The organism is Hydrogenophaga pseudoflava (assembly GCF_004353865.1).
Classification (GTDB): domain Bacteria; phylum Pseudomonadota; class Gammaproteobacteria; order Burkholderiales; family Burkholderiaceae_C; genus Hydrogenophaga; species Hydrogenophaga pseudoflava.
In genome coordinates, this window is record NZ_CP037867.1 from 56,440 (window position 1) to 277,803 (window position 221,364).

226 protein-coding genes, 1 pseudogene and 2 riboswitches (2 of these 229 cut by a window edge) are annotated in these 221,364 nt (G+C 68.5%); of the genes and pseudogenes, 118 read left to right on the plus strand and 109 right to left on the minus strand.

The window, feature by feature from the left end:
• A protein-coding gene (locus HPF_RS00240; RefSeq protein WP_133155383.1) for a helix-turn-helix transcriptional regulator crosses the window boundary here: on the plus strand, positions 1-28 show its end. Its footprint begins 941 nt before the window's first position; only the last 28 of its 969 coding nucleotides appear in the window; its start codon lies beyond the left edge, outside the window; its stop codon occupies positions 26-28.
• A 264-nt stretch (positions 29-292) separates the two neighbouring features.
• Here HPF_RS00240 and HPF_RS00245 read toward each other — a convergent pair whose 3' ends face one another.
• The 4 genes from HPF_RS00245 to HPF_RS00260 all read right to left on the minus strand — a co-directional run bounded on the left by HPF_RS00245 (position 293) and on the right by HPF_RS00260 (position 2,986).
• Positions 293-1,285 (minus strand): oxidoreductase, encoded by a 993-nt coding sequence (locus HPF_RS00245; protein ID WP_133155384.1) that lies wholly within the window; start codon positions 1,283-1,285, stop codon positions 293-295.
• Positions 1,263-1,619: a hypothetical protein gene (locus HPF_RS00250; protein WP_133155385.1), complete on the minus strand. Its 357-nt coding sequence runs from the start codon at positions 1,617-1,619 to the stop codon at positions 1,263-1,265. Before HPF_RS00250 ends, HPF_RS00245 begins: the two co-directional genes overlap by 23 nt.
• The gene (locus tag HPF_RS00255) at positions 1,609-2,391 is read right to left on the minus strand and encodes a dCTP deaminase domain-containing protein (RefSeq protein ID WP_133155386.1); all 783 of its coding nucleotides are present in this window, start codon (positions 2,389-2,391) and stop codon (positions 1,609-1,611) included. Before HPF_RS00255 ends, HPF_RS00250 begins: the two co-directional genes overlap by 11 nt.
• Before the next feature lie 361 nt (positions 2,392-2,752).
• Positions 2,753-2,986 carry an allophanate hydrolase-related protein gene (locus HPF_RS00260; protein WP_207959263.1) on the minus strand — a complete coding sequence of 78 codons (234 nt, stop codon included), beginning with the start codon at positions 2,984-2,986 and terminating at the stop codon, positions 2,753-2,755.
• A 110-nt stretch (positions 2,987-3,096) separates the two neighbouring features.
• Here HPF_RS00260 and HPF_RS00265 point away from each other — a divergent pair, with 110 nt between their 5' ends.
• Positions 3,097-3,327: a hypothetical protein gene (locus HPF_RS00265; protein ID WP_133155387.1), complete on the plus strand. Its 231-nt coding sequence runs from the start codon at positions 3,097-3,099 to the stop codon at positions 3,325-3,327.
• 75 nt (positions 3,328-3,402) lie between these two features.
• On the opposite strand, the gene HPF_RS00270 is transcribed toward HPF_RS00265, so the two are convergent.
• Complete coding sequence (locus HPF_RS00270) at positions 3,403-3,885, minus strand: hypothetical protein (RefSeq protein ID WP_207959265.1); 483 nt, start codon at positions 3,883-3,885, stop codon at positions 3,403-3,405.
• 68 nt (positions 3,886-3,953) lie between these two features.
• On the opposite strand from HPF_RS00270, the gene HPF_RS00275 reads away from it, so the two are divergent.
• Both HPF_RS00275 and HPF_RS00280 read left to right on the plus strand, forming a co-directional pair.
• Positions 3,954-4,469, plus strand: coding sequence for a hypothetical protein (locus HPF_RS00275; RefSeq protein ID WP_133155388.1), 516 nt, complete (start codon positions 3,954-3,956; stop codon positions 4,467-4,469).
• 72 nt (positions 4,470-4,541) lie between these two features.
• Positions 4,542-5,528, plus strand: a complete 987-nt coding sequence (locus HPF_RS00280) for a hypothetical protein (protein ID WP_133155389.1) — start codon at positions 4,542-4,544, stop codon at positions 5,526-5,528.
• Between the two features lie 8 nt (positions 5,529-5,536).
• Here the strand turns inward: HPF_RS00280 and atzF are convergent, their stop codons facing one another.
• The 8 genes from atzF to HPF_RS00320 all read right to left on the minus strand — a co-directional run bounded on the left by atzF (position 5,537) and on the right by HPF_RS00320 (position 16,889).
• Positions 5,537-7,372: an allophanate hydrolase gene (atzF, locus tag HPF_RS00285; protein WP_207959267.1), complete on the minus strand. Its 1,836-nt coding sequence runs from the start codon at positions 7,370-7,372 to the stop codon at positions 5,537-5,539.
• A 26-nt stretch (positions 7,373-7,398) separates the two neighbouring features.
• A complete protein-coding gene (gene uca, locus HPF_RS00290) occupies positions 7,399-11,025 on the minus strand; it encodes an urea carboxylase (RefSeq protein ID WP_133155391.1) in 3,627 nt (1,208 codons plus the stop codon).
• 79 nt (positions 11,026-11,104) lie between these two features.
• Positions 11,105-11,773, minus strand: coding sequence for an urea amidolyase associated protein UAAP2 (locus tag HPF_RS00295; RefSeq protein ID WP_133155392.1), 669 nt, complete (start codon positions 11,771-11,773; stop codon positions 11,105-11,107).
• Between the two features lie 17 nt (positions 11,774-11,790).
• Positions 11,791-12,489 (minus strand): urea amidolyase associated protein UAAP1, encoded by a 699-nt coding sequence (locus HPF_RS00300; RefSeq protein ID WP_207959372.1) that lies wholly within the window; start codon positions 12,487-12,489, stop codon positions 11,791-11,793.
• 152 nt (positions 12,490-12,641) lie between these two features.
• Positions 12,642-13,502, minus strand: a complete 861-nt coding sequence (locus tag HPF_RS00305) for an ABC transporter ATP-binding protein (RefSeq protein ID WP_133155393.1) — start codon at positions 13,500-13,502, stop codon at positions 12,642-12,644.
• A 5-nt stretch (positions 13,503-13,507) separates the two neighbouring features.
• Positions 13,508-14,389, minus strand: coding sequence for an ABC transporter permease (locus HPF_RS00310; RefSeq protein ID WP_133155394.1), 882 nt, complete (start codon positions 14,387-14,389; stop codon positions 13,508-13,510).
• A gap of 68 nt (positions 14,390-14,457) precedes the next feature.
• Positions 14,458-14,559, minus strand: a riboswitch (guanidine-I (ykkC/yxkD leader).
• 738 nt (positions 14,560-15,297) lie between these two features.
• Entirely contained in the window at positions 15,298-16,419 is a 1,122-nt protein-coding gene (locus HPF_RS00315; protein WP_133155395.1) for a hypothetical protein, read from the minus strand.
• Complete coding sequence (locus HPF_RS00320; RefSeq protein ID WP_133155396.1) at positions 16,416-16,889, minus strand: hypothetical protein; 474 nt, start codon at positions 16,887-16,889, stop codon at positions 16,416-16,418. The genes HPF_RS00315 and HPF_RS00320 overlap by 4 nt, the downstream gene beginning before the upstream one ends.
• Positions 16,890-17,210: 321 nt before the next feature.
• Here HPF_RS00320 and HPF_RS00325 point away from each other — a divergent pair, with 321 nt between their 5' ends.
• On the plus strand, positions 17,211-17,612 hold the full coding sequence (locus tag HPF_RS00325) for an ankyrin repeat domain-containing protein (protein WP_165961634.1): 402 nt from the start codon (positions 17,211-17,213) through the stop codon (positions 17,610-17,612).
• Position 17,613: 1 nt separating this feature from the next.
• Here HPF_RS00325 and HPF_RS00330 read toward each other — a convergent pair whose 3' ends face one another.
• Positions 17,614-18,327, minus strand: a complete 714-nt coding sequence (locus HPF_RS00330; protein ID WP_133155398.1) for an enoyl-CoA hydratase/isomerase family protein — start codon at positions 18,325-18,327, stop codon at positions 17,614-17,616.
• A 118-nt stretch (positions 18,328-18,445) separates the two neighbouring features.
• On the opposite strand from HPF_RS00330, the gene HPF_RS00335 reads away from it, so the two are divergent.
• Positions 18,446-18,658 (plus strand): hypothetical protein, encoded by a 213-nt coding sequence (locus HPF_RS00335; protein WP_127806566.1) that lies wholly within the window; start codon positions 18,446-18,448, stop codon positions 18,656-18,658.
• Positions 18,659-18,757: 99 nt separating this feature from the next.
• A complete protein-coding gene (locus HPF_RS00340; RefSeq protein WP_133155399.1) occupies positions 18,758-19,312 on the plus strand; it encodes a glycine zipper 2TM domain-containing protein in 555 nt (184 codons plus the stop codon).
• 25 nt (positions 19,313-19,337) lie between these two features.
• Here HPF_RS00340 and HPF_RS00345 read toward each other — a convergent pair whose 3' ends face one another.
• The 13 genes from HPF_RS00345 to HPF_RS00405 all read right to left on the minus strand — a co-directional run bounded on the left by HPF_RS00345 (position 19,338) and on the right by HPF_RS00405 (position 32,072).
• Positions 19,338-20,108: a trypsin-like peptidase domain-containing protein gene (locus HPF_RS00345; RefSeq protein ID WP_133155400.1), complete on the minus strand. Its 771-nt coding sequence runs from the start codon at positions 20,106-20,108 to the stop codon at positions 19,338-19,340.
• 46 nt (positions 20,109-20,154) lie between these two features.
• A complete protein-coding gene (locus HPF_RS00350; RefSeq protein ID WP_133155401.1) occupies positions 20,155-20,922 on the minus strand; it encodes an MBL fold metallo-hydrolase in 768 nt (255 codons plus the stop codon).
• Positions 20,923-20,949: 27 nt separating this feature from the next.
• Positions 20,950-21,579, minus strand: a complete 630-nt coding sequence (locus HPF_RS00355; RefSeq protein WP_133155402.1) for a hypothetical protein — start codon at positions 21,577-21,579, stop codon at positions 20,950-20,952.
• Entirely contained in the window at positions 21,576-22,253 is a 678-nt protein-coding gene (locus tag HPF_RS00360) for a cysteine hydrolase family protein (RefSeq protein WP_133155403.1), read from the minus strand. The genes HPF_RS00355 and HPF_RS00360 overlap by 4 nt, the downstream gene beginning before the upstream one ends.
• Entirely contained in the window at positions 22,250-22,927 is a 678-nt protein-coding gene (locus HPF_RS00365) for a creatininase family protein (RefSeq protein ID WP_133155404.1), read from the minus strand. Before HPF_RS00365 ends, HPF_RS00360 begins: the two co-directional genes overlap by 4 nt.
• Positions 22,924-23,871, minus strand: coding sequence for a DMT family transporter (locus tag HPF_RS00370; protein WP_133155405.1), 948 nt, complete (start codon positions 23,869-23,871; stop codon positions 22,924-22,926). Before HPF_RS00370 ends, HPF_RS00365 begins: the two co-directional genes overlap by 4 nt.
• Before the next feature lie 10 nt (positions 23,872-23,881).
• Entirely contained in the window at positions 23,882-24,412 is a 531-nt protein-coding gene (locus HPF_RS00375) for an SDR family oxidoreductase (RefSeq protein ID WP_133155406.1), read from the minus strand.
• A gap of 20 nt (positions 24,413-24,432) precedes the next feature.
• On the minus strand, positions 24,433-25,092 hold the full coding sequence (locus HPF_RS00380) for an SDR family NAD(P)-dependent oxidoreductase (protein WP_133155407.1): 660 nt from the start codon (positions 25,090-25,092) through the stop codon (positions 24,433-24,435).
• Positions 25,089-26,099: a fatty acid desaturase family protein gene (locus HPF_RS00385; RefSeq protein ID WP_207959269.1), complete on the minus strand. Its 1,011-nt coding sequence runs from the start codon at positions 26,097-26,099 to the stop codon at positions 25,089-25,091. The genes HPF_RS00380 and HPF_RS00385 overlap by 4 nt, the downstream gene beginning before the upstream one ends.
• A gap of 14 nt (positions 26,100-26,113) precedes the next feature.
• Positions 26,114-27,154 carry an ABC transporter substrate-binding protein gene (locus HPF_RS00390; protein ID WP_207959271.1) on the minus strand — a complete coding sequence of 347 codons (1,041 nt, stop codon included), beginning with the start codon at positions 27,152-27,154 and terminating at the stop codon, positions 26,114-26,116.
• Positions 27,155-27,205: 51 nt separating this feature from the next.
• Positions 27,206-27,306: riboswitch (guanidine-I (ykkC/yxkD leader) on the minus strand.
• Between the two features lie 185 nt (positions 27,307-27,491).
• Entirely contained in the window at positions 27,492-29,192 is a 1,701-nt protein-coding gene (locus HPF_RS00395; RefSeq protein WP_133155409.1) for an ABC1 kinase family protein, read from the minus strand.
• Between the two features lie 35 nt (positions 29,193-29,227).
• Positions 29,228-30,769, minus strand: a complete 1,542-nt coding sequence (locus HPF_RS00400; protein WP_243721657.1) for a hypothetical protein — start codon at positions 30,767-30,769, stop codon at positions 29,228-29,230.
• 1 nt (position 30,770) lies between these two features.
• Positions 30,771-32,072: an SPFH domain-containing protein gene (locus tag HPF_RS00405; RefSeq protein ID WP_133155410.1), complete on the minus strand. Its 1,302-nt coding sequence runs from the start codon at positions 32,070-32,072 to the stop codon at positions 30,771-30,773.
• A 167-nt stretch (positions 32,073-32,239) separates the two neighbouring features.
• Between HPF_RS00405 and HPF_RS00410 the strand changes: the two genes are divergently transcribed.
• The 3 genes from HPF_RS00410 to HPF_RS00420 are packed head-to-tail and all read left to right on the plus strand — an operon-like array spanning position 32,240 to position 35,699.
• Positions 32,240-32,935, plus strand: a complete 696-nt coding sequence (locus HPF_RS00410; protein WP_133155411.1) for a response regulator transcription factor — start codon at positions 32,240-32,242, stop codon at positions 32,933-32,935.
• Positions 32,932-35,082 (plus strand): sensor histidine kinase, encoded by a 2,151-nt coding sequence (locus HPF_RS00415; RefSeq protein WP_243721658.1) that lies wholly within the window; start codon positions 32,932-32,934, stop codon positions 35,080-35,082. The genes HPF_RS00410 and HPF_RS00415 overlap by 4 nt, the downstream gene beginning before the upstream one ends.
• Positions 35,079-35,699 (plus strand): 3'-5' exonuclease, encoded by a 621-nt coding sequence (locus HPF_RS00420; protein WP_133155412.1) that lies wholly within the window; start codon positions 35,079-35,081, stop codon positions 35,697-35,699. Before HPF_RS00415 ends, HPF_RS00420 begins: the two co-directional genes overlap by 4 nt.
• A gap of 456 nt (positions 35,700-36,155) precedes the next feature.
• Here the strand turns inward: HPF_RS00420 and HPF_RS00425 are convergent, their stop codons facing one another.
• Genes HPF_RS00425 through HPF_RS00435 form a run of 3 tightly spaced genes read right to left on the minus strand, consistent with a single transcriptional unit; the run spans position 36,156 to position 39,099 of the window.
• Positions 36,156-37,064, minus strand: coding sequence for a substrate-binding periplasmic protein (locus HPF_RS00425; RefSeq protein ID WP_133155413.1), 909 nt, complete (start codon positions 37,062-37,064; stop codon positions 36,156-36,158).
• Positions 37,061-37,429 (minus strand): c-type cytochrome, encoded by a 369-nt coding sequence (locus tag HPF_RS00430; protein WP_066152028.1) that lies wholly within the window; start codon positions 37,427-37,429, stop codon positions 37,061-37,063. Before HPF_RS00430 ends, HPF_RS00425 begins: the two co-directional genes overlap by 4 nt.
• A gap of 2 nt (positions 37,430-37,431) precedes the next feature.
• The gene (locus HPF_RS00435; protein ID WP_133155414.1) at positions 37,432-39,099 is read right to left on the minus strand and encodes a PQQ-dependent dehydrogenase, methanol/ethanol family; all 1,668 of its coding nucleotides are present in this window, start codon (positions 39,097-39,099) and stop codon (positions 37,432-37,434) included.
• 170 nt (positions 39,100-39,269) lie between these two features.
• Between HPF_RS00435 and HPF_RS00440 the strand changes: the two genes are divergently transcribed.
• From HPF_RS00440 to HPF_RS00480, 9 genes are all read left to right on the plus strand, one after another.
• Positions 39,270-40,472 (plus strand): helix-turn-helix domain-containing protein, encoded by a 1,203-nt coding sequence (locus HPF_RS00440; protein ID WP_133155415.1) that lies wholly within the window; start codon positions 39,270-39,272, stop codon positions 40,470-40,472.
• A 123-nt stretch (positions 40,473-40,595) separates the two neighbouring features.
• Positions 40,596-42,320: a cation:proton antiporter domain-containing protein gene (locus HPF_RS00445; protein WP_133155416.1), complete on the plus strand. Its 1,725-nt coding sequence runs from the start codon at positions 40,596-40,598 to the stop codon at positions 42,318-42,320.
• Positions 42,317-45,001, plus strand: a complete 2,685-nt coding sequence (locus tag HPF_RS00450; RefSeq protein ID WP_133155417.1) for a cation-translocating P-type ATPase — start codon at positions 42,317-42,319, stop codon at positions 44,999-45,001. The genes HPF_RS00445 and HPF_RS00450 overlap by 4 nt, the downstream gene beginning before the upstream one ends.
• Positions 45,002-45,022: 21 nt before the next feature.
• Positions 45,023-45,934, plus strand: a complete 912-nt coding sequence (locus tag HPF_RS00455) for a universal stress protein (RefSeq protein WP_133155418.1) — start codon at positions 45,023-45,025, stop codon at positions 45,932-45,934.
• Between the two features lie 13 nt (positions 45,935-45,947).
• On the plus strand, positions 45,948-46,943 hold the full coding sequence (locus HPF_RS00460) for a calcium/sodium antiporter (protein WP_207959273.1): 996 nt from the start codon (positions 45,948-45,950) through the stop codon (positions 46,941-46,943).
• A 48-nt stretch (positions 46,944-46,991) separates the two neighbouring features.
• Positions 46,992-47,468 (plus strand): C40 family peptidase, encoded by a 477-nt coding sequence (locus HPF_RS00465; protein WP_133155419.1) that lies wholly within the window; start codon positions 46,992-46,994, stop codon positions 47,466-47,468.
• A gap of 37 nt (positions 47,469-47,505) precedes the next feature.
• On the plus strand, positions 47,506-48,600 hold the full coding sequence (locus HPF_RS00470; protein WP_133155420.1) for a 3-deoxy-7-phosphoheptulonate synthase: 1,095 nt from the start codon (positions 47,506-47,508) through the stop codon (positions 48,598-48,600).
• 8 nt (positions 48,601-48,608) lie between these two features.
• A complete protein-coding gene (locus HPF_RS00475) occupies positions 48,609-49,640 on the plus strand; it encodes a patatin-like phospholipase family protein (protein WP_133155421.1) in 1,032 nt (343 codons plus the stop codon).
• Positions 49,641-49,713: 73 nt separating this feature from the next.
• Positions 49,714-50,514, plus strand: coding sequence for an SDR family NAD(P)-dependent oxidoreductase (locus tag HPF_RS00480; protein ID WP_133155422.1), 801 nt, complete (start codon positions 49,714-49,716; stop codon positions 50,512-50,514).
• Positions 50,515-50,539: 25 nt separating this feature from the next.
• On the opposite strand, the gene infA is transcribed toward HPF_RS00480, so the two are convergent.
• The 8 genes from infA to minC form a co-directional block, all read right to left on the minus strand.
• Positions 50,540-50,794 (minus strand): translation initiation factor IF-1, encoded by a 255-nt coding sequence (gene infA, locus HPF_RS00485; RefSeq protein ID WP_066152059.1) that lies wholly within the window; start codon positions 50,792-50,794, stop codon positions 50,540-50,542.
• 32 nt (positions 50,795-50,826) lie between these two features.
• The gene (locus HPF_RS23810; RefSeq protein ID WP_241559585.1) at positions 50,827-51,111 is read right to left on the minus strand and encodes a hypothetical protein; all 285 of its coding nucleotides are present in this window, start codon (positions 51,109-51,111) and stop codon (positions 50,827-50,829) included.
• A gap of 366 nt (positions 51,112-51,477) precedes the next feature.
• Positions 51,478-52,338 carry a hypothetical protein gene (locus HPF_RS00495; RefSeq protein WP_133155423.1) on the minus strand — a complete coding sequence of 287 codons (861 nt, stop codon included), beginning with the start codon at positions 52,336-52,338 and terminating at the stop codon, positions 51,478-51,480.
• An 18-nt stretch (positions 52,339-52,356) separates the two neighbouring features.
• The gene (locus HPF_RS00500; protein WP_133155424.1) at positions 52,357-53,847 is read right to left on the minus strand and encodes a M48 family metalloprotease; all 1,491 of its coding nucleotides are present in this window, start codon (positions 53,845-53,847) and stop codon (positions 52,357-52,359) included.
• A gap of 46 nt (positions 53,848-53,893) precedes the next feature.
• Positions 53,894-54,334, minus strand: coding sequence for an acyl-CoA thioesterase (locus HPF_RS00505; RefSeq protein ID WP_133155425.1), 441 nt, complete (start codon positions 54,332-54,334; stop codon positions 53,894-53,896).
• An 18-nt stretch (positions 54,335-54,352) separates the two neighbouring features.
• Complete coding sequence (minE, locus tag HPF_RS00510; protein ID WP_066152072.1) at positions 54,353-54,613, minus strand: cell division topological specificity factor MinE; 261 nt, start codon at positions 54,611-54,613, stop codon at positions 54,353-54,355.
• Between the two features lie 2 nt (positions 54,614-54,615).
• The gene (gene minD, locus HPF_RS00515) at positions 54,616-55,431 is read right to left on the minus strand and encodes a septum site-determining protein MinD (protein ID WP_066152075.1); all 816 of its coding nucleotides are present in this window, start codon (positions 55,429-55,431) and stop codon (positions 54,616-54,618) included.
• Between the two features lie 18 nt (positions 55,432-55,449).
• Complete coding sequence (gene minC, locus HPF_RS00520) at positions 55,450-56,238, minus strand: septum site-determining protein MinC (RefSeq protein ID WP_133155426.1); 789 nt, start codon at positions 56,236-56,238, stop codon at positions 55,450-55,452.
• 120 nt (positions 56,239-56,358) lie between these two features.
• On the opposite strand from minC, the gene HPF_RS00525 reads away from it, so the two are divergent.
• A complete protein-coding gene (locus HPF_RS00525) occupies positions 56,359-57,306 on the plus strand; it encodes a prenyltransferase (protein WP_207959274.1) in 948 nt (315 codons plus the stop codon).
• Positions 57,307-57,611: 305 nt separating this feature from the next.
• Here the strand turns inward: HPF_RS00525 and HPF_RS00530 are convergent, their stop codons facing one another.
• The 6 genes from HPF_RS00530 to HPF_RS00555 form a co-directional block, all read right to left on the minus strand.
• On the minus strand, positions 57,612-60,290 hold the full coding sequence (locus tag HPF_RS00530; RefSeq protein WP_079366359.1) for a bifunctional acetate--CoA ligase family protein/GNAT family N-acetyltransferase: 2,679 nt from the start codon (positions 60,288-60,290) through the stop codon (positions 57,612-57,614).
• A 7-nt stretch (positions 60,291-60,297) separates the two neighbouring features.
• Complete coding sequence (locus HPF_RS00535; protein WP_066152086.1) at positions 60,298-61,224, minus strand: histone deacetylase family protein; 927 nt, start codon at positions 61,222-61,224, stop codon at positions 60,298-60,300.
• 221 nt (positions 61,225-61,445) lie between these two features.
• Entirely contained in the window at positions 61,446-62,654 is a 1,209-nt protein-coding gene (gene ubiM / locus HPF_RS00540; protein ID WP_133155427.1) for a 5-demethoxyubiquinol-8 5-hydroxylase UbiM, read from the minus strand.
• Between the two features lie 123 nt (positions 62,655-62,777).
• A complete protein-coding gene (locus HPF_RS00545; protein ID WP_165961635.1) occupies positions 62,778-63,407 on the minus strand; it encodes a Spy/CpxP family protein refolding chaperone in 630 nt (209 codons plus the stop codon).
• A gap of 165 nt (positions 63,408-63,572) precedes the next feature.
• A complete protein-coding gene (locus tag HPF_RS00550; RefSeq protein WP_066152094.1) occupies positions 63,573-64,034 on the minus strand; it encodes a MerR family DNA-binding protein in 462 nt (153 codons plus the stop codon).
• Entirely contained in the window at positions 64,031-64,231 is a 201-nt protein-coding gene (locus HPF_RS00555) for a heavy-metal-associated domain-containing protein (RefSeq protein WP_079366363.1), read from the minus strand. Before HPF_RS00555 ends, HPF_RS00550 begins: the two co-directional genes overlap by 4 nt.
• A gap of 126 nt (positions 64,232-64,357) precedes the next feature.
• On the opposite strand from HPF_RS00555, the gene HPF_RS00560 reads away from it, so the two are divergent.
• A complete protein-coding gene (locus tag HPF_RS00560; RefSeq protein WP_133155429.1) occupies positions 64,358-66,640 on the plus strand; it encodes a heavy metal translocating P-type ATPase in 2,283 nt (760 codons plus the stop codon).
• Positions 66,641-66,658: 18 nt separating this feature from the next.
• On the opposite strand, the gene HPF_RS00565 is transcribed toward HPF_RS00560, so the two are convergent.
• Both HPF_RS00565 and HPF_RS00570 read right to left on the minus strand, forming a co-directional pair.
• Positions 66,659-68,083, minus strand: a complete 1,425-nt coding sequence (locus HPF_RS00565) for a peptidoglycan-binding domain-containing protein (protein ID WP_133155430.1) — start codon at positions 68,081-68,083, stop codon at positions 66,659-66,661.
• A 44-nt stretch (positions 68,084-68,127) separates the two neighbouring features.
• Positions 68,128-68,556: a lysozyme inhibitor LprI family protein gene (locus tag HPF_RS00570; RefSeq protein WP_165961636.1), complete on the minus strand. Its 429-nt coding sequence runs from the start codon at positions 68,554-68,556 to the stop codon at positions 68,128-68,130.
• A 220-nt stretch (positions 68,557-68,776) separates the two neighbouring features.
• Between HPF_RS00570 and HPF_RS00575 the strand changes: the two genes are divergently transcribed.
• Both HPF_RS00575 and HPF_RS00580 read left to right on the plus strand, forming a co-directional pair.
• Positions 68,777-69,370, plus strand: a complete 594-nt coding sequence (locus HPF_RS00575) for a hemerythrin domain-containing protein (protein WP_066152108.1) — start codon at positions 68,777-68,779, stop codon at positions 69,368-69,370.
• Between the two features lie 150 nt (positions 69,371-69,520).
• A complete protein-coding gene (locus tag HPF_RS00580) occupies positions 69,521-70,738 on the plus strand; it encodes a YbfB/YjiJ family MFS transporter (RefSeq protein ID WP_079366367.1) in 1,218 nt (405 codons plus the stop codon).
• A 3-nt stretch (positions 70,739-70,741) separates the two neighbouring features.
• On the opposite strand, the gene gstA is transcribed toward HPF_RS00580, so the two are convergent.
• Positions 70,742-71,353 carry a glutathione transferase GstA gene (gene gstA / locus HPF_RS00585; protein WP_066152115.1) on the minus strand — a complete coding sequence of 204 codons (612 nt, stop codon included), beginning with the start codon at positions 71,351-71,353 and terminating at the stop codon, positions 70,742-70,744.
• Positions 71,354-71,530: 177 nt separating this feature from the next.
• On the opposite strand from gstA, the gene speB reads away from it, so the two are divergent.
• Together speB and HPF_RS00595 are read left to right on the plus strand one after the other, a co-directional pair.
• Positions 71,531-72,448 carry an agmatinase gene (speB, locus tag HPF_RS00590; RefSeq protein ID WP_133155432.1) on the plus strand — a complete coding sequence of 306 codons (918 nt, stop codon included), beginning with the start codon at positions 71,531-71,533 and terminating at the stop codon, positions 72,446-72,448.
• A gap of 2 nt (positions 72,449-72,450) precedes the next feature.
• Positions 72,451-73,764 carry an NAD(P)/FAD-dependent oxidoreductase gene (locus HPF_RS00595; protein ID WP_133155433.1) on the plus strand — a complete coding sequence of 438 codons (1,314 nt, stop codon included), beginning with the start codon at positions 72,451-72,453 and terminating at the stop codon, positions 73,762-73,764.
• Between the two features lie 12 nt (positions 73,765-73,776).
• Here HPF_RS00595 and pdxR read toward each other — a convergent pair whose 3' ends face one another.
• The gene (gene pdxR / locus HPF_RS00600) at positions 73,777-75,267 is read right to left on the minus strand and encodes a MocR-like pyridoxine biosynthesis transcription factor PdxR (RefSeq protein WP_133155434.1); all 1,491 of its coding nucleotides are present in this window, start codon (positions 75,265-75,267) and stop codon (positions 73,777-73,779) included.
• Between the two features lie 111 nt (positions 75,268-75,378).
• On the opposite strand from pdxR, the gene HPF_RS00605 reads away from it, so the two are divergent.
• The 10 genes from HPF_RS00605 to HPF_RS00650 all read left to right on the plus strand — a co-directional run bounded on the left by HPF_RS00605 (position 75,379) and on the right by HPF_RS00650 (position 87,758).
• On the plus strand, positions 75,379-76,179 hold the full coding sequence (locus tag HPF_RS00605; RefSeq protein WP_079366558.1) for a gamma-glutamyl-gamma-aminobutyrate hydrolase family protein: 801 nt from the start codon (positions 75,379-75,381) through the stop codon (positions 76,177-76,179).
• A 52-nt stretch (positions 76,180-76,231) separates the two neighbouring features.
• Positions 76,232-77,605 (plus strand): glutamine synthetase family protein, encoded by a 1,374-nt coding sequence (locus HPF_RS00610; RefSeq protein WP_066152126.1) that lies wholly within the window; start codon positions 76,232-76,234, stop codon positions 77,603-77,605.
• A gap of 106 nt (positions 77,606-77,711) precedes the next feature.
• A complete protein-coding gene (locus HPF_RS00615; protein ID WP_133155435.1) occupies positions 77,712-79,151 on the plus strand; it encodes an aspartate aminotransferase family protein in 1,440 nt (479 codons plus the stop codon).
• A 154-nt stretch (positions 79,152-79,305) separates the two neighbouring features.
• Positions 79,306-80,487, plus strand: a complete 1,182-nt coding sequence (locus tag HPF_RS00620; protein WP_079366373.1) for an extracellular solute-binding protein — start codon at positions 79,306-79,308, stop codon at positions 80,485-80,487.
• Positions 80,488-80,584: 97 nt separating this feature from the next.
• Positions 80,585-81,688: an ABC transporter ATP-binding protein gene (locus tag HPF_RS00625; RefSeq protein ID WP_066152134.1), complete on the plus strand. Its 1,104-nt coding sequence runs from the start codon at positions 80,585-80,587 to the stop codon at positions 81,686-81,688.
• A gap of 22 nt (positions 81,689-81,710) precedes the next feature.
• Positions 81,711-82,616: an ABC transporter permease gene (locus HPF_RS00630; RefSeq protein ID WP_127806527.1), complete on the plus strand. Its 906-nt coding sequence runs from the start codon at positions 81,711-81,713 to the stop codon at positions 82,614-82,616.
• Positions 82,616-83,476 (plus strand): ABC transporter permease, encoded by an 861-nt coding sequence (locus tag HPF_RS00635; RefSeq protein WP_127806526.1) that lies wholly within the window; start codon positions 82,616-82,618, stop codon positions 83,474-83,476. The genes HPF_RS00630 and HPF_RS00635 overlap by 1 nt, the downstream gene beginning before the upstream one ends.
• Before the next feature lie 5 nt (positions 83,477-83,481).
• Entirely contained in the window at positions 83,482-84,831 is a 1,350-nt protein-coding gene (locus HPF_RS00640) for a hypothetical protein (protein WP_133155436.1), read from the plus strand.
• 120 nt (positions 84,832-84,951) lie between these two features.
• The gene (locus HPF_RS00645) at positions 84,952-86,430 is read left to right on the plus strand and encodes an aldehyde dehydrogenase (protein ID WP_207959276.1); all 1,479 of its coding nucleotides are present in this window, start codon (positions 84,952-84,954) and stop codon (positions 86,428-86,430) included.
• Positions 86,431-86,432: 2 nt separating this feature from the next.
• On the plus strand, positions 86,433-87,758 hold the full coding sequence (locus HPF_RS00650) for a glutamine synthetase family protein (protein WP_133155438.1): 1,326 nt from the start codon (positions 86,433-86,435) through the stop codon (positions 87,756-87,758).
• Positions 87,759-87,797: 39 nt separating this feature from the next.
• On the opposite strand, the gene HPF_RS00655 is transcribed toward HPF_RS00650, so the two are convergent.
• The 3 genes from HPF_RS00655 to HPF_RS00665 all read right to left on the minus strand — a co-directional run bounded on the left by HPF_RS00655 (position 87,798) and on the right by HPF_RS00665 (position 89,628).
• Positions 87,798-88,571: a class II aldolase/adducin family protein gene (locus HPF_RS00655; RefSeq protein WP_133155439.1), complete on the minus strand. Its 774-nt coding sequence runs from the start codon at positions 88,569-88,571 to the stop codon at positions 87,798-87,800.
• A 97-nt stretch (positions 88,572-88,668) separates the two neighbouring features.
• Positions 88,669-88,860, minus strand: coding sequence for a YgaP family membrane protein (locus tag HPF_RS00660; protein WP_079366378.1), 192 nt, complete (start codon positions 88,858-88,860; stop codon positions 88,669-88,671).
• A 114-nt stretch (positions 88,861-88,974) separates the two neighbouring features.
• Entirely contained in the window at positions 88,975-89,628 is a 654-nt protein-coding gene (locus HPF_RS00665) for a Crp/Fnr family transcriptional regulator (RefSeq protein ID WP_133155440.1), read from the minus strand.
• A gap of 136 nt (positions 89,629-89,764) precedes the next feature.
• Here HPF_RS00665 and HPF_RS00670 point away from each other — a divergent pair, with 136 nt between their 5' ends.
• The 4 genes from HPF_RS00670 (at position 89,765) to HPF_RS00685 (ending at position 92,519) form a co-directional block, all read left to right on the plus strand.
• Positions 89,765-90,319: a cytochrome b gene (locus HPF_RS00670; RefSeq protein WP_133155441.1), complete on the plus strand. Its 555-nt coding sequence runs from the start codon at positions 89,765-89,767 to the stop codon at positions 90,317-90,319.
• Positions 90,320-90,338: 19 nt separating this feature from the next.
• Complete coding sequence (locus tag HPF_RS00675) at positions 90,339-90,902, plus strand: YceI family protein (RefSeq protein ID WP_133155442.1); 564 nt, start codon at positions 90,339-90,341, stop codon at positions 90,900-90,902.
• A 50-nt stretch (positions 90,903-90,952) separates the two neighbouring features.
• A complete protein-coding gene (locus HPF_RS00680) occupies positions 90,953-91,525 on the plus strand; it encodes a YceI family protein (RefSeq protein ID WP_079366381.1) in 573 nt (190 codons plus the stop codon).
• A gap of 76 nt (positions 91,526-91,601) precedes the next feature.
• Positions 91,602-92,519: an alpha/beta fold hydrolase gene (locus tag HPF_RS00685; RefSeq protein ID WP_133155443.1), complete on the plus strand. Its 918-nt coding sequence runs from the start codon at positions 91,602-91,604 to the stop codon at positions 92,517-92,519.
• Here the strand turns inward: HPF_RS00685 and HPF_RS00690 are convergent.
• Complete coding sequence (locus HPF_RS00690; protein WP_079366383.1) at positions 92,494-92,778, minus strand: YkgJ family cysteine cluster protein; 285 nt, start codon at positions 92,776-92,778, stop codon at positions 92,494-92,496. The two genes, HPF_RS00685 and HPF_RS00690, sit on opposite strands and share 26 nt — an antisense overlap.
• Before the next feature lie 51 nt (positions 92,779-92,829).
• Between HPF_RS00690 and mprF the strand changes: the two genes are divergently transcribed.
• Together mprF and HPF_RS00700 are read left to right on the plus strand one after the other, a co-directional pair.
• Positions 92,830-95,421 carry a bifunctional lysylphosphatidylglycerol flippase/synthetase MprF gene (gene mprF / locus HPF_RS00695; protein WP_133155444.1) on the plus strand — a complete coding sequence of 864 codons (2,592 nt, stop codon included), beginning with the start codon at positions 92,830-92,832 and terminating at the stop codon, positions 95,419-95,421.
• Entirely contained in the window at positions 95,418-96,803 is a 1,386-nt protein-coding gene (locus HPF_RS00700) for a virulence factor family protein (RefSeq protein ID WP_133155445.1), read from the plus strand. The genes mprF and HPF_RS00700 overlap by 4 nt, the downstream gene beginning before the upstream one ends.
• Positions 96,804-96,828: 25 nt before the next feature.
• Here the strand turns inward: HPF_RS00700 and HPF_RS00705 are convergent, their stop codons facing one another.
• Genes HPF_RS00705 through HPF_RS00730 form a run of 6 tightly spaced genes read right to left on the minus strand, consistent with a single transcriptional unit; the run spans position 96,829 to position 100,469 of the window.
• Positions 96,829-97,419: an NADPH-dependent FMN reductase gene (locus HPF_RS00705; protein WP_133155446.1), complete on the minus strand. Its 591-nt coding sequence runs from the start codon at positions 97,417-97,419 to the stop codon at positions 96,829-96,831.
• A gap of 46 nt (positions 97,420-97,465) precedes the next feature.
• Positions 97,466-98,113, minus strand: coding sequence for a LysE family translocator (locus tag HPF_RS00710; RefSeq protein WP_066152173.1), 648 nt, complete (start codon positions 98,111-98,113; stop codon positions 97,466-97,468).
• On the minus strand, positions 98,110-98,655 hold the full coding sequence (locus HPF_RS00715; protein WP_066152175.1) for an anthrone oxygenase family protein: 546 nt from the start codon (positions 98,653-98,655) through the stop codon (positions 98,110-98,112). Before HPF_RS00715 ends, HPF_RS00710 begins: the two co-directional genes overlap by 4 nt.
• Positions 98,656-98,668: 13 nt before the next feature.
• Complete coding sequence (locus HPF_RS00720) at positions 98,669-99,571, minus strand: DUF6920 family protein (RefSeq protein ID WP_133155447.1); 903 nt, start codon at positions 99,569-99,571, stop codon at positions 98,669-98,671.
• A gap of 53 nt (positions 99,572-99,624) precedes the next feature.
• Positions 99,625-100,203, minus strand: coding sequence for a Crp/Fnr family transcriptional regulator (locus tag HPF_RS00725; RefSeq protein ID WP_133155448.1), 579 nt, complete (start codon positions 100,201-100,203; stop codon positions 99,625-99,627).
• Complete coding sequence (locus HPF_RS00730) at positions 100,200-100,469, minus strand: TfoX/Sxy family protein (protein WP_133155449.1); 270 nt, start codon at positions 100,467-100,469, stop codon at positions 100,200-100,202. Before HPF_RS00730 ends, HPF_RS00725 begins: the two co-directional genes overlap by 4 nt.
• Positions 100,470-100,606: 137 nt before the next feature.
• Between HPF_RS00730 and mnmG the strand changes: the two genes are divergently transcribed.
• The 7 genes from mnmG (at position 100,607) to sugE (ending at position 107,194) form a co-directional block, all read left to right on the plus strand.
• Positions 100,607-102,604 carry a tRNA uridine-5-carboxymethylaminomethyl(34) synthesis enzyme MnmG gene (gene mnmG, locus HPF_RS00735; protein ID WP_133155450.1) on the plus strand — a complete coding sequence of 666 codons (1,998 nt, stop codon included), beginning with the start codon at positions 100,607-100,609 and terminating at the stop codon, positions 102,602-102,604.
• Positions 102,601-103,266, plus strand: a complete 666-nt coding sequence (gene rsmG, locus HPF_RS00740; protein ID WP_133155451.1) for a 16S rRNA (guanine(527)-N(7))-methyltransferase RsmG — start codon at positions 102,601-102,603, stop codon at positions 103,264-103,266. The genes mnmG and rsmG overlap by 4 nt, the downstream gene beginning before the upstream one ends.
• A 479-nt stretch (positions 103,267-103,745) precedes the next feature.
• Positions 103,746-104,360, plus strand: coding sequence for a LysE family transporter (locus HPF_RS00745; protein WP_133155452.1), 615 nt, complete (start codon positions 103,746-103,748; stop codon positions 104,358-104,360).
• 18 nt (positions 104,361-104,378) lie between these two features.
• Entirely contained in the window at positions 104,379-105,149 is a 771-nt protein-coding gene (locus HPF_RS00750; RefSeq protein WP_133155453.1) for a ParA family protein, read from the plus strand.
• Positions 105,150-105,178: 29 nt separating this feature from the next.
• Positions 105,179-105,727: an RBBP9/YdeN family alpha/beta hydrolase gene (locus HPF_RS00755; RefSeq protein ID WP_133155454.1), complete on the plus strand. Its 549-nt coding sequence runs from the start codon at positions 105,179-105,181 to the stop codon at positions 105,725-105,727.
• A 1-nt stretch (position 105,728) separates the two neighbouring features.
• On the plus strand, positions 105,729-106,649 hold the full coding sequence (locus tag HPF_RS00760; protein WP_133155455.1) for a ParB/RepB/Spo0J family partition protein: 921 nt from the start codon (positions 105,729-105,731) through the stop codon (positions 106,647-106,649).
• Positions 106,650-106,879: 230 nt separating this feature from the next.
• Positions 106,880-107,194: a quaternary ammonium compound efflux SMR transporter SugE gene (sugE, locus tag HPF_RS00765; RefSeq protein ID WP_066152204.1), complete on the plus strand. Its 315-nt coding sequence runs from the start codon at positions 106,880-106,882 to the stop codon at positions 107,192-107,194.
• Positions 107,195-107,333: 139 nt separating this feature from the next.
• On the opposite strand, the gene HPF_RS23595 is transcribed toward sugE, so the two are convergent.
• The 4 genes from HPF_RS23595 to HPF_RS00780 form a co-directional block, all read right to left on the minus strand.
• Positions 107,334-108,176, minus strand: a complete 843-nt coding sequence (locus tag HPF_RS23595; protein WP_066152209.1) for a hypothetical protein — start codon at positions 108,174-108,176, stop codon at positions 107,334-107,336.
• A gap of 68 nt (positions 108,177-108,244) precedes the next feature.
• Positions 108,245-108,823 carry a tetratricopeptide repeat protein gene (locus tag HPF_RS00770; RefSeq protein ID WP_066152566.1) on the minus strand — a complete coding sequence of 193 codons (579 nt, stop codon included), beginning with the start codon at positions 108,821-108,823 and terminating at the stop codon, positions 108,245-108,247.
• A 120-nt stretch (positions 108,824-108,943) separates the two neighbouring features.
• The gene (locus HPF_RS00775; RefSeq protein ID WP_066152212.1) at positions 108,944-110,368 is read right to left on the minus strand and encodes an FAD-binding oxidoreductase; all 1,425 of its coding nucleotides are present in this window, start codon (positions 110,366-110,368) and stop codon (positions 108,944-108,946) included.
• A gap of 107 nt (positions 110,369-110,475) precedes the next feature.
• Positions 110,476-110,778, minus strand: a complete 303-nt coding sequence (locus HPF_RS00780) for an EF-hand domain-containing protein (protein ID WP_066152215.1) — start codon at positions 110,776-110,778, stop codon at positions 110,476-110,478.
• A 213-nt stretch (positions 110,779-110,991) separates the two neighbouring features.
• Here HPF_RS00780 and HPF_RS00785 point away from each other — a divergent pair, with 213 nt between their 5' ends.
• Positions 110,992-111,558, plus strand: coding sequence for a cob(I)yrinic acid a,c-diamide adenosyltransferase (locus HPF_RS00785; RefSeq protein WP_133155456.1), 567 nt, complete (start codon positions 110,992-110,994; stop codon positions 111,556-111,558).
• On the plus strand, positions 111,555-111,887 hold the full coding sequence (locus HPF_RS00790; protein ID WP_066152221.1) for a hypothetical protein: 333 nt from the start codon (positions 111,555-111,557) through the stop codon (positions 111,885-111,887). The genes HPF_RS00785 and HPF_RS00790 overlap by 4 nt, the downstream gene beginning before the upstream one ends.
• A gap of 18 nt (positions 111,888-111,905) precedes the next feature.
• Here the strand turns inward: HPF_RS00790 and HPF_RS00795 are convergent, their stop codons facing one another.
• A complete protein-coding gene (locus HPF_RS00795) occupies positions 111,906-113,030 on the minus strand; it encodes a PilT/PilU family type 4a pilus ATPase (RefSeq protein ID WP_133155457.1) in 1,125 nt (374 codons plus the stop codon).
• Between the two features lie 118 nt (positions 113,031-113,148).
• Between HPF_RS00795 and HPF_RS00800 the strand changes: the two genes are divergently transcribed.
• Positions 113,149-113,364: a DUF3079 domain-containing protein gene (locus HPF_RS00800; protein ID WP_079366563.1), complete on the plus strand. Its 216-nt coding sequence runs from the start codon at positions 113,149-113,151 to the stop codon at positions 113,362-113,364.
• Here the strand turns inward: HPF_RS00800 and HPF_RS00805 are convergent.
• The 8 genes from HPF_RS00805 to HPF_RS00840 form a co-directional block, all read right to left on the minus strand.
• The gene (locus tag HPF_RS00805) at positions 113,336-113,761 is read right to left on the minus strand and encodes a hotdog fold thioesterase (RefSeq protein WP_066152227.1); all 426 of its coding nucleotides are present in this window, start codon (positions 113,759-113,761) and stop codon (positions 113,336-113,338) included. The genes HPF_RS00800 and HPF_RS00805 overlap by 29 nt on opposite strands.
• Positions 113,762-113,764: 3 nt before the next feature.
• Positions 113,765-115,054 (minus strand): solute carrier family 23 protein, encoded by a 1,290-nt coding sequence (locus HPF_RS00810; protein ID WP_133155458.1) that lies wholly within the window; start codon positions 115,052-115,054, stop codon positions 113,765-113,767.
• A 62-nt stretch (positions 115,055-115,116) separates the two neighbouring features.
• Positions 115,117-116,442: a fumarylacetoacetase gene (gene fahA, locus HPF_RS00815; protein WP_133155459.1), complete on the minus strand. Its 1,326-nt coding sequence runs from the start codon at positions 116,440-116,442 to the stop codon at positions 115,117-115,119.
• A gap of 12 nt (positions 116,443-116,454) precedes the next feature.
• Positions 116,455-117,261 carry a cyclase family protein gene (locus HPF_RS00820; RefSeq protein WP_127805894.1) on the minus strand — a complete coding sequence of 269 codons (807 nt, stop codon included), beginning with the start codon at positions 117,259-117,261 and terminating at the stop codon, positions 116,455-116,457.
• A 42-nt stretch (positions 117,262-117,303) separates the two neighbouring features.
• Positions 117,304-118,620, minus strand: coding sequence for a TRAP transporter large permease (locus tag HPF_RS00825; protein ID WP_133155460.1), 1,317 nt, complete (start codon positions 118,618-118,620; stop codon positions 117,304-117,306).
• Entirely contained in the window at positions 118,617-119,174 is a 558-nt protein-coding gene (locus HPF_RS00830) for a TRAP transporter small permease subunit (protein WP_066152245.1), read from the minus strand. Before HPF_RS00830 ends, HPF_RS00825 begins: the two co-directional genes overlap by 4 nt.
• A gap of 19 nt (positions 119,175-119,193) precedes the next feature.
• Positions 119,194-120,267 carry a C4-dicarboxylate TRAP transporter substrate-binding protein gene (locus HPF_RS00835; protein WP_133155461.1) on the minus strand — a complete coding sequence of 358 codons (1,074 nt, stop codon included), beginning with the start codon at positions 120,265-120,267 and terminating at the stop codon, positions 119,194-119,196.
• Entirely contained in the window at positions 120,264-120,989 is a 726-nt protein-coding gene (locus HPF_RS00840; RefSeq protein ID WP_133155462.1) for a TetR/AcrR family transcriptional regulator, read from the minus strand. The genes HPF_RS00835 and HPF_RS00840 overlap by 4 nt, the downstream gene beginning before the upstream one ends.
• A 128-nt stretch (positions 120,990-121,117) precedes the next feature.
• On the opposite strand from HPF_RS00840, the gene HPF_RS00845 reads away from it, so the two are divergent.
• The 8 genes from HPF_RS00845 (at position 121,118) to map (ending at position 126,646) form a co-directional block, all read left to right on the plus strand.
• Positions 121,118-123,220 (plus strand): acetoacetate--CoA ligase, encoded by a 2,103-nt coding sequence (locus tag HPF_RS00845; protein WP_133155463.1) that lies wholly within the window; start codon positions 121,118-121,120, stop codon positions 123,218-123,220.
• A 130-nt stretch (positions 123,221-123,350) separates the two neighbouring features.
• Positions 123,351-123,542, plus strand: coding sequence for a hypothetical protein (locus HPF_RS00850; RefSeq protein ID WP_079366401.1), 192 nt, complete (start codon positions 123,351-123,353; stop codon positions 123,540-123,542).
• A 68-nt stretch (positions 123,543-123,610) separates the two neighbouring features.
• Positions 123,611-124,132 (plus strand): DUF1993 domain-containing protein, encoded by a 522-nt coding sequence (locus HPF_RS00855; RefSeq protein WP_133155464.1) that lies wholly within the window; start codon positions 123,611-123,613, stop codon positions 124,130-124,132.
• Between the two features lie 41 nt (positions 124,133-124,173).
• Positions 124,174-124,761 (plus strand): uracil-DNA glycosylase family protein, encoded by a 588-nt coding sequence (locus HPF_RS00860; RefSeq protein ID WP_133155465.1) that lies wholly within the window; start codon positions 124,174-124,176, stop codon positions 124,759-124,761.
• 93 nt (positions 124,762-124,854) lie between these two features.
• On the plus strand, positions 124,855-125,085 hold the full coding sequence (locus HPF_RS00865) for a hypothetical protein (RefSeq protein WP_133155466.1): 231 nt from the start codon (positions 124,855-124,857) through the stop codon (positions 125,083-125,085).
• Positions 125,086-125,128: 43 nt separating this feature from the next.
• Positions 125,129-125,560, plus strand: a complete 432-nt coding sequence (locus HPF_RS00870; protein WP_133155467.1) for a VOC family protein — start codon at positions 125,129-125,131, stop codon at positions 125,558-125,560.
• Between the two features lie 40 nt (positions 125,561-125,600).
• Entirely contained in the window at positions 125,601-125,870 is a 270-nt protein-coding gene (locus HPF_RS00875; RefSeq protein ID WP_207959278.1) for a ParD-like family protein, read from the plus strand.
• Positions 125,870-126,646 carry a type I methionyl aminopeptidase gene (gene map, locus HPF_RS00880; protein ID WP_133155468.1) on the plus strand — a complete coding sequence of 259 codons (777 nt, stop codon included), beginning with the start codon at positions 125,870-125,872 and terminating at the stop codon, positions 126,644-126,646. Before HPF_RS00875 ends, map begins: the two co-directional genes overlap by 1 nt.
• A gap of 282 nt (positions 126,647-126,928) precedes the next feature.
• Here map and HPF_RS00885 read toward each other — a convergent pair whose 3' ends face one another.
• Entirely contained in the window at positions 126,929-127,372 is a 444-nt protein-coding gene (locus HPF_RS00885; protein ID WP_207959280.1) for a GIY-YIG nuclease family protein, read from the minus strand.
• 104 nt (positions 127,373-127,476) lie between these two features.
• On the minus strand, positions 127,477-128,598 hold the full coding sequence (locus HPF_RS00890) for a tetratricopeptide repeat protein (RefSeq protein WP_133155470.1): 1,122 nt from the start codon (positions 128,596-128,598) through the stop codon (positions 127,477-127,479).
• A gap of 105 nt (positions 128,599-128,703) precedes the next feature.
• On the opposite strand from HPF_RS00890, the gene HPF_RS00895 reads away from it, so the two are divergent.
• Both HPF_RS00895 and HPF_RS00900 read left to right on the plus strand, forming a co-directional pair.
• Positions 128,704-130,608 (plus strand): sigma-54-dependent Fis family transcriptional regulator, encoded by a 1,905-nt coding sequence (locus HPF_RS00895; RefSeq protein WP_133155471.1) that lies wholly within the window; start codon positions 128,704-128,706, stop codon positions 130,606-130,608.
• Between the two features lie 179 nt (positions 130,609-130,787).
• A complete protein-coding gene (locus tag HPF_RS00900; RefSeq protein WP_133155472.1) occupies positions 130,788-132,584 on the plus strand; it encodes an NAD(P)/FAD-dependent oxidoreductase in 1,797 nt (598 codons plus the stop codon).
• A 21-nt stretch (positions 132,585-132,605) separates the two neighbouring features.
• Here the strand turns inward: HPF_RS00900 and HPF_RS00905 are convergent, their stop codons facing one another.
• Positions 132,606-133,505 (minus strand): DMT family transporter, encoded by a 900-nt coding sequence (locus HPF_RS00905; protein WP_133155473.1) that lies wholly within the window; start codon positions 133,503-133,505, stop codon positions 132,606-132,608.
• Between the two features lie 538 nt (positions 133,506-134,043).
• A pseudogene (locus HPF_RS23815) lies at positions 134,044-134,562 on the minus strand (flavin reductase family protein); the annotation flags it as partial.
• An 87-nt stretch (positions 134,563-134,649) separates the two neighbouring features.
• On the opposite strand from HPF_RS23815, the gene HPF_RS00915 reads away from it, so the two are divergent.
• The 5 genes from HPF_RS00915 to HPF_RS00935 are packed head-to-tail and all read left to right on the plus strand — an operon-like array spanning position 134,650 to position 139,781.
• A complete protein-coding gene (locus tag HPF_RS00915) occupies positions 134,650-135,702 on the plus strand; it encodes a 2,5-dihydroxypyridine 5,6-dioxygenase NicX family protein (RefSeq protein ID WP_133155475.1) in 1,053 nt (350 codons plus the stop codon).
• Positions 135,699-136,517 carry an alpha/beta fold hydrolase gene (locus HPF_RS00920; RefSeq protein ID WP_133155476.1) on the plus strand — a complete coding sequence of 273 codons (819 nt, stop codon included), beginning with the start codon at positions 135,699-135,701 and terminating at the stop codon, positions 136,515-136,517. The genes HPF_RS00915 and HPF_RS00920 overlap by 4 nt, the downstream gene beginning before the upstream one ends.
• 32 nt (positions 136,518-136,549) lie before the next feature.
• Positions 136,550-137,821, plus strand: a complete 1,272-nt coding sequence (locus tag HPF_RS00925) for an acyl-CoA dehydrogenase family protein (RefSeq protein WP_133155477.1) — start codon at positions 136,550-136,552, stop codon at positions 137,819-137,821.
• 27 nt (positions 137,822-137,848) lie between these two features.
• A complete protein-coding gene (locus HPF_RS00930) occupies positions 137,849-138,781 on the plus strand; it encodes a M14 family zinc carboxypeptidase (protein WP_133155478.1) in 933 nt (310 codons plus the stop codon).
• A 22-nt stretch (positions 138,782-138,803) separates the two neighbouring features.
• Entirely contained in the window at positions 138,804-139,781 is a 978-nt protein-coding gene (locus HPF_RS00935; protein ID WP_133155479.1) for a LysR family transcriptional regulator ArgP, read from the plus strand.
• On the opposite strand, the gene HPF_RS00940 is transcribed toward HPF_RS00935, so the two are convergent.
• Positions 139,768-140,223 carry a fasciclin domain-containing protein gene (locus HPF_RS00940; protein WP_066152297.1) on the minus strand — a complete coding sequence of 152 codons (456 nt, stop codon included), beginning with the start codon at positions 140,221-140,223 and terminating at the stop codon, positions 139,768-139,770. The two genes, HPF_RS00935 and HPF_RS00940, sit on opposite strands and share 14 nt — an antisense overlap.
• A 55-nt stretch (positions 140,224-140,278) precedes the next feature.
• A complete protein-coding gene (locus tag HPF_RS00945) occupies positions 140,279-140,788 on the minus strand; it encodes a fasciclin domain-containing protein (RefSeq protein WP_133155480.1) in 510 nt (169 codons plus the stop codon).
• 207 nt (positions 140,789-140,995) lie between these two features.
• Between HPF_RS00945 and HPF_RS00950 the strand changes: the two genes are divergently transcribed.
• Complete coding sequence (locus HPF_RS00950; RefSeq protein ID WP_066152300.1) at positions 140,996-141,634, plus strand: TetR/AcrR family transcriptional regulator; 639 nt, start codon at positions 140,996-140,998, stop codon at positions 141,632-141,634.
• 15 nt (positions 141,635-141,649) lie between these two features.
• Here HPF_RS00950 and HPF_RS00955 read toward each other — a convergent pair whose 3' ends face one another.
• From HPF_RS00955 to HPF_RS00965, 3 genes are all read right to left on the minus strand, one after another.
• Entirely contained in the window at positions 141,650-142,072 is a 423-nt protein-coding gene (locus HPF_RS00955; RefSeq protein WP_133155481.1) for a universal stress protein, read from the minus strand.
• Positions 142,073-142,144: 72 nt separating this feature from the next.
• Entirely contained in the window at positions 142,145-142,975 is an 831-nt protein-coding gene (locus HPF_RS00960; RefSeq protein WP_133155482.1) for a metallophosphoesterase, read from the minus strand.
• Positions 142,972-143,961: a LysR family transcriptional regulator gene (locus tag HPF_RS00965; protein ID WP_066152582.1), complete on the minus strand. Its 990-nt coding sequence runs from the start codon at positions 143,959-143,961 to the stop codon at positions 142,972-142,974. The genes HPF_RS00960 and HPF_RS00965 overlap by 4 nt, the downstream gene beginning before the upstream one ends.
• 103 nt (positions 143,962-144,064) lie before the next feature.
• Between HPF_RS00965 and HPF_RS00970 the strand changes: the two genes are divergently transcribed.
• Positions 144,065-144,622 (plus strand): hypothetical protein, encoded by a 558-nt coding sequence (locus HPF_RS00970; RefSeq protein WP_066152309.1) that lies wholly within the window; start codon positions 144,065-144,067, stop codon positions 144,620-144,622.
• An 81-nt stretch (positions 144,623-144,703) separates the two neighbouring features.
• Here HPF_RS00970 and HPF_RS00975 read toward each other — a convergent pair whose 3' ends face one another.
• Positions 144,704-146,578: a phosphoenolpyruvate carboxykinase (GTP) gene (locus tag HPF_RS00975; protein ID WP_127805875.1), complete on the minus strand. Its 1,875-nt coding sequence runs from the start codon at positions 146,576-146,578 to the stop codon at positions 144,704-144,706.
• Between the two features lie 318 nt (positions 146,579-146,896).
• Here HPF_RS00975 and HPF_RS00980 point away from each other — a divergent pair, with 318 nt between their 5' ends.
• Positions 146,897-147,286 (plus strand): nuclear transport factor 2 family protein, encoded by a 390-nt coding sequence (locus tag HPF_RS00980; RefSeq protein ID WP_066152316.1) that lies wholly within the window; start codon positions 146,897-146,899, stop codon positions 147,284-147,286.
• A 60-nt stretch (positions 147,287-147,346) separates the two neighbouring features.
• On the opposite strand, the gene HPF_RS23600 is transcribed toward HPF_RS00980, so the two are convergent.
• The 3 genes from HPF_RS23600 to HPF_RS00990 form a co-directional block, all read right to left on the minus strand.
• A complete protein-coding gene (locus HPF_RS23600; protein ID WP_164868389.1) occupies positions 147,347-147,490 on the minus strand; it encodes a hypothetical protein in 144 nt (47 codons plus the stop codon).
• A gap of 75 nt (positions 147,491-147,565) precedes the next feature.
• Entirely contained in the window at positions 147,566-147,991 is a 426-nt protein-coding gene (locus HPF_RS00985; protein WP_066152319.1) for a PaaI family thioesterase, read from the minus strand.
• 7 nt (positions 147,992-147,998) lie between these two features.
• Positions 147,999-149,198: a threonine ammonia-lyase gene (locus HPF_RS00990; RefSeq protein ID WP_133155483.1), complete on the minus strand. Its 1,200-nt coding sequence runs from the start codon at positions 149,196-149,198 to the stop codon at positions 147,999-148,001.
• A 314-nt stretch (positions 149,199-149,512) separates the two neighbouring features.
• Here HPF_RS00990 and HPF_RS00995 point away from each other — a divergent pair, with 314 nt between their 5' ends.
• Positions 149,513-151,780, plus strand: a complete 2,268-nt coding sequence (locus HPF_RS00995; protein ID WP_424955193.1) for an ATP-binding protein — start codon at positions 149,513-149,515, stop codon at positions 151,778-151,780.
• A 1-nt stretch (position 151,781) separates the two neighbouring features.
• On the opposite strand, the gene HPF_RS01000 is transcribed toward HPF_RS00995, so the two are convergent.
• The 5 genes from HPF_RS01000 to HPF_RS01020 all read right to left on the minus strand — a co-directional run bounded on the left by HPF_RS01000 (position 151,782) and on the right by HPF_RS01020 (position 156,019).
• Complete coding sequence (locus HPF_RS01000; protein ID WP_133155485.1) at positions 151,782-152,504, minus strand: glutamine amidotransferase; 723 nt, start codon at positions 152,502-152,504, stop codon at positions 151,782-151,784.
• Between the two features lie 51 nt (positions 152,505-152,555).
• Positions 152,556-152,897: a hypothetical protein gene (locus HPF_RS01005; RefSeq protein WP_066152330.1), complete on the minus strand. Its 342-nt coding sequence runs from the start codon at positions 152,895-152,897 to the stop codon at positions 152,556-152,558.
• Between the two features lie 171 nt (positions 152,898-153,068).
• Entirely contained in the window at positions 153,069-154,964 is a 1,896-nt protein-coding gene (gene recQ, locus HPF_RS01010) for a DNA helicase RecQ (RefSeq protein ID WP_133155486.1), read from the minus strand.
• Positions 154,961-155,380, minus strand: coding sequence for a rhodanese-like domain-containing protein (locus tag HPF_RS01015; RefSeq protein WP_133155487.1), 420 nt, complete (start codon positions 155,378-155,380; stop codon positions 154,961-154,963). The genes recQ and HPF_RS01015 overlap by 4 nt, the downstream gene beginning before the upstream one ends.
• A gap of 54 nt (positions 155,381-155,434) precedes the next feature.
• The gene (locus HPF_RS01020; protein ID WP_133155488.1) at positions 155,435-156,019 is read right to left on the minus strand and encodes a hypothetical protein; all 585 of its coding nucleotides are present in this window, start codon (positions 156,017-156,019) and stop codon (positions 155,435-155,437) included.
• 98 nt (positions 156,020-156,117) lie between these two features.
• Between HPF_RS01020 and HPF_RS01025 the strand changes: the two genes are divergently transcribed.
• Entirely contained in the window at positions 156,118-157,164 is a 1,047-nt protein-coding gene (locus tag HPF_RS01025; RefSeq protein ID WP_133155489.1) for a homocysteine S-methyltransferase family protein, read from the plus strand.
• A 296-nt stretch (positions 157,165-157,460) separates the two neighbouring features.
• Positions 157,461-158,411, plus strand: a complete 951-nt coding sequence (locus HPF_RS01030; RefSeq protein WP_133155490.1) for a TerC family protein — start codon at positions 157,461-157,463, stop codon at positions 158,409-158,411.
• A gap of 34 nt (positions 158,412-158,445) precedes the next feature.
• Here HPF_RS01030 and HPF_RS01035 read toward each other — a convergent pair whose 3' ends face one another.
• Genes HPF_RS01035 through HPF_RS01045 form a run of 3 tightly spaced genes read right to left on the minus strand, consistent with a single transcriptional unit; the run spans position 158,446 to position 160,864 of the window.
• Entirely contained in the window at positions 158,446-159,066 is a 621-nt protein-coding gene (locus tag HPF_RS01035) for a cyclic nucleotide-binding domain-containing protein (RefSeq protein WP_133155491.1), read from the minus strand.
• A 57-nt stretch (positions 159,067-159,123) separates the two neighbouring features.
• Positions 159,124-159,990, minus strand: coding sequence for a pirin family protein (locus tag HPF_RS01040; protein WP_133155492.1), 867 nt, complete (start codon positions 159,988-159,990; stop codon positions 159,124-159,126).
• A 1-nt stretch (position 159,991) separates the two neighbouring features.
• Positions 159,992-160,864, minus strand: a complete 873-nt coding sequence (locus tag HPF_RS01045) for a pirin family protein (protein WP_133155493.1) — start codon at positions 160,862-160,864, stop codon at positions 159,992-159,994.
• A gap of 75 nt (positions 160,865-160,939) precedes the next feature.
• Here HPF_RS01045 and HPF_RS01050 point away from each other — a divergent pair, with 75 nt between their 5' ends.
• Complete coding sequence (locus HPF_RS01050) at positions 160,940-161,983, plus strand: RNA methyltransferase (RefSeq protein WP_133155494.1); 1,044 nt, start codon at positions 160,940-160,942, stop codon at positions 161,981-161,983.
• 40 nt (positions 161,984-162,023) lie between these two features.
• On the opposite strand, the gene HPF_RS01055 is transcribed toward HPF_RS01050, so the two are convergent.
• On the minus strand, positions 162,024-162,410 hold the full coding sequence (locus tag HPF_RS01055) for a hypothetical protein (RefSeq protein WP_133155495.1): 387 nt from the start codon (positions 162,408-162,410) through the stop codon (positions 162,024-162,026).
• Positions 162,411-162,487: 77 nt separating this feature from the next.
• Complete coding sequence (locus HPF_RS01060; protein WP_133155496.1) at positions 162,488-162,979, minus strand: hypothetical protein; 492 nt, start codon at positions 162,977-162,979, stop codon at positions 162,488-162,490.
• 91 nt (positions 162,980-163,070) lie between these two features.
• Between HPF_RS01060 and HPF_RS01065 the strand changes: the two genes are divergently transcribed.
• Positions 163,071-163,472 carry a transcriptional regulator gene (locus HPF_RS01065; RefSeq protein WP_066152363.1) on the plus strand — a complete coding sequence of 134 codons (402 nt, stop codon included), beginning with the start codon at positions 163,071-163,073 and terminating at the stop codon, positions 163,470-163,472.
• 104 nt (positions 163,473-163,576) lie between these two features.
• Positions 163,577-164,659 (plus strand): Fic family protein, encoded by a 1,083-nt coding sequence (locus HPF_RS01070; protein ID WP_133155497.1) that lies wholly within the window; start codon positions 163,577-163,579, stop codon positions 164,657-164,659.
• Between the two features lie 6 nt (positions 164,660-164,665).
• Here HPF_RS01070 and HPF_RS01075 read toward each other — a convergent pair whose 3' ends face one another.
• Positions 164,666-165,601 carry an MBL fold metallo-hydrolase gene (locus HPF_RS01075; RefSeq protein WP_133155498.1) on the minus strand — a complete coding sequence of 312 codons (936 nt, stop codon included), beginning with the start codon at positions 165,599-165,601 and terminating at the stop codon, positions 164,666-164,668.
• Here HPF_RS01075 and HPF_RS01080 point away from each other — a divergent pair.
• From HPF_RS01080 to HPF_RS01090, 3 genes are all read left to right on the plus strand, one after another.
• Positions 165,600-165,824: a hypothetical protein gene (locus HPF_RS01080; protein ID WP_133155499.1), complete on the plus strand. Its 225-nt coding sequence runs from the start codon at positions 165,600-165,602 to the stop codon at positions 165,822-165,824. The genes HPF_RS01075 and HPF_RS01080 overlap by 2 nt on opposite strands.
• A gap of 5 nt (positions 165,825-165,829) precedes the next feature.
• Positions 165,830-168,580 (plus strand): methionine synthase, encoded by a 2,751-nt coding sequence (metH, locus tag HPF_RS01085; RefSeq protein ID WP_133155500.1) that lies wholly within the window; start codon positions 165,830-165,832, stop codon positions 168,578-168,580.
• A gap of 67 nt (positions 168,581-168,647) precedes the next feature.
• A complete protein-coding gene (locus HPF_RS01090; RefSeq protein WP_133155501.1) occupies positions 168,648-169,556 on the plus strand; it encodes a zinc ribbon domain-containing protein in 909 nt (302 codons plus the stop codon).
• 4 nt (positions 169,557-169,560) lie between these two features.
• Here HPF_RS01090 and HPF_RS01095 read toward each other — a convergent pair whose 3' ends face one another.
• Positions 169,561-171,114: a YifB family Mg chelatase-like AAA ATPase gene (locus HPF_RS01095; protein WP_133155502.1), complete on the minus strand. Its 1,554-nt coding sequence runs from the start codon at positions 171,112-171,114 to the stop codon at positions 169,561-169,563.
• Between the two features lie 277 nt (positions 171,115-171,391).
• Here HPF_RS01095 and HPF_RS01100 point away from each other — a divergent pair, with 277 nt between their 5' ends.
• The 12 genes from HPF_RS01100 to HPF_RS01155 all read left to right on the plus strand — a co-directional run bounded on the left by HPF_RS01100 (position 171,392) and on the right by HPF_RS01155 (position 180,068).
• Positions 171,392-171,730 (plus strand): P-II family nitrogen regulator, encoded by a 339-nt coding sequence (locus HPF_RS01100; RefSeq protein WP_066152377.1) that lies wholly within the window; start codon positions 171,392-171,394, stop codon positions 171,728-171,730.
• A 31-nt stretch (positions 171,731-171,761) separates the two neighbouring features.
• Positions 171,762-173,222 (plus strand): ammonium transporter, encoded by a 1,461-nt coding sequence (locus HPF_RS01105; protein WP_133155503.1) that lies wholly within the window; start codon positions 171,762-171,764, stop codon positions 173,220-173,222.
• 141 nt (positions 173,223-173,363) lie between these two features.
• Positions 173,364-173,591, plus strand: a complete 228-nt coding sequence (locus HPF_RS01110; protein WP_079366439.1) for a hypothetical protein — start codon at positions 173,364-173,366, stop codon at positions 173,589-173,591.
• A 70-nt stretch (positions 173,592-173,661) separates the two neighbouring features.
• Positions 173,662-174,798, plus strand: coding sequence for a glycolate oxidase subunit GlcE (gene glcE, locus HPF_RS01115; protein WP_424955185.1), 1,137 nt, complete (start codon positions 173,662-173,664; stop codon positions 174,796-174,798).
• A 7-nt stretch (positions 174,799-174,805) separates the two neighbouring features.
• Positions 174,806-176,038 carry a glycolate oxidase subunit GlcF gene (gene glcF, locus HPF_RS01120; RefSeq protein ID WP_133155505.1) on the plus strand — a complete coding sequence of 411 codons (1,233 nt, stop codon included), beginning with the start codon at positions 174,806-174,808 and terminating at the stop codon, positions 176,036-176,038.
• Positions 176,035-176,400 (plus strand): CidA/LrgA family protein, encoded by a 366-nt coding sequence (locus HPF_RS01125; protein ID WP_079366442.1) that lies wholly within the window; start codon positions 176,035-176,037, stop codon positions 176,398-176,400. The genes glcF and HPF_RS01125 overlap by 4 nt, the downstream gene beginning before the upstream one ends.
• Positions 176,390-177,163: an LrgB family protein gene (locus HPF_RS01130; protein WP_207959282.1), complete on the plus strand. Its 774-nt coding sequence runs from the start codon at positions 176,390-176,392 to the stop codon at positions 177,161-177,163. The genes HPF_RS01125 and HPF_RS01130 overlap by 11 nt, the downstream gene beginning before the upstream one ends.
• A 190-nt stretch (positions 177,164-177,353) precedes the next feature.
• Positions 177,354-177,773 carry a DUF3597 domain-containing protein gene (locus HPF_RS01135; protein WP_133155506.1) on the plus strand — a complete coding sequence of 140 codons (420 nt, stop codon included), beginning with the start codon at positions 177,354-177,356 and terminating at the stop codon, positions 177,771-177,773.
• A gap of 96 nt (positions 177,774-177,869) precedes the next feature.
• Complete coding sequence (locus HPF_RS01140; protein WP_133155507.1) at positions 177,870-178,247, plus strand: VOC family protein; 378 nt, start codon at positions 177,870-177,872, stop codon at positions 178,245-178,247.
• Positions 178,244-178,735: an EVE domain-containing protein gene (locus HPF_RS01145; RefSeq protein WP_079366446.1), complete on the plus strand. Its 492-nt coding sequence runs from the start codon at positions 178,244-178,246 to the stop codon at positions 178,733-178,735. Before HPF_RS01140 ends, HPF_RS01145 begins: the two co-directional genes overlap by 4 nt.
• A gap of 25 nt (positions 178,736-178,760) precedes the next feature.
• Positions 178,761-179,366 carry a DUF6151 family protein gene (locus tag HPF_RS01150; protein WP_079366447.1) on the plus strand — a complete coding sequence of 202 codons (606 nt, stop codon included), beginning with the start codon at positions 178,761-178,763 and terminating at the stop codon, positions 179,364-179,366.
• A gap of 9 nt (positions 179,367-179,375) precedes the next feature.
• Positions 179,376-180,068: a helix-turn-helix transcriptional regulator gene (locus HPF_RS01155; protein WP_133155508.1), complete on the plus strand. Its 693-nt coding sequence runs from the start codon at positions 179,376-179,378 to the stop codon at positions 180,066-180,068.
• On the opposite strand, the gene HPF_RS01160 is transcribed toward HPF_RS01155, so the two are convergent.
• The 4 genes from HPF_RS01160 to HPF_RS01175 form a co-directional block, all read right to left on the minus strand.
• Positions 180,069-181,607, minus strand: a complete 1,539-nt coding sequence (locus tag HPF_RS01160; protein WP_133155509.1) for a SpoVR family protein — start codon at positions 181,605-181,607, stop codon at positions 180,069-180,071.
• Positions 181,604-182,884: a YeaH/YhbH family protein gene (locus HPF_RS01165; RefSeq protein WP_207959284.1), complete on the minus strand. Its 1,281-nt coding sequence runs from the start codon at positions 182,882-182,884 to the stop codon at positions 181,604-181,606. The genes HPF_RS01160 and HPF_RS01165 overlap by 4 nt, the downstream gene beginning before the upstream one ends.
• A 31-nt stretch (positions 182,885-182,915) precedes the next feature.
• The gene (locus HPF_RS01170; protein ID WP_066152405.1) at positions 182,916-184,838 is read right to left on the minus strand and encodes a PrkA family serine protein kinase; all 1,923 of its coding nucleotides are present in this window, start codon (positions 184,836-184,838) and stop codon (positions 182,916-182,918) included.
• A 135-nt stretch (positions 184,839-184,973) separates the two neighbouring features.
• Positions 184,974-185,456, minus strand: coding sequence for a glutathione peroxidase (locus tag HPF_RS01175; protein ID WP_127805850.1), 483 nt, complete (start codon positions 185,454-185,456; stop codon positions 184,974-184,976).
• Between the two features lie 175 nt (positions 185,457-185,631).
• Here HPF_RS01175 and HPF_RS01180 point away from each other — a divergent pair, with 175 nt between their 5' ends.
• Positions 185,632-186,666 carry a response regulator transcription factor gene (locus HPF_RS01180; protein ID WP_133155510.1) on the plus strand — a complete coding sequence of 345 codons (1,035 nt, stop codon included), beginning with the start codon at positions 185,632-185,634 and terminating at the stop codon, positions 186,664-186,666.
• Here HPF_RS01180 and lplT read toward each other — a convergent pair.
• Positions 186,663-187,946, minus strand: a complete 1,284-nt coding sequence (gene lplT, locus HPF_RS01185; RefSeq protein WP_133155511.1) for a lysophospholipid transporter LplT — start codon at positions 187,944-187,946, stop codon at positions 186,663-186,665. The genes HPF_RS01180 and lplT overlap by 4 nt on opposite strands.
• A 245-nt stretch (positions 187,947-188,191) precedes the next feature.
• Between lplT and HPF_RS01190 the strand changes: the two genes are divergently transcribed.
• The 11 genes from HPF_RS01190 to HPF_RS01240 all read left to right on the plus strand — a co-directional run bounded on the left by HPF_RS01190 (position 188,192) and on the right by HPF_RS01240 (position 199,734).
• Positions 188,192-188,920, plus strand: coding sequence for a hypothetical protein (locus tag HPF_RS01190; RefSeq protein ID WP_207959285.1), 729 nt, complete (start codon positions 188,192-188,194; stop codon positions 188,918-188,920).
• Between the two features lie 6 nt (positions 188,921-188,926).
• Positions 188,927-189,946, plus strand: coding sequence for a DUF6976 family protein (locus tag HPF_RS01195; protein WP_133155512.1), 1,020 nt, complete (start codon positions 188,927-188,929; stop codon positions 189,944-189,946).
• 115 nt (positions 189,947-190,061) lie between these two features.
• Positions 190,062-191,195, plus strand: coding sequence for an alanine racemase (gene alr, locus HPF_RS01200; protein WP_133155513.1), 1,134 nt, complete (start codon positions 190,062-190,064; stop codon positions 191,193-191,195).
• 96 nt (positions 191,196-191,291) lie between these two features.
• Positions 191,292-192,530: an MFS transporter gene (locus tag HPF_RS01205; RefSeq protein WP_165961637.1), complete on the plus strand. Its 1,239-nt coding sequence runs from the start codon at positions 191,292-191,294 to the stop codon at positions 192,528-192,530.
• An 86-nt stretch (positions 192,531-192,616) separates the two neighbouring features.
• Positions 192,617-193,744, plus strand: a complete 1,128-nt coding sequence (locus HPF_RS01210) for an efflux RND transporter periplasmic adaptor subunit (RefSeq protein ID WP_243721659.1) — start codon at positions 192,617-192,619, stop codon at positions 193,742-193,744.
• A 9-nt stretch (positions 193,745-193,753) separates the two neighbouring features.
• Positions 193,754-197,008: an efflux RND transporter permease subunit gene (locus HPF_RS01215; protein WP_133155515.1), complete on the plus strand. Its 3,255-nt coding sequence runs from the start codon at positions 193,754-193,756 to the stop codon at positions 197,006-197,008.
• A gap of 35 nt (positions 197,009-197,043) precedes the next feature.
• A complete protein-coding gene (locus tag HPF_RS01220; protein ID WP_066152427.1) occupies positions 197,044-197,271 on the plus strand; it encodes a YgaP family membrane protein in 228 nt (75 codons plus the stop codon).
• Between the two features lie 9 nt (positions 197,272-197,280).
• Positions 197,281-198,324, plus strand: a complete 1,044-nt coding sequence (locus tag HPF_RS01225) for an SLAC1 anion channel family protein (RefSeq protein ID WP_133155516.1) — start codon at positions 197,281-197,283, stop codon at positions 198,322-198,324.
• 18 nt (positions 198,325-198,342) lie between these two features.
• Positions 198,343-198,636 carry a metal-sensing transcriptional repressor gene (locus tag HPF_RS01230; RefSeq protein ID WP_066152432.1) on the plus strand — a complete coding sequence of 98 codons (294 nt, stop codon included), beginning with the start codon at positions 198,343-198,345 and terminating at the stop codon, positions 198,634-198,636.
• Between the two features lie 95 nt (positions 198,637-198,731).
• Complete coding sequence (locus HPF_RS01235) at positions 198,732-198,965, plus strand: hypothetical protein (RefSeq protein WP_133155517.1); 234 nt, start codon at positions 198,732-198,734, stop codon at positions 198,963-198,965.
• Positions 198,966-198,981: 16 nt separating this feature from the next.
• A complete protein-coding gene (locus HPF_RS01240) occupies positions 198,982-199,734 on the plus strand; it encodes a sulfite exporter TauE/SafE family protein (RefSeq protein ID WP_133157993.1) in 753 nt (250 codons plus the stop codon).
• A 7-nt stretch (positions 199,735-199,741) separates the two neighbouring features.
• On the opposite strand, the gene HPF_RS01245 is transcribed toward HPF_RS01240, so the two are convergent.
• The 4 genes from HPF_RS01245 to HPF_RS01260 are packed head-to-tail and all read right to left on the minus strand — an operon-like array spanning position 199,742 to position 201,890.
• Positions 199,742-200,347, minus strand: a complete 606-nt coding sequence (locus HPF_RS01245; protein WP_165961638.1) for an exopolysaccharide biosynthesis protein — start codon at positions 200,345-200,347, stop codon at positions 199,742-199,744.
• A gap of 22 nt (positions 200,348-200,369) precedes the next feature.
• On the minus strand, positions 200,370-200,780 hold the full coding sequence (locus tag HPF_RS01250; RefSeq protein WP_127805841.1) for a hypothetical protein: 411 nt from the start codon (positions 200,778-200,780) through the stop codon (positions 200,370-200,372).
• Between the two features lie 4 nt (positions 200,781-200,784).
• A complete protein-coding gene (locus tag HPF_RS01255) occupies positions 200,785-201,174 on the minus strand; it encodes a TerB family tellurite resistance protein (RefSeq protein WP_133155519.1) in 390 nt (129 codons plus the stop codon).
• 35 nt (positions 201,175-201,209) lie between these two features.
• A complete protein-coding gene (locus tag HPF_RS01260) occupies positions 201,210-201,890 on the minus strand; it encodes a Bax inhibitor-1/YccA family protein (protein ID WP_079366458.1) in 681 nt (226 codons plus the stop codon).
• Positions 201,891-201,993: 103 nt separating this feature from the next.
• On the opposite strand from HPF_RS01260, the gene HPF_RS01265 reads away from it, so the two are divergent.
• Positions 201,994-202,881, plus strand: a complete 888-nt coding sequence (locus tag HPF_RS01265; RefSeq protein ID WP_066152452.1) for a LysR family transcriptional regulator — start codon at positions 201,994-201,996, stop codon at positions 202,879-202,881.
• Between the two features lie 10 nt (positions 202,882-202,891).
• Positions 202,892-203,758, plus strand: a complete 867-nt coding sequence (locus HPF_RS01270) for a heme-dependent oxidative N-demethylase subunit alpha family protein (RefSeq protein ID WP_066152455.1) — start codon at positions 202,892-202,894, stop codon at positions 203,756-203,758.
• On the opposite strand, the gene HPF_RS01275 is transcribed toward HPF_RS01270, so the two are convergent.
• The 3 genes from HPF_RS01275 to HPF_RS01285 form a co-directional block, all read right to left on the minus strand.
• Positions 203,745-204,074 carry a YegP family protein gene (locus tag HPF_RS01275; protein WP_133155520.1) on the minus strand — a complete coding sequence of 110 codons (330 nt, stop codon included), beginning with the start codon at positions 204,072-204,074 and terminating at the stop codon, positions 203,745-203,747. The genes HPF_RS01270 and HPF_RS01275 overlap by 14 nt on opposite strands.
• A gap of 172 nt (positions 204,075-204,246) precedes the next feature.
• Positions 204,247-204,582 carry a flagellar basal body protein gene (locus tag HPF_RS01280; protein ID WP_133155521.1) on the minus strand — a complete coding sequence of 112 codons (336 nt, stop codon included), beginning with the start codon at positions 204,580-204,582 and terminating at the stop codon, positions 204,247-204,249.
• A gap of 72 nt (positions 204,583-204,654) precedes the next feature.
• Positions 204,655-205,635 carry a helix-turn-helix transcriptional regulator gene (locus HPF_RS01285; RefSeq protein ID WP_133155522.1) on the minus strand — a complete coding sequence of 327 codons (981 nt, stop codon included), beginning with the start codon at positions 205,633-205,635 and terminating at the stop codon, positions 204,655-204,657.
• Positions 205,636-205,703: 68 nt separating this feature from the next.
• Here HPF_RS01285 and HPF_RS01290 point away from each other — a divergent pair, with 68 nt between their 5' ends.
• Together HPF_RS01290 and HPF_RS01295 are read left to right on the plus strand one after the other, a co-directional pair.
• Positions 205,704-206,360 (plus strand): LysE family translocator, encoded by a 657-nt coding sequence (locus tag HPF_RS01290; protein WP_243721660.1) that lies wholly within the window; start codon positions 205,704-205,706, stop codon positions 206,358-206,360.
• A gap of 80 nt (positions 206,361-206,440) precedes the next feature.
• Positions 206,441-206,941, plus strand: a complete 501-nt coding sequence (locus tag HPF_RS01295) for an acyl-CoA thioesterase (RefSeq protein ID WP_066152467.1) — start codon at positions 206,441-206,443, stop codon at positions 206,939-206,941.
• On the opposite strand, the gene HPF_RS01300 is transcribed toward HPF_RS01295, so the two are convergent.
• Positions 206,934-207,869 (minus strand): LysR family transcriptional regulator, encoded by a 936-nt coding sequence (locus HPF_RS01300; protein WP_133155523.1) that lies wholly within the window; start codon positions 207,867-207,869, stop codon positions 206,934-206,936. The genes HPF_RS01295 and HPF_RS01300 overlap by 8 nt on opposite strands.
• 214 nt (positions 207,870-208,083) lie before the next feature.
• Between HPF_RS01300 and HPF_RS01305 the strand changes: the two genes are divergently transcribed.
• The 12 genes in view from HPF_RS01305 to HPF_RS01360 are tightly spaced (at most 26 nt apart) and all read left to right on the plus strand, a layout consistent with a single transcriptional unit that may run on beyond the window.
• Entirely contained in the window at positions 208,084-209,748 is a 1,665-nt protein-coding gene (locus HPF_RS01305; RefSeq protein ID WP_133155524.1) for a DUF1302 domain-containing protein, read from the plus strand.
• Between the two features lie 14 nt (positions 209,749-209,762).
• On the plus strand, positions 209,763-211,109 hold the full coding sequence (locus HPF_RS01310) for a DUF1329 domain-containing protein (protein ID WP_133155525.1): 1,347 nt from the start codon (positions 209,763-209,765) through the stop codon (positions 211,107-211,109).
• Between the two features lie 12 nt (positions 211,110-211,121).
• Positions 211,122-212,159, plus strand: coding sequence for a WD40/YVTN/BNR-like repeat-containing protein (locus HPF_RS01315; protein ID WP_133155526.1), 1,038 nt, complete (start codon positions 211,122-211,124; stop codon positions 212,157-212,159).
• On the plus strand, positions 212,156-214,543 hold the full coding sequence (locus HPF_RS01320; RefSeq protein WP_133155527.1) for an efflux RND transporter permease subunit: 2,388 nt from the start codon (positions 212,156-212,158) through the stop codon (positions 214,541-214,543). Before HPF_RS01315 ends, HPF_RS01320 begins: the two co-directional genes overlap by 4 nt.
• Before the next feature lie 4 nt (positions 214,544-214,547).
• Positions 214,548-215,714, plus strand: coding sequence for an alpha/beta hydrolase family protein (locus tag HPF_RS01325; protein WP_066152482.1), 1,167 nt, complete (start codon positions 214,548-214,550; stop codon positions 215,712-215,714).
• A 26-nt stretch (positions 215,715-215,740) separates the two neighbouring features.
• Positions 215,741-216,670 (plus strand): VOC family protein, encoded by a 930-nt coding sequence (locus HPF_RS01330; protein WP_133155528.1) that lies wholly within the window; start codon positions 215,741-215,743, stop codon positions 216,668-216,670.
• Between the two features lie 12 nt (positions 216,671-216,682).
• Positions 216,683-217,033, plus strand: coding sequence for a Rieske (2Fe-2S) protein (locus tag HPF_RS01335; protein ID WP_133155529.1), 351 nt, complete (start codon positions 216,683-216,685; stop codon positions 217,031-217,033).
• Complete coding sequence (locus HPF_RS01340) at positions 217,030-218,160, plus strand: FAD-dependent oxidoreductase (RefSeq protein ID WP_133155530.1); 1,131 nt, start codon at positions 217,030-217,032, stop codon at positions 218,158-218,160. Before HPF_RS01335 ends, HPF_RS01340 begins: the two co-directional genes overlap by 4 nt.
• A 13-nt stretch (positions 218,161-218,173) precedes the next feature.
• The gene (locus HPF_RS01345; protein WP_133155531.1) at positions 218,174-219,331 is read left to right on the plus strand and encodes an MFS transporter; all 1,158 of its coding nucleotides are present in this window, start codon (positions 218,174-218,176) and stop codon (positions 219,329-219,331) included.
• Complete coding sequence (locus HPF_RS01350; protein WP_133155532.1) at positions 219,328-220,119, plus strand: cyclase family protein; 792 nt, start codon at positions 219,328-219,330, stop codon at positions 220,117-220,119. The genes HPF_RS01345 and HPF_RS01350 overlap by 4 nt, the downstream gene beginning before the upstream one ends.
• A gap of 13 nt (positions 220,120-220,132) precedes the next feature.
• Positions 220,133-220,705: a cupin domain-containing protein gene (locus HPF_RS01355; protein ID WP_066152499.1), complete on the plus strand. Its 573-nt coding sequence runs from the start codon at positions 220,133-220,135 to the stop codon at positions 220,703-220,705.
• A 19-nt stretch (positions 220,706-220,724) separates the two neighbouring features.
• Positions 220,725-221,364, plus strand: partial view of a fumarylacetoacetate hydrolase family protein gene (locus HPF_RS01360; protein WP_133155533.1) — the 5' portion only. Its footprint extends 329 nt past the window's final position; only the first 640 of its 969 coding nucleotides appear in the window; its start codon is at positions 220,725-220,727; its stop codon lies beyond the right edge, outside the window.

A 221,364-nucleotide genomic window follows, 5' to 3' on the forward strand; every position in this document is an offset into this window, starting at 1 on the left:
AAGGAGCTTGGCGCGGGGTGGGGGATGAGCGTCGAGGGCCGCGGCGATCGGTCCAATGTTTACTTGTAGACTGGTGTTGGCTGAACTGAGTCGTTCTCGATTGATCGCTTGAACAGCAGCGCTTGAGGCTACCGGTTATTCGCCGGTAGGTGCTATTACGGCGCATGCCTCTATCGAAGCATGCGCCGACCCAAGTTAAAAGGCAGATGCCAATACGATCGGCATGACTGCCCCGCATAACTTGATTAAGTGTTCAGATTCTCAGCGAACAGTCGCCGCGAGTCTACGGAGGTCAGTTGCCTTTTGGTTCCCATTGACCGCATGTCAGATGAGAAACCCCTCGCGAGAAGTAGTGACATTTCATGCATGAGGTGCAGCCCCTAGCACGATCCAGCAAGAAGTTGGGGTTTGCAATTAGGTCACGACAGATACCTATGTGCACATTTGGCGGGAGTCTCGCGTCCCAAGCGAGCGCTGATTTACCCGAAAGAATGACTTGTGTCTCCGGATGACAACTGGCAAATGCCAGCGTTGCTTTAACTCTGTCGGATATTTGCGACGACGAGGATGGGTAGATCAGACGTTTGTTGATGTTGTAGAAGCCGGCAGAGACGTCCACGTAGCTAACCGGTAGGGCTGCGACACTGCTGAAGAACTGGTCCCTGCATTGATCGTCGAACACTGGATGCCCTGCCCAGATCGAAATTCTCATGGACGATTCGATCCCCATTGCTGCCAAGTCTCTTGCCCACCGACGAATTTCTTCTAAGGAAAATTCCGAGTGCCGCGACAAGCGAGGGTCAACTAGCAGATTGAAAAGATACCCGTGGCCCGCATGAATCTGAACATGACGAAAGCCCGCCTTTACGGCGAATTCTGTTCCGCGATACAACCCGTCAAACGCGGCCCGCGCGTCTTTGCCTGACAAGCTGGTCGCAATACTACGGTACTCCTCTAAAGGATCTGCGCCAGCATTCGGGACGAACCGCTTCATCCCCTGATAGCCCTGCCAAGCGGATGCGAGCTGAATTCCAGGTAGAGCACCACACTCACTGATAGATTCAGTCAGTTGACGCCATGCAGGCGCGCCCGAGATTTCAGCGCAAACGTCGTTACTGCCTGTCCCACCGGGCGTAACTACGTTGCCTACGATTGAGCAATGAAGACCATGCCGACTACGTTCGCGATAGAAGTCTCTACACCGAGCATCGGGTAGCCCACTCTGCGCAAAGCCAGTGTTGACAGCGAGGAAGAAGTACTTTCTATTCTCGACGAAGTTGCGCATAGCGCGATTTATTTAACTGCATCTTCTTGAGCATTTCGTCTTCTAAGTCCACTCCCAGAATTGCTCCGATGCGGATGATATATATAAGGCTATCCACAAGCTCTTCTCGTAGCAGCTTCTCCGAGTCAGTGATATTTAACTCATACTCCAGCGGCCTATCAAGCTTGATATTGACCTTCTTGACTATGTTGGAAAATTCGCCGATCTCTCCGAATAGACCTACCAAGTCTTTCGTGAGCTGGGCGTATTTCTCGTGCTGATCGAGGAATGATACTGGAAAGCCATGCAGTTGATCCAACTTAATCTGCATTTCGGATATCTGCTTAAGATCCATTAACCTGCTCCTTACGCCTTGAGACCCACATGATGGCTCCAACAATAGCCGTGGACAGGAGGTTAGTTCCCAGCGAAACCATTGAATCTAGGAACTTTGTGGAGACCGCGGCAAGAACAAGTCCATTAATGCACACTGCAGCAAGAATGGCCGAATCAATAATTCGCTGTTTACGCTGTATCACCTTAAGTGCACTAGCGGTAGCACGAGGCAAAATCTTGTATGACTCTGCCTCCTCGCTCTCCACCCTTGGATCTCCCTTGAGGTCATCGTACGTTCGCTGCAATTGATGCCGAATAGGCCATATCTGCGTCTGATAACCGTGCTGCCCTCGGTATGGATTGCTGGCTGCGCTAGATAGCAGGGAGAAGTCGATCTTTGCGATGGGTTCGCCTATGGGTAGTTCGATGAACTTGTCACTCAAGTTTTGAGTCACTATCCCAAGATTCCCGGAGAACCCCGGGTCAGCGTATGTACTTACTGGGCTCAGTCCGATGCTGAATAACGACCCCTTGCTCGCGACTCGAGCAATCACGTTGTGAGGAATTACGAGTTCCTCAAGGGTGATAAGGACCACGCGATGACCTGGCTTGATGAGCACAGTGCCTTTGGACGAGGCATCTATCCGCTTGTCTCCTTCAGTCAAATCGTAGTAAACGCTGCCCATACGAAGCTCGTAACAGGCCGGACCGAGTTGAGCCTCAGAGCCGTTGCGAACCAACTCACCTACTGCCATTCGGGCCTGGATATCTGCGTCAGACAGAGTCGTCATATCGTAGTTCTCGTGTTGTTCAGCCGTGTTCCCATACGACTTGGCACTACGTGTCTTCAAGCCAACTGCTCTTCTCACATAGGACCACCGAGAGTCAAGTATCGCAGGCGAACTTGAGGGATGCGCCGCTCAACGGCTGGTCCCACTCCCGTTGTGGTGCTGCCCCTGGCTGACGAGCAAGGTCTTGTGCGAGCTTGGCCGGTTGCTTCGGGCCGAAGAACTGAATGCAAAGAATGTCTCAGTTGCAAGTCAGCGTGGCTCGATGACCGATACGCGACTGAAACAGAGCATCGACTCCGCGAGGGCGAAAGATCGCGTTCGCTGCATCGAAGTCACTCGGGCCCAGAGTGGGCGCTGATCGTCAGCCCTGCCGCGCCAGCCAAGCCCGCCAACTACCCAGCGCGGTGACGTCGGTCCCACCCTCCACCCCGATCGCCTCACACACAAACCCGCTCACCCACGTCCCTTCCGCCAGCTTGACTTTGCCGATGCCCAGCGGGGCGGGGATCCCGTCGACGAAGCTGCCGAAGTGTTCGGCGGGCAGTTCCCAGACCTCCATGTCGATGGCAGCGCCGCCTTCGTTGACGCGCACCATGCCAAGCCGCTGGATCGGGCGCCGCCGGAGACGGCGTAGAACTTGTACTCGGGCGCGGACTGGACCGCGCCGAGTAGGCGCGCGTAGTGCTGCACCGGCCGCGCGAGGTGATGGCCAAAACCATCCCACCATCCGCCGGCACGCTGGCAGCGATGGACGACAAGCACTGCCTCATGCTCTGCGGCACCGGCCAGTTGGACTCGCAGGTCTACTGGCTCATGGCGCTGGACGTGGAATTTGATGTGCTGGAACCGCCCACGCTGAAGGAGCGGCTGCGCCGGGCGAGTGAGCGGGTGGGGCGGAGCTTGGCGCGGGGTGGTGAGAGTCAGGTGGCGCCTTAACGAAAATTCATCGCCCTTAGCACCGATAGGTGGGTGTGAGCCGAACCGCGATCCCGCTTTCGGGCCACTTGGAGATCAGTAGTACTGGGTGTAGTCGGTCTCGATCCCAGCCAGTGAAGCAAGTTGACCAAGGACTGCTTTGCCTGAGTCAAGAAGCTCCTTTGTTCTCGCAGGATTGTCCCAATCCGTGCCACCGTGCTTGCCGCCGTGGAATAGGTTGTTTCGGACGGTCTTGAGAAGACGGACAACTTTCTCGAGATCTGACTTGCAATCGTCAAGACACACTGGCGCCCATCCGAGTTGATCGCCAAGGCCTACTACTTGCCTTGCTGGCGGAGATGCAATCAAGGCCTCGGCTTCTTTGGACAAGCGATAGTGCGGACGCCACTTGACAGAAAACTCTCCCCAACCCGGCTCGGCCTGAGCCCCCTCAGCGTGTGACTTGAGATAACCGTTTTCTTTGAGTGCGAACTCAAAACGCGAAAACCAATAGAAGAAGTCGAACGCCAAGTTCGACAGTTCTGCAGTAACTTCTTCTTTGCGCATGACGGCGAGCATGTGTGTTTAAAAAAAAGCTGGAAAGTAGCCTCCATAAAATGTACCAATAGCAAGGTAGGGCAACTCAAATGCAGATCTTTCGTTTCTTGACAATTTTTCTTTGTTCGGTTTCGGCAGCAGTAGCCCAATCCATTGATCTCGACGAACTGCGACTAGGTTCAGAGGCTCAGATCTGGAATCAGCGCTCACAGGTGGAGAAGCATGCGTATCTAGAAGGACTGTGTCAGGGTCTCTCGGCTACGAGGGACTTGAACTATCTGAGCCAGCAAACTTGTTCTGACCCCTCGAGCACCCCAATCGGAAAAGTAAGGCTTCGGATATGCGGTGTCTTCTATGGAACGCCGGAAAAAGCAACCCGGTATGTCGATGATTTCTACAAAGACAAACACCACTCGGACATTCCCAACTGGGCAGCGCTTGGTGCGTACAACGACCGCATCTGCGAAGAGTCGAACGTCCAGCCTCGATTGGCAAAGCTGCAGGAGAAGATGAAATGCCTTCGCGTCCTCTTGAACATGGGTTCAGTCACGCCTGAGGCACGAGCGAAACAACAGGCGGTATGTGATGCGCTACCGAATGGTTGAGTAGAGCGAACGGACCTGACTCTGAGCTTCGAATTCAGAGGCTCCATCTGTCCTCAAACCAAACTAAGTCCTATGAGCCCAGACCAAGCCAAAAAGGAGCTACGCGCACGGATCGCGGTCACGTCCCAGCGTGTCACTATTGCCAAGGCTCTTCTTCTCGAAAGTACCGGCACTGAAGCCACCAACGTCGACACACTGCTCGAAGGCGTATTGAAAAACAACGGTGCGCGGTGGCCTTTGCCGAGCTTGGTAATTCACGAATCCGTAGACACGATGAGCATCGTGAAGGAGATCGCCGAGGCTGTTAGCTGGAGGCTTGCCGCCATCGAGGCCACGTGGAGCTTGATCCACTCGGGACTGCTTTTCTCCATGTCGGGAACGCGCGACCAAGAAGTGACGATCAACTGGACGACCGTAGCTCCTGGTTCTGGTGGTGGGGTGTCTTCAGGCTTCCGTATGCCAGAGACTTCATTGCCTGTTCCCGAACGCGTACGACGTGCACCTTCCTTCGATCAGCATAGAACTCAGCTTCTTGCAGAGCCAGATCTCTACCTGCACACGTTCGGGGTGTCGAATATGCATGCGCAGGTTGCAGAATCCTTTGCGGAGGCTGTGCTCTGCTTTCGAGCTGAGCTGTATACGGCAGCAACTGCCATGCTGGGCCGGGCCTCAGAAGGGGCATGGCTTGAACTGGGGGATTCCCTGCTTCGCCTAATACCAGCTACAGAGGCAAAGAAGTTCGCCAAGCAACGAGAGGTACTTGAGGACCCCATGCTCGGCCCCATGAAGAAAGTAGCGGCGGTCATCCAGCTCTACGAGCACCAGGAGATCTTTGAACCCGTGCTGAGAGCGAGCGAGGTCAAGCTCCCCGAGCTACGCGCAATTGCTAATTGGACGGATGCAGTGCGTGACTCGCGCAACACCATTCATTTTGGAGTGGAGGCTGCCGTTCCGAATACCTACGAGAAGCTCGGCGTGCTACTCCTAGGCGCCGTGCCAAACGTGCGTACTCTGTACCGAATCAAGGCTGCAGCAGATGCAGCATCTCGAGGGCCCTAGCGCATTCATCACTGCTGCGCCAACCAAGCCCGCCAGCTGCCCAACTGCGTGATCTCGGTCCCTCCCTCCACCCCAACCGCCTCGCACACAAACCCGCTGACCCACGACCCATCGGCCAGCTTCACCTTGCCGATGCCCAGCGGGGCGGGGATGCCGTCGACGAAGCTGCCGAAGTGTTCGGCGGGCAGTTCCCAGACTTCCATGTCGATCGCGGCGCCGCCTTCGTTGACGCGCACCATGCCGGGCCGTTGGACCGGGCCGCCGGCGAGGGCGTAGAACTTGTATTCGGGCGCGGACTGCACCGCGCCAAGCAGGCGCGCGCCGCGCTGGGTGAGTTGCCAGTTGAGCGGCAGGCCGCTGAGGTGAGCGCCGCAGACCGCGACCTTGACGGTGCCGGCGGTGTTGGAGCCTTTGGGCAGGTCGGTGCTGTGGATGGCCGGGGTGTCGGCCAGCTTCGCTGATGTGGCGCCGATTGACAGCGCGGCCTGCGCGCGGTGGAAGCGATCCGCCAGGCGCAGCAGCGGCACGTCCTTGAACGCGGGCGCGGCCAGGGTCACGCCCCAGGGCAGGCCTTGCGCGTCGCCGCTGGCCTGGAAGCCTGCGGGCACCGCGACGGCGGCGTAGTCCAGCAGGTTCATGAAGTTGGTGTAGTAGCCGAGGTTGCTGTTCAGGCGGATCGGGTCGGCCTGCATGTCGGCGATGCGGTAGATGGTTCCGGCGGTGGGCGTGAGCAGGCAGTCGATGTCTTGCCACACGGCGTCGCACACGCGCTTGAGGGCCTTGAGCTTGTAGCTGGCGGCGAAGGCGTCGGCCGCGGTCTTGGCCTTGCCGCCTTCGATGATGGTGCGCACGGGCGGGAACACGGCATCGGGCTGCGCGTCGATGAAGTCCTGGATGGCGACGTAGCGCTCGGCCACCCACGGGCCTTCGTAGAGCAGGCGCGCGGCTTCGAGGAAGGGGGTGAGGTCGATCTCGACCGCAGTGCCGCCGAGGGCGTGCAGGCGTTCGATGCTCTGCGCGAACAGCGCTATCGCGGCGTCGTTGCCGAAGAAGTTGAGGTCCTGCGGGCGCGGCACGCCAAAGCGGAACGGACCGGCGGAGAAGTCCACGCCGAAGGGCTTGGCGGCGCGGCTGAAGGCGTCGGCTTCGTCGTAGACGGCGGCGACTGCGAGCACGGCCTGTGCGTCGGCGGCGGTGAGCGCGAAGATGGACACGGTGTCCACCGACCGGCAGGCCGGCACGACGCCGGTGGCCGAGAGCAGGCCGATGCTGGGCTTGAGGCCGATGAGGTTGTTGAAGCTGGCGGGCACGCGGCCCGAGCCGGCCGTGTCGGTGCCCAGCGAAAACGACACCCAGCCCTTGGCCACGCTCACGGCCGAGCCGCTGCTGGAGCCGCCCGAGACGAACGCGGGGTTGAAGGCGTTGCGGCACGCGCCGTAGGGCGAGCGGGTGCCGTTGAGGCCGGTGGCGAACTGGTCGAGGTTGGCCTTGCCCAGCGGCACGGTGCCGGCCGCGATGAGCTGCTGCACGAGGAAGGCGCTCTCGCCCGGCGTGTAGGCGTATTCGGGGCAGCCCGCGGTGGTGGGGATGTGTGCGAGGTCGATGTTGTCCTTGATCGCGAAGGGCACGCCGTAGAGCGGCAAGCTGGCCGGGTCCACGCCATCGAGGTGGGCGACGTAGGGCTCGATCTCCGCATCGGTCAGGCGGTGGATGAAGGCATGGTTTTCGTCGCTGGCGCAACGGCGCATGGCCTCGGCGATGACGGCGCGCACGGGGGTGCCGGCAGCGTAGGCGGCGCGCAGGCTGGCGAGGTCGAAGGACAGGTCTTGCAGGTGGGTGGTCATGGAGGGCTCCGCTGATTCGGTTCTGTTCATTCTTCGGTGACGAGCACCAGCACGTCCTGGCCAGCGGCCACGGGCGCGCCTTCGCGGCACATGAGGCGGTGCACGGTGGCGTCCTGCGGGGCGAGAACGCTGAATTCCATCTTCATGGACTCGACGACGAGCAGCACGTCGCCCGCGGCCACGCGCTGGCCTTCGCTGACCAGCACCTTCCACACGCTGCCGGGCACGCTGCTGGCCAGCGGGCGGCCGCCGGGCGGCAGGTCCAGCTCCACGCTGGCGTCGGCCGCGGCCACGTCGGCATCGCCCGCATATGTCAGCTGGCCGCTGGCGGCCCAGCGCTCGCGCTCGGCGTCGAAGGACGCCTGTTGCTGCGCCTTGAAGGCGCCGATGCTGGCGGCGTTGTCGGCCAGGAAGCGGCGGTAGTCGCGTAGGCTGAAGCTGGTCTCTTCGACTTGCAGCGCGTAGCCGCCGTGCGGAAAGGCGGCGCGGATGCGCAGCAGCTCGTCCTGGTTCACCGGCACGAAGCGGATCTGGTCGAAGAAGCGCAGCAGCCAGGGCTGCTCGAACACTGAGCCCGCCTCACCGTGGCGCCAGCGGTTCCACATCTGCAGCGTGCGGCCGACGAACTGGTAACCGCCGGGGCCTTCCATGCCGTAGACGCAGAGGTAGGCGCCGCCGATGCCGACGGCGTTCTCGGGCGTCCAGGTGCGCGCGGGGTTGTACTTGGTGGTCACCAGGCGGTGGCGCGGGTCCACCGGCGTGGCCACCGGCGCGCCCAGGTACACGTCGCCCAGGCCCAGCACCAGGTAGCTGGCGTCGAAGACCACCTTGAACACGTCGTCGATGCTGTCCAGCCCGTTGATGCGGCGGATGAACTCGATGTTGCTCGGGCACCAGGGCGCGTCGGGCCGCACCGACTGCATGTACTTCTCGATGGCCAGTTTCGTCTGCGGGTCGTCCCAGCTCAGCGGCAGGTGCACGATGCGGCTGGGCACCTCCATGTCGTCGACGGCGGGCAGCGCGGCCTCGGCCTCGACCAGCACCTTCAGCAACTCGGCGCGCGAGACTTTGGCGGGATCGAAGTGCAGCTGCAGCGAACGGATGCCGGGCGTCATGTCGACGATGCCGGGCAGCGTGCCCGCTGCCATGCGCGCCTGCAGCGCCTGCATGAGCACGTGCACGCGCAGGCGCAGTTCGATGTCGAGCACCAGCGGGCCGAACTCGACCAGCAGGTAACGGTCGCCGGCCTGGCGCACCACCATGGCGGGCACGGCCTCGTCTTCGCGCGCGGGGTCTTCGTGGACCACGGGCGTGGGGTGGGCTGACGCGTCGTCGGCCGGCGTGGCGGGCAGGGGCTGCGTGAGTGACGACAACGCGGCCTCGACCATCGCGCTGCGCTCCAGCGCCTGATCGAGCGAGAGCCGGTGGAAGCGCACCGTGTCGCCGGGGCGCAGCTGGCCAAGCTTCCAGAGTTCGGCGTCCACCACCACGGCCGGGCAGACGAAACCACCGAGGCTGGGGCCGTCGGGGCCGAGGATGACCGGCATGTCGCCGGTGAAGTCGATGGCGCCGATGGCGTAGGCGTTGTCGTGGATGTTCGAGGGGTGCAGTCCTGCCTCGCCACCGTCCGCACGCGCCCACTGCGGCTTGGGGCCGATCAGGCGCACGCCGGTGCGGCTGGAGTTGTAGTGCACCTCCCAGTCGGTGGCGAAGAAGGTGGCCACGTCATCGGGCGTGAAGAAGTCGGGTGCGCCGTGTGGGCCGTAGAGCACGCCCACGTCCCAGTGGTGGGTGAAGGCGGGCACGGTGGCGGGGGATGCGCTCACACCCGCGGTGCCGGCGCCGGGCGCGGCCAGGTGCAGCACGTCGCCGGTGCGCAGGTGGCGGCCGGCGTGGCCGCCGAACTGGCCGAGCGTGAAGGTGCTGCGGCTGCCCAGGTAGAGCGGCACGTCGAAGCCGCCGCCCACGGCCAGGCACAGGCGCGCGCCGGCCTCGGCCCGGCCGATGGCGAGCACGCTGCCCGCGGCCACGCGGTGGCTCTGCCACAAGGGCAGCGATTGGCCGTCGAGCATGACCTTGACCGGTGCGCCGGTCACGGCGATCACCGCGTCGGCGTTGAAGCGCAGCGTGGGGCCCGAGAGCGTGATCTCCAGCGCAGCCGCGTCGTCGGCGTTGCCCACCAGACGGTTGGCCATGCGGTGGGCGTAGGCGTCCATGGGGCCGCTGGGCGGCACGCCCACGTCCCAGTGGCCCAGGCGGCCGGGCCAGTCCTGCACGCTGGTCTGCACGCCGGGCTCGACCACCTCCACCGTCGCGGGGCGGAAGTGGAAGCTGTTGAGAAAACGCGTGACCTGCCGGCCTTCGCGGAACACCGGATCGCGCACCACCTGGCGCAGGTAGCCCAGGTTGGTCTCGATGCCGGCCAGGCGCGTGGCGGCCAGCGCGGCGTCGAGCTTGTGCAACGCCTGCTCGCGGTCGGGCGCGGTGACGATGAGCTTGGCCAGCATGGGGTCGTACCAGGCGGGCACCTCGGTGCCGCGCTCGACCCAGCCGTCCACGCGGGCGTCTGGCGGAAACACCACCTCGGTCAGCAGACCGGCGCTGGGCTGGAAATTCTTGGCCGGGTCTTCGGCGTACAGCCGCACCTGGATGGACGCGCCCTGCGGCGTGGGCGCCAGCGTGGCCAACGGCGGCAGATCGCCGGCGGCGAGCTGCACCATCCACGCAACCAGATCAACCCCGGTGACCTGCTCGGTCACGCCGTGTTCCACCTGCAGACGGGTGTTGACTTCGAGGAAATAGAACTGGCCGGTGGCGGCGTCGTACACAAACTCCACCGTGCCGGCCGAGCGGTAGTTCACCGCCTGCGCCAGCCGCACCGCGGTGGCGTGCAGCTCGGCACGCTGCGCATCCGTCAGGCCCGGCGCAGGCGTCTCTTCGATCACCTTCTGGTTGCGGCGCTGCACCGAACAGTCGCGCTCGCCCAGCGCGAGCACCGTGCCCGAGCCGTCGCCGAACACCTGCACCTCGATGTGGCGCGCCTGCTCGACGTACTTTTCCAGGAAGAGGCCGGCGTCCTTGAAATTGGCGCTGGCCAGGCGCTGCACCGAGGCAAACGCGTCGCTGAGTTCGTCTTCGCTCCACACCAGGCGCATGCCGATGCCGCCGCCGCCGGCCGTGCTCTTGAGCATGACCGGGTAGCCAATGCGTTGCGCCTCGGCGCGGGCCTGCGCCGCGTCCGCCAGCAGGCCGGTGCCGGGCAGCAGCGGCACGCCGCGCTGTTCGGCCAGGTCGCGCGCCGTGTGCTTGAGGCCGAAGGCGCGCATCTGCGCCAGCGTGGGGCCGATGAAGGCGATGCCCGCGTCTTCGCAGGCCTGGGCGAAGCCCGGGTTCTCCGACAGGAAGCCGTAGCCGGGGTGGATGGCCTCGGCACCGCAGTCGCGTGCGATCTGCAGGATGCGCTCGGCCTTGAGGTAGCTCTCGGCCGCGGGTGCGGGGCCGAGCAGGTAGGCCTCGTCGGCTTCACGCACGTGGCGGGCCTGCGCGTCGGCTTCGGAATACACGGCCACGCTCTGTACGCCCAGGGCTTTGAGCGTGCGGATGATGCGGCAGGCGATGGCGCCGCGGTTGGCGATCAGGACCTTGCGGAACATGGGCTCTCCGGTGGCAGGCCGTCCTGCCGAGGGGTGTCGCGCAGCAGGCCGTCCTGCTGGCCGTTGGCAAGGAAGGGGGTCAGGCCGGGTCCCACACGATCAGCTGGATCGGTGTGGGGTTGTAGGCGTTGCAGGGGTTGTTGAGCTGCGGGCAGTTGCTGATGAGCACCCAGAGGTCCATCTCGGCGCGCATCTCCACGTATTTGCCCGGGCCGGACACGCCGTCGTCGAACTTGAGGTCGCCGCCTTCGGTGACGGGCACGTTCATGAAGAAGTTGATGTTGGGCACCAGGTCGCGTTTGGTCAGGCCGATGTCGGCGCGTTGCAGCGCGATGAGGTAGTTGTCGCGGCAGCTGTGCATGAACTTCTTCTGCAGCGCGTAGCGCACGGTATTGCTCTCGGCCGCGCAAGCGCCGCCGAGCGTGTCGTGCCGGCCGCAGGTGTCGGCCACGATGGTGAGCATGGGCCGCGCGTCGTTGCTGCGGATCACCGAGCCGGTGGTGAGGTAGATGCCGCCCTGGTGCAGCATGGTGTCGGTCGCGCTGTAGTGCTCGGCCAGGTCGTCGCGGTTGTAGAAGATCACGTCGGCGGCCTGGTTGCCTTCCAGGTCGACGATGCGCAGGGTCTGGCCCTGGTTGACGGCGAACAGGATGGGCTCGCCCGCGGGGTGGCGCTGGTTCATCACGGCGGCTGCCGGGTCGAGCGCGCTTTCCTGGATGCGGATGTCGGTGGCGGTGATGGCATTCATCGTTGAATCTCCCTGGCTCACAGGTACAGAACATCCGAGTTGTGGAGAGCACGCGCGTTCTCGGGGCGGAAGGCGCGGCAGGCGTCGTTGGCCGGCGCGGCGCCGCAGCGCCAGGCCAGCAGACCGACCTTCTTCGGTGACCACTCGGTGGACGGGTCCAGCGGGTGCGGCGCGCTGGAGACCGCGACGATCACGTCCATGTCGAAGCGCAGTTCGACGAAGTCGCCCGCGCGGCTGTGGTCCTTTGCGAAATGGAAGCGGCCCTGTTCGTCCACGCTGACCTTTGAAAAGAGATTGACCGGCGCCACCAGGTCGCGCTTGGTCAGGCCGTACTTGCCAATCTCGATCAGCAGCCCGTCCTTGCCCGAGCGGTGCATGGCGTTGCGCGCCTTTTCGTAGGGCAGCGCGCCGTACTTCGCGGTCATCAGCTCGTTGTCGAGCAGCGCGCCCAGCGGGTCGTGCCAGCCCAGGCTGTCGGCCGTGACGCTGGCCATGCTGCGACCCATGTCGCTCATCAGCACATGGCCCTTGCCGTAGTGCGCGGTGTGCTGCGCCTTGAGGCTGTCGGGCATGTTGTAGCGCTCCAGCTTTTCCAGCGCGGAGTACATGACCACGCTCACGTTGGCGCCGGCTTCCAGCGCCACGAAGCGGATCGCACTGCCGCGCGGCATGCGCCAGCTCCAGTGGCTGCCGCCGGGCATGACCTCGCTCCACATCGCGTGGCCGGTGTGCACGCCCGCCAGCGCGGCTTGCGGAAAGCGCTGCCACAGTGCGGGTGCGTCCACCGGCATGGCGGCCGGCGGGTTGGAGGGGATCACGCTCAGCGGGTCGGTGAGCGTCTCGGGCAGGGGGTAGGTGGGGGTGGGTGTCATACGGTCTCCGCGGTCAGGCCACTGAGGCGCTGCAGTTGTTCGAGGTCGGTCTTCATGCCCGAGGTCTCGCGGATGCGCTCGAGGATCTCGCGCTTGAGCCGCAGGAACTCGGGCGCGTGCTTGAGGTCCTGGTCGCGCTGGTCGCCGAAGGGCACGTCGTACACGGTGTCGATGCGGCCCGGGCGCGGCGCCATCAGCACCACGCGGCCGCCCAGGTAGATCGCCTCTTCCACGTCGTGCGTGACGAAGACGATGGTGGCGCGCTCCAGCCGGTGCACGTGGCGGATCAGGTCGTGCATCACCTCGCGCGTCTGCGCGTCCAGCGCACCGAAGGGTTCGTCCATCAGCAGGATGCCGGGGCGGCCCATCAGCGCGCGCGCAATCGCCACGCGCTGCTGCATGCCGCCCGAAAGCTGGTTGGGCCAGGCGTTGGCCGAGGCCTGCAGGCCCATCAGGCGCAGCAGCGCGTCGGCGCGGCCCGAGGCGGCTTCGACCTGAGCGGACGTGAGGTCCTTGCGGTGCGCGGACAGCTGGCGGCAGAACTTGATGTTCTCCATCACCGACATCCAGGGGTAGAGGCTGTAGTGCTGGAACACCATCGCGCGGTCGATGTCGGGGCCGGTGACGGGCCGGCCGTCCACCAGCAGCTCGCCGCTGGTGTGCGTCTCCAGCCCGCCGATGGTGCGCAGCAGCGTGCTCTTGCCGCAGCCCGAGGCGCCGACAAAGGTGACGAACTCGTTGTGCGCGATGTCGAGGTTGATGTGCTCCAGCGCGTTCAGCGGCGCGCCGTCGAAGCGCTTGTGCAGGTCGCGGATCTGGATCTTGGGGACCAAGGGATTGAAGGCGGGAAAGCGCATGGCGGTCAGCCTTTCAGGTAGAGCCAGGGAAAGGCCTTGCGGTGCGCGAGGCGGAACAGCTGGTCCGTGGCCAGGCCGATGAGGCCGATGACGATGATTCCCGCGAAGATGGTGTCGGTCTGCAGGAAGCGCTGGGCGCGCAGGATGGCGTAGCCCAGACCCGAGTTGGCCGCCACCAGCTCGGCCACCACCAGGTAGGTCCAGGCCCAGCCCATGGTGATGCGCAGCGTGTCCAGCAGCGCGGGCTTGGCGCTGGGCAGGATGACTTTTTCGATCAGCTCGGCGCGGTTGGCGCCCATGGTCTGCGCGGCCTCGACCTGTGCGGCCGGCACGCGCCGCACGTCCTCGGCCACCATCAGCACCATCTGGAAAAAGGTGCCGATGAAGATGATGGCGATCTTGGAGCCCTCGTCGATGCCCACCCACAGCATCACCAGCGGAATGAAGGCCACCGCCGGCATGTAGCGGATGAAGTCGGTCAGCGGCTCCAGCAGCGCCTGCACCGAGCGGAACGAACCGATGAACAGGCCCAGCGGCAGCGCGAACACGGCCGAGAGCACGAAGCCGGCGACCACGCGGTAGGTGCTGATCGCCATGTCGGTGAGCAGGTCGTTCTCGGTCAGCCAGGTCCAGAACTTCCCCATCACCGCCCCGGGCGAGGGCATGAAGGTCGGGTCCAGCCCGCCCCAGGCGGCCAGCGCGGCCCAGGCCAGCAGCGGCAGCACGAGGCCGGAGAGCGCGAGCACCCAGTAGGCGCGGCGGTTGATGGGCGCGCGCACCGTCCAGAGCGAGGACAGCGGGCGGCGCGCGAGCGGCGGCGCGGGCACCGCAGACGCCGTGGCCGATGGCGGCACCAGCAACGGCAGCGAAGGGGGAGACGTGGACATGCGCGGGCTCCTGTTCGGGGGGACGACGGCCAGAGAGGCTCGCGCAACCGCATCAGCGGCATGCCAGCTTCTCCCGGGCTTTTGTCCCTCCGTGGAGCCACACGATCGTGGCCGACCGCTCTCGGACCAGTCAGTGCCTGTCGGCACCCGGAACCCTAGCGGTCATTCAAGGCTGCGAGTCACTGTTTTGGTGCACTCGCCTCTCTGTGCTTTTCCTTTAGCAGGTTTGGTGCCAGGACGGAGGCCACACCGAGCCCGATGGCGGTCCCGGACAGGATGAACAGCCGGGCGTTTGGCCAGGCGCGAACTACGTTTGTACTAAGCGGGCCTACACCGGCATGGCACCTGAGCAGTTCTCTTCTTTTTTGTGCAACGCACTTCAACGATGGTGTTCACCTCTCCTGGGAGCCACTCGGTCTCGCACCCACCGAAACGCCCCGAGCAGCAACTAAAAAAAGCCGCACTCGACCTTTAGGCTCCCTGCGCCATGGCCCACGGTTGGCGCGCGTCTGCATCTGCCACTCCACTCTGCGAGAGCACGCGCCATTTGATGGGTCGGTCAACCCAAACAAAAGCAAAACCGCCAAAGCTTCGCCATGCAGGCCCGATTCCTTCCCACATCTAACTTTGTGACGTGCTTGATTGACCATCCTGGCCGACCAGGCTCCACTCGCACCGCGCTATGCCGATCACTACTCCGCCCTTGAAGCGCCGCTTGCGGCGTGTGGGAATGCGGGGATGCAGGCTCCATTTCGACAAGAGATATTCACCACCCTATTACAGATGCCGGATATCCAACTACTGGTGCTTTACCCACCAAGCCCAAATCGGTCAATCAATTGCCATTGAGGAGAAGCCCATACGTATTGAATTAAATCACCCGATTGAAGCAACAGCAATAGCTTAGCCTAGAATTTCCATTCGCAGATTGCCGGAAATTTATCAATTTTACGGACTGCATCCATATCCCCATTCAGCGCACTCTTCACCAAACTCCCGCATTCAGAATTTGGCCTCATGACACCATACATTGCAGCATTCCCAGCACAGGCTTGACAAGCCCCCAAATTAGCCAGATCCTGTCTTGTTTTCTCAATTAGCCTTGACTGCGCAGAAGGCTCCTCAAATTCAATTTGAATCCCAAAGTATCGAGCAACAAATTGAGCAGATTTAATAGGTATTTGTGCATTGCTCACATACTGCATAGCATCTTCTGCTGCACCCGTGCAGAGTTCACTAACAAAAGCCAAGAAGTATCTGTCTACCCCATTTTCGTAGCCTGCATCAATCGCAAGTTTTTCCATGGACTGTCCATGCGCCTGACTATTGGGGGCATACTTTTCACCACATTCATTCTTTGGGATTTGGATTACTGGCTTGGCAAATACTTTTGCCACCTCCTCATTTGACTTCTCTAATGCCCGTTTAGATTGAAATACGTAACGATAATTTGTTGCAAATACATCCTTCAAGTAGTAGATATCGATGCTACCCTCTGTTTTTCCGGTGTACTGACTGTATTTAAAAAACTCATTCTTGTCTGAGAGACAGATGAAGTCGCCACCACCCGAAGGTAGCAGGTTGAATTCATCGAGGGCCCTGAGGAAATATCCGCTCGTCTCTGTGTCGAATTTCTGAGACGCATCTATCTCATGCCTATCAAGACATCTCCCTTTGAGGTTCCATTTTTCCTCTATTTCACCCTTTGTGATAGCCCTACCTTTTATGGCAATGTATATTTCTTCAATGCTCTTGTAGGGCGCATGCAATTTGACTTCAATAAAATGAGCATTGGCCCCAAAAAAATCATATCTAACATTTGCATCGCCGACATAGCATTTTGCCTTGTCGGTCGTCTCCGCCGTACACCCTATCAGTTCGACAGGGCTTTTTAGGGATTCTTTTGAAACACCTAACTGTATTCCTCCAACACTGAACGAGAGATTATCGCTAAATAATTTCAGCCTACTATCGCACGCCGAAACAAAAAAGGCCATCATGACCATCAAAAAGGTTTTCACCAATTTCATTCTTTCTCCCCCGCGTTTTTTTCATCCAAGCTCAGGAACTTGTCCCAATGATTAATGATGCTCAAGGCAAGGCTGATTACATCAACATATCGACCGTCAGCTGTAATTAGCACCCATTCCAGACCTCCATCAAACTTCATTGAGCCAAGCGGGGTATTTCCACTCAGTACATTATCGTAGACGATAGCCTGCGGATCTGGACGCCCCTTTTTTGTCAGCTTCAAATGTTTTCCTTTGTCACAAAGGTCCCGACAATCTTTCAAATCCTGTTGCGCCAGAAATCTTTCTAATTCCGCAATTCTTGAAGGATCTGCTTTCCGCACGTAATCCTGAATGTGATATGCCGTAACATAAAAGTTATAGACATTATCGATGTGCATCTCCCCCTCTATTCTCACCAGCTCCCTTTTTGCTTTTTCCAGCATATCTCTTGGGGTGGCTAAGTCAAAAAAACTTGGAGCGGCAGGCATATTTTCAGCTTATGTTGTTAATAAGAGCCAACTTTGATTTAAACCCAAAAGCACCGAATATCGTATCTGCTGTCTTAAAAAAAACCACACGACGGCATTTAAAAATACTCTGAAATCAATCCTGCCCACTCCGTTTGGATGCATAACAGGCTCAACAGAAACGGCAAACCAGGAAAAACCGCAGTCTAGCGACGAGTCGCAGGTCTGAGCAGCCAACACGGCAGGCTTTCACGCCCGATACCGAATCCCCCTCGCATCGCATACCCTCGCAGCCTCCCATCCCACCTACGTCCACCCATGACCCCCTGGCAACTCCAGCAAATGATCAAAGCCTCCGGCTGGCCCCTGGCCGCGGAGCATCTCGCGCCCGGCGCCGACTTCAACGCGCGGCTGGAGGGCGGGCTGGTGCCGCTGCACTGGGCCTGTGCGGGCGGCAAGGCGGGGGTGGTCAAGTTCATGATCGAGCACGGCGCCGACGTGCTCGACGCGGCGGCCGACGGGCAGACGCCGCTGACGATGGCGGTGGACTCGGGCAGCTTTCAGGTGCTGATGCTGGTGATCGACCGGCTCAAGGCGCTGGGCGCGCCACCGCCGGACGAGGCGCTGCGCCGGCAGATGGCCGAGACCTTCGGCCAGAGCCACACCGACGCCAAGAACCGGCTGCTGCAGACGCTGCGCGACTGGGACCGCATCGCGAAGAAGCAGCGCCCGCCGGCGGGCTGAATCAGGCTCCGGCGTCGCCCTGGCCCAGCCGGCGCTGGACGGCCGTTTCCTCGACCACCGCGCGCTCGAAGCGCTCCAGCCCGATCTGGTTGAGCACACGCTTGAACTCGCGGGCCACCTCGGGGGTCAGGTCCGCAATCCGCCGCGCTGCGGCCAGCGACACCGCATCAAGTTCGTCCGCCGGCACGCAGCGGTAGACCAGGCCCCAGGCCAGCGCCTGCGCGGCGTCGAACGGTTCGCCCAGCAGGGTCAGCGCCTTGGCGCGCATGGGGCCGATGGCGGCGGGCAGGGTGGCCACCAGGCCACCGGTGACGAAGACGCCGAGCGAGGCTTCGGGCAGCTTGAACTTCGCGCTGTCGGCGGCGAAGACGATGTCGGCGTTCATCGTCCATTCGAAGCCCGCGCCGACCGTCCAGCCGTGCACGGCGGCAATCACCGGGCAGCGGTGCGCGACGATGGCGCGCGAGACGGCCTGCACGAGTTCCAGGTCTTTGTCGGTGGGCGCAGCGCTGACGTCGCGGCCGGCACAGAAGGCGCGGCCGTTGCCGCGCAGGCGGATGGCGCGCACCGCGGGGTCGTTGGCCGCCGTGTTGAGCGCGTCGAGCAGGGACTCGGCCATTTCGTTGTGAATGGCGTTGAGCTTGTCGGGGCGGTTGAGCGTGAGCGTGAGGACGCCGGCTTCGCGCTCAAGGAGGAGTGTGGATGTGGAGGGCATGGCACAGGCTAGCAGGGTTGCGGCGTGTAGGACCCGTCCTACCGCCAGACTGCGCCTTCACCGATGCCGGGGTGGCGGCTGGGTCAACAGAATGAACCACAACCGAAAGGAGTGCCTCATGACACAACAGACTGGATACATCGTGGGCAAGGTGGAGTTCCGACCGGGCGACGGCGCGCTGATGCGCATCCCGAAGGGTCCGGTGGAGATCGAAACCACCAGGCTCGAAGCCACCCTGAGCTGGGTGGAAGGCGAAACCCACGGGGCTGCGGCCATGCCGCTGACCGACTTCAAGCGCTACGTGACCAAGGGCGCGATTGCGCTGCCCTGAACGCGGTGCGGGTGTGAACAGTGGTGTGCGATTGACACCGTTTGTCACGCCCTGGCGGGCGGGCGGCGCCAGACTGCGCGCCCTGAAAGGAACAGAACAATGGACAAGTCGTTGATGAAGGGCATGGCCTTGGGTGGCATCGCCACTGTGGTGCTGGGGGCCGGTGCGGTCACCGGGTACCAGAAGCTGGCGCAACCCGAGGTGGCCGAGGTGGTGGCCGTGAAGCAGGTGCTGCAGACCGTGTCGACGCCGCAGGTGCGCTGCGAGAACGTGGCGGTGCGCCGGCAGGCGCCGGTGAAGGACGAGCACCGCATCGCCGGCACGGTGATCGGCGGTGTGGCGGGCGGCCTGCTGGGCAACCAGATCGGTGGTGGCAACGGCAAGAAGGTGGCCACGGTGGCGGGCGCGGTGGCCGGGGGCTACGCCGGTAACCGGGTGCAAAAAAATCTGCAGGAAAACGACGTGGTCACGACCACGGAGCAGCGCTGCAAGACGGTGCAGCAGAAGTCGCAGCGGCTGGTGGGTTACGACGTGACCTACCGCCTCAACGGCCAGGAGGGCAAGACGCGCACATCCTTTGAACCCGGCGCCACGCTGCCGGTGAAGGACGGGCAGGTGGTGGTCACGCCGCCGCCGACGGAAGCGCGGTCCTGAAGCCGGCGCGCCGCTGGCGCCGCGCTCACGCCGTCAGCGTGAGCAGGATGTCGGCGTACCAGGCGCAGTTCAGTCCCAGGGATTCGTCCTGCACACGGTCGCGGTTGCCCATGTCCATGCGCGCCGAGTGCACGCCCAGCAGCTGCCAGGGCAGTGGTGCGCCGTCGCGTGTCATGCCGTGGTGGCGCGTCACCACCGGCGCCCCGCTGGTGCCGCGGTGGGTGCGCGCGTCGGTGAGAAAGAAGCCCCGGCCCTGGAAGCGCACACCAAACGGTGAGGCGATCGCGGCGTGGCGCAGCACCGGCAGCTGGTACACGGTGTCGCGGAAGCCCAGCGGGAAGCCGGCGATGCACAGGGCCGCATCGATGGGCACGCTGTCGAAGTCGCCGGGCAGGTGCTCCGGCGTGAAGGCGAAGACGATGGCCCCTTCGGGCAAGGCCTCCCGGTCAATCTCCAGCACGCCCACGTCGATCTCGCCACCGCCGTCGGTGCCCTGGCGCCAGACGGCCGTCCCGTTTGCGTACAGCAGCATGGAAAACTCGGTGCAGCGCGAGAGGTTCTGGGCGTCCAGGTGCAGCGTGATCGCCAGCCGGCTGGGGTGGTGGTTGCTGGGTTCGTCGATCAGCACATGGCGGCTGGTCACAAGGAACAGACGGTCGTCGCGCTGGAAGAAGAAGCCGGAGGCGTTGGTCAGGGCGATGTCGCCGTCGTAGGTGGTGATGCCTGGCGTGGCGAGGAACAGCGGGTCCACGGCGGGTGTGGGTGCGGTCGACCGGTCGGCAGGAGCTGCGTTCATGCCCGCAGTGTCGGCGCTTTCGGGTGTCTGTGCCATGTGGGTGCTGCTATGACCCGGGCGGGCGGTCCAGGTAGGCCCGCACCAGTTCCTTGAGCCGATCGCGCCCGAAGCTCGGGTCGTGGCCGGCGTGCACCACGTTCACCGGCAGGCCGAGCAGGCGTTCCATGGTGCGCGCGTAGGCCGCGCGGTCGGAGTGCGGCAGGGCGTCGAGCAGCGGGCCGTCGTAGACCGCATCGCCGGAAAACAGCGTGCCGGTGGCCGCCTCCCACAGGCCGATGCTGCCGGGCGAGTGGCCGGGCAGGTGCAGCACCTCGAAGTGGCGGTTGCCCAGGTCGATGACGTCGCCGTCTTCCAGCTCGCGCGTGACGGTGGCCTGCCGGATCTCCCAGGCCGAGAGGTCGTAGTCGGGCGCGGGCAGCGCGGTGAGGGCGGCGCCGCCGGTCTCGTAACCGGGCGCCGCAAAGTCCAGGTGGGCGAGGTCGATGTCGCCCAGCGTGTAGGCCGGGTCGGCACCGCGCAGGCCGGGCGCTTCGAGCCGGTGGCACCAGCACTCGGCGAACTCGTGGTGGCCGCCGACATGGTCCAGGTGCACGTGCGTGGCCAGCGCCGCCACGCGCTGGCCGAACAGGTGGCGCGAGGCCTGGTAGAGGCTGCTCACGCCCAGGCCAGTGTCGACCACCAGGTCAAGGTCTCGCCCACGGATGTGCCAGATGTTGCAGCGGAGCAGCGGCACGACGTGGGGCTCGGTGATCAGCGTGAGGCCGTCGCCGAAGGAACGGAATTCAAACCAGTCGCCGTCGAGGGTGGGGAGCATGGTGGGCCTGTGGTGGTGGCGGCCAGTCTAGGCCGGCGTCTCGCTGAACACCAGCTCGAAGTCGAGCAAGGCACCGGCCTCGGCCGGGTGGCGCTGCACCAGTTCGGCCAGGGTTTCGTCGGGCCGCAGGTCGGCCGGCCAGGTGGCGCGGCGCGGGCGCACGGTGAGGGCGTAACGCCCGGCCACGAAGCGCATCGCGCCGGTGGGCTGGCCCTGGGCGTCCAGCTCGGCCAACGCGGCGTAGGGGCCGGTGGAGCCGGGCAGCCGTTCCCACACCTCCAGGTAGCGGCCGTGCACGCCGGTCTCGATCACGCGCTCGCTGGTCTCGAACACCATGTAGCCGGCATCGGGCGTGCTGCGTGGGGGCTGCACGTCCCAGTGGCGGTGCCAGGTGCAGATGTCGGGCTGGCCATTCACACCATGCGTGATGCGCGTGAGGCCGCAGAAGCCCTGCAGCAACGCGCGGCCGGCGGACGTCGCTGGGTCGATGCCCGCGGGCACGCGCAGGTCGGCGTGCCAGCCCTCGGTCTGCAGCCAGTGCACCTGCGTGGTCGTGTCGCGGCCCTCCGGCGTTTCCAGCAGGGTGCGTTGCCAGACGCCGCGGTAGGCGGCGGGCACGGGTTCGTCGGGCGCGGGCAGGTTCACCCAGAAGCTCATGCCGCCTCCCGGTTCGCGCGCGGCAGCGCGTTGAGCGCGGCCACGGCCTCGGCCGTGCTGCACACGCCGCCGAAGATGCCGCCCTCGACACCGATCATGGCCAGGGCCGGTGCCTGCAGCTCGGGCTGGCTGGCGGCGGTGGCGTCGCCCACGGTGGTGCAGACGAAGCCGCGGTCGATGGCTTCGCGCAGCGTGGAGTGCACGCACACCTCGGTGGTGACGCCGCACAGCAGCAGGCGGCGGATGCCGAAGGCGCCCAGCAGCGCGCCCAGCGTGGTCTTGTGGAAGGCGCCGTAGCCGGGCTTGTCGATCACGTGTTCGCAGGCCAGCGGGCGCAGCTCGGGCACGAAGTCGTGGCCCTGTTCGCCGCGCACCAGCAACCGGCCCAGCGGCCCGGGGCCGCCGATGCGCGCCCCGGCCACCACGCTGCGCGCGAGCTTGGCCGGCGGGCAGTCCGAGAGGTCGGGCAGGTGGCCTTCGCGCGTGTGGAAGACGTGCAGGCCGGCGCCGCGCGCGGCCATCAGCAGCGCCTTCACCTGGCCCACCACGGCCTGCATGCGCGCGATGTCCAGCCCGGCCTGGTCGGCATAGCCGCCGGGGCTGCAGAAGTCGCGCTGCATGTCGATGACGATCAGCGCGGTGGTGGCGGGGTCGAGGTCGGCAAGGCTGTTCATGGGCGGGTGAATCCGGTGGTGATGGCCTCGGCCATGCGGCGTGCCACTTCATCGGCGAGCAGCTTTCCCTTGGTGGCATCGGAGCCCTTCGCGGACGACAGCACGCCCGAGGGCGGCACCCAGTCGGTGCGGCTGGGATACATGTCGTAGGGCGGGAAGTCGGCCGGGCCGTCGTCGGGCAGCAGGTCCATGCGCACCAGGCTGGGGTGGTGGTGCAGCATCATGGACGTCTCCAGCACGGCCGCGTGTTCCAGCGCAAAGCCGGGGAAGCCCTCGGGGAACACGTGGCCCAGGGTCTCGGGCGTCATGAAGTCCCAGTACTCCAGCCGCATCACCTGCAGCGCACAGGCCGGGTCGGCCGCTTTGGCGTCGCGCAGGCCGAGGTCGATGCCCTCGATCAGGAACCACTGGTTCTCGTAGTGGCCGTTGACGATGACGAGCTTGTCGACGCCGTGGCGCGCGAACTCGCGCACCGCGTCGCGCACCTGGCCGATGAGGGTGGCGGCGTCGGCGGCGACCGCGCCGGCCAGCAGGGCGTCGGTGCCCAGGGGCAGGTGCGGGCCGTGCTGTTCGAGGGCGCCCACCGGCAGCAGCACGGGCGGGTGCCCGGTGCGGATGCGCCGCTGGTAGTCGACCCAGGAGAGCTGGTTCATCCAGAGGGTGGTGGTGTTCATGGTGTGCGGGGGCCGGTGGCGGCGACGGGGGTGGAGGTGCTTGTCTCGTTCATGGTCTGGTCGGCAGGTGGCAACAGGGCTTCGGCCAGCGCCGCACAGGTGATCAGTGCGCCGCCGGCCCAGCCCATGGGGCTGAGGCTCTCGCCACCGAATGCAATGGCCGTGCCGACCGAGACCAGCAGTTCCGCCAGCAGGATGACGCCGGCGCGGCTGCTTTCCAGGTGGCTCACGCCGTACTGCCAGGTCACGGTGGCCAGCAGCATCCAGCCGAAGCCGTAGGCCAGCAGCGCGAGCCACAGCCACGCACCGACGGCGGGCAGCTCGCGCCCGGTGAGGCCGGTGGCGATGGCGGACAGCAGGCCGCAGCCGACGAAGACGGCGAAGGTCTTGGTGCGCAGCGGCACGCGGTGCGCGGCGCGCGCGATCACGTTGTTGGCGGCGAAGGCAAAGCCGGCCGACAGCGAGAGCGCGTCGACCCAGGTGAAGGCCAGCGCCTCACCGCCCAGGCCTGGCCCGCCCAGCACCAGCCACAGCCCGACGATGGCGCCCGCCACGGCGGCCCAGCGCGCGGGCGGGATGCGCTCCTTGAGGAACAGCCGGCCACCGAGCACGGACCACACGGGCGAGAGGTAGAACAGGAACATCACCCGCGCCACGTCGCCCAGCATCACCGCGTTCACGAACGAGGTGTTGGCCCAGCCGCCGACCAGCGTGAGCGCGAGCACCAGGCCCCACTGGGCGCGCCAGGCGGCGCGGTCGCGCCAGAGCACGACCAGCGCCAGCAGCCCCACCGAGCCGTAGGTGAGCAGCGAGACCAGCGGGCCGGGCAGGCCCTGCGCGATGAAGCCTTTGAGCGGCATCCAGGTCAGGCCCCAGAGCGTGGCCGAGAACAGCAGCACGGCGGTGGCAACGCGGTCGGTGGGGTGGGCGGGCAGCAGGGTCATGGGGGAGGGTTCAGGGCGTCGCCGAGCCGCCGTTGGGGCCCAGCACCTGCCCGGTGTAGAAGCGCGAGAGGTCGCTGGCGAGGAAGAGCACGCTGTCGGCGATCTCCTCCGGTGCACCGAGCCGGTGCTGCGGGATGCCAGCTCTTTCTCCACCCACTCGGCGCTCATGTGTTCGAGCGAGACCATGGCGATGGCCACCGGGCCGGGCGCGGCCGAGGATGCCGAGGTCGGACGCGATGTTGACGATGGCGCCACCGCCGCGCGCGAGCATGCCGGGGATGACCGCGCGGCAGACCAGGAACACGGCCTTGAGGTCCACCGCCAGCATCCGGTCCCAGTCGGCCTCGGTGGTCTCCAGAAAGGGCTTCTCCTGAATGATGCCGGCGTTGTTCACCAGCACGTCCACGGCGTCGGCCGCGTCCGCCTGCCCGAGGTGGTTGACCCACACGAACGCACCCGCCTGCGCCAGGCGCAGTGCGCAGGCGCGGCCGATGCCGGTGACCGCACCGGTGACCAGGGCCGTGCGGCCTTGCAACGACATCGTGGGGAGCGTCGAGACCGTCACAGCATCACCTCGCCGTGGCTGGGGCACAGGCACTGCCCCGTGAGCACGGCCGCACCGTCGCTGGCCAGGAAGAGGAAGGTGTCGGCCAGGTCCTCGGGCGTGAGCATGACCGGAACGGCCTGGCGCGACAGGATCTCGCGCTCGACCTCGGCCTCGCTCTTGCCCTGCTCCTGCGCCATGGCGGCGAGCGAACGCATCGCCGCGGCGGTGCGCACCCAGCCGGGGCTGACCGCGTTGACGCGGATGCCGCGCGGCCCGAGCTCCAGCGCCAGCGAGCGCGTGAGGCGCCACATGCCGCTGACGTTGTTGTCCAGCAGCGCGGCCCAGCGCGCGGTGGCACCCTCGGACGCGTCGTCGACGGGTGTCGGGTATTCGGTGCCGGCGTTGTGGACCAGCACGTCCAGCCGGCCGAACCGGTCGCCCACCTGGGCGGCGACGTCGGCCACCGCGGCGTCGCTGCCGAGTTCGCACACGGCGCTGTGCACCCGGTGGCTGTGCAGGGACTCGACCAGTGCATCCAGCGCCGCCGCCTCACGGTCCACCAGCAACAGCCGCGCGCCCTGCGCCGCGAACGCGCGCGCCAGCGCCCGACCGATGCCCCCGGCCGCGCCGGTGAGCAACACGGTGCGGTCCTCCAGGCCGTAGCGGACGGTCATACCGCGGTGAGGAAGGACACGCCCACGGCACCGATGAAGCCGTCGGCGCGGTGCGGGGTGCCGGGTGGCAGCACCTGGCCGTAGTCCTTGGCCAGCACGCGCGTGACGCGGTGGCGGTGGTAGGCGCGCAGCAGCTCGCCCACGGTCACCACCTGCGGGCTCTTGTCGGCATACAGCTGGCGGTGCAGCGCGGGCAGCTGGTACCAGGGCGCGACGGGACGTTCGTGGTGCGCGTTGTGGAAGCCGAAGTTCAGCCACACCAGGTTGAGCCACTTCGCGTCCAGCCCCACCACGTCGCTGTAGGTGTTGGCCTGCTCGTAGGCGCGGTCGCGCACCTTGTCCTGCGGGATCGGCTTGTCGTCCAGGATGGGGTAGGCGTCGTAGGTGTGCTGGAAGCAGTCGGCAAACCGCAGCAGGTGCACGAACAGCAGATAGGCCAGTGCGTACAGCGCCAGCGCCTTGAGCGACCACCATCCGAGCAGCGCCCAGGCCGAGAGCCGCACGACGGCCACGCCGAGGATGCGACCGCGCGCCGCCTTCTTGCGCTCGTCCATGAAGGGCAGGGCGATGACGAAGCCGCGCATCACGAACTCCACCGCCGGGATGTGCAGCCACTCCAGCGCCAGCACCCCGCGCTGCACCAAGGGGTGTGCGCGCAGGAAGGCCTGGTGGTCGAAGGTGATGACGTCGGCGCGCTCGACGTGGTGGCGCATGTGCTTGCGGCGCAGGTCGTCGAAGCTGGCGTAGGCGCTGCCGTTGATCCAGCTCATGGCCACACCCCAGCGCTGGTTGGCCTGCGGCGTGCGGAAGATGGCCTGGTGGGCGAACTCGTGGATGAAGTAGGCCGACCAGGTGAGGGTGAGCACAACCAGCAGCACACCGGCGGCGTTCAGCCACCAGGCGCTCTGGCCGAGCATCCAGATGCCGGCCGGCCAGCCCAGCACGGTCACCGCAAGGGCGAGCGTGTTGGGCAGCGCGCCGTCGGCGTGCCGGAACAGGGCGGGCATGGCGCGCACCCCGCTTACTTGACCAGCGCCTTGACCAGCGAAGCGTCGAAGGTGGCCTCGGTGGCCGGGATGGCGCTGATCTGGCCCTTGGCCTTGAGCAGCTGGCCGATGACTTCACCGCTGGCGTAGTAGGAGGTGGTTTCCTTGGCCGGCAGGAAGGCCTTGGGCATCTCGGCCAGCGGGATGTTGTAGACGCCGCTCATCTGTTCCTTGGCTTCCTTGGCAGAGACGCCCATGAACTTGCCGATGATCTTGGCGGCCTCGTCGGGCTTGGCCTTCATGTAGGCCATGCCGTCGAGGTAGGCCTTGATGAGGCCGGTGATCTCGGCCGGCTTGGCCTTGATGACCTTCTCGTCGAACACCAGCACGTCGGCGATCAGGCCAGGCGCATCCTTGGACGAGAACACCACCTTGAACTTCTTGCCGCCGCCCTGGCCCAGCACCTGCGACAGGCTGGGCTCGTAGGTCACGCCGATCGGCAGCTGGCCCGAGGCCATCGCGGCGGGCACGGCTTCGGGCGTCACGCTGACCGGGCTGATGTCCTTCTCGCCCAGGCCGTTGATCTTGAGCGCGTAGGACAGCAGGAAGTCGCTCGGCGAGAGCGGGTTGTAGCCCACCTTCTTGCCCTTGAAGTCCTTGACCGACTGGATGGACGCGTCGGCCACGATGGCGTCGCCGCCGTTGGAGTAATCAATGGGCATGACCACCTTCATGGCCTTGCCGGCCGCCACCTGGCCGACCACCTGGTCGTAGGTCAGCATGCCGCCGTCCACCGCGCCCGAGGCGATGGCGGGCGGGATCAGCGCCGGGTCGGTGAAGACCTGCAGCGAGACCTTGAGGTTGTACTTCTTGAACAGGTCCAGCGACTCGGCCAAGTAGAACGGGCCGTAGCCGATCCACACCACGGTGGCGATCTTCATGTTGGTGGGCGCGGCCATCGCGGCGGCCGTGGCCAGCGACAGCGCCACGCCCAGCGCGGGCTTGAACAGCCGGCCGAGCAGGGACGACGAAGGGGTGGACGCTGCGGGAGAGGAGAAGAGACCAGCCAGTTTCATGTGAAGCTCCATGGGGTGAGGGACGGGCGCAGGAGAGACGATCTGATGTCGTTCTCCCGGGCTTTTGTCCCTCCGTGGAGCCTGCGATGAGGCCGGCCCACTCTCGGACCAGACCCTGCGTTGCCGCAGACGGAACCCTAGTGGACCTACGCACGAGCCGCTGCAACCACCGGTCACAGACCGCTCATCCATGCTGATACCCCCCAATGCATGGAGCGTGCCAGGGTTGGCGGGGCCTTTGAACGCGCCCGGCGCACCAAAGCGCGTCAGAAACAGGGCGCTTCGGCCCGGCGGTGAACAGACTTGGTGCGCCGGACCCTGGCGCACCGGGTGGCGCTCAGTCGTCGCCCAGGTCCTTGCCGTGGCTGCTGCGCCAGATGGCGCGCACCAGCCACAGGCCGCCGGCAAACGCGCTGGCAAAGCCGATGAAGCCGAACGCCGGCAAGCCGAACAGGGTCGGGCCACCCTGCACCGTCATCACGATCGAGGAGCCGACGATGAGCGCGGCAATGATCAGCGCCATCGCCAGCCGGTTGGCGGCGCGGTCGATCTGGTCGCCCACCCGCTTGAGGTGGGCGATGTCGATGCCCACATGCACCTTGCCGCGGCGCGCATTGCGCAGCAGCCGCGTGACGTCGTCGGGCAGCTGCTCGGCCACCGAGAGCACCCGGCGCAGCGTCTTCCAGGCCCGCGTGGCCATGGCCTTGGGCTGGTAGCGCGCGCGCACCACCTGCTTGAGCAGGGGCAGCGCCTCGCTGGTCATGTGGAAGTCCGGGTCCAGCCCGCGGCCCATGCCTTCGAGCGTGATGAAGGCCTTGATCAGCAGCGCCAGGTCGGACGGCAGGCCCAGCTGGTGGCCGCGCAGGATGCCCGTCACGTCGCCCAGCATCTGGCCGAGGTTGAGCTCGGCCAGCGGCGCGCCGTGGTACTGGTCGACGAAGGTCTCGATCTCGGTTTCCAGCGAGGACAGGTTGGCGGTGTGCGCGTCACCCGCCCAGTCCAGCAGCACGTCGGCCACCGTGCGCGGGTCGCGCTCGACCAGGCCCATCAGCAGCTGCAGCAGCTCCTCGCGGCGGCGCGCCGAGAGGCGGCCGACCATGCCGAAGTCGATGAAGGCGATGCGGTTGTCGGGCAGGTAGAACACGTTGCCCGGGTGCGGGTCGGCGTGGAACAGGCCGTCCTGCACGATCTGCTTGAGCACCGCCTGGGCGCCGCGGCGCGCCAGCAGGGTGCGGTCCAGCCCGGTCTCGTCGAGCTGGGCCAGCTCGTGGCCCGCGATGCCCTGGACGAAGTCCTGCACGTTCACGCGCGAGCGGGTGAAGTCCCAGTGCACCCTGGGCACCACGATCCAGGGCAGGCCAGCCATGTTGGTGGCAATGCGCTCGGCGTTGCGGCACTCGCTGGCCAGGTCCAGTTCGCGGCGCAGCGACTGCGCCAGCTCGCGCACCAGCTGCTGCGGGCGGTAGGGCTTGAGAGCGGGCAGCTCGGCCTCGGCCAGCGCGGCCAGGCGGCCCATCAGCCGCAGGTCGGCCTCGATGGTGCGGTCGATGCCCGGGCGGCGGATCTTGACCACCACCTCGGTGCCGTCGTGCAGCTGCGCGCGGTGCACCTGCGCGATGGAGGCCGCCGCCAGCGGCTCGGTGTCGAAGCGCGCGAACACCGCCTCGGGCTCGCCGCCCAGGTCTTCGCGCAGCTGCGGCCGCAGATCGTCCAGCGGCAGGCCGGGCACGTTGCTGTGCAGCTTCTCGAACTCGGCGATGTACTCGGGGCCGAACAGATCGGCGCGCCCGGCGAGGATCTGGCCGAGCTTGACGAAGGTGGGCCCCAGCTCTTCGAGCACCAGGCGCAGCTGCACCGGCGGCTCCAGTTTTGCGAGGTCGGCCGCGTGCTCCCAGCGCAGCGCATGGCCGGCGCGCTCCAGCCGGTCGGCCAGGCCGAGCCGGCGCACGCTGTCGCCAAAGCCGTGGCGGATGAGCACGCCCAGGATCTGGTTGAGGCGGCCCATGTCGCGGGCCGAGCCCAAAGTTTCGATCAGCATGCGGCGATCATAGGGCGGAGGTGGCCCACTGTCGCTCACCGCAACGCCAGCGACGCCCGCTTCCACGCCGCATCGGGCCAGCGGCTGAACGGGCCCAGGGCTTCGGCGTCGAAGGCGGTGCGTTCGGGCGTCAGCGTGGCCACCTTCACCACCTCGAAGCGGCGGATGGTCTTGCCCTCGGCCAGGGCCTCGCGCGCCACCAGCATCCGCCGGCCGCCGGGCTCCCAGCCGGCGAACTCGGCGTAACCGATGCCGGGTTGCAGCGCGGAGGGTGGCAGCACCTGCACGCCCCAGCCGCCCGCGTCCTTTCTGAACACCCACAGCTCGCGCCAGCCGTCGACCGGCTGCACCGCCAGCGCGAGCGCCGTGCCTTCGCGGTTGGGCGCGGCCGAGGCGGCCCAGACCTGGCCCCAGCTGCAGCGCTCGGCCAGCGCGGGCGCGTCGGCCTTGGCTTTGGCGTCGCGCAGGCTCACGCAGGTCTGGCCATCATCTGCGCGGCGGGTGGCGATGGCGAGGCGGCCCGGTGCGGGCACGGCCGGTGCGGCGGCCCAGCGCACGGCGTTCACGCGCACGGCGGCGGCGTGGAAGCGCGCGAGGTCGTCGTCGACCAGCTCGGCCTTCTCGATGCGGCCGATGGCGTCGATGGCTCGTTGTGCCGCCTGGCGCGCGGTGTCGGCCTGGTCGCGCTGGGCGCGGGCGTAGGCGATGCGGCTCCAGACCTCGGCCTGGCGCGTGGCGATGCGGGCGCGCCAGTGGGGCGCGAGTGCCGGTGCGTCGGCGTGGGCCAGCAGGTCGACCAGACCTTCGTCGAGTGCCTCGCGGTCGGCGATGCGGGTCGGTTGCTCCAGGCACTCGGCGCGGGTCAGGGCCAGCGCGGCGCGGGCCTTCTGTTCGGCGCTGGCGGCGGGCAGGGCGAGCAGACGGCGCCAGGCGTCGCCGTCGTAGCAGACGGTCATGCGGCTGTCCTGTTCACGCGTGACCAGCTGCACGCCATGGCGGCGCGCGACATCGAGGTGCGCGGTCAGCAGCGGGTCGTCGGCGCGGCCGGTGCCCACCGTGGCGCGTTCGGCCAGGCGCTCGGCCTGGCGGCCGATGGCGTCCATCACCGTCGCACCGGGCGGCCCCTGCAGCGCGGCCGCGGGCAGGGCCTGGATGGTGGCGGCGGCCAGCGCCAGGCCCAGCGGCTCGGCGCCCGGCTGCTCGCTCACGAAGCCCAGCAGGGCCAGCAGCTGCGGCGCTTCGGCGGCGTCGCCGGCCACGCGCATCAGCTGGGTGGCGCGCACATAGCCGCCGCGCTCGCGGTGGTGGTCCCAGACCTGCAGGAAGTCGCCCCGGGCACCACGGATCTCCAGCGCCTCGCCGCGCCAGAGCAGGGTCTGGCTGGCGGCGCGGTCGCTGGGTGCGGCGCGCAGGACGACCTTGTCGCGCGTCACCAGGCCGACGGCGTCTGGTGGCTGCGATGCGGATGCAGTGGTGGTGGCACGCGCGGCGGCGGTGTAGAGCGTGGCGGCCAGCGCGATGGCCAGGGTGCCGGCCCAGAGGTAGCGCGCCCAGCGGGTTTTGGGTCCGAGGTCCATCTCATTGCTCCCCGTGGTCGTCGAACCGTTCGGTGTCGCGCGGCGCGGCGGCGACATTGCCCAGCAGGTGGTTGCCGATGAAGCCGCCGCTGCTGGGCGGCGCGATGATGACCTGCACCTTGTCGCTCAGGCGGTCGGCCATGGTCTTCTGGATCAGCAGCGGGTGCCTGGTGATCAGCGCACCTTCCATCGCCATCTGTTCGGCGTTGACCTTGCCGATGTTCCTGAGGCGGTAGGCCTCGGCGTCGGCCAGTTTCTGGCGCGCTTCGGCCTCGCCCTCGGCCTCGATGCGGCGCGCCTGGGCCGCGCCCTCGGCCTGCTTCACGCGCGAGACGCGCGCGGCCTCGGCTTCCAGCTGTCGCTGTTCGATCTGGCGCTGCTTGAGCGGCAGCACGTGTTTCATCGCCTCTTCCTGCGCCTTGGCCGCGATCACCTGCTCGCGCGCCGCGGCCTCGGCCGCGACCTCGCGCCGCGCCTTCTCGGCGGCGGCGGTGAGTTCACTTTCCTTCACCTGCTTCTCGCGCAGCTCCAGCGTGTAGCGCATCTTCTCGGCCGACAGGCCTTCGGTCAGCAGCACCTCCATGCCGCGGCGGTAGTCCTCGGGCAAGTCGATCTGGCCGATGTGCACCGAACGCAGCAGCAGGCCGTCGGTTTTCAGGCGCTCGCGGATCTGGGTTTCGATGTCCTGTTCGATCTGCGCGCGCTGCGAGGAGAAGATCTCGCGCACCGTGTGGCGCGCGACGATCTTGTAGACCGTGGCCTGCACCGCGGGCTCGATGATCTGGCCGTCGATGTCCTTCGGGTAGCTCAGCGCCTGGGGGCCACCGATGCGCGAGGGGTCGATGGCGTAGCGCACCCGCAGGTCCATGCCGATGGACAGGCCTTCCACCGTCTGGGCCGGCGCGACGCCGTCGGCCGTGGCCATGGCCGCCGCGGTCCAGCTGCGGTCCTGCAGCGAGAGGGTGGCGAGCTGGTGCAGGCCGGGCCAGACCCAGACCGGGCCTTCGCGCCAGACGCTGTTCTCGCCCGTCAGGTTGTTGGTGCGCACCGCCAGGTGGCCGGGCTCCAGCGGCTGCACCGGCGGGTGCTTCACCAGCACCCAGCCGGCGCCCGCGGCGACGGCGGCCGTGCCCAGGGTGAGCAGCACGGGGCGCAGACCGACGCTGGGCATGGGGCGCATGGGGCGCAGCGGGGGTGCGGAGGCCTCGTCGCCCGTTTCGGTGGCGTCGGCGCGGTCCCCGCGCAGCCATTGGGCCAGCGCCAGGCGGGTGGAACGGGTCAGGGTCTTGAGTCGGTGCAGCATGGGGTCCTCCGGTTGTTGTGGCAGGCGTTCCCAACCGCGGGTTCGCCATGCCCTGCATCGTTCCCAAGGCGCGCGGAAGTCTCAATGCGGTCGGCGGGCGGGTTTGCCACCGGCCCCGGAAGAAACACTCACAGGAGCCCATCCCGGGCCGCTTCGATAATCGGCCCATGCCCACCGTTGCCGTGATCGAAGACGACCGCCCCACCAGCGACCAGCTGGCCGGCTGGATCAAAGCCGCACGCCCCGAACTGACCGTGCACCAGTGGGTCGACCGCGACAGCGCCGAGGCCGCGCTGGCGCGCGAGCGCTACGACCTGGTGGTGCTGGATATCGAACTGGGCCGTGAGCGGCACGCGGGCGTGGCCATCATCAACACCATCAACAAGCTGCACCAGGGCACGCCGGTGCTGGTGGTCTCGGCCATGCCGGCCGCCATCTACCGCAGCATCATGAAGGCGCTGGACGCCTGGGACTACCTGCAGAAGACCACCTTCGACGAGGCCGAATTCGTCGAGACTTTTCTGGACATCCTGCGCAGCGCGCGCTCGCAGAGGGGCGCCGAACCGGTGGCCGCGGTGGACGACGAACTGAGCCTGGACCCGCTGTGGCAGCGCTCGCCCACATGGCGCGGCCAGCGCATCAACCTGCCGCTGACGGCCCAGCGCATCCTGGCCGTGCTGGTGCAGCACAAGGGCCAGACGGTGAGCTACGAGGACCTGTTCGAGGTGGTCAAAAGCGGACGCAACCGCGACAACGTGCGCAAGCACGTGAGCGCGATCCGCGACGCGTTCCGCGACCTCGACCCGGGCTTCGACGCCATTGAAAACGTGCCGATGCGCGGCTTCCGCTGGTCACGGCCGTGAAGTTCGGCCCGCTGGACCTGCCCTCGCTGCCGGCGCTCACGCTGCCGCGGCTGCCGCTGGCGGCGTTCCGACGGCGCATCGTGTTCCACGGCGTGTTCCTGCTGCTGGCGCTGGCGGTGGTGGGGCTGGCGCTGACGCTGCTGGCCGAGGAGAAGCAGCGCGCTCGGGCGCGCTACGAGGCGGGCTTCCGGCAGACGCTGTCGACCATGGCGGCGCAGCTGCGCCACCCCACCGGGCAGCTGGCGCTGATCAACGCCGACGCGGTGGCGCCTTCGGACGCGGGGCTCTCGCCGGTGGTGCTGCCGTTCTCCGCGCTCGACTACTCCGACCCGTTCAAGGCGCGGCAGGCGGTGGAGATGAGCGGCTGCGCGGTGCACTGGCCGAATGACGGCGGGCAGCTGTGCGTGGGCGTGGGCAACAGCGCGTACGCGGGCGGCGTGGTCTACCTCGTGGCCGACCTGGTGCTGCCACCGGCGGTGGCGCGCGAGAAGGGCACGCTGGAGCTGGACCCGGTGAGCCACGCGGTGATCCGCGCCGAGACCGCCGCCGGCACCGAGCGCTGGGTCGCCCCCTTCGAGGCACCGGGCGACGCGCCGGCCGACCTGGGCGACGGCGGCCTGCGCGGCCGCATCACCGGCTTCGCGGGCGAGGGCACGCTGCTGGTCAAGGGCTCGCGGCCGGTGCGCGACTTCCGCGGCTGGCTCTGGCAGGAGGCCGGCTGCGCGGTGCCGGGCCAGGCCCTGCCGGACTGCGCGCGCCGCAGCCTGCTCTCGCTGCGCGTGCCGGTCGAGGCCTGGCGCAAGGCGCTGTTTGCCAAAGGACCACGCACCTGGCCGCCGACCAATCTGGCGCAGACGCGGCTGCACCTGCAATGGGTGGGGCCGGGCGGGCGGGTGCTGTTCGACAGCGCGCGGCCGGGCGCGGAACGGGCGTTTTCGCTGCAGCAGCTGGCGGGCACGCTGTCCGAGGGCGAGGTGCTGCGCATCGAGCGCCTGGGCGCCGACCAGCCGCAGCTGGTGACGCAGCTGCGCGGCCAGGCGCAGGGCGAGGGCGTGGCCGCGCCCTGGCTCACGCGCCTGATCCTGCGGCTGCCCTCCAGCGACACCCGCACGCAGGTGTCGGCCAGCGAAACCGTCAGCACCTCCAGCGGCCGCTACCAGCTGAGCCTCAGCGGCGAGCTGGCCAGCGTGGACCGCAGCCTGAGCGCCACCGCCACGCGCGTGAGCGGCTTCGTCGGCGCGATGCTGGCGGCGATCTTCCTGGCCTGGCTGGTGATCGAACTGGGCCTGATCCGGCCGGTGGCGCTGCTGACCCAGCGCGCGGCGGCGCTGAACTACAACATGCAGGACCCGCAGGTCGAGCGGCGGCTGGGCGATCTGGACGTGAGCGAGTTCCGCGGACGCGACGAGATGGGCATCCTGGCCGGCTCGCTGGCGGCGCTGCTGCAGCGGGTGAAGGAGGGCGTGCGGCGCGAGCACCTGCGCAACGAGCAGGAGCGCGACATGTGGCACGCGGTGGGCCACGAGATCATGTCGCCGCTGCAGTCGCTGATGGTGCTGCACGGCGACGCGGCCGACCCCAGCCACCGCTATGTGCACCGCATGCAGCAGGCGGTGCGCGCGCTCTACGGCACGGCCTCGCCGAGCGAGGCGATCACGGCGGCGACCGTGGAGGTGGACGCGCTGGACCTGGACACCTTCCTGCGCCACGTGGCCGAGAACGCGCCCTACGCCGGCATCGCCGACGTGGTCTACGCGCCGGCCGGCGCGCCGGTGTGGGTGCAGGCCGACGAACACTCGCTGGAGGACGTGGTGACCCACGTGCTGCGCAACGCCGACCGCTACCGCCCGGCCGGCACGCCGGTCACGCTGGCGCTGTCGGGCCTGGGCGAGGCGATGGTGGCGCTGGAGATCCACAACACCGGCCCGGCGATTCCCGAAGCGCTGCTGGACAAGATCTTCGACTACGGCGTAAGCGACGGCGCGGCCAGCGGCGCGCAGGGCGAGGGCCGCGGCCAGGGCCTGTTCGTCGCACGCACCTACATGGCCAAGATGGGTGGCACCATCACGGCCGCGAACGTCGGCGACGGCGTCAGCTTCACGCTGCGCCTGCCGCGCGCCACCTCACGAACGCCCACTTCCGCATGAACCGCATCGCCGTCATCGACTTTGAAACCACCGGCACCTCGCCGAACCTGGGCGACCGCGCGACCGAGGTCGCGATCGTGATGACCGAGGGCGGGCGGGTCGTGGACCGGTTCCAGAGCCTGATGAACGCGGGTGTGCGCATTCCGTCGTTCATCACGCAGCTGACGGGCATCACGAACGCGATGGTGCAGGCCGCGCCGCCGGCCGCGCAGGTGATGGCCGAGGCCGCACGCTTCGTGGGCGATGCGCCGATGGTGGCGCACAACGCGGGTTTCGACCGGCGCTACTGGCAGGCCGAGTTGGCGCTGTGCGGCCTGCCGGCCTTGCAACCCTTCGCCTGCACGGTGCTGCTCTCGCGCCGGCTCTACCCGGAGGCGCCGAGCCACAAGCTGGGGCAGCTGGTGGACTGGTTCGGCCTGCCGCGCACGGGGCAGGCGCACCGGGCGCTGGCGGATGCGGAGATGGCGACGGAGTTGCTGGGGCGCATCCGGCACGACCTGATGCTCAGGCACGGCGTGGCGCGACCGGACCACGCTTTTCTTTGTGCCCTTCAAGCCTGTTCCAAGGCTGCTTTGCCGAAGTTCTTTGCCCGCCAGGCTTCTGTGGCGTTGGCCTGAGTCTTTTCGTTCCGTTTCTTTCGTTGCTGTTGTTCTGAGCCGGGTGTGCGCATGGGCGTTCTCCGGCCCACGCTCGCGGGCTGGCTCACCTGTTCGCTGTCTTTGCTTCGTCAACAGCGCTTGTTGTTCGCCTCCGCTCGGGCAACCGCGAATGGGGCCTGCGCCCGCCCATGCGCACACCCGGCTCCAGTGGCATCACTGTTCACGGCAGGAAGACGGAACACCGTGGTTCGGGAGCCTTCTTTCGAAGCGCTCTCTCGCGCTCCTCACAGGGTGATGGCGCCGTCCGAAGGCGCAGGCCCCATTCGCGCATGCCACAGAGTTGGGCGCGCCCAACCGGTGTTCATGAAGAAACAGCGGCGAACAGGCGAGCGCGCGTGCGAGGTGGGCCGGAGCCTGCGGGCGGCGCCATCACCCTGGCGCGAGGTCCAAGCCCAGAAAAGACACGAAAGAAGCTCAGTCCCGAAGCAACCCAGCCAACGACAGAGTCCCGGTCACAGCAGGCACAGAAGGCGCCTGCCACGACAGACCCGCCTCCCGCGCCCACACCTGCAGCTCCCCGGAAGCCGAAGCACGCGCCACCACCCGGTTCACCGCCTCCAGCAGATCCGCCTTCGACGACAGCGCCACCCAGCCCAGGTTGATCCCCAGCGGCCGCGCGGGCCCCGCCTGCAGGGTCGTGCCCGGCTTGCGCGCCCGGTAGGTGTCGAACGCCGCGGACGGCACCATCAGCGCGTCCACCCGGCCGCTGTCCAGCGCCGCCCAGACGTCCTCGCGCTGGCCCAGCGACACCATGTCTTTCGCCAGCGCGCCGCCGCCGTACATCGCCACCAGCGTGCCTTCGAGCGTGCCCGCCACCGCGGCCACCTTGCGGCCCTTCAGATCACCCAGCGACGCCGCCACGGGCGCACCGGCGCGCTGCACGATCACCAGCGCCGTGCCCTGGTAGGGCTGGCTCGGCACCAGCGTGCCCAGCGGCACGAAGGGCCGCTCGCGCGGCGGCTTGGCGCCCGGGTAATCGGGGGTCTTGAAACGCTCGCGCGTCGGCGGCCCCAGGTCCGAGGCCAGCAGCGGAAAACCGCTGGCCAGATCGCACAGGCCGGCCGAGAGCATGGCGTTGACCTCGTGCGTCAGCATCGCCTCCTTCTCGACCTCGGGCTCGAAGGGCATGAGCTTCAGCTCGCGCCCCAGCTCGCGCGCCACGGCCTCCGCCAGCTTCACGTCGAAGCCGGTGACCTGGCCCTTGCGCGCCATCGAGAACGGCGGGTTGTCCTCGGCCATGCAAACGGTCAGCGGTGCCGCCTGCGCGAAGGCCAGCACGGGCGCGAGCAGCAGCGGCGCCATCAGCGCGCGGGGGGTGTTCACAACTCCTTGCCTCCTCTTGTGGCGACGTAGTTCCACAGCAGCTCGATCGCCTCCGGCTCCAGCGCGCCCTTGAACGAGGGCATGTTGCCCTTGCCGTTGGTCACGGAGTTGTAGAAGCGCTCGCGCTGCTCGGTGGGGAACTTGCGCAGGTCATACACCGTGGTGCCCGCGTTGACCATGTTGCGGCCATGACACTGCGCGCAGGTGCGGTGGAACTGCTCGCGGCCTTTTTCCACCGCCTCGGCGGTGAAGGGGGCTGCGGGCGGGATCTCCACCGGCAGCGTCTGGGCGGGCACGGTGTTCGACTGCGCCAGCGCCGCGCCCGTGAGGGCGAGCGCACACAGGATGGGTTCACGCCAGCGCATCGTCAATCGACAGCAAAGGTCCAGACCGAACCGCCGGCGGGCACCTGCGACATGCGCTCGTCGCCCAGCAGCGCCCACACGCCGCCCGCACCCGAGACGATGCTCACGTACTGCTTGCCCTTGTGCTCGAAGGTCACCGGCAGACCGATGATGCCGCTGCTGGTCTGGAACTCGTAGAGCTTCTTGCCGTTGTTCGCGTCCACCGCGATGAACTCGCCCGTGGCCGCGCCGGTGAACACCAGGCCGCCGCCGGTCGAGAGCGTGCCGGCCATGCTCGGTTGGCCCGGCCACGCCATCTGCCACTTGCTCTTGCCGGTCATCGGGTCGATGGCGCTCAGATACCCGTGCGGTTCGTTCTTGGGCATGTTCACGCCGCGGAAGTTCACGCCCAGGTACCACTCGCCCTTCTTGTACTCGGGCTTGGCCAGCTGGTACGGCCAGCTGATGTTGAGCGTGTTGGCGTAGGCGAGGCCCGTGGACGGGTTCCAGGACATCGGCGTCCAGTTCTTGCCGCCGAGCACGCTGGGGAAGATCTCCACGTCTTCACCGGCGCGCGCCTTCTTGTCGGTTTCGGTGGGCACCGGGCGGCCGGTCTTGAGGTCGATGCGCTCGGCCCAGTTGACCTTCACATAGGGATTGGCCGCCAGCAGCTCGCCGCTGGCGCGGTCGAGCACGTAGAAGAAGCCGTTGCGGTTGGCCTGCGCCAGCACCTTGCGGTCCTTGCCGCCGATCTTCATGTCGACCAGCATGCCGACCTCGGTGGCGTCGTAGTCGTAGGGGTCGTTGGGGCTGAACTGGTAGTGCCACACGAGTTCGCCGGTCTTGGGGCGGATCGCCACGACCGAGGCGATGTAGAGGTTGTCGCCCTGGCGCGCGTTCGGGTTCCAGGGGCCGCCGTTGCCGGTGCCCCAGTAGACGAGGTCGAGTTCGGGGTCGTAGGCGCCGGTCAGCCATGTGGGGGCCCCGCCCTTGAGGTGGGTGTCACCAGGCCAGGTGTCGCCGCCCTTCTGGTCGGGCGCGGCGGTGGTGTAGAAGCGCCAGAGCTGCTTGCCGGTGGCCGGGTCCCAGCCATCGATGAAGCCGCGCGTGCCGTACTCGCCGCCGGCGATGCCGGTCAGCACCACACCGTTGGCGATCAGCGGCGCGCTCGTCATGGCCTGGCCGTTCTGGTAGTCGGCGGCCTTGCTCTTCCACAGCTGCTTGCCGGTCTTGGCGTCCATCGCCATCACGTGGGCGTCCAGCGTGCTGCGGAACAGCTTGCCGTCGTAGATCGCGGCACCGCGGTTGAGGATGCCGCAGCAGGCCATCTTGAACACGTCCTGCGGCAGCTCGATCTCCTGCTTCCAGATCTGTTTGCCGGTGGCCGGGTCGATCGCCACCGTCGTGTTGTGCGTGGTCACGTACATCACGCCGTTGTGCACGATGGGCTGCGACTCCTGGCCCTGCGGGTTGTTCAGGCTGTAGGCCCAGACCGGGCGCAGCTTGGCCGCGTTGTTCGTGTTGATCTGCTTGAGCGGGCTGTAGCGCTGGTTGTTGTAGCCCATGCCGTAGGTGAGCACGTCACCGGGCGTGGCACTGTCGCGCTTGAGGTCGTCCAGGGACTGGGCGTGCAGGCTGGTGGCGAGCAGCGCAAGCGCGGCCGCGCCCGCCCATCGGGTGGTCTGTTGCATGGATGTCTCCTGTGGGTTGAGGCTGCGCCTCTGGTTGTTGTCTGTCCTCTTTCATTGTGGGAATTTGGGCGCCGCGGATCACGTCCGGGTTTTCCCGGTGGGAAAAGTGTTCTGCAGTGGAACACTCACCCACACCGCCGCTTCGGACGCGAGACTTCGCCCCCACCACCATGCGCGCCACCCACCGAAACCTGTCCACCCAGGACCTGCCGCCGCAGCCTTTCTTCCAGACGCCCGAGCAGCGCGCGGCGCTGGCGCGCCAGCGATTCTTCGAGGAACAGCAGCACCCCGCCGGTCTGGTGAGCGAGGCGGTGATCCGATCCTGGAGCCGCAGCCGCACGCTGGGCCACGCCAGCCACAAGATGCCCGCGCTGGACCCGGTCAACCGCAGCGCGCTGAGCGCCGCGCTGGCGCGCAACCGGCGCCTGCTGGAGGCCGCGCACGGCGACCTGCAGCAGCTCGAAGCCGCGCTCGCAGGCACCGCCAGCCGCCTGATGCTGACCGACGCGCACGGGGTCATCGTGCACGCCTCGCGCGGCACGGGCGACCCCGAACAGAAGGTGCTGGACGCCGCCACGCGCGTGGGTGTCCAGCTGGCTGAGGAGGTGCTGGGCACCAACGCGCCGGGCATCGTGGTGCAGACCGGCATGGCCTGCACCGTGCAGTGCTGCGAGCACTTCTACGAGGTGTTCGGCCAGGTGCGCTGCGCGGCCGCGCCGATCCACGACGTGCACGGCCGGCTGGTCGGTGTGCTGGACGTGTCCACCGAATCGCGCGCCTTCGGCTTCGACGCCGCGGCCGTGGTCGGCGTGTACGCCACCTCGATCGAGAACCGCCTGTTGCAGGCGCAATCCGACGAGCACCTTGTGCTGCATTTCCAGGCCGCCCCCGCGCTGCTGGGCACGCCGATGGAGGGACTGGCCGGCGTGGACCACGGCGGTCGCGTGGTCTGGGTCAACGCCACCGGCCACAGCCTGCTGGGCCGCCCGTCGCGCCAGGAGGTGGCGCCGGTGGAAGAGCTGTTCGGCCACGGGCTGGCGCAGCTGCTGCCCCTGTGCGGCGCCACCGAAGCCCTGCGCCTGCAGCTGCCCAGCGGCCTGGGCATCTGGGTGCGCGCGACCCTGGGTCTGCGCGATGGCATCGACTTCCGGCACGCGGTCGCCTGGCCGGCCGCCATGCCACCCGCGCCCGGGCCGGTACCCGCCGCCGAGCCCGAGGTCCCGGCGCCCGCCCCGGCGGCCGCCCCCTCGCTGGCCCAGACCCAGCAGCGCCTGATCGAAGACGCGCTGCAGGCCAACGGCGGCAACGTCGCGCGCACCGCGCGCCAGCTCGGCGTCTCGCGCGGCCTGGTCTACCGGCACCTGCGGAAATAGGCGCCCGCCCGGGTCGCCCACGCCCACGCTCGGACACCCGGGCGGGTGGCCCCGCGCGTGATAAGGTCAAAAGCGCCACCCGCCAAAAGACCCTTTTTCCACGCCCGAAGGAAGCCCGCACGGATGCCCCATGACGTCACGCTGATCGCCACCATCGCGACCGCCTTTGGCCTGGCCATGGTGTTCGGACTGCTCGCCGCCCGCCTGAAGCTGCCCCCGCTGGTGGGGTATCTGCTGGCGGGCATCGTGGTCAGTCCGGCCACGCCGGGTTTCGTGGCCGATGTCGGCCTGGCCGGCCAGCTGGCCGAGATCGGCGTGATGCTGCTGATGTTCGGGGTGGGTCTGCACTTCTCGCTGGCCGACCTGATGTCGGTCAAGAAGATCGCCGTGCCGGGCGCGGTGGTGCAGATCGCGGTGGCCACCGCGCTGGGCGGCGGCGTGGCCATGCTCTGGGGCTGGGACCTGGGCGCCGCCATCGTGTTCGGCCTGTGCCTGTCGGTGGCCAGCACGGTGGTGCTGCTGCGCGCGCTGGAGTCCAAGGGCCTGCTCAAGTCGGTCAACGGCCAGATCGCGGTCGGCTGGCTGGTGGTGGAAGACCTGGTGATGGTGATGGTGCTGGTGCTGCTGCCCGCGCTGGCGGGCGTGCTCAAGGCGCACGGCGGGGAGGCCACGGTGGCGCCCCAGGCCGGCGAGATCTGGACCACGGTGGGCATCACCCTGGCCAAGGTCACGGCCTTCGTGGTGCTGATGCTGGTGGTGGGCCGCCGGCTGCTGCCCAAGCTGCTGTGGTGGGTGGCGCGCACCGGCTCGCAGGAGCTGTTCACCCTGGGCGTGGTGGCCATCGCCGTGGGTGTGGCCTTCGGCGCGGCCCTGCTGTTCGACGTGTCCTTCGCGCTGGGCGCCTTCTTCGCCGGCATGATGATGCGCGAGTCCGAGTTCAGCCACCGCGCGGCCGACGAGTCGCTGCCGCTGCGCGACGCCTTCGCCGTGCTGTTCTTCGTCTCGGTGGGCATGCTGTTCGAACCGGCGGTGGTCTTTCAGCAGCCGGTCAAGCTGCTGGCGGTGGTGGCCATCGTCCTGATCGGCAAGACCGTGGCGGCCGTGGCCCTGGTGCTGCTGTTCCGCTACCCGCTGAACACCGCGCTGACGGTGGGCGCGAGCCTGGCGCAGATCGGCGAGTTCTCCTTCATCCTGGCCGGCCTGGGCGTGGCGCTGGAGCTGATGCCGCGCGAAGGCCAGAGCCTGGTGCTGGCGGCCGCACTGATCTCGATCGCGGCCAACGCGGCGCTGTTCTCGGCCGTCGAGCCGCTGCGGCGCTGGGTCCTGGCGCGTTCGGCCTTCGCACGCCAGCTGGAGATGCGCGACGATCCGCTGGCCGAACTGCCGACCTCGACCGACCGCCAGCTGCTCAGCGGCCAGGTGGTGCTGGTGGGCTATGGCCGCGTGGGCCGGCGCATCGCCCAGGCGCTGCGCGAACACCAGCTGCCGTTCGTGGTGGTGGAGCAGAACCGCGAGACGGTGGACGCGCTGCGCCGCGAGGGCATCGCGGCCGTCAGCGGCGACGCCATGACACCCGAGGTGCTGGTGCAGGGCCACATCGCCGAGGCCGCCATGCTGGTGGTGGCCATCCCCGACGCGGTGGACGTGCGCAAGATGGTGGAGATCGCCCGCACGCTCAACCCCGGCATCGCCGTGGTGCTGCGCACCCACAACGAGGAAGAGGCCGATCTGCTGCGCAAGGAAAGCCTGGGCACGGTGTTCCTGGGCGAGCACGAGCTGGCGCGCGGCATGACCTCGCACATCCTGGACCGGCTGCAGGAGACCGCACCCGCAAGGGGGGCCGCATGAAGAACTCCTGGCATGCCCTGGAAGGACCCGAGGTGCTGCGGCGCCTGGGCGTGGACCCGGCCGACGGACTGGACGCCGGCGAGGTGGCCCGGCGGCTGGCCCAGCACGGCCCCAACCGCCTGCCCGAGCCGCCGCGCCGGCCGGCCTGGCAGCGCTTCGCGCTGCAGTTCCACAACCCGCTGATCTATGTGCTGCTGGCCGCCGGGCTGGCCACGCTGCTGCTGGGCAGCCTGGTGGACGCGGGCGTGATCCTGGGCGTGGTGCTGATCAACGCGCTCATCGGCCACATCCAGGAGGGCAAGGCCGAGCAGGCCCTGGCGGCGGTGCGCAGCATGCTGGCCGCGCGCGCCACGGTGCAGCGCGGCGGCGAGCGCCACCAGATCGACGCCGGGGAGCTGGTGCCGGGCGACATCGTCTGGCTGGAGCCGGGCGACCGCGTGCCGGCCGACCTGCGCCTGCTGCAGGGCCGCAACCTGCGCACGGTGGAATCGGCGCTGACCGGCGAATCGGCCGCGGTGGACAAGGACACGGGCGCCGCGGCCGAGGGCGCGCCGCTGGGCGACCGCCACGGCATGGCCTTCTCGGGCACGCTGGTGGCCTACGGCAGCGGCAGCGGCGTGGTGGTGGCCACCGGCGGCGCCACCGAGATCGGCCACATCGGCCAGCTGGTCAGCGGCGTGCAGACCCTGGCCACACCGCTGACGCGCCGGCTCGACCGTTTCGCGCGCCAGATCACCGCCTTCATCCTCGGGGTGTCGGTGCTGACCATGGCCTGGGGCCACTTCGTGGCCGGCATGGCGCTGTTCGACCTGTTCCTGGCGGTGGTGGGGCTGGCGGTGGCCGCCATCCCCGAGGGCATGCCGGCGGTGGTGACCATCGTGCTGGCCATCGGCACCCGGGTGATGGCGCGCAAGAAGGCCGTCGTGCGGCGCCTGCCGGCGGTGGAGTCGCTGGGCTCGGTCACCGTGATCTGCAGCGACAAGACCGGCACCCTCACCCGCAACGAGATGACCGCCGTGCGCGTGGTGCTGCCGGGCCGCGAGCTGCGCGTGACCGGCACCGGCTATGCGCCCGAGGGCGGTTTCCACCTTGCGGACGGATCGGTGCTGCACCCTGGCCACGAGCCGGCGCTGATGACCCTGCTGCACTGCGCGCTGCTGTGCAACGACGCGCGCATCCACCGCGAAGACGACAAAGGCTGGGTGCTCACGGGCGATCCGACCGAGGGTGCGCTGACCACCCTGGCGCACAAGGCCGACCTGGACGCCGCGACCGCGGCCCAGGCTTTCCCGCGGCTGGACGCGATCCCCTTCGAGTCCGAGCGGCAGATCATGGTCACGCTGCACCACGACCACGCCGGCCACCACGAGCTGCTGCTCAAGGGCGCGCCCGAGCGGGTGCTGGCGCTGTGCACGGGCGAAGCGGGCGGCCGCCCCCTGGACTGCGCGCGCTGGACCGCGGCGGTGGAGCGCGCTGGCGGCGCGGGCGAGCGCGTGCTGGCACTGGCCCGCTGCGACTGGCCCACAGGGCGCACCGAGGTGGACCTGGCCGACCTCACCCCGCGCTTCGAGATGCTGGGCCTGGTGGGCATCATCGACCCGCCGCGCGAGGAGGCGGTGGCTGCCGTGGCGGAGTGCCGAGAGGCCGGCATCCGCGTGAAGATGATCACCGGCGACCACGCGGTGACGGCCGCGGCCATCGGCCGCCAGCTGGGCCTGCAGGCCGACCGGGCACTGACGGGCGACGCCGTCGCCGCGCTCGACGACGCGGCGCTGCGCCGCGCCGCCCAGGACACCGACGTGTTCGCGCGCGCCAGCCCCGAGCACAAGCTGCGGCTGATCGCCGCACTGCAGGCCGAGGGCCACCAGGTGGCCATGACCGGCGACGGCGTGAACGACGCGCCCGCGCTGAAAGCCGCCGATGTGGGCGTGGCCATGGGCGGCAAGGGCACGGACGCGGCGCGCGAGGCCTCCGACCTGGTGCTGACCGACGACAACTTCGCCACCATCGCGCGCGCCGTGCGCGAGGGCCGGGTGGTCTACGACAACATCAAGAAGTCGCTGATGCACATGCTGCCCACCAACGGCGGCGAGGCCGGCGTGATCCTGCTGGCCATCTTCGCAGGCCTGCCGCTGCCGGTGACGGCCGGGCAGATCCTGTGGGTCAACACCGTGACCTCGGTGACGCTGGCGCTGTCGCTGGCTTTCGAGCCGGCCGAGCCGGGCGTGATGCGGCACCCGCCGCGGCCCCCGCAGGAATCCATCATCACCCGCGCGCTGGGCGGGCGCATCCTGTTCGTCATCGGGCTGATGATCGCCGCCACCTTCTGGGTGTTCCACTGGGAGCTCGCGCGCGGCACCGCACTGGAGACCGCGCGCACCGCGGCGGTCAACACCATCGTGATGTGCGAGCTGTTCTACCTGTTCAACGTGCGCCACTTCACCCGCCATGCCTGGCGGGCCGAGACGCTGACCGGCAACCCCGTCGCGCTGGGTGTGGCGGCCCTTCTGGTGGGGCTGCAGCTGCTGTTCACCTACGCGCCGCCGCTGCAGCGGCTGTTCCACACCACGCCGCTGCACGCCAGCTCCTGGGCCATGATCCTGGCCATGGGGGCGGGCGTGTTCGTGCTGGTGGAAGCCGAGAAGGCGCTGTTGCGTCGCCGCGGTGTGCGCCGCATCTGAAGAACCTGCGAGGAGAGATCCATGACCATGACCCGACACATCCTGAGCGCCACCGACCTGTCGGCGTTCTCACTGCAGGCGGTGGACCGCGCGGCCGACCTGGCCACGGCCAACGGCGCCCGCCACACGGTGGTGCACGCGCTGGGGCTGGACGCGCTGGGCCCGCTGCGCAACCTGCTGGGCGAGCGCGCCGACAGCGTGGCCCACACCGCCATGCAGCAGCAGCAGGCCGCACTGGCCGCCGCCATGGCCGAGCCGGCGCGCCACCCGGGGCCGGCGCCCACCCTGCGGGTGGAAGAGGGCCTGGCCTCGCGCGTGGTGCCGGCGCTGGTGCGCGAGACCGACGCCGACCTGGTGGTGGTGGGCGCGCGCGGGCAGAGCCTGCTGCGCCGCCTGGTGGTGGGTTCCACCGCCTCGCACCTGATGCGCAGGAGCCATTGCCCGGTGCTGGTGGTCAAGAACCCGTTCCAGCAGCCCTACCGCCGCGTGCTGCTGCCCATGGACTTCTCGCCCGGTTCCGCGCTGGCGCTGGCACTGGCGCGCGAACTCGCGCCTCGGGCCGACCTGGTGCTGCTGCACGCCTTCGACGTGCCCTTCGAGGGCATGCTGCAGTACGCCGGCGTGTCGCAGGACATCATCCACCAGTACCGCATTGAGGCGCGCGAGCGCGCGCTGCGGCAGCTGCGCGAGATGGCGGCCGAACAGGGCCTGGCGGCTGGCGACTACACGCCGCTGGTCGAACACGGCGACGCCGTGGCCCTGATCACCGGCCACCAGCAACGCCTGGGCTGCGACCTGGTGGTGATGGGCAAACACGGCACCCATGTGACCGAAGAACTGCTGCTGGGCAGCGTGACCAAGCGGGTGCTCTCCGAGGGTGACGCTGACGTGCTGGTGGTGGTCGACAAGCGCGGTCCGCAGGACGCCGGCTGACGCGGGACGGGCCGTGGCGCTGCATCCCGCCCTGCTGTTCCTCGGTGGCCTGGTCGTGGTGGTGCTGGGCGCCGAGATGCTGCTGCGCGGCGCCACCCGCATTGCGACCCTGCTGCGCATCAGCCCCATCGTCATCGGCCTGACGGTGGTCTCGGTGGGCACCAGTGCGCCCGAGCTGGCGGTGGGTCTGACCGCCGCGCACGAGGGCAAGGGTCCGCTGGCGGTGGGCAACATCGCCGGCACCAACATCGTCAACATCCTGCTCATCCTGGGCCTGAGTGCGGCCATCCGCCCGCTGCCCACGCGCTCGCTGAGCGTGCGGCTGGACGTGCCGGTGATGATTGCCACCGCCGTGGCCCTGCTCGTCATGGCGATGGACGGCGTGCTCACCCGGGCCGAGGGTCTGGGCCTGCTGCTGGCGGCGGTGGTCTACACCGTGGCGCTGGTGCAGCTGAGCCGGCAGGAGGCGCCGGACACCCGACTGGCGTTCCGCGACGCGCTGGCCGCGCAGGCGCCTCCGCGGGTGAACCTGCCCACCGGTGCCGCGGCCTGGGCCTGGAACGGTGCGCTGCTGCTGGCAGGCATGGCGCTGGCGGTGCTGGGCGCCGAGCTGCTGGTGGCCGGCGCAGTCGAACTGGCCAAGGCCTACGGCGTGTCGGACGCCTTCATCGGCCTGAGCATCGTGGCCATCGGCACCTCGGCGCCGGAGCTGGTGACCACGATGATCTCGACCCTGCGCAACGACCGCGACGTGGCGATCGGCAACCTCATCGGCAGCAGCATCTACAACGTGCTGGTCATCCTCGGCCTGACCATGGTGGCCGCACCCACCAGCGGGGTGGACGTCAGCGCCGAGGTGCTGTGGATCGACCTGCCGCTGGCCGCGCTGGTGGCCATCGTCTGTCTGCCGGTGTTCCGCAGCGACCGGCTGGTCTCGCGCCGCGAGGGCATCGGCTTCGTGCTGGCCTACGCCGCCTATCTGGGCAGCCTGCTGCTCTGGCGGACCTGACACCGTTGGACACCAGCCCCCCCGCGGGCATGCCGTAAGCTCGCCGCCATGCGTCTGGCCCTGCACACCCTGAGTCTCTCCGCCGCCCTGCTGCTGGCTGCCTGCGGCAGCGCACCACCGGCCCGCCCGCCTTCGTCGTCGCTGCCGCCGCTGTCGGCCGAACACAGCAGCGACCTCGCCATCCACGCCATGGGCCTGGTGGGCACGCCCTACCGCTGGGGCGGCAACACGCCGGAGAGCGGCTTCGACTGCAGCGGCCTGATCGGCTATGTCTACCGGCACCGCGCCGGTGTGGCGCCGCCGCGCACCGTGGCCCAGCTGTCGGGCTTCGGCCAGGCGGTGGATGCCGACGAGCTGCGCACCGGCGACCTGGTGATCTTCGGCCGCGACCCGGCCTGGCACGCGGGCATCTACGTCGGCGAGGGCCGCTTCGTGCACGCGCCGTCCAGCGGCGGCACGGTGCGGCTGGACCGGCTGGACAACCGCTACTGGGCGCGCCAGACGGTGCGTTATCGCAGGCCCTGACACGGTTTTTCCGGACAAGCCGGCGACAATCGGAGCCATGCTCCACGTTCACGCCACCCCGCCGCTGTCCACCCACGACACCACCCGCATCGACGACCTGCGCATCGGCGCGGTGCGGCCGCTGATCACGCCCGCGCTGCTGCAGGAGTGGCTGCCCACGCCGCCGGCCGCCCAGGCCCTGGTGGAGAGCAGCCGCGCCGCGCTCTCGCGCGTGCTGCACGGGCAGGACGACCGGCTGATCGTGGTGGTCGGGCCGTGTTCGATCCACGACCACGGCCAGGCCATGGACTACGCACGGCGCCTGAAAGAGCAGGCCGATGCGCTGGCCGAGGACCTGCTGATCGTGATGCGCGTGTACTTCGAGAAGCCGCGCACCACCGTGGGCTGGAAGGGCTACATCAACGATCCGCACCTGGACGGCAGCTTCGCCATCAACGAAGGCCTGGAGCTGGCGCGCCAGCTGCTGCTGGACGTGCTGGGCGCCGGCCTGCCGGTGGGCACCGAGTTCCTGGACCTGCTCTCGCCGCAGTTCATCAGCGACCTGGTCAGCTGGGGCGCCATCGGCGCGCGCACCACCGAGAGCCAGAGCCACCGCCAGCTGGCCTCGGGCCTGTCCTGCCCGGTGGGGTTCAAGAACGGCACCGACGGCAGCGTCAAGGTCGCCAGCGACGCGATCCAGGCCGCACAGGCGCCGCACGCCTTCATGGGCATGACCAAGATGGGCCAGGCCGCGATCTTCGAGACCCGCGGCAACCAGGACTGCCACGTCATCCTGCGCGGCGGCAAGGCGCCCAACTACAGCGCCGAGGACGTCAACACCGCCTGCGCCCTGCTCAAGGCCGCCGGCCAGCGCGAGCAGGTGATGATCGACGTCTCGCACGCCAACAGCAGCAAGCAGCACCGCCGGCAGATCGACGTGGCGGCCGACGTGGCCGGCCAGATCGCCGCGGGCGACGCGCGCATCACCGGCATCATGATCGAGAGCCACCTGTTCGAGGGCCGGCAGGACATCGTGCCCGGCCAGCCGCTGCTGCCCGGCGTGAGCGTGACCGACGCCTGCATCAGCTTCGAGCAGACCGTACCGGTGCTGCAGGGGCTGGCGGCCGCCGTGCGCCAGCGCCGCGCCCGCTGACGCGCGACATGCGCCTGCCCTGGCAGCCCGCCACGCCCGCGCTGAACCTGGCGCTGCAGGGCGGTGGGGCGCACGGGGCCTTCACCTGGGGCGTGCTCGACGCACTGCTGGAGGACGGACAGCTTGCCTTCGACGGCGTCAGCGGCACCAGCGCGGGCGCCATGAACGCGGTGGTGCTGGCCCAGGGCCTGATGGACGGTGGCCGCGAGGGCGCGCGCGCCGCGCTGCGGCGCTTCTGGACCGCCGTGGCCGGCAGCCTGCCGTTCGAGGTGGCGGTGCCGCGGGCCGACGGCTCGGGCTACCAGCTGGCGCCGGCGATGCGCCTGATGCTGCAGTGGACCCACCACTTCACGCCCGAGCAGCTCAACCCCTTCGACCTCAACCCGCTGCGCGACGTGCTGCGCCAGCAGCTGGACATCGAGGGCCTGCGCCAGCGCTCGCCGGTGCGGCTGTTCATCGCCACCACCGAGGCCAACACCGGCCGGCTGCGGCTGTTCCGCAACGCCGATCTGTCGCTGGACGCGGTGCTGGCCTCGGCCTGCCTGCCGCGCCTGCACCGCAGCGTGCTGATCGACGGTCAGCCGCACTGGGACGGCGGCTATTCGGCCAACCCCGCCGTCTACCCGCTGCTGCTGGAAACCCCCACGCGCGACACGCTGCTGGTGATGCTCACGCCGCTGCGCTACGCCGCCACGCCGCAGTCGGCGCAGGACATCGAGCACCGCATGCAGGAGCTGGCCTTCAACGCCACCTTCCTGCGCGAGATGCGCATGTTCGCGCACCTGCGCGAGCGCATCGCCCACATCGGCTGGTGGCGCCGCGGCCCGCTGGAGCGGCGGCTGGCCGGGGCGCGCTTTCACGCCATCGAGCCCGGCCCGGTGCTGGGGGAACTGGGCACCGACACCAAGGCCGCCGCCGGCCAGCGCTTCTTCGAGATGCTGTTCGATGTGGGGCGGGGGCAGGGCCGGCAGTGGCTGGACACGCACCGGGCAGCCGTCGGTCGCCACGGCACTGTCGAACTTGCCGGGCTGTTCGGCTGACCCGGGACCGGCGCTGCCGACAATGGTGGGCCCGGATCGCCCTGGCGGGCCGTCCCCCACCGGAGAAACACCCATGAGCTCTCTCTTGCAAGGCCGCACCGCCCTGGTCACCGGGGGTGCCCGTGGCTTGGGCGCCGGCATGGCGCAGGCCCTCGCCGCGGCCGGCGCGGCCGTGATGATCGGCGACATTCTTGAAGACACGGGCCGCGAGACGGCCCGGTCGATCGGCGCCACCGGCGGCCGGGCCGCCTTCGTGCAGCTGGATGTGACCGACGAGGCTGGCTGGCTCGCCGCGATCTATGCCGTCCACACCACCTTCGGCGGCTTCGACATCCTGATCAACAACGCCGGGATCGAGGAGACCGCGCTGGTATCGGAGCTGGATGCCGATGCGCTGCGGCGCATGCTGGACGTGAACATCGTCGGCACTGCGCTGGGCCTCAAGCACGCATTCCGCGCCATGCGCCCGGGCGGCGTGGCCGGGAAAGGAGGGGCCGTGGTCAACGTGGCCTCGGTCGCGGCCACCATCGCCTTCCCGGCGATCGCCGGCTACTCGGCCACCAAGTCGGCGGTGGACCGGCTCACGCGGGTGGCTGCGATGGAAGCCGGCCAGCTGGGCTACGGCGTGCGGGTGAACTGCATCTACCCGGGTCTGGTGCCGACCGACATGGGCATGAAACTGGCCGCCGACGTGGTGACAGCCGGGCTGTTCCCCACGCCAGAGGCCGCGGTCGGCGCCATCGTCGCGCAGACACCGCTGGGGCGCCTGGGCACGGTGGCCGACATGGCCGATGCGGTGGTGTTCCTGTGTTCCGACGCGGCGCGTTTCATCACCGGCGCGGGCCTGCCGGTGGACGGCGGCATGGGGATGTGAACCCGACCATGCCGCGGTGGGCCGATCAGCGCGGCTTGCGCGGCGCCATCGGGCCGCGGCCCTCGATGTGGCGGAAGTTGATGCGGCCCTTGCTCAGGTCGTAGGGCGAGAGTTCGAGCGAGACCCGGTCACCCGCCAGGATGCGGATGTGGTTCTTCTTCATCTTGCCGGCGGAGTAGGCGATCAGCTGGTGACCGTTGTCCAGCGTGACGCGAAAACGGGTGTCGGGCAGCACCTCGTTGACGATGCCCATCATGTCGATCAGTTCTTCCTTGGCCATGGTGTGGTTCTCCTGGAGTCGTGGGATTCGGATCAGTTGGTGCGGATCGCGGGGCGCGCGGTCTCGCGCACCCAGTCGATGCCCTGGGCCATGGCGTATCTTGCCGCGGCTTCGTGGGTGGCGAAATCTTCGGTGAAGCGCATCACGCGGTCGGTGCTGGCGCTGCCGGTGCCGCTGGCGATGGACACGAGGGCGGCAAAGCGCCCGTCCGCCAGGGCCCGCGGACGGGCGCTGATGCGGTAACGCCCGAGGGTCAGAGGGGCGGAGGTACAAGGGGTCCGCACCACAGGCGCGGACGCGGGAAACGTCTGGATCATCAAGAACTTCTATGGGCAGGACCTGCGGCTGGGCCGCCGGCCCGACAAGGCCCGACATACACGGTGGCAGCCCCAGGGTGCCGGGGTGCCCGACTGCGCCAACCCGAAGCACCGCACCGCTTCAGCGGCATCGGGGCTTTCTGGTACCAGCCCTCGGCAGAGGCATGGGAGAGCAGCGGGGAAAAAGTGCCTCGCCGGGGGACCGCGTTGGGTGCGGTGAGGGCTTGGCTCGCGTTGGAGGGGCTGGACAGACCGACCCTCTGCCGGGGTGGTGGGCCGCGCCAGGGGCGCTGCAACCGGGTCTGTCGCCCAAGGCGAAGCCGCTAATGTACCACGATGTGGAAAAAATTGCCAAGTGGGGCCGGTTCAACGGCCACAGCGCAGGCGGAACTGTTCGTCGCGCGCCTTCTTGCGGTCGCGCCGGACCGAGTCCTGCTCCCTTGGCGGAAGTGGCTGGCGCGCGTAGTCGTCCAGCACAGCCACGAGGTTGTCCAGGCGCCTGCAATCTTCCGCCTTCTTCTGGGCAGCATTCGGGGGGGCGACAGGGCCGACACCGGTCGGCCGCGGCGCAACCCCCTTGGTGGGCCTGGCCAGGGCTTCCCGGTTGCGGGCAAACACGATCTGTTCGGCCAGCGAAAGGTTCGCGGGCACCGTGTGCATGCTGACGATCTCGGCGCCGCGGTGCTGGCAATGCACCACCGACCAGAACCGGCCGGCACCGCGGCAGCGGTAGAGCGTCGTGCCCTGCGCGCCCTCGACGTTCAGCGCGGTCGTGGTGTCGACCGGGTGGCCGCGCATGCCGGCCGGGCAGGGGCCGTCGGTGTAGGTCACCTGGCTGGCGTTTTCGCAGCGGTGCACCGCCGACAACGGCTCGGCGGGTGGTGGCTCGGCAGCGGGCGCCGGGCCAGCGGCAGCGGTGACCGTGGGTTTTGGGACCACTGAGGGAGCGGCGGGCGCGGCGGGGACGGACGCCGCTGCCGGCTCCGCGGCGGCCACCGGAGGTCGCGACCAGGGCCAGTTCACCAGCACATACAGCCCCAGGACCACGACCGCGGCCAGCAACCCGATGGTCAGGCCGCTCATGCCGTCTCGCTCGGGCGGACGGAACGCGGTGTCGGATACCTGGTGCGGCGTTGGCGGCGCCAAAGGCGCGGGCCGGGAAAGCGGGATGCCGGGCGTGGTGTCCGGCCCGTTGTCGGGTTCGGGAGTTGTGTCGGGCGTCGCCATCGCAGCCACCAGGGTCGCTCACTGTTCGACCACGGTCTTGACCACCTGTCCCACCGGCGGGTCGCTGCGCCCCCAGGTGCCGTTGAGCAGCTGCAGGCGCTTTTCGGTCAGGGGCGACTGGCGGGCCAGTTCGGTGAAGCCGCCGCGCGGCAGCGGCACGGTCTGCACCACCCAGGGCCGGGCGGCCTGCTGGTCGGCCGCGGTCATGGCGCGAAAGGACTTCTCGGCCGACACCAGGCCGGGCATGGCACGGTTGCGCGCGGCGGCGTCGGCCGCGAGGTAGAGCATCACGTAGCTGTTGTTCTTCGGGCCGGTGACCACGGTGGCTTCGATTGCCTGGGACTGTCCGTTCTGCGCCTTGCGGGCGCCGACGAAATGGGTCGCGGCAAAGCCGTTGATCTGGCCGCGCGTCACCTTGCCCTCGCTGGGTTGCAGGGCGTTGCGGATGATCTCGTCGTGCGTGCCGCCGGCCCGGGGCGGCATGGCGACCATGCGCAGTGCGGCGTCGCCCTGCGGTGCGACAATGGTCAGCGCCTCGGGCTCGTTCTGGATGCGCCAGCCGGCCGGCGCCGTCATCGCCAGGCCCAGCCCTGCGTGGTAGAAGTTCTGGCCACGCGTCAGCCCCTGTTCGGGGCTCTCGCCGAAGCGCATGCCCCGGACCACCTGCAGGAAGCGCTGCGCGCCGTCGGAGGCGTAGCTGCCATGGTACTTCGCGGCGTTCTGGCTGATCTGCTGCAGGCGCTGGTCGTTGCTGGGGTGGGAGGACAGCCAGTTGGCGCCCTCGGGCGCGGGGCGGCCTTCGGCGCGCGCCTCTTCGATGGCGAAGGCCTCCTGCAGCTTGAGCACCCGGATCACGTCGATCATGTTGCGCGGGTCGTAGTTGCTGCGCGCCAGGTACTCGGCGCCCAAGCTGTCGGCCTGCAGCTCCTGCTCGCGGCTGTACTTTGCGACGTACCCGGCCGCCACGCCCTGCGCCATCTGGCCGAACATCTCGGTGCCGCCCGAGACCCCGACCTTGCTCTCCAGCACGGCGCCCAGCACCGTCGCGGCCAGCACACCCAGGCCCACGGTCTGCTGGCGCGTTGCGCGCTGCGCACCGTGTCGGGCGGTGACGTGGCCGATCTCGTGACCGATCACGCCGGCCATGTCGGCCTCGCTTTCCATGTAGGCCAGGATGCCGCGCGTGATGTAGACGTAGCCGCCGGGCAGCGCGAAGGCATTGATCTCCGGGCTGTCGAGCACGGTGAAGGTCCAGGGGATGTTGGCGCGGTGCGACTGCTTCGCCAGCTTCTGGCCGACCTCGTTCACATAGGCCTGCAGGCGCTCGTCCTTGTAGACGCCATACTCCTTGAGCACCTCGTCATGGGCCTTCTTGCCCTCGGCCAGTTCGGTGCGCTCGTCCATGACCGTGCGCTCGGACTGGCCGGTGACGGGGTTGACCACGGTGGTGCCGCAGCCGGCCAGCAGGGTCGCGGCCAGCAGCAGGGCGCTGGCGAGAAGTCTCGGCATTCTGGGCTCCTGTCCGCGGCCTTCGCCGCCATGGAAGCCATGATAGTCAGCTCAGCGGTGCGAGGGCGCGCAGCTGCGCCAGAAAAACCGGTGGCACGTCGGCCGGCTTGCGCGTGGCGGGGTCGATGAAGACGATGCCGATCTTGCCGCGCGCGACCTCGCGGCCGGTGTCCACGCAGTCCATGCAGTAGGCCAGGTCGAGGCCGCAGCGGCTGAAATCCTGCGGCAGCATGCGCACCCGCATGGTCTCGCCGTGGAAGCCCTCGGACTTGTACTGAGCCACCAGGTCGCCCACCACGATGGGACAGCCCGCCACGTCGGACTCTCTGTACCCAAGGGATTTGAAGAAGCGCACCCGCGCCTCGGACACCAGGGTCAGCAGCTGGGCGTTGTCCAGGTGCCCGCCCTGGTTCACATGGCTGATGTAGATCTGGATCTCGGTCGAGAAGACGAAGTGTCCGGGCAGGTCGAACTGGAAGCGGCTCAAGGGACTACCCGCCCGTCTTCACTTGCGGTCCGGCAGCTCGATCTTGACCTCCAGCACCTCCAGGTCGTCCTGGCGCTCCAGGTGGACCTTGATGTCGTCCTGGTTGATCTGGATGTACTTGCTGATCACGGCCACCAGCTCGCGCTGAAGGGCCGGCAGGTAGTCGGGCGTGGAGGCGTTGCGACCGGCGCGCTCGTGCGCCAGGATGATCTGCAGGCGTTCCTTGGCGACGCTGGCGGTCTTCTTCTTCTCGCCCAGCAGAAAAGAGAGGAAGGACATGCTCATTTGCTCCCGAACAGGCGCTTGAAGAAGCCGGGCTTCTCGGCGTCGATGAAGCGCAGCGGCTTGTCCGCCCCCAGGAAGCGGTCGATGACGTCGCTGTAGGCCTCGGCCACGTCGGTGCCCTTGAGGTGGATCGCCGGCGTGCCCTGGTTGGAGGCCTGCAGCACGTTCTCGCTCTCGGGGATCACGCCGATCAGCTGGATGCGCAGGATGTCCTGGATGTCCTCCAGGCTGAGCATCTGGCCGTCGGCCACGCGGTTGGGGTTGTAACGGGTGATCAGCAGGTGTTCCTTGATCGGCTCCTTGCCCTCGATGGCGCGCTTGGTCTTGCTGCCCAGCATGCCCAGAATGCGGTCGGAGTCGCGCACGGAAGACACCTCGGGGTTGGTCACCACCAGGGCCTCGTCGGCGTAGTGCATGGCCAGCAGGGCACCGGTCTCGATGCCGGCCGGCGAGTCGCAGACGATGTAGTCGAAACCCATGCCGGTCAGGTCGTTCAGCACCTTCTCGACGCCTTCCTGCGTCAGGGCGTCCTTGTCGCGGGTCTGGCTGGCGGCCAGGATGAACAGGTTGTCGCAGGTCTTGTCCTTGATCAGGGCCTGGTTCAGATTGGCCTCGCCGTGGATGACGTTGACCAGGTCATAGACCACACGCCGTTCGCAACCCATGATGAGGTCGAGGTTGCGCAGGCCGACGTCGAAGTCGATGACGGCGGTCTTGTGGCCGCGCAGGGCCAGGCCGGCGGCGAAGCTGGCGCTGGTCGTGGTCTTGCCCACGCCGCCTTTGCCGGAAGTGACGACAACGATCTTGGTCATGGTGAGGGTTCCTCGGGTTCAGGGATTCAGGGATTCGATGACGAGCTTGTCGCCCTCGGGGCCGGAGACCAGGCGCACCTGCCCGGGTTTGCCGAGCACCTCGGCCGGCAGCGGGGTGTCGCTGGTGCGGTAGATACCAGCGATGGAAATCAGCTCGGGGTCCATGGACATCGCGAAGATGCGGGCCTCGGCGTTGCCGCGCGCGCCGGCAATGGCCTTGCCGCGCAGCGGCGCGTAGACGTGGATGTGGCCGTCGGCGATGACCTCGGCACCGGGGTTGACCATGGCCAGAACGACCAGGTCGCGGCCCCTCGCATAAACCTGCTGGCCGGAGCGCAGCGGCTTGTCGATGACCAGGGCGCTCGGCGGTGTGGTGGGAACAGGGGCCGACACCGGGGCCGGCGCGGCGGGGGTGGCCTGCTGGACGGGCGCCTCGGGCGTGCGCGCGGCGGCGCTGCGCTGCACGGTGGCGTCCTGGGCCGGCATCAGGCCGGCCAGCTCGGCGGCGGCGGTCTGGGCGCCGTTGCCACCGCGCACCGCCATCGGCTCCAGACGGAACCGGCGCAACAGCGAGACCAGCGCGGGGAAATCGACCGGGCTGTCGGCCTGTTCGCCCGCCTGCAGCGGCCCCAGGTCGACCAGCAGCGGGTCGTGGTCGAAGAAATCGGGGATGTCGCCGTAGCGCTGGGTCATTTCCTCGGCCAGCTGGCCGAGGTCGGCGGTCTTGAGCAGCAAAGCCACCAGCGGCAGCTGGGCGCTCTTGATTTCGAAACTGGTCGGGGCGCTGGCGCTGAGGACAGTGGACATGAATCCGGCGGTGAACAGATGGCCGGAAAGGGTCCGGCCAGGTCGGCGGGCAGTTTACCAGCCGACCACCGGCGGACTGGCGGCGCTGCGTGTCCACATGTGTCGGGCACACTGCGCGCCATGGACGTGCGCGATACCCCCCATGGTTCTTCCGGCTGGCGCCCCGGACTCTGGTGGCGCATGACCCGGCCGGCCTTCCTGCTGCTGACCGTGGTGGCCTGCACACTGGGCACCGCCACCGCCTCGGCCTGCGGCTGCGGGCTGGACCTCCCGCTGGCCATCGGCACCACGGCGCTGGCGGTGATGGCGCACGCCGCCGGCAACGTGCTCAACGACCTGCACGACGCGCGCAGCGGCGCCGACGCCGGCAACACCGGTGGCCTCTTTCCCTTCACCGGCGGCTCGCGCCTGATCCAGAACGGCGAAACCAGCGAGCGCGAGACCGCCGATCTGGCCAGGGCCCTGTTGCTGCTGCTGGTGCCCGGCGGCCTGCTGCTGGCGGTGAAGGCGGGGGGCGGTGTGATCGGGCTGGGGCTGGCCGGCCTGCTGCTGGTCTGGGCCTATTCGGCGCCGCCGCTGAAGCTGATGTCGCGTGGCCTGGGCGAACTCACCGTGGCGCTGGCCTGGTTCCTGGTGGTGCTGGGTGCCGATTTCGTCCAGCGGCGCCAGTTCTTCGTGATCCCGGCCAGCGTGGCCCTGAACTTCGCGGCCATGGTGGCGGCCTTGCTGCTGATCAACGGGGTGCCGGACGCCACCGCCGACGCCCGGGTCGGCAAGCGCACGCTGGCGGTCCGGCTGGGCCCCACCGGCGCCTGGGCGCTGTACACCGCGCTCACGCTCGGGGCACACGCGTGGCTGGCGGCATCGGTGTGGCTGCTGATTCCGCCAGCGCCTGCGCTGGGGGGGCTGGTCTCGCTGCCGCTGTCGTTGTTCGCCTCGGGCTGGCTGTTCCACCACCGGCACCAGACCGTCCGTCTGCGCCCGGCCCTGGCCGCGACGGTGGCGGCCACCTTGCTGCACGGCCTGGGCATGGCGGCTGGTTTTGCCTGGCTGGGCTGGAACCACTGAGCAGTTTTCAACAACTCTGTTGATAACTTTTTAAGAACACCATGGTTATCCACAATCGAAGCGGCTGTCGCCAAGTTGTTCCTTTTTCGACTGAACAGTGTCAGAACTTTTCGAACAGTGTTTTAAGGCCTTCAGAGGTTTGATTTCAAAAGGAAAAACAGACTTGTCCACACCAGAAGCCGCCCTCTACTACTACAACGAATTAGAGATATTGGAATAGTTAAACAAGATAGGGACAAAAAAAGCGCCGCCGGAAGGGGTTCCGGGGCGCTTTTTGACGGGTGTTCAGCCGCGCTGGTGGCCGTTCAGAGTGTGTGGGTGACGAGCTTGAAGTCCGGGTCTTCCGCGAAGGGCTTGATCTGGAAGCCCAGGCCCTTCATGAGCTTGAGCATGCCGGGGTTGTTGGCCAGCACCAGGCCCTCGATTTCGGCCAGCCCCTTGTCCCGGGCCTCTTCCATGATGCTGAGCATCAGGCGCGATCCCAGGCCCTTGCCGTTGAAGTCGTCGGCCACCACCAGCGAGAACTCGCAACTCGATTTGTCCGGGTTCGTGATGTAGCGCGAGACACCGACGACGCGCTCGGTCTCGACGAACTCGCCCCCGTCGGCGACCTTGCGCTCGCGGTGGATGGCCACCAGGGCCATTTCGCGGTCGTAGTCGATCAGGGTCAGGCGCGAGAGCATGGACGGCGGCAGCTCGGTCATGCTGGAGACGAAGCGGTAGTAACGGCTCTCGGGCGAGAGGTTCTGCACCAGGTCCTGCAGCATCTGGGCGTCGTCCGGGTGGATCGGGCGGATGGTGTACTCGCCGCCGCCGCGCAGCGGCCAGACCTGCTCGTAGCGCGCCGGGTAGGGCAGGATGGCCAGGTGGGCGTAGTTGCGCGCCGTGGCCGGCGCGCTCTCGATCACGATGCGGGCGTCCACCGCCACCGCGCCGTCCTCGTCGACGATGATGGGGTTGATGTCCATCTCGCGCAGCTGGGGCAGCTCGCAGACCATCTCGGAGACGCGCAGCAGCACGTGTTCCAGCGCGTCCATGTCGACCGCGGTGGCGCCGCGCCACTCGCCCAGGGTGTCGGCCACGCGCGAGCGCTCGATCAGGCGGCGCGCCAGGAACTGGTTGAGCGGCGGCAGCTCCATGGCCTGGTCGCCGATCAGCTCGATCATGGTGCCGCCGGCGCCGAAGGCGATCACCGGGCCGAAGGGGTCGTCGGTCTTGAGGCCGATGTAGAGCTCGCGGCCGCGCTTGCTGCGCGCCATCTTCTGGATCGTCACGCCGTTGATCCGGGCGCCGGGCTGCAGCCTGGCCACGCTCTGGATCATGGTGTTGTAGACGTCGCGCACCGCGGTCGCGTTCATCACGTTGAGCGCCACACCGTTGACGTCGCTCTTGTGGCTGATGTCGGGCGAGTCGATCTTGAGGGCCACCGGGTAGCCCAGCTGGGTCGCGATCATCATGGCCTCGTTGGGCGAGCGCGCCAGGATGGTCTGGGTGACCGGGATGTGGAAGGCCGAGAGCAGGGCCTTGGACTCCATCTCCGTCAGCACCTTGCGGCGCTCGGTCAGCACGTTCTCGATGATCAGGCGCGCGCCCTCGATGTCGGGGTTGGCCAGGGTGGAGAGCGGCGGCGGCGTCTGCTGCAGCAGCTGCTGGTTCTGATAGAAGCTGGCGATGTTGCCGAAGGCGCCCACCGCTGCCTCGGGCGTGCGGAAGCTTGGAATGGCGGCCTTGCCCAGCACCTCGCGCGCCTCGCCGACGGACGCATCGCCCATCCAGCAGCACAGCAGGGGCTTGTTCATGCGCGCCTTGGCCTCGGCCATCACGCGCGCCACGTCGGTGGCGTCGACGCCGGCCTTGGGCGAGTGCACCACCAGCACGCCGTCGACCGAGCGGTCCTGACCGGCGGCGTGGAGGGCGGCCAGGTAGTGTTCGGCGACGGCTTCTTCGGACAGGTCGACCAGGTCGCTCAGCGATGCCAGCGGGGGCAGCTTGGGCTTCAGTTCGGCCATGGTCTCGGGCGAGAGCTTGCCCAGCTGCAGCGCGATCTCGCTGACCCAGTCGGCCGCCAGCACGCCGGGGCCGCCGCCGTTGGTGATGATGGCCAGCCGCTTGCCCACCGGGCGGTAGCGCGAGGCCAGGCACTTGGCGGCCGAAAACAGTTCGACGAAGGAGCGCACCCGCACCGCACCCGCACGGCGCAGGGCGGCGTCGAACACGTCGTCGCTGCCGACGATGGCACCGCTGTGAGTCTGGGCGGCTTCGTTGCCGGCGGTCTTGCGGCCGGCCTTGAGCACCACCACCGGCTTGGCGTTGGCGGCGGCGCGCAGCGCGCTCATGAAGCGGCGCGCGTTGGAGATGCCTTCAAGATAGACGACGATGCTGTGCGTTTGTGCGTCGGACGCCAGGAAATCGAGCACCTGGGCGATGTCGACCGAGGTCTTGGGGCCCAATGAGACCACGGTGGAGAAGCCGACGCCGTTCTGGGTGGCCCAGTCCAGGATGGACGAGGTCAGGGCGCCCGACTGCGACACCAGGGCCAGCGGACCGACCGCCGCCAGCGGGCCGGCGACGCTGGCGTTCAGGCCGCTGCGCGGGCGCTGGAAGCCCAGGCTGTTGGGGCCGAGCAGGTGCATGCCGTGGCGCCGCGCCACCTGGTGCATCTCGCCCGCGATCTCGGCGTTGGCACCGCTGCCCACCACCAGGGCGGCCTTGCACTTGATGCGGCCGGCCACTTCCAGCGCCGACAGGGCCTCGGCCGGCGGCAGCGCGATGATGGCCAGGTCGGCCCGGGTCTGGGCCAGGTCGGCCAGGGTGCCGCTGGTGTGGATGTCCAGGAAGACCAGCGTGCCCGAGAAGCGCTGGCCGGTCAGCGCGGCGCAGAGGGTGCGCGCGTGGGCGATCTGGCTGTCCGGGTCTTCGTGGTTGCCGGCGAAGACGGCGATGGACTCGGGCTGGAAGAGGGGGGTGAGGTAGTGTTTGTCCATATTTCTTTCAGTCGGCCCCGATGAGGACCCTGACATGTGCGGCCACGCTGCGGGCCAGGGGGCTGAGCACGTAGCCACCTTCGAGGCAGGAGATGACACGGCCGTGGCAGTGTTTTTCGGCGACTTTCATCAGTTGTTGTGTCACCCAGGCGTAGTCGGCCTCGACCAGGCCGAGGTTGCCCATGTCGTCCTCGCGGTGGGCGTCGAAGCCGGCGGAGATGTAGATCAGCTGGGGCCGGAAGGCCTCGAGCGCGGGAAGCCAGTGCTCCGTGACCGCGGCGCGGAAGGCGTCGCTGCCGGAGCGGCTGGGCAGGCCGACGTTGACCATGTTGGGGCCGGTCGCGTTCTCGCCGTTGAAGGGGTAGAGCCCCTTCTCGAAGATCGAGCACATCAGCACACGCTCGTCGCCGCGGAAGATGTCTTCGCTGCCATTGCCGTGGTGCACGTCGAAGTCGATCAGCGCCACGCGCTCCAGGTGGTGCACGTCCAGCGCGTGCCGGATGCCGACGGCCACGTTGTTGAAGAAGCAGAAGCCCATGGCGGCCGAGCGTTCGGCGTGGTGGCCGGGCGGGCGGATGTTGCAGAAGGCGGTGGGTGCTTCGCCGGCCAGCACCAGGTCGGTGGCCTGCACGGCCGCACCGGCGGCGCGCAGCGCGGCCTGCAGGGTGTGGGGGCACATGTTGGTGTCGGGGTCGACCGCGCGCAGGCCTTCGGTGGGTGCGGCATCGAAGATTTCCTTGACGTAGAGCGAGGCGTGGGCGCGGCCGAGCTGTTCCTCGGTGGCCAGCGGCGCGTCGTAGGGGACCATGTAGTCCAGCAGCCCCTTGACCAGCAGGTGGTCGTTGATGGCACCCAGGCGCTCCGGGCACTCGGGGTGGTGCGCGCCCATGTCGTGGCGGGCGCAGTCGGCGTGGCTGATGAAGGCGGACAGCATGGTTCGGGTCTCCTCGGGCGGCGGATGCCTGCCGGGCGACTGCGCGCCCGTGCAGATTGACTTGTGTCAATCTAGACCCGAAGCCTGACGGCTGCCTTGACGCAACGCAACCAGAACAAGCAGGAACCCCTTGGCCCCTTTCCAGAATGCGGCGGAACTGGCTTCGCCAGGCCGCTCGCATTGCCCCCTGGGGGGTGACGCCGAAGGCGGCGCGGGGGGGGTTAACGGAGCCCGGTGAGAGAGGCTGCGACCGCCCGTTTGAACGGCGTGAAACGCTCCCCGAGTTCCACCATGCCGCGGCGCAGCCAGCGTGCGGGCACGTGTTCGCGCGTGTAGAGGGTCGCCACGGCGTGGGTGGCCATGTAGAGGCCGCGCGCCGCGCGCTGGTGGACCAGCTGGTAGCGCTCCAGCAGCTGCGGTGAGGCGATGTCCTGACCGCTCTGGTGGGCCTGGATCAGCGCCTTCGACAGGGTGTCGATGCTGCGCAGGCCGAGATTGAAGCCGTGCGCCGTCACCGGGTGCATGCCGACCGCGGCGTCGCCCACGACGGCGAAGCGCTGAGCCACGAAGCGCCGCGCCCACACCCCCACCAGCGGGTAGGCGTGGCGCGTGCTGACCAGACGCATGTCGCCCAGCTGGCCGCCGAAACGGCGCGTCATTTCGAGACCGAAGGCAGCCTCGTCCAGGCCCAGCAGCGGCTGGATGGCCTGGTGCGGCAGGGTCAGCACCACCGAGGAACGCGGACGGCCGCTGACCGGGTCGGGGTTCATCGGCAGCAGGGCCAGGGTCTGGCCGTGGTCGAACCACTCCCAGGCGGTCTCTTCGTGCGGCCGCTCGTGGGTCATGTTGCAGACCAGCATGGTGCGGCCGTAGTCGTGCATGTCGGCGGCGATGCCCATGGCACGGCGGGTGCTGGAGTGGCGGCTGTCGGCGGCCACGATGAGACGGGCCGACAGGGTCTCGCCGCTGGCCAGGGTCAGGCGGGCCGACTGGGCGTCGGTCTGGATGCCAGTGACCTGCTGGCCGCAGCGCAGCTGGGGCGCCGGCCCCTCGCCGTCGCCCATCGCGGCCTCGAAGGCGGCGCGGCGGATGTGGTGGTTGGCAACCAGGAAGCCCAGCTCGGACTTCGGGCTGAGGTCGTGGCCGATGCGCATGCGCGACTGCGCCCTGCCAAAGCCGCCGTCGAGCACCAGCGCGTCCTTCAGCGGCGCGATGTTCTCGTCGCCGAGCCGCGGCCACAGGCCCAGCTGGCGCAGCTGTTCGGCGCTGTGCTGGGTCAGCGCGATCTCGCGGCCGTCAAAAGCGGGTTTCTGCAGCGATTCGAGGGGGCTCTGTTCGATCAGGGTGGTGCGCAGGCCGCTGCCGCGCAGCGCCCGGGCCAAGCTCAGGCCGGCCGGCCCGGCGCCCACGATGAGGAGGTCGTGTTCCATGGCGCGGCAGCTTACGTGTGTGCCACGGCCACGGGATTGACTCAGGTCAACGGGCACAAAAAAGCCCCGGCGAACCGGGGCTGTGAGGGCTGAGGAGAACCGTTCAATGAAGGCTGTGACGCATCAACTGGCCTTGGCACCGGGGCCGTCGCAGCCCATGCCGCCCATGCCGCGGTGGCCACCGTGGCCGCCTTTGCCGCCCATGCGGTGTTCACCCTTCATGCCGGCGCGGTGGAAACCGCCGTGGGCCTGGGTGTCGAACACCTTCTGCTGCTCGGGCGTGAGCGCGGCGTAGAAAGTCTTGACCGCCTCGATGCGCTTGGCCATCGCGGCATCGCGCTCGGCGCGCAGCGCCTGCATCTTGTCCAGGCGCTGCGGCGTGGTCAGCTGGCTCCAGTCTTCCCGGGCCATACCGGGCGCGCCGGCCGGCGGGTTCGGCACGGTGCCGGCGACGTAAGCGTTCCAGGCGGCTTCCTGCGAGGCGGTGATCTTCAGGGCCGACTTGAGCTGCGCCTGGTGCTCGGCGTGGCGCTTGGTCATCTGCTCCAGGCGCTGGGCGCGGCGCTCTTCCCACTGCTTGCTGTCGGCTCCGGCCTGGGTCCCCTGGCCGCGCTGGCCCATGTGCTGGGCGTGCATCTGCGGGTCCATGCCGTGGTGCTGGCCCATGCCCTGGGCGATGGCGGTGGCCGAGACGCCTGCGATGCCGGCGAGGATGGCGGCGACGACGAGGCTGCGTTTGGCGAAGGGTTTCATGCGTAGGCTCCTTGAGGTTGAGGGGGCGGACACCGGGGCGGGATGCCGGGGTGCCATGGGTTCAGTGTCATACCCCCGTGTGTACCGTTGTCTGCCCTTGTGATGCTGTCCGGTAAAGATTTGTTCCAGTACCGGCGCGCTGGGGAGCAGGGGGTTTGATCCTCGTCAAGGATGGGCCAGGTCGTCCAGGATCGGGCAGTCGGGCCGCTCGTCGCCGGGGCAGTGGCACAGCAGGGTGTGCAGGCTGCGCTGCATGGCCTGCAGCGCCTCGATGCGCTGGGCCAGGTCGTCGTGGTGCTTCTGGGCAATGCGCTTGACGCTGGCGCTGCTGCGCCGCCGGTTTTGCCACAGGCCGACCAGCTCGGTGATGGCATCCAGCCCGAAGCCCATGTCGCGCGCGCGGCGGATGAAGCGCAGCGTGTGCACGTCGGCCAGGCTGTACTGGCGGTAGTTACTGCCGGTGCGCGCCACCGCGCCCAGCAGGCCCAGCGACTCGTAGTGGCGCAGCATCTTGGGCGAGATGCCCGAGAGCTGCGCGGCGGTGCCGATGCTGACCGGCCAGCGGATGGCCGCGTCCTGAACGGCGTCGCTGTCCGAGACCGGAGTGCCGGCCGGATCGGATTTCATGCGGCGACCTGGTATCCCTCTTCCCGGATGGCGGCCGCCACCGCTTCGCGCGGCTGGGCGGTGTTCACCTCGACGAGGTTCTGCGCGCGGTCGATCCTGACCTCGGCCTGCGGGTCGAGGGTCTTGATGGCCGTCTGCACGGCGCGTTCGCAGTGGCCGCAGGTCATGCCCTGCACGGTGAAGGTCTGTTGGCTCATGGAGTGGCTCCAGTGGATTGAAAACAGCGCAATGATGCACCTTGACATGGTGTCAAGGTCAAGTGGCCTCGGTGGATACACCTTGTGGCTTGACCTTCCCATGGGGGTAAACCTTATGCTCACCCCATGAACTCAGTCACGATGGAATTGAACGACGACACCTGCCAGATCGACCTGGGCATCGGTGGCATGACCTGCGCCTCCTGCGTCTCGCGCGTGGAGAAGGCCCTGCGCAAACACCCGGGCGTGGAGGCGGCGACGGTGAACCTGGCGACCGAGTCGGCGCGCATCGTCTACCGCGGCAGCGACGCCACCCACGCCGCGGCACTGATGCGGCGCGCGGTGCGCGACGCGGGCTACGAGCCGCGCGCGATGGACGCGCCCGAGGTGGAACAGGAGCGTCTGTGGGGCCTGCCGCTGGACCTCTGGCCGGTGGTGATCGGTGCATTGCTGTCGGCGCCGCTGGCCCTGCCCATGGTGGGCGACCTGTTCGGAAAACACTGGATGCTGCCGGCCTGGATCCAGTTCCTGCTGGCGACGCCGGTGCAGTTCTGGCTGGGCGCGCGCTTCTACAAGGCCGGCTGGCACGCGCTCAAGGCCCTGACCGGCAACATGGAGCTGCTGGTGGCCATCGGCACCACGGCGGCCTGGGCGCTGTCCACCTGGCTGTGGTTCAAGGCCGAACCTGGCGAGATGGTGCACCTCTACTACGAGGGCGGCGCGGTGGTGATCACCCTGGTGCTGCTGGGCAAGTGGCTGGAGGCGCGCGCCAAGCGCCAGACCACCGACGCGATTCGCGCGCTGCACGCGCTGCGGCCGGAAAGGGCCCACCTGGTGCCCGATGGCGTCAGGCGCACCGAGATGAGCGATGTGCCGGTGGACGAACTGCTGGCGGGCGACATCGTGCGCGTGCTGCCCGGCGAACGTTTTCCGGCCGACGGCGAGTTGCTGCTGGGCGAGACCCAGGCCGACGAATCCATGCTGACCGGCGAGGCAATGCCGGTGGCCAAGCGCCCAGGCGACCGCATCACCGGCGGCTCGCTCAACGGCGAGGGGTCGGTCGAGATCCGGGTGAAAGCGGTGGGCGCGCAGAGCGTGCTGGCCCACATCATCGCCCTGGTGCAGGACGCGCAGGCCGGCAAGGCGCCGGTGCAGCGCATGGTGGACCAGGTGGCGGCGGTGTTCGTGCCGGTGGTGCTGGTGATCGCGCTGGTCACGCTGGCGGCCTGGCTCTGGACCGGCGCGCCGATGGAGGACGCCCTGCTGCACGCGGTGGCGGTGCTGGTGATCGCCTGCCCCTGTGCGCTGGGCCTGGCGACGCCCGCGGCCATCATGGCGGGCACCGGCGTGGCGGCGCGCCACGGCATCCTGATCAAGGACGCACAGGCGCTGGAGATCGCGCACAAGGTGGACACCGTGGCCTTCGACAAGACCGGCACGCTGACGGTGGGAAAACCGCGCCTGCTGCTGATCGAGGCGGTGTCCGGGGCCGACGAGGAGGCGGTGCTGGGCGCGGCGGCGGCGCTGCAGGCGCAGAGTGCCCACCCGCTGGCGCATGCGGTGCTGGAGGCGGCCACGGCGCGCGGCCTGGTGGTGGCGGCCGACGGGGCCCGCGAGGTGCAGGCGGTGACCGGCCGCGGCACGCTGGGGCAGATCAAGGGCGTGACGCTGGCGCTGGGCAGCCTGCGCTGGATGGACGAACTGGGCGTGCCGCTGGGGCCGCTGGCGCTGTCGGTGCACCGGCACCAGGCCGATGGCGCCACGGTGTCGCTGCTGGCCAGCCGTGCGGGCGAGGACCAGCCCTGGTCGGCCCTGGCCCTGCTGGCCTTCGGCGACGAGCCCAAGCCCGGTGCGGCCGGGGCGCTGGCGGCGCTCAAGGCCCAGGGGTTGAAGACCTACATGGTCTCGGGCGACAACCGCGGCGCGGCCGAGGCCATGGCGCGGCGGCTGGGCATGGACGTGGACGGCGGTGCGGTGATCGCCGAGGTGCTGCCGGGCGACAAGGCGGATATCGTCAAACGCCTGCGCGAAGAAGCGGGGGCCGGTCACACACACACCGTGGCCATGGTGGGCGATGGCGTCAACGACGCCCCGGCCCTGGCCGCCGCCGACGTGGGCATCGCCATGGGCAGCCGCGAAGGCGGGTCCGACGTGGCCATGCACGCGGCCGGCATCACCCTGATGCGCGGCGACCCGGCGATGGTCCCGGCGGCGCTGGACATCTCGCGCCGCACGGTGAGCAAGATCCGGCAGAACCTGTTCTGGGCCTTCGCCTACAACGCGGCCGGCATCCCGCTGGCGGCGCTGGGCTACCTGAGCCCGGTGCTGGCCGGCGCGGCGATGGCGCTCAGCTCGGTCAGCGTGGTGAGCAACGCGCTGCTGCTCAAGCGCTGGAAGCCCGGGCGCTGAGGCCGCGTTGGCCGCGGGTCACTGCCGCATGGCTTCGGCCGTGCGTTCGGCCACCGGGCTGGACGCGGCTGGTGCCTCGACCAGGGGTCGCGCAGGCAGGTAGCCGTCGAGCGCCTGCCGGGTGTCCAGTTCGCGCATCTGGCTGAAGCCGTTCTGGAACAGGATCTTCTGCCCGTCGTTGCGCAGCTGGACGCGGGTGACCTCGCCCAGGGCGGCGCGGTGCTCCAGCAGGTAGTGGTGCGACGACTCGGCGATGCGGTCGATCTGGGCGTCGCTGAACCGGCCATCCGTGCGCAGGCCGTCGACCATGCGCTGCAGGGAGGCCGAGCTGGTGGCGTCCAGCGCCGGCGCAATGCCCAGCGCCTGCAGGGTGGGGTGGTCGCCAAAGCCGGTCGGGGCCAGCCGGTTCTCGCGCTGGAACTCGGTGAGCAGGCGCTCGGTGCCCGCGCCGAAATCGCTGTCGTCCTTGAGGGACTTGCCGTTGCGCTGCAAGGCTTGCTGCAGCAGCCGGACCTCGTTGCCCTGGTCCCCGCGGTCGAGCACCGAGGGGTCGTTGACATCGCGCCGGTAGGCGGCGAGGGCGGTCTGGATCTCGGGGATGTTGCGCTCCTCGGAAGGGCGGTAGCGGTCGCTGGCGACCTGGCGGTGCGCGGCTTCCATCGCCAGCGCGTTGCCGGGCTTCTGGAAGTTCTCCTGGTACTGGCGGGCGAGTTCGCCGGCTTTGGGCCCTGCGAAGTAGCTCACGGCCGCTTTCTGCTGGTCCACCGCTTGCATGAAGCGTTCGTAGTCTGCACCGTCTCGCAGGGCTGCGACGAGCTTGTTGTAGGTCTTGGGGCGCTGGTTCTCTGCCTTCGCCAGCACACACATCACTTCCAGCTTGCGGTCATCGGGAATGCGGGCGCCATGGCGATCCAGTGCGTCCTTGGCGTCGTCTGCAATGGCCTGGACCTGTGGAAAGTCAATGTGTCTGTGAATCCACTGCTGTCCTTCTGGCGAGCTGGCCCAGACGTTGATGGTGTCCCGGTGTTCGGCGGAGATGAACCGGATCGACGGGTTATTTCCCTCGCCGTTGCCATGGCTGAGCAGGTCCTGGCGCAGCGTGGACAGCCCGGCCGCGTTGTCCGGAAACGGGTGCTTGTTGGCTTTGGCGTAGGCGGCCGCTTCTGCAATCACGGCATCGACGTACGTGGTTTCGCCCGCCTTGAGCGTCCGGCTCTCTATCGAGCCCAGCGGCCAGGTGCCGCGCTGCCCGAGATCGACCTGGATGGTGCCGATGGAGTAGCCGCTGTTGTCGGCGACCTTTGAGATGTCGCCCCACTGGCTCGGAGTGACGCCAGCCACGCTCAGCCGGTAGGAGCTGTTGCCGCCCTCTGTCCCCCGACCGACGACGAAATAGACGGCGCCACTGCGCTGGATCGGGTCGTTGATATCGATGTATGCCATGTTGTTCCTCCCTGCGAGCTCTGCCTGACGTTGGTGTTCTGGGGTCAGTTCAGATCAAGATGCAGTTGCAGCTGCTGCCGGCGCTGTGCGATCCACCGGATCTCGTTCGTCGAGACGGACAGATCCGAACTGCCGCCCTGCGGGTAGTAGACCGACGTGGCGAAGCCTCGCTCGTTGTCCAGGAAGGTGGCCCATGCGGCCTGAGATGTCACCAGGGACTTGCGCTGCTCCTCGCTGAGCTTGCCCGCCAGTTGCTTGTAGAGCAGATTCAGCTGCTTGAGCTGCCATGCCTTTTCGTTCTGGATGCACGGCGCCTGCTCCAACCGCCCGTTGGCCTTCTTCATACAGTCCAGGTAGGTCTTGCTTTCCAGCTGCCCGAGCGGGGGCGGGGCTTCCGGGGTTTCGCTGGCGGTGGTGGCGCAGCTGGCGGCGCCCAGGGACAGGGCGAGGAGGGCGATTCGGATGGGTTTCATGGTGGGTGGTGTGACAGCGGTGGACAGAACCAGGCAAGGCCCGGGAACCCCAAAAATGCTAGCACTTTGGTATGCAACGACTTGTAAGACCCACCCCCTTCGGCGGGTGCCGCCCCGCGAGGCTTGACATGTATCAAACCCCCTGGCACCCGGTTCCGCCATATTCGGGGAACCATTCGCCGACCGGACGGTCGGCTATGCACAGCCGGAGACAACACCCATGACCCACGAAGCCCTGCGCGTCATTCGCGAAGAACACGCCACCCTGGCAGCCATGCTGCAGTCGCTGATGCAGCTGGTGCGGCGCGGGCCCGAGGTCAACGGTCTGGACGATTCCGGTCGCTTTTTCGATGTGCTGCGCGCGATGCTGTTCTACATCGACGAGTTCCCCGAGCGGCACCACCACCCCAAGGAGTCGGACCTGCTGTTCCCGCGCGTGGTCAAGGCCGCACCGCACACCATGGCCACCATCGACCAGCTCGAGCGCGACCACCTGCGCGGCGAGCCCCGGGTCCGCGAACTCATGCACATGCTGGTGGCCTGGGAGCTGCTGGGCGACGGGCGCCGGGCGGCCTTCGTCGACGAGGTCACGCGCTATGTCGACTTCTATCTGGAGCACATGCGGCTGGAAGAGACCGTGATCCTGCCGGAGGCCGAGCGCCACCTCACCGAAACCGACTGGCACGCGCTGAACGCCGCCTTCGCGACCAACCAGGACCCGCTGAACGGCCGCATTCCGCGCGACCCGCAGTTCGACCGCCTGTTTACCCGCATCGTGATGAAGGCGCCGGCGCCGGTCGGTCTCGGCGGCTGAAGGAGGTCCCCCACGCTCCGCCACTGGCGTGGGTCGCTGCCCCCCAGGGGGGCGCGAATCCAGCTTGGGGCGGCCCGGCGCTGGATTCCTTGGCCCCCACGCTCCGCCGCTGCGCGGGTCGCGGTTGCCTTGACGCGCCACAATGGGCGGATGCCCCTTTCCTCGCCGCACGACCCCATTCCCTACGGGCGCCTGGCCCTGGCGCTCTCGCTCGGTGCGGCGGTGTCGCTGGGCATCACACGCTTTGCCTACGGGCTGCTGCTGCCACCGATGCGCGAGGACCTGGGCTGGAGCTATGCGCTGGCCGGGTCGATGAACACGGCCAACGCCGTGGGCTACCTGCTCGGCGCGATGGCCATGGCCCGGCTGCTGCAGCGCACGTCGCCCAGCCGGCTGTTCGTGGTCGGGGCCGTGCTGGCCACGCTGTTCATGGCGGCCAGCGGCTTTTTCACCAGTGCCGCGGCGCTGCTGCTGCAGCGGCTGCTGGCGGGTGTGGCCAGCGGCCTGGTGTTCAGCACCGGTGGCCTGCTGGCGGCGCGGCTGGGGACGCGGCAGCCACAGCGCAGCGGCCTGCTGCTGGGCCTGTACTACGGGGGCACGGGCATCGGCATCGCGCTGTCGGCGCTGGGGGTGCCGCTGGTGCTGGACATGGCGCAGGGACGGCCGCACGCCTGGTCCTGGGGCTGGTGGGCGATGGCGCTGCTGTGCGCGGGCGCCACGGCGCTGATGGTCTGGCCGGCCCGCGTGCTGGACCGGCTGGAGGCCACGCCGCCGCAGGCCGCCAGCGGTGCCGCCGGGTCCACGGTGTCGCTGCGCCCCTTCCGCTGGCGCGACTTTGCCTTCGGCCTGCTGGGTTACATGGGCTTCGGCATCGGCTACATCGGCTACATGACTTTCGTGATCGCGCTGCTGCGCGAGCAGGGCGCCAGCGCGGCGGCGGTGTCCACCTTCTACGCGCTGCTGGGCCTGGCGGTGATCGCGTCCTCGCGCATCTGGGCCGGCCTGCTGGACCGCCACCGCGACGGCCAGCCGCTGGCGCGCCTGAACGCGCTGCTGGGGGTGGCCGCCATCGTGCCGGCGCTGACCACCGCCTGGCCGCTGCTGCTGGCCTCGGGCCTGCTGTTCGGCGCGGTGTTCCTGTCGGTGGTGGCCAGCACCACCGCCCTGGTGCGCCACAACCTGCCGCCGACGCAGTGGGCGGCCGGCATCAGCGCGTTCACCGTGACCTTCGCAGCCGGGCAGATCGTTGGCCCCACGGTGGTGGGTTTCATCGCCGACGGCCCCGGCGGCCTGGCGCGCGGCCTGGTGTTCTCGGCCGGCGCGCTGTGGCTGGGCGCACTGCTGGCCTTGCGACAGCGTGCCCTCTGAGGTTTATTTGGCCAGACCCTCGGCCTTGAGGGCTGCCTGCACGGCAGGGCGCGCGCCGACGCGTGCGCGGTAGGCATTCAGGTTGGCCAGGCCGCTGATGTCCACGCCGACGAAGGCGGCCCAGTTGGTGACGGTGAACAGGTAGGCGTCGGCCACGCTGAAGGCGTCACCCAGCAGGTATTGCTTGCCGGCCAGCTCGCCGTCGACCCAGGCCAGGCGCTGCTCCAGGCGGTCCTTGAAGGACTGCTTGGCTTCGGCGGGCATGGCCGGGTTGAACAGGGGCGAGAAGCTCTTGTGCAGCTCGGTGCCGATGAAGGTCAGCCACTCCATCAGGCGGTAGCGGCCCAGGGTGCCGTAGGCCGGGGCGAGGTTCTTCTCGGGCGCCTGGTCGGCGATGTACTGGACGATGACCGGGCCTTCGCGCAGCTTCTCGCCGTCGGCCATCACCAGCAGCGGCACATAGCCCAGCGGGTTGATGGTGTAGTAGTCGGTGCCGTCGGGCAGCTGGTGGGTCTTGGTCGGGGCCGGGATGGCCTCGAAGGGCAGGCCGGACTCGTGCAGCACGATGTGGGGCGAGAGCGAGCAGGCGCCGGGCGAGTAGTAGAGCTTGAGCATGGGAGTCTCCTTGGGGGATGAACGACGAAAGCGGGTGATGCTATCGGGCCGCCGGAATTTCTGCAGGGCGCGGGCCTGGCCCGACGCGCAGGCCTACAAATGGCTCTGTCAAGTTGATTGGTTTGCGATATCTTTCGGGCCACTTGGGCTCCTGCCGCCCGCCACTTCCTTCAAGCCATGGCCACCGGTCAATTCGCCTTCGCCGTCAACACCAACCGCTTCCTCGCCTGCGAACCGCTGGCGGACCAGCCCTTCGCCATCTCTGGGGTGCCCTACGACGGCGTGGTGACCAACCGCCCCGGCGCGCGCTTCGGGCCGCAGGCGATCCGCGCCGCCAGCCTGATGCTGTGCGACGGCATCCACCCGGTGTTCGACGTCTCGCCGCTGGAGCTGCTGGGCGACGCGCTGGACATGCGCCTGCCCAACGCCTCGCCGCTGCCCGAGGTGCGCACGCATATCGAGCGGCAGGCGGCCGAGCTGATGGCGAAGCACCACTGCGTGTTCCTCGGCGGCGACCACTCGGTCACGCTGTCGCTGCTGCGCGCCGCCAAGGCGCGCCACGGCGAGGCCCTGGCCTGCGTGCACTTCGACGCCCACTGCGACACCTGGACGGACCACTTCGGCGAGCCTTCGGGCCACGGCACCTGGACCTATGAGGCGATCCAGGAGGGCCTGATCAGCGCCGAACACACGGTGCAGATCGGCATCCGATCGGCCGGCGTGCGTGCCGCGCGCGAGTACGTGGCCGACCAGGGCGGGCAGATCTTCACGGCGCGGGCGCTGCGTGGTCTGGACGGCGCGGCGCTGGGTCCCGTGCTGGCAGCGATCCGCGAGCGCATCGGCGACCGGCCCTGTTACCTCACGCTGGACATCGACGTGCTGGACCCGGCCTTCGCGCCCGGCACCGGCACGCCCGAACCGGGTGGCCTGACCAGCGCCCAGGTGCTGACCTTCATCGAGGAGCTGACGGGGCTGAACTGGGTGGGCATGGACTGCGTCGAGGTCGCGCCGGCCTACGACCACGCCGAACTCACCACCAACGCGGCCGCCACCTTCGTGTGGAGCTACCTCTGCGGCCAGGTCGCAAAACGTTGACCATGTTCGCGCGATCTCTCACCGGCTCCGACACCCAGCTCAACCAGAAGAGCTACTACGAGGCCAGCGTGGTCCGGCCGGCGGCCTGTGCGCCGCTGGAAGGGGCGGTCGAGGCCGACGTGGTGGTGGTGGGCGGCGGGTTCGCCGGGCTGTCGGCGGCGCTGGGGTTGCGGCAGAAGGGGTTGAGCGTGGTGCTGCTGGAGGCCGACCGCATCGGCTCGGGCGCCAGCGGCCGCAACGGTGGCCAGGCCATCGTCGGCTACGCCAGCGGCCAGGGACCGTTCGAGGCGCAGCTGGGCGCGGCGGACGCGCAGCGCGCCTGGGACCTGTCGGTGGAGGCGGTGGAACTGATCGAGCAGCGCATCGCGGCGCACGGCATCGATTGCGACTGGCGGCGCGGCTACACCTACGTCGCCGATTCGCCAAAGAAGGCGCGGGCCCTGCACGAAGAATTCGAGGACCACAGCCGGCGCGGCGTGGCCTGCGACTGGGCCGAGGGCGCGGACGTGGCGCGCTTCATCCGCAGCCCGCGCTACGTGGCGGCCTTCCGCGAAAACACCTCGGGCCACCTGCACCCGCTCAAGTACGCGCTGGGCCTGGCCCAGGCGGCGCGGGCGGCGGGCGTGCGCATCCACGAGCACTCGCCCGTGACGGGGCTGGACCGCGGCCGCACGCTGGTGGCGCGCACCGCCCGAGGCCAGGTGACGGCGCGCTTTGGCGTGCTGGCGGGCAACTGCATGCTGCCGGAATACGGCCCGCGCGTGGCGCCCGAGATCGCGCCGCGCATCATGCCGGTGGGCACCTACATCGTCGGCACCGCGCCGCTGGACCCGGCGCTGTGCGAGCGCCTGATCCCCGGCCGCGCGGCTGTCTGCGACAACAACTTCGTGCTCGACTACTTCCGCTTCAGCGCCGACCACCGCATGCTGTTCGGAGGCCGCGTGAGCTACACCACCATGACGCCGCCGGACCTCCAGGGCGTGATGGCGCGGCGCATGGGCGTGGTGTTCCCGGAGCTGAAGAGCGTGCCGGTCGAGTACGTCTGGGGTGGCTTCGTCGACATCAGCATGAACCGCGCGCCCGACTTCGGGCGGCTGGGCGACAACCTCTACTACCTGCAGGGCTTCAGCGGGCACGGTGTGGCGCTCACCGGCCTGGCCGGCCAGATGGTCGCCGAAGCGGTGGCGGGGCAGGCCGGCCGCTTCGACCTGTTCGCCCGCCTGAAGCACCACGCGTTTCCCGGCGGCCCGCTGCTGCGCACGCCCACGCTGGCGCTGGGCATGCTCTGGCACCGGATGAAGGACGTGATCGGCTGATGCGCCGGCGGCTCAGGCCTTGAGCGCCTGCTGCACCGCGGCGGCCAGCAGCGGCCCGCCGCGCGCGATGCCCGACAGCGGTGCATAGCCGTAGCCGATCACCAGACCCTTGAGGTCCTGGCGCGCCAGGCAGTAGGCCGACAGCGGCCGCACCGTCAGGCCCTGCTGGGCGATGCGCTGGGCCAGCGCGCGGTCGTCGGTCTGGGCCGGCAGGCGCAGGCACAGGTGCAGGCCCTGTTCGGCGCCGCTGATGAAGGGGCCTTCCTGGCCGGCGGGGGCGAGCACGGGTTTGAGCGCCTCCAGCAGGCACTGGCGCCGCTCGCCGTAGGTCTGGCGGGCGCGGCGCAGCGCGCTGCTGAAGTGGCCCATCTCCATGAACTCGGCCAGCGCGGCCTGCAGCGGCATCTGGCCCGGCCGGTTGAGGTCGTAGTGGGCCTGGCGAAACGCCGCGACCAGGGCCTTGGGCACCACCAGGTAGCCCAGCTTGATGCCGGGGTAGAGCACCTTGGAGAAGGTGCCCATGTAGAGCACGCGGCCGTCGGTGTCCAGTCCTTCGAGGCTGCTGATCGGCGGGCCGGAGAAGCGGTACTCGCTGTCGTAGTCGTCCTCCAGCACCCAGGCGTTGTGCGTGCGTGCGGTGGACAGCAGCTGGTGGCGCCGCGGCAGGCTCATCACTGCGCCGCTGGGGTACTGGTGCGAGGGCGTCAGGTAGATCAGGCGCGGCGGCTTGGCGTCGTCGGCCGCCGACGGCCGGATGCCCTCGTCGTCCACCGGCACCGGGTGCAGGTCCAGGCCGGTGGCCATGAAGGCCTTGACCGCGCCCCAGTAGGCCGGGTCTTCCACCCAGACGGTGTCGCCGTGGTCGGCCAGCAGGCGGGCGCAGAGTTCGAGCGACTGCTGGGTGCCGGTGGTGACGATGACCTGGTCGGCGTCCAGCTGCACGCTGCGGAACACGCGCAGGTAGTCGGCGATGGCCCGGCGCAGCGGCGCATAGCCGCCCGAGCTGTTGTAGTCCAGCATGTCCGGGTAGGTCATGCGCCAGTGTTTGTTCTGCAGCCGCTGCCAGAGCGTGAGCGGGAAGGCGCTGAAGTCGGCGATGCCGGGCGTGAAGGGCTGGACCTCCAGTTCGGTGGCGCAGAAGCGGGTGGCCAGGGCCTGGCCGCGCGCCGACATGCGGGGCGCCGGGGCGGGGCTGCGCACGCCCGTGAGGCCCGGATGGCGGCCGGGCGTGGCGCGTGGCACGCTGTCGTTCACATAGGTGCCGCTGCCGACCCGGCTGACCAGATAGCCCTCCACCGAGAGCTGGTTGATGGCTGCCACCACCGTGTTGCGCGAGAGGTTCAGGTCCTGCGCCAGGTCGCGGCTGGAGGGCAGGCGCTCGCCCGGGCCGAGCTTGCCGTCGAGCATGGCGCGGCGCAGCGCCTCGTAGAGCTGGCGGTGCAGCGGCAGCGCGTCCTGCGCGCCCAGGCGGTGCATTTCGGCGAGGAGGAATTCGGACAGCATGCGGGTATGGGCGGGCCATGACAGCGGTCAAATGGCACCATCTTGTTTTAACAAATGGCCCTGATTGTGATCCAATTGCCTCGCCACAATCAAGTCTGGAGCTTCAAAGCCATGAATTCATCACCCTGCATGGTCTGGCTGCCGGCCGACCACCGCCTCATGGGCGACCACGGCCACCAGATGCCCTTCCTGCTGCTGGGCGACAAGTACGCCCGGGCCGTCAAGGTCGGCGCCGAGTGCCAGCCGGTCATGTTCCCGCTGGCCGACGCCGGGCAGATTCCCGAGCTGCTGCCGCTGGTCGACGGCGTGATGCTGACCGGCTCACCCTCCAATGTGCACCCTTCCCATTTTGACGAGGACGTGGCCGATCCCAGCCTGCCGCTGGACCCGGTGCGCGACTCGCTGACGCTGGCGCTGATCAAGGCCTGCGTGCACGAGGGCGTGCCGCTGCTGGGCATCTGCCGCGGCTTCCAGGAGATCAATGTGGCCCTGGGCGGCACGCTGCACCAGCGGGTGCACGAGGTGCCCGGCCGGATGGACCACCGCGAGTCCAAGACCGCGCCGTTCGAGGTGCAGTACGCACCCAGCCACCCGATCCGGCTGGTGCCGGGCAGCGTGTTCGAGACCTGGGCCGGCGGCCCCGAGGTGATGGTCAATTCGCTGCACGGCCAGGGCATCAGCAAGCTCGCCCCCGGGCTGGACGCGCTGGCCCACGCGCCCGACGGCCAGGTGGAGGCGGTGGCGGTGCAGGGCGCCCGCACGTTTGCCTACGCGGTGCAGTTCCACCCCGAATGGCGCTGCTGGGAAAACCCCTTCTACACCGCCATCTTCCAGGCCTTCGGCAAGGCCTGCCGGCAGCGCCGCAGCCTGCGGCTGCAGGCCGCCGACCTGGCGCGACACACACCGGCCTGACGGTCTCGAGACGGTCCGGCCCGACAGAATCAACACAGAGAGACAGCACTTTATGAACCAGCCGATCACCAGTCCCCAGACCTTCAACGACCTGGAGCAGTGGCTCAACCAGAACCGCGTGACCGAGGTCGAATGCCTCGTGCCCGACCTGACCGGCGTGGCCCGCGGCAAGATCCTGCCGCGCGAGAAGTTCACCGAAGATCGCGGCATGCGGCTGCCGCAGGGCATCGTGGCCATGGGTGTGACGGGCGAGTTCCCGGCCAGCGGCCCCTACTACGACGTGATCGAGCCGACCGACCGCGACATGCAGCTGCGGCCCGACCCGGCCACGGTGCGCATCGTGCCCTGGGCCACCGACCCCACCGCACAGGTGATCCACGACTGCTTCGACCACACCGGCAAGCTGGTGCCGTTTGCTCCGCGCTCGGTGCTGCGCCATGTGTGCGACCTCTACGCCGCCGAGGGCTGGGACCCCGTGCTCGCGCCCGAGCTGGAGTTCTACCTGACCGCGCGCAACACCGACCCCAACACCCTGCTGCGCCCGCCCATCGGCCGCAGCGGCCGCGCCGAAACCTCGCGCCAGGCGTACTCGATCGACGCAGTGAACGAGTTCGACCCGCTGTTCGAGGAGATCTACGACTACTGCGACAAGATGCAGCTGAACGTGGACACGCTGATTCACGAGATCGGTGCCGGCCAGATGGAGATCAACTTCTTCCACGCCCACCCGCTGGGCCTGGCCGACGAGGTGTTCTTCTTCAAGCGCACGGTGCGCGAGGCCGCGCTGCGCCACGACATGTACGCCACCTTCATGGCCAAGCCCATCGCCGGCGAGCCGGGCAGCGCCATGCACATCCACCAGAGCGTGGTGGACAAGCAGACTGGCCGCAACATCTTCAGCAAGGACGACGGCAGCGCGTCCGACGCCTTCCTCCACTACATCGGTGGCCTGCAGCGCTACATCCCGGCCGCCATGGCGCTGGTGGCGCCCTATGTGAACAGCTACCGGCGCCTGTCGCGCCACACGGCCGCGCCCATCAACATCGAGTGGGGCCACGACAACCGCACCGTGGGCATCCGCTCGCCGATCTCCAGCCCGCAGGCGCGGCGCGTGGAGAACCGCGTGATCGGTGCCGACGCCAACCCCTATGTGGCGATGGCGATGACCCTGGCCTGCGGCTACCTGGGCATGAAGAACCAGATCAAGCCCAAGCCGGAGATGCGTGGCGACGCCTACCTCTCGCCCTACGCGCTGCCGCGCAGCCTGGGCGAGGCGCTGGACTGGCTGCGCCGCGAGACCGACCTGCACGAGGTGCTGGGCAAAGAGTTCATCACCATCTACACCGAGATCAAGGAGCTGGAGTTCGAGGAGTTCATGAAAGTCATTTCTCCCTGGGAACGCGAACACCTGCTGCTGCATGTTTGACCCCCCGCGCCGCCTTTGGCGTCACCCCCCAGGGGGCAACGCTGGCGGCCCGGCAAAGCCGGTTCCGCGGCGTTCTTGAAACAACCCCTTCATTCGTGAGACTGTGATGAACACTTCCACTCTGATCGCTCCCCCCGCCCTGGTCCGCCGTGCCGAGCAGCAGGACACCAAGGCCATCCAGGCACTGGACAGCGCGCACTACATCCACCCGTTCACCGACCACGGCGACCTGGCCACGCGCGGCGCGCGCGTGATGACCCACGCCGACAACATCTACGTCTGGGATTCCGAGGGCAAGAAGGTGCTCGACGGCATGAGCGGCCTGTGGTGCGTCAACGCCGGCTACGGCCGCAAGGAACTGGCGGACGCGGCCTACCAGCAGATGATGACGCTGCCCTTCTACAACAGCTTCTTCCAGACCACCAACGTGCCCGCGGTGCAGCTGGCGGCCAAGCTGGCGGCGCTGGCGCCCAAGGTCGGCGACCGCAGCTTCAACCACGTGTTCTTCAGCAGCAGCGGCAGCGAGAGCAACGACACCAACGTGCGCATGGCGCGCCGCTACTGGGACCTGATGGGCCAGCCCCAGCGCAAGGTCATCATCAGCCGCCACAACGCCTACCACGGCAGCACTATGGCCGGCGCCTCGCTGGGCGGCATGAGCGGCATGCACGCGCAGGGCGACCTGCCGATCCCCAACATCACCCACATCGAGCAGCCGCACCACTGGGAGAACGCGCGCGCCGGCGAAACCCCGGCCGAGTTCGGTGTGCGCGCGGCCCGCTGGCTGGAAGAGAAGATCCTGGCCATCGGCCCGGACAAGGTGGCGGCCTTCATTGGCGAGCCGGTGCAGGGCGCCGGTGGCGTGATCATCCCGCCCGAGACCTACTGGCCCGAGATCCAGCGCATCGTCGACAAGTACGGCATCCTGCTGATCGCCGACGAGGTGATCTGCGCCTTCGGCCGCCTGGGCCACTGGTTCGCCTACGAGAAGTTCGGCATGAAGCCCGACCTGGTGACCTTCGCCAAGGGCGTGACCAGCGGCTACATCCCGCTCGGCGGCGTGATGGTGGGCAACCGCGTGGCCGAGGTGCTGATCGAGAAGGGCGGCGAGTTCAACCACGGCTACACCTACAGCGGTCACCCGGTGGCCTGCGCGGTGGCGCTGGCCAACCTGGAGCTGATGGAGCGCGAGGGCCTGGTGGACCGGGTGAAGAACGACACCGGCCCCTACCTGGCCCAGCGTTTTGCCGAGCTCAAGGACCACCCGCTGGTGGGCGAGGCCGAGACCTGCGGCTTCGTGGCCGGGCTGGTGCTGGTCAAGGACAAAGTCAAACGCACCATGTTCGACCCCGACCTGGCGGTGGGCATGATCTGCCGCGGCCACTGCTTCAGGAACGGCCTGATCATGCGCGCCGTGGGCGACCGCATGATCATCGCGCCCCCGCTGGTGATGACCCGGGCGCAGATCGACGAGATGATGGGTCTGATCCGCCTCTGCCTGGACGCGACGCTGGACGATTTGCGCTCGCAGGGCCTGCTCGGCTGACCGTGCGCACGCGATTGTTTGTTACAGTAAAAGACGCCCCGGATTGGGGATAAAGTTGGTCTGCTATTTGCTTGTTCAACGCAAGCGTTGAAGCAGGGTGTCTGTACATCAACCGTTGGGAATTATTCCCCTCAAACCTGGAGCGTTCCTCATCATGAAGAAGCAAGTCCTGGCCCTGGCCATCACAGCCGTCCTGCTGGCCGCCTGCGGCAAGAAGGAAGAGCCCGCGCCCGCGCCGGCCGCCCCGGTCGCCGCCGCCCCGGCGCCCGCCGCCGAACCCGCCAAGCCGGCCGGCCCGGTGTTCGACGACGAGAAAGTCCTGAACATCTACAACTGGCCCGACTACATCCCCGAGGGCATGATCGCCACCTTCGAGAAGGAAACCGGCATCAAGGTCAACTACGACACCTTCGAGACCAACGAGGCCCTGCATGCCAAGCTGGTGGCCGGCAACTCCGGCTATGACATCGTCGTGCCCGGCACCGTGTTCGCCAAGCCCCAGATCGAGGGCGGTCTGCTGCAGCCGCTGAAGAAGGACCAGATCCCCAACCTGGCCAACCTGGACGGCGAGTTCATGAAGACGCTGACCAAGGCCGACCCGGACAACCAGCACCTGGTGCCTTGGGGCTGGGGCTTCACCACCGTGGGCATCAACAAGACCAAGCTCGAGAAGGCCCTGGGCGGCATGCCCATGCCGGAAAACGCCTGGGACCTGGTGTTCAAGCCCGAGTACACCAGCAAGCTCAAGTCCTGCGGCATCGCCTACCTGGATTCGCCCACCGAGATCATCCCGGTGGCGCTGCACTACATCGGCAAGGACGCCTACTCGAACGACCCGGCCGACTACAAGGCCGCCAACGAGATGCTGGCCAAGGTTCGCAAGGACATCCGCCTGTTCAGCTCGACCATGATCGACGACATCGCCGGCGGCAAGGCCTGCGTGGCCATTGGCTGGTCCGGCGACATCAACCAGGCCGCTGCCCGCGTGAAGGAAAACGGAGGCAAGGATGTGATCGAGGCCCTGCTGCCTTCCTCCGGTGCGCTGCTGTTTGTCGATGCCATGGCCATCACCAAGGACGCCAAGCACCCGAACAACGCAATGGCCTTCATCGACTACTTCCTGCGTCCCGAGAACGCGGCCGCCATGGCCAACGAGATGGGCTACCCCACCGGCAACAAGGCAGGCATGGACAAGGTCAACCCCGAGATCGCCGGCAACAAGACGATCTTCGTGGAGTCGGACTACATGGCCAAGATGATCCCGCCCAGCAGCTTCACCAACGAGGCGCGTGAGGCGATGTCCAACGCTTACAACAGCTTCAAGAAGGGCAAGTAAGCACCACCGGCACCCAGGCATAGCCTGCACGGGCTGTTCGTACCCTGTGTATGAACAGCCCTTTCTGTTTCTGAATCACCAACAACGAGGGGTCACCATGGCAGCAGCCGGCACGCAAGAAGGCTATCTGGTCACGGAAAAACTGGTCAAGCGGTTCGACGAGGCGGTGGCCGTCGACGAGGTTTCGCTGTCCATCGGCAAGGGCGAGATCTTCGCCCTGCTGGGCAGTTCGGGCTGCGGCAAGTCCACGCTGCTGCGCATGCTGGCCGGCTTCGAGACCCCGACCAAGGGCCGCATCCTGCTCGGTGGCCAGGACGTGGCCAACATGCCGCCCTACGAGCGGCCCGTGAACATGATGTTCCAGAGCTACGCGCTGTTCCCGCACCTGAACATCTGGGAGAACGTGGCGTTCGGCCTCAAGCGCGAGGGCCTGCCCAAGGACGAGGTGGCCAGGCGCACCGACGAGATGCTGGCCCTGGTGCAGCTCACCCCGTACGCCAAGCGCAAGCCGCACCAGCTCTCGGGCGGGCAGCAGCAGCGCGTGGCGCTGGCGCGCAGCCTGGCCAAGAAGCCCAAGCTGCTGCTGCTGGACGAGCCGCTGGGCGCGCTGGACAAGAAGCTGCGCGAGCAGACCCAGTTCGAGCTGGTCAACATCATCGAGAAGGTGGGCGTGACCGTGGTGATGGTGACGCACGACCAGGAAGAGGCCATGACCATGGCCAGCCGCATCGCCGTCATGAGCAAGGGCCGCGTGCTGCAGGTGGGCACGCCGCAGCAGATCTACGAGTACCCGGGCAACCGCTTCGTGGCCGACTTCATCGGCAACGTCAACCTGTTCGATGGCAAGCTGACACTGGACGAGCCCGACCGCTGCGCGGTGGGCACGGCGATCGGCGAGGTGCACGTCGGGCACGGCATCAGCGGCACCCTCGACATGCCGGTGGCGGTGGCGGTGCGACCCGAGAAGATCGAGATCGCCAAGGAGCGCCCATCCCACATCGACCACAACCTGTTCGCCGGACGGGTCAAGGAAATCGGCTACTTCGGGTCGTACAACAACTACATCGTGGTCACGCCACAGGGCACCAAGGTGAAGATCACCGAGCCCAACGGCTCACGCCACGAACTGCTGGACATCACCTGGGAGGACGACGTGTTCTTCTGGTGGGACGACCTCGACGCCGTGGTGCTGCGCGACTGAACCCGAACCGAGGAGCACCACCATGGCGTCACCCCTTCCGGTTCCAGGCAAGCGCTTCGTCATCGGCGTGCCCTATGTCTGGCTGTTTTTCTTCTTCCTGCTGCCCTTCCTGATCCTGCTGTACATCAGCTTCGTCGACCAGGGCGAGAGCATCAACCCCTTCAAGCCGATCTGGGACCCGGTGACGGGCATCCTGAGCCTGAAGTACGAGAACTACTGGACCATCTTCCGCGACGACGAGGGCGGCGCGCTGTTCCAGACCATCTACATCGAGGCCTACCTGCGCTCGATCTGGTACGCCCTGCTCACGGCCCTGCTGTGCCTGCTGATCGGCTACCCCTTCGCCTACTTCATCGCGCGCTCGTCGCCGGCGGTGCGGCCGGCCCTGCTGATGATGGTGATGCTGCCGTTCTGGACCTCGTTCCTGCTGCGCGTCTACGCGTGGAAGGGCATCCTGGCCGACCAGGGTGTGGTCAACAAAGTGCTGATGGCGGTGGGCCTCACCAGCGAGCCGATCCAGATGCTCTACACCAACGTGTCGATGCTGGTGGGCATGACCTACGTCTACCTGCCCTTCATGGTCCTGCCGCTCTACGCCAACCTGGTGAAGATGGATTTCCGCCTGCTGGAGGCCGCCTACGACCTGGGCACCACGCCCTTCAAGGCCTTCTGGCTGGTGACGGTGCCGCTGTCCAAGGCCGGCATCATCGCCGGCTTCATGCTGGTGTTCATTCCCGCGGTGGGCGAGTTCGTGATCCCCTCGCTGCTGGGCGGACCGGAGAACATCATGATCGGCCGCGTGGTCTGGGACGAGATGTTCACCAGCAACAACTGGCCGCGCGCCTCGGCGCTGGCGGTGGTGATGATCGCGCTGATCATCGTGCCCCTGGCGATCTACTACCACTACACCGCCGAGGAGAAGAAGTGATGAAACGGATTCTCGAAAAGCACTTCGGCAAGGCCTGGATGGCGCTGGTCTACCTGTTCCTGTACCTGCCGCTGTTCTTCATGATCGTGTTCAGCTTCAACAGCACCCGGCAGGACGCGAACTTCACCGGCTTCTCGCTGCGCTGGTACGAGGCGCTCACGCGCGACACCAAGATCGTCGAAGGCTTCTGGCTGTCGGTGAAGGTCGCCGCGGTCACGGGCGTGCTCTCGGCCGTGCTGGGCACCTTCGCGGCCTTCGTGCTGGTGCGCTACCGCCAGTTCCTGGGCCGCACCATCTTCTCGGGCATGGTGAATGCGCCGCTGGTGATGCCCGAGGTGGTGATCGGCCTGTCGCTGCTGCTGCTGATGGTGGGCGCGCAGAACGTCTTCGGCTGGCCCGAGCGCGGCATGCTGACCATCATCCTGGGCCACACGTTGCTGGGCATGGCCTACGGCATGGTGGTGATTCAGAGCCGGCTGATGGAGATGGACCGCCGCATCGAGGAGGCCGCGATGGACCTCGGCGCGCGGCCGCACCAGGTGTTCTTCCTGATCACGCTGCCCAACATCTTCCAGGGCATCCTGGCGGCCTTCCTGCTCTCCTTCACGCTCTCGTTCGACGACGTGGTGATCTCCGAATTCCTCTCCGGCCCCGGCGTTTCCACGCTGCCGCAGGTGATCTTCGGCTACGCCCGCCGCGGCATCAACCCGACCATCTACGCCGCCGCCACGCTGCTCATCACCACGGTGACCATCGTGATCATCGGCTACAGCGTCTGGGTGGCGCGCCAGACGCGCAAGCGCGAGCGCGAGATCCAGGCCGCCACGCGGGCCGAGCTGTCGGCGCTGTCGGCGCGCTGAGCGCCTTGCGAGACCTGGTCGGCCGCACCGTGTTGCTTCGAGACAGCCGCCTCTGGCTGCTGCTTCTCTGCGCCCTGCACGCCGTGGTCCACCAGGCCGGCTTTCACGCCGTCTGGCTGGACCCGGACCAGCTGGTGGTGGCCGACCAGGCCGCCTGGATGGCGCGCGGCGAGTTCCACGAGCCCTTCTTCTACGGCCAGGCCTACCTGCTGCCGTTCGAGGCCTACCTGGCCGTGCCCGCGGTCTGGCTGGGCCTGGACCCGCTGGCGGCGGTCAAGGCGGTGGCGGCGCTGAGCTTCTACCTGCCCTGGGTGCTGACCACCTGGTGGCTGGGTCGCGAACGGCCCTGGGCGGCGCTCGGCGTGACCGCGCTGTTCTTCGCGCTGCCGCTGGAGTACACGCTGGCCGCGGCGCTGCCGCGCGGCTTCATCACCGGCATCGCGCTGGCCTGGCTGGGCCTGGCCATGCTGCTGCGCCCGGTGGCGCCGTCGGCCGGGGCGCAGATCGGCTGGGCGGCGCTGGTGGGCTTCTGCACCGGCTCGTACATGAGCAATGTGCTGATGCTGCCGGCCCTGGTGTTCCTGCCCGACCGGCGGCGCTGGCTGCTGGCCGGGGCCGGGTTGCTGCTGGGCTACGCACTGTTCAAGGCGTTGGGGCTGTTCTATGTGTGGCACCCGGACCATGTGGTGCACCGTTTCCCCGACCTGTTCTTCCGGCCCGGCTACCTGCTGGGCAACCTGCAGAACCCCGACGTGGTGGTGGCGCTGGGCGGCCTGCTGCTGCTGGGCCTGGGCGCCGGGGCGCTGGTGCTCCGGGCCGAGCGGCGCGACCCTGCGTCGCTGGCGGGGCCGGACGGCTGGCGCTGGGCGCTGGGCGCGGTGGGCCTGCTGCTGCTGATCGCGCTGATGGTGGGCAACAACAAGTTCGCCGAATACAACGCCGGCTCGCCGTTCTTCTCGCTCTACCGGATGATGCTGCCGCTGCCCTTGCTGGCGCTGCTGGTGATCGCGCGCTGGGCACCGACCGGTATGACCTGGCGGGTGCCGCTGTGGGGCGGTCTGGCGCTGATGGTGGCGCTGGTCGGGGTGCAGCTGGGGCGGTTTGTGGTGGGCAAGGACGGCTTCATCGACGCCGCGACCACGCTGGAGCCTGTGACGCGCGACAAAGTGCGCCGCGTCTGCAAGCGGCTGGCGCAGGACTGGCGCCGCAGTGGCGAGCCGTATCTGGTGCTGGGTGGGCGCGACGATGTGCTGGCCTACGGCTGCCACGCGCTGTACGGGGTGCCGGTGGTGCAGAGCGACTACGAACGGCGCACCTGGCTGCGGCGGCGGTTCGAGCGGGACGCGGCGCGGTGAACGGGCTTCCCACGCGCCGCCGCTGAGTCCACTCGGTCCTTCCGGGTGTCGAAAGTGGACGCAACATTTCACGGGATGTTGTCTTAGCATGGTGCCAATTCAATGTGGAGACCCGTGCCCATGTCCGACACCACCATCCCTTCTTTCGACGGCCGCGCCCTCATCGACGGTGAGCGCGTCGCCGCGCGCGATGGCCAGACCTTCGACTGCCTCTCGCCGGTCGACGGCCGCCTGCTGACCCAGGTCGCGCGCTGCAGCCAGGCCGACATCGACGCCGCTGTGGCGGCCGCCCGCGCGGCCTTTGAAGACCGGCGCTGGGCCGGGAAGGCGCCCGCGCAGCGCAAGCGCGTGATGATCAGGTTCGCCGAGCTCATCCAGGCCAATGGCGATCTGCTGGCGCTGACCGAGTCGCTGGACATGGGCAAGCCCGTCAAGTACGCCAAGGGCGTGGACGTGAACAGCGCGGCCAACTGCGTGCGCTGGTACGGCGAGGCGGTGGACAAGGTCTACGACGAGATCGCGCCCACGCCCGACACCGCGCTGGCCCTGATCACCCGCGAGCCGGTGGGCGTGGTCGGCGTGATCGTGCCTTGGAACTACCCCATGATCATGGCGGCGTGGAAGATCGCGCCGGCCCTGGCGGCGGGCAATTCGGTGGTCTTGAAGCCGTCCGAGAAGAGTCCGCTCACGGCGCTCAAGCTGGCCGAGCTGGCGCTGGAAGCCGGCATCCCGGCCGGCGTCTTCAACGTGGTGACCGGTTACGGCCCCGAGGCCGGTTCGCCGCTGGCGCTGCACATGGACGTGGACTGCATCGCCTTCACCGGCAGCACCCGCGTGGGCAAGCAGATCCACGTGATGGCCGGGCAGAGCAACCTCAAGCGCGCCTGGACCGAGCTGGGCGGCAAGTCGCCCAACATCGTGTTCGCCGACTGCCCCGACCTGGACAAGGCGGTGGAGGCGTCGGTGGGCAGCATCTTCTTCAACCAGGGCGAGAGCTGCAACGCGCCCTCGCGCCTGTTCGTCGAGGCCTCGATCAAGGACGCCTTCCTGGAGAAGGCGCTCAAGCTGGTGCCGCAGTACCAGCCGGCCAACCCGCTGGACAAGAACACTGTGATGGGCGCCATCGTCGACCAGGTGCAGCTGGACAACGTGATGCGCTACATCGGCCTGGGCCAGAGCGAGGGCGCCAAGCTGCTCGCGGGCGGCGAGCGCGTCGCGCCCGTGGCCGGCGGCTGCTACGTGCAGCCGACCATCTTCGACGGCGTGACCAACAGCATGACGATCGCGCGCGAGGAGATCTTCGGCCCGGTGCTGTCGGTGCTGTCGTTCACCGACGCGGCCGACGTGGTGAAGCAGGCCAACAACAACATCTACGGCTTGCAGGCCGCGGTGTGGACGCGCGACATCAACAAGGCGCACGGCGTGGCGCGCGCGCTGCGCGCCGGCACGGTGCACGTGAACTCCTACGACGAGGACGACATCACGGTGCCCTTCGGTGGCTTCAAGCAGAGCGGGGTGGGGCGCGACAAGTCGCTGCACGCGTTCGACAAGTACACCGAGACCAAAACCACCTGGATTCGCATCGACAGCCCGGTCTGAAGATGCTGGCGCAGCGCATGGAGGCCCTGCGGGCGCAGGGTGTGCATTCGGTGATGGCCACCTTCACCGACCTGCACGGCGTGCCCAAGGGCAAGCTGGTGCCGCTCGATGGCCTGCCCGACGCGGTGGTCACGGGGGCCGGCTTTGCGGGCCCCAGCATCTGGGGCACGGGCCTGCCGCGCATGGGCGCGCGCGGCGAGTACTTCGGCCGCGTCGTGCCCGAGAGCCTGCGACCGCTGCCCTGGCTGCCGGGTGTGGCGCACGCGGTGTGCGACGGCTTTGCGGGCGGGCAGCCGCTGGCCACCTGCTCGCGCCAGATGCTGCGGCGACAACTGGCGCGCCTGCGCGAGCTCGGCTGGACCTTCCACGTCGGCATCGAGCCCGAGTTCTTCCTGCTGCGCCGCGGTGAAGACGGCCGCTGGGTCGTGGCCGATGGTGAAGACCGGCTGGGCAAACCGTCCTACGACCTGAAAGCCATCGTGCGCAACCACGGCTTTCTGGACGACATGCGGCGCCACCTCACCGCCCTGGGCTTTGAGTTGCAGCAGATGGACCACGAGGACGCGACGGGCCAGTACGAGATCAACTACCGCTTCGACGAGGCCCTGGCCGCGGCCGACCGCTACCAGCTTTTCAAGCTCACCGCGCACGCGGTGGCGCAGCAGCACGGAAGCACCTTCAGCTGCATGCCCAAGCCGCTGGCGGGAGCGCCGGGCAGCGGCCTGCATTTCCACCTCAGCCTGACGGACGCCGATGGCAAACCCGTGATGGCCGACGCCGGCGGGCCAATGGGTCTGAGTGCCACCGGCCTGCGGTTCGCGGCCGGCCTGCTCGAACACGGCGATGCCCTGGCCGCGCTGTGCGCGCCCACGGTCAACAGCTACAAGCGGCTGGCGGTCAGCGAGAGCGCGTCGGGCACCACCTGGTCGCCGGTGTGGAAAGCGGCGGGCGACAACAACCGCACCTGCCTCGTGCGCACGGTGGCCGGCCGCATCGAGTGGCGCCTGCCCGACCCCTCGTGCAATGTGTACGCCGCGCTGGCGGCCACGCTGGCCGCGGGGCTGGACGGCATCGACCGCGAGCTGCCCGCGCCCGAGGCCATCGACGCCGACCTCTACCAGCGACACGCGGCCGGCGAGACGCTGCCGCCGCGGCTGCCGCGCGACCTGCACGAGGCCCTGGCCGCGCTGCGATCCGACGCCATCCTGCGCGACGACCTGGGCGAGGCTTTCTGCGAGCAGTTCCTGGCGCTCAAGCGCGCCGAGTGGGACGCCTACGCGCAGCAGGTGAGCGACTGGGAACTGGCGCGTTACGCGGACGGGTTCTGAACGCGCCTCGGGCCAGCGCACGCCCGGGCGCGGCCCGGCTCAGGTCCTGTACGACGTGTCGCTGCGGTCCAGCTTGCGCAGCAGCGCCGGCCAGGCCAGCATCGCGCCCTGGCCGGCGGTCGCGATTTTCATCACCTCGGCCATGCCGGCCAGGATGCGCGGGTCCACCTGGGTGAGTTCACCGCCACCGGCCTGTGCGTCGATCTGGATGCGGCAGGTGTTCTCGAAGGTGTACATCGAGAGGAAGGCGTCCGGGATCGAGCTGCCCACGGTCAGCAGGCCGTGGTTGCGCAGCACGAGGAAGTTGGCGCGGCCGAGGTCGGCCTGCAGCCGCGGCTTCTCGTCGGGGCGGAAGGCCACGCCTTCGTAAGCGTGGTACGCGAGCGAAGCCAGCACGAAGGTGCTCTGCTGGCTGATCGGCAGGATGCCGGCCTTCTGCGCGCTGACCGCCACGCCCGCGCGGGTGTGGGTGTGCAGCACGCACTGCACCTCGGGCCGCGCCTCGTGCACCGCGCTGTGGATCACAAAGCCCGCCGGGTTCACAGGGAAGGGCGTGTCGTGCAGCTTGTTGCACTGCATGTCGACCTTGACCAGGCTGGACGCCGTGATCTCGTCGAACATCAGGCCATAGGGGTTGATCAGGAACTGGTGCTCGCCGCCGGTGACGCTGTCGGGCAGCTTGGCGCTGATGTGGGTGAACACCAGGTCGGACCAGCCGTAGGCGGCCACCAGGCGGTAGCAGGCCGCGAGGTCGCAGCGGATCTGCCATTCCTCGGTGCTGACCGAGTCCTTGAGCGAGGGGATGTTGAGCATGCCGTGTCTCCTGCGCCGCATCAGGGTGCGCGGCGGTGCGCGACATGGTCGCGCGGACACGGCATGCAGGCTGTCGCAGGTCCGACAGCCGCGGGGCTTACTTCTTCATCGAGCAGGTGTTGAAGCCGAGCAGGGCATACGGCGGGCACCAGCCCATCAGGCCGGTCAGCAGGGGCACGACGCCGATGTAGCCCCAGAGGCCGATGGTGCCGGTGGCGGCGGCGGCGATGAGAGCGAGGCCGACGACAATGCGGAGGGTGCGGTCAACGCCGCCAACGTTCTTGGTCATGTGAAGCTCCTGTGGTGAAAGAGGGTGCGGACGTATTGGAGCCGCGGCGGCCCCGGTTGGTCTGTGACCGCGGTCACACAGGGTTCGCGGGGAGAACGAACCGTGAAAAGGGGCTCAGCCGGCCTGGCCGGCGGCCAGCGTGCGCAGGCCGGCGCTGTCCTTGATGGCGATGCTCTCGCGCGAGAGCTCGACCAGGCCGTCGCGCTCGAAGCGGTGCAGCAGCCGCGTGACGATCTCGCGCACCGTGCCCAGCTCGTCGGCCAGCGCCTGGTGGGTGGTCTTGAGCGTCTGGCCGTGGCCGAGCAGGGCGGCGGCGAGGCGGCTGTCCAGGCGCTGGAAGGCGATGGCCTCGATCAGGCCGGTGAGGTCGGCCATGCGCGCTGCGAACAGGCCCAGCACGTACTCGCGGAACCCGGCATCCGCCAGCGCGGCCTGGAAGTCCTGCGGCGGCAGCAGGCACAGCGTGGTCTGGCTGGTGGCCACGCCGCGCGCGGTCAGCGGCTGGTGGGCGAACAGGCCGGCCGAGGACACCAGGCACATCTCGCCGGGCGCCACCCGGTAGAGCTCCAGCTCGCGGCCGTTGGCGGCGCTGCGCGAGACCTTCACTTCGCCGGAGAGCACCAGCGGAAAGCCCTGGCAGGGGTCGTTCTCGCGGAACAGCCGGGTGCCGGCGGGCACGGTCATGGGGGAGAGTCGGGCCACCAGCGCCGGCAGCCCGGCCAGCGCCGGGTACAGCGTCAGCAGGTCGGGCGGGGTGGTCTGGGACATGCGGCGCATTGTAGGGGCGGGGGCTTGTCCGGGGGACAGAGATGCGAACGCATGGGCAAAGTTCATTCGAAATTTTTGAATTCAGGCTTCAAGCGCTTTTGACCCGGGCGGCGCGGCCCATCCCTACACTGCCGCCATGGTTACCACCTCCGTCACCCCCTACCACCCGCTGGCCCGGGCCTTGCACTGGGCGCTGGCCCTGCTCATCGTGGGCAATTTCGCGCTGGGCCTCTACATGGCGGACCTGCCGTTTTCGCCCGCCCGGCTGCAGTACTACAGCTGGCACAAGTGGGCTGGTGTGCTGGTGCTCGCTTTCTCCGCGGTCCGCCTGCTCACCCGCATCCTGAAATCGCCGCCCGCGCTGCCCCCGGCCATCGAGGCCGCCATGCCCGGCTGGCAGAAGCTGGCCCACCACGCCACCCACATCGGCCTGTACGCCCTGTTTTTTGCCGTGCCGCTCAGCGGCTGGGCCTTCAGCTCGGCCGCCGGTTTCCCGGTGGTGCTGTTCGGCGTGCTGCCGCTGCCCGACTTCGTGCCGGTGAGCGAAGGCCTGGCCGATGCGCTGAAGGAAGCCCACAAGATCGCAGCCCTGTCCATGGCGGGCCTGGTGCTGTTGCACGTGGCCGGGGCGCTCAAGCACCACTTTGTCGACCGCGACGGCCTGATGTCCCGCATGGGTTTCAGCCGCTGACCTTCCCAGGAGTCCTTTCATGAACACCCGTCTTCTTTCCCTGGCGCTGGTCGCCGCAAGCCTCTCGCCGCTGGCCGTGCAGGCGCAGCAGGCCATCGTTCCCGCCCAGAGCGAGGTCGCGTTCACCAGCCGCCAGATGGGCGTGCCGGTGGACGGCAAGTTCAAGAGCTTCAGCGCCCAGGTGGCGTTCGATCCGGCCAAGCTGGCCACCAGCAGCATCGCCTTCACCGTGGACACCGGCAGCGCCGACATCAGCCGCGAAGCCAACGCCGAGCTGCCCAAGGCCACCTGGTTCAACGTGGCCCAGTTCCCCAAGGCCACCTTCCAGTCCAGCGCCATCAAGCGCATCGACGCCACGAAGTACGAGGTCGCCGGCAAGCTGAGCATCAAGGGTGTGAGCAGCGACGTGGTCGTGCCCGTCACGCTGGCGCAGAACGGCGCCACCACCGTGGCCAGCGGCGCCTTCCCGATCAAGCGCCTGACCTTCCGCATCGGCGAGAAGGAGTGGGCCGACACCTCGATGGTCGCCGACGAGGTGCAGGTGAAGTTCAAGATCGCCCTGACCGGCGTGCCCAAGCTCTGATTCCCCCTTCCCGTTTTTCAGTTTTCCAACCTCAATCCAGGAGTTCAACCATGCGCAAGTCCCTCTCCCTGCTGGCCGCCGCGGCCGTGCTTTCGACCGCCGGCATCGCCCAGGCCGCCGACTACGCGATCGACCCGACCCACACCTTTGCCACCTTCGAGATCGGCCACTTCGGCACCACGACCAACCGTGCCCGTTTCGACAAGAAGGAAGGCAAGGTCAGCTTCGACAAGGCCGCCAAGACCGGCAAGGTCGACATCAGCATCGACATCGCCTCGGTGAACTCCGGCACCGCCATGTTCGACAAGCACCTGGCCAGCGCCGAGATCCTGAACGCCGAGAAGTTTCCCAAGGCCCAGTTCGTCTCCAGCAAGTTCGTCTTCAGCGGTGACAAGGTCTCGGCCGTGGAAGGCAACCTGACCATCGCCGGCAAGACCCAGCCCGTCACGCTCAAGGCCACGCAGTTCAACTGCTACGACAGCCCCATGCTCAAGCGCGAAGTCTGCGGCGGCGACTTCGAAGCCACCATCGACCGCACCGCCTTCGGCGTGAACTACGGCATCGACTGGGGCTTCCCCAAGAACGTGCGCCTGGTGCTGCAAGTGGAAGCTGTGAAGCAGTAATTCCTGCGCCACCGTTCCCGAACAAAGGCCCGCTGCTGCGGGCCTTTTGCTTTGCGGGCTGCGGTACAAACGGGCGATGAACACGGGGACCACGAACACCATCCTCTGGACGCCGCGGCGCGTGCCGGTGCCCGGGCTGGGCGATCTGTTCAGCGAGGCCTGCGGGCCGGCCGACGGGCCGCCGGTGCTGCTGGTGATGGGGGCGATGAACCCGGCGCATTTCTGGCCACCGGGCTTCGTGGCGGCGCTGGTGCAGGCCGGTTGCCGGGTGCTGCGCTACGACCACCGCGACACCGGCCGTTCCTTTGTCCACCCGCTGCACGCGCCGCCGTATGCGCTGGCCGACCTGGTGGCCGATGCGCTGCGCGTGCTCGACGCCTGGGACATGGCGCGGGTGGCGGTGGTGGGCTGGTCCATGGGCGGCTACATCGCCCAGCACCTGGCGCACGAACACCCGCAGCGCGTGAGCCGCCTGGTGCTGCTGGGCAGCTCGCCCGACCACCGGCCCTACATGGCCGCCACGCTGGGGCGGCCGGTGCCCACCGACGGGTTGCCCGGGCCGGCGCCGGGCTTTCTGCAGGCCTTGCTGGAGACCTCGGTGCGCGCGCGCGGCCTGCCGCCGGACGAGGCGGCCCTGCAGGGCTGGTCGGTGTTCCACGGCGGCTCGCACCCGTTTCCGGCCGATACCGTGCGCGAACAGGCGCGCGCCGCGATGGCGGCGGGGCACCAGCCGCTGGCCGCGATGCAGCACGCGCTGGCGGTGGACCGCGCGGCACCGCGCACCGGCTGGCTGCCGCAGCTGCGCGTGCCGACCCTGGTGCTGCACGGCGCCGAAGACCCCTGCCTGCCGCTGGCGCATGGCCAGGCGCTGGCGCGGCTGATTCCCGGTGCCCGCCTGACGGTGTTGGACATGGGGCACCTGCTGCCGGACGCGCTGGCGGCGCCGGTGGGTGCCCAGGTGGCCGACTTCATCCGCGCGGAAGCGGCTGCGTAGCCTGCTCCAGCCGCTGCAAAAAATGCAGCGCGTGTTCGCGGGTGTCGCCGCACATCTCGGCGCCGGGCTGCAGCGAGCCGCAGACCGCCGGACGCTCGGGCCGGCCGAACAGGCGGCAGCGCAGGGCCTCGTCCAGGTGGGGGCAGGGCACGCCCGCGGGCTTGCCGTCCGGCAGGCCGGGCATCGGGCTGCTGATCGAGGGCGCGATGCAACACGCCGCACAAGCGGCGCGGCAGGGCGGCGGGGTGCTCGAAGCCATGGCACCATTGTCGCCTTTCGGGCGGCTGGGCTCCCCGGTTTCAAGGTCTGCATGTCGTCCCCACGGTTCTCCTCCAAATGGTTGCTGTCAGCGCCTGAGCTGCTGACCGCGCGCTTGACGCGCTGGCGTTTCTGGCTCCGCCTGGGTGTGGGGCTGCTGCTGTTCGGTCTGGTGGCCGAGGCGGTGCTGCGCGTGCTGAACGGGTTCAGCTACGGCGCGGTGATGGCCGCCGCCAAGGACACTCCGGCGGGGGACCTGCTGGCGGCGGTGGCGGCCACGGCGCTGAGCTTCCTGGCGCTCACCCTCTACGACCGCTCGGCCCTGCAGTACGCCGGCGCGCGACTGCCCTACCGCGTGGTGGCGCAGACCTCGTTCATCGCCTACGCGCTGTCCAACACGGTGGGGCTGGGCGTGTTCACCGGCGGCGCGGTGCGGCTGCGGCTGTACGGGGCGGCGGGGCTGGAGGCGGGGCAGATCTCGCGCGCCATCGCGTTCAACGCCCTGGGCTTCACGGTCGGCATCGCGGTGGTCGGCGCTGCGGCGCTGGTGTGGGGCGCCGAGTCGGTGGCCTCGCTGCTGCGTGCGCCGCCCGAGCTGCTGCGCGCCGCCGGGTTGGCGTCGCTGCTGGTGACGGCGGCGGCGCTGGGCGCCTGTCGGCGCGGCGGTCGCTGGTCGTTCCGCGGCTGGACCTTCCGCCTGCCCAGCGCCTCGCTGGCCGGCCAGCAGCTGCTGATTTCCGCGCTGGACGTGGTGGCCGCCGCGGCCGTGCTGTGGGTGCTGCTGCCGGCGGGCTCGGTCGGCTTCCCGGCGTTCGTCGGTTTCTATTCGCTGGCCATCGCTGTCGGCGTGGTCAGCCACGTGCCGGGTGGCCTGGGCGTGTTCGAGGCCGTGCTGCTGCTGGCGCTGGGCCAGCAGGTGCCGGCGGACCGGCTGGTGGGCGCGCTGGTGCTGTACCGGGTGATCTACCACCTGCTGCCGCTGGCCCTGGCGCTGCTGTTGCTGGTGGGCTCGTCGTGGCGGCGTGGCGTGTCCACGCCGCTGGTGCGCGCGGCGTCCGCGCTCGCGCCCCTGCTGCTGTCGGCCTTCACTTTTGTCAGCGGCGTGGTGCTGCTGGTCTCGGGCGCCACGCCCGCCACCGAAGACGCCACCGCACACCTGCGGCAGTTCGTGCCGCTGCCCGCGGTGGAGGCGGCGCACTTCCTGGCCAGCGTGATCGGGCTGGCGTTGCTGTTCGTGGCGCGCGGCATGCTGCTGCGGCTGGACGTGGCCTGGTGGGCCGGGCTGGTGCTGGCGCTGGCCAGCCTGGTGCTGTGTCTGCCCAAGGGCATTGCGGTGTCCGAGGCGGTGCTGCTGGGCCTGCTGGCGCTGTCGCTGGCCCTGTCGCACCGGCACTTCGACCGGCGCGCGGCCCTGCTGTCGCTGGCCTTCTCGCGCGGCTGGCTGGCGGCGGTGCTGGCCGTGGTGGCGGCGGTGGCGGCGCTGCTGGTGTTCGTCTACCAGGACACGGCCTATGTCGACACGGTGTGGTGGCGCTTCGAGTTCGACGGTCACGCGCCGCGTTCGCTGCGCGCCATGGTGGCCGTGGCCCTGCTGACGCTGTGCGTGGCGCTGGCCCACCTGCTGCACCGCGCGCCACCGGCGCTGCCGCGGCCCGACGCGGCCGAGTTGGCCCGGGCGCAGGCGGTGGTGATGGCGCAGGACAGCGCGGGAGCGGGCCTGGCGCTGATGGGCGACAAGTGCCTGATGTTCTCGGAGTCCGGCCGTGCGTTCCTGATGTTCTCGCGCAAGGGCCGCTCCTGGGTGGCGCTGTACGACCCGGTGGGCCCGCGCGAGGAGTGGCCGGAGTTGGTGTGGCGCTTTGTCGAGCTGGCGGGCGAGTCGGGCGGGCGCGCGGCTTTCTACCAGGTGCGGCCGCAGGCCCTGCCGGTCTACCTGGACGCCGGTTTGCGGGTCTACAAGCTGGGCGAGTGCGCGACGGTGGAGCTGGCCGGCTTCAGCCTGGAAGGCAAGCGCCGCGCCAACCTGCGCCATGGCGTGGCGCGGGCCCAGCGCGACGGCCTGGCCTTCGAGTGGCTGCCCGCAGGGGCGGCCGAGGCGGTGTTCGATGCGCTGCAGGCGGTGTCGGACGACTGGCTGGGCCGCCAGGACACGGCGGAAAAGGCGTTTTCGCTCGGCGCGTTCAGCCGCGAGTACGTGATGCGCCAGCCGGTGGCGCTGGTGCGGCACGAGGGGCGCATCGTGGCGTTTGCCACCATGCTGGTGACCGGGCTGTCCGCCGAGGCCGCCGTGGACCTGATGCGCCAGCGCGGCGACGCCCCCAAGACCACCATGGACTTCCTGTTCACGCAGATCATCCTGCACCTGCGCGAACAGGGCGTGGCGCGTTTCAACCTGGGCATGGTGCCGCTCTCGGGCATGGCCAGCCACCGGCTGGCGCCGCGCTGGCAGCGCCTGGGGCGGCTGCTGTTCAACCACGGCGAGAACTTCTACAACTTCCAGGGACTGCGTTCTTTCAAGGAAAAATTCGACCCCGTCTGGGAACCCCGCTACCTGGCGGCCCCGGGCGGCCTGTCCCCGTTGCTGGTGCTGTCGGACACCGCCGCGCTGATCGCGGGTGGCTGGCGGCGCGTGATCACCAAATGAAAACCCTGCTTCTTTCGCTCATGCTCGGCGCGGCCCTGGTGCCCGCAGCCGCCCAGGAAACCGTCTCGCACGGCCGCTTCAAGGAGGTCCGGCTCTACCGCCCCAAGGGCGAGGTCAAGACCGTGGCCCTGCTGTTCTCGGGTGCCAACGGCTGGGGCGCGGGCGGCCCCGGGGCGGCGGCCCAGGTGCTGCTGGACACCGGCGCGGTGGTGGCGGCCATCGACACGCCCTCGCTGCTGGCCAACTTCAACCAGGATGGTGGGACCTGCGTGGTGCCCGAGGGCGACGTGGAAAACCTCTCGCGCTTCCTGCAGGGCTACGCCCGGCTGCCGGCCTACTACCCGCCGCTGGCGGTGGGCGTGGGGTCCGGCGGTGCGCTGGCCTACGCCATGGCGGCGCAGGCGCCCGAGGGCACCTTCTCCGGCGCGGTGTCCATCGGCTTCTGTCCCAGCCTGCCGCTGACCAAGCCGCTGTGCAAGGGCGAGGGCTCGGTGTTCCGGGCCAATAAGGAAAAGTCAGCCCTCACTCTTCTGTCAGACACGGCCATGCGGACCCCGTGGCTGGCGCTGCAGGGCGCACAGGACCGCAGCTGCCCGGCGGCGGCGACGCAGGCCTTCGTGGCCAAGGTGCCCAGCAGCCACTGGGTGAGCGTGGCGGGCGTGGGCGAAGACCTGCTGGGCACGGCGGCCGGCCTGTCGGCCTACGAGGTGTCGTACCGGCGCATGGCGACCGAGGTGTCGACCAGCCGGCTCAGCGCCGAGGCCGGCGTCGAGGTGGGCGACCTGCCCCTGGTGGAGGTGCCGTCCAGCGTGGCTTCGGACACGCTGGCGGTGCTGGTCTCGGGCGACGGCGGCTGGGCCGGTCTGGACAAGCGGGTGGCCGCAGTGATGGCCGCCAAAGGCGTGCCGGTGGTCGGCTGGGACTCGCTGCGCTACTTCTGGTCGGCGCGCACGCCGCAGGGCTTTGCCGACGACCTCTCGCGCACCATCCGCGCCTACACCCGGCAGTGGAAGCGCAGCCGGGTGGTGCTGATCGGCTACTCGCAGGGCGCCGACGTGCTGCCGTTCGCCGTCAACCGGCTGCCGGCGGCGACGCGGGCCATGGTGTCGCAGACCGTGCTGCTGGGGCCGGGCGAGCGCGCGTCCTTCGAGTTCAAGCTGACCAACTGGGTCTCGCGCGACGCCAAGGGTGCACCGGTGGCGCCCGAGCTGGCCGGCTTCACGGCCGCCAGCGCCACCTGCATCTACGGCACCGACGACCGCGACACCATCTGCCCGAAGCTGCCGCCCGAGCAGATGACCACGGTGCCGCTCAAGGGCGACCACCACTTCGGCGGCAACTACGACGGGCTGGCCGAGCAGATCCTGCTGCGCAGCCGCTGACGCGCAAGCCGCTGCGGGGAGGGGCTCAGGTGCCGAAGCGCCGTGCGGCCCAGAGAACCTGCTCGACCACGCCGCGCACGTTCTCGCGCGCGGCCTCGGCCACCAGCTGGCCCTCGGGCGTGAAGGCCTCGCCGGCCTTGGATAGGGCGAACTGCTTCGGCGACACCCAGCACTGCAGGTTCATCAGCAGCGGCGCCAGGTGCGAGAGGCTGCGCAGGCCACCAAGCGCGCCGGGCGAGGCCGACAGCACCCCGACCACCTTGCCGGCGAACGGCTTGGTGCCGCTGGACCAGGCCGGGTCGCCCTTGATGGGGCTGGAGACCCAGTCGATGGTGTTCTTCATCAGGCCGGTGTAGCTGCCGTTGTATTCGGGCGAGACCACGACCCAGGCCGGATGGGCGTAGAAGAGTTCCTTCAGGCGCACCACGTCGCGCGGCGTGCCCTTGGCTTCGAGGTCGGCGTTGTAGAGCGGCACGTCGAAGTCGGCCAGCTCGATGTGGGTCACGGCGGCGCCGGCCTCACGACCGAGTTCGGCGGCGACGGTGGCCAGCTTGCGGTTGAAGGACTGGGCGCGCGTGCTGCCCGCGAAGACGAGGAGGGGGGTGGGGGTGCTCATGGCCGGGATTGTGTCAGCCAGCCGGCGCAGGATTTTTGCGTGGGGGTTAGGGTGCGCCCCGCCGCCACAGCGCCATGCCGCCCGCCAGCACCAGCAGCGCCAGTCCGCTGGCGCGGTCGAGGTGGCGCAAGGCGCGCGGACTGCCGAAGCGCCGCGCTCCGCCCGCACCCGCCAGTGCAAAGGCCAGCAGCACCGCGCCATCGATGCCTGCGAACACGGCGGCCAGCAGGGCGTACTGCGGCAATTGCGGGGCGCCGGGGTCGATGAAGGACGGCAGCAGGGCTGAAAAGAACAGGTAGCCCTTGGGGTTGGTCACGGCGACGGTGAAGCTGCGGCGGAACACGGCGGCGGGGCGTTCGCGGTGCGCCGGTGGTGCCGCCGTGGCATGCGCCTGGCCCGAGGCCATGGGGGTGTCGGGCGACCGCAGCAGGCGCCAGCCCAGCCAGGCCAGGTAGGCCACGCCGGTCCAGCGCAGCAGCTCAAAGGCGGCGGCGGAGGTGGCGAGCAGGCTGCCCAGTCCGGCGGCCACGGCGGCGATGAGCACCGCGTCCGACAGCACCGCACCGCCCAAACCGGGCAGGGCCGCCCCCACCCCGTGGCGCGCGCCGTGGTTCAGCGCCAGCAGGGTGGTGGGGCCGGGTGTGGCCACCGTGACGAGGGCAAGAGTCGAAAACAGGAGCATGGAGTCGTTCATGGGCGTGGCTTCTCGGGGAGGGAAGGAGGCTGCAGGCGCAGCACCAAGGTGAACAGGCCGCCCACGAACAGCGCCAGGCTCAGGCCGCTGCGCCACAGGTTGGCCCGGTTCCAGGCGCCGCGCACGTCGGCCCAGTCGGTCGGCAGGGTGGCCGCGGTCCACGATTCGGTGAGGTGGTTGAGGGGCAGGTTGACCTCCCGTGTGAACAGCACGATGCCCAGTGCGTAGGACAGCACGGTCAGCGCCAGCAGCCGCCACCAGGCGGTGGGCCGTTCGGACCAGGCCAGGGCGAGCGACAGCAGACCCAGCGGCACCGGACCGAAGAAGCAGACGAAGAACCCGGCGTGCCGCACGTTCCGGTTGAACGCCGACTGCACCTGTGCATAGGTCGGGCCGTCGAGTTCGAGCGTGGCGAGGTTGACGTTGGCGCTGTAGGTGGCGAAGAAGCCGGCCATCAGGCCCAGCAGCAGCACGGCCAGCAGCTGGGCGACGAGCGAAAGGGCGGTCGGCGGCGATGGCCTCGGGTGGGCGGTTGGGTGCATGGTGGGCGGCGGGTCAGGGCTGGGAGAGCAGCTGCCATTGGGTGATCCGGCCGTCCCAGAACGGGAGAATCTGGCCCCGGGCGGCGCGCGAGATGACGAAGCGGGTGGGGATGCGAACCCCGCCGATGAGCTGGTAGTCGCTGCGGCGGACGTGTTCGCCCGAGCCGTGATAGGGCGTGCCGAGGTCGCCGTCCTCCTCTGCGGCCATCGAGGCGATGCCGCCGTCTGGGCCAAAGCGCACGCGCATGCCCACGGTCTGGCCCCGGTGGCTGATCACGGCCCGCGCACTGTCTGTGTCCACGGGCTCCCAGCGGATCGCCCCGCCGGGCAGCAGGGCCTGCGGGTAGGTCGGGCTTTCGAGCAACCAGCGGCGCAGGGAGATGCGGTCGAGCTGGGGCGAGCCGGTTTCATCGACCACGGTGAGCGCCGAGAGGATGCGGGCCTTCATTTCCATGCGGCCGTCGACGTAAGCGTCCCAGGCGCGGGCCCAGACACCGGGGGCCATCGGCGTGCGGGCGTCGAACATCAGGGCCGGTACCCGGACGCCGGCGGTCTGGTGGGCGCTGGTCGGGTGGAAGCTCTCCTGGCCGGGGCGGCGGAACTGTCCCTCCATGGTGAGTTGCACGGCGTGTCCAGGCACCGGTCCACCGGGAAAGGCGAACCGGAGATAGCGTTGCACCGGTGCCGGGAGGTCGCCCAGTGCCTCGGGCCAGGGGGCCGACCGTGCCTCGCCCGTTGGCGTGGCGATCTGTGCGGCGGCCAGCACGCGCAGGTGGTGTTGCTGGATCTGCTCTTCGGTGCGCCAGTGCGCAAGTCCCAGCGCGGCGATGGTGCCCACGCTCAGCAGGACCGCGGCAATGAGCAGCCGCCGTGGCCAGAGACGGGCCGGGGAGAGGGGGTTCAGGGACGGCGGCATGGTGTGCTCCTTGGGGGGAGCCACCACTGTGAGCCTGTCGGCGCGGTGCCGCCTTAACCCGGGTTCAGCCGCCGCCGGATGCGCGACAGCGCCACATCGGTGATGCCCAGCCAGGAGGCGAGCTGGCGCAATGGGATGCGGGCGAGCCAGTCCGGGTGTTCGGCCCGCAGGGCCAGGTAGCGTTCGGTGGCGCTGAGTTGGAGGAAGGCGTGTTCGCGCGCCATCTTGTCCTGCAGAAGGGAGGCGAGTACGCGGTGCTCCAGTGCCCGCCAGGGGGCGAAGGCCTCGGTGCTGCGGGCCCAGGCGGCCCAGGGCAGCGGCCAGACCCGGGCCGGTTCCAGCGCCTCGACCCAGAAGTGCACCGGCTGTTCGCGCAGCGCCGGGGTGATCGGCCAGACCAGGGCACCGTCCAGATAGAAGTTCTTGTTGGCGGCCTGGCCGTCGCGGTCGAGGTAATACAGGCGCAAGGCCCCGCGCTCCAGCCACCAGAGGTGTTGCCAGTGCCCGCCTTCGTGCAGCAGGTCCTGGCCCCTGGACAGGTTCAGGGGCTGTGCGTCCCGGCACAAGTTGGCGGCGGAAGGGGGCAGGGCGCCCAGCGTGTGCGTGAGGTGGTCCAGGAGGGCGTGGTTCATGGCCGCATCGCTTCCTGTGTGGCGTCCAGTTCGAGCAGCAGGCGGGTGCGCTCCGCCCGTGCAACCTTGCGCCAGTCCTGCCCGGTCAGCGCACCCTCCATCGCCCAGAGCAGGTTGAGGCTGGCGTTCTGTCCGGCGGCCTTGACCCGCAGGTAGGCGCGCACCGAGCCCAGCGCCTCCAGGTCGGCGCGGCCATGGATGCCGGCGGCGGCGAGCATGTCCATCGACTTGGGGCCGAGGCCGGGGAGATCGTGGGGTGTGGGCATGGCTGCGCGGAAAAAGGCTTGATGGGACAATACCGGGTTTCCGAGCGGCCAGGGCAGGCCGCCGAAGCGTGTTTCACGTGAAACATCGCCAGGAACCATCGGCCGGACTGGGCCGCTCCCTTACGCGCTCTATATATATGTTGTACCCCCAGGAATTCGATGTGATCGTCGTCGGTGGTGGCCATGCCGGCACCGAAGCCGCTCTCGCCGCCGCGCGCATGGGCTGTGCCACGCTGCTGCTCAGCCACAACATCGAGACGCTGGGCCAGATGAGTTGCAACCCCAGTATCGGCGGCATCGGCAAGGGCCATCTGGTCAAAGAGGTGGACGCGCTGGGCGGGGCGATGGCGCTGGCCACGGACGAGGGCGGCATCCAGTTCCGCATCCTCAACAGTTCCAAAGGCCCGGCCGTGCGCGCCACCCGGGCCCAGGCCGACCGCATCCTGTACAAGGCCGCCATCCGCCGCATGCTGGAGAACCAGCCCAACCTGTGGCTGTTCCAGCAGGCGGTGGACGACCTCATGGTGGAAGGCGACCGGGTCGTCGGCGCGGTGACGCAGGTGGGCATCCGCTTCCGCAGCCGCACCGTGGTGCTGACGGCGGGCACCTTCCTGGACGGCAAGATCCACGTCGGCCTGAACAACTACGCGGCCGGCCGGGCGGGCGATCCGCCGGCGGTGTCGCTGAGCGCGCGGCTGAAGGAACTGAACCTGCCGCAGGGCCGCCTGAAAACCGGCACACCGCCGCGCATCGACGGTCGGACCATCGACTGGTCCAAGTGCACCGAGCAGCCCGGCGACGGCGTGCCCGGCGGCATGAATCCGGATCTGCCGGTGCCGGTGTTCAGCTTCATGGGTTCGACGGCCATGCACCCGCGCCAGATTCCCTGCTGGATCACGCACACCAACGCCCGCACGCACGAGATCATCCGCTCCGGTTTCGACCGCAGCCCCATGTTCACCGGCAAGATCGAGGGCGTGGGCCCGCGCTACTGCCCCAGCGTGGAAGACAAGATCAACCGCTTCGCGGACAAGGACAGCCACCAGATCTTCCTGGAGCCCGAGGGCCTGACCACGCACGAGGTCTACCCCAACGGCATCAGCACCAGCCTGCCGTTCGACATCCAGTACGCGCTGGTGCGCAGCATGCCGGGGCTGGAAAACGCCCACATCCTGCGCCCGGGCTACGCCATCGAGTACGACTACTTCGATCCGCGCTCGCTCAAGAACAGCTTCGAGACCAAGCAGATCCAGGGCCTGTTCTTCGCCGGCCAGATCAACGGCACCACCGGCTACGAAGAGGCCGCGGCCCAGGGCCTGTTCGCCGGGCTGAACGCCGCGCTGCAGTGCCAGGGCAAGGACGCCTGGCTGCCGCGCCGCGACGAGGCCTACCTCGGCGTGCTGGTGGACGACCTAGTGACCCAGGGCGTGACCGAGCCCTACCGCATGTTCACCAGCCGGGCCGAGTTCCGCCTGCAGCTGCGCGAGGACAACGCCGACATGCGCCTGACCGAACAGGGCAGGGCCATGGGTCTGGTGGATGACGCCCGCTGGGATGCCTTCAGCCGCAAGCGCGACGCTGTTTCACGTGAAACCGAGCGCCTGAAATCCACCTGGGTGAACCCGCGCATCCTCGAGGCCGCCGAGTCCGAGCGGGTGCTGGGCAAGGCCATCGAGCGCGAATACAACCTGTTCGATCTGTTGCGCCGGCCGGGTGTGTCGTACCCGGTCCTGATGGGCATGGGCGAAGGGCGTTGGGCGCCGGTGGCCAAGCCGGACGATCAGGATGCGCGGCCTGTGGTTTCACGTGAAACACTGGGCGAGCTGCACGACGCGGTGGTGGAGCAGGTGGAGATCGCGGCCAAGTACTCGGGCTACATCGACCGGCAGAAGGACGAGGTCGAGCGTGCTGCCCACTACGAGCACCTGAAGCTGCCACCGGATCTGGACTACGCACAGGTCACGGCGCTGTCGTTCGAGGCGCGGCAGAAGCTGGCCAAGCACCGGCCGGAGACGCTGGGCCAGGCCTCGCGCATCTCGGGCATCACGCCGGCCAGCATTTCGCTGCTGATGATTCACCTGAAGAAGGGTGGGTTCAAGGGTTTTGCCCGCACCACGGAAGAGCAGGGCGCATGAGTGCGGCCGCCTTGAAACCGGCGCTGGAAGCCGGGTTGCGCGAGCTTGGCCTGACCCTGTCCGACGCGCAGGTGGACCAGCTGCTGGCCTACCAGGACCTGATCGCCAAGTGGAACAAGGTCTACAACCTGACGGCCGTGCGCGACCCGCAGGAGATGCTGACGCACCACCTGCTGGACAGCCTGGCCGCCATCCCGCCGCTGCTGCGGCAGACGGGCGGTGAGTCTGTGAAGTTGCTGGATGTGGGGTCGGGTGGTGGGCTGCCGGGCGTGGTGATCGCCATCACCTGCCCGCAGATCCAGGTGCACTGTGTGGACACGGTGCTCAAGAAGTCGACCTTCATCCAGCAGGTGGCGGCGTCGCTGAAGCTGTCCAACCTGCGTGGCATTCATGCGCGGGTGGAGTCGCTGAAGGCGGAGGAGGGCGGTGGCTACGACGTGGTTTGTTCGCGCGCATTTGCCTCGCTGGTGGATTTCACGACCTGGTCGCGTTCGGCGCTGAAGCCGGGGGCGGTGTGGATGGCGATGAAGGGCAGGCACCCGGCGGACGAGTTGTCAGCCTTGCCTGCGGATGTGTCGGTGTTTCACGTGGAACAGTTGAAGGTGCCAGGTCTGGATGCGGAGCGGTGCATCGTTTGGCTTCGGCCTGCTGCTTTGGCTTGAGTGCTGTTCCTCGTGGAGACCTCGCGCCAGGCCATTGGCGACATGCGCGTTCTCCGGCCCACCTCGCGGGCGAACATCCGGGTCCGCTGACAACCTTTCGTCAACACAGGGCCTGTGTGCCGCCGCGTGGGCAACCGCGAATGGGGCCTGCGCCCGCGCACATCGCCAACGACCTGTGAGAGGCGCCGTAGGCATGCCCCCAGTGGTGCGCACAGGTGGACCCAGGAGGGGCTGTGGCGTGTGGATGGGCGGCGGGACGATTCGCGGTTGCCAATGAGGAGGCGAACCAGCACGGCGTTGACGAGGCTACGCAAGCGTTCAGACCCGCCAGGCCGCGAGCTGGACCAGAGCTCGGCCACGCGACGCAGCCCCCTCAGAACAACGGTTGAGCGAAACAAGCGGCACTCAAACCACAAAGCCAGCCGAAAGAAAACACCCCTCACGTAAACTCGACCGCTCCACCCCAGAGAAAGCCCCCCATGTTCGGCATCGCTGACTACGGCGCCTTCGTCGCCGCCATCGTCCTGTTCCTCGCCATCCCCGGCCCGGGCAACCTCGCCCTCATCACCTCCACCGGCAAAGGCGGCATCCGGGGCGGCATGGCGGCCACCTTCGGCGTCATCGCCGGCGACCAGGTCCTGATGTGGCTGGCCGTGGCCGGCGTGGCCGCGCTGCTCGCCGCCTACCCGGCCGCCTTCAGCTTCGTGCAATGGGCCGGCGCCGCCTACCTCGCCTGGCTGGGCTGGAAGATGCTCACCGCCAAGCCTGGTGACGCGCCCGTGCTCAACATCCGCCCCAGCCAGTTCTTCCAGCAGGCCGTCACCATCACCCTGCTCAACCCCAAGGCCATCGTCTTCTACATGGCCTTCTTCCCGCTCTTCGTCGACCCGACGCGCCACCAGGGGCTCATCACCTTCGGTGCCATGGCCGCGACCATCGCCTTCCTGACCTTCCTCTACGGCCTGACGGTTGTGCTGCTGATCCACTTCCTGGCTGAGCGCATGCGCGCCAACCCGCGCATCACCCAGACGCTGAACAAGCTCGCCGGCGTCTTCCTCATCGGTTTCGGCGTCAAGCTGGCCATCTCCAAATAAGCACCGAGGTCCGAACAGATGGCGAAGATCTTTTGCGTGGCCAACCAGAAGGGCGGGGTCGGCAAGACCACCACCACCGTCAACCTCGCGGCTGGTCTGGCCAAGGTGGGGCAGCGCGTGCTGATGGTGGACCTGGACCCGCAGGGCAACGCCACCATGGGTTCGGGCGTGGACAAGCGCAGCATGGCGCTGTCGGTCTACGACGTGCTGCTGGAGTCGGCTTCGGTGGCCGAGGCGGCCATCCATTCCGAAAAATGCGGCTACCACGTGCTCGGCGCCAACCGCGAACTGGCCGGCGCCGAAGTCGAACTGGTCGAGCTGGAGCGGCGCGACCAGCGCCTGAAAACCGCCTTGGCCGCCGTGGATGCCGACTACGACTTCGTGCTCATCGACTGCCCGCCCTCGCTGTCCATGCTCACGCTCAATGGACTGTGCTCGGCGCACGGCGTCATCGTGCCCATGCAGTGCGAGTACTTCGCGCTCGAAGGCCTGACCGACCTGGTCAACACCATCAAGCAGGTGCACGCCAACCTCAACCCCGACCTGCAGATCATCGGCCTGCTGCGCGTCATGTACGACCCGCGCATCACGCTGCAGCAGCAGGTCAGCGACCAGCTCAAGGCCCACTTCGGCGACAAGGTGTTCGACACCGTGATTCCGCGCAACGTGCGCCTGGCCGAGGCGCCCAGCTACGGTTTGCCCGGCGTGGTGTTCGATCCGTCCGCCCGCGGCAGCCAGGCCTTCATCACATTCGCCAACGAGATGGTCGATCGCATCCGGAAGATGTGATGTGAGCGCCTGCTTTTTCTAAATCCCATATGAAACCAGAGAATGTCCTGATTCTTCCGGGCTGGCAGAACAGCGGCCCTGAGCACTGGCAGAGCCGATGGGAAGCCTTGCACGGTTACCGCCGCGTGGACCAGCACGACTGGATGACGCCCAGACGCGGCGACTGGATCGCCCGGCTGGAAGACGTGATCCTGGGTTGCGACGGCCCGGTGCTGCTGGTCGCACACAGCCTGGGCTGCATCCTCACGGCCGCCTGGGCCGAGGTCTCGCGCAGCACCGGCCGCGTGCAGGGCGCGCTGCTGGTCGCGCCCGGCGACCCGGAGCGCGACGAGCTGCGTCCCCTGCTGCCCAGCTGGGCACCCATCGTCCGCCAGCGCCTGCCGTTCCCCAGCATCCTGGTGGGCAGCCGCGACGACCCGTATTGCAGCTTCAACAAGGCGCAGTCCCTGGCCGGGAGCTGGGGCTCGCGTTTCATCGACTACGGCGAGCGCGGCCACATCAACGCGGAGTCCGGGTTGGGCGACTGGCCGGAGGGGCGTGAGCTGCTGAGCGAACTGACAGAAAAGAAAGACAACTGAGATGGTCACCAAAAAACCCAAGGGCCTCGGCCGCGGACTCGAAGCCCTGCTCGGACCCAAGGTCGCCGACGCGCCCGCTGCGGCCCCCGCCGCTGAAGGCACGCCCAGCCGCCTGGCGCTGGACCAGCTGGTCGCCGGCGTCTACCAGCCGCGCACGCGCATGGACGAGGGCGCGCTCTACGAGCTGGCCGAGTCGATCAAGGCGCAGGGCATCATGCAGCCCATCCTGGTGCGCCAGCTGGCCGACGGGCCGAATGCCGGCAAGTACGAAATCATCGCGGGCGAGCGGCGCTTCCGCGCCTCGAAGCTGGCGGGTCTGACCGAGGTGCCGGTGCTGGTGCGCGACGTGCCCGACGAGTCCGCCGCGGCGATGGCGCTGATCGAGAACATCCAGCGCGAGGACCTGAACCCGCTGGAAGAGGCGCAGGGCCTGCAGCGGCTGGTGAAGGAATTCGGCCTGACGCACGAACAGGCCGCGCAGGCTGTGGGGCGCTCGCGCTCGGCCGCGTCCAACCTGTTGCGCCTGTTGCAGCTGGCCGAGCCGGTGCAGACCATGCTGATGGCCGGCGACATCGACATGGGCCATGCGCGCGCGCTGCTGTCGCTGGAGAAGGCGGCGCAGATCACGGCGGGCAACCAGATCGCGGCGAAGAAGCTGTCGGTGCGCGAGGCCGAGAACCTGGTCAAGAAGATCGGCGCCGAGTTCAACCTGGTGCCGCAGCAGCCCAAGAAGGAAAAGTCGCGCGACATCCGCCGGGTCGAGGAAGAGCTGTCCGACCTGCTGACCGCCGAGGTCGAGGTGCGCATCAAGAAGCGCGTCAAGCGCCACGGCCGCGTCGAGGAGATGGGCGAACTGGCGATCCAGTTCGGCTCGCTGGACGAGCTCAACGGTCTGATCGACAGGCTGCGCAACGAGCGCTGACTCCGGCAGGTTTCGTTTTTGTGGCGTCCTTACCACCCATGGAACATGAGGCTCCTGGGGCTGGAAAACGCCGCATTCAGGGCATGTGGCTACACTCGTGACCCTCGATTCAGAGGCATGCCGCGAGACCACACGCCTTGTGGCCCGCCGCTGGCGAGGACGACCTCGTCGGCGTTTCTCTCCCACGGGACGACCCGCAGTCTGGTACGCCTGTACCAGGGAGCCGCTCCATGACTTGGTTCTTTCTGGTTGTTGCCGGCCTTTTTGAAATTGGCTGGGCAATTGGATTGAAGTACACCGAAGGATTCACGCGATTCTGGCCAACGGCAGGAACGATCGGCGCGATGGTTGTCAGCGTCGCATTGCTCGGCCTGGCGATGCGCACCCTGCCTGTCGGCACCGCCTATGCGGTGTGGACGGGCATCGGGGCCGTGGGCACGGTCGTTCTGGGAATGCTCCTCTTCAACGAACCAGCCACCTTCGGCAGGCTGGCATGCGTGGGCCTCATCCTCGCGGGCATCGTGGGGCTGAAGCTGACGACGTAGAGCGTCGTGCATCGAGAGGCCACGGCTGGGACGGGCCTTCCCCTCTTGAAAAAGAAACGCCCCAGTCGTTGACTGGGGCGGACCTGTCGGCTCTCACCGGAGAGCCTCTATCTGGTTGCGTTGCGCGAAGGAGGGGAGATCAGTTCCCCACCTTCAGCTGGCCGCCCTTGCCCAGACCGCCCTTGACTTCCTGTGCCTTGTAGTTGCGCAGGGCGATGACCATCTGGTTGTAGGAATCGGTGAACGCGGCCACCGTGGCCTTGCCGGCCGGCGAGCGCGAGAAGCCGCCGAGCGAACCGGCCGCGCTGGGGCCGAACGCGCTCAGGGCCGCGCCGTAGTTGGTGGCGGTGGCGTTGCCTTCGGAGATCGCGATCTGCACGCCCGAGCGGATGTCGAACATGGTCAGCGTCACGACCGAGGCCTTGCTTTCCAGACCACCGGCGATGGCGGCCAGGTTGCGGTTGCGGCCACCCAGCAGGCCACCCAGCGCGCCGACCACCTGGCCGGTCGACTCGTTGTCGATGATGATCGCGGGTTCGAGGTAGTAGTCGGCCGCGACGCGCTGGCCCTTCTGCTGCTGCGAACCGGCGCGGAACTCACCCGAGTTGCGCTGCTTGTCGGTGATGGCGGAGATCTTGCTCTCGGTCTTGTTGTTGCCGATCGAGGTGATCACGAAGCAGTTGGACTGGGCCACAGCCAGGCGGATCAGCGGCTCGATGGTGGTGACCTGGGTGGCGGCACCGAAGCTGCCCCACCATTCTTTGCCGCGGCCGTCGTCGACCGCCAGGGTGCCCAGCGGCGAAGCGCAGCGCTCCAGCGATTCGTTGGCGCCGACGCTGGTGCCGCCGGCGGCGGCGCCGGTGGCGGCGGTCGGGCTGGAGCCGGTGGTCACGCGGCCGCCGCCCGCGCCGCCGCAGGCGGTGAGCGTCAGGCCCAGGGCCAGGGCGATCGCAACGCGGGAGGGGGTGGTGTTCAGTTTCATGGATACCTTCCTGGTGTCAGTCAAAAAACATGGCAGGCCGCTTTGGATGAGCCGGCCCGCCGGGGGGGTCAATAGTAGTGCCAGCGGCCGTCGCGCCAGTAGGTGCGGTAGGCGTAGCCGCTGTACCAGCCCGCCACCCAGCCGTTCTTGCGCACGGTTTCACGCCATTCGTAGTCTGTCTGCGCCTGCTCCTTGGCCTTGCGCGCCTGGGTGAGCAGCTTCTTGGCTTCCTTGTCGCCCTTGTCGGCGGCCATCATCAGCCAGCGCTCGGCTTCAACGGGATCGGAGCCCATTTCTTCCAGGCCGAACAGGTAGAAGCGGCCCAGGGCCTGGGCGGCCTTGAAGTCGCCGCGCTCGCCGGCGTCGCGCATCCACTTGATGGCCAGGTAGCTGTCCTTCTTCACGCCATCGCCGCGGAAGAAGCGCAGACCCAGGTCGTAGGCCGCGCGGGGGTCCTTGGCGGCCATGGCCTCCAGCGCCAGCAGCTTGGGGTTCTGGGCCGGGTCGGGCTGGGCGGCCAGCTCGGCTTCGAAGGTCGCGGTGTTGCGCGGCCGGTCGGAGCAGCCGCTGGCGTCGCAGATGCGGATGGTGTCCTGGGCGAAGGCCGCCGAAGACACCAGCAGCAGGGAAAGGCAGAGTTGTTTCATGGGACCGCCTGCAGGGGTGTGACAGAAGAAAAAAGTGTACAGCGCCATTTTCTTGCTGCACAGCGGCCCGACCCTCGGGCTCCGGACCGCTGGCTCCCCTGCGTGGAGGAGGTGCCGGGCTCAGAGCGCGAAGATCTTGCCCGGGTTGAGGATGTTGTCCGGGTCCAGTGCGCGCTTGATGGTGCGCATCACGGTGATGGCGCCGTCGCCGGCCTCGCGGCGCAGGAAGTCCATCTTGTGCAGGCCCACGCCGTGTTCGCCGGTGCAGGTGCCTTCCAGGTCGAGCGCGCGCGCCACCAGTTTCTGGTTCAGCGCCTCGGCGGTGTGGTGCTCCTCGGGCTTGGCCGGGTCGATCAGGTAACCGAAGTGGAAGTTGCCGTCGCCCACGTGGCCGACCAGGAAGTAGGGGATGCCGCTGGCGTCGGCCTCGGCCACCGAGTCGAGCAGGCAGTCGGCCAGGCGGCTGATTGGCACGCAGGTGTCGGTGCTGATGGCGCGGCAGCCGGGCCTGCTCTGGATGGCGGCGAAGTAGGCGTTGTGCCGCGCGGTCCACAGGCGGGTGCGCTCCTCGGGCGTGGTCGCCCATTCGAAGGCGTTGCCGCCGAACTCGCCGGCGATCTCCTGCACCGTCTCGGCCTGCTCCTTCACGCTCGCGGGCGAGCCGTGGAATTCCATCAGCAGCATGTGTTCTTCGCGCAGGCCCAGCTTGCTGTGCGCGTTCACCATGCGCACGGTGTTGGCGTCGATCAGCTCGCAGCGCGCGATCGGCACGCCCAGCTGGATCACCTGGATCACGGTGCGCACCGCCGCTTCAATGGTGGGAAACGAGCAGGTTGCGGCCGAGATCGCCTCGGGCAGCGGGTAGAGCTTGAGCGTGATTTCGGTGATGACGCCCAGCGTGCCTTCGCTGCCCACCATCAGGCGCGTGAGGTCGTAGCCGGCAGAGGATTTCTTGGCGCGCGTGCCGGTGCGGATGATCTCGCCCTGCGCGGTCACCACTTCCAGCGCCAGCACGTTCTCGCGCATGGTGCCGTAGCGCACGGCGTTCGTCCCGCTGGCGCGGGTGGCGGTCATGCCGCCGATCGAGGCGTCCGCGCCCGGGTCGATGGGGAAGAACAGGCCTTCGCTTTTTACCGCGTTGTTCACGCCCATGCGGGTGATGCCGGGTTGCACGGTGACGGTGAGGTCTTCGGCGTTGATGGACAGCACCTGGTCCATGCGGCTGACGTCGATGCTGATGCCGCCCTGCACGGCCAGCAGGTGGCCTTCGAGCGAGGAACCGACGCCAAAGGGAATGACCGGCACCTTGTATTGCGCGGCCAGTTTCACCGCGTCGGCCACGTCCTGCGTGGACTCGGCGAAAACCACGGCCGAGGGCGGCGGCACTTCGAAGATCGACTCGTCGCGGCCGTGCTGCTCGCGCACCGCCTGGGCGGTGGAGCAGCGGGCGCCAAAGCGCGACTGCAGGGCCTGGATGAGTGCGGGGGGCACCTCGCGCAGCGAAAGCTCGGGCGCGAGGTGGGAGGCGGTGGTGGGGGCGTTCATGGCGGTCTCCTGGTCGGTGCGGGCCTGTCGCGCCCGTGATCAGCCGGCAGTGTAGACCGGGCGTCCCGCCGCGAACAGCGCGCACGGGACTGCCCCCACCCGGTACATCACATCTTCATGGCCTTGCCGAATTCGGCCGCGCTGATCGTGCCGTCCTTGTCGGCGTCGGCGCTGTCGAACTTGGCGGCCAGGGCCGGCAGGGTGGTGGCTTCGTCTTTGCTGAGCTTGCCGTCGGCGTTCTTGTCGGCCTTGGTGAAGGCGGCCGTGATCTCGGTGTCGGTGGCCGCGGGCTTGGCCGGGGCGGCGGTGCTCTGCGCGTAGGCGCTGCCGGCCACCCCCAGGGTGACGCCGGCGATCAGCAGCAGGCTGCGGGCTTCGAACGAGGTGAGACGGACAAATCGTCGGGACATGGGTCGCTCCTTGAATGTTGAAGGGACGCCCATTGCACCGTCGATGACCCCACGGGGCCAGTGTTTTTGCCGCCTGTTTCCGCACGCATGCTCTGCTTGCCTCAGACACATTTGTGAGCCTTCGCTTACAGCACCATGCCCCCGTCGCCGGCTTTCACGGACAATGGTCCGGTGCGGCGCGCAACAGGTGCGCCGCGGCAGCAGGAGACCTCCATGGGCAACCGCCTATCCCAAATTGCAACCCGCACCGGCGACGCCGGCACCACCGGTCTGGGCGACAACGCCCGCGTGTCCAAGAACAGCCTGCGCGTGCACGCGATGGGCGAGGTGGACGAACTCAACTCCCACATCGGCCTGCTGCTGTGCGAAGACATGCCGGCCGATGTGCGCACGCTGCTGGTCGAGATCCAGCACCAGCTGTTCAACCTTGGTGGTGAGCTGTCCATCCCCGGCTACGAGCTGCTCAAGCCCGAGGCCGTGCTGGCGCTGGACGAGGCCCTGGCCACTTATAACGAACAGCTGCCGCGCCTGCAGGAGTTCATCCTGCCCGCCGGCAACCGCGCCGCCAGCCAGGCCCATGTGTGCCGCACCGTGGCGCGCCGCGCCGAGCGTCACTTGGTGGCCCTGGGCAACGAAGAGGCCATCAAGGAGGCGCCGCGCCAGTACCTCAACCGCCTGTCCGACCTGATGTTCGTGCTCGCGCGTGTGCTCAACCGCATGAACGGCGGCGACGACGTGTACTGGAAAAGCGAGCGGCTGCAGCAGGGCGGCCAGGAGTGAAACCGCTGCTGCTCATGGCACTGGCGCTGGTGCTCGCGGCGCCCGGGGTGGTCGCGGCCGCCGCCAGCCGCGTCGGCCTGGTCTGCGAGGCGGTCTACGCGCCGGCGCGGGAGATCTGGGTGCGCCGGGTCGAGATCAGCTACGACGACCAGCGTGTGAGTGCGGTCGGCATCGACGGCGTGCCGGTGCACAGCTTTGCGGTCAATGGCACGGTCATCCTCACCGCGCTGGACAACGAGCGCATCCAGATCGACGTGGCGCGGCTGTCCTGGCAGAGCGACTTCCGCGGCCTGGCCCAGTCGCAAGGCCGCTGCGAACGGGCGGTGTGAACCGCCGCCGGCCGGCGGTCAGGTATCGATGTGCAGCCCGGCCGTGTCGGGCCGCTGGCCGCTGTTCAGCCGGATGCGCAGCGAGAGGTCGGTGCGCGAGTCGGCGTGCTCCACCGCCTGCTCGGCCGTGAGTTCGCCCTGGGTGTACAGGTCGTAGAGCGACTGGTCGAAGGTGCGCATGCCCTGCTCGTTGCTCTTGGCCATCACATCCTTGATGTCGTCCACCTGCCCCTTCTGGATCAGGTCAGAGATATAGGGCGACAGCAGCATCACTTCCACCGCAGGCACCAGCTTGCCCTGCACGCCGCGGATCAGGCGCTGGCCCACCACGCCCTTGAGGTTGAGCGACAGGTCCATCAGCACCTGCCTGTGGGCCGCCTCGGGGAAGAAGTTGAGGATGCGCTGGATCGCCTGGTTGGCGTTGTTGGCGTGCAGCGTGGACAGGCACAGGTGACCGGTCTCGGCGTAGGCCAGCGCGTGCTGCATGGTGTTGAGGTCGCGGATCTCGCCGATCATGATCACGTCCGGCGCCTCGCGCATGGCGTGCCGCAGGGCCTCGTCGAAGGACTTGGTGTCCAGACCGACTTCGCGCTGGTCGACGATGGACTTGCCATGGCTGTGCTCGAACTCCATCGGGTCTTCGACGGTCAGGATGTGGCCGGCCGCATTCTGGTTGCGGTGGTCGATCAGCGACGCCAGCGTGGTCGACTTGCCCGATCCTGCGGCACCCACGATCAGCACCAGCCCGCGCTTGAGCATGGACAGGCGGCTGATCGACGCCGGCAGTTTGAGTGTCTCCAGCGAGGGAATGCGGGCGTTGACGTGCCGCACCACCACGGCCACCTCGCCGCGCTGGCGGAACACATTGATCCGGAAGCGGCCCAGGCCGTTGATGGCGACGGCCAGATCGCACTCCAGTGTGGCCTCGAACTCGCGGATCTGCGACTCGCGCATCGCGGAGTACGCCAGCCGCTTGATGCGCTCCGGGTTCAGGGGGTCTTCCTGCAGGCGCCGCATGACGCCATGCACCTTGAGGGCGGGCGGGGTGCCGGCCGAGAGAAACAGGTCGGACGCCCCGTGCGTGACCATGGCCGACAGGTAGTGGCTGAGGTCGTCTTCGGGCGAGGGAAAGATGGGGTCCATGGTCAGGAAAAGGACGGCTTTATTTCCTTATCGGCCGCCGGTGCCCTGTCTTGACCACTTCTGATCTGTGTCAGTTCCCTTCCGGCCGGACCGGGGCACACTGATGTGCATCAACACCATGAGCAAGCGTTTTCCCGCCAACCCGCCCCACCCCGAGCGCAACTGCTGGGGCTGCGACCGCTATTGCGCGGCGAACAGCATGCTGTGTGGCAACGGCTCGGAGCGCACCCAGCACCCGGCCGAGCTGTTCGGGCCGGACTGGGCGGCGTGGGAGGCGCCCACCGAAGCGGAGGCCGGAGCCCCGCTCAGCGGGGTTGAAGAATCGCCATCGTGATGCGCGAGACGCAGGTCAGTTCGCCGGCGTCGTTCTTCAGCTCGATCTGCCAGACCTGGGTCGTGCGGCCGATGTGCACCGGCCGCGCGGTGCCCGTCACCCAGCCGCTGGTGGCGCCCTTGAGGTGGTTGGCGTTGATGTCCAGGCCCACCGCGCGGTAGCCTTCCGGCACGCTGAACGCGGCGCCGCAGGAACCCAGCGTTTCCGCCAGCACCACGCTGACGCCGCCGTGGAACAGGCCGTAGGGCTGGATGGTCCGTCGGTCGACCGGCAGGCGGGCGGTGATGAAATCGTCGCCCACCTCCAGGAATTCCATGCCCAGATGCTCGTTGGCCGTGCCGCGGCTGACGGCGGTGAGGATCTCGCAGGAGATGGGTTGCTTCCACACACGTGCCATGGTTCAGGCCTTCTTTCGTCCGATCAGCGCCCACAGCAGAATGGCGCCGAAGGTGGCGGTGCCGATGCCGCCCAGCGCGAAGCCGCCGAACTTGAGCGTGTAGTCGCCGGTGCCCAGCACCAGGGTGATGGCCGCGACCAGCAGGTTGCGGTTGTCCGAGAAGTCGACCTTGTTGTCGACCCAGATCTTGGCGCCGGCGATCGCGATCAGACCGAACACCACGATGGACACGCCGCCCATCACGGCCAGCGGAATCGCCTGGATCAGGGCGCCGAACTTGGGACTGAAACCGAGCAGGATGGCCATCAGGCCGGCCACCAGGAACACGGCGGTCGAGTAGATCTTGGTCGCGGCCATGACGCCGATGTTCTCGGCATACGTCGTCACGCCGGTGCCGCCGGCGCTGCCGGCCACCATGGTGGCGACGCCGTCGCCGATGAAGGCGCGGCCCATGTACTGGTCCAGGTTCTTGCCGGTCATCGCGGTCACGGCCTTGATGTGGCCCAGGTTCTCGGCCACCAGGATGATGGCGACGGGCGCGATCAGCAGCATGGCGTTGGCGCTGAACACCGGGGCGCTGAAGTTGGGCATGCCGAACCAGGCGGCGCTGGCGATGCCCGACAGGTCCAGCGGCTTGCCCAGGCCCATGCCGTTGGTGAGCACCGCGTAGACGACGCTGGCGACGATCAGGCCCACCAGGATCAGCAGGCGCTGCACCATGCCGCTGCTGAACACGGCCACCAGGGCGACGCAGACGAAGGTGATGCCCTGCATCCACTTGTCGAAGTCGGTCGGCGCCATGTTCTTGATCGGGATGCCGGCCAGGTTCAGGCCGATCACCGCCACCACCGCGCCGGTGACCACCGGGGGCATGAAGCGCTCGATCCAGCCGGTGCCGATGGCCTGCACCACCACGCCGATCAGGGTGTAGAGCAGACCGCAGGCAATGATGCCCCCCAGCGCCACACCGATGTTGGCGTTGGGGCCGGAGCCGGCGTAGCCGGTGGCGGCGATGACAACGCCGATGAAGGCGAAGCTCGACCCAAGGTAGCTGGGCACCTTGCCGCCGGTGATGAGGAAGAAGATCAGGGTGCCGATGCCGCTCATCAGGATGGCGACGTTCGGGTCGAAACCCATGAGGATGGGGGCGAGCACCGTGGCGCCGAACATGGCGATCAGGTGCTGCACGCCCATCACGCCCGTCTGCGGCCAGGGCAGGCGTTCATCGGGGCCGATGACGCCGCCGTTGGCGAGGGTGGTGGGGGATTTTTCGGTCCAGCTGAGCAGGCCCATGGTTTCTCCTTCTCGTGTTGTGATGGGCCGGGATTCTGCGCGCAAATTGGCCGGCGCGCCGCTCAGCCGGCGATGGCCGGCAGCACCTCGCCCCGGCATTCGCCGAAGCCGATGCGCGCCGCGCCGGGCTTCTCGCACCAGCCGCGCAGCACCACGGTGTCGCCATCCTCGAGGAAGGTGCGCGTCTCGCCCGTGGCGGCCAGGGGAATCTGCCGGGTGCCGCCCAGCGAGAGTTCCACGATGGCGCCCGCCTCTTCGTAGGTCGGGCCGGAGATGGTGCCGGTGCCCAGCAGGTCGCCGGGCTGCAGGTTGCAGCCGTTGTTGGCGTGCTGCGTCAGCATCTGTGCGATGGTCCAGTACTGGTGGCGGAAGCTCGTGGCCGACAGCCGGTCGGGCGCCACGCCCTTGGCGCGGTGCTGCGCCGATTCCAGCAGCACCTCCAGCTGCACGTCCACACCGCCCTGCGCGCTGTTGGCGGCGCTGTCCAGGTAGGGCAGGGGCTGGGGCTCGTCGGCCGGGTGGGCGAAGGGCACGCGGTAGGGCGCCAGCGCCTCCATGGTCACGATCCAGGGCGAGACGCTGGTGCAGAAGTTCTTGCCCAGGAAGGGGCCGAGCGGCGCCATTTCCCAGAACTGGTGGTCGCGCGCCGACCAGTCGTTGAGCAGGCACATGCCGAAGATGTGCTGCTCGGCCTCGCCGATGGGGATGGGCTGGCCCAGGGCGTTGCCGGGGCCGACGTAGAAGCCCATTTCCAGCTCGTAGTCGAGCCGGCGGCAGGGGCCGTACACCGGCGCCGACGCGCCCGGGGCCATGGCCTGGCCGTGCGGGCGGTGGAAGGGCGTGCCGCTGATCACCACGCTGGACGCCCGGCCGTGGTAGGCGATGGGAATCCACTGGAAGTTGGGCGTGAGCGGGTCGTCGGGCCGGATCACGCGGCCCACGTTGCGCGCGTGGTGGATCGAGGTGTAGAAGTCGGTGTAGTCGCCGATGCGCGTGGGCACGCTGTGCTCCACGGCGCTTTGCGGCACCAGGCAGGCGTGCAGGGCGCTCACCACGGTGGCGTCGGCGTCGTGGCGCAGCGCCGCAAACAGCGCGTGGCGCAGCGCGCGCCAGGCGGCTGGGCCCATGGCCAGCAGGTCGTTGAGCGCGGGCTGTGCCGCGGCCCGGGCCGCGTCGGCGGCCAGGCCGTCCAGCACGCCAGACGCCGACACCGCCGCCAGGTCGATCACCTGGTCGCCGATGGCCACGCCACCGCGGAAGGGCTCGCCCGTGCCTCGGCGGCGGAACACGCCGAAGGGAAGGTTCTGGATCGGGAAGTCGGTGCCCGGCTCGTTGGCCGAGGTCAGCCAGCTGCGGGCGGCGGGGTCGTGGGTGTGGTTGAGCGTCATGGCGGACTCCGTTCAGGCCGAGGGCATCAGGGCGTCGTCGAAGATCGCGACCGCGCGCGTCCAGCCGGCCGAGGCGCCGCGGATCTTGTGCGGGAAGCAGGAGATGTAGAAGCCGGTCGGCGGCAGGGCTTCGAGGTTGTGCAGCTTCTCCAGGTGGCAGTAGCCGATGTCGCGGCCGGCCTTGTGGCCTTCCCAGATCAGGCTGGCGTCCTTCGATTCGGCGTACTTCTGCGCGGTGTAGACGAAGGGCGCGTCCCAGCTCCAGGCGTCGGTGCCGGTCAGGCGCACGCCGCGTTCGAGCAGGTACATGGTGGCGTCGTAGCCCATGCCGCAGCCGGCGCTGACAAAGTCGTTGTGGCCGTAGCGGCTGCCGGCGCGGGTGTTGACCACCACGATCTCCAGCGGGCTCAGCGTGTGGCCGATGCGCGCCAGCTCGGCCTCGACGTCGGCGGCGGTGACCACGTAGCCGTCGGCGAAGTGGCGGAAGTCCAGCTTCACGCCCGGCTGGAAGCACCACTCCAGCGGCACCTCGTCGATGGTCCAGGCCTTCTTCTTCTCGCCCAGCGCCTTGTCCATGGTGCTGTGGAAGTGGTAGGGCGCGTCCAGGTGGGTGCCGTTGTGGGTCGAGAGCTGGATCGTCTCCACCGCCCACACATCGCCGTCGGGCAGGTCTTCCTGCTTGAGGCCCGGGAAGAACGGCGCCATCTGCTCGAAGGAGTTCTTGTGGTCGAAGTACTGGATCTTGGGCGCGAAGGCCGGCGGGTCGGAGATGACGTCGTTTTCCAGGTAGATCGAGAGGTCGACGAATCGGCGGGTCATGGGGTGCTCCTTGGGTTTCTGTGTGGGGGTGCGCTCAGGTGCTCACTTGAGCAGCACCAGACTCAGCGACGGGAAGGCCATCAGCAGCAGCAGCACGCCCACCATGATCAGCGTGAACGGTCCGGTGCCGCGGAAGATGTCGCCCAGCGTGATGCGCGGGTCGTTCAGCGAGCTCTTGACCACGTAGGCCGAGAGCCCGAACGGTGGCGTGAGCAGGCCGATCTCCACCGCCACCACGGTGACCACGCCGAACCAGATCAGGTCCATGCCGAACTGCTCGGCGATCGGCAGCATCAGCGGCAGCACGATCAGCAGGATGGACGACGAGTCGATCACCGTGCCCAGCAGGACGATGATGAACACATAGACCAGCATGAAGGCGAACGGGCCGAAGCCGGCGTGACTGATCAGCTCCATCAGGAACTGCGGCATGCCCGACATGGCCAGCATGCGGGTGTAGATGCTGGCGCAGATGATGAGGAAGCTGACCGCCACCGTGACGTGGCCGGTTTCGGTCAGCACCTCCCAGAACGCCCTGGCCGTGAGCTTGCGCCGCAGCACCGCGATCAGCAGCGCCAGCGCCGCGCCCACCGCGCCGGCCTCGGTGGCGGTGAACAGGCCGCCGTACAGGCCGCCCAGCACGCCGCCGATCATCAGCACGATGGGCACCAGCTTGATGACCATGGTCAGCGGGCTCATGTCTTCCCCGTCGGGCACCGGCATCTCGCCGCCGGTGTAGACCATGGACGGTTTGAAGTAGGCCGCCAGCACGATGCCGATGGCGAACGCCGCGGCCAGCAGCAGGCCGGGCACGATGCCGGCAGTGAACAGGTCGCCCACCGACTGGTTGGCCAGGAAGCCGTAGAGGATCATCAGCAGGCTGGGCGGGATCAGCATGCCCAGCACCGAGGAGCCGGCCACCACACCCACAGCGAACTTCGGCTGGTAGCCGAAGCGCATCATCTGCGGCACCGCCACGCGGGTGAACACCGCGGCCGAGGCGATGGAGATGCCGGTGATGGCGGCGAACACCGCGTTGGACGCCACGGTGGCCACGCCCAGGCCGCCGCGCAGGCGGCGGAACAGCTGGTTGGCGACCTCGAAGGCGTCCTTGCCGATGTCGGCCCGCGCCACCAGGAAGCCGGTCAGCACGAACAGCGGCACCACGCCGAAGATGTGGCTGGCGATGGCGTCGCTCGACGCCTGCGCCAGCAGGTTGGCGGCCACGCCGATGTCGTCGCGGATGATCCAGACGCCGACGAAGGACACCAGGCCCAGCACCACGGCCACGTGCAGTCCGCCCCAGATCAGCAGCAGCATCAGCACCAGCGAGAGCACGGCGACGGTGGTGGCGCTCATGGGCGATCCTCCCGCCCGGCCGCCAGACGTTGCCCGCGCTGCAGGTCGAGTACGGCCAGCAGCACAAAGGTCAGCGCCGTCATGGCCAGCCCGATCAGCATCATCAGCCGCACCGGCCAGACCGGCGCCATGAAATCGCCCAGCGCCCCCACGTACTCGCGCGAGGCGATGGACTCGATCAGCGAGGGCCAGGCGGCCCAGAGAATCACGGCCATCAGCAGCGCCCCCAGACCGTGGTACAGCGCCTGCAGCCGCGCGGCCAGCACCGGCCGCTCGCGCTTGAGCCGGTCCAGCAGCATGTCGGCGCGGGTGAAGCGGCCGCAGCGCAGGGTGTCGGCCAGCTGCAGGAACACGATGCCCACGATGGACAGCGACACCAGCTCGGTCACGCCGCGCACCGGCGCATCGAAGCCGGTGCGCCCGACGATGTCGGTGTTGATCAGCAGCATCAGGCCGATGATGAGCAGCGTGCCCAGGGCGTTGAGCGCCTGGGTGATCCGGTGCAGCCCGAAGGGCAGGGGCAGGTTGTAGGCATCCTGCGGAGGGTGGCTCATGGGGTCTCCGGGCAGGGGCTTACTTGACCGACCAGTCGCGCGGCAGCTGGGCACCGCTCTTCTTCAGGCCTTCCATGTAGGCCTTGAGGATCTCGGCGCCCGGCACGCCCTTGCCCTGCAGGTCGGCGGCCCAGGTCTGCGCCACGTTGGGAATGGTGTCGGCCCAGCGCTGGCGCTCGGCGGCGGGCAGCTCGCTGACGGTGGCGCCGGCGGCGGCCATCTTCTGCAGCAGCGCGTCGGCGGTGGAACGCTGCGCTTCGGCAAAGCGTTTGTCGTATTCCAGGCCGACCTCGCGGAACACCTGCTGCACCTCGGGCGGCAGGGCGTCGAAGCGGCGCTTGTTCATCACGATGGCGCCCGCGTACATGGAACCGAAGTTCACCTTGGTCACATAGGGCGCCACCTCGTGCAGCTTGGCACCCCAGGCGCCGGTGCTGAAGGTGATGGCGCCGTTGGACACGCCCGACTTGATGTCCTCGTAGTAGGTCGGCAGCGAGCCGGCCACGGCGACCGCGCCGGTGTTCTTGATCCAGTTGGCCGAGGGGCCGGGCGCACTGATCTTCTTGCCCTTGAGGTCGTCGATGGACTTGACCGGGAAGTTGGTCCAGAGGTGGTAGGTGTCCAGCGCGGTGCCGCCCAGGTAGACCAGGCCGCTCTTGGTCCACGTGTCGCCCATGGCCGGGATCTTCTTCTGCATGTCGGCCACGATGGTGCCGACCGCGCCCAGGTTGTCGGTGCCGAACGGCGCCACATAGCTCACGTTCTGCATCGGGAACTTGGCCGCTTCGAACAGCGTGCCGACGAAGCCGAAGTCGGCCACGCCATCGGAAATGCCCTTGGACTCGCTGCCGATCTTGATCAGCGTGCCGCCCCAGGCCTTGGTCCATTCCACCTTGTGCTTGCCGCCGGCCGCGGCCAGGCGCTTGTCCACCTCGGGGATGTAGAACTCATCCAGCAGCTTGACCCACAGGAACACCGGCGGGTGGCCGCCCGCGGCGGTGAGCTTGATGGTCTGCTGCGCGTGCGCGCTGTGCAGGCCACCGAGGGTGAGGGCGGAGGCCAGCAAAGTGGCCTGGAAGATGCGACGTTTCATGTGTGTCTCCTACGGGATGGGGGGGCGGTTTTTGGGGGGGCTGGGACAGGGGGAGCGGGCAGGGCGGCGCGCAGGCCGCCCACGATGAATCGCACGAGCCGGTCGGCGGCCGCCGGGTCTCCGGCCAGGCTCTGCCCTTGCGACAAGCGGTGCACCCGGTCATCGACCAGGTGGTGCAACAAGGCGCCGAGCGCGAACTGGTAGGCCCAGGCCACGTCGGCCAGGCTGGCGGTTTGAAAGACGGTGCGCAGGGCCTCGATGAAACGGTGGGCCAGCGGGTCGAAGAACTCGCGCAACACGCGGTCGGCCTCCTCGCTGCCATAGGCCAGCTCGCGCCCCACCAGCTGGGCGTAATAAAAACCCTCTTCGCTGTGCCGCAGGCGGATCACCGGCCTCACGAAGGCTTCGATGATGCGGTTCAGCGTGTCGGGGTCGCCCGGGTCGCCCGAGGCGGCGTCCAGTGCGGTCAGGCGCTCTTCGATGGTCTGGTTCCAGTGCGCGAAGATGGCGTGGAACAGTTCGTGTTTGGGGCCGTAGTAATAGCCCACCAGCGCGAGCGGGACGCCCGCCTCCTCGGCGATCTGGCGGATCGTCACGCCGTGGTAACCGTGTTGTGCAAACAGCTTTTCTGCCGCCAGCAGGATGGCGTGCTGGCGGTCAGGCCTGACCGCCCCGCGCGTCGTCGCGGGTTTGGAGCGGGCGGGGGTGGATCCGGTGACCATGGAGCGGTATTGAACGTTTGTACAAAAATATTGAACATCCGTACAAACCCTTGCGCACGCCGAGCTGACAACTGCGCGATAGGTGCCGCCGCCCACCCGCTGCTACCCTGCGCCGCAGGAGACAACAAATGGCCACGACACCGCCCCCGTACGTTCCCCAGATCCACCTCTACCGGGACTGGCTGGCCCGCGAGCGCGGCCTGCGTTTTGACAGCTACGACGCGCTCTGGCGCTGGTCCACCACCGAGCTGGACGCCTTCTGGCAGAGCATCTGGGACTACTTCGACCTGCGCTCGCCCACGCCGCACACGGCCGTGCTGGAGAAAAACGTGATGCCCGGTGCGCGCTGGTTTCCGGGAGCGCAGTTCAACTACGCGCAGCAGGTGTTCCGCCATGTCGATGCCGCGCACGCGGCGGGCTTTGCGGCCGTGATCTCGGACAACGAAAAAGGCCAGCGGCGCGAACTGAGCTGGCCCGAGCTGCGGCGCCAGGTCGCGTCGCTCGCGCTGCACCTGCAGGACCAGGGCGTGATGCCCGGCGACCGCGTGGCTGCCTACCTGCCCAACGTCCCCGAGACCATGGTCGCCTTCCTGGCGGTGGTCAGCATCGGCGGCGTGTGGAGCGTGTGCGCGCCCGACATGGGGACCAACGCCGTGCTCGACCGTTTCAAACAGATCGAGCCTGTGGCGCTGATCGCCTGCGACGGCGTGAGCTACGGCGGCAAGGACCACGACCGCCTGGCCGTGGTGGCCGAGCTGCGCGCCGCGCTGCCGACCGTGCGCCACGTGATCCTGCACACCAACCTGGCGCAGGAGCCGGCCGAGGTGGACCACGCACTGGAGACGGCGCAACCTTGTGCCGACTTCCACACCGCCACCGCGCGCGGCGACGCGGCGGTGGCCGCCTTCGAGCCGCTGTGGCTGCCCTTCGACCACCCGCTGTGGATCGTCTACAGCAGCGGCACCACGGGCCTGCCCAAACCCATCGTGCACGGCCACGGTGGCACGGTGATCGTGGCGATGGCGCTCAAGACCCTGCACAACGACGTGGGTTGCAGCTACGCGCCCAACAGCTTCGGCGAGCGTTACCACTGGTACAGCTCCACCGGCTGGGTGATGTGGAACGCGCAGGTCAGCGGCCTGCTCGCCGGCACCACCTGCGTCATCTACGACGGCAACCCCGGCGGCTCGAAAGACCGGCCCGACTGGACTGTGCTCTGGCGTTTCGCGGCGCGCGAGGGCGTCACCTTCTTCGGCGCCGGTGCGGCGTTCTTTGCGAACTGCCTCAAGGCGGGCGTGGACCTCTCACAGTGCGGCGACCTGTCTTCGATACGGGCCCTGGGCACCACCGGCTCGCCGCTGTCGGAAGACGCGCAGCGCTGGGGCACAGCGCAGTTCGCCGCCATCGCGAAGACCGATGCACAGAAGGACATCTGGTGGTGCAACATCTCCGGCGGCACCGACTTCGCGGGCGCCTTCATCGGCGGCAATCGTGAACTGCCCCAGACCCCCGGCCGCATGCAGTCCCGCCTGCTGGGTTGCGCGGTCGAGTCCTGGGACGAGCAGGGACGCCCGGTGACCGACGCCGTGGGCGAGCTGGTCTGCGCGCAACCCATCCCGTCCATGCCGCTGTACTTCGTCGGCGACACCGACCACCAGCGCCTGATCGGCAGCTACTTCGACACCTTCCCGCCAGGCCATGGGCGCAAGCCCGGTGGCGGCGATCTTGGAAAAGAGGCCGGCGCCGTCTGGCGCCACGGCGACTGGCTGCGCATCTTCCCCGACGGCTCCTGCGTCATCTACGGCCGCTCCGACGCCACCATCAACCGCCACGGCCTGCGCATGGGCACCAGCGAGCTCTACAGTGCCGTCGAGGCCCTGCCCGAGGTGCTCGACAGCATGGTGGTGGACCTCGAATACCTGGGCCGCGAAAGCTTCATGCCGCTGTTTGTGGTGCTGCGCCCTGGCCTCACGCTGGACGAGGCGCTCAACGCGAAGATCAGTGGGGCCATCCGCACCGCGCTCTCGCCGCGCTTCGTGCCCGACCAGATCCTGCAGGTGGCCGAAATCCCGCGCACCCTCTCGGGCAAGAAGCAGGAACTGCCGATCAAGAAGCTGCTGCTCGGCCAGCCGCTGGACAAGGTGATCAACCGCGAGGCCATGGCCAACCCGGGCTGCCTGGACTGGTACGTGGCCTACGCCCGCCAGCGGGCCGGCGCCGCCCCCGCCTGAAGCCCCGCCGTGTACATGGTGAAACGCTTGGTTACTGGTCAAGCCGCCCGCTTTGTTGAACACTTTCGGGTGATCGCACTGCGCATGGCCCATTCCGGCGCGCAGCCACCGATCAGATCGGAGGACGCAGATGAACCGCGGCATTTCTCCTGTACAGCCCGAGGGCCTGGTCGCGCCTCTGGACATCGACATCGACATCCTGGACCACGCGCTGATGGACCTCCTGACCAGCGACTGGCAGACACTGGACGACGGCGCTCCCCAAGACGCGCCCCTGGTCACTCCAGAGCACGTCCCCACCGCGCCCGACACCTTGAGGTGAGCGTGCCTGCAGGGGTGCGGGGTCTGGCGTAGCATGCCGGACCTCACCTTCCACCCGCCTGCAAAACCATGCCCATCACCCTCTCGTCCGTCAGCCTGCCCGTCTTCCAGACCGCCCTGTCCAACCTGCTGCACTGCCTGAAAAAGGCAGAGGCCAATGCGGCTGCGCGCAAGTTCGATCCCAACGTGTTCGTCACCATGCGGCTTGCGCCCGACATGCTGCCGTTTGCGGCACAGATCCGCATCGCCTGCGACGCGGCCAAGAACGGCACCGCGCGTCTGGCCGGCATCGAGGCGCCGAAGTTCGAGGACAACGAAACCACCTTCGCCGAGCTGCAGGACCGCATCACCAGGACGCTGGACTGGCTGGCCACCGTGCCCGCCGCATCCATCGACGGCCGCGAGGAAGCACAGATCACCTTCCCCGTCGGCCGCGACAAGACCCGCACCATGACCGGCGAGGCGTACCTGAAGCACTGGGCGCTGCCCAACCTGTTCTTCCACATCACCACCGCCTACGCCCTGCTGCGCCACAGCGGCGTGGACCTGGGCAAGGCGGACTACCTGGCCGGGGCGCAGGCGGGCGCCTGAACCCGGTTCCCAGCGGGCGCCGGACTCCTCCGCCGAAGGGCATGACCGCTTCCCGGTTCGACGACCTGCTGCACCGCGTCCGTGCGTGCAGCGTCTGCGCCGAGCACCTGCCCCATGGGCCGCGCCCGGTGCTCCAGGCGCACCCCTCGGCACGGCTGCTGATTGCCGGGCAGGCGCCTGGCCGCAAGGTGCACGCCAGTGGGGTGCCGTTCGATGACGCCAGCGGCGAACGCCTGCGCGACTGGGTGGGCGTGTCGCGCGAGATCTTCTACGACCCGCACCAGGTCGCCATTCTTCCGATGGGCTTCTGCTACCCAGGCACCGGACGCGCGGGCGACCTGCCGCCGCGCCCGGAATGCGCGCCCACCTGGCGCGCGGCGCTGCTCGCGGGCATGCCGCACATCCGCCTCACCCTGGTCATCGGGCAATACGCCCTGGCGCATCATCTGCCGACAGACCCCCGTGCCCTCACGGACGTGGTGAAAGCCTGGCGCGATCTGCCCCCCGCGCTCATGGTGCTGCCCCACCCCAGTCCGCGCAACAACCCCTGGCTCAAGAAGCACCCGTGGTTCGAAACGGAATGCGTTCCGCAGCTGCGCCAGCGGGTGGCGGCGGCACTCTCGATGTGAGTGTATGAAACACATTCTCAAGGCCGGGAAGGCGACGATCGAGCGGCTGGGGCTGGCGGTTTGCCAGGCGGTCCTGGCCTGAGCTGCCGCCCCATGTCCCGCTTCGCCGTTCTTCTCCGTGGTGTCAACGTCGTCAAGTCCGCCAGCGAGCTCCAGGCGATCGAGGACGGCAACCCCATCGTTCCCCCTGAAGCGGAACACGGGCGCTTCCTCGTGGCCTTCGCGATGGCGCCGGATCGGTTGACGGCGCTGCTGGGCAAGGTGGGCAAGGGCGTCACCAGCCGCAACTGGGGCACGGTCATCAAGCTGGCCGCGCTGGTCTGACGCCAGAATGCGGCCATCCCACCCACTCCCACCGGTGCCACCCATGCTTCCATTCACTGTCGAACGCATCGATCACGTCGTGTTCCGCGTGCGGAACCTCGCCACCAGCGTGGCGTTCTACGGGCGCGTGCTGGGCTGCCACCTTGTGCGCGAACGGCCCGACCTCGGCCTCGTGCACCTGCGGGCGGGCGCGTCCATGGTGGACCTCGTGTCCATCGACGGCCGGCTGGGCCGGGTGGGCGGGGAAGGGCCGAAGGCGGAAGGACGCAACGTCGACCACCTCTGCCTGCGGGTGGAGCCCTTCGACGAGCAGCGCATCGTGGCGCACCTCGCCGAACACAGCGTCGTACCCAAAGGCCCGGCAAGCACCAACTTCGGCGCCGAGGGAGAAGGGCTCTCCCTGTACTTCTGCGACCCGGACGGCAACGTCATCGAGCTCAAAGGGCCGCCCATGGCGTCGACGGGTGATGTATGAAACAAATACAATTCGTATATGTTTCATATGGAGGCCTCAAATGGGCATCGTCAAGATTTCCGACCAGATGCATGAGAACCTGCGGGTCGCCGGCACGGCCCTGAGCCGGTCCATCAACGCGCAGGCCGAGCACTGGATGCGCGTCGGCATGCTCACCGAGATGCATCCCGACCTCGACTACCGCGAGATCTGCCAGCTGCTGATCCAGGCCGAGCTCAACGGCGGGCTGGATATCACCAACGCCGCCACCCTCGGCACGGCAACGCCACCCAAGACCGCCGCCACAGCCGCCACCAAAGGCCGTCACTGATGGCGCGCGGCGTCCCCATCCGCAGTGCCGACGAACTGGTCATGGCGCGGCGCGCCGCGCAGCTGGCGGCCGAGGTGCTGGACATGATCGGACCGCACGTCGTGCCCGGCGTCAGCACCGAAGCGCTCGACCGCCTCGCCCACGACCACATCGTGAACGTGCAGGGCGCCACCCCCGCCAACCTCGGTTACCACGGCTACCCCAAGACCATCCTCACCTCGGTCAACCACGTGGTCTGCCACGGCATCCCCGCGCCCGACAAGATCCTCAAGGCCGGCGACATCGTCAACATCGACGTGGCCGTGCTCAAGGACGGCTGGTTCGGCGACACCAGCCGCATGTTCTGCGTCGGCACGCCCAGCACCCTGGCGCGGCGGCTGGTGGACACCACCTACGAAGCCCTGCTGGCCGGCATCCGGCAGGTGCGGCCCGGCGCCACGCTCGGCGACGTCGGCCACGCCATCCAGAGCGTCGCGCACCGCGAGCACTTCAGCGTGGTGCGCGAGTACTGCGGCCACGGCATCGGCCAGATCTACCACGACGAACCCAACGTGCTGCACTACGGCCAGCGCGGCCAGGGCCTGCGGCTGGAGGCCGGCATGGTCTTCACCATCGAACCCATGCTCAACGCCGGCAAACGCGAGACCCGGCAGCTGGCCGACGGCTGGACGGTGGTGACCAAAGACCGCTCGCTCTCGGCGCAGTGGGAGCACATGGTGGCGGTGACGGAGCAGGGGTTTGAGGTGCTGACGACGTGGGATAAGTCGTTGATTTGAAAGGATTCACCTGTTGGATTGCATTTTTTGTTTGCAACAGGTGAATTCACACTCCTCACTGCCCGTGGAGACCTCTCGCTAGGCCCACTTCCAGCGCATGCTGACCGGTGACACCAGCAATCGCTGTGACGCACAGCATCTCCCCCACCCACCTAGTCAAATTCAAGCGCTGACTGAATGAGCGTCTTTGCCGTTGCCTAAGGTTGCTCGCTCTGTCCCAGCAGGAAATACATCAGAACAATAGGTTCACAATAAGGAAAGAGTCGGTCGGGTAGGCCGGTTTTACTTGTCCCAATATTTCAAAAGAACTTCTCGAAGCACTTCCGGGTGGCACTTGTATATCTCTTGACACTTTATTGTCTTTCCCGTTCTTATGTAAACAGCTTCATGCTTGAAAGCCAGTATTTTGGATTGAATGTTGAATTCAGCTCGTGCCGCATCTTGTGTAAAAATCGAATCGATGACTTCCCAGTCGTTTGCGCCCCCATATCCATGACTGTTTAGCGTTTTAATTCTATTCTCAATGTCCTGGCACGTACCAATCTTGCATAAATCGAGATTGTAGGAGTGGGCTAGATAAACTGTTCCTTCTTGAGAGAATCGAGAAATGAAGGCGATTGATTGAGTGTTGCATTGAATGCAGTGGCCGTATTTTGTCCTCAGCGTGTGTCCTTTGGCCTTGCATGGAGTGACGTTGTATGCCACCAGCATGTCGTCTTCGTCCATTATTTTCTTGTATTCATTTTTTTTCAGATTTTCGGCGTTGAAAGCCTTGGATATAGGGATTCCTTGGGAGAAGAGAAAGTGGATTTGCTCAGAACTTAGACCATTCATGTTGCTTTCAACCTTCTCAAGAAGTATTGGTATATCTCGTCTGCCTCACGTACCACTTCTGCATCACCATACTTTTTTGTGAATCGCTCTGCGTATTCAGATTCTTCATCTTTGATGCTGCTATCGGCGGCGGTGTCTGCTGAAAGTTTGAAGTATGCGATGGCATGTGCGTACATCTTCTTTTGCAGATAGATCTTCGCTTGTAGATGAAGGGCATCGCTATCCCCCTTTTTTGCTAATGGCTCTAGGAGTCGCAGCGCTATGTTTAAATCTGCTTGGGGTACGGCGTTTTCAACATGTAATACCGCTAAATTGAATGCGGCTTCTGAGTTTCCTTGCTGAGCGGCTTTCTCGTACCAAACAAATGCCTCTTCAAATAGCTGCCTCTTGTTTAAATAGTCACCCGCCATGGCTTGTCGTGTCGCAACACCTAGATTTCCGAGCTCTACACTTAACTGAAAGTCTCTTGACTCCGTCGACGCATGATCGGATTCTTCGTTGATCAGATCTCCATTGGCTGCCATTACCAAGGTGGGGGGTAGCTTCTGTTCATACTTCTTTAATAGAGTGTTTGCGTGTGTATGACCTCGGTTTGCAGAGTTGATCATTCGATTAAATCCATCCGCATAAGATGCCTTGTTTTGCATTTCAATTAATGCTAACTCATATAGGGCCTGAACATGGCCTTCTTTGGCTGCTTCAATCAATAGACCTCTTGAGACGGCTAGATTCTCATCTGTTTGATAATTGACGCCATCAATAATGCGGCCTGTATTGTATAGGTGGTAGAGCTCATATTTCGCATATGTACTTTCCTTTTTAATCAATAGCCTTAACCACTTCTCTGCGCAATCAAAGTTGAATGTTTCATCGTCGATGTAGTGGGCAGCCAGTCGAAGTTGAGCCTCGGTCGATCCGAAGTCGGCTTCTAAAATCAGTTCTTCAGTGCTTTTCATATTGAAAGTGTCCGAATCGTTAATGTCTGGTCGCTTTTGACAAAAATTGGTTCTATAGAGCTCGAGCCAACCAAAGGATTTTGTAGCCGCGGTAGCTGACCTCGCATAATTTTGTGCTCTAACCCGGATTGGCGCAAAAACTGCGCTCAGGTGTTGGTTCATCTTCTGCTCCAATCCCCGGGTAAACCCTCCATTGACACCACCCCGCGCTGATCCGAAGGTGCAAGGCTTTCTGAAGCCCGCCAGCCTTCACCCCGGAGACGCGCCATGCAACACGCCACCACCAGCCCGCACCAGCACATCGCCACCGTGATGCAGGTGGCCGCGGATGGCGTGGGGGCGCAGGCGGCGGCGCGCCATGAGCAGGTGATCCGCGATTCGTGGCTGCGCTGTGTGCAGCAGCACCGGCTGGACCCGACGCGCATGCAGGAGGCCGTCATCCTGCCGCAGGCGCGGCTGCGCGAGCACCAGGACCAGATGGAGGCGCTGCTGCAGATCGCGCGCCACGGGCTGGAGTCGCTCTACAGCAAGGTCGCGGGGCTGGGTTATGTGGTGCTGTTGACCGATGCGCGCGGCGTGACGGTGGACTTTCTGGGCGATCTGGTGTTCGAGCCCAGCCTGCGCAAGGCGGGCCTGTACCTCGGCGCGGACTGGAGCGAGCACCACGCCGGCACCTGCGGCGTGGGCACCTGCATCAGCACCGGCCAGGCGCTGACCGTGCACCTGGACGACCACTTCGACGCCACCCACATTCCGCTGACCTGCACCACCGCGCCGGTGTACGACAGCGCGGGGCAGCTGAGCGCGGTGCTGGACATTTCGCAGCTCAGCTCGAACCAGCCCAAGGAGAGCCAGCACCTGGCGCTGCAGCTGGTGAAGATGTACGCGCACGACATCGAGAACGCGGCCTTCCTGCACCGCCACCGGCACGACTGGGTGCTGCGCCTGTCGCAGGCGCCGCAGTTCCTGGACGTGCAGCCGGACTACCTGCTGGCGCTGGACGCGAACGGCCGCGTGGTGGGCCACAACCGGCGGGCGCAACTGGCGCTTCAACAGGGCGAGCCGCTGCTGGGCATGGGCTTCGAGAAGCTGTTTGGCTTGCCGTTCGGGCAGATCGGCCGCTTCGTGATGACCCAGCCCTCGGACCAGCGCGCGGTGATGCTGGCCGGAGGCAAACAACTGCTGTTCCTCTCGGCGGTGCCGCCGCCAGCGCGGCCGGTGGCGAGCGCGCCGCGCGAGGAACGCCGCGTGCCCGCGCCGCTGGCGGCGCTGTCGGCCGGCGACGCGGCGCTGGACCGGCAGGTGGAGCGCGTGGCCCGGCTGGTGAACACCCCCATCAGCCTGCTGATCACCGGCGAGACCGGTTCGGGCAAGGAGTATTTCGCGAAGGCGGTGCACACCGCGAGCGAGCGGCGCAGCCGGCCCTTTGTGGCGGTGAACTGCGCGGCGATCCCCGAGCACCTGATCGAGAGCGAGCTGTTCGGCCACCTGCCGGGCAGCTTCTCGGGCGCCTCGCCCAAGGGCAAGCGCGGCCTGATCGCCGAGGCCGACGGCGGCACGCTGTTCCTCGACGAGATCGGCGACATGCCGCTGGCGCTGCAGGCGCGGCTGCTGCGCGTGCTGTCCGAGCGCGAGGTGCTGCCGGTGGGCGCGACCCGGCCGGTGCCGGTGAACATCCGCGTGATCGCGGCGACGCACGCGCCGCTGGAGCAGCTGGTGCTGGCGGGGCGATTCCGCGACGACCTGTACTACCGCCTCAAGGGTGCGCACATCCAGCTGCCGCCGCTGCGCGAGCGCAGCGACCTGGGCGCCATGATCACGCGCCTGCTGGGGCACCGCGCCATCACGCCCGCCGCGCTGCAGCGCCTGCTGGCGCACCGCTGGCCGGGCAACCTGCGCGAGCTGCGCAACGTGCTGGACTACGCGGCCAGCCTGTGCGCGGACGGGGCGATCGATCTGGACGACCTGCCGGAGCTGCAGGTCGCGCGGCTGCCGCTGCGGGCCGACGCGGCTGAGGCGGCGCACGACGATGGGCCCGAGGCGCTGCTGCAGGCGCTGCGCGCCGCGCACTGGAACGTGAGCGCGGTGGCGCGGCAGATGGGGCTCTCGCGCATGACGCTCTACCGGCGCATGAAGCGGGCCGGCATCGTGCCGCCCAACCGCATGGAGTGAACGTGTGGGAAGTGACAGCTGTCACTCGGGGTGGGTGACAGGTGCACGGGGTGTGACACCCATCGCCGCTTGAAATCTGCAAGCAGATCAAGCACTTGCGCGCGCCGCCCGCATGGCACGCGTCTTGTGATGCACAAGGCACCGGCCCGCACCGAGGCCGGCATCACAGGAGACAACCCATGACTGCAAACACGCCCTCCCAGCGGGCCCAGCGCTGGCTGGACGCTTTCGGAGCCGCCCTGGCCTCCGGCAACCCCTACAACGTGCTGCCCCTCTTCGACGCCGACTGCTACTGGCGCGACCTCGTGTCCTTCACCTGGAACATCCGCACGCAGGAAGGCCACGACGCGGTGCGCGACATGCTCGCCGCGCGGCAGGCCGACACGGCGGCGTCCAACTTCCAGCTCGAAGGCGAGGCCACCGAGGCCGACGGTGTCACCGAAGCCTGGTTCACCTTCGAGACCCGCGTCTCGCGCGGCCGGGGCCACCTGCGCCTCAAAGGCGACAAGGCGTGGACCCTGCTGACCACCATGGTCGAACTCAAGGGCTTTGAAGAGAAGAAGGGCGCCAACCGCATCAAGGGTGCCGAACACGGCGTGCACAAGGGCCGCAAGAGCTGGCTCGAACTGCGCCAGGACGAGCAGGCGCGGCTCGGCTATGAGGACCAGCCTTACGTGGTCATCATCGGCGGCGGGCAGGGCGGCATCATCCTGGCCGCGCGGCTGCGCCGCCTGGGCGTGCCCACCATCGTGGTGGAGAAGAACCCGCGGCCCGGCGACAGCTGGCGCAACCGCTACAAGAGCCTGTGCCTGCACGACCCGGTCTGGTACGACCACCTGCCCTACATGCCCTTCCCGGACGACTGGCCGGTGTTCGCGCCCAAGGACAAGGTGGGCGACTGGCTGGAGATGTACACCAAGGTCATGGAGATCAACTACTGGGGTTCCACCACCGCCAAGAAGGCCAGCTACGACGAGGCCAAGGGCGAGTGGACCGTGGTGGTGGACCGCAACGGCGAGGAGGTGACACTGCGGCCCAAGCAGCTGGTGTTCGCGCTGGGTGTCTCGGGCTACCCGAACGTGCCCAAGATCCCCGGCGCCGAGACCTTCGAGGGCGACCAGCACCACTCCAGCAAGCACCCCGGCCCCGAGAAGTACGCGGGCAAGAAGGCGGTGGTGCTCGGCTCCAACAACTCGGCGCACGACATCTGCGCGGCCCTGTGGGAACACGGCGCCGACGTGACCATGATCCAGCGCAGCAGCACGCACATCGCGCCGTCGAACTCGCTGATGGAGCTGGCGCTGGGCGGGCTCTACAGCGAGGAGGCGCTGAAGAACGGCATCGACCACCACAAGGCCGACCTGATCTTCGCCAGCGTGCCCTACAAGATCATGCACACCTTCCACATCCCCGTGTACGAGGAGATGAAGAAGCGCGACGCCGACCTCTACAGCCGGCTGGAGAAGGCCGGCTTCCTGCTCGACTTCGGCGACGACGGCTCGGGCCTGTTCATGAAGTACCTGCGCCGAGGCTCGGGCTACTACATCGACGTGGGCGCGAGCGAACTGGTGGCCAACGGCAGCATCAAGCTCAAGAGCGGTGTGAACATCGAGCGCATCAACCCGAAGAGCGTGCTGCTGACCGACGGCACCGAGCTGCCGGCCGACCTGATCGTCTACGCCACCGGCTACGGCTCGATGAACCACTGGCTGGCCGACCTGGTGTCACCCGAAGTCGCCGACCGCGTCGGCAAGGTCTGGGGCCTGGGCTCCAGCACCACCAAGGACCCGGGGCCGTGGGAAGGCGAGCTGCGCAACATGTGGAAGCCGACCAACCAGCAGCAGCTGTGGATCCACGGCGGCAACCTGCACCAGAGCCGCCACTACTCGCAGTTCCTCTCGCTGCAACTGAAGGCGCGCTACGAAGGGCTGGACACGCCGGTCTACGGGCAGGCGGCGGTGCACCACCTGCGGTGATCGTCTGAAGGGACGTGCTGGTCAGCCCTTGCGGCTCACCAGCACGATCCCCGCCGCCACGCCCAGCAGTGCCAGCACCAGCTGCAGGGTCAGCGGCTCGCCCAGCAGCACCACACCGAACACCAGCGCGAACAGCGGAGTGAGGAAGGTGAAGGTGGACATCTGCGTCGCGGGGTAGTGGCGCAGCATCCACATCCAGGCCAGGTAGCTGGCGAAGGCGCCCACGGCGGTCTGCAGAAACACCGAACCCCAGGCCAGGGCGGAGTAGTCGAAGGACCAGGTTTCGCCCAGCACCAGCGACAGCACCGGGCAGACCAGGGCGGTCACGCTCAGCTGGTAGAACAGCGACTTCTCGGCCTGGATGGTGGCCACCTTGGTGGTGCGGATCGCGAGGGTGGTCAGGCCCCAGAACATGCCGGCCGCCAGGCCCATGGCGTCGCCCTTCCACTGGCCCGGCGCGGAGCCGTGCAGGAAGGCTTCGCTGAAGGCGATGCCCACCGCGCCGAAGGCGATCACCAGGCCGATCCACTGGATCGTGCGCAGCTTCTCCGACGGCACGAAGCGCGGCAGCAGCACCGCCACCCAGAACGGGCTGGTGTAGAGGAACACCGTCAGGCGCGAGGCACTGGTGTGCTGCAGCCCGAGATAGATCAGGCAGAACTCGGCCGCGAACAGCAGGCCGACCACCAGCCCGCCCCGGAGCGAGCCGTCGCGGTGGAACAGCTTCACGCCGCGCAGCTGGCACCAGAGCCAGAGCAGGGCCGTGGCGCCGGCCATGCGCACCGAGGCCTGCCACAGCGGCGGGATCTCGCGGCCGGCGAACTTGATCAGGATCTGCTGGAAGCCCCAGAAGGCGCAGCAGGCCACCAGCACGGTGATGGCGAAGGTGTCGAGGTGGTCTTTGCGTTGGACGGCGGTCATGGGGGCAGGAGGGTAGCGCAGGCGCGGCGCGACGCATGTCGCGTGCGGCGCCTTACTGGCCGGATGCCAGCTTCTGCAAGTGTCGCTTGAGCGTGTCCGCCTCGTGCGCCGACCAGCGCGAGAGCAGGTGGCTTTCCTGCGCGCGGGCCTGTTCGATCAGCGCGGCGGCGATGCGCCGGCCTTCGGCGGTGGCGGCCACCAGGGTGCGGCGCTGGTCGGCCGGGTCGGCCAGCAGTGCCAGCAGGCCGTCCTCGGCCATGCGCTGCACGAGCTTGGTGACGGTGGGCTGTTTGGCCAGCACGTCGTGCGCCAGCTGGCCGACGGCGATGGCGCCCTGGTTCTCGGGGTGGCTGAGCGCGGCGTCGTGCAGCACGGCCAGCACGCGCCAGGCGATGTGGGTCAGGCCCTGGGCGGCGATGGCGTTCTCGAAGTCCCGGTAGACCGCATGGCTGGCCTGGCCGAGCAGGTAGCCCAGGTAGCTGCCGACGAAGCGGCCGTCGGGCGGCCGCGGCGCGCTCGCGTCGGCCGGTGCGCCGTGCAGCGGGTGCTCGGTGTAGAAGCGGCCGCCGTGGTAGAGCAGGGGCGAGGCGTCGGCGCGGCGCGCGCAGCGCTCGACCTCGCCGACGAAGATCACGTGGTCGCCCTCGGTGTACTGGCTGCGGTTGAAGCACTCGAAGGTGGCGACGCTGCCTTCGAGCAGCGGCGCGCCGCCCGCGCCGTCGGTGTAGGCGACCCCGGCCCAGCGGTCGACGCCGCGCGCGGCAAAGCGCTCGGCCAGCGCCTGCTGGTCGGCGGCCAGCACATTGATCGCGTAGTGCCGGCCGTTGCTGAACACCGCCATCGAGCCGGCCGCCTTGCCCAGGCTCCACAGCACCAGCGGCGGGTCCAGCGAGACGGAATTGAACGAGCTGGCCGTCAGGCCGACGGGCTCACCCTGGTCGTTGCGCGCCGTGACGATGGTGACGCCGGTCGCGAACATGCCCAGCGTCGCGCGGAAGTCGCGCGGCGAGAAATCGGGCGGTTGGGCGGCGTGGCCGGCGGCACGGGACGGGGACATGGCTGCAATTTATATGAAAATTCATGAATAATGGGCCCGCGACCGCCATTTCCCCGATGGCAGGCCCCCCAAAACAGGAGACGACCCATGTTGCAGGAGCGGATCGAACCCGCCTGGATCGACGCGTTTGAAGCGGTGCTGCGGCGTTGTGCGCTGCAGCCGGGCGACACGGTTGCGATTCTCGGCGAAAGCCAGAGCCGTCCGGTGCTGGTCGAACTGGCGCGCCTGGCGGCGGCGCGGCTCGGGGCCCCGGCCTTCGTGCTGACCCTGCCCTCCGTGTTCGGCGCCGCGGGCGAACCCGTGACGCGCTCCACCGGGGCATCACCGGCCATTCAACAGCAGTTGCCGGTGATCGCGGCATTGCAGGCCTGCACCTTGGTGATCGATTGCACGGTCGAGGGCCTGATGCATGCGCCCGAGCTGCCCGCCATCCTGCAGGGCAACGGCATCACCCAGCCGCGCATCGTCTACGTCAGCAACGAGCACCCCGAGGCGCTGGCGCGCCTGCTGCCTGACGACGCGACCGAGGCGCGGGTGAAGGAACACGTCAAGCGCCTGCGCGGCGCGAAGACCATGCGCGTGACCTCGCCCGCCGGCACCGAGCTCTCGGTTTCGCTGCAGGGTGCGGTGGTGGGCGGCAACTGGGGCAGCACCACGCGCCCCGGCACGCTGACCCACTGGCCCGGCGGCCTGGTGCTGGCCTTCCCGGCGGCGGGCAGCGTCAGCGGCCGGCTGGTGCTGGCCGAGGGCGACATGAACCTGACCTTCAAGCGCTACATCGAACGCCCGATCACGCTGACCATCGAACACGACTACGTGACCCACATCGACGGCGGCGGCGTGGACGCCGAACTGCTGCGTTCGTACTTCGCGGCCTGGGGCGAAAAAGAGGCCTACGCGGTGAGCCACGTGGGCTACGGCCTGTGCGAGGCCGCGCGCTGGGACAGCATGGCGCTCTACGACAAGCGCGACTTCAACGGCACCGAGCTGCGCGCCTTCGCCGGCAACTTCCTCTACAGCACCGGCGCCAACGAAACCGCCGGCCGCTACACGCGCGGCCACTTCGACTGGCCGATGCGCGACTGCACCGTGTCGCTCGATGGCGCGGTGGTGGTCGACGCCGGAAAGGTGGTCGCGTGAGCAGCATCCCGACGTTCACCACCCTGGGCGATGGCGCAACCACCGTGCTCATGCTGCACGGCATCGGCGGCGGGCACCTGGCCTTTGCGCCCCAGGTCGAGACCCTGGCCAGCGTGGGCTACCGCGCGGTGGCCTGGGACATGCCCGGCTACGGCCACAGCGCGCCCATCGAGCCCTACACCTTCAAGGGGCTGGCGCAGAGCTGCATCAACCTCATCGATGCGCTGCAATGCGAGAGCGTGGTTTTGGTGGGGCACAGCATGGGCGGCATGGTGGCGCAGGAAGTCGTGGCCAGGCGCCCAGAGAAAGTGTGCAAGCTCATGCTCTGCGGCACCTCGGCGGCCTTCGGCAAGCGCAGCGACGGCAAGTCGGCCGAGGCCTGGGCGCAGCAGTTCATCGCGCAACGCACCGCGCCGCTGGACGCGGGACAGAGCATGGCCGACATGGCCGCGAAGCTGGTGCCGCAGATGGTTGGCCCGGGCTCGCTGCCCGAGGGCGTGCGCCTGGCCGAGCAGTGCATGGGCCGCGTGCCGGCCGCCACCTACCGCCGCGCGCTGGACTGCATCGTCACCTTCGACCGGCAGGCCGCGCTGGCCCACATCGGCGTGCCCACGCTGCTGGTGGGTGGCGAGTTCGACCGCGTGGCCTCGCCCGCGGTGATGAAGCAGATGGCGCAGCAGATCCCGAACGCGCGCTACACCGAGATGGCCGGCGTGGGCCACCTGATGAACCTGGAAGCGCCGGACGAGTTCGACCGCATCCTGCTGGATTTCCTCCGCGAGTCCGCGCCGAGGGCGCGCCCGGACCTGCACTGAATCCAACACCCCCACCAGAGGAGACAACCCCGATGAGCACCCGCCCCGTCAACCCGGTCACCGGCCTGGACTTCACCCCCGCCGTGGGCGACATGCCCTTCACGCCGCTGCAGCGCGAGTGGCTGGCCAAGGCGCACGTGCTGGGCCGCGACAAGTTCGCCGCCCGCGCCGCGCAGTGGGACAAAGAAGCCAGCTTCCCCTTCGCCAACTACGACGACCTGCGCGAACAGGGCTTCCTCAAGCTCTGCGTGCCGGTCGAGTTCGGCGGCGCGGGGGCCGACTTCCCGACCTACATGATGGTCGCGGCCGAGATCGGGCGCTTCTGCGGTGCCACCGCGCTGACCTGGAACATGCACATCTGCTCGACCATGTGGACCGGCGTGCTGGCCGACGGCATTGCGATGAGCGACGAGCAGCGCGCCGAACACGCGGCGCGGCGCAAGCTGCACTTCGCGCGCATCGTGAACGAGGGCAAGCTCTACGCCCAACCCTTCAGCGAAGGCACGGCGGCCGCGGCGGGCCGCGCGCCCTTTGGCACCACGGCGAAGAAGGTCGAGGGCGGCTGGCTCATCAACGGCCGCAAGATCTGGGCGAGCCTCTCGGGCGCGGCCGACTACTACGGCGTGCTCTGCACCGAAGACAAGGGCGACCACCACCCCGACGCCCGCGACACGCTCTACATCAGCGTGCCCGCCACGGCCGAGGGCTTCTCCATCAGCGGCGACTGGGACCCGCTGGGCATGCGCGGCACCGTCAGCCGCAACCTCACGTTCAAGGACGTGTTCGTGAGCGACGACGAGCAGCTCATGCCGCGCGGCATCTACTTCAAGGGCGCGCAGACCTGGCCGGCCATGTTTTTCACGCTCTCGCCCACTTACCTGGGCGTGGCGAACGCGGCGTACGACTTCACGGTGCAGTACCTGCGCGGCGAGGTGCCGGGCGAGCCACCGATCAAGCGCCGCCAGTTCCCCACCAAGCAGATCACGGTGGCGCAGATGCGGCTGCAGCTCGAAGCCATGAAGAGCCTGTTCACCCGCGCCATCTTCGAGGCCAAACCCAACCCGAGCAAGGACGAGAAGCTGCGCCTCTACGCCGCGCACCACGCGGTGATGGAAGGCGCCAACGACCTCGCGCGGCTGGCCATCCGCACCTGCGGCGGCCAGAGCATGCTCAAGCACCTGCCGCTGGAGCGCCTGTACCGCGACAGCCGCTGCGGCGCGCTGATGCTGCCCTGGACGGCCGAGCTGATCCTCGACCGCATGGGCCGCGAGACCTTGTACGAGCCCGGCGAAAGGGACGAGTGAACAGGGCGGGTCCCTAGAATCGCGGGGATGACCCGACACCGCGCTGCCGCTTCCTCTCAACGCCCGATGCGCCCTGGGCGCCGCCTGCTGGCGGCGCTGGCGCTGCTGCCGACTTTGGGTGGAACCCCCCCGGCAGCGCTGGCACAGCCCTTCGCGAAGGCGCCGGTCGACCCCTGCATCGAGTTCGTCGCGCGCCTGCCCAACGTGAAGGCACCGCTGTGCCGCGCGGCCCAGCTCAAGCCCACCAGCGGTGGCGTGTCGGTGCAGGGCCGCACGCTGTACCAGCGCGACGTGATGGCTCCGGACGCCAAGGTGCGGGTGCTGGTGGTGGGCGCCATGCACGGCGACGAACTGTCCTCGGCCTCGGTGGCGCTGCACTGGATCCAGCGCGCCGTGGAGACACCGTCCAACGTGCACTGGCGCTTCATCCCGGCCCTCAACCCCGACGGCCTGATGGCCCGGCCCGCCAAGCGGGTCAACGCCCGCGGCGTCGACCTCAACCGCAACTTCCCGACGCCCAACTGGACGCGCGACGCCAAGATCTACTGGGAACAACGGACGAAGAAAGACCCGCGCCGCTGGCCCGGTCCCAAGCCCCTGTCCGAGCCGGAGTCGAAGTTCTTTCACGAAGAGATGGAGCGCTTCCAGCCCGACCTGATCGTGAGCATCCACGCGCCCTACGGCGTGCTCGACTTCGACGGCCCCACCGTGCCGCCGGCGCGCCTGGGCCGCCTCTACCTCGACCAGGTCGGCATCTTCCCCGGCAGCCTGGGCAACTACGGCGGCGTGCACAAGGGCATGCCGGTGGTCACCATCGAGCTGCCCAGCGCCATCCGCACCCCGCTGGACGCCGAGATGCGCCAGATGTGGCTGGACCTGCTGCGCTGGATGAGCGAGCGCGTCATCCCCACCGAGGGTGACGCCAAGGTGCTGCCGGTCAAGGTGAAGAAGACCGGCTGACCACCCCACGCGCGGAGAACGCATGAGCACCTTTGATCCCGACGCCCTGGAGTGTCTGGCCGCCATCATCGAAGAGGGCGGTTTTGAACGCGCGGCGCAGCGCCTGTCGATCACGCAGTCGGCGGTGTCGCAGCGCCTGCGCGCGCTGGAGGCGCAGGTGGGCACCGTGCTCATCGTGCGCAGCCGGCCGCTTAAGCCCACACCCGCGGGGCAACTCATGCTCAAGCACGCCAAGATGATGCGGCTGCTGCGCGCCGATCTGGAGACCGAACTCAGAGAGCTGGCGCCGGGCGCCGGCGGGGCGGGGCGGGACGAGGAGCGCGTCTCGATCGCGATCAATGCCGACAGCATCGCCACCTGGGCGATGCCGGCGCTGGACGCGCTGGTGCGTCAGGGCCTGCCGGTGGAAATCATCACCGACAACGAGGAATTCACCCAGGAGTGGTTGCGCGAGGGCCAGGTGCTGGGTTGCGTCACCTCGCTGGGACAGACGCTGCGCGGCTGCAGGATGGTGCCACTGGGCTGCATGGACTATGTGGCCGTGGCGCAGGCGGATTTCGCCCGCAACCGTTGCCCCAAGGGCCTCAGCGCCCACAACTTCCATCAGCTGCCTTTTGTCGCGTTCAATCGCAAGGACTATCAGCAGCACGGTTTCGTGGAGCAGGCCTTCGGCCTGCCGCGAGTGGGGCTCAAGCAGTTGTACGTGCCGTCCAGCGTCGGGCAGCTGCGAGCGGTTCAGGCCGGCTGGGGCGTGAGCGTGCTGCCCGAGCTGCTGGTGCGCGACCAGCTCGCCACTGGCGAGCTGGTGAACCTGGCGCCGCGGCACCGGCTGAGCGTGACGCTGTACTGGCACTGCTGGAACCTGAGTTCGGGCGTGCTGGACGCACTGACTGCGGCGCTGACCGGGGCGGCCAAGCACAACCTGCTGCCCACCGGCACACAAAAAACCCCGCCGGGGCGGGGTTCGAAGCGCAGGGGTGCGGGCGTCACTTCGGCATGATGACGCTGTCGATGACGTGGATCACGCCGTTGTCGGCGACGATGTCCGTCTTCACCACATTGGCGGCATCCACCTTCACGCCGCCGGTGGTGGCCACGGTGATCTCGCTGCCCTGAACCGTCTTGACCTTGCCGGCCTTGACGTCGGCGGCCATCACCTTGCCCGGGACCACGTGGTAGGTCAGCACGGCGGTCAGCTTGGCCTTGTCCGCCAGCAAGGCATCCAGATCGGCCTTGGGCACCTTGGCGAAGGCTTCGTCGGTGGGCGCAAACACGGTGAACGGGCCCTTGCCCTTGAGCGTGTCGACCAGACCGGCGGCCTGCAGAGCCGTGGCCAGGGTCTTGAACGAGCCTGCCGCAACGGCGGTGTCGACGATGTCCTTGGCGTGGGCGGAACCCAGGGTGGCCAGGGCGATGACGGAGGCGATCAGGGACTTCTTCATGGGTAACTCCTAGGAGGGGTTGATGACAGGGGACGGGGAAAAAAAGAACAGGGGATCAGGCCGGCGGCAGGATCACCCGGTCGATCAGGTGCACCACGCCGTTGCTGCACAGGATGTCGGTGGCGACGATGGCCGCCTGGCGGCCGCGGCCGTCGGTGATGCGCAGATCGCCGCCGACGGTGAAGCTCGCGCCCTGCAGGGTCGCGATGGGGGTGTTGACCGGCACCTGGTCCTTCAGCACCCGGCCGGACACCACGTGGTAGGTGAGCACGGCGGTCAGCAGCGACTTGTCGGCCAGCAGCGCTTCTTTGGTGACGCCCAGCTCGGTCAGCAACGCGGCGAACGCGGCGTTGGTGGGCGCGAACACGGTCAATGGCCCGGGCGCGCTGAGGGCGTCGACCAGGCCGGCCGCAACCACGGCCTCCACCAGGATGCTCAGGTTGGGCGTGGCCTGGGCGGTGGCCACGATGTTGGGTGGTGCGTGGTCGTCGTCACCGCCACCGCAGGCGGTCAGCAGGCCCGCCGTGGCACCGGCCAGCAACAGGGAACGTCTCGGAATCGGCATCTCGGTCTCCTTCAGGCGTGGGGTGGATAGAGACAGCCGGCGCCGGGGCGGGGTGCTCCGGATTCAGGGTCCGCTGCTGTCCGGGCGGGATATTAGTCGCACGAGATCAAAAAGTGACCAATTAGTATAAAAAATATACTTGTAAGTATGGTTATCTACTTTGGCGTCCATTTGCGGCACAATGCGAGTGCTGCCCAAAGATTGACCATGACCACCGCCGTTTCCTCTCCGACTCCCCGTTCTTCCCCCAAGCGCAGTTTTCGCGAACAGATGCATCTGGCGCGCGAGGACGCGATCGTCTCGGTGGTCAACCGGCTGCTGGCCGAAAAGGGGTTCGAGTCGATGACGGTGGACGAGGTCGCCGCCGAGGTGGGCATCGCCAAGGCCAGCCTCTACAAGCACTTCCCGAGCAAGGAAGACCTGGCCGCTGCCGCGATGGTCAAGGTGATGAACCGGGCGCGGGCCTTCCTGGACACGCTGGACCCGAAGGCGCCGCCGCTGGACCTGCTGCGCCAGGTGGCGCGCTGGACCATGGAGGTGCAACTGGCCGGGGAAATGCCCTCGCTGCCCAGCGAGAACTCCAGCCTGCGTGCGTCGCTGACGACGAACAAGGCCTATGTGGACGGGTTGATGGATGTGAGCGACCGGCTGGGCGCCTGGATCGAGGCGGCCCAGCAGCAGGGCAGCGTCAACCCGGCCCTGCCGCCGATCGCGGTGCTGTACACCCTCTATGCCCGGGCCTGCGACCCGGTGCTGGGGTTTCTCAAGGGGTCCGGCCTGTACAGCGACGGCCAGATCATCGACATGGTGCTCAGCACCTGCTTCGACGGATTGCGCCAGCGCTGACGCTGGCGCGGTGCGTCAGCGCACCAGCATCACCGGCACGCTGCAGTGCGCCAGCACCTGCGTGGCGACCGAGCCCATCACCAGGTTGCCCAGGGCGCTGTGGCCGTGCGAGCCCATCATGACCAGGTCGTACTTGCCGGTGTCGGCCTGCTTGGCGATCTGTTCGCCGGGTGAGCCGGTCTTGTGCACGACCTTGGGCTCGATGCCGTGGCGCTTGAGGAACTTCACCACGGGCGCGGTGACCTTCTCGGCTTCCTCGGCGTAGTAGCTGTTGGCGACCTCGGCACCGACGGCGGCGCGCGCGCGCGGAGGCAGGGGCATCTGCACGGTGAAGATGGTGAACTCGTTGTTGGCACTGAACACCTCGAGGTGGGTGGTCAGGTAGGCCAGCATCTTCTTGGTGTATGCGCTGCCGTCCACAGCGAGCAGGATCTTCATGTTCTCTCTCCGGTTGTGTGCCCCTGAGGCGGGCGAATTGCACCAGTGTACGCGCGGGGTGCGGGGCTTTTCCTATGGGATTTCCACATGCACCGTCAGTGTGGGTCTGAAATCGGCCTGCTCACCCTTGCGCGCGTAGCCCAGCGGATTGGCCATGATGCGGCAGCGGCCGACCTGCGCGTCGGTCGCGCAATGCAGGTGTCCGTGCAGCCAGAGATCGGCCAGGGGCAGCAGGTCGTCCAGCGCATTGCAGAAGCCGGCTGTGCCGGGGGCCAAACCGTAGCGCGGGTCGGCGCTGTGCAGGGTGGGCGCGAAGTGCGTCACCACGACCGTGGGTCCGTCGTGTGGCTGCGCCAGTGCCTCGCGCAGCCAGTCCTGGCACTCCAGTCCGAGCTCGCGCATGGCGGCCGCGTCGAACAGTGCGCCGCTGCGCAGACCGGCCATCTTGTGCAGGTAGAAATTGGCGGCGCGAAAGGCCTTCTCGCGCAGGCGCTGCCGATCGGTCTCGGTGGCGTCTGCCGGGGCCAGCGCGTCGTAGTCGCTCCAGAGCGTGGTGCCGATGAAGCGCACCCGGTCGATCTGCAGCGTCTCGCGCTCCAGCCAGGCGATACCGAGCCGGTCGCAGGTGCGGCGCAGGCCCGCGTGTGCCTCGTCCCAGTCGAGGCCGTCGTATTCGTGGTTGCCCGGCACGAACAGCACCGGGGTCGGCCAGCCGCCGTGCTGGGGCAGGGGCGAGAAGCGCCGCAGGCCCCAGTCGGGCTCGTCCATCACGCTGCCGTCGCGCCGCTTCTGGTAGGAGCCGATGTCGCCCGCGAGCACCAGCAGGTCGGCGTCTGCGGCGGGCGTGGCGGCAAAGCTGGCGTCGGTTTCGAGGTGCAGGTCGCTGAGCAGTTGGAGCTTCATGGCGCGATTGTCGGTGCAGCGTCTGCCGCGGCATCCGCAAAGCCCCGCCGCGCCGCGCGCTCGACCGCCTGCCGCAGCCAGCGGTGCGCGCCGTTGTGCGCCGACTGCCGGTGCCACAGGGCGTCGACGTGTACCGCCGGTACCGGCAGCGGCAGCTCGCGCAGCGTCAGCGCCGACTCGATCCCGGTGACCTCGACGAAGTGCCGCGGCAGCACGGTCAGCAGGTCGGTGCTGGCCACCACCCGACCGGCGGTGAAGAACTGGTTGACGGTGATCACCACCCGGCGCTGGCGCGACATCGCCGACAGCGCCTCGTCGACAAAGCCAAAGGGCCGCCCAGAGAAGCTCACCAGCAGGTGGCGCGCGGCGCAGTAGGCGTCGATGGTGAGCGGTTGTCCCGCCAGCGGATGGTCGCGGCGCATCACCACCACGTACTCGCCGTCGTAGAGCCGCTGGTGCAGGAAGCGCGGGGTGTGTTCCTGCAGGTGGATCGCGGTCAGTTCGGCGATCACGCCGGGGAAATGCCCGACCGCCAGGTCCGCTGAACCGGATTCCAGCAGCTCGCGCGGATCGCGTGTGGTCAGCGGCACGACGCGCAGGTTCACGCCCGGCGCTTCCTTTTCCAGCAGGTCCACCAGCCCGGGCACCAGCTTGGCGGCAGTGGCGTCGGCCATGGCGAGCACGAATGCCTTGCCTGCGGTCGACGGGTCGAAGTCGGCCGGCGACAGGGACTCGCGCAGCTGCGCCAGCGCGTCCCGCACCGTGGGCCACAGGGCCTGTGCCACCGGCGTCGCCTCCACACCGTAGCCGGAACGCCGCACCAGTTCGTCGCCCAGGTGTTCCCGCAAACGCTTGAGCGCGTTGCTCACCGCTGGCTGCGTCATCGCGAGGTTGTGTGCCGCGCGGGTGAGGTTGCGCTCGGCCATGACTTCGTCGAACACCCTCAGCAGGTTGAGGTCCAGCGTGCGGAAGTTGAGCTCATTCATCATCTTCGTGAATGTAATTCATCACAAAAATAAATTGGCGTGACATCAGGGTTCACCCTAGTATTCGCCTGTCCAAAAGACAAATTTTTCAAAGGAGTTCGCCATGAGCACCGTCTTCTCTCCCTCTTCCGCCCCCGTCGGCATGGGCACCGCCGCCGACCGGGGTATCGGTCGCACCAGCCGCTTCGACGGCTCGCGCAGCCTGGCCACCATGCTTCTCGCCGCCGCCGTGGCCGCCCTTGTCGTGCTGGCCGACCAGATGATCGGCTCCTGGGCCGATGGCCACCTGTTCCTGGGGTGGGTCGCCCTGTGGGTCGTGATCTTCGCGGGCTCCGCCCTGTTCGCCGGCACCGCCCGCCGCGCGGCGAAGGCCACGCTGCGCTCGCTCGACAGCTGGTCGCGTTCGCTGGCCGAGGCCCGCGCCGAAGCCCGCCTCTGGGACCTGGCCCGCACCGATCCGCGCCTCAAGGCCGAGCTGATGCAGGCCCGTGCCCGCGAAGCCGAACTGGCCGAAGAACTGAACCCTTCGCCCGTTGCGGCGAAGAACGACTATGCGGACGCGCTGGCGCCGATGGGCCTGGACACGGGCTTCTCCGCACCGCTGCGCCGCTGGGCCCAGATGGAAGTGCGCCGCCAGACGGGCTACCTGCCCTACCTGTAAGCCTCCGCTTTCGCCCATGAAAAAAGCCCCCCGGCAGGCGCCGGGGGGCTTTTTGTTTTGGTCGGCCCGTACGGGCCGGGATCAGGCGGCGGTCAGGCGCTGTTCCAGGGCGTTCTTGGTGTCGATCAGGGCCTGGGGCATGTGGTAGGCCAGCTGCTCGAAGTGCGCGTCGTGCAGCTTGAACTCCTCGGTCCAGGCGGCCTTGTCGATGCTCGTGACCTGCGCGAACTGCTCGGCGCTGAAGTCCAGGCCGGTCCAGTTGATCTCGGCGTATTGCGGGGCTACGCCGAACATGGTTTCCTGGCCTTGCGCCTGGCCTTCGATGCGGTCGATCATCCACTTGAGGACGCGCATGTTGTCGCCATAGCCGGGCCACACGAACTTGCCCGCCTCGTCCTTGCGGAACCAGTTCACGCAGAAGATCTTGGGCAGGGTGTGGCCGGATTCTTCCAGCTTGTGCTCCATGTCCAGCCAGTGCTGGAAGTAGTCGCTCATGTTGTAGCCGCAGAACGGCAGCATCGCGAACGGATCGCGGCGCACCACGCCCTGGGCGCCAAAGGCGGCCGCCGTGGTTTCGGAGCCCATCGTGGCGGCCATGTAGACGCCTTCCATCCAGGTACGTGCCTCGGTCACCAGGGGCACGGTGGTGGAGCGGCGGCCGCCGAAGATGAATGCGTCGATCGCCACGCCGTCGGCGTCGTCCCACTGCGGGTCCAGTGCGGGGTTGTTGGTGGCGGCCACGGTGAAGCGCGAGTTGGGGTGCGCGGCCTTGGTGCCCTTTTCCTTGGCAATCGCCGGGGTCCAGTCCTTGCCCTGCCAGTCGATCAGGTGCTCGGGCAGCGTGCCGGTGTCCTTCTCCATGCCTTCCCACCACACGTCGCCGTCGTCCGTCAGGGCCACGTTGGTGAAGATGACGTTCTTGTCCAGCGAACGCATGCAGTTCGGGTTGGTGTGCATGTTGGTGCCGGGGGCCACGCCGAAGTAGCCGGCCTCGGGGTTGATGGCGTACATCTTTCCGTCGGCATGGGGCTTGATCCAGGCGATGTCGTCACCGATGGTGGTGACCTTCCAGCCTGCAAAGCCCGCCTCGGGCGGCACCAGCATGGAGAAGTTGGTCTTGCCGCAGGCGCTGGGGAAGGCGGCGGCGACGTGGTACTTCTTGCCCTGGGGGTTGGTCACGCCCAGGATCAGCATGTGCTCGGCCAGCCAGCCCTGGTCGCGGCCCATGTTGGAGGCGATGCGCAGCGCGAAGCACTTCTTGCCCAGCAGCGCGTTGCCACCGTAGCCCGAGCCGTAGGACCAGATCTCGCGCGTTTCGGGGAAATGCACGATGTACTTGGTGGTCGGGTTGCAGGGCCAGGTGGTGCTGTCCTTCTGGCCTTCGGCCAGCGGCGCGCCCACGGTGTGCATGCAGGGCACGAAGTCGCCGCTGTCGCCCAGCACGTCGTACACGGCCTTGCCCATGCGGGTCATCAGCTTCTGGTTCACCACCACGTAGGCGCTGTCGGTCAGCTCGATGCCGATGTGGGCGATGTGCGAGCCCAGTGGGCCCATGGAGAACGGCACCACGTACATGGTGCGGCCCTTCATGCAGCCGTCGAACAGCGGGTTCAGGGTGGCGCGCATCTCGGCCGGGGCCATCCAGTTGTTGGTCGGGCCGGCGTCTTCCTTCTTCTCTGAGCAGATGTAGGTGCGGTCTTCCACGCGGGCCACGTCGGACGGGTCGGTCCAGGCCAGGAAGGAGCCCGGGCGCTTGGCCGGGTTGAGCTTCTTGAAGGTGCCGGCGTCGACCAGTTCCTGGCACAGGCGGTCGTATTCTTCCTGGCTGCCGTCGCACCAGACCACGTTGTCGGGCTTGCACAGGGCCACCATGTCGGCCACCCAGGCGATCAGGCGGGCGTGCTTGACGTAGGCGGGGGTGTTGAGGTTGAGGCCCTGCATCACGGGAGAGTTCATCGAAAAGGCTCCGGTAGTTTGAAAGCGGCGGCCAAGAGACACCAACAGCCGCTGGCCACGGAACGGTGGCGGGCGGCTCTGCAAGATCCCTTGGACAAAAAGGGCGGTCGGCGCTCGGGGCTGCAGGGCGGTTGCGGTGCAGCGCGACAGCCAGAAAGGGGGCGGATGATCCCGGGTTCTGGTCCGCGTGTCGGCCTAACCCATCAATTTTAAAAAAGAAGGTCGGTCAGTTACCGGCAAGTTACATGCAAGACATGCATAACCTGATGCATGAATGCCGGCGGGGGTACGGTGTCGTGCAACCGCTAGAGTGGGGCCATGGAACCCGAACTCATCCTGGAACCCGGTCTGGCGTCCTTGCTGGACGAACTCAGAACCCTTGAAGACCTCTACCACGCGGCCTTCCCGGACGCGACCCTGGCCGACTTCGACCGGCTGGTGGCGCCCGGCTTCTGGGAGACCGGTGCCACCGGCCGCCGCTACAGCCGGGTCTTCGCCCGCCAGGTGCTGGCGCAGCGCCCGGGGCGGCCCGACCCCGGGACATGGCAGACCGACCAGCACCACCTGCAGCGGGTGAGTGAAGACGTCTGGTTGCTGACCTACCGCCTGCGCCAGCCGGGCCGGGTCACGCGGCGCATGACGCTGTGGCGTCGGGAGGCCGGGCGCTGGCAGGCGGTGTACCACCAGGGCACGGTGGTCGCCGGCTGAGCGACGTTCAAAACAAAAGCCGCCCGGTGGGCGGCTTCTCTTCGCTGGCCGTGCCGGGTTTCAGGCCATGAACACGGCAATGAAGGCCAGCAGGAAGATCAGCACGCCGCCGGCCACGGGCAGCACGATGGGCATGAGCGGAACGATGGACTCGACCACGTCCTGGGGTTCATCGGCGTGGCTGTCGTGGGGGGCGTGGGCCATGGGGCGTCTCCGGAATTGAGAAAAATCAACGCGGATTCTAAAGCCGACGGCCCTGGACCGCACCCGGCCCAACCCTCACAGCAGCGCGTAGGTGGTGCTGGCGCGGCAGACGCTCTTGCCGTCGTCGGCGCCGGCGATGTCGATTTCCCCGAACACCAGGTTCTTGCCGGCCCGCACCACACGGGCGGTCACCAGCGCGTCCTGGTTGGACAGCGGCTTGAGGAAACTGCTGTTCTGCTGCACCGTGGTCATGGGCCGGCGCGTGCCCAGCCGAGTCACGATGGCCAGCACCATCGCCGTGTCGGCGGCGGCCATCATGGCCTGGCCGCAGACCATGCCGCCGATGCGCGCCAGCTGGTCGTTCTGCGGCAGGCGCAGCACCACTTCGTCCGTCTGGAAGGACTCGACGCGCAGGCCCAGGGCCTGGACCCAGGGCGCGAACCAGTCGGACAGGCAGGCCTGCAGGGTGTCGGTGCTGAGGGGGGCGTCGGGTGCGGTCATGGGGTGGTCACATCCGTTGGGTGTCGAAACCGGCGGCCTGCAGCGCGTCGATCACCTGTTGCACATGCTCGCGGCCGCGCGTCTGCAGCACCAGCTCGACCGCCACGTTCTGCGCCGCCAGCAGGTTGAAGGCGCGCTGGTGGTGGACCTCGTCGATGTTGGCGCCGGCCTCGGCCACGATGGCTGTGATGCGCGCCAGGTTGCCGGGCACGTCGCGGGCGCTGACCTGGATGCGCGCCAGCCGGCCGGCCCGCACCATGCCCCGCTCGATGATCGAGGCGAGCAGCATCGGGTCGATGTTGCCGCCGCAGAGCACCAGGCCCACCTTGCGGCCAGCGAAACGCTCGGGGTGCTTGAGTACCGCGGCCAGCCCGGCCGCGCCCGCGCCTTCGACCAGGGTCTTCTCGATCTCCAGCAGCATCACGATGGCCTGCTCGATGTCGCCTTCGTCGACCAGCAGCAGGTCGTCGACCTTGTCGCGGATGATCGCCTGCGGGATCACACCCGGCGTGCCGACGGCGATGCCTTCGGCGATCGTGCTGCTGCCCTGCGGCAGGTGGGTGCCCTTGATGGCGTTGTACATCGCCGGAAAGCGCTCGGTCTGCACACCGATGATCTGGATGTCGGGGCGCATGGCGCGTGCCGCGGTCGCCATGCCGGCGATCAGGCCGCCGCCGCCGATGGCGATCACGAGGGTGTCGATGTCGGGTTGCGCGCGCAGCATCTCCAGGGCCACCGTGCCCTGGCCTGCGACGATGGCCTCGTCGTCGTAGGGGTGCACGAACACCAGGCCCTGCTGCTCGGCCAGCGCGTAGGCGTGGGCGCGGGCTTCTTCCAGCGTGTCGCCGTGCAGCACCACCTCGGCGCCGAAACCGCGCGTGCGTTCCACCTTCACGCCCGGCGTGAAGCGCGGCATCACGATCACCGCGCGGATGCCCAGGCGCTGTGCGTGGTAGGCCACGCCCTGGGCGTGGTTGCCGGCGCTCATGGCGATCACGCCGCGTGCCCGTTCGTCGGCCGACAACTGGGAGAGCTTGTTGCAGGCGCCGCGCTCCTTGAAGGACGCGGTGTACTGCAGGTTCTCGAATTTGAGAAACACCTGGCAGCCCGTGAGCTGCGAAAGCGTGCGTGATTCCACGCACGGGGTGTCCAGCACCTGGCCGTTCAGGCGCTCAGCGGCGGCATCGATGTCTCTTTTTTCAAGCATCGGCCGATTGTGCCGCCGGACGATTGTCACAAGTGAGCGGGAAAGGCCCCACAACTCGTCGGACCGCGCTGGATCATGCTCTTCCATGATGGATCAAGCTGGGTTATGGTCCGCTCCAATTCGCATTGCGGACTGCGTGCCCCGTTGTCAAGACTGGAGGTGTCCTCATGAGCAAACGCCTGTTGCAGCGCGCCACGCCGGCGACGCCGCGTCCGGCCGAAGCGCGCCCGAGCCCCGAGCCCCGGCACAGCCCGGCCTTGGACGCGCGCGTGTTCGTGCCGTCCGGGCTGCGCCAGGCGCCGGTGCTGGACCTGATGTGCTCGCACTTCGTGCTCACGCTCGCCGCCCGCCAGGGTCAGCGCTTCAATGTGCGCCGCGATCTCAACACCCTGCTGGCGCTGGCCGGCCGCCACCTGGTGTGGCCCATGACCGTGCTGGCGCGCCTGCGCGAGTTCCTGACCCGCCGCTGCAAGGACAACGAACTCTGGACCGGCAACGAACAGCTCTCGACCGCCGCCTTCATGGAGCGCTACGGCGTGTGGCGTGGCCCCTATGAAGAAGGCACGCTGTTCTTCTATCTCGACGAGTACGCCAAGGAATCACCCAAGGACCTGCTGTCGGTGCTGGCCGTGACGGGCGATTGGCTCAACCAGGCGCTCAAGAAGCAGAGCACCCTGGTGGAAAAGAACATCGACGCGCTGGCCAACCTGCTGCAGCTCAACCGCGCCGAGCGCGCGCTGCTGCTCTATGGCACGCTGGCGCGCTACCAGCGCGACCTGCGCTCCATCCTGGTCGAGTTCAAGGTCAACAACGCACCAGAGGCCTACGCGGCCATCGCCGACGTGGCCGGCGTCAAGGCCAGCGAGGTGGGTGAGGCGCTGCGCGCCGGCTCGCGGCTCGAACGCATCGGCATGGTGGAGAACCTGATCTCCGAGCACAACATCACCGACCTGGCCGACCTGATGAAGGTCAGCGAAAAGCTGCCGCCGGTGCTGATGCGCGAGTACCGCAGCGAGAGCGAGCTGATGGCGGTGTTCACGCGCCCCGCCGCGCGCTCGGCGCTGACGTCCAAGGACTTCGAGTACGTGGCCGATGACGTGCGCCTGCTCAGCGGCCTGCTGCGCGAAGCGGTGGCGCGCAAGGAGCCGGGCGTGAACATCCTGCTCTACGGCCCGCCCGGCACCGGCAAGACCGAACTGGCGCGGGTGGTGGCACAGGCCGCCGGATTGGAGCTGTTCGAGGTGGAATACGCCGACCGCGACGGCAACGCGCTCAGCGGCCGCGACCGCTACCGCTCGCTGCAGATCGCGCAGGTGTTCCTCAAGGGCACGGCCCACTCGGCGCTGCTGTTTGACGAGGTGGAGGACGTGTTCCCGCCCATCAGCAGCGAGGCGGCGCAGTTCATGGCGCGCGCCGAGCAGGTGTCGGCGCCGCACAGCAACAGCGTCAGCGGCAAGGCCTGGGTGAACCAGATTCTCGAATCCAATGCGGTGCCGACGGTCTGGGTCACCAACCGCATCGAGCAGATCGACCCGGCCTTCCGCCGCCGCTTTGCCTACCACCTCGAACTCAAGAGCCCGCCACCCGGCGCGCGCGAGCAGCTGGTGCGCAAGACGCTGGAAGGTGAGCCGGTGTCCGACGGTCTCGTGGCGCGGCTGACCGCGCGCAAGGGGCTGACGCCGGCGCAGATCCGCACCGCGGTGCGCTTTGCGCATCTGGCGGCCGCGCCCGCGAAGACGCCCGGGCGCCGCAAGAAGGTGGCGGCCGACACCGGCCCCACGCTGGACGAGCTGATCGAGCGCCAGCTGCGCAACGCCGACCTGGCCCTGGGCCGCCAGCCCGACGCCGGCCAGCGACCGGAAGTGACGCAGTACAGCCTGGACATGCTGAACGTCGAGTCGCGCTACGAGATCGGCCGCATCGTGGCCGCGCTCAAGGCGCGCGGCCACGGCTGCCTGTGCTTCCACGGCGCGCCCGGCACCGGCAAGACCGCGCTGGCCGAGCACATCGCCAAACAGCTCGAGCGGCCGCTGATGATCCGCCGCGCCAGCGACCTGGTGAGCAAGTTCGTGGGCGAGACCGAGCAGCAGATGGCGGCGATGTTCCGCGAGGCCGAGGCCGAGAAGGCGGTGCTGCTGCTGGACGAGGCCGACAGCTTCCTGCAGGACCGGCGCGGCGCGCAGCGCACCTACGAGGTGACCGAGGTCAACGAGATGCTGCAGGGCATGGAGCGTTTCAACGGCATCTTCGTCTGCACCACCAACCTGATGGACGCGATCGACCAGGCGGCGCTGCGGCGCTTCACCTTCAAGATCAGGTTCAAGCCGCTGCGCAGCGAGCAGCGCGAACGCATGTTCGTGGTCGAGGCGCTGGGCGGTGACGAGGCCGGCCTGACCGAGCCGATCCGTTCACGGCTGGCGAAGCTGGAGCAGCTGTGCCCGGGTGACTTCGCTGCGGTCAAGCGCCAGGTGGAGATCCTGGCCGAGACCCTACCGCCGGAGGAGTTCCTGGCCCAGCTCGAGGCCGAGCACCGCATCAAGCCCGAGGTCCGCGAAGCGCGCGGCATGGGCTTCGTCCACTAGATCAGCCCAACGCCAGCCGCGCAAACCGAGGCAGCACCGACGCCGCTTCGGGTGTCGGTCTGAGCGCGTCGGCGATCTGTGCCGCATCCAGCCCCTCCTGGGCCAGCGCTGGGCCCAGACCGTCCAGGTAGGCGCGCAGCGCCTCGTCGGAAAACTCCGGGTGGAACTGCACGCCCCAGGCGCGTTCGCCGACGCGGAAGGCGTGGTGCGCCTCGTGCGCGCTGCCGGCGAGCAGCACCGCGTCTGCCGGCAGGCGCCGCACCGACTGCCAGTGCACCGCCTGGGCCGGAAAGTGCTCGGGCAGGTCGCCCAGCAGCGGGTCTGCTTCGGAGGCGGCGTGGCGCGCCACCGTCACCGTGCCGATCTCGACGCCATCGGGGTGGTGGGCCACCTCGCCGCCCAGCGCGTGGGCCAGCAGCTGGTGGCCGTAGCAGATGCCCAGCAGCGGGGTGCCGGCCTCGACGGCGGCCTGCAGCCAGGGCACCAGCGCCTCGCTCCAGGGCTCGCGCTCGCTGACCATGTGGTGCGAGCCGGTGAGCACCACGCCCGAGAACCGCTGCGGCGCCTTCGGCGGTCCGTCGACCTGTGCGTCGTGGGTCGCCAGCACGGTCGCACCGCCAGCGCGCAGCCCGGCGGCGATCCAGTCGTCGAAATCGCCCAGGCGGTCGCGGATGTGGGCGTGGGTGGAGCCGGTCTTGAGGATGAGGAGGGGCGCGTGGGACATGCGCCCGATTCTAGGAAGCCCCCGATGGCCCTGCCTTGTCTGGGGTGCCGGTCAGTGCAACAGGGCCATGGGACCCGACGGCAGTTCCTCGGGTGTGTGGTCCGGGTGGTGGTTCACGAAGAACATCAGCTTCTGGTCCAGCCGGGACACGCGCTGGTGGGCCACACCCTCGCAGTGGTGCTTGGAGATCAGGTTGAACAGCTTGCCGCGCAGGAACCACAGGTCCTGCGGGTTGCGGCAGGCCAGCAGCGCGGCGTGCAGCCGTGTGCGCAGCGGGTCCTGGATATCAGAGACGGCGTCCTCGAACTCGCTCACCAGGAAGTCCATCTCCAGGACCTGGGTGTCGTGGAAGCTGGGTTCTTTCCGTCCGAACCAGGGCAGCTTGAAAAACATGAACGGTCTCCGCTGAAGTCGTGGTGCCGGCACTTCACCGGCTTCCCACGTTTTTTCGGCGCAGGGGGCGGGGTCTTGAGAAAAATGGGCGGTGAAACACCCCCATTTCCGACGGGCGGTCGGGTGGTCAGACGATGGTTGACAGCCGTATCGGCGCAAGGCCGGCAGGCTTTAATCGAAAGCACTCACCACGCGCAGCACCTCGGCGCCGTAGGCGTCGCGCTTTTTCTGGCCGATGCCGGAAATGCCGTCCAGATCGGCCATGGAGCGCGGTTTCTCGGCGGCGATCGCGCGCAGGGTCGCGTCGTGAAAGATCACGAAGGCCGGCAGGTTGTGCTCGCGCGCCACCTCGGCGCGCCAGGCCTTGAGCGCGTCCAGGCACTCGCGTTCGGACAGCGACAGCGGCTGGCCGTCAGGCGCCAACGCGTCGCGGGCGGACTTGCGGCTGCTGCGCCGGCTGCCTTTGGATTCGGTGACCTCTCGCAACCAGACCTGGGCTTCGCCCTTGAGGATGGGGCGGGCGCCATCGGTCAGGTGCAGGGTGTTGTACGGGGCGTCGTCCACCCGCACCGCTTCGCGCGCGATCAGCTGGCGCAGCAGGGCGCGCCACTGGCTCTCGCTGAGGTCGGCGCCGATGCCGAAGGTGCTGAGCTTGTCGTGCCCGTATTGCGCGATCTTGTCGGTGGCCTTGCCGCGCAGGATGTCCATCAGGTGGCCGGCGCCGAAGGCCGTGCCGCTGGCCTGCTGCACGCGGTAGATGCAGGACAGCAGCTTGCGCGCCGCCTCGGTGGCGTCGTGCAGGGCCGGGGGCGAGATGCAGTTGTCGCAGTTGCCGCAGGGCTGGCTGGCTTCGCCGAAGTACGACAGCAGCCGCACCCGCCGGCAGTCGCTGGCTTCGGCCAGCGCCAGCAGAGCGTCCAGCTTGCCGCGCAGCACCTGCTTGAACTCGTCGCCCGCCGGGCTCTCGTCGATCATGCGGCGCTGGTTCACCACGTCCTGCAGGCCATAAACCATCCAGGCGTCGGCCGCCTCGCCGTCGCGACCGGCGCGGCCGGTTTCCTGGTAGTAGCCCTCAATGTTCTTGGGCATGTCCAGGTGGGCCACGAAGCGCACGTCCGGCTTGTCGATGCCCATGCCGAAGGCGATGGTGGCGACCATGATCAGGCCCTCTTCGCGCAGGAAACGGTCCTGGTGCTTTTGGCGCACCGCCGAGTCGAGGCCCGCGTGGTAGGGCAGGGCGTTCAGCCCGTGGTCCACCAGCAGCGCCGCCACTTCTTCCACCCGCTTGCGCGACTGGCAGTAGACGATGCCGGCGTCGTGGCCCTGGCTGTTCATGTGTTCGTCGCGGATGAAGCGCAGCAGCTGCTGCGTGCCGTCCTTCTTCTCGACGATGGTGTAGCGGATGTTGGGGCGGTCGAAGCTGCTGACGAAGCGCCGCGCGTCCTGCAGCTGCAGGTGCGTCACGATGTCCTCGCGCGTCAGGTCGTCGGCCGTGGCCGTGAGCGCGATGCGCGGCACGCCGGCGTAGCGCTCGTGCAGCACCGCCAGCTCGCGGTACTCGGGCCGGAAGTCGTGGCCCCACTGGCTCACGCAGTGCGCCTCGTCGATGGCGAACAGGCTGAGCAGCCCGCGCTCGTGCAGCGAGTCGAGCAGCGCCAGGAAGCGCGGCGTGGTCAGTCGCTCGGGCGCGGCGTAGAGCATGGTGATCTCGCCCTTGAGCAGGCGGCGTTCGATCTGCTGCGCTTCGTCGCTGGTGAGGCTGGAATTGAGGAAGGCCGCGTCCACGCCGGCTTCCAGCAGCGCGCCCACCTGGTCGTGCATCAGCGCGATCAGCGGCGAGACCACGATGGACACGCCGTGGCCGGCGCGCTGGCGCACGATGGCCGGGATCTGGTAACACAGGCTCTTGCCGCCGCCCGTGGGCATGAGCACCAGGGCGTCGCCGCCGTCGCTGACGTGGGTGACGATGCCCGCCTGCGGGCCGCGGAAGGCCTCGTAGCCGAAGACCGACTGCAGCACCTCGGCGCAGGCTTCCAGCGTCTCGCCTTCAGAGGAGATGTCGATCACATCTGTTCCCAGGGCAGGCCGTCGAAGCGCCAGCCGTTGAGCGTGCTGCGCTTGAACCGGTCGTCCAGATCGCCTTCGAAGCCATGCACCACGTGCGCCACCTCGGCGAAGCCGGCGGCCTCCAGCGCGGCGCCGGCGTCCTGCGTGCGTTTGCCGCTGCGGCAGATCAGCAGCACCGGGCGGCCCTTGTCACCCGCCTCGGCCTCCACCGCGGCGGCGAAGGCCTGCGGATCGGCGGTCAGGTCCGGGTACTCGTACCAGGCGATGTGCACCACGCCGGGCGGCCGGCCGACGTAGAGCGACTCGATTTCCATGCGCACGTCGACGAACAGCGGGGGCTCCAGGCCCTCGGCGGCGCGCTGCGCGGTCTGGTCTTGCAGCCAGGTCCAGGCTTCGGTCGGGAGCAGGTGTTTCATGGGGGCGTATTGTCGTTGAGGCCGGAGCGCCCCTGCGCCAGCCCGGCGGGCGCGTCAAGGCGCCGCCCGGGGCGTCAGCGTGATCGTGAACAGCTGGTTCTGGAATTCGGGGCGGAACACCTGGCGGTCCGGTTCCCCGAGCGCGCGGGTGATGATCGCTCCTGGCATGCGCGGGTAGGTGCCGCGCCAGTAGTACAGGACCACCGGCTTTTCCCGGGCCAGTTGCCCCGCCGTCAGGCGGGCCTCGAAGACCTCGTCGCCCTCGGCGGCGGTGGCCGCAAAGCGGGCCGAGGTCGACACCAGCCGCCAGCGGCACCGGTCCTGTCCCGTGCCTGCCGCCGGGCGGCCGGGGACGGTGGTCTCGTAGTGGTGCCCGCCCTGGTGGGTGACCGGCAGCGCCACGCTCAGCTCGCCGCCCCCGGGTGGCGCACCCGCCGGGCAATCCTCGGCGCGGTAGTCCGCGTGCCAGCTCACCTGGCCAAACGGGCCGGGCGCGCGCTCGATCACCGCCGACACGGTGTGGCTGCGCTCGGCGCTCCACGGGCCGATCCGGTCGCAGCCCGCCAGCAGGGCGCAGAGGCCCCAGGCGAATACCCAGCGGCCGGGGCCAGCGGCCCATGGGCCCACACGCAGTTGCACGACACACCTCCTGGAAGCGGCGCAGTATAGAAAACAGGCGCTGCGCCGAAGCCCCTGACCACGGCTGGCCGGGGGGCGTTTCCTACAATCGCGGGATCATGAAAACGCCCGTCTACACCCGCGCCCAGGCGCTGCCCCAGATCCTGTCCCAACGCATCGCCATCCTCGACGGCGCCATGGGCACCATGATCCAGCGCTTCAAGCTCGGCGAGGCGCAGTACCGCGGCGAGCGTTTCAAGGACTTCCACAAGGACGTCAAGGGCAACAACGAACTGCTGAGCCTGACCCGCCCGGACGTGATCCGCGACATCCACGAGGGCTACCTCGCGGCCGGCGCCGACCTGATCGAGACCAACACCTTCGGCGCCACGACGATTGCGCAGGAGGACTACGACATGGCCCACCTGGCGCGCGAGATGAACCTGGCCTCGGCCCGCATCGCCCGCGAGGCCTGCGACAAATTCAGCACGCCCGACAAGCCGCGCTTCGTGGCCGGCGCGCTCGGCCCCACGCCCAAGACCGCCAGCATCAGCCCCGACGTGAACGACGCCGGTGCCCGCAACATCACCTTCGAGCAGCTGCGCGCCGCCTACCTGGAGCAGGTGGAGGCGCTGGTGGAAGGCGGCGCCGACGTGCTGCTGGTCGAGACCATCTTCGACACGCTCAACGCCAAGGCCGCGCTGTTCGCCATCGACGAGTTCTTCGAGAAGAGCGGCGAGCGCCTGCCGGTCATCATCAGCGGCACCGTGACCGACGCCTCCGGCCGCATCCTCAGCGGCCAGACCGTCACCGCCTTCTGGGCCAGCGTGCGCCACATCCAGCCCTTGGCCGTGGGCCTGAACTGCGCGCTGGGCGCCACGCTGATGCGCCCCTATATCCAGGAACTGGCCAAGGTGGCGGGCGACACCTTCATCAGCTGCTACCCCAACGCCGGCCTGCCCAACCCCATGAGCGACACCGGCTTCGACGAGACGCCCGACGTCACCAGCCGCCTGCTGCGCGAGTTCGCAGCCGAGGGCCTGGTGAACATCGTGGGCGGCTGCTGCGGCACCACGCCCCAGCACATCGGCGCGATCCACGACGCGGTGGCCACGCAGGCGCCGCGGGCGGTGGGGCGGGCGATGTTCTACAAAGAGGCGGCCTGACCCCGGACTGTGCTGCTGCTGCAGGTCGTTGGGCGATGTTCCATTTTTTTCTGAGTGACCTTCGCCTTGTGAGGGCGGTGCGCCGCCCCCACAATCGCCGCTCCCATCAAGGGGAGTAACCAGCCCGCCACCGGACGCCCCGTCCGGCCTCGGCGGGTGGGGCGTCCGTCAGTACGCGGTCTTCACCGGAAGGCCGCCGGATGCCCCGGGCCAGGCGCCATGCCCGGTCCCGGCCAGACCTTGGAGGGTGTTCTTCATCCGATCAACACCGTCCTCTAGAAAAGGTCTTGTCCATCATGGAAACCATTGCACCCCTGTGGCTCTGGGGCGTCTTCGTCGCCTTCGTGCTCGCGGCCCTGTTCGTCGATTTTGTCGTGCTCAAGAAGCAGGGCGCCCACGCCGTGGGCGTGAAGGAAGCGCTGAACTGGTCGCTCGCCTGGGTGGCGGTGAGCTTCGTCTTCAACGGCCTGCTGTGGTGGGCCATCAAGGACACCACCGGTTCGACCGCCATCGCCAACGAGAAGTCGCTGGAGTTCCTGACCGGCTACCTGATCGAGAAGAGCCTGGCGGTGGACAACATCTTTGTCTTCCTGCTGATCTTCACCTACTTCGCCGTGCCGCCAGCGTTCCAGAAGCGGGTGCTGATGATCGGCATCCTGGGCGCCATCGTGTTGCGCACCATCATGATTCTGGTGGGTGCCTGGCTGCTGGAGCAGTTCCACTGGATCCTCTATGTGTTCGGCGCCTTCCTGATCCTGACCGGCGTGAAAATGTGGTGGGCCGCCGGCAAGGAGGAGAGCCTGGACGACAACCCGGCGCTCAAGCTGCTGCGCAAGCTCATGCCCGTGAGCAAGCAGTTCGACGGCGAGAAGTTCTTCACCGTCGAGAACGGCAAGAAGATCGCCACGCCGCTGCTGATGGTGATCGCCATGGTGGGCCTGACCGACGTGATCTTCGCGGTGGATTCGATCCCGGCCATCTTTGCCATCACCAAGGACCCGTTCATCGTGCTCACCAGCAACGTGTTCGCCATCCTGGGTCTGCGCGCCATGTTCTTCCTGCTGCAGGCCGCGGCCAGCCGCTTCCACCTGCTGAACTACGGGCTGGCCGTGATCCTGGTCTTCATCGGCACCAAGATGATGCTGATCGACATCTTCAAGATCCCGGTGGCGGTGTCGCTGGGGGTGGTGCTGGGCATCCTGGCGATCACCATGCTCTGGAGCGCCAAGACGGCGCCCAACACCTGAGCACCAAGCCCTGGAAAACCGGGGCTTCTGCGCCTCACCCGCGCCGGTCGGGCGTCGGCATCAGCTTGTCGATCTCCTGCTGCATGGTCTGCACCAGCTGGCTGTAGACCTGCAGCTTGTGGCCGCTGTCGCGCAGGCGCTCGGCCAGGCGCTGGGCCACGGCGGTCATGAGTTTGGCGGCGGTGGCGGGCTGCTCGGCGGTCAGCGCCTCCAGGGCATCGCGCGTGAGCACGGCGCAGGCCACATCGGTGCTGGCGGTGCAGGAGGCCGAGCGGGCGCCGCCGTCGACCAGGGCCATCTCGCCGATCAGGCTGCCCGGGCCCAGCACGGTCACGGTGACCGGGTTGACGCGGCGCGCGATCAGCGTCTCCACCGTGATCTCGCCTTCGAGCACCAGCACCATGTAGCCGGTGTCGGTGGCCTCGCCCTGGCGGATGATGGTCGTGCCGCGCTTGAAGCGCCTGGGCCGCATGAAGCCGACCACGGTCAGCGCCTCGGCCTCGCTGAGCTGCATCAGCGCCGTGGGCGCGCGCAGCAGGTGGGCGGCTTCGTGCGCAGCGGAAGAACCGTTCACGGCGGCCTGGCGGTCGGCGGGCAGGCGCGACTCGGGGTACTCCCGGGCGCGCGCGCCGAACAGTCGGTCAAAAAGGGACATGCCGGCATTGTGCCGTGGCCATCCCGCGCCCAGGCGTGACCGAATGCGCGCCGGCCCTCAGGGCAGCGGGATCCACTCGTCGTGGTCGTCGGGCGGCAGCGCGAAGCGGCCTTCCCGCCAGTCGGCCTTGGCCTGCTCGATGCGTTCCCTGCGCGAGGACACGAAGTTCCAGAATATGTGGCGCTCACCCAGCGGCTGGCCGCCGAAGACCATCAGCGTGGCGCCGTCGGGGCCGGCCGTCACCGAATCACCCTCGCCGGTGAACACCAGCAGCTGGCCGGGTTCCGCGGTCGTGTCGCCGTGGGTGACGGCGCCCCGCGCCACATACACCGCCTGTTCGGCGTGGCCACCGGTCAGGGCGAGTGTGGCGCCGGGCTGCAGGCGCGCGTGCAGCGCGAACAGCGGCGAATGTGTGCGCACCGGTGTCGTCTGGCCGTAGGCGCTGCCGGCGAACAGGCGCCACCACACGCCGCCCGTCTCGTGCTCGGGCATCAGGGCCTGCGGGTAGTGGTCGAAGGCCGGTTCGCACTCTTCGTCGGCCTCGGGCAGCGCGACCCAGAACTGCATCAGCTCCAGCCCGCCGCCCGCGAAGGACTCGGGGTGGGTGAAGCGCTCGGAATGGCTGATGCCGCGGCCCGCGGTCATCCAGTTCACGTCGCCGGGTTTGATGTCCTGCCGGATGCCCAGGCTGTCGCGGTGGGTGATCATGCCGCTGAGCAGGTAGCTCACGGTCGACAGGCCGATGTGCGGGTGCGGCCGCACGTCGGCGGCGCGGACGTGCTCGGGCGCCAGCGTCACCGGGCCGGCGTGGTCCATGAACACGAAGGGGCCGACGTGGCGGCGTTTGGCGTAGGGCAGCACGCGCCGCACGGTCAGGCCATGCCCCAGGTCGCCGGGGCGGGCGGTGATCAGCATCTCCAGCATGTCAAAGCCTCCCCATGCGACCGGACTGGAAATCGACAAACGCCTGCTGGATCTCCTGCGGCGTGTTCATCACGAAGGGGCCGTAGCCCACGACGGGTTCGTCGATGGGTTCGCCGCACAGCCACAGCAGGGTGGTGTCGGCCAGCGCGGTCAGCTGCACACCTTCGCCGTCGCGGGTGTAGACGATCATTTCCGCGTCGCCGGCTTCCTGGCCGTCGGCCGTCTTGACCCGCCCCTGGTAGACCAGCGGCACCGTGGTGTGGCCCTCGGGCGCGGGCAGGGTGACGGTGTGGCCGGCCTTGAGCTGCACGTCCCAGACCTGCATAGGGGTGAAGGTTCGGGCCGGGCCGCTGGCGCCGTCGAAGCTGCCCGCGATGGGCCGCACCGTGCCGGCGTCCTGGCCGTCCACGCCGGTCAGCGGCAGGGTCGGGATCTGCGCGGCGGTGATGCCCTGGTAACCGGGCGCTGCCATCTTGTCGCGCGCCGGCAGGTTCACCCACAGCTGCACCATGCGGAAGGGGCCGCCGCTGCGGGCGTAGGCCTCGCTGTGGAACTCCTCGTGCACGATGCCCGCGGCCGCGGTCATCCACTGCACCTCGCCGGGGCCGATGGTGCCGCCGCCACCGGACGAGTCGCGGTGCGTGACCTCGCCGTCGTAGACGATGGTCACGGTCTCGAAGCCGCGGTGCGGGTGCGCGCCGACGCCGCGCCGCTTCGTGGTGGGCTCGAAGACCACCGGGCCGCCGTAGTCGAGCATGAGGAAGGGCGAGAACGCGGCGGGGTCGTCGTTGTACGAGAACAGGGTGCGCACGGGAAAACCGTCGCCGACCCAGTGGCCTTGCGTGTTGCGCTGGATGAATGACACGGACTTCATCGTGGGGAGTCTCCTGGTGAAAGCGCATTCTGTGCCGGTACTGCGTTCAGCGCGACCCTCAGGGACAATCCCGGGATGCGAATCTCTGACTTGCGCGAACGCCTCACTGCGCTCGGCGCCCTGCCCAAACACCAGCACCGCGTGCTCCGCCTGTGGAGCAACGCCCTGCCGCAGACGGCGGGCAAGCGGCAGATCGAACACTTCCTGCCCGCCACGCTGCGCGCCGCACTGCCGGCGCTGGAGGCCGAGCTCGCGGGCCTGGCGCAGCTCGCATCCGCCCACCCCGGCGACGACGGCTCCGAGCGCCTGCTGGTGAAGCTGGGCGACGGCCAGCTGGTGGAAAGCGTGCTGCTGTTGCCAGACCGCACGCCCGGCCTGTGCGTGTCCACCCAGGTCGGCTGCGCGGTGGGCTGCCGCTTCTGCATGACCGGCACCACGGGGCTGATCCGCCAGCTCGGCAGCGCCGAGATCGTGGCCCAGGTGGCGCTGGCGCGCACGCGCCGGCCGGTCAAGAAGGTGGTGTTCATGGGCATGGGCGAACCCGCGCACAACCTGGACAACGTGATGGAGGCCATCGAGCTGCTGGGCACGGCCGGCAACATCGGCCACAAGAACCTGGTGTTCTCCACCGTGGGCGACCCGCGCGTGTTCGACGAGCTGCCGCGCGGTGCGGTCAAGCCCGCGCTGGCGCTGTCGCTGCACACCACCCGCGCCGACCTGCGCCGCGACCTGCTGCCGCGCGCGCCGCTGCTCACGCCCGAAGAGCTGGTCGAGGCCGGCGAGGCCTACGCCCGCGCCACCGGCTACCCCATTCAATACCAGTGGACGCTGCTGGACGGCATCAACGACGGCGACGACGAGATCGAGGGCATCGTGCGCCTGCTCACGGGCAAGTACGCGATCCTCAACCTGATCCCGTACAACACCACCGAAGGCATGCCCTTCACGCGGCCGAGCTGGGAGAAGGCCGCCGACATCGCGCGCCGCCTGCACCGCCGCCACATCCTGACCAAGCTGCGCATGTCCGCCGGGCAGGACGTGGACGGGGGCTGCGGCCAGCTGCGGGCGCGGGCTTCGATGCCGGCGCGCAAGGTGATCCCGGTCTCTGTGCGACCCTGAATGCGCCAGGTCGTTGCAGCGTCATGAGACCGAAGGTTGATCACCGGTAGGTGATCGAGCCCCGTTGCGTGCTGAGTGTGAGGATGGCGTTCAGATTCGTGTAGTTGCCGGCCACGTTCATGGCCTCGCATTGTGGGTTCTTCGCGCTGCTGTATGGGGTCGAGATGCAGCTGGACAGGGCGAAGCTCCCTTTGTCCTGCTCGCCAATCACGGTCAGCTGACAAATGCACTTCGTGCCGGTAGGAGAGAACGCATACAGATAGTGCGGCTTGCCGAAGCTGCCACCGCGGATGTCCATCGTTGCGCCTGTTCCATCCTGGGTCCAGATGCTGAACAGATCTTTGGATGGGTCATCGCTTCCGCCGCCACAGGCGGTCAGCAACGCAATGGTCGAAGCGGCGAACATTTTCTTGGCGAGTTGTTTCATGGAGGTGTTCTCTCAGTTGAGCGGGTGGTTGGAGGGTCCCGGTTCCCGTCGAATCCGTTGACTTGGTTCGAGCGTGGTCAGGGGGGCGCGGCAGCCGGAGTCGCTGGTTTGGCGCCGCGCACCCTGGCTACGAGATCCGAGATCAGGCCCTCCATGACTGTCTTGGGGTTCCTGAATCCGTGCAGGGGCGAATCGGACCATTGGCCCAGGGCAAGCAGTTGTCCCGTCTGAGCGTCGTACAACTGCACGGTGAGGTGCTTGAGATACATCACCAGGTCCCAACGCCAGATGTCCGTGTAGCTCACCAACGCGTCGATACCGGGGGCGGTCCGGGTACCCGGAGGCAGAGCACCAACGACGGTCAGTTGTTCTTTGAGCAGCGCAGCCTCCAACAGGCTGTTCATTTGTGAGGAGTTGCCATCGCTGGGGACAAGTGCGATCGTGGACAGGTTTTTTTGGACCGCAGCCCCGAGCGTGATTTCTTGTGTTGTGGAACAGCCGGCCAACAACACCAGGGCGATGGCGGCAAGAGCTGACCGAAAGATGGGTGGCAACGACAGGGCAATCATCAATCAAAATTGAAACAAAATTCAAGTAATTGTTGAGATCATAAACAACAAGAAATAGAGCCATTTTTCAAGCGCCACGTAGGTTGGGCGCATGAACGAAAAGATGGAGTTCTCCCAGCGCCTGCGGGACGCGATGGTCCGCATGGGCTACGTCGCCAGCCCGTCGGTGCTGGAGCACGAATTCAATCTGCGCTGGCCGGGGCGCTCCATCAGCAACCAGGCGGCCTGGGGCTGGCTCAACAGCCGTTCGATTCCCACGCAGGACAAGCTGCAGGTGTTGGCCGAGTGGTTGAAGCTGGCGCCCGAGGTGCTGCGGTTTGGTGAGGCGGTGCGGTACAAGGTGCGCGAGCACCAGCGCCGCTGGGACGAGAGCCTCAACCACACCGAGCGCGAGGTGATCGACGCCTACCTGCAGTTGCCTGCGCCACAGCGCAAGGTGGTGCGGGAGGTGGTGTTGGCGTTGGCGCAGGTGCACGTGCCAGGCCAAGGCTGAGCCCGCAGCACCTGCACAGAAACCGCCCCGTTTCTATACACGTGGCGTTTAACATGCATAGAAATTCGCATTTTCTATACATATGAGCCTGATGGAGGCGATGCATGTCCACCCTGACGCCCCTGGAACAGCTGGACCCGGCCCGGTTTGACACGCCAGCCATTCTGAAAAAGCTGGCCAGCAGCAGCCGGCAGCTGGCTGAGCTGAAAGGTCTGGCCGCGTCCATTCCCAACCAGGGCATCCTGATCAACACCCTGGGCTTGCAGGAGGCCAAGGACAGTTCCGAGATCGAGAACATCGTCACCACGCACGACGAGCTGTTCAAGGACGACGTGCATCCGGAGGCGTTCGCCAATCCGGCGGCCAAGGAGGTGCTGCGCTACCGGCAGGCGCTGCGCTTTGGCTTTGAGCAAGTGCGGGCCACCGGGCTGCTGACGGCCAATCATGTCGTGGGCATACAGGGCGAGCTGGAGCGCAACAACGCGGGTTTTCGTAAGTTGCCCGGCACGGCGCTCAAGGACGGCAGCGGGCAGACGGTGTACACCCCGCCGCAGGACCCGGCCGAGATCGTGGCGCTGATGAGCGGGCTGGAGCGCTTCATGAACGATGACGCCCTGTTTCCGGTCGATCCGCTGATCAAGATGGCGCTGATCCACCACCAGTTCGAGAGCATCCACCCTTTCTACGACGGCAACGGTCGCACGGGCCGCATCGTCAACGTGCTCTATCTGGTCAAGGAAGGCTTGCTGGACATTCCGGTGCTGTACCTGAGCCGCCACATCGTGCAGCACAAGGCCGACTACTACCGCTTGTTGCAAACGGTGCGCGACGACGACACCTGGGAGGACTGGGTGCTGTACATGCTGCAGGCGGTGGAGACGACGGCTCGCCAGACCGTGACCACGGTGCAGGCCATCAAGACGGCGCTGTTCGACTACAAGCACCGCATTCGCGATGGGCACCGGTTCTACAGCCAGGACCTGATCAACAACCTGTTCACGCACCCGTACACCAAGATCGACTTTGTGCAGCGAGACCTGCAGGTCTCGCGCCTGACCGCCACCAAGTACCTGGAGGCGCTGGTGGACGGGGGCTTTCTGGCCAAGCAGAAAGTGGGGCGCAGCAACTACTACGTGAACGTCGCGCTCAACAGCATCCTGTCGGCGCCCGCTCCGACCGTGCCTTGACCCGCCTCACTCCCGCTCCAGCTCCAGATACGTCCGGCTGGCGTTGCCCGGGTGCAGCTCGGTCGCGTTGAGCAGGCCCATCCACGGCTTCGCGTCAAAAGCCTTGATGGCGGCGCCGATGTCCTCGCCGTTCTCCACCGCCTGCTTCATGTGCGTGCGCAGCGCCTGCAGGTAGTCGCGCGTCTGCGCCTGGGCCTTCGGCAGCTCGCACACCTCGCCGTGACCGGGCACGATGCGCGCAGGCTTGAGCGCTTCCAGCGCCGCGAAGCTCGCCAGCCAGCGGCCGGTGTGGCTGACCGGGATCACGCCCAGCATGCGGTCGACGTAGACGATGTCGCCGCTGAAAACCACGCGCTGCTGCGGCAGCCAGACCATCAGGTCGCCGGGCGTGTGCGCGCCGCCGCGGTGTTTCACTTCAACGGTCACGCCGCCCAGGTTCAGCGTCTCGTCGCTGCCCGCGAGCCAGCGCGTGGGCAGGGCGGGCACCGTGCCATCCAGCTTGTCCTTCAGCACCGGCCTGAGGGCGGCGAGGTGGTCGCCGCCGCGGGCCAGCAGGTCCGCCTTGCCGCTGGCGTGGGCGATGACCTCGGCACCCTGGGCGATGAAGTGGCCGTTGCCCAGCCAGCGGTGGTCCTGCCCGCCGGTGTTGATGACCCACTTGACCGGCTGGTCCGTCACCTTTTTCACCGCGGCATTGATCTTCTGCGCGCCCTGGGCGCTCGCGCCGCTGTCGATCAGCAGCGCGCCAGCCGGTGTCACCACCAGACCGATATTGGCGTTCAGGCCTTCGTTGTCGTAGGTGCGGCCCACCTTCTCGCCGATGAAGGCGTAGACGCCGGGGGCGACCGGCTGAAAGCGCACCTCGACGGCGCGGGCCAGGGGTGAGGTGATGGCCCAGACGAGCAGGCCGGCGGATATGGAAAACAGGGAAGGGAGGCGCATGAACAAACCCAAAACATCAGAAATCAATTATGTTGTGATTGATGGATGTCCCGGTGCGCGGGTTTTCCCGGCATGCCCGGCTAAAATCATGGCCTCTCAAGGAGCGCTGCAGCGCCGCCCCTCTGCGGGCCGCGTCAGGCTTGAGTCACCGGGCGTCGACGACGCCCCCGCCGGTCCCGGCGGCCACAACGGCGCTCACCAGTCCCCGAATGTCATCTGGTGAGCCCCATGTCCGTTGCTTCCGTCGCCCCCGTTTCCGCTTCTGCCGTGTCGTCCGTCCCCCCCATGCTGCTCTCCGGCCTGGAGCCGCTGCGCATCGGCGAGGGCAGCCTGTTCGTCAACGTCGGCGAGCGCACCAACGTCACCGGCTCCAAGGCCTTCGCCCGCATGATCCTCGAAGGTCGCTACGAGGACGCGCTGGCCGTGGCCCGCCAGCAGGTGGAGAACGGCGCGCAGATCGTGGACGTGAACATGGACGAGGCCATGCTGGACAGCCAGGCCGCCATGGTGCGTTTCCTGAACCTGATCGCCGGCGAGCCCGACATCGCGCGCGTGCCGATCATGATCGACTCGTCCAAGTGGAGCGTGATCGAGGCCGGCCTGCAGTGCATCCAGGGCAAGGGCGTCGTCAACTCGATTTCCATGAAGGAGGGCGTCGAGGAGTTCAAGCGCCAGGCCGGGCTGGTCAAGCGCTACGGCGCCGCCGCGGTGGTGATGGCCTTCGACGAAAAGGGCCAGGCCGACACCTACGAACGCAAGATCGAGATCTGCGAACGCGCCTACCGCGTGCTGGTGGACGAGGTCGGTTTCCCGCCCGAGGACATCATCTTCGACCCCAACATCTTCGCCATCGCCACCGGCATCGAAGAACACAACAACTACGCGGTCGACTTCATCGAGGCCACGCGCTGGATCAAGGCGAACCTGCCGGGTGCCAAGGTCAGCGGCGGCGTGTCCAACGTGTCGTTCAGCTTCCGCGGCAACGACCCGGTGCGCGAAGCCATCCACACCGTGTTCCTGTACCACGCGATCCAGGCGGGCATGGACATGGGCATCGTCAACGCCGGTATGGTGGGCGTGTACGACGAGATCGAACCCACGCTGCGCGAGCGGGTGGAAGACGTGGTGCTGAACCGCCGGCCCGACGCCGGCGAACGCCTGGTGGAAGTGGCCGAGAGCGCCAAGGGCGCGGCCAAGGACGACTCGAAGAAGAACGAGTGGCGCGGCCTGCCGATCCGCGAACGCCTGACGCACGCGCTGGTGCGCGGCATCAACGAGCACATCACCGAAGACACCGAGGAGATGTGGCAGCTCATCAAGGCCGACGGCGGCCGCCCGCTGCACGTGATCGAAGGTCCGCTGATGGACGGCATGAACGTGGTCGGCGACCTGTTCGGCGCCGGCAAGATGTTTCTGCCCCAGGTGGTGAAAAGCGCGCGCGTGATGAAGCAGGCGGTGGCCCACCTGCTGCCCTACATCGAGGAAGAAAAACGCCAGCTCGAAGCGGCCGGCGGCGACGTGAAGAGCAAGGGCAAGATCGTGATCGCCACCGTCAAGGGCGACGTGCACGACATCGGCAAGAACATCGTCACCGTCGTGCTCCAGTGCAACAACTTCGAGGTGGTGAACATGGGCGTGATGGTCCCGTGCCACGAGATCCTGGCCAAGGCCAAGGAAGAGGGGGCGGACATCGTGGGCCTGTCGGGCCTGATCACGCCCAGCCTGGAAGAGATGCAGTACGTGGCCGGCGAGATGCAGAAGGACGCGCACTTCCGCGAGCAAGGCATTCCGCTGCTGATCGGCGGCGCCACCACCAGCCGCGTGCACACGGCCGTGAAGATCGCGCCGCACTACGACGGCCCGGTGGTCTACGTGCCCGACGCCTCGCGCAGCGTGAGCGTGGCGCAGAGCCTCATTGGCGACGGCCGCCAGCAGACCATTGCCGAGCTCAACGCCGACTACGAGCGCGTGCGCCAGCAGCACGCCAACAAGAAGCAGGTGCCGCTGTGGCCGCTGGCGCAGGCGCGCGCCAACGCCACGCCGGTGGACTTCGTGGCCCACCCGCCGGTGGCGCCCAAGTTCATCGGTCGCCGCGTGTTCAGGAACTTCGACCTGGCCGAGCTGGAGCGCTACATCGACTGGGGCCCGTTCTTCCAGACCTGGGACCTGGCCGGCCCGTACCCGGCCATCCTGCAGGACGAGGTGGTGGGCGAGCAGGCGCGCAAGGTGTTCGCCGACGCGCAGGCCATGCTCAAGAAGATCATCGAAGGCCGCTGGCTGACGGCCAACGCGGTGATCGGCCTCTACCCGGCCAACCGGGTGAATGCCGACGACATCGCGCTCTACGCCGACGAAACCCGCCAGCAGCCGGTGCTGACCTGGCACGGCCTGCGCCAGCAGACGGAGAAGGAAGCCGTCGATGGCGTGACGCGCCCGAGCCGGTGTCTCGCCGACTTCGTGGCGCCCAAGGGCACGCCCGACTACGTGGGCCTGTTCGCGGTGACGGCCGGCGTGGGCGTGGAGAAGAAGGAGCAGCAGTTCCTGGCCGCGCACGACGACTACAACGCCATCCTGTTCAAGTCCCTGGCCGACCGCCTGGCCGAGGCGCTGGCCGAGTGCATGCACGCCCGCGTGCGCACCGACCTCTGGGGCTACGCCGCGGGCGAAACGCTCTCCAACGACGAGCTCATCAAGGAAAAGTACCAGGGCATCCGCCCGGCGCCGGGTTACCCGGCCTGCCCGGACCACAGCGTCAAGCGCCAGATGTTCGAGCTGCTGCAGGCCGATGAGATCGGCATGGCGCTCACCGAAAGCCTGGCCATGAGCCCGGCCGCCAGCGTCAGCGGTTTCTACCTGGCGCACCCCGAGAGCACCTATTTCAACGTCGGCCGCATCGGCGAGGACCAGGTGGCCGACCTGGCCGCGCGCAGCGGCGTGGCGGTCAGCGAGCTCAAGCGCTGGCTCGGCACCAACCTCTGACCCGGCAACGCCCGTTCGCCACGGCCGCCCGACAGCCCGTCGGTGCGCCGGGCAGCAGGGCCGGGGCTTGTGCTACAACGCCAAGCCCTTCCAGTTCCACCCTCTGATCGTCATGGCCATCGTGTGTCCTTCCTGCGGCAAGGAAAACCGGGACCAGGCCCGGTTCTGCCGGGGTTGCGCCCGCCCGCTGGACCGGCCGGGCGGGGATGCGGGTTCTGACGCTGTGGCCCGCGAGCGCGCCAACCGCGCGCTGCGCCGCGCCCGCCGGCGCAAGCGCTCGGGCCAGCGCACCGAACAACAGCCCGCCTGGTGGCGCTGGGCGGGCGCCATGACCGCGGGCGTGCTGGTGCTGGCCATCGGCTGGTGGCTCGGTGCCCACCAGTCCACGCCGGCGCCGGCCCGGGCGGCGCCCCTGGCGGCGGTTCCCGCCGCCCTGCCAGCGGCCACGCAAACGGCCAGCCCTGCGCCGTTGGCTACCAGCGGCCCATCGGCGGTTGCGGAGCCTGCGGGCGCAGAGGCCGCGACATCACCATCCACCCCAGAAGCCGCCGCCGCGGTCGACCGGCTGCGCCATTCGGTCGAGTTGCTGGAGCAGCAGGACCGGGAGCGGGCGGCCGCCCTGGAACAGCAACGCCAGAAGCTGGCACTGGAACAGAAGCGGCTGGACGACGCGCGGCGGCGGGCTGGCGCAACGCCTGCGGTGGCCAGCACCCATTCGGGTGCGTCCGAGCCCGCGCCCGTGGCGGCGCCCGCACCCGCCCAGTCCGCGCCGGTGGCGGCTGCTGCAGCGCCACCACCCCCCGCCACGCGATCGGTCGCGGGCGTCGACCAGGCGTGCGCAGGCAGCGACAACGTGTTCGCGCGCGACTTCTGCCGCATCCGCGAATGCGGCAAGGCGGTGTTTGCCAACGACCCCGTCTGCGTGCGCTTCCGCCAGATGGACGAGGCGCGGCGCCGTGAGGCCGAGTACCGCTGATCGTTCAGCCCGCGGCGCGCAGCGCCCTCCGGTACTGCACCGCCTCGGCGATGTGCGCCACCTCCACGGACTCGCTGCCGGCCAGGTCGGCGATGGTGCGCGCCACGCGCAGGGCTCGGTGGGTGCTGCGCGCGCTCCAGCCCAGACGGGCCGCTGCGGTGTGCAGGAACTTGAGCGCGGTGGGTTCGGCCATCGCATGCCGGTCCAGCGCCTGGCCCGACAGCGCCTGGTTGCTCTGGCCCTGGCGCGCCTGCGCCCGCTGCCGGGCAGCGGCCACGCGTTCGCGCACGGTGGCGCTGGGTTCGCCGGCCGGGCTGTGCAGCAGGTCGTGCGGGGGCAGGGCGGGCACCTCGATGTGCAGGTCGATGCGGTCCAGCAGCGGGCCGGAGAGGCGCCCCTGGTAACGCGCGACCTGGTCGGGCGTGTCGCGGCAGGGCTGGGTGGGGTGGCCCAGGAAGCCACAGGGGCAGGGGTTCATGGCGGCCACCAGCTGGAAACGCGCCGGGAACTCGCTCTGCATCGCCGCGCGCGAGATGCGGATGTGGCCGCTTTCCAGCGGCTCGCGCAGGGCTTCGAGGGCGGCGCGCGGGAATTCGGGCAGTTCGTCGAGGAACAGCACGCCGTGGTGGGCCAGTGAGATCTCGCCGGGCCGGGGCGGTGAGCCGCCGCCCACCAGGGCCACGGCGCTGGCGCTGTGGTGCGGTGCGCAGGTGGGTCGCAGGCCCCAGGCCTCCAGCCGGAAGCGCCCGGCCAGCGAGGCGACCGCGGCCGACTCCAGCGCCTCGGTGGTGTCCATGGGCGGCAGCAGGCCGGCGAAGCGCTGCGCCAGCATGCTCTTGCCCGAGCCGGGTGGGCCGACCATCAGCAGACTGTGCGAGCCCGCCGCGGCGATTTCCAGTGCCCGGCGCGCGCCCGCCTGGCCCTTGACGTCGGCCAGGTCGGCGTAGGTTTCGCGGGCCGATACCGGCGTGGGCGACAGACGCGCCCAGCCCGTGTCGTCGGGTGGTGCATCGCCGGTGCCCGCGGCCCCTTCGGGCAGGAACTGCGCCACCACGTCCAGCAGGTGGCGGGCCCGGCACACCTGGGCCTGCGGCACCAGCGCCGCCTCTTCGGCGCTGCCGGGCGGCAGCACCAGCCGCGTGGTCGCGCCCGCGGAACCGTCCCGGTGCAGCGCCAGGCTCATGGCCAGCGCGCCGCGCACCGGGCGCAGCTCGCCGCCCAGCGAAAGCTCGCCCGCGAACTCCCAGCCGGCCAGCTTCGCGCCGTCGATCTGGCCCGCCGCGGCCAGGATGCCCAGCGCGATCGGCAGGTCGAAGCGACCCGAGTCCTTGGGCAGATCGGCCGGCGCCAGGTTCACGGTGATGCGCTTGTTGCTGGGGAATTCAAGCCCGGCGTTGGCAATCGCCGAGCGCACGCGTTCGCGCGCTTCTTTCACTTCCGTGTCGACCAGACCCACCAGCGTGAAGCTGGGCAGACCGTTGGCCAGGTGCACCTCCACCTGGACCGGCCGCGCCTCCAGCCCGATCAGCGCGCGGCTGTGCACCAATGACAAACCCATCCGGTCCTCCATCCCTGTTTCGGTGCATGACCGGCTGGACACCGGCATGCACGTGTTTGGTGCGGCTCTATGGCCGCGGCGCGGGGATCATGTCATGCCCACGGGGTGGGTCGCAGCCCCCGTCGGGAGGACGTTTTCCCTCGGGGCGGCCGCCTCGGGAGCGGGGTGGGTGAGCAGCTGGCACGGTCCCTGCTTCTGGCTGTAAGCGATTGCATCAACCCGTGGTGTCACCCGGCCCCGCCCCGACACCGTCCCACCCTAGAAGAGGTAACACAGCATGAAAATGGTTTCCGCCATCATCAAGCCGTTCAAGCTGGACGAAGTGCGCGAAGCGCTCTCCGGCATGGGCGTGCAGGGCATCACCGTGACCGAAGTCAAGGGCTTTGGCCGCCAGAAGGGGCACACCGAGCTCTACCGCGGCGCCGAGTACGTCGTCGACTTCCTGCCCAAGGTCAAGATCGAAGCCGCCGTCGACGACGCCCTGGTCGACCGCGTGATCGAAGCCATCGAAGGCGCCGCCCGCACCGGCAAGATCGGCGACGGCAAGATCTTCGTCTCCCCCCTCGAACAGGTGGTTCGCATCCGCACCGGCGAGACCGGCAAGGAAGCCCTCTGATCCCCGCACCCGCATCAGAAAGAGCACCCAAATGAAAAAACTGATCGCTTCCCTGCTCCTGGGGGCAGGCCTTATGTTCGGCGGGTTCTCCGCCATGGCCCAGGACGCCGCCAAGCCGGCCGATGCACCGGCCGCCACCGCACCCGCCGCCGATGCCGCGGCTGCTCCCGCAGCGGCCCCTGCTGCCGACGCTGCAGCACCCGCTGCCGCCGAGGCCGCACCGGCTGCGGCAGAAGCTGCGCCCGCCGAAGCCGTGAAGGAAACGGTGGACAAGGGCGACGTGACCTGGATGATGATCGCCACCATCCTCGTGCTGCTGATGGTCGTGCCCGGCCTGGCCCTGTTCTACGGCGGCCTGGTGCGCAGCAAGAACATGCTGTCCGTGCTGATGCAGGTCATGGTCGTGTTCTCGCTGATCGCCGTGCTGTGGGCCGTCTACGGCTACAGCGTCGCCTTCGGCGGCGAGGGCCTGATCTACGGCAACTTCGACAAGCTGTTCCTCAAGGGCGTCACCACCGACTCGCTGGCGGCCACCTTCACGGCCGGCGTGATGATCCCCGAGTTCATCTTCATCGCCTTCCAGTGCACCTTCGCGGGCATCACCTGCGCGCTGATCGTCGGCTCCTTCGCCGAGCGCATCAAGTTCGGTTCCGTGCTGCTGTTCTGCGCCATCTGGTTCACCTTCAGCTACCTGCCGATCGCCCACATGGTCTGGGGCGCGGGCGGCTACCTGTTCGACAAGGGCGCGCTGGACTTCGCCGGCGGCACCGTGGTGCACATCAACGCCGCCATGGCCGGCCTGGTGGGTGCCTATGTCCTGGGCAAGCGCATCGGCTACGGCAAGGAAGCCATGGCCCCGCACAGCCTGACCCTGACCATGGTCGGCGCCTCGCTGCTGTGGGTGGGCTGGTTCGGTTTCAACGCCGGCTCCAACCTGGAAGCCAACGGTGGCACCACCCTGGCCTTCATCAACACCCTGATGGCCACCGCCGCCGCCGTGCTGGCCTGGTGCGTGGGTGAGGCCCTGGCCAAGGGCAAGGCCTCGATGCTGGGCGCCGCCTCCGGTGCCGTCTCCGGCCTGGTGGCCATCACCCCGGCCTGCGGCACCGTCGGTGTCATGGGCGCCATCATCATCGGCCTGGTCGCCGGCTTCCTGTGCCTGTGGGGCGTGACCGGCCTGAAGAAGATGCTCGGTGCCGACGACTCGCTGGACGTGTTCGGCGTGCACGGCGTCGGCGGCATCGTCGGTGCCCTGCTGACCGGCGTGTTCTCCGCCGGCTCGCTGGGCGGCGTCAAGGGCGACGACTTCTCCATCGCCAGCCAGCTGCTGATCCAGGCCGAAGGCGTGGTCATCACCATCGTGTGGTCCTCCATCGTCGCCTTCATCGCCTACAAGATCGTCGACCTGACCATGGGCCTGCGCGTGACCGAAGAGCAGGAACGCGAAGGTCTGGACATCAGCTCGCACGGCGAAACCGCCTACAACCGCTGATCCGACCCCTGATTGCCTCCTTTGGATGTTCGACCCGCGCGCCGCAAGGCCGCGGGTCTTTTTTCGCCTGGTGAATGCATCACAGACAGGGCCTGGAGCGGGCGCGAGCATGCGCGCTGTCACGCACTTCAGGAGGAACCTATGTCTGCACAACCGATGTCGCTGTTCGCCGTGCTCGCACTCACCCTGGGCGTCGCGCTCCAGGCGGCAGCGGCCAGCCCGCCCGCCAAGACCGAGCGCCGCCCGCCGGCCCGCGTCAGCTTCATCGACGCGCCGTCCAGCGAAACACCCGCCGCGCGCGAGAAACGCCTGAAGCGCGAGTGCCGCGGCCGGCCCAACGCCGGCGCCTGCCTGGGGCACACGCGCTGACCGCGGGCCGGCTCCGATTGCAGCCGGCCGTGCAAAAAATTCAAAGGCCCTTGCAAGGCCCGCCGCTACCATGGCGGCCATGCAGAACAGCCTCACGAACGACACCCCGCATGCGCTGATCGACCAGGTTCGCGCCGCCGTCGCTGCCCGCACGCCGCTGCGCATCCGGGGCGGCGACACCAAGGCCTTCCACGGCGAACCGGTGAGCGGTCAGACACTGGACACGCGCGCTTTCAGCGGCATCGTCGCGCACGAACCCAGCGAGCTGGTGATCACCGTGCGTGCCGGCACGCCGCTGGCCGAGGTCGAGGCGGCCCTGGCCGAGAAGGGGCAGCACCTGCCGTTCGACCCGCCGCATTTCGGTGCCGGTTCGACCATCGGTGGCGCCGTTGCCGCCGGTCTCGCCGGCCCGGCCCGCGCCACCGCAGGTGGTGTGCGCGACTACGTGCTGGGCGCCCAGTTCATCAACGGCCAGGCCGAGTGGCTCACCTTCGGCGGCCAGGTGATGAAGAACGTGGCCGGTTACGACATCAGCCGCGCGCTCGCCGGCTCCATGGGCACACTGGGCGTGATCACCCACCTTTCGCTCAAGGTGCTGCCAGTGGCCCCGGCCGAGGCCACGCTGGTGTTCAAAATGGGCCAGCACGACGCGCTGGAGCAGCTGCACCGCTGGGGCGGCCAGCCGCTGCCGCTCAATGCCTCCTGCTGGGTGAAGGACGACACCGCACCCGATGCGCCCGAGCTGCTGTTCGTGCGCCTGCGCGGTGCGGCGGCCGCGGTGGAGGCCGCCAGCGAGCGACTGGCGCGCGAAGCCGGCGGCCAGAGCATGGACAACGCCCAGGCCGGGCCCGACTGGGCCGCCTGCCGCGACCAGACCCTGCCGTTCTTCAACGCACCGTCGCCGGACCTGTGCCTGTGGCGCCTGTCGCTGCCGCAGACCGCGCCGGTGCTGGAGCTGCCGTTTGCGCAGCTGATCGAGTGGCAGGGTGCGCAGCGCTGGCTCTGGGCGCCGGCCCTGGCGGCCACGCCGATCCGTGCGGCCGCGGCCAGGATGCAGGGCCACGCGACCCTGTTTCGCGCCGGCGCCGACGGCGCGCCGGGCGTGCGCCGTTTCGATGCCGAAAACCCGGCGCTGCAGGCCATCACGAAGCGCCTGCGCGAGGCGTTCGACCCGCTGGGCCTCTTCAACCAGAACAAGATGGGCTGAACCCACGATGCAAACCAACCTCGCCCCCGAATTCAAAGGCACGCCCGACGGCATTGCCGCCGAGGCCATCCTGCGCAAGTGCGTGCACTGCGGCTTCTGCACCGCCACCTGCCCGACCTACCAGCTGCTGGGCGACGAGCTGGACGGTCCGCGCGGCCGCATCTACCTGATGAAGCAGGTGTTCGAAGGCGCCGAGCCGACACGCGCCACGCAGCTGCACCTGGACCGGTGTCTCACCTGCCGCAACTGCGAGAGCACCTGCCCCAGCGGCGTGGACTACGGCCATCTGGTGGACATCGGCCGCAAGGTGGTGGATGCCAAGGTGCCGCGTCCGGCCGGTGAAAAGGCGGTGCGCTGGCTGCTCAAGGAAGGCCTGACCTCGCCCGCTTTCGGCCCCGCCATGAAGCTGGGCCAGCTGGTGCGTGGTCTGCTGCCCGAGACCCTGAAGAACAAGGTGCCCGCCAGGCAGGACGCGGGGCGCTGGCCGGCCGCCACGCACGCACGCAAGGTGCTGATGCTGGCGGGCTGCGTGCAGCCGGCCATGATGCCCAACATCAACAGCGCCACCGCGCGCGTGCTGGATGCCGCCGACATCCAGACCGTGGTGGCGCCCGAGGCGGGCTGCTGCGGCGCGGTGAAGTTCCACCTGAACGACCAGGACGGTGGCATGGCGCAGATGCGCGCCAACATCGACGCCTGGTGGCCGCATGTCGAGCAGGGCGTGGAGGCGATCGTGATGAACGCCTCGGGCTGCGGCGTGACGGTCAAGGAATACGGCCACATCCTGCAGCACGACAGCGCCTATGCCGCCAAGGCCGCGCGCATCAGCGAACTGACCCAAGACCTGAGCGAACTGCTGCCCGCGTTGGTACCGGTGTTGAAACCGAAGCTGGCGAAGCAGCCCGACGCAAAGCAGGTCATTGGTTTTCATCCCCCTTGCACCCTGCAGCACGGTCAGAAGCTCAAGGGCGGCGTCGAAACCCACCTGGCCGCGCTGGGGTTCACGGTGCAGGTGGCGAAGAACGAAGCCCACCTGTGCTGCGGCTCGGCGGGCACCTACTCGGTGCTCAACCCCGAACTGTCTTACCAGCTGCGCGACCGCAAGCTGGGTCACCTGGGCGAGCTGCAGCCGGCCGTGATTGCCAGCGCCAACATCGGCTGCATCACCCACCTGCAGAGCGGCACCGCCACGCCGGTGCGGCACTGGATCGAGCTGCTCGACGAGGCCCTGCAACCGTGATCCCAGCCCTTGCCACCCTGCTGGTGTTTCAGTTGGTGGGCGAGGCGCTGGTGCGCACCCTGGCTGTGCCGGTGCCCGGTCCGGTGGTGGGCATGGCCGGGCTGCTGATCACGCTGGTGTACAAGCCCGCCTGGCTGGCCGCGCTCAAACCCACCACCGCCACCCTGCTGCAGCACCTCTCGCTGCTGTTCGTGCCCGCGGGCGTGGGTGTGATGCTGCACCTGCAGCGCCTGGGCCAGGAGGCGCTGGCCATCGGCGTGGCGCTGGTGCTGAGCACCTGGATCGGCCTGGCCAGCGCGGCCCTGACCATGGCTTGGCTGATGAAGCGCGTGGCGCCGCCGGACGAGGCCCATGAGCACTGAAGCCCCGCTGACCCAGGTGGCCGCCGGCAGCGCCATCGGCGGCCGGCTGGTGGACGTCTGGGTCTACCTCTCGACCACGCCCTTGCTGGGGCTGGCGGTCACGCTGCTGGTCTACCAGGGCGCCTTCATGCTCTACCGACGCAGCGGTTTCCACCCGCTGGCCAACCCGGTGGCGCTGGCGGTGATTGCGCTCGGCTCGCTGCTCTGGGTCACCGGCACGCCCTACGCCACCTACTTTGAGGGCGCGCAGTTCGTGCACTTCCTGCTCGGCCCCGCCACGGTGGCGCTGGCGGTGCCGCTGTACGAACAGCTGCCGCGCCTCAAGCGCCTGTGGCTGCCCATGCTGGGCGCACTGGTGGTGGGCACGCTGGCGGCCACGGTCAGCGCCATCGGCATCGGCTGGGCGCTGGGGGCGAGCAAGGCCACCATCGCCTCGCTGGCTCCCAAGTCGGTCACGGCGCCGGTGGCCATGGGCATCGCCGAAAAGATCGGCGGGCTGCCCACGCTGACGGCGGTGCTGGTGGTCTGCACCGGCATCCTGGGGGCGGCCAGCGCGCGCGGCCTGTTCGACCTGCTGCGCATCACCGACCCGACGGTGCGCGGCTTCGCGCTGGGCACGGCGGCGCACGGCATCGGCACCGCGCGCGCCTTTCTGGTGAGCGAAGAAATGGGCGCCTTCGCCGGCCTGGCCATGGGGCTGTCCGCGCTGTTCAGCGCGGTGGCGCTGCCGCTGGTGGCGGGCTGGCTGCTGCGCTGGCTCTGAGCGGCGGCTTGTGCCGCATCCGTGGCGCCCGCGGCACAGGCGCGGGCACTGCCTCACGGTGCCGCCGCGCACCGGGCGCGCCCGACAAATTGTCATGTTTTGGTGGCACACAGGCCGTTATGCTGTCCGACCGGAGCCGACCGCGTCCGGCCCGGCAATTCCCTTCATTCGACGCCCCAGGAGCAGCAGCATGGGTTTCTTCAGCAACATCCTCGAAAAACTCGGCATGAAGGACGCGGCCGCCGCGCCGGTCATCATTCCGCCCGCCGCCGCAGCGCCCGCACCCGCTCCGGCCGCCGCACCCGCCGCGGCCCCTGCGGCACCGGCCGCGCCCGTGGTCAACCCCATCGCCATGGTGGACGTGATGGCCCTGCTCGCCGAGAAGGCCGCCAAGCACCCCGAAAAGCTCAACTGGAAGACCTCCATCGTCGACCTGCTCAAGCTGCTGGGCCTGGACAGCAGCCTGGCCGCGCGCAAGGAACTGGCCAAGGAGCTGTACTGCCCCGACGAGCTGATGGCCGACTCGGCCAAGATGAACATGTGGCTGCACAAGAACGTGCTGGGCCACATCGCGGCCAACGGCGGCAACATCCCGCAAGAGCTGCTCTGATGCGTTGATGCAACCGCTGACAGCCTGCTGCCACAGCGCTGTCAGCAGGGGGTCCGCAGACTCCGGGTTCTGTTCAACCACCCCCTGGAGTCTTTCATGGCACACGCCCTCAACTGGTTCGAGATCCCCGTCGCCGACATGGACCGCGCCGTGCGCTTCTACGAGGCGCTCACCCGCCAGTCCCTCAAGCGCGAAGCCTTTGGCGGCCCCGGCCAGGAGCTGGCCGTGTTCCCCGGCGACCGCGAAGCCGATGTGCGCGGCGCGCTGTTCAAGAGCCCGGCCATGCAGCCTGCCGCACAGGGCACGCTGGTCTACCTCAACGCCGGTGAAACCCTCGAACCCTGGCTCTCGCGCATCGAAGCCGCCGGCGGTCGCCTGGCGCTTTCCAAGGTGACTTTGCCTGACGGCATGGGCTGTTTCGCCCACATCATCGACAGCGAAGGCAACCGCGTGGGCATTCACGCGCTGGCATGAACGCCGCCACCACCCTACAGCCCCGGTGCTGGATCGCGGTGGCCTGCGCCGAACACGCGCAGCGCGGCCGCGACCATGCGCCGGTGGGGTTCATGCAGGTCTGCCACGGCAAGGGTGGGCCACTGCGGCGGCTGGCACCTGGCGACGTGGTCGCCTACTACGCGCCCTCGACCACGATGGGCGGCAAGGACCGCCTGCAGAGCTTTGTCAGCCTGGGCATGGTGGAGGCGCGCCCGCCCTACCAGGCCGACATGGGCAACGGCTTCGTACCGTTCCGACGCGATGTCCGTTACGTGGCGGCCGAGCCGGCGCCCATTGCACCGTTGCTCGATGAGCTGGACTTCGTGGACGACCGCCGCCACTGGGGCCAGAAGTTCCGCTACGGCCTGTTCGAGGTGTCGGCGAAGGACATGGCGCTGATTGCACACGCGATGCGCGCCGAGCCGCAGGCGTTGGGGCTTGCGCCTGTCGAGATGACCACACAATAGATGCCCATCTGTTCAGGGAGCCCCCATGATCGCCGAGACCCATCCCCTGCGCTGCCGTTGCGGCGCGCTGCAAGGCCAGATCGAACGGGGTGGACCGACCAGTCGCATGGTGTGCTACTGCAAAGACTGTCAGGCCTTCGCTCGCTACCTCGGTCCGGCGGGGCGCGTGCTGGATGCGCAGGGCGGTTCGGACGTGGTGCAGCTGGCGCCGCACCGCATCCGGTTCATCCAGGGCATCGAACACCTCTCGGTGATGCGCCTGTCGTCCAAGGGGATGCTGCGCTGGTACGCCGCGTGTTGCCGCACCCCGGTGGGCAACACCATGAGCAGCCGCAACATGCCGTTCACCGGCCTGCTCGTGCAGTGTCTGGACAGCGCGCCGCTGGAGGCGGCCTTCGGGCCTGTGCTGGCAAGTACCAACACGCAGAGCGCACTGGGCAACCCCAAGCCGCGGGCATTCGGCCTCCCCAGAGCCTTGGCGCGCATCCTGCGGATCGTCGCAGGCAGTCGGCTGTCGGGGACATACAAGGCCAACCCGTTCTTTGACGCCACAGGCCTCCCGGTGGTCGAACCCACCGTGCTGACTGCGGAGGAGCGCACCCGACTGGACATGGTGTCGACCACGGTCTGACGTCCTGCCATGCGCCGCGCCGACCGACTCTTTGCCCTGGTCCAGCTGATCCGTGGCCGCCGACTGTCCACCGCCGCCTGGCTGGCCGAGCGTCTCGAGGTCTCGGTGCGCACGGTCTACCGCGATGTGGCCGACCTGCAGGCGCAGGGCGTGCCCATCGAGGGCGAGGCGGGCGTGGGCTACAGGCTCGGCAAAGGCTTCGAGCTGCCGCCGCTGATGTTCACCGTCGACGAAGCGCGGGCCCTGGCGCTGGCCACCCGGCTGGCGCAGCAGTGGCTGGACCCGGCAATGGCGCTGGCCGCGTCGGACGCCATGTCGCGCGTGCTCTCGGTCCTGCCCGCCAGAGTGCGGGCCGAGGTGGAGCGCCAGCCTTTGCTGATCGCTCCGGTGGGGCTGGAGCCCGCGCTGGGTCAGCGCCTGCAGGCGCTGCGCGAGGCGGCGCAGGCGCGCCACCGGGTGACGCTGCGCTATGTGGACCAGGGTGAACGCCGCACCGAGCGGCAGGTGCGGCCGCTGGGCTGCTTCTACTGGGGCCGGGTCTGGACGCTGGCGGCCTGGTGCGAGCAGCGCCAGGATTTCCGCAACTTCCGGCTCGACCGCATGGAGGCGGTGCAGGTGGACGCGTCGGTGTTCCCGGTCGAGCCGGGCCGGACGCTGGCCGACCTGCTGCGCCGCGAGACCGGACACAGCACCTGGCGCTGATCAGGCCCGCACCGGCACCTCGCGGCGCCGGGTGACCTCGCCCTTGCTGTTGACGCTCTCCAGCTGCACGCCAAAGCCCCACAGCCGGGCCACGTGCTTGAGCACCTCGCCCGCGCTCTCGTGCAGCGGCCGGTCGTTGTGCTGGGTGTGGCGCAGCGTGAGCGAGCGGTCGCCGCGCAGGTTGACGTCCCAGACCTGGATGTTGGGCTCGCGCGAGCCCAGGTCGTACTGGCGGGCGAGCGTCTCGCGCACGCGCCGGTAGCCCGTCTCGTCGTGAATGGCGCTGACCTCCAGCGTGTCCTGCTGGTCGTCGTCGACCAGGGCGAACAGGCGGAACTCGCGCATCAGCCGGGGGCTGAGGTACTGGCCAATGAAGCTCTCGTCCTTGAAGTTGCGCATGGCGTGGTCCAGCGCGGGCAGCCAGGGCGTGCCCGCCAGTTCGGGGAACCACTGCCGGTCCTCGTCGGTGGGCGCGTCGCAGATGCGTTTGATGTCGGTGTACATCGCAAAGCCCAGGGCGTAGGGGTTGAGGCCGCTGTAGCGGCGGTCGCCGACGCCGGGCTGGAAGATCACGTTGGTGTGCGACTTGATCCACTCCATCATCACGCCGTCGGTCAGGAAGCCGTTGTCGTACATCTCGCTGAGCAGGCGGTGGTGCCAGAAGGTGGCCCAGCCCTCGTTCATCACCTGCGTCTGGCGCTGCGGATAGAAGTACTGGGCGATCTTGCGCACGATGCGCACCACCTCGCGCTGCCAGGGCTCCAGCAGCGGCGCGTTCTTCTCGATGAAGTACAGGATGTTCTCTTCCGGCTCGGCCGGAAAGCGCTTGACGGCCAGGGCGTCGCCCTCGGCCTCGGCGCGCCGCGGCAGCGTGCGCCACAGCTCGTTGACCTGCTGCTGGGCATAGGCCTCGCGGTCCTTGCGCTCGGCCAGTTCCTGCGCCAGCGACTTGCGGCTGGGCCGGCGGTAGCGGTCCACGCCGTGGTTCTGCAGCGCGTGGCAGGAGTCCAGCAGGTCCTCCACCGCGTCGATGCCGTGCCGTTCCTCGCACTCGGCGATGTAGTTCCGTGCGTAGACCAGGTAGTCGATGATCGCGCTCGCATCGGTCCACATGCGGAACAGGTAGTTGCCCTTGAAGAAGCTGTTGTGGCCGTAGGCGGCGTGGGCGATCACCAGCGCCTGCATCGCCATCGTGTTCTCCTCCATCAGGTAGGCGATGCAGGGGTCGCTGTTGATGACGATCTCGTAGGCCAGCCCCATGTGGCCGCGCTTGTAGTTCTTCTCGGTGAGGATGAACTCCTTGCCGAAGCGCCAGTGGCGGTAGTTGACCGGCATGCCCACGCTGGCGTAGGCGTCCATCATCTGCTCGGCCGTGATCACCTCCAGCTGGTTGGCGTAGGTGTCCAGGCCGAAGCGGCGCGCGGTGCGTTCGATCACCTCGTGGTAGCGCTCGATCAGCTCGAAGGTCCAGTCGCTGGGGCCGGGCAAGGGTCCGGACGGCCGTGGCAGCATCGGCAGGGGGTGCTGGAGACCGCTCATGCCGGCGCTCCTTCCTTGCGGAACAGGTCGCGGAACACCGGGTAGATCTCGGCTGCGGTCGAGACCTTGCGCAGCGCGAAGTTGGGGTGTGCCTGGCTCAGCGCCTCGTAGGCCTGCCACAGGTTCTGCTCTTCCTCGGTGACCTGGATGTAGGCGTAGTAGCGGCAGGCCGGCAGCAGGCGGGTGCTCAGCAGCTCCGCGCACTTGGGCGAATCGTTCATCCAGTTGTCGCCGTCGCTGGCCTGGGCGCCGTAGATGTTCCACTCGCTGGGGTTGTAGCGCGCCTTGATGATGTCGTTCATCAGCTCCAGCGCGCTGGAGACCACGGTGCCACCGGTTTCGCGGGCGTGGAAGAACTCGTCCTCGGTGACCTCCTGGGCCTGGGTGTGGTGGCGGATGAACACCAGGTCGATCTGGTCGTAGTGCCGGGTCAGGAACAGGTAGAGCAGCACGAAGAAGCGCTTGGCCAGGTCCTTGCGCTGCTCGTCCATGGAGCCGGAGACGTCCATCAGGCAGAACATCACGGCGCGGGCGCTGGGCACCGGCACCCGCACATGGCTGCGGAACTTGAGGTCGATCGGGTCGATGTAGGGCAGGCGTTCGATGCGCCAGCGCAGCTGCCTGAGCCGCGCCTCCAGCTCGGCCACCTGGCTGCGGGTCACCGGGTCGTCGCCGTGGCGGCGCAATTCGGCAATGCGCTCTTCCAGCTCGGCGCACTCGCGCCGCACGGCGCCGCCCAGGGCGATGCGCCGGCCGTAGGCGCCGCGCATCGAGCGCACGATGTGCAGGTTGTTGGGCGTGCCGCTGCTGGTGAAGCCGGCGCGCCGGGTCTTGAACTCGGGCACCTGCGCCAGCTGGGTGCGGACCAGGTTGGGCAGGGCCAGGTCGTCGAAGAAGACCTGCATGAACTCTTCGCGGCTGAGGGCAAAAGTGAAGTCGTCTTCCCCCTCGCCGCTGTCGCTGGCCTGGCCGCTTCCGCTGCCCTGTCCGGTGCCGCCCTGGGGCCGCTGGATGCGGTCGCCGGCCAGGTACTCGCGGTTGCCGGTGTGCACCACCTCGCGCTTGCCGCCGGGGCCGTGGCGGAATTCGGGTTCGGACAGGTCGCGCTGCGGGATGTGGACCTCCTCGCCACGTTCGACGTCGCGGATGCCGCGCCCGCTGATGGCGCGCCGAACCGCCTCGCCGATCTGCTCGCGGTAGCGGCGCAGAAAACGCTCCCGGTTGCCGATGGATTTGTTCTTGCCCGCCAGCCGCCGATCGATGATGGACTGCAGCATGGGTGTTCCTGGTGGACGCCGGCCCCCGCGGTCAGCTGGACTTGCGCACGCGCAGGTACCACTCGCACAGCAGGCGCACCTGCTTGGGCGTGTAGCCCTTGGCCACCATGCGGGTGACGAAGTCCTCGTGCTTCTTGGCCTCGTCGGCGCTGGCCTTGGCGTTGAAGCTGATCACCGGCAGCAGTTCCTCGGTGTTGCTGAACATCTTCTTCTCGATCACCGTGCGCAGCTTCTCGTAGCTGGTCCACAGCGGGTTGTGGCCGGCGTTGTTGGCGCGCGCGCGCAGCACGAAGTTGACGATCTCGTTGCGGAAGTCCTTGGGGTTGCTGATGCCCGCGGGCTTCTCGATCTTCTCCAGCTCGGCATTGAGCGACTGGCGGTCGAACACCTCGCCGGTGTCGGTGTCGCGGTACTCGTGGTCCTGGATCCAGTAGTCGGCGTAAGTGACGTAGCGGTCGAAGATGTTCTGGCCGTACTCCGAATAGCTCTCCAGGTAGGCGGTCTGTATCTCCTTGCCGATGAACTCCGCGTAGCGCGGCGCCAGCTGCTCCTTGATGAAGCCGACGTACTTCTGTTCCAGTTCCTGCGGGAACTGCTCGCGCTCGATCTGCTGTTCCAGCACATACATCAGGTGCACCGGGTTGGCGGCCACCTCGGTGGAGTCGAAGTTGAAGACCTTGGAGATGATCTTGAACGCGAAGCGCGTGGAGATGCCGCTCATGCCCTCGTCGACGCCGGCGAAGTCGCGGTACTCCTGGTAGCTCTTGGCGCGCGGGTCGGTGTCCTTGAGGTTCTCGCCGTCGTACACCTGCATCTTGGAGAACAGGGACGAGTTCTCGGGCTCCTTCAGGCGCGTGAGCACCGAGAACTGCGCCATCATCTTGAGCGTGCCCGGCGCGCAGGTGGCCTGCGAGAGCGAGGAGTGGCGGATCAGCTTCTCGTAGATCTTCACCTCCTCGGACACGCGCAGGCAGTAGGGCACCTTGACGATGTAGATGCGGTCGAGGAAGGCCTCGTTGTTCTTGTTGTTGCGGAAGGCCTTCCACTCGCTCTCGTTGCTGTGCGCCAGCACGATGCCGTCGAAGGGAATGGCGCCGAAACCTTCGGTGCCCTTGAAGTTGCCTTCCTGCGTGGCGGTCAGCAGCGGGTGCAGCACCTTGATGGGTGCCTTGAACATCTCCACGAATTCCATCAGGCCCTGGTTGGCCAGGCACAGGCCGCCCGAGTAGCTGTAGGCGTCGGGGTCGTCCTGCGCATAGGTTTCAAGCTTGCGGATGTCGACCTTGCCGACCAGCGAGCTGATGTCCTGGTTGTTCTCGTCGCCCGGCTCGGTCTTGCTCACTGCGATCTGGCGCAGCACCGACGGGTGGCGCTTGACCACGCGGAAGCGCCGGATGTCGCCACCGTATTCCTCCAGCCGCTTGACGGCCCAGGGACTCATGATGCGGTTGAGGTAGCGCCGCGGGATGCCGAACTGCTCTTCCAGCAGGGCCGCGTCTTCCACCGGATCGAACAGCCCCAGTGGCGACTCGTTGACCGGTGAACCCTTGATGGCGTAGAACGGCACCAGTTCCATCAGCTGCTTGAGCCGCTCGGCGATCGAGCTCTTGCCGCCGCCCACCGGCCCCAGCAGATAGAGGATCTGCTTCTTCTCTTCCAGGCCCTGCGCGGCGTGGCGGAAGTAGGACACGACCTGCTCGATCGAGTCCTCCATGCCGTAGAACTCGGCAAAGGCCGGGTAGACCTTGATGACCTTGTTGGCGAACAGGCGCGAGAGCCGCGGGTCGTTGCGCGTGTCGACCATCTGCGGTTCGCCGATGGCCTTGAGCATGCGCTCGGCCACGGTGGCATAGGCCAGAGGGTTGCGCTTGCACTCCGCGAGATAGTCCTCCAGGGACATCTCTTCCTCACGGGTGCGTTCGAAGCGGGCGCTGAAGCTGCTGATCACGTCCATGGCGACCTCCTGTGGAGTTGCAACGTTGGATCACGACGCAGGCCTCAGGTTCACAGAAATTCGGTCGCGTGAAAACCCCGGTGTTGCGTATGGCGCGAATGATCGGACAGGGCGGGCAGAGGCGCTGCCCCGGACTCAGGCCAGTGCGGCCTCGATGTCACCGGCCAGCTTCTGCGGGGCGTCCTGCGGTGCGTAACGTCTGATCACGCGGCCGTCCCGGCCGACCAGGAACTTGGTGAAGTTCCACTTGATGGCCTTGCTGCCCAGCAGGCCGGGCGCCTCGGCGGTGAGCCAGCGGTACAGCGGGTGGGCCTCGGCGCCGTTGACCTCGATCTTGCTCATCATCGGAAAGCTCACGCCGTAGTTGCGCTGGCAGAACGTGGCGATTTCGCTGTCGCTGCCCGGGTCCTGGCTGCCAAACTGGTTGCACGGAAAACCCAGCACCACCAGTCCCCGGTCGCCGTAGGTCTGGTGCAGCTGCTCCAGACCGGCGAACTGCGGGGTGAAGCCGCAGGCGCTGGCGGTGTTGACGATGAGCATGGGCTGGCCGCGGTACTTTGAAAGCGGCACCGGCTTGCCGTCGATCGACTGGGCCTGGAAGTCATAGATGCTGGGCACCGGAAGCACTCCTCATGAGGTGGTTGGTGGCGTGGGGCCGTTTCGCGCGGACCTCACAGGCTGGCACTGTGTCACGTTGTGGCGTTCCGCAAGCGGGCAATGGCAGAGTCCGGGACGGCCGAGCGGGCATACTCGTGGGAGTTGGGCAGTCCCTTTGTATTCGGTGGAGAGGTGAATGGCAGGCTCATTTTCGTTGGCCCTGGTCGGTTTTCCCGAGAACGAATCGGCCACGTTCGAGTCGTTCTTCCGGCTGGCGGCGCGTCGACCGCCGGCCTATGTGGTGCAGGACGAGGTGCTGGATGCGCAGGTGCTGGTGGTCAACGCCGACAACGCCCAGGCCGTTCACCTGGTGCGCCACGCCGAGCTGCAGGGCAAGGTGCTGCTGATCGGTCACAACGATGCGGGCACGGGCTGGCCGCTGCAGCGCAAGCCGGTCAAGCTGGTGGGCGTGCTGGCGGCGCTGGACGAACTGGTGGGCGCACGGGCGCGGCCGGCCGCTGCGCCCACCGCCCCTGTGGCGCGCACGCGCCGTCGTTCGCCCGACAGCGAGTTTCCGCCCACCCGCCCCATGGTCCGTGAGCGCCAGACAGGCTCCGCACCGCCGGTGCTGCGCAAGGTGGCGGCGCCCATGCCGCGGTTGCCGTCGCAGCCGGTGGGGGTGATGGGGGTCACCGACTTCGGGGCGCTGGAGCCGGTGCCCGCACCCGCGCCGTCCCCACGCGCACCTTCATCCCGCGCGCCGTCATCCCGGTCGATGCGCTCCAGGAACAGCCGGACGGCGGCGGCGGTGCCCGAGGTCCAGCGCGGCGACGTGCTGCTGGTGGCCGAAAGCCTGGTGGAAGGCCGCATCCTGCACAAGCGCTTCAAGCGCTACGGCCTGAACATCGACTGGTCGCGCGAGGCGCCCCAGGCGCTGGCCCTGCTCAAGGAGCACCCTTACCGTCTGGTGGCGATCGACCGCATCAAGGGTGACGCCGATGCCTACTCGGTCTGCCGCAGCGCCAAGCAGCGCAAGCTGCCCAATGGCAGCGCACCGGTGGTCCTGATGTTTGCGCCCACCGCCGGCAGCATGGACCGCATCAAGGCGGGACTGGCGGGGTGCGACGCCTACCTCTCCCGCTCGGTGGGCGAGGCCGAGTTCTACCGGGTGCTGGCGCAGCACCGGCTGGTCAGCCTGGACGGCTTCGAGCGGACCGACATCGGCTTCTAGCCGTGCAGGTCGTCCCGGCGGGCGATCTCCAGCAGCCGCTCCAGCTCCACGCCGTGGTGCCGCTGGTTGTGCTGGTGCCACTTCATGATCAGCCACATGAATCCGGCCACGATCAGGCCGAAGATGGTGATGGCGGCGAAGGCCGAAAGGCCCATGCCGGTGGAGAAACTGTAGAGCGCGCCCAGGCCCAGGATGCAGGCCTGCTCGTTGAAGTTCTGCACCGCGATGGACCGGCCCGCGCCCATGAGGTTGTGGCCCCGGTGCTGCAGCAGCGCGTTCATCGGCACCACCAGGAAACCGCCCAGGCCGCCCAGCAGCACCAGGAAGGGCGCGGCGACCCAGACGTTGTCGATGAAGTTCATCCCGATGACCAGCAGGCCCATGCCGATGCCCAGGGGCATGACGCGCGTGGCCTGGTCCAGCCGCATGCGCAGCGAGGCCACCACCGCGCCCACGGCCGTGCCCAGCGCGACCACGCCCACCAGGGACGAGGCCTGGGTGGTGGTGTAGCCCAGTGCGGCGCCGGCCCAGGCCAGCACGATGTAGCGCAGGTTGCCGCTGACACCCCAGAACAGGGTGGTGGTGGCCAGCGAGATCTGGCCCAGGTGGTCTTTCCAGAGGCGGCCGTTGCAGCGCCAGAAATCAGGCAGCAGCTCCAGCGGATTCCGGGGCATGGGTCGCGGGGTCACGCCGGTTAGCGGGATGCGCAGGTTGAAGGCCGCGGCCAGCGCGTACACGCTCACCAGCACCGCGATGGCGGCTTCGGCCGGGTGGTCGATGCCGGTGGTCAGCCCGGGCGCGTCGACCGATAACAGCAGCGACGACAGGTAGGGGCCGACGAGCTGGCCTCCCAGCAGCACGCCCAGGATGATGGAGGCGATGGTCAGGCCCTCGATCCAGCCATTGGCCTTGACCAGTTGGGAGGGCGGCAGCAATTCGGTGAGGATGCCGTACTTGGCCGGGGAGTAGGCGGCGGCGCCCAGGCCCACCAGGGTGTAGGCCAGGAGTGGGTGCACACCCATCAGCATCAGCAGGCAGCCCGCCACCTTGATCGCGTTGCTGATGAACATCACCTGGCCCTTGGGCCGCGCATCGGCAAAGGCCCCCACGAACGGGGCCAGGGCGACGTAGAACAGGGCGAACAGGGGGACCAGGGCGGCGCTCTGCCACTCGGGGGCGTGGCGGCTGCGCAGCAGCTCGATGGCGGCCACGAACAGCGCGTTGTCAGCCAGGGAGCTGAAGAACTGCGCCGTCATGATGGTGTAGAAGCCGCGCTTCATCGAGGGTCTTGTTGTGGCCGGCGTTCGGTGTCCGGGGGGTGGCGGCTGCGGGGGGCCTCGGGCTGTCTCCAACGATCCGGCGGTTATAGCACGCCACCCTGACCGTCCCGCCCCGGTGCGGGACGGTGTTGCGCCTGGTGTCAGGGGTACCGCCAGGCGTGGCGCCGGGTGTGTCAGTTTGGCGCAAGAAAGGGGTGGAACGGGTCTTGCGGCCGGCTCCGAAACCGACAAGAGGAGACACCCACATGATCAGCATCGACAAGGCGCTGCTGCGGCAGCTGCTGTTGATAGAGCGCCCCTGGGAAGTTCGCGACTACCGCCTGGACGTGCGCAAGCGCCGCTGCGATGTCTGGATCGGACAGGAGCCCGAGCGCGGCTGGTTCGGCCGGCCCAAGTCGGCGCCGGCGGGGGAGCTGGCGGTCTGGCAGCACCTGGCGATCGGGCCGGTCCGTTTTCATCTGCACGTGACCGTGCCGCACGGGTTCGAGTCCAGGGGCATCGGCTGGATGGGCGATGCCGGCATGCCGTTCACCCGAGCGCTGGCGGCGCGGGTGTTCGCGCTGTTTGGCGAGGGTGTGCCGCTGCAGTCGGTGTGCACGCTGCTGGACCTGAGCCTGCAGGACGTCTGGCGTTACCGCTATGCGCTGGACACCGGGCGCGCCGGGGGCTCCGAGCCCGTGGCGCGCCCGGCGGAACCAGCGCAAGCCCCGGCGGCCACGCCCACCGGGCCGGCCCCGGCCAGCACCGCCGTGCCCGATGTGACCGACCCGGTCTGGCTGCGCCTGCTCGACGGCGACCTGAGCCTGGACATCAAGGTGCTCAGCCTCAAGCTGATGCTGACCAAGCTGCGCTCGCAGCTGGACCTGATCCACGACGAGGAGGTGCGCCTGCTCAAGCTCAAGGAGCTGCACCGCTACTTCGTCAAGAACGAGCGCGTGCTCACCCACGAACTGGACCAGCTGCGGCTGGGTTGACCCGACATGAACGCATCCCGAACCCCGCCGGCGCGGCCCGTCAGCGGCACGCTGATGGACCTGCAGGACACCCTGGTGGCGATCCGCAGCGGCGCCTACCTCTCGATCGCGGCCGACGAGGCCCTGCTGCGCCGGCTGCCGCCGGGCAACTGGCTGGCCGGCAGCATCCCGTACTTCATGGCCCAGGACGGCGGCGAAACCTCGCGCCAGAAGCTCTTCGTCACCGAGCTGCCCACCCACGCCGGCACGCCGCAGCTGCGCTGGTACGACGCCGCCAGCCTGCACAGGGTGGCGCTGGACGCGCCGGCCCACGGGCTGACGGTGCTGATCGTGCCGGCCTTCTCCGACGTGCATTCGCGCTTCGCCCGCGAGGCACCGGCCTTCGAGGACATGTACATGAAGCCCCTGGTGGGCTGGATCGCGGGCGTGCACCTGGACGACCTGGGCCAGGCCGCGCCGGTGGTGGCCAACGGCCAGACCCTGGTGTTCAGCCACGACAAGGCGCTGGCGGTGCACATCCCGCTGCCCGAGTCGATCTACCCGCGCATCGACATCCTCAACCTGTTCCAGCCGGGCGGCGGCGACGCGATCCGTTTCCCGTCCACCGGCTTCTCGGCACAGGAGTGCTTCGTCAACGGGCAGCTGATGAACCTGGCGCAGTACCTGGCGCAGAAAGGCATCGACACCCGGCTGCCGCTGGTGGCCGACTATTCGGGCGCGATGATCAATGTCTCGTTCAAGGCGGTGGACGCGGCGGCCGGGCGCGTGGACTTCTACGCCCCGGTGTTCGACGACGTGGAGTACCGCATCGCCGAGCCGGTGCCCGACTACGCCCGCTCGTTTGCGCAGTCGCTGCCGGGCGACGCGCTGGGCGCGCGCTGGAGCTGCAACTGCATCCTCAACTACCTGTACGGCGGGCTCGAAGGCCAGCGCACCGGGCCTATCACCGGGCCCATGACCTTCGGCGAGATCGCCTACCAGCTGCTCAACCAGACCATGGTCTACGTGAACCTCGAGAAGCTGTAGAAGCGGCGCTGCTCCGGCATGAATCGCCTTGGGCAGCGCTGGTGGCGAGACGGGTTTGTGCGACAGTCGGCGCTTTCCGCCGACTTTTGCTTCCTCCCACCCGTCCGGTTCTGCCATGCCCCGCCCGATCCTCGCCACCGTCCACCCCGAAGCGCTTGAACACAACCTGAACCAGGCCCGCGTGCGCGCGCCCGACGCCCGCGTCTGGGCGGTGGTCAAGGCCAACGCCTACGGGCACGGCATCGAGCGTGTGTTCCCGGCCCTGCGCAGCGCCGACGGGTTTGCCATGATCGACCTGGCCGAAGCCGAGCGCCTGCGCGCGCTCGACTGGCGCGGTCCGCTGCTGCTGCTCGAAGGTGTGTTCGAGCCGCGCGACCTCGAACTCTGCTCGCGCCTGAACATCTGGCACGCGGTGCACTGCACCGAACAGATCGACTGGCTGGCCGCGCACAAGACGCACGCGCCGCACCGCGTCTTCCTCAAGCTCAACAGCGGCATGAACCGCCTGGGCTTCCGGCCCGAGGCATTCCGCGCCGCCTGGGCGCGGCTGAACGCACTGCCGCAGGTGGAAGAGATCTCGCTGATGACGCACTTCTCGGACGCCGACGGTCCGCGCGGCATCGCCCACCAGGTCGCCGCCTTCGAGGCCGCCACCGCCGACCTGCCCGGTGAGCGCAGCCTGTGCAACAGCGCGGCCATCCTGCGCCATGCGCAAAGCCCGCTGCGCGGCGTGGGCGTGAGCACGCTGGCGGCCGACTGGGTGCGCGAAGGCATCGCGCTCTACGGTGGCGCGCCCGACCACCCCGAGCACACCGCTGCCGGCTGGGGCCTCAAGCCCACCATGAGCCTGACCACGAAAGTCATCGGCGTGCAGAGCCTGCAGCCCGGCGACACCGTGGGCTACGGCTCGGCCTTCACCGCCGACGTGCCAATGCGGGTTGGCGTCATCGCCTGCGGCTACGCCGACGGCTACCCGCGCCACGCGCCCACCGGCACGCCGGTGCTGGTCAGCGGCGTGCGCACCCGCACCGTCGGCCGCGTCAGCATGGACATGATCGCCGTCGACCTGGCGCCGCTGGACGCCGCCGGCGTGCCGGCCGGCATCGGCAGCGAGGTGGTGCTCTGGGGTGTCTCGCCGTCGACCGGGGCCGAGCTGCCGGTGGACGAGGTGGCGCGATCGGCCGGCACCATTTCCTATGAGCTGCTCTGCGCGGTGGCGCCGCGCGTGCCGTTCGCCGATCCGGCGTAGAACCCGGTTACCACACAGGTTCATTTGCTGGCCCCGCCGGGCACCGGAGTGGTTCCCGGAAGACAATCGATTGCACAACCCGATCGAAAGCCTGATGTGAACGCCGCTACCGCCTTCCTGGCCGCCCCGCTGAAAACCCTGCGCGGCCTGCCCTATGTCGCCTGGATCATCCTGTACTGCGCCCTCACCTGGGGCATCTTCGGGGCGCTGCTGGGGGCGGTGACGCCCAACCTGCGCGCCCAGATGGGCGTGTCCTTCCAGCAGATGGGCTGGCTCATGGCGATCTGGAGCGCCGGCGGCGCGGTCGGTTCGCTGCTGGGCGGTGCCATCGCCAAGCGCTTCCCGCCGCGGCGCCTGCTGCGCGCCTACACCGCGGCCGTGGTGGTGGCGCTGGCGGGCGTGCTGCTGGCGCCCAGCTTCGGCTGGCTGGCCTTCTTCATGGTGACCATCGCCACCTTCGAGACCGCACTGTTCACCGTCGGCCACGGCCTGCTGGCCGAACTGAGCGACGAGCCCGAGCAGCGCGCCCGCATCATCAGCCTGGTCGATGTCGGCTACAGCCTGGGCACCATGTTCTCGCCGCTGATGGCGGCAGCGGTGCTGGCGGCCAACCCGAACTGGCGCGGCCCTTATGTGGTGTTCGGCTTCATGGCGCTGGTGATGCTGCTGATGACGCTGCAGCGCCGCTACCTGCGCAGCGTGGCTTTTCGCAGCGACCACGCGCACGCCGAGGCCACCGGACAAGTGCACCAGCCGCTGGACTACGGCGGCCTGCTGCGCCAGCCGGTGGTGCGCTGGGTGCTGTTCGCCGGCGTGTGCAGCGGCCTGTGCGAATGGGGCCAGTACTTCTGGTTCGTGAGTTTTGCCACCGAGGCGCTGGGCGAGAGCGACCAGGTGGCCCGCATGGCCCTGGGCTTCCTGATGGCCGGCATGGTCACCGGCCGGGTCTGGCAGGCCTTCGTGCACAGCCGCTGGAGCATGGAGCAGAAGATCCAGGGCCTGGGCGCGCTGGCGGCGCTGGCGATCACGGGCGTCTGGCTGAGCCCGGCCGATGCGCCCTTCGTCTGGCTGGCGCTGTGCAACTACCTCACCGGTCTGGGCGTCTCGGTGGGCTTCCCCATCCTGCTGGGCATCGCGCTGCGCGGATTCCCGCAGGAGGCGCCGCGCCTGTCGGCGCTGCTGATGATCTCCTTCACCGTCGGGGCGCAGATCGCGGCCCTGCTGATGGGCGAACTGGCCGAACACTTCGGCCTGCGCGCGGCCTACGCGGTGCTGGTGGCGGCGGCGCTGAGCTTCTTCGGGGCGGCCTGGGTGCTGGCGCGGCAGCGCCGCTGAGGCTCTGCCGCCGATGAACGGCGGTCGAAGATGTCTTGTACCCCTGGGGGTATGTGTGTATACTGCGGCAGGTATAGGAGATCGCCATGCCCGTCCATGCACACGCCCCGTTGTTTCTGTCCCTGAACCCGGTCCGCACCGCGCGCCTGCTGCTGGCTTCCGGCCTGCTCGCCATGGGCGCTGCACAGGCCGCCGATCCGGCGCCCGCTTCGGCGGGCCCCCAGGTGCCCGTGGTCGCCGTGGGTGCGCAGGCGGTGGCGGGCAGCGCCGAGTTCGACGGCAGCCTGCAGGCGGTGCGCCAGAGCGTGCTCTCGGCCCAGGCCAGCGGACGCATCGCCACGCTGTCGGTCAAGGCCGGTGACCGCGTGAAGGCCGGCCAGGTGCTGGCCGTGATCGACGATCGCGCGACCCAGGCCGGCGTGGCGCAGGCGCAGGCTGGCGTCGCGCAGGCCCAGGCCAGCCTGGCCAACGCCAGGGCGGCCTACGAGCGCACGAAAGAACTGCGCGCGCAGGGCTTCATCGCCCAGGCCGCGCTCGATTCGGCACTGGCCCAGTACCGCGCCGCCGAAGCCGGCGCCGCCGCCGCCCGCGCCGGCCAGACCCAGGCCAGCGTGGCCCAGGGTTTCACCCGCCTGACCGCGCCTTACGACGGCTGGGTGCTGGCGACGCACGCCGAGGCCGGCGCCCTGGCCATGCCCGGCGCGCCCATCCTCACCGTCTACGCGCCGCAACCGATCCGTGCCGTGGTGCATGTGCCGGCCTCGCAGCAGCCGCTGGCGCTGGCGGCCTCGCAGGTCGAGGTGCAACTGCCCGGCACAGACAAGTGGGTCAGCCCCGCCGCCAAAACCACCGTGCCCGCCGCCGACCCGGTGTCGCAGACGGTGGAGTGGCGCCTGAACCTGAGCGACGCCGATGGCGCCGGTCAGGTGCCCGGCCGCCAGGTGAAGGTGCGCTTCGTCGGCAGCGCCGCCCAGGCCGCGCCGCAGCGCCTGGTGGTGCCGGCCACAGCCCTGCTGCGCCGGGGTGAGCTGACCGGCGTCTACGTCGTGACCACCAAGGGCGACGCCGCGAAAGGCTTCGCGCTGCGCGCGGTGCGCACCGGTGCCACACACGGCGACGGTGTCGAGGTGCTGGCGGGCCTGAAGGCCGGCGACCAGGTGGCGCTCGATCCTGTGCGCGCCGGTCTGGCCGGCGCAACGCCCGTGACGAAGTAAGGGGCCACCATGAGCCATCCCAACGAGTCTTCCCCGCTGGAGAAGCTGGGCTTCTCCGGTTCCGTGGCGCGGGCCTTCCAGGCCAACGCCATCACGCCGCTGCTGGCGCTGGTCGCGCTGCTGCTGGGCCTGTTCGCCGTGCTGGTCACGCCGCGCGAGGAAGAGCCGCAGATCAACGTGACCATGGCCAACGTGATCATTCCGTTCCCCGGCGCGTCCAGCGCCGACGTGGAGAAGATGGTCGCCGCCCCGGCCGAACACGTGCTCTCGCAGATCCAGGGCATCGAGCACACCTACTCGGTCGCGCGCCCCGGCGTCGCGGTGCTGACGGTGCAGTTCAAGGTCGGCGTGCCGCGCACCGAAGCGCTGGTGCGCCTGTACGACGTGCTCAACGCCAACCAGGACTGGCTGCCCCAGGGCCTGGGCGTGCTGACCCCCATCGTCAAACCCAAGGGCATCGACGACGTGCCGGTGCTGGCGGCCACGCTGTGGACGGCCGACGCGCAGAGCGCACACGACCTGGAGCGCGTGGCGCACGCGGTCGAGACCGAACTCAAGCGCGTGCCCGGCACGCGCGAGGTTGTCACCATCGGCGGTCCCGGCCGCGCGGTGCATGTGTGGCTCAACCCCAACCAGCTGCGCGAGCGCGGCGTGAGCGTGCAGCAGTTGCACGGCGCCATCGCGGCGGCCAACCAGGCGCTGCCCTCGGGTTCGGTGGTCAACCCCAGCCCGGCCCCCGGCGAGCCCGGCATGCTGTCGGTGGAAACCGGCGAGTTCCTGCAGAACGAGCAGGACGTCGGCGACATCGTGGTTGGCGTGAACGCGGGTCGCCCGGTCTACCTGCGCGAGGTCGCGCGCGTCGAGGCCGGCGCCCAGCTGCCGCAGCGCTATGTGTGGTTCACGCCCGGCGTGGCCGATGCGGCGCACGCCGCCCAGCAAGGCCAGAACCACCCGGCCGTGACCATCACCGTGACCAAGAAGCCGGGCGAGAACGCGGTGGACGTGGCGCGCGGCGCCGCCGAGCGGCTGGACAACCTGAAGAACACGGTCATCCCGGACGACGTGCAGGTCAGCATCACCCGCGACTACGGCCAGACGGCGGCCGACAAGGCCAACAAGCTGATCCAGAAGCTGATCTTCGCCACCGCCAGCGTGATCGTGCTGGTGGGGCTGGCGCTGGGCCGGCGCGAGGCGGTCATCGTCGGCGCGGCGGTGATTCTCACGCTCACGGCCACGCTGTTTGCCAGCTGGGCCTGGGGCTTCACGCTCAACCGCGTGTCGCTGTTCGCGCTGATCTTTTCGATCGGGATCCTGGTGGACGACGCGATCGTGGTGGTGGAGAACATCCACCGCCACCGCATGCTCACGCCGCACGATCCGCTCAGGCTGATCATTCCGCGCGCGGTCGACGAAGTGGGCGGCCCCACCATCCTGGCCACCTTCACCGTGATCGCGGCCCTGCTGCCCATGGCCTTTGTGTCCGGACTGATGGGCCCGTACATGAGTCCGATCCCGATCAACGCCAGCATGGGCATGGCGATTTCGCTGGCCATCGCGTTCACCGTCACGCCCTGGCTGGCCCTCAAGCTGACCAAGGCCGACGGCCACGCCGACCACGGCCCGGGCAAGCTCACCAGCGCGCTGCAGAACACCTTCACGAAGATCCTCACGCCCTTCCTGCAGAGCGCCCGCAAGCGCTGGCTGCTGCTGGCCGGCATCCTCGCGGCGCTGCTGCTGTCCGTGGGCCTGGCCGTGGTGCAGTGGGTGGTGCTGAAGATGCTGCCCTTCGACAACAAGAGTGAGTACCAGGTGGTGGTCGACATGCCCGCCGGCACCCCGCTGGAAGGCACGACCGCCGCGCTGCAGGACATGACGGCCTGGCTGGCCATGCAGCCCGAAGTGGCCAACGTGCAGGGCTACGCTGGCACGGCCAGCCCCATCACCTTCAACGGTCTGGTGCGCCAGTACTACCTGCGCGCCGAGGCCGAAGGCGGCGACCTGCAGGTCAACCTGGTCGGCGCGCACGACCGCAGCGAAAAGAGCCACGCCATCGCGCAGCGCCACCGCCCCGAACTGGAGAAGATCGCCGCCGCCCACGGCGCGCGCGTCAAGGTGGTGGAAGTGCCGCCCGGCCCGCCGGTGATGTCGCCCATCGTGGCCGAGGTCTACGGCCCCGATCAGGTCGGCCGTGCCGAGCTGGCGCAGCGCGTGGCCAAGGCCTTTGCAGGCACGCCCGACATCGTGGGCGTGGACACCTCGCTCAAGGAGAACGCGCCGCGCGCCTTCCTGCGCATCCAGCGCCAGCGCGCCGAGTCGCTGGGCATTCCGGTGCAAGTGATTGCGCAGACGGTCTACGCCGCGCTGTCCGGTTCAGATGCCGCCTGGCTGCACGACGGCCACGCCAAGTTCGCGGTGCCGGTGCGCATTCAGCTGCCGCGCGAAGCGCAGGTGGGCCTGAACGCCGTGCTGGCCCTGCCGCTGAAGGCCGCCAACGGCGCCATGGTGCCGCTGTCCGAACTGGTCACTGTCGAACGCGGCGTGATCGACCAGCCGCGCTTCACCAAGGACCTGCTGCCCGTCACCTACGTGTTCGGCGACATGGCCGGCCAGCTCGACTCGCCGCTGTACGGCCTGTTCGGCATCCGCCCGGCCATGAAGGACGCCGCGCTGCCCAACACCGGCGAGCTTGGCGAGTACTGGATCAGCCAGCCCAAGGACCCGTACCGCCAGTACGCGGTGAAGTGGGACGGCGAGTGGCAGATCACCTACGAGACCTTCCGCGACATGGGCGCCGCCTACGGCGTCGGCCTGATCCTGATCTACCTGCTGGTGGTGGCGCAGTTCAAGAGCTACCTCACGCCGCTGATCATCATGGCGCCCATCCCGCTGACCATGATCGGCGTGATGCCCGGCCACGCGCTGCTGCAGGCCCAGTTCACCGCCACGTCCATGATCGGCATGATCGCGCTGGCCGGCATCATCGTGCGCAACTCCATCCTGCTGGTGGACTTCATCGAGCTGGAAACGAAACGCGGTGTGCCCTTTGCGCAGGCGGTGGTGCAGTCGGCCGCGGTGCGCGCGCAACCCATCGCGCTGACCGGCCTGGCCGCCATGATGGGCGCCTTCTTCATCCTCGACGACCCGATCTTCAACGGCCTGGCCATTGCGCTGATCTTCGGCATTGCTGTGTCCACGATGCTGACCCTGGTCGTCATTCCCGTTCTCTACTACGCCATGTACCGCAAGAAGTACGAAGCGGCGTGATCCTGTGTGCTTCCATTTTTTTCAAGGAGTCTGAAATGACCGTCGAACGCCTCATCCGCATCATGGCCGGCACCGTCGTGCTGATCTCGCTCGCCCTGGGTTACCACGGCAGCCCCATCTTCGTCAGCGAGTGGTTCCTTGCGCTGACCGCCTTCGCTGGTTTCAACCTGGCGCAGTCGGGCATCACGGGCTTCTGCCCGCCGGCCATCCTCTTCAAGAAGATGGGCATCCGCGAAGGCGGCAGCGCCTGCTCCACCAAGTAAGCCGGTGACATGAGCAGTCCTACGCCCCTCAAATTCCTCATGCCCGGCTGGTTCTCGCTGGTCATGGGCCTGTGCGGCCTCGCGCTGGCCTGGCACCGGGCCGGGCCGTTGCTCGGCGAGATGGCCGGGGGGCTGGCGCTGGTGGCGGGGCTGGTGGCGCTGGTCGTGTTTGCCGTGCTGCTCGTGGCGTCGCTGCTGCGCTGGCAGCGCTATCCGGCGGCGCTGGCCGAGGACCTGAAGCACCCGGTGCGCCACGCCTTCGTGGCGGCGTTCCCGGTGTCGCTGCTGCTGCTGGCGACGGTCGGGGTGGCGCTGGGCGGTGCCTCGGGCGAGCTGGCGCCGGTGTGGCGCGCGCTCTGGTGGGCTGGCAGCCTGATGCAGCTCTGGGCCACGCTGTGGGTGCTGGGCCGCTGGCTCGCGCCTGCGGTGGGTGCCACGCCGGGCAACACCGGGCTGTGGCCTTCGGTCACGCCGGTGCTGCTGATCCCGGTGGTGGGCAATGTGCTCGCGCCGCTGGCGGGCGTCCCGCTGGGCCATGGCGACTGGGCCGCGGCGCAGTTCGGCATCGGGGCCTTCTTCTGGCCGGTGGTGCTGGCGCTGATGCTGGCGAGGCGCATCGCGCACAGCCCGCTGCCCGACCGCCTGCTGCCGGCCTGGATGATCACCGTCGCGCCGCCGGCCGTGGTCGGTCTGGTGCTGGCGCAGCTGGTCGAGCGTGGGCAGGCGCCGCTCGGAGCGGCGCAGGCGATGTGGGGCATCGCGCTGTTCTTCCTGCTGTGGGTGGCGCCGGTGCTCAAGCGCGCCGTGGCCCAGCCCTTCGGCATCCCGTTCTGGGCCCTGTCGTTCCCGCTCGCGGCCTTCACCACCCTGACGCTGCGCCTGCTGGCGCTGCAGGAGCAGCCCGGTGGTCTCATGCAGACCGCGGCGGTGCTGCTGCTGGCCGCCACGTCGATGGTGGTGCTGTGGCTGGGCTTTGCCACCGTGCGCGGCCTGCGCGACGGTTCGCTGCTCGCGCCCGAGCCGGTGGCCGCCATCACGCCGGTTTCCGCCTGAGCCGGACCGGAGCCGTCCATGACCGCGCCGCGCACCCTGGCCACCGAACGCAAGGCCGAGCTCATGCACCGGCTGCGCCGCGCCGAGGGCCAGGTGCGCGGCCTGCAGAGGCTGCTGGAAGAGGGGGCCGACTGCGCCAAGATCGCCCAGCAGCTGCTGGCCACGCGCCACGCACTGGACAGCACCTATGTGCGCCTGAACCTCTCGCTGGCCGAGCAGGAGCTGACCGCCTGCGGTGGCACCACCGCCGACCCGCAGACGGTCAGCGAGGTGCTGGGTCGCCTGCAGGACAAGCTCGGCCGCTCGCGATAGGCCGCCCGCCCGCGGGGCGATGCATCTGGTTGCAGCTCGGGGACGGGGGGCTTTGGTATGCTGGCTTCCCTCTGAAAACCGATCCCGCCCCATCCATGAAGACCGTCTTCGCCGCCGCCCTGCTGCTGTCCCTGGTTGCCTGTTCGTCCACCCCCAAGGCCGAGTGGGTCAAGCCCAAGGCCAGCAAGGACGACACCTACACCCAGCTCTCCGATTGCCAGTACCAGGTCGGTCTGGCCAAGGTGCCCGAGGACGAGCGCGAGCAGATGGTGGCCCACTGCATGCGCGGCAAGGGCTTCCGCTACGTGGCCATCCCCGCTGCCAAGTGAGCCCGGCCTGGACCTCCTGAGTTCCGCGCCGCTGCTGGCGGCCGCCGCGTTCGGCGCGGGGGCCCTCAATGCCATCGCTGGCGGCGGCAGTTTCCTCACCTTTCCCGCGCTGGTGTTCACCGGCGTGCCGCCCATCGTCGCCAACGCCACCAGCGCGCTGGCGGTGAGCCCCGGCTATCTCGGCAGCACGCTGGGCTTCCGGGCCGAATTGCGCGAACTGCCGGCGCAGCGGCTGCGGCGCGAGACGCTGATCGCGGCCATCGGCGGTGTCGTGGGTGCGCTGCTGCTGCTGGTCACGCCCGCCAAGCTGTTCACCGGCATCGTGCCCTGGCTGCTGCTGTTCGCCACCGTGCTGTTTGCGGCCGGTCCGGCCATCGCCCGCCGGGCGATGGCGGCCTCGGCCAGTGGTCATGGCCTGGCGCGCTGGCGCGAACCCTGCCTGATGGCGGTGGCCATCTACGGTGGCTACTTCAACGGCGGGCTGGGCATCCTGCTGATGGCGCTGTACACGGTGGCCGGCGAGACACGGCTGAACACCGTCAACGCGCTCAAGAACCTCAACTCGCTGGTGCTGTCCTGGCTGTCCGTGGCGGCCTTCGTGGTCGCGGGCGCGATCGCCTGGAAGGAAGGCCTGCTGATGATGGTCGCGGCCACGGCGGGTGGCTACTTCGGCGCGCGCTGGTCCAAGGCGCTGCCGGTGGCCTGGGTGCGCAGGGGCGTGATCGTCACCGGGCTGGTCATGAGTGCCGTCTTCTTCTCACGCCTTTGACCGGGCGTCACAGTCCGAACCACGTTCCCATGTGCTGCCAGGCCGCGAACGCCAGGTGGCCGACCGAAATGGCGTAGCCCACGCCCACCGCGCCGGTGGCCGCGGACAGCAGCAGCGCGATGCCGTCGCGGAACAGCCAGCCCAGGCTCAGCAGCATCAGGCTGGTGCCGGGCAGCACATTGCCCAGCGGCAGCGGCAGGAAGATCAGCGCGGCCATCAGCGCGATCCACAGCGCCCACCAGAACCTGGCGCGGGCATGGCACAGCGCCTGCCAGCGCGGGCACATCCAGCGCTCGGCGCGCTCGTAGGTCCAGGCCAGCCCGTGCAGGCAGCGGCGCGTCCAGGTTTCGTTGAGGGTCAGCCGCGCCAGCCGTTCGGGCAGGGGCAGGGTGTCGCGCCCGCGCAGCCAGGCGCCGGCCAGGGCGAAGATGCCCAGGCTGAGCACCGTGCCCGCGCCGGCGATGGGCACCGTGCTCAGCAGCGCCATCAGCATCAGCAGCACCGCGCCCGATCCCTCGCCGTGCAGCTGCAGCAGCTCCCGCAGCGACAGGCGCAAGGCCTGCGGTCCCTCGGAGGCCGCGCCGCGCAGGCGCTGCGCGATGCCCTCGTTCACCGGACGATCCTCCGGATGGCGCTCATGCGCCCACAGGCCTCGCGCCGGTCTGCTGCGCCGTGGTGCGCCCGACCAGCCAGTGCAGCAGGCCGGCGATGGCCAGCATCGGCACCAGCACCAGGCCCCAGCCGACCCACAGCAGCGGACCGACCCAGGCCATCAGGGCATCGCCCGAGGGCATCACCGCGCCCAGCCATTCCACCAGCGACACCACGAACGACTGCAGCGCGGCGATCGATGCGGTGTCGATCCAGGGCTCCAGCCAGGCGGGCACGGGCGGCAGCGCCAGACCACCGACCGTGCCTGCCGCGCCCTGCAGCGACCCGGTGTCGATGGCCGACAGCAGCCAGCCGGTGAGCTGGTGCACGGCGGCGATGAAGCCGGTCCACAAGGCCGCCAGCAGGGCAGTGAGACTCCAGATGAGTGTTTTCATGGCGTCACACCAGCACCGGCCGGCGCCACGCCGCGCTCAGCGCATCCAGCAGCTCCACCTCGCCATCGGCCAGGTGACCGTCGGACAGCATCAGCGTCTCGCACTGCAGCAGGATCAGGTCCTGCAAGCCGCGGTCCGTGACCTCGCCCATCAGCTGGTCGCGGATGGCGGGGTCGACCACGCCGGTCCACTGCCCGCCGCCGGCCAGCAGCAGGTCCTGGCAGAAGTCGTCCACCACCGCCTTGAAGGCTTCGGGGCTCAGGCCCAGGCGCTCGGGCGCCTGCTGCCGGTCCAGGGCACGGATCTCGGTCATCGAGTACTGGCCGTCGGCCAGCATGGCCATGGCCAGCACGCGGGCAGCGGCTTCGGGGCTGTTGATGGAATAGGCTTTCATGCGGGACTCCTGGTGGGGGTTGGGTGGCAGAACGCTCAGTCGTTGCCGCCGATGCCGAACAGGCTCAGCAGGCTGGTGAACAGGTTGAAGGCCGAGACGAAAAGGCCGACCGTGGCCAGCACGTAGTTGGTCTCGCCGCCGTTGACGATGCGGCTGGTCTCGAACAGGATCAGACCGACCGACAGCAGGGCCACCATGGCCGAGACGGCCAGCGCCAGCGCGGGCATGGTGAAGAAGTAGGCCACCAGGGCCAGCACGATGGCGATCACCATGCCGGCGAACAGGAAGCCGCCCATGAAGCTGAAGTCGCGCCGCGTGGTCAGCACGTAGGCCGAGAGGGCGACGAAGGTCGCGCCCGTGGCGGCCAGCGCGGCCACGATGGTGCCGGCGCCGCCGGGCAGTTCCAGCGTGCGCGAGAGCAGCGGGCCGAGCGTGTAGCCCATGAAACCGGTCAGGGCGAACACGGCCGGCAGCGCCCAGCCGCTGTTCTGCAGCTTGTGCACCGCGAACAGCAAGCCGAAGTAGCCCACCAGCGTGATCACCAGCCCGGGCGCGGGCCAGCTGTTGGCGACCGCCAGGGCCGCGATGCCGGCCGCGAACAGGATCGTCAGCGACAGCAGGGCGTAGGTGTTGCGCAGGACCTTCGCGGCCTGCGGACGGTCCAGCGACAGGGAGCTGCCGGTGGACAGGGAAGGGATGCGACGGACTTGTGCCATGAGGGTTCTCCTGAAAGGGAACAAAGGGAGGCTGAAAGATAGGGTTTCGCGTTCTTCATAAAAAGCAGACAATGGCGAAGAATTTCTCCCAAAAAGGCGAAGAATGAATCAGGAACTCAACTACAAGCACCTGTATTACTTCTGGGTCACGGCCAAGGAAGGCGGCATGTCGCACGCGGCGGCCCGGCTGGGCATGGCGGTGCAGACCATCAGCGCGCAGGTGCGGCTGCTGGAGCAGTCGCTGGGCCACGCGCTGTTCAAGCCGGCCGGCCGTGGCCTGGCCCTGACGGAGGCGGGCCAGGCCGCGCTGCAGGTGGCCGAGCAGATCTTCCATCTCGGCGAACACCTGCACGCGGCGGTGCGCGATGCCACCAGCCAGACCTCGGTGCGGCTGGTGGTGGGCATCTCGGACGGGCTGGCCAAGCTGGCGGTGCGCGAGCTGCTGGCGCCGGCGCTGGAGGAGCCGCGACTGCGTCTGGTCTGCCACGAGGACGAATTCGACGATCTGCTGGCCGACCTCGCGCTGCACCGGCTGGACGTGGTGCTGTCCGACCGGCCTGCGCCGGCCAACCCCAACCTCAAGCTCTACAGCCACGCCATGGGGTCGTCGCCGCTGGGCTGGTACGCGCCGAAGGAATGGCTGGCGCAGGCGCGCAAGGACTTCCCGCGCTGCCTGTCCGAAGTGCCGGTGCTGCTGCCCAGCGCCCACGCCTCGGTGCGCATGCGCATCGACCAGTGGTTCGAGCAGCAGGGGGTGCTGCCCAACGTGGTCGGCGAGTTCGAGGACAGCGCGCTGCTGGTCACCTTCGGGTCCTCGGGCATGGGCGTGTTCCCTGCCTCCGAGCGCATGCGCGAGAAGCTCTCCAGCGGCTACGGCCTCGAGTGGTTCGCGCCCTGCGAGGGCGTGCAGGAGCACTTCTACGCCATCGGCACGGCGCGCAAGGTGCAGCACCCGCTGGTGCAGCAACTGCTGGCGTCGGTGGTGCCCTGAGGTCCGAGCGATGAACCCGCGTGTGCTCACGCCGGCCGCCGAGGTGCCGTGGGCGGTCGGCACCCCGTTCCGCATGCGGCCCGGGCTGTCGCGGCTGGCCGTGGCGGGAGAGGCGGCCTTGGCGCCACCGTTGTTCGTGCGCGATGCGCAGGCCGGCGCCTACGCCGACCACAAGCGGGCGGTGCTGCGGGCGCAGACCCACAGGGCACCGGTCGGTGAAGCCGACCCCGCCGTGCTGGCCGCGATCGCGCAGGCCTACGCCTCGCAGACGGGCGTGGTCCTGGCGCCCGACGCCGATGCCCTGGCCGAGGGCCTGCAGGAGGACTTCGTGATCCTGCACGACGAGCCAGGCGACGGCTTCCGGGCGCGTTTCCTCTCGGTGTGTTTTCCTTCGAACTGGAACCCGGCCGAGAAGCTGGGCCTGGACTTCACTGCCATCCACGCACCGGTGGCCGACAACGCGCTGCTGCAGGCGGGCGCGCGTGGCATCGTCGACATGGCCTTCCGGCAGGCGCCGATGTTGCGCCATGTCTGGCTGCTCACGCCCAGCGGCGACCTGGCCCAGCACCCCGAGACGCGCCGCGCCCGCTGGGAGGACGCGCTCGCCGCGGCCGACGCACCGGACGCCACGGGCCGGCTGATCGACCAGGTGTTCTTCCGCGTCGAACGCCAGACCACACTGCCGCTGCCCGCGCTGCGGCGCGGCGTGTTCTTCATCCGCGTGGTGGTGGCGCGGCTGGTGGACGTGCTGGCCGTTGCGCCCGGGCGCGCGGCCGAACTGGCCGACGCACTGGCCTCGATGAGCGAGGCCGTGGTGGCCTACCGCGGCATGGCCGCGGTGCGCGAGCGGCTCTGCGCCGAACTCAGGCTTTCTTGACCGTCGTGCTCGGCCCGTGGGCCTGGACCGACTGGATGCCGTTGTCGCGGCCAGCGGCGTCCTTGTACAGCTGGCTGGTGCCGATGACCTGGTGGTTGCCCGCCTTGAGGTTGAAGTAGAAGCGGCCGTCCGAAGCGTCCTTGCGCTCGTAGCGCGCTTCCTGCGGGCTGTTGGTCTGGACGGACTTGATGCCGTTTTCGGCCGACGCCTGGGCGTCGTACTGCTCGCTGCGCAGGATCACCTCGCCGTTGTCCGCTTTCAGGACGAAGGAAAACGTGCCCTTGTCGTTCGAAGAGAGTTCGTACCAGCCTGCCATGTCAGCTCCTTGAGGTGGGTGGAAAGAAGGAATGTGCCGAAGCGTTGCCATCGTAGGCGGCTGGGGCGCTGGTGGGAAGCCGGCGCCCGCGCCTTGGTGGCCTTGGGCTGCTGGCTGTGGCGACCCGGGCGCCTGCCTGGCCCGCAGGCCAACGGGGCGCAGACTTCGGAGCTCAGGCCTTGGCGTCGAACAGTGTGCCGAGCATGTCCTGCTCGGTCTTCACGACCTTGAGATTGGCTGCGAAGCTGTAGAGCGCCATCTTGCCGCCGACCAGGTCTTCGGCGAGATGGCCCAGGTCGCCACCTTCTGCGGCGGCCTGGGTTTCGCGCTCGACGCGCGCGCTCACGCCACCCGATTCGGGGTTGGCCGTCTGCACGACCTGCTGGCGCTGGAAGCCGGGCGTCTGGGCGTTGGCGATGTTGTGCGCGCCCACGTCCAGCCGCAGCTGCGCGGCGCGCAGGCCGCTCAGGCCGATGGCGGAGGCGGAAGAGGCGATGGGCGTCGACATGGTGCGGGCCTGCTGCGAGTGTCCGGGCGATCTCACCCAAGGGGTTATCGGCACCTGACGGGCCGGCTTGAGTCAGCCGTCGTACCGGGTGTGCAGCCGGGCCAGTTCGGATTTCACCGCCCTGACCAGGGCCGGGGGCGCGAGCGCCTGGGCCTCGGCGCCGAAACCCAGCAGGCGGCGCGCGCCGTGCTCGACCGACTCGAGCGGCAGCCGCACCACCACCCAGCCGCCGGGCAGCGGCACCGGCGGCGCGGCGGTAGCGAGGTGGTCATCGGGTGTGAATGGCGTGAGCGCGTTGCGCAACCAGCCCAGCGCGCGCGGCGAGACGGCGACACGGGCCTGGACCGGGTGCAGCTCCGCCTCGAAGCGCGCGCTGGTGGCGCGCCACCAGGCTGCGAGGTCGAAGGCTCTGGGCCTCCGGAAGCTGCTGTCTCTCACGCGCAAGGTCTTCACCGCGGAGAGCCGGTAGGTGCGCACCGCATCCTGGCCGGCCGTGCGCGCCGCGAGGTACCAGGTGCCGCCCTTCATGACCAGCCCCAGCGGTTCCAGTTCGCGCTCGCTCGGGCCGCGCCAGCTCTCGTAGCGCACGGCGATGCGCCGGCCATGCCACACCGCTTCGGCCGCCGCGCGCAGACAGGCCGGTGTCTCGCTGCGGCGGTACCAGTCCAGCGGGTCGATGTGCAGCCGTGCCCCGACGCGGTCGGCCTGCTGGCGCCACTCGGCGGGCAGGGCCGCCACCACCTTCAGCCGCGCCGAGGCGGCGGCCTCGCCCAGCCCGAGGTCCGTCGCCGCAGCCGGCAACCCGGCCAGCAGCAGGGCCTGCGACTCGGGTTCGGTCAGACCGGTGAGCGTGGTGCTCCAGCCCTCGCGCAGCTGGAAGCCGCCCGCGCGGCCCGGTTCGCCCCAGACGGGCACGCCCGCGGCCGACAGCTGGTCGATGTCGCGCAAGATGGTGCGGGTCGAGACCTCCAGCAGGCGCGCCAGCGCCGGCGCGGTCAGGCGGCCGTGCGACTGCAGCAGCATCAGGATCGAGAGCAGGCGGCTGGCTTGCATGGTCGTCCGCATCATGCCCGCAAAACATGACATCGGTTGACATGGTTTGGAGCGCAGCATGCGCAGCCATGGAACACCTGACCTTCACCCTCACACAAACCACCCAGCTCTGGCTGTTCTTCGTGCTCGTGCTGGGCATCATCGCCTTGCCCGGCATGGACATGGCCTTCGTGCTCGGCAGCACGCTGGTCGACGGCCGGCGCGGCGGCCTGGCGGCGCTGGCCGGCATCGTCGCGGGCGGCGTGGCGCACACCGCCATGGCAGCGCTCGGGGTGGGGCTGGTGCTGCGGGCGGTGCCCGCGCTGCTCACGCTGATGCTGGTGGCGGGGGCGCTGTACCTCGGTTGGATCGGCTGGTCGCTGTTGCGCGGCGCCTCGGCGCTGGGCGAGGTCGGCGCGCCGACCTCGCGCCCCTGGCCGGCCACCTTCCGGCAAGGCCTGCTGACCTGCCTGCTCAACCCCAAGGCCTACCTGTTCATGCTCGCGGTCTGGCCCCAGTTCGCCCGGCCGGAACATGGGTCGATGCCGGCGCAGGCGGTGGCCATGGGCGCGGTCATCGCGCTGACCCAGGGGGCGGTGTACGGCGCGGTGGTCATCGGTGCCGACCGCGCCAGGGCGTTTCTGCGCGGCAGCGGGCGCGCGCAGGTGCGGGCGGGACAGGCGGTCGGCCTGCTGCTCATTGCCGGGGCCCTGTGGATGCTGTGGGAAGGCCTGGGCAGAGGCTGACCCTTCTGCCAGCCAAAGGACAGCCAGAACTGGCACGATGGCTGCTACGCTCCGCCTCCCAGCCTCCACCCCCAAACCCCATGGAACTCCCCGCCCACCAGCTGAGCATGACCGTGCTCATGACGCCCGACACCGCCAACTTTTCCGGCAATGTCCACGGCGGCACCATCCTCAAGCTGCTCGACCAGGTGGCCTACGCCTGCGCCAGCCGCTACGCCGGCACCTACGTGGTCACGCTGAGCGTCGACCAGGTGATGTTCCGCCAGCCGATCCACGTGGGCGAGCTGGTGACCTTCCTGGCCTCGGTCAACCACACCGGCACCTCGTCCATGGAGGTCGGCATCAAGGTGATCGCCGAGAACATCCGCACGCAGGACAAGCGCCACGTCAACAGCTGCTTCTTCACCATGGTCGCGGTGGACGAGGACCGCAAGCCCACGGCCGTGCCGCCACTGCGGCCCTTCACGCCCGACGAGCGCCGCCGCCACGCGGGTGCCGAGCTGCGCAAGGCGATGCGGCGAGAGATGGAGCAGCGCTTCGCCGCCATCCGTTCGCAGGACGTGGCGGGCGCCTCTAGCTGAGGCCTGCGGACCCGGCCGGATCGTCCAGGCGCGCGGCCGCTTCCTTGAGCAGGCCGCGCAGCCAGATCAGGCCCGGGTCGCGCGTGAGGTACTTGTGCCACTGCATGGCCTGGCTGAAGGCACGCATCGGCAGGGGCACCGGGCGGATCTCGATCGGCAGCAGGGGCAGCAGGCGCTGCGCCAGCCGGGCGTGCACGGTGCCGATCAGGTCGGTGCCCACCACCAGGTGCGGGATCACGCCGAAGCTGTAGGTGGCCAGGCCGATCTCGCGGCTCAGGCCATGGTCGCTGGCCAGCCAGGTGTCGAACACGGGCTGGCCGCCGCCGGGCGGGCGCATGGTGACGTGCCGCGCCCGCTGGTAGCGCTCCTGCGTCAGCTCGCCCTGCGCGAGTGCGCTTTCGCGCCACACCACGCAGACGAAGCGGTCCTCGAACAGCACATCCACCGGGTGGTCGGGTGAGCAGAAGGTCTGCGGAATGATGAGCAGGTCGGCCTCGCCCCGCTCCAGGTGTCGGTAGGGCTGGTTGACCTGGGGCTGGAGGTTGAAGCGCACCCGGCTGCCCTGCGCACTGGCCAGCGCCAGTGCGCCCGGGATCAGCACCTCCATCGAGTAGTCGGAGACGAAGAGCGTGAACTCGCGGTCCGACTCGGTCGGATCGAAGGCCGGCTTGGCGGCGATGGTGGTGTCGATGCGCACCAGCACGTCGCGCACGGCATCGTGCAGCATCACCGCGCGCGGCGTCAGTTCCATGCGCCCGCCCACTTGCACCAGCAGCTCGTCGTCGAAGTACTGGCGCAGCCGCGCCAGCGCATTGCTCATGGTGGACTGGCTCAGGAACACGCGCTCGCCCGCCCGTGTGACGTTTTTTTCGGTCAGCAGGGCGTCGAGCGCGACGAGTAGGTTGAGGTCGAGTTTCTTGAATCGCATGGTCGGCCGGTGGCGCAGTGTGCCTCAGGGCAGAGGGGCCTAGGCGGGTGCAGCCGGGGTCATCAAGGGTTTGCCCTGATATTTCGAAATCCGATTTCGGAGATTCGAACAATCCATTTCCCAGGGTATTGCCCGCTCCATAAAGTCGCGGCTCGTTTGATCTGGATCAAGTGGTCCAGGTCGGCGACAGCCCACGACAACAAGGAGACAAGCCATGCCGAATCGAGCGAATGCCCGGCCCGCCGCCCCGCGCCGGGCGCACGGACGCCGCACCCTCACGCCCCTGCTGCTCGCGCTGCTGGCCGCCCCCGCGGCCCAGGCGATCGAGATCGACACGGGGAACCCCGACTGGACCCTGCGCTGGGACAACACCGTCAAGGTCAGCCTGATGCAGCGCCTCAAGAGCGCCTCGCCCACGCTGTCCGCGCAGGTGCCGCTGACCGTCAACCAGGACGACGGTGACAACAACTTCAAGAAGGGCCTGGTCTCCAGCCGGCTGGACCTGCTGACCGAGCTGGACCTCGCCGGCCCGGGCTACGGTGCCCGCCTCAGCGGCGCGGCCTGGTACGACAGCGTCTACAACGGAAAGACCGACAACACCGGCTTCACCGCCAACCACCGGCCCGGCACCGCGTTCGCACCCGAGACCCGCGACCTCATGGGCCGCAAGGCCGAGCTGCTCGACGCCTTCGTCTACGGCAAGTTCGACCTGGGCGACCGCCCCGCCTCGGCCCGGCTGGGCCGCCACACCCTGCTCTGGGGCGAGAGCCTGTTCTTCGGTGCCAACGGCATCGCGGGAGGCCAGGCGCCGCTGGACCTGATCAAGCTGCTGTCGGTGCCCAACGCCACCTTCAAGGAAGTCGCCATGCCCACCGGCAAGCTCTCCGGCCAGGTGCAGCTGACGCCCGACGTGTCGCTGGGGGCCTACCTCGCCTACGAGTGGGAGAAGACCCGCCTGATGCCGGCGGGTGCCTACCTCTCCACCAGCGACTCCATGGGCCCGGGCGCCGAGCGCATCCTGGCCGGCCCCACGGCCAGCTTCGAGCGCCAGCCCGACCTGGACGCCAAGGACAGCGGGCAGGGCGGGGTGCAGCTGCGCTTCCGTGCGCCGTCGCTCGACACCGACTTCGGCCTCTACGCCATCCGCTACCACGCCACCACGCCCAGCAACATCAACACCGTGCTCAACGGCGTGCCACCGGCGCTGGTGCCCAGCAGCTACCGCTGGATGTACCACGAGGGCGTGCGCGCCTTCGGCGCCAGCTTTGCCAAGTCGGTGGGCGAATGGGGTCTGGCCGGCGAGGTCTCGGTGCGCCAGAACACGCCGCTGGCCAGCTCGGGCCAGGCCTCGCTCGCGACCATCCGCGTCAACACCGGCCTGAACAACAACAGCAACCCCGGCTACGCGGTGGGCGAGACGGCGCACGCGCAGCTCTCGTGGATCGCCTCGCTGGGGCCGTCCTTTCTCTCGCGCGAAGCCTCGTTCGTGGGCGAGGTGGCCTGGAACACACGGCTGAAGGTCACGCGCAACGAGCAGATGCTCAACCCCAATGCCGACAAGTCGGCCGTGGCCACGCGCATGGTGTTCTCGCCCAGCTACCGCCAGGTGCTGCCGGGCCTGGACCTCTCGCCCACGATCGGTCTGGGCTACACCAAGGGCAAGTCCTCGGCCGTGGGGCCGGGCTTCGGCGTGGACGGGGGCGGTGACCTGAGCCTGGGGCTCAACGCCGTCTACCTCGGCGCCTGGAACCTGGCCATCAACTACGTGCACTTCCTGGGCAAGGCCGCGCCGACGCTGGACGCCGCCAACAACGCCGTGTACCGCCAGGCGCTGAAAGACCGGAACTACCTGACCGTGTCGCTGCGCACCACCTTCTGATCGAGGAGACCACCATGAAACAACCGCAACTGTGGACAGCGGCGGCGCTGCTGCTCGCCCTGGGCACGGCCCAGGCCGGCGTGACCGCCCAGGAGGCCGCGCGCCTCAAGACCGACCTGACCCCGCTGGGCGCCGAGCGCGCCGGCAACAAGGACGGCAGCATCCCGGCCTGGACCGGGGGTTACACCACGGCCGTTCCCGGCTTCAAGAACGGCGGCCGCCGCGGCGATCCGTTTGCCAACGAGAAACCGCTCTACAGCATCACGGCTGCCAACATGGCTGAGCACGCGGCCAGGCTGACCGAGGGCACGCAGGCCCTGCTGAAGAAATACCCGCAGAGCTTCCGCGTCGACGTCTACAAGACCCACCGCACCGCGGCGGCGCCGCAATGGGTGTACGACAACACCTTCAAGAACGCCACCAGCGCGAAGATCGAGAACGGGGTCGTCACCGGCGCCTTCGGCGGCATTCCCTTCCCGGTGCCCAAGACCGGCGAAGAGGTCATGGCCAACCACGAGCTGCACTGGCGCGGCGAGGCCTGGCAGGCCGACTTCCGTGGCTACCTGGGCACGGCCAGTGGCCAGCGGGTGCTGTCGGTCGAAGGGCGGGGCGACTTCCAGATGCCGTACTACGCCAACGGCGAGGCCGACAAATTCAATGGGGGGTACTGGTCGATCCGCCTGGTCAACAGCGGCCCGCCCGTGCGCGCCGGCGAGGCCATCACTGGGGTGCTGAACCTCGACCAGGACAAGAGCGCCTCCTGGGTCTACCTGACCGGGCAGCGCCGCGTGCGCAAGCTGCCCAATGCCTGCTGCGACACGCCCACCCCCGCCACCGCGGGTGTGGCCAGCTTCGACGAGGTCGACGTCTTTGGCGGACGCAGCGACCGCTTCGACTGGAAGCTCGTGGGCAAGCAGGAGATGCTGATCCCCTACAACAGCAACCGGCTGCACACCCCGGCCAAGGACAGCGACGTGCTGCTGGCCAACCACCTCAACCCCGACCACGTGCGCTGGGAGCTGCACCGCGTCTACGTGGTGGAGGCCACGCTCAAGGCTGGCCAGCGCCACCAGGCACCCAGGAGCCGCTACTACGTGGACGAGGACACCTGGGTGGCCGTGCTGGGCGACCGCTGGGACGCCAAGGGCCAGCTGTGGAAGACCATCTGGTCGCACCCGGTGGTGATGCCCGACCTGCCGGCCACCACGCCGCAGCAGCAGTGGGGCTTCAACGACCTGATCTCGGGCGCCTGGTACGCCAGCGGCGTGGTCAACGAGCGCAACCAGCACTACAAGATCGTGCCGCGCCGTCCGGACAGCTTCTTCACCCCCGACGCCATGGCCGGCGACGGCGTGCGCTGAGCGGGCAGCACCATGCGTCTGTCACTTCTCCTGGCCGTGGTGTGCGCGGCGACCAGTGCGGGCCCCGCGCTGGCCCGCCCGCCGGTGGGCGATGCACTGCAGCGCCCGGCGCTGGCGGTCAAGGCGCCGCAGCGGGCCGTGCTGCTCGCGGCGGCCCAGGCCGGTGCGCGCCTCGTGGCGGTGGGCGAGCGCGGCATCGTGGCCCTGAGCGACGACCGCGGCGCCAGCTGGCGCCAGGCGCCCAGCCCGGTGAGCGTGACGCTGACCATGGTGCGCTTTGCCGACGAGCGGCACGGCGTGGCCGTGGGCCACGGCGGCACGGTGCTGACCACCGACGACGCGGGGGCCAGCTGGCGCCTGCGTCTGGACGGCCGGCGCCTGGCCGAGATCGCCAAGGCGGCGGCCACCACGCCCGAAGCGCAGCGGGACGCCGAGCGTCTGCTGGCCGACGGACCCGACAAACCCTTCCTGGACGTGCTGCAGTGGGACGCGAAGCGCCTGCTCGCCGTGGGCGCCTACGGGCTGGCCTTCTACAGCGACGACGGCGGCGAGCGCTGGACGCCCTGGATGGACCGCCTGCCCAACCCCAAGGCCCTGCACTGGTACGTGGCGCGGCGCGCGGGCGACACCCTGCTGCTGGCTGGCGAGCAGGGCCTGCTGGCCCGCTCCACCGACGGCGGCCAGACCTTTCAGACCATGAACTCCCCCTACCAAGGCAGCTGGTTCACCGGCGAGCTGCGAGCCGACGGCCAGACCGTGCTGGCGGGCCTGCGCGGCAACGTGTGGCGCTCCACCGATGGTGGCGCCCAGTGGACCCCGCTGGCCTCGCCGGTGCCGGCGACCATCACCGCCATGGCCACCGCGGCCGACGGCGGGCTGCTGCTCGCCAGCCAGGCCGGCGTGGTGCTGCGCCTGCATGGCGACGCGCTGGTGCCGCTGAAGGCACCCCCGGTGCCCATGCCCGCGGCGCTGCTGCCGTTGCAGGGCGGACCGCTGCTCACGCTGGGCGTGGCCGGCGTGGTGCCTGTTGATGCAGGAGCGCTGCAATGAGCACCTCTGCATTCGATCCCCGCTCGGGCTCGCTGATCGAGCGCGCACTGTTCAACCACCGCGCCATCGTGCTGCTGCTGTGCGCGCTGGTCACGCTGCTGCTGGGCTGGCAGGCCACGCGCCTGCAGCTCAACGCCAGCTTCGAGAAGACCATCCCCACCAGCCACCCCTACATCCAGAACTTCTTGAGGTACCAGGCCGAGCTGAGCGGCCTGGGCAACGCGGTGCGCATCGCCGTGGCGCAGCCCGAAGGCGGCATTTACGACGCGCAGTACCTCGACACCCTGCGCCGCCTCTCCGACGAGGTGTTCCTGCTGCCCGGTGTGGACCGTGCGCGCATGAAGTCGCTCTGGACGCCGAGCACGCGCTGGGTGGGTGTGACGGAGGACGGCCTGGAGGGCGGTCCGGTGATCCCCGATGGCTTCGACGGTTCGCCCGCCAAGCTGCAACAGCTGGCCGCCAACGTGGCGCGCTCGGGCGAGATCGGGCAGACCGTGGCGCGCGACGCGCAGTCGTCGGTGATCTTCGTGCCGCTGCTGGCCAAAGACGCCGAGGGCCGGGCCATCGACTACGCGCGGCTCTCGGGCCAGCTCGACGCGCTGCGCACCAAGTACGAGGCCGAAGGCGTGCGCGTGCACATCACCGGTTTCGCCAAGATCGTGGGCGACCTGATCGACGGCGTGAAGGCGGTGCTGGTGTTCTTCGCCATCGCCGTGGCCATCGCCACCGCCATGGTGTTCTGGTACACGCGCTGCGTGCGCTCCACGCTGCTGGTGGTGCTGGCCTCGCTGATCGCGGTGGTCTGGCAGCTGGGCCTGCTGCCGCTGCTGGGCTACGCGCTGGACCCGTACTCCATCCTCGTGCCCTTCCTGGTGTTCGCCATCGGCATGAGCCACGGCGCGCAGAAGATGAACGGCATCATGCAGGACGTGGGCCGCGGCCTGCCCAAGCTGGTGGCCGCGCGCTTCACCTTCCGCCGCCTGTTCCTGGCCGGGCTCACGGCGCTGCTGGCCGACGCCGTGGGCTTTGCGGTGCTGCTGGTGATCGACATCCAGGTGATCCGCGAGCTGGCAGTTGCAGCCTCCATCGGCGTGGCGGTGCTGATCTTCACCAACCTGATCCTGCTGCCCATCGGGCTGAGCTACACCGGCGTGAGCGCCAAGGCCGCCGCGCGCAGCCTGCGCGCCGAGCAGGCCGACGACACCGGCGCGGCCAAACACCCGATGTGGGCCTTCCTCGACCGCTTCACGCAACGCCCCTGGGCCACGGTGGCGGTGGTGGCCGGCTTGCTGATGGGCGTGGGCGGCTTCGCCGCCAGCACCCAGCTCAAGATCGGCGACCTCGACCCCGGCGCGCCCGAGCTGCGGGCCGACAGCCGCTACAACCGCGACGTGGCCTTCATGAACGCCGCCTACGGCGCCGGCAGCGACGTGCTGGCCGTGATGGTGAAGACACCCGAGGGCCAGTGTTCGGCCTACGACACGCTCAACAAGGTGGACGCGCTGGAGTGGGAACTGCGCCAGATCGACGGCGTGGAGAGCACCAACACCCTGGCGCTGCTCAACCGCCGCGTGCTCTCGGGCCTGAACGAAGGCCACCCGCGCTGGTACGAGTTCCTGCCCAACCAGGACATGCTCAACACCGTCACGGCCAGCGCGCCGCGCGGCCTCTACAACGACGCCTGCGGCCTGCTGACGGTCTACGTCTACCTGCGCGACCACAAGGCCGACACGCTGAGCCGCGTGGTGGGCCACGTCGAGGCCTTCGCCCAGGTGAACAACACGGCCGACACGCAGTTTCTGCTGGCCGCCGGTTCGGCCGGCATCGAGGCCGCGACCAACATCGTCGTCAAGGACGCCTGGCGCACCATGCTGCTGATGGTCTACGGCGCCGTGGTGCTGCTGTGCTTCATCACCTTCCGCTCCTGGCGCGCAGTGGTGGTGGCGGTGCTGCCGCTGGTGGTGACCTCGTTCCTGGCCGAGGCGCTGATGGTGGCGCTGGGCATGGGCGTGAAGGTGGCCACGTTGCCGGTGATCGCGCTGGGTGTGGGCATCGGCGTCGACTACGCGCTCTACATCCTGTCCATCACCCTGGCCCAGCTGCGCGAAGGCAAGAGCCTGTCGGACGCCTACTACCGCGCCCTGCTGTTCACCGGCAAGGTCGTGATGCTCACCGGCGTCACGCTGGCCGTGGGCGTGATCACCTGGGTGGCCTCGCCCATCAAGTTCCAGGCCGACATGGGCCTGCTGCTGGCCTTCATGTTCCTCTGGAACATGCTCGGCGCCCTCGTGCTGCTGCCCGCGCTCGCGCACTTCCTGCTGCGGCCCGCGCCTGTGCGCGTCGCCGCGGCCCCATCCCTTTCCAACCCCCTCCCGGCCCACTGATCCCATGTTCAAGTACTTCCCCACCAACTACGTCTGGAACCTTTCCGTCAACCTGGCCATCGAGATGGGCGCGCGCATGGGCGAGATCGAAACCATGTGCGGGCCTTTGCAGGAGGCCGCCAAAGCTCCCGACGCCGCCGGCACCCAGGCTTTCCGCGAGACCTGGGTGAGCATGGCTGACCGGCTCTGCGAACTGGCCGCCGAAGACGAGGCCAAGGGCCGCCTGTTCTCTGCCGGCGAAAAGTACCGCCGCGCGTCCGCCTACCTGATCACGGCCGAGCGTCTGCAGGCGCACGATGCCCCCGGCCGCCTGGCCCTCTACCGGCGCGAGCTGGCGCTGTTCCACAAGGGCGCCAGCCTGATGCGCGACCGCGTCCAGCGCGTCGAGATCCCCTACGAGGGTTCGCACATCTCTGCCCTGTACTTCCCGGCCGAAGGCCTGCGGCCCGGCGAGCGCGCACCGCTGCTGGTGCAGCTCAACGGTCTGGACTCCACCAAGGAGATGAAATACCTGGTCGGCCTGCCAGCCTGGCTGTCCAAGCGCGGCGTGTCCTCGCTGATGGTCGACCAGCCCGGCACCGGCGAAGCCCTGCGTCTGCAGGGCCTGACCGCGCGCTACGACGCCGAACACTGGGCCAGCCGCGTGGTCGACTGGCTGGAGCAGCACCCGCAGGTGGACCCGAAACGCATCGGCTGCGAGGGCGTCTCGCTGGGCGGCTACTACTGCCCGCGCGTGGTGGCGATGGAGCCGCGCTTTGCCTGCGGCGTGGCCTGGGGCGCCAACCACGACTGGCGCGACGTGCAGAAGCGCCGGCTGGAGAAGGAAGGCGACTTCCCCGTGCCGCACTACTGGGCCCACGTGTGCTGGGTCTGGGGCGCCAAGGACATCGACGACTTCATGCGCATCGCCGAGGACGTGCACCTGGACGGCGTGGTCGAGAAGATCAAGGTGCCGTTCCTGGTGACGCACGGCGAGCGCGACTCGCAGATCCCGCTCAAGTGGGCGCACCGCACCTACGAACAGCTCGTCAACAGCCCCAAGCGCGAACTCAAGATCTTCACCGACCGCGAAGGCGGCGTGCAGCACGCCAGCTTCGACAACAGCATCAACGCCGGCCACTACATCGCCGACTGGGTGGCCCAAACCCTGGGCGGCCGCGCGGCCGCCTGAAACACCACAACAGTAGGGAACCTCACATGAACATCATCGGACTCGACGCCCTGGTCTTTGGCGTGGACGACCTCGCCGCCTGTAGCCAGTACCTCATCGACTACGGCCTGCGCGACGCGGGCGGCGACCGCTTCGAAGCGCTCGACGGCACCGCCGTCGTGCTCCGCGCGAAGGACGACGCCACGCTGCCGCCCGGCCTGGGCACCGCCAGCATGCTGCGGGAAACGGTCTACGGTGTGGCCGACGCCGCCACACTGGACGTGATTGCTGCGGAGCTGTCCAAGGACCGCACGGTGACGCACGAGCATGGCGTGGTGCGATCGCACGACGACATGGACTTCGCGCTGGCCTTCCAGGTCAGCGTGCGCCGCCCGCTGGACCTGCCGGCCGAGGCGGTGAACGCGCCGGGCGCGCCGGTCCAGCGCCCGGCGAACACGGTCGCGGTGGACCAGAACGCGCCGGCCCTGCCGCGCTCGCTCTCGCACGTCGTGTACTTCGTGCCCGACACCGCGAAGGCCGAGGCCTTCTACCGCCGGCTGGGCTTCGTCTGCACCGACCGCTTCACCGGCGTCGGCCCCTTCCTGCGGCCCGCCGGCACGCACGAGCACCACAGCCTCTTCATGATCCAGACGCCGCCCTTCATGAAAGGCTGCGAGCACTTCACCTTCCACATGGGCGGCCCCACCGAGCTGATGCTGGCGGGCGCGCGCTTCGTGGAAAAGGGCTACCAGAGCTTCTGGGGCCCGGGGCGCCACAAGTTCGGCAGCAACTGGTTCTGGTACTTCAACTCGCCGCTGGGCTGCCATGTCGAGTACGACGCCGACATGGACCAGCACGACGAGCGTTGGTCGCCCCGCGAGGTGCCCATGGGCGCCGACGCCTCGCAGCTGTTCCTGTTCCAGCACCGGGAGAAGTGGGCACCGTCCGGCCCGCCGCCCGGCGCGCCCGCGCACTGAAGGCTGCCGACCATGAGGCTGTGTCACATCGACCAGTTGCCCGACGGCGCTTCCCGGGGTTTTGACCCGCACCAGGTGGGGCAGGACACGGTGCTCGTGGTGCGCCAGGGGAGGCGGCTGTTCGCCTACCGCGACGCCTGCCCCCACCACGACACGCCCATGGCCTGGCGCAAGGACGCCTACCTCGACGGCACCGGCCAGCACATCGTCTGCGCCGCCCACGGCGCGCAGTTCGACATCGCCACCGGCCTGTGCACGCTCGGGCCCTGCCTGGGCGAATCGCTCACCCCCGTTCCCCTGCTGATCCACAACAACGGCGAGGTCCACCTCGCTCCCCAACACCCCCTGGAGACACCCACATGACCCGCTCGGCATCCCGCATCCTCATCATCGGCGGCGGCTTCTCCGGCATGGCCGCCGCCATCCAGCTGCGCCAGCAGGGCGCCGAGGTCGACCTGGTCGAGATCGACCCCGGCTGGCGCAGCTACGGTGCCGGCATCAGCCTGGGCGGCGCCACGCTGCGCGCCTTCCGCACCCTGGGCATCCTGGACGCCTTCCTGGCGCAGGGCAACGCCGCCGACGGCGTGCAGCTGTGCCTGCCCCACGGCCCCAAGGTGGCCGAGCTGCCCACGCCGCGCATCGCCGGCCCCGACGTTCCGGGCGGCGGCGCCATCATGCGGCCGGTGCTCGCGCGCATCCTGGCCGAGGCCACCCGCGCCAGCGGCACGAAGGTGCGCCTGGGCTGCACCTTCACGTCCATCGAACAGGACGCGGAGGGCGTGGAGGTGGCGTTCACCGACGGCAGCCGCCGGCGCTACGACCTGGTCATCGGCGCCGACGGCCTGTACTCCAAGGTGCGCGAGGCGGTGTTTCCGCAGGCTCCCAAGCCGCAGTACAGCGGCCAGGCCGTCTGGCGCGCCGTGCTGCCGCGGCCGGCCGAGATCGAGACCTGCGTCATGTGGATGGGGCCGCGCATCAAGCCCGGCGTGAACCCGGTCTCGAAGACCGAGATGTACCTCTTCGTCACCGAGCCGCGCCCTACCAACGAACACGTCGATCCGGCCACGTTCGCGGACCACCTGCGCGGCCTGCTGGCCGACTTTCCGGCGCCCGCGCTGCAGGCCATCCGCGACCAGATCGGCCCGGATTCGCAGATCGTCTACCGCCCGCTCGAAGGCCTGCTGATGCCGCGACCCTGGTTCAGCGGCCGCGTGGTGCTGATCGGCGACACGGTGCACGCGACCACGCCGCACCTGGCCTCGGGCGCCTGCATCGGCATTGAGGACGCGCTGGTGCTGGCCGAGGAGCTGGCGCGCGCGACCGCGGTGGACCAGGCCCTGGCGGCGTTCGAAAACCGGCGCTGGGAGCGCTGCCGCATGGTGGTGCAGAACTCGGCCCGCCTGGGCGAGATCGAGGTCGCCGGTGGCGACAAGGAAGAGCACGGCCGCATCATGCGCGACTCGCTGATGGCGCTGGCCCAACCCATCTGACTCAAAGGCCCCCATGAACACCCGCTCCACCAGCACCTTCGGCCATGTGGCCCTCATCGTCGCGCACTGCGCCGGCATGGTCGACCTCGTCGCGCTGCCGGTCTGGGTCGGCACCCTGATCCAGCACTACAGGCTCGACCCGCAGCAGGCCGGCGGTCTGGTCACGCTGTTCCTGATCGGCGCCGTGCTCTCCAGCGTCTTCCTGGCCTCGCGCTTCCAGCGCGTCAAGGGGCGCTGGGTGGCCGCCGGCGGCTACGCCATCGCCGCCACCTGCTTCGGCGTGCTGTCGCAGCCGCTGGACGTCACCACCATGGCCGTGCTGCACGCGGCTGGGGGGCTGGCCGCGGGTGCGGCGCTGAGCGCCACGCACGGCACCATCGCCCGCAGCGCCAACCCGCACCTGAAGTTCGCCATCGTGGGCGTGGGCCTGGGCGTGTTCGCGGTGCTGTTCCTGGGCACCTCGCCCAAGGCCATCGCCGCGGCCGGCGGCTACATGCTGTTCGCCATCTTCGGCGGGGTGATGCTGCTGGCCGCGCTGGTCTGCGCCATCGGTTTCCCCGACCCCGAGCGCGAAGCGACGGACCGCCAGGGCGCGCCGGTGGCCGCCATCCCGCGCGCCGTGTGGTTCGGCATCCTGGGCATCAGCGCCATGGCCCTGGTGCAGTCCATGACCTTCAGCTTCCTTGAGCGCGTCGGCAACGACCGCGGCTTCAGCCTGAACGCCATCACCGGCGTGCTGGTGGTGCTGGGCTTCGTCAACCTGCTGCCGGCGGCGCTGGCCGCCTTCTTCGAGAAGCGCTGGAGCGCGCGCAGCGTGCTGATGGTGGGGCCGGTGCTGCAGGCGCTGCTGGCAGCGACCATCATGATGGCGCCCGGCTTCTACGCCTACGCCGCGGCGGCCTCGGTGTTCGCCGCGGTGATGATCTTCACCCACACCTTCGCCTTCGGCCTGATGGCCCGGCTCGAACCCAGCGGCCGCGCCATGGCCGCCACGCCCGCCATGCTGATGGTGGGCGCGGCCATCGGCCCGGTGCTGGGCGGCACCCTGGTCAAGACCGCCGGCTACGGCAGTCTGGGTCTGGCGGCGCTGCTGATCGGCAGCCTGGCCGTCTTGTGCATGTCCCGCCTGCCGGGGCATGCACCTTCTTCCCTGGCCCAGGAGCCGGCATGAAACCGCAGCGCCGCTTCGTCGACCTCTCCATCTACCTGGAGAACGACGTGCTCTCCGACCCGCCGCCGCTGGCGCCCAAGATCACCTACCAGAAGCACCAGGACACGCTGCCCGAGTTCATGGCCATGATCCCGGGCACCCAGCCCGAGGATTACCCCGACGGCGAGGCCGCGGCCGCCGAGTGGGTGACGCTGACCACGCACAACGGCACCCACCTGGACGCGCCCTGGCACTTCCATTCCACGCAGGACGCCAAGAACGGCGGCAGCCGGCCCAGCATCACCATCGACCAGGTGCCGCTGGAATGGTGCTTCCAGCCGGGTGTGAAGCTGGACTTCCGCCACTTCCCCGACGGCTACGTGGCCACCGCGGCCGACGTCGAGGCCGAGCTGAAACGTGTTGGCCACACGCTGGAGCCGCTGGACATCGTGGTGGTCAACACGCGCGCCGGCAGCCGCTACGGCCACAACGACTACGTGGGCGCGGGCTGCGGCATGGGCTACGAGGCCACGATGTACCTGCTCGAACGCGGCGTGCGCCTGACCGGCACCGACGCCTGGAGCTGGGACGCGCCCTTCTCGTACACCGCGAAGCGCGTCGCCGAGACCGGCAACAAGGCCCTGATCTGGGAAGGCCACAAGGCCGGCCGCGACATCGGCTACTGCCACCTCGAAAAGCTGCACAACCTCGAAGCCATCCCGGCCACGGGCTTCACCATCAGCTGCTTCCCGCACAAGATCCGAGGTGCCAGCGCGGGCTGGACGCGCGCCGTCGCCATTTTTGATTGAGGACCGAACCGCCATGAGCTTTCCCCCCATCCACCGCGTCGTCACCGGTCACAGCGCCGATGGCAAGGCCATCGTTGCGAGCAGCGGCCCGCTGCCCACCGTGGTCGAGATCGCCGCCATCCCCGGCACGGTGTTCCACGAGGTGTGGAGCACCGCCGCCACCCCGGCCCCGGTGGACAACGGCGCCGACCCGACGCTCGGCCCGCTGATGCTGCCGCCACCCAAGAACGGCACGCGCATGCGCTTCGTCGACATCCCGCCCGACACGGCCGAGTTCCTGTCGCAGGGCGCCGGCAAGATGAAGGACGCCTTCGCCCAGATCGGCGACGAGAAGGCCTCGACGGTGAAGGCCCACTCGCCGCACCCGCTGATGCACCGCACCGAGAGCGTGGACTACGGCGTCGTCATCGAGGGCGAGATGACCCTGGTGCTCGACGAGGGCGAGGTGCAGCTCAAACCCGGCAGCGTGGTCGTGCAGCGCGGCACCAACCACGCCTGGGCCAACCGCTCGGGCAAGCCCTGCCGCATGCTGTTCGTGCTGATCGACGGCGTCTACGACCCGGCCATTGCCGAGGCACTGGCCTGATGGTGTTGAAGGACCTTCCATGAAATTCGCTTCCCTGCGCGACGGCCGCCTGCTGCTCGTCTCCCGTGACCAGACCCGCGCGGTGCACGCCGCCCCCGTGGCCAACAGCCTGCTCGACGCCCTGCAGCGCTGGGACGCCGTGGCGCTGCCGCTGACCGAGCTGTACGAATCGCTCAACGCCGGCACCGCCGCCGGCGTGCTGCCGTTCGACCCGGCGGCTTGCGGCGCACCGCTGCCCCGCAGCCCGCAGTGGCTCGACGGCTCGGCCTTCCTGAACCACGGCCGCCTGATGGAGGAAGCCTTCAACTCGCCGCCCATCCCGCTGTTCGACAGCGTGCCGGTGATGTACCAGGGCGCCAGCGACGACTTCCTGGGCCCGCACGACGACGTGCCCCTGCCCAGCGAGGCCGACGGCATCGACTTCGAGGGCGAGTTCGGTGTGGTCACCGGGCCGGTGCCGATGGGCACCTCGCCCGAGGCCGCGCTGGCCTGCGTGCGCCTGGTGGTGCAGATCAACGACTGGAGCCTGCGCGCTCTGGGCCCGCACGAGATGAAGACCGGCTTCGGCTTCCTGCAGGCCAAGCCATCCACCGCCTTCGCGCCGGTGGCCGTCACACCCGACGAGCTGGGCAGCGCCTGGCGCGACGGCCGGGTGCAGA

Coding starts and splice junctions, on each gene's coding strand:
- HPF_RS00245 (WP_133155384.1), bottom strand. CDS start 1,285: ATGCGCAACTTCGTCGAGAATAGAAAGTACTTCTTCCTCGCTGTCAAC.
- HPF_RS00250 (WP_133155385.1), bottom strand. CDS start 1,619: ATGGATCTTAAGCAGATATCCGAAATGCAGATTAAGTTGGATCAACTG.
- HPF_RS00255 (WP_133155386.1), bottom strand. CDS start 2,391: ATGACGACTCTGTCTGACGCAGATATCCAGGCCCGAATGGCAGTAGGT.
- HPF_RS00260 (WP_207959263.1), bottom strand. CDS start 2,986: ATGGTGCGCGTCAACGAAGGCGGCGCTGCCATCGACATGGAGGTCTGG.
- HPF_RS00265 (WP_133155387.1), top strand. CDS start 3,097: ATGGCCAAAACCATCCCACCATCCGCCGGCACGCTGGCAGCGATGGAC.
- HPF_RS00270 (WP_207959265.1), bottom strand. CDS start 3,885: ATGCTCGCCGTCATGCGCAAAGAAGAAGTTACTGCAGAACTGTCGAAC.
- HPF_RS00275 (WP_133155388.1), top strand. CDS start 3,954: ATGCAGATCTTTCGTTTCTTGACAATTTTTCTTTGTTCGGTTTCGGCA.
- HPF_RS00280 (WP_133155389.1), top strand. CDS start 4,542: ATGAGCCCAGACCAAGCCAAAAAGGAGCTACGCGCACGGATCGCGGTC.
- atzF (WP_207959267.1), bottom strand. CDS start 7,372: ATGACCACCCACCTGCAAGACCTGTCCTTCGACCTCGCCAGCCTGCGC.
- uca (WP_133155391.1), bottom strand. CDS start 11,025: ATGTTCCGCAAGGTCCTGATCGCCAACCGCGGCGCCATCGCCTGCCGC.
- HPF_RS00295 (WP_133155392.1), bottom strand. CDS start 11,773: ATGAATGCCATCACCGCCACCGACATCCGCATCCAGGAAAGCGCGCTC.
- HPF_RS00300 (WP_207959372.1), bottom strand. CDS start 12,489: ATGTGGAGCGAGGTCATGCCCGGCGGCAGCCACTGGAGCTGGCGCATG.
- HPF_RS00305 (WP_133155393.1), bottom strand. CDS start 13,502: ATGCGCTTTCCCGCCTTCAATCCCTTGGTCCCCAAGATCCAGATCCGC.
- HPF_RS00310 (WP_133155394.1), bottom strand. CDS start 14,389: ATGTCCACGTCTCCCCCTTCGCTGCCGTTGCTGGTGCCGCCATCGGCC.
- HPF_RS00315 (WP_133155395.1), bottom strand. CDS start 16,419: ATGAAATTGGTGAAAACCTTTTTGATGGTCATGATGGCCTTTTTTGTT.
- HPF_RS00320 (WP_133155396.1), bottom strand. CDS start 16,889: ATGCCTGCCGCTCCAAGTTTTTTTGACTTAGCCACCCCAAGAGATATG.
- HPF_RS00325 (WP_165961634.1), top strand. CDS start 17,211: ATGATCAAAGCCTCCGGCTGGCCCCTGGCCGCGGAGCATCTCGCGCCC.
- HPF_RS00330 (WP_133155398.1), bottom strand. CDS start 18,327: ATGCCCTCCACATCCACACTCCTCCTTGAGCGCGAAGCCGGCGTCCTC.
- HPF_RS00335 (WP_127806566.1), top strand. CDS start 18,446: ATGACACAACAGACTGGATACATCGTGGGCAAGGTGGAGTTCCGACCG.
- HPF_RS00340 (WP_133155399.1), top strand. CDS start 18,758: ATGGACAAGTCGTTGATGAAGGGCATGGCCTTGGGTGGCATCGCCACT.
- HPF_RS00345 (WP_133155400.1), bottom strand. CDS start 20,108: ATGAACGCAGCTCCTGCCGACCGGTCGACCGCACCCACACCCGCCGTG.
- HPF_RS00350 (WP_133155401.1), bottom strand. CDS start 20,922: ATGCTCCCCACCCTCGACGGCGACTGGTTTGAATTCCGTTCCTTCGGC.
- HPF_RS00355 (WP_133155402.1), bottom strand. CDS start 21,579: ATGAGCTTCTGGGTGAACCTGCCCGCGCCCGACGAACCCGTGCCCGCC.
- HPF_RS00360 (WP_133155403.1), bottom strand. CDS start 22,253: ATGAACAGCCTTGCCGACCTCGACCCCGCCACCACCGCGCTGATCGTC.
- HPF_RS00365 (WP_133155404.1), bottom strand. CDS start 22,927: ATGAACACCACCACCCTCTGGATGAACCAGCTCTCCTGGGTCGACTAC.
- HPF_RS00370 (WP_133155405.1), bottom strand. CDS start 23,871: ATGACCCTGCTGCCCGCCCACCCCACCGACCGCGTTGCCACCGCCGTG.
- HPF_RS00375 (WP_133155406.1), bottom strand. CDS start 24,412: ATGTCGTTGCAAGGCCGCACGGCCCTGGTCACCGGTGCGGTCACCGGC.
- HPF_RS00380 (WP_133155407.1), bottom strand. CDS start 25,092: ATGACCGTCCGCTACGGCCTGGAGGACCGCACCGTGTTGCTCACCGGC.
- HPF_RS00385 (WP_207959269.1), bottom strand. CDS start 26,099: ATGCCCGCCCTGTTCCGGCACGCCGACGGCGCGCTGCCCAACACGCTC.
- HPF_RS00390 (WP_207959271.1), bottom strand. CDS start 27,154: ATGAAACTGGCTGGTCTCTTCTCCTCTCCCGCAGCGTCCACCCCTTCG.
- HPF_RS00395 (WP_133155409.1), bottom strand. CDS start 29,192: ATGCTGATCGAAACTTTGGGCTCGGCCCGCGACATGGGCCGCCTCAAC.
- HPF_RS00400 (WP_243721657.1), bottom strand. CDS start 30,769: ATGGACCTCGGACCCAAAACCCGCTGGGCGCGCTACCTCTGGGCCGGC.
- HPF_RS00405 (WP_133155410.1), bottom strand. CDS start 32,072: ATGCTGCACCGACTCAAGACCCTGACCCGTTCCACCCGCCTGGCGCTG.
- HPF_RS00410 (WP_133155411.1), top strand. CDS start 32,240: ATGCCCACCGTTGCCGTGATCGAAGACGACCGCCCCACCAGCGACCAG.
- HPF_RS00420 (WP_133155412.1), top strand. CDS start 35,079: ATGAACCGCATCGCCGTCATCGACTTTGAAACCACCGGCACCTCGCCG.
- HPF_RS00430 (WP_066152028.1), bottom strand. CDS start 37,429: ATGCGCTGGCGTGAACCCATCCTGTGTGCGCTCGCCCTCACGGGCGCG.
- HPF_RS00435 (WP_133155414.1), bottom strand. CDS start 39,099: ATGCAACAGACCACCCGATGGGCGGGCGCGGCCGCGCTTGCGCTGCTC.
- HPF_RS00440 (WP_133155415.1), top strand. CDS start 39,270: ATGCGCGCCACCCACCGAAACCTGTCCACCCAGGACCTGCCGCCGCAG.
- HPF_RS00445 (WP_133155416.1), top strand. CDS start 40,596: ATGCCCCATGACGTCACGCTGATCGCCACCATCGCGACCGCCTTTGGC.
- HPF_RS00450 (WP_133155417.1), top strand. CDS start 42,317: ATGAAGAACTCCTGGCATGCCCTGGAAGGACCCGAGGTGCTGCGGCGC.
- HPF_RS00455 (WP_133155418.1), top strand. CDS start 45,023: ATGACCATGACCCGACACATCCTGAGCGCCACCGACCTGTCGGCGTTC.
- HPF_RS00465 (WP_133155419.1), top strand. CDS start 46,992: ATGCGTCTGGCCCTGCACACCCTGAGTCTCTCCGCCGCCCTGCTGCTG.
- HPF_RS00470 (WP_133155420.1), top strand. CDS start 47,506: ATGCTCCACGTTCACGCCACCCCGCCGCTGTCCACCCACGACACCACC.
- HPF_RS00475 (WP_133155421.1), top strand. CDS start 48,609: ATGCGCCTGCCCTGGCAGCCCGCCACGCCCGCGCTGAACCTGGCGCTG.
- HPF_RS00480 (WP_133155422.1), top strand. CDS start 49,714: ATGAGCTCTCTCTTGCAAGGCCGCACCGCCCTGGTCACCGGGGGTGCC.
- infA (WP_066152059.1), bottom strand. CDS start 50,794: ATGGCCAAGGAAGAACTGATCGACATGATGGGCATCGTCAACGAGGTG.
- HPF_RS23810 (WP_241559585.1), bottom strand. CDS start 51,111: ATGATCCAGACGTTTCCCGCGTCCGCGCCTGTGGTGCGGACCCCTTGT.
- HPF_RS00495 (WP_133155423.1), bottom strand. CDS start 52,338: ATGGCGACGCCCGACACAACTCCCGAACCCGACAACGGGCCGGACACC.
- HPF_RS00500 (WP_133155424.1), bottom strand. CDS start 53,847: ATGCCGAGACTTCTCGCCAGCGCCCTGCTGCTGGCCGCGACCCTGCTG.
- minE (WP_066152072.1), bottom strand. CDS start 54,613: ATGTCCTTCCTCTCTTTTCTGCTGGGCGAGAAGAAGAAGACCGCCAGC.
- minD (WP_066152075.1), bottom strand. CDS start 55,431: ATGACCAAGATCGTTGTCGTCACTTCCGGCAAAGGCGGCGTGGGCAAG.
- minC (WP_133155426.1), bottom strand. CDS start 56,238: ATGTCCACTGTCCTCAGCGCCAGCGCCCCGACCAGTTTCGAAATCAAG.
- HPF_RS00525 (WP_207959274.1), top strand. CDS start 56,359: ATGGACGTGCGCGATACCCCCCATGGTTCTTCCGGCTGGCGCCCCGGA.
- HPF_RS00530 (WP_079366359.1), bottom strand. CDS start 60,290: ATGGACAAACACTACCTCACCCCCCTCTTCCAGCCCGAGTCCATCGCC.
- HPF_RS00535 (WP_066152086.1), bottom strand. CDS start 61,224: ATGCTGTCCGCCTTCATCAGCCACGCCGACTGCGCCCGCCACGACATG.
- ubiM (WP_133155427.1), bottom strand. CDS start 62,654: ATGGAACACGACCTCCTCATCGTGGGCGCCGGGCCGGCCGGCCTGAGC.
- HPF_RS00545 (WP_165961635.1), bottom strand. CDS start 63,407: ATGAAACCCTTCGCCAAACGCAGCCTCGTCGTCGCCGCCATCCTCGCC.
- HPF_RS00550 (WP_066152094.1), bottom strand. CDS start 64,034: ATGAAATCCGATCCGGCCGGCACTCCGGTCTCGGACAGCGACGCCGTT.
- HPF_RS00555 (WP_079366363.1), bottom strand. CDS start 64,231: ATGAGCCAACAGACCTTCACCGTGCAGGGCATGACCTGCGGCCACTGC.
- HPF_RS00560 (WP_133155429.1), top strand. CDS start 64,358: ATGAACTCAGTCACGATGGAATTGAACGACGACACCTGCCAGATCGAC.
- HPF_RS00565 (WP_133155430.1), bottom strand. CDS start 68,083: ATGGCATACATCGATATCAACGACCCGATCCAGCGCAGTGGCGCCGTC.
- HPF_RS00570 (WP_165961636.1), bottom strand. CDS start 68,556: ATGAAACCCATCCGAATCGCCCTCCTCGCCCTGTCCCTGGGCGCCGCC.
- HPF_RS00575 (WP_066152108.1), top strand. CDS start 68,777: ATGACCCACGAAGCCCTGCGCGTCATTCGCGAAGAACACGCCACCCTG.
- HPF_RS00580 (WP_079366367.1), top strand. CDS start 69,521: ATGCCCCTTTCCTCGCCGCACGACCCCATTCCCTACGGGCGCCTGGCC.
- gstA (WP_066152115.1), bottom strand. CDS start 71,353: ATGCTCAAGCTCTACTACTCGCCCGGCGCCTGCTCGCTCTCGCCCCAC.
- speB (WP_133155432.1), top strand. CDS start 71,531: ATGGCCACCGGTCAATTCGCCTTCGCCGTCAACACCAACCGCTTCCTC.
- HPF_RS00595 (WP_133155433.1), top strand. CDS start 72,451: ATGTTCGCGCGATCTCTCACCGGCTCCGACACCCAGCTCAACCAGAAG.
- pdxR (WP_133155434.1), bottom strand. CDS start 75,267: ATGCTGTCCGAATTCCTCCTCGCCGAAATGCACCGCCTGGGCGCGCAG.
- HPF_RS00605 (WP_079366558.1), top strand. CDS start 75,379: ATGAATTCATCACCCTGCATGGTCTGGCTGCCGGCCGACCACCGCCTC.
- HPF_RS00610 (WP_066152126.1), top strand. CDS start 76,232: ATGAACCAGCCGATCACCAGTCCCCAGACCTTCAACGACCTGGAGCAG.
- HPF_RS00615 (WP_133155435.1), top strand. CDS start 77,712: ATGAACACTTCCACTCTGATCGCTCCCCCCGCCCTGGTCCGCCGTGCC.
- HPF_RS00620 (WP_079366373.1), top strand. CDS start 79,306: ATGAAGAAGCAAGTCCTGGCCCTGGCCATCACAGCCGTCCTGCTGGCC.
- HPF_RS00625 (WP_066152134.1), top strand. CDS start 80,585: ATGGCAGCAGCCGGCACGCAAGAAGGCTATCTGGTCACGGAAAAACTG.
- HPF_RS00630 (WP_127806527.1), top strand. CDS start 81,711: ATGGCGTCACCCCTTCCGGTTCCAGGCAAGCGCTTCGTCATCGGCGTG.
- HPF_RS00635 (WP_127806526.1), top strand. CDS start 82,616: ATGAAACGGATTCTCGAAAAGCACTTCGGCAAGGCCTGGATGGCGCTG.
- HPF_RS00645 (WP_207959276.1), top strand. CDS start 84,952: ATGTCCGACACCACCATCCCTTCTTTCGACGGCCGCGCCCTCATCGAC.
- HPF_RS00650 (WP_133155438.1), top strand. CDS start 86,433: ATGCTGGCGCAGCGCATGGAGGCCCTGCGGGCGCAGGGTGTGCATTCG.
- HPF_RS00655 (WP_133155439.1), bottom strand. CDS start 88,571: ATGCTCAACATCCCCTCGCTCAAGGACTCGGTCAGCACCGAGGAATGG.
- HPF_RS00660 (WP_079366378.1), bottom strand. CDS start 88,860: ATGACCAAGAACGTTGGCGGCGTTGACCGCACCCTCCGCATTGTCGTC.
- HPF_RS00665 (WP_133155440.1), bottom strand. CDS start 89,628: ATGTCCCAGACCACCCCGCCCGACCTGCTGACGCTGTACCCGGCGCTG.
- HPF_RS00670 (WP_133155441.1), top strand. CDS start 89,765: ATGGTTACCACCTCCGTCACCCCCTACCACCCGCTGGCCCGGGCCTTG.
- HPF_RS00675 (WP_133155442.1), top strand. CDS start 90,339: ATGAACACCCGTCTTCTTTCCCTGGCGCTGGTCGCCGCAAGCCTCTCG.
- HPF_RS00680 (WP_079366381.1), top strand. CDS start 90,953: ATGCGCAAGTCCCTCTCCCTGCTGGCCGCCGCGGCCGTGCTTTCGACC.
- HPF_RS00685 (WP_133155443.1), top strand. CDS start 91,602: ATGAACACGGGGACCACGAACACCATCCTCTGGACGCCGCGGCGCGTG.
- HPF_RS00690 (WP_079366383.1), bottom strand. CDS start 92,778: ATGGCTTCGAGCACCCCGCCGCCCTGCCGCGCCGCTTGTGCGGCGTGT.
- mprF (WP_133155444.1), top strand. CDS start 92,830: ATGTCGTCCCCACGGTTCTCCTCCAAATGGTTGCTGTCAGCGCCTGAG.
- HPF_RS00700 (WP_133155445.1), top strand. CDS start 95,418: ATGAAAACCCTGCTTCTTTCGCTCATGCTCGGCGCGGCCCTGGTGCCC.
- HPF_RS00705 (WP_133155446.1), bottom strand. CDS start 97,419: ATGAGCACCCCCACCCCCCTCCTCGTCTTCGCGGGCAGCACGCGCGCC.
- HPF_RS00710 (WP_066152173.1), bottom strand. CDS start 98,113: ATGAACGACTCCATGCTCCTGTTTTCGACTCTTGCCCTCGTCACGGTG.
- HPF_RS00715 (WP_066152175.1), bottom strand. CDS start 98,655: ATGCACCCAACCGCCCACCCGAGGCCATCGCCGCCGACCGCCCTTTCG.
- HPF_RS00720 (WP_133155447.1), bottom strand. CDS start 99,571: ATGCCGCCGTCCCTGAACCCCCTCTCCCCGGCCCGTCTCTGGCCACGG.
- HPF_RS00725 (WP_133155448.1), bottom strand. CDS start 100,203: ATGAACCACGCCCTCCTGGACCACCTCACGCACACGCTGGGCGCCCTG.
- HPF_RS00730 (WP_133155449.1), bottom strand. CDS start 100,469: ATGCCCACACCCCACGATCTCCCCGGCCTCGGCCCCAAGTCGATGGAC.
- mnmG (WP_133155450.1), top strand. CDS start 100,607: ATGTTGTACCCCCAGGAATTCGATGTGATCGTCGTCGGTGGTGGCCAT.
- rsmG (WP_133155451.1), top strand. CDS start 102,601: ATGAGTGCGGCCGCCTTGAAACCGGCGCTGGAAGCCGGGTTGCGCGAG.
- HPF_RS00745 (WP_133155452.1), top strand. CDS start 103,746: ATGTTCGGCATCGCTGACTACGGCGCCTTCGTCGCCGCCATCGTCCTG.
- HPF_RS00750 (WP_133155453.1), top strand. CDS start 104,379: ATGGCGAAGATCTTTTGCGTGGCCAACCAGAAGGGCGGGGTCGGCAAG.
- HPF_RS00755 (WP_133155454.1), top strand. CDS start 105,179: ATGAAACCAGAGAATGTCCTGATTCTTCCGGGCTGGCAGAACAGCGGC.
- HPF_RS00760 (WP_133155455.1), top strand. CDS start 105,729: ATGGTCACCAAAAAACCCAAGGGCCTCGGCCGCGGACTCGAAGCCCTG.
- sugE (WP_066152204.1), top strand. CDS start 106,880: ATGACTTGGTTCTTTCTGGTTGTTGCCGGCCTTTTTGAAATTGGCTGG.
- HPF_RS23595 (WP_066152209.1), bottom strand. CDS start 108,176: ATGAAACTGAACACCACCCCCTCCCGCGTTGCGATCGCCCTGGCCCTG.
- HPF_RS00770 (WP_066152566.1), bottom strand. CDS start 108,823: ATGAAACAACTCTGCCTTTCCCTGCTGCTGGTGTCTTCGGCGGCCTTC.
- HPF_RS00775 (WP_066152212.1), bottom strand. CDS start 110,368: ATGAACGCCCCCACCACCGCCTCCCACCTCGCGCCCGAGCTTTCGCTG.
- HPF_RS00780 (WP_066152215.1), bottom strand. CDS start 110,778: ATGTCCCGACGATTTGTCCGTCTCACCTCGTTCGAAGCCCGCAGCCTG.
- HPF_RS00785 (WP_133155456.1), top strand. CDS start 110,992: ATGGGCAACCGCCTATCCCAAATTGCAACCCGCACCGGCGACGCCGGC.
- HPF_RS00795 (WP_133155457.1), bottom strand. CDS start 113,030: ATGGACCCCATCTTTCCCTCGCCCGAAGACGACCTCAGCCACTACCTG.
- HPF_RS00800 (WP_079366563.1), top strand. CDS start 113,149: ATGAGCAAGCGTTTTCCCGCCAACCCGCCCCACCCCGAGCGCAACTGC.
- HPF_RS00805 (WP_066152227.1), bottom strand. CDS start 113,761: ATGGCACGTGTGTGGAAGCAACCCATCTCCTGCGAGATCCTCACCGCC.
- HPF_RS00810 (WP_133155458.1), bottom strand. CDS start 115,054: ATGGGCCTGCTCAGCTGGACCGAAAAATCCCCCACCACCCTCGCCAAC.
- fahA (WP_133155459.1), bottom strand. CDS start 116,442: ATGACGCTCAACCACACCCACGACCCCGCCGCCCGCAGCTGGCTGACC.
- HPF_RS00820 (WP_127805894.1), bottom strand. CDS start 117,261: ATGACCCGCCGATTCGTCGACCTCTCGATCTACCTGGAAAACGACGTC.
- HPF_RS00825 (WP_133155460.1), bottom strand. CDS start 118,620: ATGAGCGCCACCACCGTCGCCGTGCTCTCGCTGGTGCTGATGCTGCTG.
- HPF_RS00830 (WP_066152245.1), bottom strand. CDS start 119,174: ATGAGCCACCCTCCGCAGGATGCCTACAACCTGCCCCTGCCCTTCGGG.
- HPF_RS00835 (WP_133155461.1), bottom strand. CDS start 120,267: ATGAAACGTCGCATCTTCCAGGCCACTTTGCTGGCCTCCGCCCTCACC.
- HPF_RS00840 (WP_133155462.1), bottom strand. CDS start 120,989: ATGGTCACCGGATCCACCCCCGCCCGCTCCAAACCCGCGACGACGCGC.
- HPF_RS00845 (WP_133155463.1), top strand. CDS start 121,118: ATGGCCACGACACCGCCCCCGTACGTTCCCCAGATCCACCTCTACCGG.
- HPF_RS00850 (WP_079366401.1), top strand. CDS start 123,351: ATGAACCGCGGCATTTCTCCTGTACAGCCCGAGGGCCTGGTCGCGCCT.
- HPF_RS00855 (WP_133155464.1), top strand. CDS start 123,611: ATGCCCATCACCCTCTCGTCCGTCAGCCTGCCCGTCTTCCAGACCGCC.
- HPF_RS00860 (WP_133155465.1), top strand. CDS start 124,174: ATGACCGCTTCCCGGTTCGACGACCTGCTGCACCGCGTCCGTGCGTGC.
- HPF_RS00865 (WP_133155466.1), top strand. CDS start 124,855: ATGTCCCGCTTCGCCGTTCTTCTCCGTGGTGTCAACGTCGTCAAGTCC.
- HPF_RS00870 (WP_133155467.1), top strand. CDS start 125,129: ATGCTTCCATTCACTGTCGAACGCATCGATCACGTCGTGTTCCGCGTG.
- HPF_RS00875 (WP_207959278.1), top strand. CDS start 125,601: ATGGGCATCGTCAAGATTTCCGACCAGATGCATGAGAACCTGCGGGTC.
- map (WP_133155468.1), top strand. CDS start 125,870: ATGGCGCGCGGCGTCCCCATCCGCAGTGCCGACGAACTGGTCATGGCG.
- HPF_RS00885 (WP_207959280.1), bottom strand. CDS start 127,372: ATGGACGAAGACGACATGCTGGTGGCATACAACGTCACTCCATGCAAG.
- HPF_RS00890 (WP_133155470.1), bottom strand. CDS start 128,598: ATGAACCAACACCTGAGCGCAGTTTTTGCGCCAATCCGGGTTAGAGCA.
- HPF_RS00895 (WP_133155471.1), top strand. CDS start 128,704: ATGCAACACGCCACCACCAGCCCGCACCAGCACATCGCCACCGTGATG.
- HPF_RS00900 (WP_133155472.1), top strand. CDS start 130,788: ATGACTGCAAACACGCCCTCCCAGCGGGCCCAGCGCTGGCTGGACGCT.
- HPF_RS00905 (WP_133155473.1), bottom strand. CDS start 133,505: ATGACCGCCGTCCAACGCAAAGACCACCTCGACACCTTCGCCATCACC.
- HPF_RS00915 (WP_133155475.1), top strand. CDS start 134,650: ATGTTGCAGGAGCGGATCGAACCCGCCTGGATCGACGCGTTTGAAGCG.
- HPF_RS00925 (WP_133155477.1), top strand. CDS start 136,550: ATGAGCACCCGCCCCGTCAACCCGGTCACCGGCCTGGACTTCACCCCC.
- HPF_RS00930 (WP_133155478.1), top strand. CDS start 137,849: ATGACCCGACACCGCGCTGCCGCTTCCTCTCAACGCCCGATGCGCCCT.
- HPF_RS00935 (WP_133155479.1), top strand. CDS start 138,804: ATGAGCACCTTTGATCCCGACGCCCTGGAGTGTCTGGCCGCCATCATC.
- HPF_RS00940 (WP_066152297.1), bottom strand. CDS start 140,223: ATGAAGAAGTCCCTGATCGCCTCCGTCATCGCCCTGGCCACCCTGGGT.
- HPF_RS00945 (WP_133155480.1), bottom strand. CDS start 140,788: ATGCCGATTCCGAGACGTTCCCTGTTGCTGGCCGGTGCCACGGCGGGC.
- HPF_RS00950 (WP_066152300.1), top strand. CDS start 140,996: ATGACCACCGCCGTTTCCTCTCCGACTCCCCGTTCTTCCCCCAAGCGC.
- HPF_RS00955 (WP_133155481.1), bottom strand. CDS start 142,072: ATGAAGATCCTGCTCGCTGTGGACGGCAGCGCATACACCAAGAAGATG.
- HPF_RS00960 (WP_133155482.1), bottom strand. CDS start 142,975: ATGAAGCTCCAACTGCTCAGCGACCTGCACCTCGAAACCGACGCCAGC.
- HPF_RS00965 (WP_066152582.1), bottom strand. CDS start 143,961: ATGAATGAGCTCAACTTCCGCACGCTGGACCTCAACCTGCTGAGGGTG.
- HPF_RS00970 (WP_066152309.1), top strand. CDS start 144,065: ATGAGCACCGTCTTCTCTCCCTCTTCCGCCCCCGTCGGCATGGGCACC.
- HPF_RS00975 (WP_127805875.1), bottom strand. CDS start 146,578: ATGAACTCTCCCGTGATGCAGGGCCTCAACCTCAACACCCCCGCCTAC.
- HPF_RS00980 (WP_066152316.1), top strand. CDS start 146,897: ATGGAACCCGAACTCATCCTGGAACCCGGTCTGGCGTCCTTGCTGGAC.
- HPF_RS23600 (WP_164868389.1), bottom strand. CDS start 147,490: ATGGCCCACGCCCCCCACGACAGCCACGCCGATGAACCCCAGGACGTG.
- HPF_RS00985 (WP_066152319.1), bottom strand. CDS start 147,991: ATGACCGCACCCGACGCCCCCCTCAGCACCGACACCCTGCAGGCCTGC.
- HPF_RS00990 (WP_133155483.1), bottom strand. CDS start 149,198: ATGCTTGAAAAAAGAGACATCGATGCCGCCGCTGAGCGCCTGAACGGC.
- HPF_RS00995 (WP_424955193.1), top strand. CDS start 149,513: ATGTGCTCGCACTTCGTGCTCACGCTCGCCGCCCGCCAGGGTCAGCGC.
- HPF_RS01000 (WP_133155485.1), bottom strand. CDS start 152,504: ATGTCCCACGCGCCCCTCCTCATCCTCAAGACCGGCTCCACCCACGCC.
- HPF_RS01005 (WP_066152330.1), bottom strand. CDS start 152,897: ATGTTTTTCAAGCTGCCCTGGTTCGGACGGAAAGAACCCAGCTTCCAC.
- HPF_RS01015 (WP_133155487.1), bottom strand. CDS start 155,380: ATGAAACACCTGCTCCCGACCGAAGCCTGGACCTGGCTGCAAGACCAG.
- HPF_RS01025 (WP_133155489.1), top strand. CDS start 156,118: ATGAAAACGCCCGTCTACACCCGCGCCCAGGCGCTGCCCCAGATCCTG.
- HPF_RS01030 (WP_133155490.1), top strand. CDS start 157,461: ATGGAAACCATTGCACCCCTGTGGCTCTGGGGCGTCTTCGTCGCCTTC.
- HPF_RS01035 (WP_133155491.1), bottom strand. CDS start 159,066: ATGTCCCTTTTTGACCGACTGTTCGGCGCGCGCGCCCGGGAGTACCCC.
- HPF_RS01040 (WP_133155492.1), bottom strand. CDS start 159,990: ATGCTGGAGATGCTGATCACCGCCCGCCCCGGCGACCTGGGGCATGGC.
- HPF_RS01045 (WP_133155493.1), bottom strand. CDS start 160,864: ATGAAGTCCGTGTCATTCATCCAGCGCAACACGCAAGGCCACTGGGTC.
- HPF_RS01050 (WP_133155494.1), top strand. CDS start 160,940: ATGCGAATCTCTGACTTGCGCGAACGCCTCACTGCGCTCGGCGCCCTG.
- HPF_RS01055 (WP_133155495.1), bottom strand. CDS start 162,410: ATGAAACAACTCGCCAAGAAAATGTTCGCCGCTTCGACCATTGCGTTG.
- HPF_RS01060 (WP_133155496.1), bottom strand. CDS start 162,979: ATGATTGCCCTGTCGTTGCCACCCATCTTTCGGTCAGCTCTTGCCGCC.
- HPF_RS01065 (WP_066152363.1), top strand. CDS start 163,071: ATGAACGAAAAGATGGAGTTCTCCCAGCGCCTGCGGGACGCGATGGTC.
- HPF_RS01070 (WP_133155497.1), top strand. CDS start 163,577: ATGTCCACCCTGACGCCCCTGGAACAGCTGGACCCGGCCCGGTTTGAC.
- HPF_RS01080 (WP_133155499.1), top strand. CDS start 165,600: ATGAACAAACCCAAAACATCAGAAATCAATTATGTTGTGATTGATGGA.
- HPF_RS01075 (WP_133155498.1), bottom strand. CDS start 165,601: ATGCGCCTCCCTTCCCTGTTTTCCATATCCGCCGGCCTGCTCGTCTGG.
- metH (WP_133155500.1), top strand. CDS start 165,830: ATGTCCGTTGCTTCCGTCGCCCCCGTTTCCGCTTCTGCCGTGTCGTCC.
- HPF_RS01095 (WP_133155502.1), bottom strand. CDS start 171,114: ATGGGTTTGTCATTGGTGCACAGCCGCGCGCTGATCGGGCTGGAGGCG.
- HPF_RS01100 (WP_066152377.1), top strand. CDS start 171,392: ATGAAAATGGTTTCCGCCATCATCAAGCCGTTCAAGCTGGACGAAGTG.
- HPF_RS01105 (WP_133155503.1), top strand. CDS start 171,762: ATGAAAAAACTGATCGCTTCCCTGCTCCTGGGGGCAGGCCTTATGTTC.
- HPF_RS01110 (WP_079366439.1), top strand. CDS start 173,364: ATGTCTGCACAACCGATGTCGCTGTTCGCCGTGCTCGCACTCACCCTG.
- glcE (WP_424955185.1), top strand. CDS start 173,662: ATGGCGGCCATGCAGAACAGCCTCACGAACGACACCCCGCATGCGCTG.
- glcF (WP_133155505.1), top strand. CDS start 174,806: ATGCAAACCAACCTCGCCCCCGAATTCAAAGGCACGCCCGACGGCATT.
- HPF_RS01130 (WP_207959282.1), top strand. CDS start 176,390: ATGAGCACTGAAGCCCCGCTGACCCAGGTGGCCGCCGGCAGCGCCATC.
- HPF_RS01135 (WP_133155506.1), top strand. CDS start 177,354: ATGGGTTTCTTCAGCAACATCCTCGAAAAACTCGGCATGAAGGACGCG.
- HPF_RS01140 (WP_133155507.1), top strand. CDS start 177,870: ATGGCACACGCCCTCAACTGGTTCGAGATCCCCGTCGCCGACATGGAC.
- HPF_RS01145 (WP_079366446.1), top strand. CDS start 178,244: ATGAACGCCGCCACCACCCTACAGCCCCGGTGCTGGATCGCGGTGGCC.
- HPF_RS01150 (WP_079366447.1), top strand. CDS start 178,761: ATGATCGCCGAGACCCATCCCCTGCGCTGCCGTTGCGGCGCGCTGCAA.
- HPF_RS01155 (WP_133155508.1), top strand. CDS start 179,376: ATGCGCCGCGCCGACCGACTCTTTGCCCTGGTCCAGCTGATCCGTGGC.
- HPF_RS01160 (WP_133155509.1), bottom strand. CDS start 181,607: ATGAGCGGTCTCCAGCACCCCCTGCCGATGCTGCCACGGCCGTCCGGA.
- HPF_RS01165 (WP_207959284.1), bottom strand. CDS start 182,884: ATGCTGCAGTCCATCATCGATCGGCGGCTGGCGGGCAAGAACAAATCC.
- HPF_RS01170 (WP_066152405.1), bottom strand. CDS start 184,838: ATGGACGTGATCAGCAGCTTCAGCGCCCGCTTCGAACGCACCCGTGAG.
- HPF_RS01180 (WP_133155510.1), top strand. CDS start 185,632: ATGGCAGGCTCATTTTCGTTGGCCCTGGTCGGTTTTCCCGAGAACGAA.
- lplT (WP_133155511.1), bottom strand. CDS start 187,946: ATGAAGCGCGGCTTCTACACCATCATGACGGCGCAGTTCTTCAGCTCC.
- HPF_RS01190 (WP_207959285.1), top strand. CDS start 188,192: ATGATCAGCATCGACAAGGCGCTGCTGCGGCAGCTGCTGTTGATAGAG.
- HPF_RS01195 (WP_133155512.1), top strand. CDS start 188,927: ATGAACGCATCCCGAACCCCGCCGGCGCGGCCCGTCAGCGGCACGCTG.
- alr (WP_133155513.1), top strand. CDS start 190,062: ATGCCCCGCCCGATCCTCGCCACCGTCCACCCCGAAGCGCTTGAACAC.
- HPF_RS01210 (WP_243721659.1), top strand. CDS start 192,617: ATGCCCGTCCATGCACACGCCCCGTTGTTTCTGTCCCTGAACCCGGTC.
- HPF_RS01215 (WP_133155515.1), top strand. CDS start 193,754: ATGAGCCATCCCAACGAGTCTTCCCCGCTGGAGAAGCTGGGCTTCTCC.
- HPF_RS01220 (WP_066152427.1), top strand. CDS start 197,044: ATGACCGTCGAACGCCTCATCCGCATCATGGCCGGCACCGTCGTGCTG.
- HPF_RS01225 (WP_133155516.1), top strand. CDS start 197,281: ATGAGCAGTCCTACGCCCCTCAAATTCCTCATGCCCGGCTGGTTCTCG.
- HPF_RS01230 (WP_066152432.1), top strand. CDS start 198,343: ATGACCGCGCCGCGCACCCTGGCCACCGAACGCAAGGCCGAGCTCATG.
- HPF_RS01235 (WP_133155517.1), top strand. CDS start 198,732: ATGAAGACCGTCTTCGCCGCCGCCCTGCTGCTGTCCCTGGTTGCCTGT.
- HPF_RS01250 (WP_127805841.1), bottom strand. CDS start 200,780: ATGAAAACACTCATCTGGAGTCTCACTGCCCTGCTGGCGGCCTTGTGG.
- HPF_RS01255 (WP_133155519.1), bottom strand. CDS start 201,174: ATGAAAGCCTATTCCATCAACAGCCCCGAAGCCGCTGCCCGCGTGCTG.
- HPF_RS01260 (WP_079366458.1), bottom strand. CDS start 201,890: ATGGCACAAGTCCGTCGCATCCCTTCCCTGTCCACCGGCAGCTCCCTG.
- HPF_RS01265 (WP_066152452.1), top strand. CDS start 201,994: ATGAATCAGGAACTCAACTACAAGCACCTGTATTACTTCTGGGTCACG.
- HPF_RS01270 (WP_066152455.1), top strand. CDS start 202,892: ATGAACCCGCGTGTGCTCACGCCGGCCGCCGAGGTGCCGTGGGCGGTC.
- HPF_RS01275 (WP_133155520.1), bottom strand. CDS start 204,074: ATGGCAGGCTGGTACGAACTCTCTTCGAACGACAAGGGCACGTTTTCC.
- HPF_RS01280 (WP_133155521.1), bottom strand. CDS start 204,582: ATGTCGACGCCCATCGCCTCTTCCGCCTCCGCCATCGGCCTGAGCGGC.
- HPF_RS01285 (WP_133155522.1), bottom strand. CDS start 205,635: ATGCAAGCCAGCCGCCTGCTCTCGATCCTGATGCTGCTGCAGTCGCAC.
- HPF_RS01290 (WP_243721660.1), top strand. CDS start 205,704: ATGGAACACCTGACCTTCACCCTCACACAAACCACCCAGCTCTGGCTG.
- HPF_RS01295 (WP_066152467.1), top strand. CDS start 206,441: ATGGAACTCCCCGCCCACCAGCTGAGCATGACCGTGCTCATGACGCCC.
- HPF_RS01300 (WP_133155523.1), bottom strand. CDS start 207,869: ATGCGATTCAAGAAACTCGACCTCAACCTACTCGTCGCGCTCGACGCC.
- HPF_RS01305 (WP_133155524.1), top strand. CDS start 208,084: ATGCCGAATCGAGCGAATGCCCGGCCCGCCGCCCCGCGCCGGGCGCAC.
- HPF_RS01310 (WP_133155525.1), top strand. CDS start 209,763: ATGAAACAACCGCAACTGTGGACAGCGGCGGCGCTGCTGCTCGCCCTG.
- HPF_RS01315 (WP_133155526.1), top strand. CDS start 211,122: ATGCGTCTGTCACTTCTCCTGGCCGTGGTGTGCGCGGCGACCAGTGCG.
- HPF_RS01320 (WP_133155527.1), top strand. CDS start 212,156: ATGAGCACCTCTGCATTCGATCCCCGCTCGGGCTCGCTGATCGAGCGC.
- HPF_RS01325 (WP_066152482.1), top strand. CDS start 214,548: ATGTTCAAGTACTTCCCCACCAACTACGTCTGGAACCTTTCCGTCAAC.
- HPF_RS01330 (WP_133155528.1), top strand. CDS start 215,741: ATGAACATCATCGGACTCGACGCCCTGGTCTTTGGCGTGGACGACCTC.
- HPF_RS01335 (WP_133155529.1), top strand. CDS start 216,683: ATGAGGCTGTGTCACATCGACCAGTTGCCCGACGGCGCTTCCCGGGGT.
- HPF_RS01340 (WP_133155530.1), top strand. CDS start 217,030: ATGACCCGCTCGGCATCCCGCATCCTCATCATCGGCGGCGGCTTCTCC.
- HPF_RS01345 (WP_133155531.1), top strand. CDS start 218,174: ATGAACACCCGCTCCACCAGCACCTTCGGCCATGTGGCCCTCATCGTC.
- HPF_RS01350 (WP_133155532.1), top strand. CDS start 219,328: ATGAAACCGCAGCGCCGCTTCGTCGACCTCTCCATCTACCTGGAGAAC.
- HPF_RS01355 (WP_066152499.1), top strand. CDS start 220,133: ATGAGCTTTCCCCCCATCCACCGCGTCGTCACCGGTCACAGCGCCGAT.